This window comes from Thermoflexus hugenholtzii (assembly GCF_018771565.1).
GTDB classification, from domain to species: Bacteria; Chloroflexota; Anaerolineae; order Thermoflexales; family Thermoflexaceae; genus Thermoflexus; species Thermoflexus hugenholtzii_A.
Genome location: NZ_CP076326.1, coordinates 447180 through 675693, shown reverse-complemented (window position 1 = coordinate 675693; position 228514 = coordinate 447180). Strand labels below are relative to the sequence as shown.

Below are 228514 nucleotides of genomic sequence, written 5' to 3'. Positions count from 1 at the left end.
GATCGTTTGACCATATCGCCGGACCGCGGCAGCGGGCTCGTCCACGGCGGGCAACAGCCGCCGCCGGAGCCACCTGTGCAACGGCCATCCAATCCACCATTGCGCCAGGACGATGGCCAGCGCGATCCCTCCCCACTCCAGCCCCACCGGGACCACCCCAGGCAGGGACGCCCGCGCGGCCGCTGCCCCCGCCAGGATCCCCAAGACCAGACCGATCTGCAGGATCCCGCTAAGCCCCCACGTTAGCAGGGATCGCCCGACCTGCCGCAAAGAGGGCAGCTCCAGCCATCCCATCGGGAGCGCCAGGATCGTGACCCCGATCCCCCGGACCCCCCACCCCAGCGCGATCCAGTCGCTCCGAGGGGTCCAGGCCAGGCCCTCGCCCAGGGCCACCAGCCCCGTCCCCAGAAACTCATAGGCGACCCGGTTCCGATGGAGAGGCCGGTGGATGTGAAGGTAGGCCCATCCCAGCCATCCCAGCCCCAGGGCCGTCCCGATCCCCCAGATCCCCTCCCGGATCCCCCAGGACCACAGGACCGGGTCGCCGGGGATGCGCCTGGCGTTCCACCACGCGGAAAGCGCCGGGCCGGTCTCCGGCCGATAGGGCAAGGTTGCCGCGATCAGCGCGACCCCCGCCCCCAGACCCATCAGCAGGATCGCCCAGCGGGGAAGCCGGCGCTCCAGGAACCGTCCGATCCACAGGAGAGCTCCCATCGGCAAGAGGGAGAGCACCACGCCCGCGAGGTTCCAGGCCGTGAACCGGATGAGCGGGGGAACCCCCTGCCAGATGGCGACCGCCCATAGCCCCTGCCACAGGACCCCCAGCCCGCTATAGACCCAGGCCTCCCCCGGCAACCCCTCTTCCCTTCCCCAGGCCATCCGGGCCAGGAGCCCCATCTGCCAGACCGCCCACCCCAGGGCCAGGATCACCCCGATTTGCACCCCACTCAGGACCGGAAAACCGGGCGTCCAGTTCACCATGTTGTTATCCCAAACCCCTTTTGGGAAATCCTTGGGAAATCGCCGCCGAGATGCGCCACAGCCTACTTCAGGATGTAGTAGGTCCCGCGCTTGTCGCCGATCTTGAGCAGGATCCCCCGGCGGACCAGGTCCGCGAGGTCCAGGCGCAGGGTTTCGGGGGAGACCCCCGGGCAGAGCTGCTGGTATTCCCGGTTGGTGATGCGCCCATGCTCCCGGACATACTGCAGCGCCTTCAGCTGGCGTTCGTTCATCGGAGGCTCCCCCGCCGGGATGGGAGGGCGCTCCTGCCGGTTATACAGGATGACAGTGAACGAATAGGGCGTCTCCTGGAACTTCGGCTGGGGGTGGCCCGCCCGGACCATCTCCTCGATCATCCGATCGATCCCCAGGCCCAGCTCCTCGATGTAGCCCCAGTAGAACAGACCGGAGACGATGCGCGGGTTGCGGGAGTAATGCTCCTCCACGATGTTGTCCAGGGTGATGTGACCCGGCAGCCCGCCCGGGCTGATCACCTCCAGGCGGTCGGCGAACTTGCGGATCTCGATGCGCCGGCCCCGCAGCCGGTAATCCCGATGGCACACCGCGTTCACGATGGCCTCCCGCACCGCGAAGGGCGGATACTCCGGCCGCTCCTCCCGTTCCAGGCCGCGCACCACCGCCCCCAGCTGCATCTCCTCCCAGACGACTTCCCAGGCCCGCTCGATGACGCGCGCCAGGGGACCTCCGATCTCCTCCCGTCGGGCATAGCCCGGGAGCCCGCCCTCGCCCTGGAGCCCAACCCCGGGAAACTTCACGAAGACCACGCCGCTCTGGGGGAGGAACCGCTGCGGTTGCTTGCCGAACAGCAGGATCCCGGCCACCGTGGGCCGCCCATCCGGGGTCAGCGCCCCGATCTCCACCAGGAGATCCTCCACCGTTCCGCTGATCCGCCGGCGCTGGCGGGCCTCTCGCTTGCTCACATATTCCTCGATCATCGCCTCATCCAGGTCCTCGCGCCCTGCGCCGGGGACCACCTCCGCCTCGTAATCGCCGACGGCTTTGGTGGCCGCCAGCTGCTGGATCTCCCGGCCTTCCAGGGGGCGGTTCTCCGCGCCCCGACGGATCAGCACGCGCCCGTCGGCCAGGCTGTGGAGCTCCGGACTGCGGGGGACGTGGAGGATGATCACGGTCCGGCCATCCACCTCGCCCTGCTCCCACCGCGTCTTCACCGGAGGCCGGCATTGGGCGAGGGCGCGGCGGAGGGCGTCCTCCACTTCCTGCGGATCCACCCCCACCGCTCTCCCCTCCGGATCCACGCCGATGAGCAGGGCCCCGCCATCGGTGTTGGCGAAGGCCACCAGCGTCTCCGCCATGGCCTCAGGATCCGGTTCCCTCAGGAAGGCCTGCAGCGCGCCCGGCCTGCGCCACCCCTCTCCCATTCCATCCCCTCCGGCCTGCCAGACCTCTGGGTTCGATCCCACGGCGCCGCGCGTGGGAAGGAAGAGCCTTCCCCGCTTCCCCCATTATAGCCGCCCCGCATTCGGAGCGTTCCGCTGTGAGTGAGGAAGGGCGGAATCCGACTATGGCGCCGGGATGCCGTTGCGGGCGTCGTCCTTGCAGGCGCAGGCGGTTTTGCGCTCCCCATCCCGCGCCAGGGCTCCCTCGTAAAGGGCGAAGCTGGGAAGCGCCTCCCATTCCCCCAGCCGGAACGGCTGCCCGGGGGCGATGGGCACCCACTCCCCGTTCAATCGCCGGGCGAGATGCACGTGCGCGGCGTCCGCGAACCCGCCTTCGCAGGAAGGATGACCCAGAGGATCCCCGGCCCGAACGCGAGTCCCCGGCGGGATCCGGCCCTCCGCGGCGATGTGGAGATACACCATCACCCAGCCGGTCTCCTCATGGCCGTCGCCATCGGTGTCCAGGACCACCACGCCTTCCCCGGTGCGCACGATGAGGCCGTCCGCGGCCGCCCGCGCCCAGTAACGGGAGGGGGCGCAGCCCTCCACATCCGGCGGCGCGAAGTCCAGCGCGCCCCAGGCCGCGCCGTTCCCCCATCCGCCGTGCGGCCCGCCCGTGAAATACCACATCTCCCCATCCGCCCACGGCAGCCGCCACGTTGGCTCTGGAGGAACGGACACGGGAGGCTCCTCCCGGAACGGATCCCCGAACAGGGCCCGATAGACGGCCGGGAACCCCCGGGAGCTCACCGCCCGCGCCCAATCCTCCGGAGCCCGCACGGCGGCCAGGAAGGCCTGCACCGCCACCGTTCCGGCGTTCAGCCCCTCCGCCACCCGAACCCGCCGCCCGTCGGCGAACCGGACGGTCCACATCCAGCGGCCTTTGAAACCGTAATAGCCATCGTTCAGGCGATCCGCGGCCCAGTTCAGCTGCCGGTAGAGGCCCTCCGCGCCCGGCCGCTCCCATCCCATCGGATATAAGCGGGCCCGGTCATCCGCCGGCTCCCCCCGAACCCATCCGCTCTGCATCTCCAGCAGGGTGAGCAACACCCGCGGCCCCACGCTATGGTTCCGCGCCACCTCCTCGACAATCTGGGCTCCGGTCCGCGTTCGCCCGCCCACCGTCTCCTGATAGCGGCTCAGATACCCCCCGAAGCGGCGGATCGCATCCGCAACGGAGAAGCGGAGATACGCCGGCCCGTAGACCAGCTCCGAATCCGGGATCAATTTCTCCGATGGACCCCTTTCCTGAACGCCGAGGGGGATCCAGAGGGGCTGGCCCACCGCCAGCCGCTGGGGGTCCACGCCGGGGTTCAGCGCCTGGATCGCTTCCACGGTGGTCCGGAATTGGGCGGCGATGGCGCTCAGCGTATCCCCGGGCTGCACCAGATACAGCTCCCGATCGGGCCAGACCCCCGGACGCGGGGGATCCGGCGTGGGCGTCCGGGGAACCGGCGCGGCGGGGCCTCCGGCTCCGGAGAGCGCCCTCTCCGGTTCGGGCGGCGCGGACGACGGCCGGGCGTCCTCCCCCCGACATGAGATCAGCACCAGCAAGAAGAGAAGGAGAAACCCCCGTGAACGCCCGGGCCTGTGGGCCTCGCGATCTCCTCGCCTGCGCAAGGGATCCTCCATCCGTTTCCGGGAGCGAACGGCATGGATCGAGGTCGGATGACGCAAGGTATACCCGGATCCTCCGGGGCGGGCAACCCCGGCTTGTCCGCGTCCGGTCTTGCCCCTAAGATGAGAGACGTAAGCGCGCATTCGGAGGGAGGAAATGGCCCGGCGTCTACACGGGATCACGGACGTGCCCGGGATCCGGGTGGGCCACGCGCAGGATCCGAAAGCCCTGACCGGGGTGACGGTGGTGCTCTGCGAGCGGGGCGCGGTGGCCGGGATGGATCAACGAGGAGGAGCTCCCGGGACCCGGGAGACGGATGCCCTCCGGCCGATGCACCTGGTTCAGGAAGTGCACGCGGTGGTGCTGGCCGGCGGCAGCGCCTTCGGCCTGGACGCCGCCTCCGGGGTGATGCGCTACCTGGAGGAGCGTGGGGTGGGCTTTGAAACCCCTGGCGGACGCGTGCCCATCGTTCCGGCCGCCATCCTGTATGACCTGGCCATCGGCGATCCGCGGGTTCGCCCGGACGCCGCGATGGGTTACGCGGCCTGCCAGGCCGCCACCGACGGCCCGGTGCCGGAGGGGAACGTAGGGGCCGGGACCGGCGCCACGGTGGGGAAGATCCTGGGCATGTCGTATGCGATGAAGGGAGGGATCGGGACCGCGGCGCTGGAGATCGGCGGGGGCATCCGAATCGGCGCCCTGGTGGCGGTGAACGCTCTGGGGGATGTGGTGGACCCCCACACCGGGAAAATCCTGGCGGGCGCCCGACGGCCGGACGGCGCCGGGTTCGCCGACACCATGGCGGTCCTGGAGGCCCTGGCCGGCCAGATCTCTCTGAGCTTCCGCCGGCGGGTCCCGGAGAGCACCGTCATCGGGGTCGTGGCCACCAACGCGGCGCTGACGAAGGAGGAGGCCAACAAGGTCGCCCAGATGGCTCACAACGGCCTGGCCCGCGCCATCCGGCCGGCGCACACCATGGTGGATGGGGACACCCTCTTCGCCCTGGCCACCGGCGAGAAAGAGGTCGATGTCAGCATCGTCGGCGCCTTCGCGGCAGAGGTGGTGGCCGAGGCCATCGTCCGGGCGATCCAGGCGGCCGAAGGGGTGGCCGGGATCCCCGCGTGGCGGGATCTCGCCGGGGAGACCTCTGATCCCACATAGCGACGGCACCAGGAGGACCGATGGCTCGTTTCAATCGAGGTGGACTAGAGATCGCCGGCCTGCTCGTCCTTGCCGTGGGGCTGGCGGCGCTCCTCAGCGGGACGCAGGGAGCGCTCACCTTCCGGGGGATCTCCGACGGGCTGTTCTGGGTTGGCATGCTCTACATGCTGATCGCCGCCTTCCCGGCGGTGGCGGAGATGGGCGGGAACATGGCCGCGCCCTGGCAGGCCCTCCGGGAGCAACGCCCCCTTCCGGATGTCCTCCGCGAGCAACGCGCCCATTACGCCCCCTGGATGGCGGTCTCCTGGCGCTTCGGCCTGGCCGCCCTCCTCTGCCTGGCCCTCGGGCTCGGGCTGGGCCTGCTATGATCCCACATCCCCTTTCGAAGGGCTTCCGGGGGACCCCCAAAGCCTGCGGGTTCCCGGAAGCGGCCCATTGAGGTTAAAATAGAACTAACCCGGCCGGCATCCAGGGACCTCTCCATTTCGGTTTTTTAATTCGGAAGCGCCTGTTCCCACCCCTTGGGTTCGGAGGGGGCTTGGCGCAGGCCGGCGGGGGATCGAGCCGTGAGGCTTCTGCGCGTGAGGGAGGACGCGATGAGCAAAGGGCGGATTCTGATCGTGGAAGATGATCCCGACATCGCCAACCTGCTGAAGACCTACTTCACCTCCCTGGACTACGAGGTCCAGACGGCTGCGCGGGGCCAGGAGGCGCTGGAGAGAACGCGGCAACAGCTCCCCCACTTGATCCTCCTGGACATCGTCCTCCCGGACATCGACGGCTACGAGGTGTGCCGCCGCCTGCGCACTCACCTGCGCACCCGTCACATCCCCATCCTGTTCCTCACCCAGCGGGACGAGCGCAGCGACCGCATCGCCGGGCTGGAGCTGGGCGCCGACGATTACATCACCAAGCCCTTCGACATCGAGGAGCTGCGCCTGCGGGTCCAGAACGCCCTCCGACGGGCGGAGCGGGAGAGCCTCACCAGCCCCGTCACCGGCCTTCCCAGCGGGCGCCTGATCGAGGACCAGCTGCGGGAGCTCCTGCGCCGCTCGGACTGGGGGATGCTCTACGTCGGGATCAACGGCCTGGAGGCCTTCAAGGAAGTTTACGGATTCGTGGCCGCCGACGAGGTGCTGCGCTGGACGGCGATGCTCATCGGGGAGGTGGTGGATGAGCTGGGGACCCCGGAGGATTTCATCGGCCACGTCGGCGGGGACGACTTCGTAGTGATCACCCGGGCGGACCGGGCGGAGGCCATCGCCCAGGCCCTGCGCCAGCGCTTCGCGGAAGGCGTCGGCACCCACTATGCCTTCCCGGATCGCGAACGGGGCTACCTGGTGCTCACGGACTCCGAGGGGAACGAACGGCGTGTGCCTCTGATGTCTCTAGCCATCGGCATCGTGCGGGCCGGCGACTCGGTCTTCCACGACATCCGGGAGCTGACGGAGATCGCCGCAGAGGCCCGGCGCCGGGAGATGCTCCTGCCCGGCTAACCGGACGCCTGAGCCCGAATCCCGGAGGGGAGCGGCGATGGGGTGGGCGCGTTTGCGGAGATTCCTGGGAGGAAGATCCCCTCGCCCCGCGGCGGCCGCCGCGGAGGCCTCTTTCCTGGATCGCTGGGCGGAGCCGGTCCTGTGGGTGGAGGCCGGCAGCGGTCGGGTGTTCCTGAACGCCGCCGCCCGGGCGCGCCTGGGAGATCCTCCGCCGGCCTCCCGACAGGATCTGGAAGCCCGCCTCCAGCCCCTCGGAGTCCTGGAACGCTGGCTGCGGGGCTCGTCGGAACCCGCCCTCGTGAACGGGCAGCGCGTGCATGCCCGCGTCCTCCCCCTCTCCCTGGACGGACATCCCGGTCACTTCATCGTTCTGCAGATCGCCCCGGAGGCTCCCGTCCCCTCCCCGCTCATCCCTCAATCCCGTGAGCTGGCCCTGGTGACGGGGATCGCCCGTCTGCTCGGCGCTTCCCTGGATCTGGAATCCACCCTGGACGCGATCCTGTTCGCGATCCGGCAGGTGATCCCCTACGACCTGGCGGAGATCCATCTGTGGGAGCCTGGAGAGCGGCGCCTGCGCACCCGAGCCCGGGATGGGGATCCCCAGGTCGTGGCCCAGCTGGCCCAGGGCAGCGACCTCCATCGCCCGGAGGAGGGCCTCACCGGTTGGCTGTTCGCCCACCGACGCCCCCTGCGGATCGAGGATCTCCAGCGCTTCACCGAAGCCCGTCCCCGCGCGCCGCTGGCTGCCCTTCCCTTCCGGGCTTTCCTGGGGATCCCCCTGCAGGCGGGTGAGGAGCTGGTAGGGACCCTGGAGCTGTGCGCCTATCGGCCGGGCGCTTTCACCGAGGACCATCTGCGCTTGCTGGAGGCCATCGGCGCCCAGGCCGCCATCGCCATCCACAACGTCCGCCTCTACGAAGCGACCCGCCAGTATGCGGAAGGGCTGGAGACCCTGTTCCGCATCGCCGCCATGAGCGCCATCTCCCGCTCCCTGGAGGAGTTCCTCCGCCCGGCCGTCGCAGAGCTGGCCCGCTGGTTCCGGGTCGAGCGGGTGGTGGTGCTGCTCTACGATCCGAAACGCCAGGAGCTGGCTCCCCATCCCGCGGGGGTCCACGGGCCGTGGTCGCCGGAGGACCTGCGTTTCCGGCTGCCGGTGGGCGATCCTGTGTTCGCGGAGAGCGTGTTCCGCAGCGGGCGGCCCTTCCGCTCCAACCGGGCGCCGGAGGACCGTCGGGTGATCCCGCCTTACCGGGAGCTCATCGCCCGGTTCGGGGTCCAATCGGTCCTCTCCATCCCCCTCATGGCCCGGGAGCAGCCCATCGGCGAGGTCCATCTGATCAACCGCCTGGAAAGCCGCTTCACGCGGGAGGACGAACGGCTGGGGATGGCCATGGGGGTGATCCTGGGGACCACCCTGCATAACCTCCAGCTGATCGAGCGGGCCCAGCGCCGCGCCGCCCGCATGCGGACGCTGATGGAGATCGGGCAGCGCATCGCCGCGACCCTGGATCTGGACACGTTGTTTGAGACGATCCGGGAGGAGCTCGGGCGGATCCTGGACGCGCGGAATTTCTACGCCGCCCTCTACGACCCGGAGAACGATGAGGTCTCCTTCGTGTTCTACGTGCATCGGGGGGAACGGCTCACCGAGCGGCCGAAGCGACGCGGCGGCCGCGGCCTGACCGAGTATGTGCTCCGAACCGGCCGGCCCTTGCTGCTGCGGGGAGATGTGATGGAGCAGGCCCGCGCCCTGGGCATCGAGCCCGTTGGGTCCCCTGCCCGGCTCTGGATGGGCGTGCCCATGCGGCGGGGCGACCGCGTCATCGGCATGATCGCGGTGGAGCACGAGGAAGAGGATGCCTTTGACGAAGAGGACCTGGAGCTGCTGCAGGCCATCGCTCACCATGCGGCCATCGCAGTGGAGAACGCCCGGCTTTATGGAGAAGTGCGGGAACGGCTGGAAGCCCGTATCCAGCAGCTGCTGGCCCTCAACCGCATCGGGCAGGAGCTGAACGCGAACCTGGATCTGGATCACATCCTCAACCTCGTGCTGGGCTCCGCCATGCAGGTCACCGGGGCGGATTACGGGATGATCCTGCTGCATGACCCGCAGCATGATCTCCTGCGCCCGCGCCTCCTGCGCCACCTCACCCTGGAGCATCTGCAGGCCCGAGGCCTCGACCGCCAGCGGCCCGGCGAGGGGTTGATCGGCCAGGCCTTCCAGACCGGCCGGGTCCTGCTGGTGCGGGATGTCCGACAGGATCCCCACTACCTCCCGGGGACACCGGACACCCTGTCCGAGGTCGCCGTCCCCATCTGGTATGGCACCCTGGTGGTGGGCGTCCTGGATCTCCAGAGCCGCCAGGTGGACGGCTTCCGGGAGGAGCAGATCGCCTTCCTGGAAGCCCTGGCCGCCCAGGCCGCGGTGGCCATCGGCAACGCGTTGCGCCTGCAGGAAGAAGCCCAGCGGAGCGAGCGCTACCGCCAGCGCATCGAATTGATGCGCGGGATGCTGGAGGTCAGCCAGGCCCTGCGCGCCGAGCACCCCCTGGAGAACGCCCTGGACGCCATCGCCCACACCATCCGGGAATCCCTGGGATTCGAGCGCGTCCTCATCAGCCTGATCGAAGGAGAGCCACCCGTTCTGCGTCGAGTGGCCCAGGCCGGGCTCCCCCTCCCCGTTTTCGAGCGGATGCGCCGGATCACCCAGCCCTGGCGCAACATGCAGCAGCTCTTGCGGGAGGAGTTCCGCCTGGGGACCTGTTACTACATCCCCTACGAGCGGCAACCCGAGAACCTCACCGACCTGCTGGACACCTGGACCGCTACGCCGACGCGGGAGCCACGGCCGGATCCCACCCGCTGGCACCCGGAGGACCTCCTCATCGTGCCGATTTACGGAACGGGTGGGCACCTCCTGGGGATCATCTCGGTGGACGAGCCCCGGGATGGGCGGGCGCCGACCCGCGAGATCGCAGAGATGCTGGAGCTGCTCGCCAGCCAGACCGGCATCATCATCGAGAACGCCCGTCTGTATGAGAGCCTGACGGCGCGGATCGAGGAGCTCACCCGTCTCAACGAAGCCAGCCGGCTGATCGCCGCGCGCCTGGAGCCGGGCACCCTTCTGGAGGCCATCGCCCAGGCCGCGGCGACGCTGAGCCGGGCGGCCTGGGCCGCCGTGCTGGTGCCCGGACCGACCGGATCCCCCCAGATCCAGGCCCGCTTTCCATCCGAGGCCGCGCCCACAGGCCCCTCTCCGGAGGACCTCCTGGACCCGGCGTGGGTCGATCAGGCGTGGCGCTCGGGGCGGGCCCTCTACCTGCGCGATCTGACGGAGATCCTGGAAACCGAAGGGGAGGGGATCCGCTCCCTGCTCCTCCTTCCGATGCGCACCGCCGGACGGACGGACGGGCTGATCGCCGTGGCCCACCCGGACCGAGGGGCCTTCGACGAGGCGGAGCAGATCCTGCTCCAGACCCTGGCGGAACAGGCGGCCGTGGCCCTCGAGAACGCCCGGCTCTACGAGCAAACCCGACGCTTCAGCGAGGAGCTGGAACAACTGGTCCGCGAGCGCACCGAGGCGCTGGAGAAAGCCCTAACGGACCTCTCCGCCCGCCATCGCCAGCTGGAGTTGCTCTATCAGGCTACCTTAGCCCTCACGGCCAGCCTGGAGCTGGAGGCGACGCTCCGACAGGCCCTTTCCCTGCTCACCGAGGAAGGGGAGACCGCCGCCGTGATCCTGCTGGATCCGGAGTCCGGCCGCCTGCAGGTGCGGGCCGGGGTCGGTCCGGGAAGCGCCCATCTGCTCGGGGCCTCGTGGTCCCTTCGGGAGGACCCCGGGCTGGTGCGGGACGCCATCCGCCAGCGGCGGACGCAATGCCCGGAGGCGGTCTCGCCGGAGCGCCTGCCTCCCGCCTGGCAGAACCTGCGCCTGCAGTCCGCCGTGGCCATTCCCCTCGTCCTGGGCTTCGATGTGCTGGGCGTCATGGTGCTGACCCATCCTCAGCCCGGCCGCTTCCGCATGGAGCGCATCCAGCTGCTGGAGACCGTGGGAGCTCAGATGGCGCAGGCCATCCACAACGCGGCCCTCTATCACCTGATCACCCAGCAGGCGGAACAGCTGGGCAACACCCTGCGGGCCGCTCAGGAGGAGGCCTCCAAGCGCCAGGCGATCCTGGAGTCCATCGCCGAGGGCGTGATGGTGGCCGACGCCCGGGGCGAGGTGATCATGATGAACGCGGCCGCCGAGCGCATCCTGGGCCTGCGCCGAGAGGAGGTCCTCGGCCGTCCCATCCGCCACTTCACCGGCCTCTACGGCCCGGCCTGGCAGGAATGGATGGCCTCCCTCCGGCGCTGGCTCTCCGCTCCCCATGGCCAGCCCCCCACCCTCTTCATGCGCCACGAGCTGGAGCCGGAGGGCCGCTTCATCACCGTCCACGCCGCCCCGGTGATGATGGGCACCGAGTTCCTGGGCATCGTATCGGTCTTCCGGGACATCACGGCTGAGGTGGAGGCCGACCGCGCCAAAGCCGAGTTCATCTCCACCGTCTCCCATGAGCTGCGCACTCCCATGACTTCCATCAAGGGCTACGTGGATCTGCTGCTGATGGGGTCCGCAGGCCCCCTCTCCGAGATGCAGCGGCGCTTCCTCCAGATCGTCCGCGCCAACGCCGATCGTCTGAAGATGCTGGTCGACGATCTGCTGGACATCTCCCGCATCGAGAGCGGGCGTCTCCAGCTGGACCTCCGGCCGGTCCCCCTGGAGGCCGCCGTGGAGGCCGTGATCCTCTCCCTCAAAGCTCGCCTGGATGAGAAGCGCCAGCAGCTGGAGGTCGACCTTCCGGACGCCCTCCCGCCCGTGATGGCCGACAAGGACCGCCTGATCCAGATCCTGATGAACCTGGTCAGCAACGCCCACAAATACACGCCGGAGGGAGGGTGGATCCGGATCCGCGCCCGGCCCCAGGGGGAGATGGTCCGGGTGGAGGTCCAGGACACCGGCATCGGGATCCCGCCGGAAGCCCTCCCCCGCATCTTCGAGCGCTTCTATCGGGTGGACGACCCCCGCGTCCAGGAGACGCCGGGGACCGGCCTGGGCCTCTCCATCGTGAAGGCGCTGGTGGAGCTGCACGGTGGGCAGATCGGCGTGGAGAGCGAGGTGGGCAAAGGCTCCACCTTCTACTTCACGTTGCCCATCGCCCGGCCGGCCGTGTCCCTGCCGGAGCCGGAGCCGGGCGCCCGACCTGCTCCCCAGGCCCAAACCGATGGAACCGCCCCCATCCTCATCGTGGAGGACGACCGGCACATCGCCGATCTGCTGGTGCAGCACCTGGAGCGGGCCGGCTACCGCACCCTGGTCGCCCACCGGGGCGAGGACGCCCTCCGCCTGGCCCGGGAGGAGCGCCCTCAGCTGATCACCCTGGACATCTACCTGCCGGACGTGGATGGCTTCACCGTGCTGGAGCGCCTGAAGGCGGATCCGGCCACTGCGGAGATCCCGGTGATCATCGTCTCCGTCCTGGCCGACCGCCAGCGGGGGGTTCGCCTGGGGGCCGTGGACGTGCTGGGCAAGCCGGTGGACGCGGACCGGCTGCTGGAGGTCGTCGCCCAGTATGCGCGGCGCCACGCCCGCATCGTCATCGTGGACGACGATGCGGGAACCCGGGCGTTGCTCCAGGACACCCTGCGAGGCCATGGGTTCGAGGTGATCGCCTTCGGGAACGCCCAGGAGGCCCTGGCCTGGATCGAGGATCATCACCCGGATCTCGTGCTGCTCGATCTCAAGCCTGCGGGGCTGAGCGGGCTGGACGCCCTGGCCCGCCTGAAGGCCAACCCGAAGACCGCGGACATCCCGGTGGTGATCATGACCGCCAGCGCCACGGATCCCATGGGCAAGCGCCGGCAGGCGCTGGCCATGGGGGCGGCGGATTTCTTCCTCAAACCCTTCCCGCTGGAGGAGTTCGTCGCCGCCATCCGGCGGCTGCTGGCGGCCCAGCCGGAAAGCGAATAAAGCCCGAGACCCGGAGGGGAATGCGACGATGGCCAGGATCCTGATCGCGGAAGATGAACGGGATATCCGGGAGCTCATCATCTTCACCCTGGAGTTCGGGGGCTTCCAGGTGCTATCGGCGACGAACGGCGAGGAGGCGGTGGAGCTGGCGCGTCAGCATCGTCCGGACCTCATCATCCTGGATGTCCGCATGCCGAAGATGACCGGCTACGAAGCATGCCGCCTCCTGAAATCTCAAGAGGAGACGCGGAGCATCCCCGTGGTCTTTCTCTCCGCCAAGGGCCAGGAGGCGGAGATCCGCCAGGGGATGGAGGCAGGGGCCGACGCCTATATCCTCAAGCCCTTCGCGCCCGACGAGCTGATCCAGCAGGTCCGGGCCATCCTGGATCGCCGGACGCCAACCCCTCGTTGAGGGATCCTGGAGTCGACGGAGCGGGCCGTGAGCATCGCGACGGTAGGAGAGCGCCTGATCCATTACGAAGCCCTGGGCCGTGGGGAGCCCGTGATCTTCCTCCATGGGTGGGTCGGCTCATGGCGCTACTGGCTGCCCACCATGCGGACGCTCTCCCATCGCTTCCGAACCTACGCCTTAGACCTGCTGGGCTTCGGGGATTCGGCCAAGCCTCGCCGGGAAGCGGAGACTGCCTATCGTCTGGAGCAGCAGACCGAGATCGTCCGAGGATGGATGGAGATCATGGGCATCCCCCGGGCCCACTTCATCGGCCACACCCTGGGGGCCATGGTGGCCGTCCGGCTGGCGCTGATGGACCCCGACCGCGTGGACCGGATCCTCATCGTCGGCTATCCGATCTCCCTGGATCCGCCCCGGGGTCTTCCCGCACCAAACGCGCGGACGTGGCTGGCGGAGCGGCTGGGACGCCTCGCCCAGGTCCACGCCGAAGTGCATCCGGATCACGGCCGGGCGGATCCCCAGGCCGTCGAGTGGGGGCTGGAGGAGGCCATCCGCCGGCGGGAGGAGCTGATCGAGTGGCTCCAGCGGATCGACCGGCCGCTGCTGCTCCTTTACGGCGGGCGGGACCCGCTGATCCCGCCGCCCCTCTTCCTGAACGGGGCCCTGGATCCCTCGGCGCGCCTGATGATCCTGGAGGAGGGGGAGCATTTCCCCATGCTGGAGCATCCCGCTCGGTTCCAGCGCCTGGCCGAGGACTTCCTCACCCTGCCCGATCCCTCCCAGATCGCCCTCAAAGAAGAATGGCGCCGCCGGTTCCGGTAAAGACTTGCGATCCCTCCTCCCCACTCCACACTTTCCCTCCGCCGGAAGGGGATCACCCAGGGGCCGCAACCCGATTTAAAATATCTGTGATCTTGCCGGACCGGAGGGGCCCCAATGACGGAATGGCGGGAACGCATCGCCATCGATCCGCAGATCTGTCACGGCAAGCCTACCATCCGGGGAACCCGGATCCTGATCTCCGTGATCCTGGACAATCTTGCGGAAGGATTGTCCCCTGAGGAAATCATCCGGGAATACCCGCCCTTAACACTCGAAGATGTGAAAGCAGCCATCGCTTACGCCTCCGAATTAGTTCGCGAGGAAGAAATACTTCCTTTGTGACTAAATGAAAATGAAACTGAAACTTGATGAAAATTTGGGAATATCTCATCTTCGCTTTTTGAGAGAACTCGGTTATCCAGCGGATCGAGTTCATGAAGAAGGGTTATCGGGTGCTTCTGATGAAGCCGTCTGGAGGCGGGTCTGCGAAGAAGAGCGCTTTTTCATCACTCTGGACCTTGGATTCGCCGACCTCCGCCGATTTCCGCCTGGCTCACATCCCGGCATCCTGGTGCTACGAATCCGTTCCAGAGGTCGAAATGCGGTTCAGGAAATCCTATCCCGCATCACAGCCCGGTATTCCTTTGAAGACCTGAAGGGCTGCCTGGTCATTGCGGACGAAAGGAAGATTCGGGTGCGTCGCCCGCCTTCCCGTCTTGAATGAGCCTTTAGAACCCTCGGCGCGCTGGATGCTCCTGTGAGGAGGGGAGCATTTCCCCATGCTGGAGCACCCCGCTCGGTTCCAGCGCCTGGCCGAGGACTTCCTCACCCTGCCCGATCCCTCCCAGATCGCCCTCAAAGAAGAATGGCGCCGCCGGTTCCGGTAGAAACGGATGGATTGTGGATCCCCTGGGCGCAGGATGAGCCCGGAGGAGAGCGCGTGTCCTCCCATGCGGGGATATCCCTTCGAATCCTGTCCCCTCCGGCTAAAATAGTGATGTTCCATCATCCTGTTCCGGGAGGGGCCGGATGTTCGGATATGCCGGACGCATCCTCCATGTGGATCTCACGGAAGGGCGCCTCTGGGTGGAGGAGCCCGATGAGGCGTTCTATCGGACCTACTGGGGCGGCAGCGCGATGGGGCTGTATTACGTGCTGAAGCACACGCCGCCCGGCATCGACCCCTTCGACCCCCGCAACACCCTCACCTTCTTCCTCAGCGCCACCACCGGCATCCCGATCTCCGGCCAGAGCCGGGCCACGGCCAACGCCAAATCCCCCCTCACCGGCCTGATCGGCGACTCCCAGGCCGGCGGCTTCTGGCCCGCTGAGCTCAAGTTCGCCCGCTTCGACGGCATCGTCCTCTACGGACGGGCGCCCACGCCCGTTTACCTCTGGATCCACGACGGCGAGGCGGAGCTGCGGGATGCTTCCCACCTCTGGGGGCGCACCACCGGCGAGGTGGAGGATATCCTTTACGAGGAGCTGGGGGACGATCAGATCGAGATCGCCCAGATCGGACCGGCCGGCGAACGCCTCGTCCGCTTCGCCGCCATCATCAACATGGCCAGCCGCGCCCACGGCCGCACCGGGCTGGGCGCGGTGATGGCCTCCAAGAACCTCAAAGCCATCGCCGTCCGGGGCCGCTGGCGCCCGCCCGTCTATGATCCGGAGGCCCTTCAGCGCCTGAACCGGCAGGGGCCGGCCGCCTACGAGGCCAACCCGGCCGTGAAGAACCTGGGCGTCTACGGCACCGCCAACATCCTGGCCTACCAGAACGCGGCGGGCGGCCAGCCCACCCGCAACTACACCAGCGGCTTCTTCGAAGAAGCCGACCGCATCACCGGCGAGCGGATGGCTGAGACCATCCTCAAGGAGCGCGACACCTGCTACGCCTGCATCGTCCGCTGCAAGCGGGTGGTGGAGACGGAGTGGAACGGCCGCAAGGTGGAGCCCCGCTACGGCGGGCCGGAATACGAGACCCTCTCCACCTTCGGCTCCTACTGCGGGGTGAGCGATCTGGAGGCCATCGCCCTGGCGCACCAGATCTGCGCCCAGTATGGGGTCGACACCATCTCATGCGGGGCGACCATCGCCTTCGCCATGGAGTGCTTCGAGCGGGGGATCCTCTCCGAAGCGGAGGTGGGCTTCCCCCTGCGTTTCGGGGACGCGGAGGCGATGATCCGCCTGCTGGAGATGATCGTGCGCCGGGAGGGGATCGGGGACCTGCTGGCGGAGGGCTCCGCCCGGGCCGCCCAGCGCCTCGGGCGCGGCGCGGAGGACTGTGTGGTGGCGGTCAAGGGCCAGGAGCTCCCCGCTCACATGCCCCAGCTCAAGCGCTCCCTGGCCCTGATCTACGCCGTCAATCCCTTCGGCGCGGATCACCAGTCCAGCGAGCACGATACCCTCTATATGCCGAAGTCCCCCCGCCTGTTCCTGGACCGGCTGGCCGCCCTCGGCCTGACCGATCCACAACCCCCTCGCGCCCTCAACGAGGAGAAGATCCGCTTCGCCTATGAGACCCAGAAGTTCTACAGCTTCCTGGACACCGCGGACCTCTGCCAGTTCGTTTTCGGGCCCTCCTGGCAGCTCTACGGGCCGGAGGAGCTGGTGGCGCTCATGCGCGCGGTCACCGGATGGGAGGTCACCCTGGAGGAGCTGATGCGCGTCGGGGAACGGCGGCTGAACATGATGCGGGCTTTCAACGCCCGGGAAGGCGCCGGTCGGGATCGGGATACCCTACCCAAACGGCTGTTCGAGCCCCTGAAAGGGGGGAAGAGCGAGGGCCTGTGCGTGGACGCCGCGGAGTGGGAGGCCGCCCTCATCCGCTACTACGAGCGGGCCGGCTGGGACCCCCAGACCGGGATGCCCACCCGGGAGAAGCTGGCGGAGCTGGGGTTGGACTGGATCCTCCTCTGAGGCTTCGGGGCGGGGGCCCTGGAGCGGCCCCCGCTCTAACGAAACGTTAACTCACCGCTTGCGCAACGTTGATCCCACGCTAACGCTCCTCTAAGGCCTCCCGCCTACGATGAGGGCTGGAAACTCCCACAGGGGTGCAGCGAAACTCGATCACGAAAGGAGGTGAGGCCTATGGCGCGCGAGCTGATGCTGCGGGATCCCTTCGATGCGGCGTTCATGACCCTGCGTGAGGCCATCGACCGGCTGTTCGACCAGGCCTTCGTGCGGCCCTTCGACGGGTTCACCACGCTGGGCGTGGCGGCGCCGGTGAACATCTATGAGCTGCCGGATCGCTATCACGTGGCCATCCTGCTGCCGGGCGTGCGGCCGGATTCCCTGGAGGTGCAGGCGCTGGGCTCCTCCCTGACCATCCGGGGCGAGGTGGCCCTGCCGGAGATCGAGAACGAGAAGAACGTAGCCGTCCTGCGCCGGGACTGGACCGGTGGGCGCTTCGCCCGGACCATTGAGTTCGGCGATCCCATCGACGCCGAGCACATCGACGCTCGTCTGGAGAACGGCGTCCTGCACCTGGTGGTCCCGAAGGCGGAGACCGTGCGGCCGCGGGTGATCAAGGTGCAGGTGGCCCGTTGAAGGCCCGAGGCGCTCGGGGGGCGGAAGTTCCTTTCCGCCCCCCGATTTTTTCACTCCCCCAGGCGTTCCCACTCCGCCCGCAGCTGCTCCCGCCGCGCCTTGAGCTCCTCCAGCTTGCGGCGCTCTTTCTCCACCACAGCAGCCGGCGCCCGGACGGAGAATTCGGAGGCGAGCAGGGCTTCCGTCTTCGCGATCCGGGCCTCCAGGTCCTCCAGCTCTCGCTCCAGCCGGGCCCGCTCCGCCGCCCGATCCACCAGCCCGGCCACCGGCAGGTAAATCTGAATGGAGCCCGCCGGGTAGATCACCGCCTCGGGCGGCGGTTCCGGGAACTCCGCTGCCAGGACCAGCCGGTCCGGATCCACGCGGGCCAGCGTGGCCAGGAGATGCCGATGGCCCTCCAGGACCGGCAGCGCCTCCTTTGCGGCGATCCAGGCCGGGATGCGACGCTCCGAGGGCACCCGATGCGCCTCCCGGGCGTTCCGGATCGCCCGGACGGTCTCGATGAGGGCCTGCATCTCAGCCTCCGCCCGCTCATCCACCGGGCCGGGGATGGGCCATGCGGCCACGATCAGGGCTTCCGCGCCGTCCACCGCTCCCGCCCGCTTGAGATAGCCCCACAGCGCCTCTGTGATGAAGGGCATGAAGGGATGCAGCAACCGCAAGATCCCATCCAGCACGTAAACCAGGATCCCACGGGTCCGGGCCGCGTCGTCCTCCGATCCCCGGTAGAGAGGCTCCTTCGCGATCTCAATATACCAGTCGCAGAACTCATCCCATGTGAACTCATAGATCCGCCGTCCGGCCTCCCCGAAGTCGAAGGCGTCCAGGGCCTGGGTGACCGCCGCCACCGTGCGATGGTAGCGGGAGAGGATCCAGCGATCCGGGAGGGTGAGCGTGGGGTCGTCCCAGGACGGGCGGCGCAGGGGTCCGGAGAGCGACCCCAGCACGAAGCGGGCCGCGTTCCAGAGCTTGTTGGCGAAGTTGCGGTTCCCCTCCACGCGCTGGAGGGAGAGGCGCATATCGTTGCCCGGCGTGGAGCCGGTGGCCAGGGTGAACCGCAACGCGTCCGCCCCGTAATCCCGGATGACCACCAGGGGATCGATGACGTTGCCCTTCGTCTTGCTCATCTTCTCACCCTTCTCATCCCGCACCAGGCCGTGGAGGTAAACGATGCGGAAGGGCACCTCCCCGGTCATGGCCAGGCCCATCATCACCATGCGGGCCACCCAGAAGAACAGGATGTCGTAGCCGGTCTCCATCACCGTGGTGGGGTAAAAGTATCGCAGATCCTCCGTGTCGTCCGGCCAGCCCAGGGTGGCAAAGGGCCAGAGAGCGGAGGAGAACCAAGTGTCCAGGACGTCCTCATCCTGATGGATGCGCGCGCTTCCGCAGCGGGCGCAGGCGGTGGGATCCTCCCGGGCCACGGTGATGTGTCCGCAGTCGTCGCAATACCAGGCCGGGATGCGGTGGCCCCACCACAGCTGGCGGCTGATGCACCACGGGCGGATGTTCTCCAGCCAGCGGAAGTAATCCCTCTCGAAGCGCTCGGGGAGGATGCGGATGCGGCCCTCCTTCACCACCCGGATGGCCTCCTCAGCCAGGGGCTTCACATTCACGAACCACTGGAGGGAGAGCATGGGCTCCACGATGGTGCCGCAGCGCTGGCAGCGGCCGGGGGCGTAGCGGTGGGGCTCGATTTTCTCCAGCAGCCCCTCCTTTTGTAGATCCGCCACGATGGCCTCCCGCGCCCGGAAGCGGTCCATCCCGGCGTAGGGGCCGCCGTTCTCGTTGATGGTGGCATCCGGGTTCATCACGTTGACGCGGGGCAGGCCGTGCCGCTCCCCGATCTCATAGTCCGTCGGGTCATGACCCGGCGTCACCTTCACCGCGCCGGTCCCGAAGTCCCGGTCCACGGCGGGATCGGCGAGGATGGGGATGCGGCGGCCCAGGGCCGGCAACACGGCGATCCGCCCCACCTGATGGGCGTAGCGGGTGTCCTCCGGATGCACGGCCACGGCGGTGTCCCCGAGGAGGGTCTCCGGCCGGGTGGTCGCCACCGTAATGAAGTCCCGGGCGCCCTCGGCCCAGCGGCCGCTCCCCCACGGGGCAGCCGGCCCTTCCCAGCCTTCCCCGATCAGAGGATAACGGATGTAGTAAAGGAGGCCTTCCTCTTCCTCCTCGCGCTCCACTTCGAGGTCGGAGAGAGCGGTCTCACAGCGGGGGCACCAGTTGATCAGGTATTCCCCCCGGTAGATCAGGCCCCGCTCGTAGAGGCGGACGAAAGCCTCGCGCACGGCGCGGGAGTAGACCGGATCCATCGTGAACCGCTCCCGGGTCCAGTCGCAGGAGGCCCCGAGCCGGCGCAGCTGGCGGGTGATGGTGCCTCCGTATTTCTCCTTCCAGGCCCACACCCGCTCGAGGAAGCGCTCCCGCCCCATCTGATGGCGGGTGAGCCCCTCCTTCGCGATCTCCCGCTCCACCATCACCTGGGTGGCGATGCCCGCGTGATCCGTCCCCGGCACCCAGAGGGTGGGCTCGCCCTTCATCCGGTGGTAACGGATCATCAGGTCCTCCAGGGTCACGAACATGGCGTGGCCCATGTGCAGCTCCCCGGTGACGTTAGGGGGCGGCATGGAGATCACGAAGGGGCGCCGGGCGGGGTCGATGCGCGGCGTGAAGAAGCCCCGCTGCTCCCACCACTGGTAGATGGGCTCCTCGATCTCCTGGGGGTTGAAAGTCTTCGGAAGCGCGATCATCTCCGTCGCCATCCGTCACCTCCTCCACGCGCTCAATGAAAAACGCCCCCTCCCGTCACAAGGACGAGAGGGGGCGGACCTCCCGCGGTACCACCTTGCTTCAGGGGGTGGAGCTTATCCCCCTGCCCTCAGGCTGCGGTAACGGGCAGCGCCCGGGTCAGGCTCAGGCCGAAGATCCCGGCGTTCACCCGACCGGCTCCGGGGCGACCTTCAGCGCCGCGGACGACAGGGGCTCGCACCCGACCCCCCTCGCTGACGTCGCCGCCCGCGCCTACTCCTCCCCTTCACCGCCTTTCGGAGAATCCGGCTTTATCCGCGCATGGTTTCAAAAGCAATCTGCAAAGACCGCTCCTGCGAGACAGAAGACGAGAAGTTTAGCTTCTCGAATCCAGGGTGTTTCCTATTTCATCGTAAAGAACTCTTATTTTAACCACACCCGTTCTCCTGCTTTCAGAGACGATAATGGGTCTGACCCATATTCATGAAACGGATCCCCCGAACCATAGGCAAGGGATCGATGGATTACGAGAAAGAGGACAGGATCCGGGCGTTCAGATGACCTGGAAGCGGCCGGTGGCCTTGACGATCTTCTCTTTATAGTTCCGGACGTGGCGGAAGAGCTTTTTCTTGAGTTCCTGCCACTCCGGGCTGGCGAGGATGCGCTGCAGGGTTTCCATGTCCTGGGCGATGGCGCCGGTGAGGATCTGGGGGCCCTCCCCATACATCGTATACCAGGCGTCCGTCGGCTCCATCCCCAGGCGCATCATCCCCGGCGCGAACTCCCGGACGATGAACTCGAAATACTCCTGTTCGTGGCCGGGTTTGATGTCCCAGGCCATCAGCAGCTTCACCATCTCGGCCATCGCAGCACTCCCTCCACCGACACAGGGGCTCCCGGATCGAACCCAGGCGCTCTGGATATTTACATTGTAACAGACGGATCGATCCTCTGGCAAAACGGGCCAGACCCGGACGCGCTCTCCGCGGGCTCTATCCCAGACGAAGCACGCCAGCGATGAGGAGGAGCAGGAACCCCAACAGGAACAGGTCCAGGAGCAGCATCCCGAACAGGATCAGGCGCTGGGAGGGAGTCAGCGTGCGCAGGAACGCCAGGCCGGGGAAGACAGGACGCTCCTCCACGCTCTCCTCGATGACCTCCCCCTCCGGGACCTCGGACAGCTGTTGACGGATGTCCTCGAACATGGACACCTCCCCCGTTGCAGGAATCCTTTGCCCCCGGATCCGCAGGGCAACCCACCACGCTCCTATTCGCGGACACCTCCCTTCCCTTGAAACAGCCGCAACCATTGCTCCAGCTCCGCCTCGTTCACCCCCGGCTTCTCCTCCGCTTCCTCCGTCGCCCTCTTCCCCTCACCCAGCTCCCGCTCCATATAAGCCCGGAATTGGGCCGCGGACCACGCGGAAGCGCCCTGTCGCCGGGCCGCCTCCTGCACCGCCCGATCCGAGGAGACCACGATCAGCCCGCGAGGGTTCCGCTCCGCCCGGATCTGCCGGATCATCAGCTCGTCCGCGCTCACGCCCGCAGGGGCGAAACGCACCGTCACCCCACCCCGGGAGAAAGACGTGGCCATCCCGCCCGGAGCCCCTCGATCGAACACCACCGTGATCCGCCGCCCCGTCCGCCAGGCCAGCCGCTGCAACCGCTCCACCAGGCGCGCCTCATCATCCGGATCGTCGAGATCTAAATCCGGCAGCGCCCCGATCAGGTTGTGCCCATCGATCAGGAACGGCATCCTGCTTCCCCTCACGCGTGCGGCACCCGCTCCATCAGAGGGATCGCCTCCGCGGTCTGCCGCTGGAAGATCAACCCCTGCTCGCCCACATCGACCACGATCACATCGCCGGCCCGGAACTCCCCCCGGAGCAGGCGGACCGCCAGGGGGCTCTCCACCTGTTTCTGGAGGACCCGCTTCAGGGGGCGGGCACCGAAGGACGGATCGTAGCCCTCCTCGGCCAGCCAGCGGCGCGCGGCCTCGGTGAGGATCACCTGCAGCCCGTGCTCGGCCAGACGCGCCTGGATCTGGCGCATCTGGATGTCCACGATCTGCATCACGTGCTCCATCGTCAGCCGGTTGAAGATCACAATCTCATCGATCCGGTTCAGGAACTCCGGCCGGAAGGTCTCCCGGAGCGCCCGCTCGATCCGCTGCCGCTCCTCCATGCGCTCCCGCTCCGAGGTCGCCGGGAGGAAGCCCATCGTCCCGCTGCGGCGGAGATGCTCGGTGCCCACGTTGGAGGTCATGATGATGATCGTGTTGCGGAAATCCACCGTGTGGCCCTGGCCGTCCGTCAGGCGGCCGTCGTCCAGGATCTGGAGCAACGCGTTCCAGACATCGGGATGGGCCTTCTCGATCTCATCGAACAGGATCACCCGGTAAGGCCGGCGGCGCACCGCCTCCGTCAGCTGCCCGCCCTCCTCATAGCCCACATACCCGGGCGGCGCGCCGAAGAGGCGGGAGACGGTGTGGTATTCCCGGTATTCGCTCATGTCCAGCCGGACCAACGCGTCCTCGTCGCCGAAGAGATACTCCGCCAGCGCCTTCGCCAGCTCCGTCTTCCCCACCCCGGTAGGCCCCAGGAACAGGAAGGAGCCGATGGGCCGCCGGGGGTCCTTCAGGCCGGCCCGGGCCCGCCGGATGGCATCCGCCACCACCGCGATGGCCTCATCCTGCCCCACCACCCGCTCCCGAAGCCGCTCCTCCATATGAAGCAGCTTCTCCGCCTCCGTCTCCATCACCTGGGCCACCGGGATGCCGGTCCACGCCGCCACCACCTGGGCTACGTCCGCCTCGGAGACCACCTCGTCCAGGTTGCGCTCCCGCTGCCACTGGGCCCGCCGGGCCTCGAACTCCTTCTGCAGCCGGAGACGCCGCATGCGGATCTGGGCCGCCCGCTCGTAATCCCGGTTCAGCCCGGCCTGCTCCTCCTCCTGCAACAGCCGCTCGATCTCCCCCTTCATGGCCTTGAGCTCGGGCGGCAGGGTGTTCAACGCCACCCGCAACCGGGCCGCCGCCTCGTCGATCAGATCGATGGCCTTGTCCGGAAGCCGACGATCCGGGATGTAGCGATGGGAGAGGCGGACAGCGGCGACGATGGCGGCGTCGCTGATGCGGACCTGATGGTGGGCCTCGTAGCGCTCCCGCAGGCCCTGGAGCATCTGGATGGCCGACTCCACCGAGGGCTCCTCCACGAAGATGGGAGCGAAGCGCCGCTCCAGAGCGGGATCCTTCTCAATGTATTTGCGATATTCGTCCAGGGTGGTGGCGCCGATGCAACGCAGCTCCCCCCGGGCCAGGGCGGGCTTCAGCATGGAGGCCGCGTCCAGGGCTCCCGAGGCCGCCCCCGCGCCCACCACCGTGTGGATCTCATCGATGAAGAGGATGACCTCCCCCTCGGCCCGTTGCACCTCTTCGATGACCGCTTTCAGGCGCTCCTCGAACTCGCCCCGGAACCGCGCCCCGGCCACCATGGCCGCCAGGTCCAGCTGCACGATGCGCTTGCCCATCAGCAGCTCCGGGACGTCGTTGGTCACGATGCGCTGGGCCAGTCCCTCCACGATCGCCGTCTTCCCGACCCCCGCCTCGCCGATCAGCACCGGGTTGTTCTTGGTCCGCCGGCACAGCACCTGGATCACCCGCAGGATCTCTGCCTCCCGGTTGATCACCGGGTCCAGCTTCCCCTGGCGGGCCAGCCGGGTGAGATCCCGGCCGTAGCGCTCCAGCATCCGATAACGGCCCTCCGCCCCCGGGTCCGTCACCCGAGCCCCGCCCCGCAGATCCTTGATGGCCTCGTAGATCCGATCCCGCGTCACCCCGGCATCCATCAGGATGCGAGCCGCCGGGGTGTTCCGCTCGGTGGCGATGGCCAGGAACAGATGCTCCGTGGAGATATAGTCATCGCCCAGGCGGCGCGCCTCCTCGTTGGCCAGATCCAGGATGCGCTTCACGCGGGGCGTGATGAACACCTGACCGGTCCCCCCGAAACCGTAGATCGAGGCCCGCGGGCTGGCCCGAAGCACCTCGTCCAGCCGCCCCCGCATCCAGTCCACGCTGATCCCCATGCGCTGGAGGAGCTGAGGGACCACGCCGTCGGGCTGCTCCAGCAGGGCCAGGAGAAGATGCTCTGTGTCCACCTGGTTGTGGCCGTAGCGCTGCAGGATCTCATAAGCCCGCGCGGCCGCATCCTGAGCCCGTTCCGTGAAATGATCGAAGCGCATCATCGTCGGAAGCCTTCCTTATGGCAGAGGATTCCTCTCTGGATTCCACCCCGCATCGGTCTCCGCAGCCCGTGCCCCGCCGGCCCGGGGCGAGTGGGTTTCTCCAGTCTCATTATATAGAGTTCCCGGATTCGCCGCCTCATGGAACCGCAGCGCGCTCGCTGCCGGACCCCGGGTTGAAGGGAGACGACTTGCCATCCCTCGAACCCGGATGCATGATGAACCGGGTTTCGAAGCGCACGGATCATCGCCGGAGGATCCTCCCCGGCCATGCAGGGATCTGAACGGATCATCGGCATCGGCCTGATCGCGCTGGGCCTTCTCACCCTCGGGCTGTTCTACGCATGGGGACGGCGCGGAAGCCCCTTTGCGCCTGCGGGATGGGGATGGCGGATGCTGCCCCTGGGCCTCAGCTTCCTCGTTTTGAGTGTGGGCTACGGGGTCCTCCTTTACCCCTATTTGATCACCCCCACCCCGGCCTCGGCACCGCCCGCGGCCCCCTCCCATCCCACGCCGGTCTCGTTTCCATCTCCATCCCCCTCGCCGACCGGGATCCCCTCCGCGCCCCTTACGCCGACGAGCCCGCGGGCGTCCCCATCGCCCGTCCCTTCTCCATCGCCCTCCCCTACCTCCTCACCGTTTGCGTGTGACCCGGGGGTGATGGAAACCATCGAGCAGGCCAACCATGCCCAGGAGGATTATCTGCTGGGTCGCGGGACGCTGGAGCAGCTGAACGCCGCCTGGGGAGACGCCGCTCCCGAGGCTCGGCGTCAAGCCGATCGCCTGCGACAGGCCGCCCAGGCCAGCGGGGCCACCCTCACGGATGTCCGATGGGAGATCGGCGCATGCACCGTCTCCGCCCGCCCCGGACCCGACCTTCTGGAGGTGCGGACCGAAGAGACATGGACCTATGTGGCCACGCTTAACTGTCCCCCGGGGCGGACGGCGAGGGCGGAGCGGATCGTCACCTACCCGGGTGAGATCTATCGGCTGGCTGCCCGGGAAGGCGGATGGCGGATCCTCCGCTGGACGCCGGGGGAAGGTTCCCTGCGGCAGGACTGGCGCTGTCCGTAGCCGGCTTCCCCTTCCAGCGCAGCAACCGCAGCCCGTTGAGGACCACCAGCAGCGTGCTCCCTTCATGCCCCACCACGGCCAGGGTCAAGGGGAGCCCCACGCCGAAGGTGAGCAGGACCAGGAGGGCGATCACCCCGCTGGCGAAGGCCAGGTTCTGCCACACCGTCCGCATAGCGGCGCGGGCCAGCGCGATGGCCTCCGCCACGCGCCGCAGGTCGTCCTGCAGCAGGACCACATCGGCGGACTCGATGGCCACGTCGCTGCCCATCCGCCCCATAGCGATCCCGACGGAGGCTGCGGCCAGCGCGGGCGCATCGTTGACCCCATCGCCCACCATCGCCACCGGCCCGATCTCGCGGGCCAGGGCCCGGATCCGCTCCAGCTTCTCCTCCGGCAGGAGCCCCGCTTCGAGGCGGGTGATGCCCACCGCCCCGGCCACAGCCCGAGCGACGGCCGGATGATCCCCGGTCAGCATCGCCACTTCGACCCCCAGCCGTCGCAGCGCCCGCACGGCCTCGGCCGCCTCCGGACGCACGCGATCCGCGACCTCGATCACCCCCCGCCAGCGTCCATCGTAGACCAACAGGGCGGTGCGCCCAGCTTGCTCCGCCGCCTTCAGGTGCGCGTGGACCTCCGGGGGCAGCGCGATGCCCTCCTGCTGGAACAGGCGCGGGGAGCCCACCCAGATTCGATCCCCATTCCGCCGTCCGATCACGCCCAGGCCCGGGCGGGCCTCTACCTCCCGGATCTCAGGCAGGGAGAGGCCCCGGGCGCGGGCCTCCTCGAGAATCGCCCGGGCGATGGGATGCTCCGAGCGGGCCTCTACCGCCGCCGCTAACCCCAGCACCTGGTCCGGCCCCGTTCCGTCCAGGGCGTGGATGGCCTGCACGGCCACCCGGTTCTCCGTCAGCGTCCCGGTTTTATCCATCGCCACCACCCGCACGCGGGCCAGGGCCTCCAGGGCCATCCCGCCCTTAAACAGCAGCCCCCGGCGGGCCCCGGCGGCGATGGCCGAGAGGAAAGCCGCCGGCGTGCTGATCACCAGCGCGCAAGGCGAGGCCACCACCAGCAGGGTCATCGCGCGATAGAAGGATCGATCGAAGGGCTCCCCGAACAGCCCGGAGAGGAGAAGGGTGAGGGCCGCCCCGCCCAGCACCGCCCAGGCGTAGCGTTGCTCGAACCGATCGATGGCCTGCTGGGTGCGAGCCCGCTGGGCCTGGGCCTCCTCCACCAGCCGGATGATGCGTGTGAGCATCGTGTCCGAAGCCGGGCATGTCACCTCGATCTCCAGGGCCCCATAGCCGTTCAGGGTGCCCCCGAAGACCGGGTCTCCGGGCCCTTTGGGGACCGGGATGGACTCCCCGGTGAGCATGGATTCATCGATGGCGGAGAACCCGGCCACCACCTGCCCATCCGCCGGGATCCGCTCCCCGGGTCGGACCAGCAGGCGGTCCCCGACCCGGATCTCCTCCACGGGGATCTGCTCCTCCCGCCCTTCCCGCAGGCGGCGGGCCATCGCCGGGCGCAGGTCCAGCAACTTGCGGATGGCCTGGCGGGTCCGCTCCAGGGCCATGGTCTGCAGGGCGTTGGAGAGGGAGAAGAGGAAAAGCAGTGTGGCTCCCTCCTCGGCGTGGCCGATGAAGGCCGCCCCCAGGGCGGAAAGAAGCATCAGCAGGTTGACGTCGAGCCGCCCGCTTCGCAACGCCGCCGCCCCATCGATCACGCCGTAGAAGCCCCCGGCGAAATAGGCGATGACCCAGAAAGCTCCCGTTAGGGACGGAGCCAGGAAACGGGAGAGCAGTCCTCCGAGGAGGGCGGCAAGGGTCACTCCGACCAGGGGGAATTCAAGCCGGCGCTCCTCCAGCACCCAGCGGCGGATCCTCTGCCCCATCGCTTACGCCTCCGGGGATGCAGCAGTCTGCGCTTTGCGCTGGCACTCCGGGCACAGGCCGTAATACACCAGGCGGGCGCCCTTCAGGGCATAGCCGGAGCGGGCGGCCACCGTCCGATGCAGCGCCCGCACCGCCACGCCCTCGAGATCCTGCACCCGATGGCAGGAGAGACAGACCAGATTGATGTGGGGCTCTGTGTCCCCATCGTAATGCACCATTCCGTCCCCGGCGTCGCCCAGGGCGCTGACCAGGCCCAGGCGAACCAGGGCGTCCAGGGTTTTGTAAACCGTAGCCAGGCTCATGGTGGGGAACCGCCGGCGCAACCGGCGGTGGATCTCATAGGCGGTGGGATGGCTCCGGCTGGTCGCCAGCACCTCGCAGATGGCCACCCGCTGGGGCGTCAACCGCAGCCCGGACGCCCGCAGGCCCTCCAGCATCGCCTCCAGTCGCTCCCGCTTCCGTCGCATTTGAAAACGTCTCTCTGGAGAGAATGATTTTCTAAATCAGTGGGAATTTTACCCAACGCGGAAGGCCCTGTCAAATCGGGGCGGGGGCGAGGGCGGGCCCCCATCTCGCCGGGGCCGGCCGCTTTGCAGGACAACGGCTCGCAGTTGTCCTGCGATTTTTGGGACACACCCCGGGAGCGAAGGAAGAGTGGGGAAAGCCCCTGTGGGGTCCTCCCGGTGTGGGACCGGGCTCAGAGGACTTGCAGGGCCCGGTAGATGGCGGCCCGCTGGTCCGGGGCCAGCGGGGGGAGATGTTCGATGTGGAACAGCCCGGACCCGGGAAGCGTGGGGTCCGGGCGGGGCTCCTGGGTCAGCCGGCAGGCGTAGCGCAGGATCAGCCGCCAGCGGTCCCCCTCATGCCGGGAGGTTGCCTCCAGGATCACCGGCTCCTCGACCGCTACGCCGGCCATGCGGGCGATCCACCGCCGGGCGCCGTGGGCGGGCTCCTCCCCTTCCTCCAGCGGACCTCCCGGCAGGCTCCAGTCCCCGGAGGGGGTCTGCACCAGCCAGATCGCCTCATCGGCCAGGGCCACCACTTCGATGTAGACCTCTGCCGGCATCGCTCCCTCCTGGCTCCGTTCGTGAAGCCAACATCCTCTCTTCCCTTTCTTTTGGTCTTTTGGCCGAAATCCTCCTGCGCACGTTTAAGGGGCGCCCTCCTGGGGCATCGGCGGGGCCGGCTCCGGGCCTGCGGTGGAGAGGACCATGCGGTCCGGATCCAGGTATTTCCGCACGACAGCCTGGATCTCCGCGGCGGTGATGCTGCGGATGATCTCCGGGAAACGCTCCAGGTAATCCAGGCCCAGCTCGAACAGCTCCATATCCACCAGCGCCCCGGCGATCCCTTCATTGGTCTCCAGCCGGAGCGGAAGGGATCCGATCAGGAAGGATTTATTGTCCTCCAGCTCCCGGGCCGGAACGCGCCGCTCCTGCATCCGGCGGATCTCCGTGCGGATCCCCTGGATCGCCCGGGGGAGATGTTCCGGAGCCACCCCGGCGATGACGCTCCACGGACCGGGGGCCAGTCCGGCGTCGAGCCGGCTGTAGACGTAGTAGGCCAGCCCGTCCCGATCCCGCACGTGATCCCCCAGCCGTCCCATCATCCCGAACACCCCCAGGATGGAGTTGGCCAGGGCGGCGGCGTAATACTCGGGATCCTTGCGGGCGAGGCCCACGGTGCCCATCACCAAATCCACCTGGGTCTTGCCGGGGATCGGGGTGTGCACGTGGATCCAGCGCGCCGGCGGGGCGGCCGGCGGCAGAGGGGGCGGCTCGGGCCGACGGGCCTCCCAATCCCCCAGAACCGCCTGCACGGCCCGGACCGCTTCCTCCGCCCGGATGGCCCCGACCACGGCCACGATCATCCGGGCCGGATGGTAGAAGGTGCGATGGAAGGCGAGCAGATCCTCCCGCGTGATCGCCTGCACGGTCTCCGGGTATCCATCCACGCTCCGTCCGTAAGGATGACCCTGAAACAGGGTCTCCCGGAAGCGCAGTCCGGCCATCCGCCGGGTGTCGTGCTCCCGCTCCTGCAGATCCGTGAGGATCTCCCCTCGCACCTTCTCCACCCCCTCCTCGGGGAAGGTGGGGTTCCGCAGGACATCGGCCAGGATCTCCAGCATGGCGGGCAGATCCTCCGCCAGGGCCTTCAGGGTGAAGCCGGTGGTGTGATAGCCGGCCCCGATCTCCAGGCTGGCCCCGACGGATTCGATGGCCTCATAGATCTCGTGGAAGGTGCGGTGGGATGTGCCCCGGGTGAGCGCCTCCGCGGTGAACGACGCCAGACCGATCCGATCCGGAGGATCGTCCAGGGCTCCGGCCCAGAGAAGGCCGGAGACCACCACTGAGGGACTGCTGAAGTTCTCATAGGCGAGCACCACGATCCCGTTGGGCAGCACCTCCCGGGCGATGGTGTGCGGACCCGGGACCGCCCATCGACGTCCCGACGAACGGAGAGGGCTCTGCGTGTTCGCTTTACGGGCCATGCGTGGCTCCTGAAGTGGGATGGGCCCGCCGGCATGCGGCGGCCAACCTGGGTTATAGTATAGGCGTTCGGTCCCTGCCGGGCGACGCGCCCTGAATGGAAGGGGCCGTTTCCCTGGTTCATCCCGGTGCGGAGAGGACAGCGTGATCGGTGAGGAGATCCTTTCCGAGCTCATGATCCTGCTCATCGCAGGGCTGGCCGCCCTCGTGCTGACGCTGGAGGATTGGCGGGGCTGGCTTCTGGCCTGGGCGTTGATGGGCGCGGGGGGCGGCTGGCTGCTGCAACAGACCCCCGGGGTACCCGGCCAGCTGGCAAGCATCCAGGTCCTCACCAGCGCCCTGCTGGCCCTGTTGCTCTATCTGACCGGCTGGCAGGCCCGGAAGGCGGCTCCGAAGACCCTGACCTCCCGCCCGCCGGTCCACTGGCGCTTCCGGGCTCTGGCGGCGCTTTTCTTCCATTACCTGGCCCGGATCCTCGCCGCCCGCTTCCCGATCCCCATCGCGCCCGCTCCCATCCTGATCACCACCTATACCCTCATCGGGATCGGGTTGCTGATCGCCACGCTGGGCCGTTCTCCGCTGCAGGTTGGCCTGGGGATCCTCACGATGTTCAGCGGCTACGGGCTTTTCTATTTCTCCGTTCAGGACAGCCTGCTGGCCATCGGGCTGATGGCGGGGATGAACCTGGTGATCGCCTTCCTCACCGCCGCCCTCACCCTGGTGCGCCAGGAGGCCTCTGCATGAACATCCCGTTGCTCCTCGTGCTGGCGATCCCTTTCCTGGCCGCCCCGCTGGTGTATCCGCTCCGGCGGACGCCCCTGGCCGCCCCGCTCGCGGCGGGCGCAGCCCTGGGCATCGTGGCGCTTCTCTGGGCGGTCCCATGGCCCCCGGCGGCCCTTTCAGCGGATTCGAGCACCCTGGGCCCCCCGGTGGTCCTCCTGGGGCGATCCCTGCGCCTGACGGCGACGGATCGCTGGGCCCTGAGCACGCTGTGGGGAAGCGCCGCATTGCTGTTCCTGAGCGCGTGGCCTTTCCGGTTCGAGCGCCGTCTGTATCCCATCGGCCTGGCCGCCGGAGGGCTGTGGGCCCTGGGCCTGCTCACCCGTCCCATCAGCCTGGGAGCCTTCTTCATCGGCGCCGCCGCCCTCCTGCTGACGCTTACGCTCCTGGGGGAAGGACACGGCATGGAGGGGGCCGCCCAGTATCTCATCGCCGCCAGCCTGGGCTTCCTGGCCTGGACCACCGCGGCCTGGGCGGCGGAGCAGGCCGCCCTCAACCCCGGCCAGCCCCTCTGGCCCACCATCGCCTTCACGCTGATCGGAGCCGCCATGGTCTTCTGGCTGGGCGTGTGGCCGGCGCATCGCTGGGTGCCGATGCTGTTCGCGGAGGGCGCTCCCATCGGCGCCGCTTTCACCGTCCTCCTGATCCACTACGGGACCTGGTTCTGGCTGGCGGCGTGGGCCCAGGAGTTCCCCTGGCTCCCCCGCCTTCCGGGATGGGGGATCGTCCTGCAGGCCCTCGGGATGCTGATGATGGGCAGCAGCGCCCTCCTGGCCCTGGCGGAGCGGGGCTGGGGAACCATCGGAGGCTATAGCTGGCTGGCGTCCAGCGGGCTGGCCTGGCTGGCCCTCAGCCTGGGGACGGAACCCGGGATCCATCTCAGCGCATGGGCGCTCTGGGTGCGGGTGGTGCCGCTGCTGGGCATGGCCTTCGCCCTGGCCGCTTACCGGCGCATGGCCGGCACCACGGAGCCCGGCCGGGTCTCGATGGCGCAGGGCCCGTGGGTGATCGGGCTGTTGCTGGGCAGCGGCCTGGCGATGCTCGACGCGCCGCCGTTCCCGGGGTTCGCGGCGCGATGGGCGATGACCCGGCTGCTGCTGCCGGCCCATCCCCTCCTGGCCCTGGGGTTGATCAGCCTGCCCGGGCTGCTGGGATGGGCGCTGTTGCGCAACCTGCTGGCCCGGGAGCCTCTGGACCGTCCGCTGCGCCCCATGCCACGCGCGGCCATCGGGTTCGGGATCGCCTGGTGGACCGCCGAGCTGCTCCTGCTTCTCGCCGCCCCCTGGCTGGGCATCCCGCTGGAGTCCCTCGCCCGCGCGTGGATCCGAACGCCGTAGCCGGGCGCGCCCCCTCATCCGGATGCGATCCATTTTGGATCACCATATTAGGACTTACGCCGTTTTCTGCGTATTCCGGTCGTGGCCTTGGGTTTTAGCCCAGGGCCAGAGGACCGGCCACGGGGGTCGCCCACCGACCCCTGCCCCGAGGGTCTAAGCCCTCGAGGAATTCCACCCCCCTGCGGGCGATGTTCACTGCCGCCGCCTCGTGACGGCCCATCCTCACCCCGCAAGGGCACGCCAAGACGTGCCCCCTTAGCCTTTCACCCACCCTGCCGCATACCGGACACGTCTTGGACGTGTTTTGCGGATCCACAAAAATCAGCGGGACGCCGTAGAATCTTGCCTTGTGCTCCAGGATGCGGTGGAACTTCATAATCGACCAGAAGTTGAGCAACCGTTGCCGCATCCTCCTGGACTTCCCCTCCCCAATCCGCTCCTTCATTCCCTTCAAGTCCTCCAGCACCAAGGCCGCCTTCATCCCCAGCGCCCAGGCGATCAGTGCCAGGGCCAAATGATGCCAGAAGTTCTCCGTCTTCTCCTGGCGGATCCTTCGATGCTTGGAAGCGATCTTCTTCCTGGCTTTCGGATTCTGCTTCCCCCTTGTCCCCTTGATCTCACGCCGCAGATGGTCCCGGTTGACCTTCCCCACGTAGCTGGTGTCAATCTCCCGGATCTCTCCAGTGGACGTCGCGAAAGCCGTCAGATTCCCCTCGTTGCTGTCAATCCCGATTACCCCATCCGGCTTATAGGGGGTGGGATCTGGGAACTTCAGGGGGATGGAGAGGGAGTGGGCCGTGAGCATCGGCTCCCCCATCTTTGCCCGCCCTGCCTTCCACTCGTCCAGCAGCCGGCGATACTTGTGGTGAGGGCGAAAGGTGAGGACGATGGGCTCCGGATCCCGGGGGGAGACCGGGATCGTGACGGTCAGGATCTCCCCGTCCCACTCGATCTTCACCGTCTGCCGGACCAGATAGATCGAGGGGCGCCGGATCTCCGGCCGGTCCGCCCGGGTCTTCCCCTTCCGCTGCTGGTTTCGGAAGCCGTGGACGATCCGGGCGCCGGATCGGATCGCTCCGTAGATGAGGTTGGAGTGGAGATCCGGATGCTGCGCGCGCAGGGAGGGGTAGAGGGCCTGGATGAGGGTGAAGGTGGCGGTTTTGCCGTTTTCCAGGGCGTAATCGACGGCCTGCCGCTGGATGTCGGCGCAGGCCTCCATCAGGGCGCGGATCCTGGGATGCTCCTCGAACCGGAACCGCAGGCAGACCGTCGGCATCGTCGCCGCCTCCATCATGATGATAGCCCCGTCCGTCGCATGGGGAGAAGGACGGATCCAACTGCGTAACTCCTACATATATGACGTATAATGAAACGCGGGGCCGGGTCTTCGCGTGTTCCCCCTGCTCTACCCCGGCTTTCTGAGCTCACCTCCGGAGGGGCCAGCGATGGGAGGGGTGCGGAAAGCGGTGCGATGGCCGGCCCGGCGGCCGATGCCATCCCTGTGGGCCAGCTGGAAGCCGCTGGGGATCGGGGAGCAGCGCCCGAACAACTACCTGGAGATCCTGCGGGCCATCTGGGAGAACCGGGACCGGCTGGGCTACGCCTGGCGCGTTTTGAATGACGGGGTATGCGACGGCTGCGCCCTGGGCACCATCGGGATGCGCGACTGGACCATCACCGGGATCCACCTCTGCAACATCCGCCTCCGCTTGCTCCGCCTCAACACCATGCCTCCGCTGGACGTCCGATTGCTTGCGGATGTGGAGGCCCTGCGATCCCGATCTGCGCGGGCGTTGCGGGCGCTGGGCCGGTTGCCCTACCCGATGATCCGGCGTCGGGGCGAGCCGGGCTTCCGCCGGATCTCCTGGGAGGAGGCGCTGGACCTCATCGCAGCCTTCATCCGCAACACCTCTCCGGGGCGCCTGGGCTTCTACCTCACCAGCCGGGGTCTTCCCAACGAGGCCTATTACGTGGCCCAGAAGGCCGTGCGGGCCATGGGGACCAACTCCATCGACAACGCCGCCCGGATCTGCCATGCCCCGAGCACCCTCGCCCTCAAGGCCGCTCTCGGCGTGGCCGCCACCACGTGTTCCTACACTGATCTCATCGGGACCGACCTCATCGTCTTCTTCGGCTCGAACGTGGCCAACAACCAGCCGGTGATGATGAAATACCTCTACTACGCCCGCAAGGCGGGGACCCGCGTGGTCCTGGTCAACCCCTACCGCGAGCCCGCCATGGAGCGTTACTGGGTCCCCTCGGACCTGGAGAGCGCCCTCTTCGGCACCCGCATCACCGATCGCTTCTTCCAGGTCCGAGTGGGCGGCGACATCGCCTTCATCTACGGGGCGATCAAACACATGATCGAACAGGGGTGGATGGATGAGGCGTTCATCCGCAACCACACCGCAGGCTTTGAGGAGCTGCGGGCGATGCTGCAGGGCCTCTCCTGGGAGGAGCTGGAGGAGGGCGCGGGGCTCTCCCGGGAGGAGATGAGGGAGTTCGCCCGCATGGTCGCGGAGGCGGACCGCGCGGTTTTCGTCTGGAGCATGGGGATCACCCAACACACCCATGGCGAGGACAACGTCCATGCCATCATCAACCTGGCCCTGATGAAGGGCTTCGTCGGCCGGGAGGGTTGCGGCCTGATGCCCATCCGGGGCCACTCGGGGGTCCAGGGCGGAGCGGAGATGGGCGCTTACGCCACCGCCTTCCCGGGCGGCCTCCCCATCAACGAAGAGAACGCCCGCCGCCTCTCGGCGCTCTACGGCTTCGAGGTCCCCGCTACGCGCGGCCTCACCGCCCCGGAGATGATCGAGGCGGCCCATCGCGGGGAGCTGGACCTCCTCTTCAGCGTGGGCGGCAACTTCTATGAGGTGCTTCCGGATCCCGATTTCGTCCGCGAGGCCCTGGAGCGGATCCCCCTGCGGGTGCACATGGACATCGTGCTCTCGCCCCCGATGCTCTTCGAACCCGGAGAGGCGGTGATCCTGCTACCGGCGGCCACCCGCTACGAAGGCCCGGGCGGGGTGACCGAGACCACCACCGAACGCCGGGTGATCTTCAGCCCGGAGATCCCGGGACCGCGGATCGGCGAGGCCCGTCCCGAATGGTGGGTCTTCGGGGAGCTGGCCGCCCGGGTCCGGCCGGATCTCGCCGACCGGGTTCGCTTCCCGAACACCCAGGCCATCCGGGAGGAGATCGCCCGGGTGATCCCGATGTATGACGGGATCCAGCACCTGCGGAAGAAAGGGGATCAGTTCCAGTATGGCGGGCCGCTGCTTTGCGCCGGCTGGCAGTTCCCCACCCCGGATGGGAAGGCCCACTTCAAGGCGGTGCCGCTGCCGCGGACGTCCATCCCGGAGGGAGCGTTCCGGGTGGCCACCCGGCGCGGGAAGCAGTTCAACAGCATGATCCACGAGGACATCGATCCCATCAATGGCCTCCCGCGGGACGCGGTGTTGATGCACCCCCACGACGCGGCCCGCCTGGGGCTACGCCCCGGAGATCCCGTCCGGCTTTGGAACCCTTACGGGGAGCTGCGGGGCCGGGTCTTCCTGGCCGACGTGAAGCCCGGCACCCTCCAGGTGCACTGGCCCGAGGGGAACGCCCTGGCGGCCCCCGAGGCCCGCTCGCCTCTGGCCGGCATCCCCGCTTACAAAGGGATCTTCGCCTTTGTGGAGCGCGCGAACGGGGATGCGGCTCCCTGAGCGCCGCGCGGGAGGAGAGGCCTGTGGATCGCGATGGGATGTGGAAGCTGTGGCCGGTCATCGGCCTGCGCCCGGGGCGACGGGAGCGACAGGAAGACGCTGTGATCGCGGAGGAGCCCCTGGAGATCCAGATCGCCCTCCCCAATGCGGAAGGCGCGGAGGTCCTCCCCGTCGCGGTCACGATGCGGACCCCGGGGGACGATGAGGACCTGGCCCTGGGCTTTCTCTACACGGAGGGTCTGATCGACGATCCTCGATGGATCCGCGCGGGGCTGTCCTCGGAGCGCCCAACCCCTCACACCGTCCGGGTTGTGCTCCCTCCGGGTCACGGGATCGACCGGCAGCGGCTGACCCGTCACTTCTATATGACCAGCAGCTGCGGGGTATGCGGGAAAGCGGCCGTTGAAGCGGTATTCGTCCAGGGCTATCCCCCGCTGCCGGAGGATGAGCCGGTGATCCCGCTCTCGCTCCTTGTGGATCTGCCGCGGCGGATGCGCGAGGCCCAGCGCCTCTTCCATCGGACCGGTGGGCTGCATGCGGCGGCGATCTTCGACCCGGCGGGCGAGCTGCTCTGGGTGCGGGAGGACGTGGGGCGACACAACGCGGTGGACAAGGTCATCGGGGCGGCGCTGCGGGCCGGGCGGATCCCCCTCTCCCACGCCATCATGCTGGTGAGCGGGCGGGCCGGGTTCGAGATCGCCCAGAAGGCCCTGCGGGCCGGCATTCCGATCTTGGCGGCCCTCGGCGCCCCCTCCAGCCTGACGCTGGAGCTGGCCCACGCCGCCGGGATGACGGTGGTCGGCTTCCTGCGCCCGGAGGGAGCGAACGTCTACACCGCCCCCTGGCGGATCGCCGGATAACAGGGGTCCTCCTGGCCTTTGAACCAGGCAACTTCCGCTTCATTCGACCTCCAACCCCCTCGCTTTCCGGTGAGGAGACTTCTCTCCACCCCATCCCAGCAGATCGTCGGATCACAACACGGCCGGGCGGGCCGTTCCCTTCCGCGCCATAATTATAGGAGCTACGCAGTTGGATCCGTCATTCTCCCCACGCGGCGGACAAGGCTATCATCATGATGGAGGCGGCGACGATGCCGACGGTCTGCCTGCGGTTCCGGTTCGAGGAGCATCCCAGGATCCGCGCCCTGATGGAGGCCTGCGCCGACATCCAGCGGCAGGCCGTCGACTACGCCCTGGAAAACGGCAAAACCGCCACCTTCACCCTCATCAAAGCCCTCTACCCCTCCCTGCGCGCGCAGCATCCGGATCTCCACTCCAGTCTCATCTACGGGGCGATCCGATCCGGCGCCCGGGTCGTCCACGTCTTTCGGAATCAACAGCGGAGAGGGAAGACCCGGGCGGACCGGCCGGAGATCCGGCGCCCCTCGGTCTACCTGGTTCGGCAGACGGTGAAGATCGAATGGGATGGCGAGATCCTGACCGTCACGATTCCGGTCTCCCCCCGGGATCCGGAGCCCATCGTCCTCACTTTCCGTCCCCACCACAAGTATCGCCGGCTGCTGGACGAGTGGAAGGCGGGGCGGGCGAGGATGGGGGAGCCGACGCTCACGGCCCACTCCCTCTCCATCCCCCTCAAGTTCCCCGATCCCATCCCCTATAGGCCGGAGGGGGTGATCGGGATCGATAGCAACGAGGGGAATCTGACGGCCTTCGTGACCTCCACCGGCGAGATCCGGGAGATCGACACCCGGTATGTGGGGAAGGTCAACCGGGACCATCTGCGGCGCGAGATCAAAGGGACGAGAGGAAAGCACAACCCGAAGGCCAAGAAGAAGATCGCCTCCAAACACCGAAGGATTCGCCGGGAGAAGACGGAGAACTTCTGGCATCATCTGGCCCTGGCCTTGATTGCCTGGGCGCTCGGGATGAAAGCGGCTCTGGTGCTGGAGGATCTCAAGGGGATGAAGGAGCGGATCGGGGAGGGGAAGTCCAGGAGGATGCGGCAGCGCCTGCTCAATTTCTGGAGCATTATGACTTTCCATCGGATTCTGGTTCACAAGGCGAGGTTTTATGGGGTTCCGGTGATTGGGGTGGATCCGCAGAACACGTCCCGGGCGTGTCCGGTATGCGGCAAAGTGAATGAAAGGCTAAGGGGACCCGTTCGGGCGTGCCCTTGCGGGGTGAGGATGGGCCGTCACGCGGCGGCGGCGGTGAACATCGCCCGCAGGGGGATGGAATTCCTCGGGGGCTTAGACCCTCGGGGCAGGGGTCGGTGGGCGACCCCGGTGGCCGGTCCTCTGGCCTTGGGCTAAAAACCCAAGGCCACGACCGGAATACGCAGAAAACGGCGTAAGTCCTAAATTATTTGGGCGGAACCCCCGTGCTGCCGGAGGCTCCAGTGGGCTTCCGGCGTAGATCCGGGATCTGTGAGATGATGGAGCCGCCGGTCCGACGCATTCTGGGCGTCCGGGTGCACGATGTCACCCTGGCCGAGGCCTTAGAGCTCGTGGAGGCCTTCATCGCCGAGGGAGGGCCGCATCAGGTCTGCACCGTGAACCCGGAGTTCGTGATGCACGCCCGTCGGAACCCGGACTTCTTCCGGGTCCTGGAGGGATCCAGCCTGAATGTCCCGGACGGCGTCGGGTTGCTCTGGGCCGGGAGGATGCTGGGACAGCCCCTACGGGAGCGGGTGGCGGGGGTGGACCTGATGGAGGCCCTGATCGCCCGGGCCGCGGAGCGGGGATGGCGGGTGTTCCTGCTGGGCGCTGCGGAAGGGGTCGCTGAGCGCGCGGCAAGGGTCCTGCAGGCCCGCTACCCGGGCTGGATCCTCGCCGGGACCTTCGCGGGCTCCCCCCGGCCGGAGGAGGCCCCGGCGATCCGGGAGCGCTTGCAGGAGGCCCGGCCGGATCTCCTCTTCGTCGCATACGGGGCCCCGCAACAGGATCTCTGGATCGCCCGTCACCAGCCGGCGCTCCGGATCCCGGTCGCCATGGGGGTCGGCGGGGCCTTTGATTTCATCGCCGGCGTCGTGCCCCGGGCCCCTCGCTGGATGCGGGAGGCTGGCCTGGAGTGGCTCTACCGGCTGATCCGTCAGCCGTGGCGGTGGCGGCGGATGCGCGCCTTGCCCCGCTTCGTGCTCGCGGTTCTGGCGGCCCGCTATGCTTCCCGGTGAGGGAAGAAGCGCCCGCCCTAATAGGGGACGACGGGTTCGGTGGCGCAATGAGGAAGCGAAGGATGGGCCCTGTGTAGGAGGGGCTTCAGCCCCAAACTCTCGGTCTTCGATGACGCGGGGTCGCGGCTTCGTGCAGTTTGTGGCCGAAATGAATTTCGGTCTACAGATTGAAAAGGAGCGGGGATGACACGCTTTGAGCTGGTGGCGCCTTTCGAGCCCACAGGGGATCAGCCGCAGGCCATCGAGAAGCTGGTGGAGGGCCTGCGCCGGGGCTATCGCTACCAGACGTTGTTGGGGGCCACGGGCACCGGCAAGACCTTCACCATCGCCCACGTCATCGCCCGGGTTCAGAAGCCCACCCTGGTCATCAGCCACAACAAAACCCTGGCCGCCCAGCTCTACGCCGAGTTCCGGGAGTTCTTCCCCCGCAACGCGGTGGAGTATTTCGTCAGCTACTACGATTACTACCAGCCGGAGGCCTACATCCCCCAGACGGACACCTACATCGAGAAGGAGACCAGCATCAACGAGGAGATTGAGCGGCTGCGCCTGGCGGCCACCCAGGCCCTCTTCACCCGGCGCGATGTGATCATCGTGGCCTCCGTATCCTGCATCTACGGCATCGGCAACCCCCACGACTGGGGCCAGGTGGTCATCCGCTTGCAACGCGGCCAGGTCCGCCGTCGGGACAACCTGCTGCGGCATCTGGTGGACATCCAGTATACGCGCAATGACATCGACTTCCGGCGGGGGACCTTCCGGGTGCGGGGGGACACGGTGGACGTGTTTCCCGCTTATCAGGACACGGCCATCCGCATTGAGTTCTGGGGGGATGAGATCGACCGCCTGGTGGAGTTCGACCCCCTGACCGGGGAGGTGCTCCGCCTGCACGAGGCGGTGGAGATCTACCCGGCCAAGCACTTCGTGACTCCCGAAGAGAAGCTGCGTCGGGCCATCGCCTCCATCGAACAGGAGCTCCACCAGCGCCTGGAGGAGCTGCGGGCCCAGGGCAAGCTCCTGGAGGCCGAGCGGCTCCGCCAGCGCACCCTCTATGACCTGGAGATGCTGCGGGAGGTGGGCTACTGCCACGGCATCGAGAACTACTCCCGGCACCTGGACGGACGGGCCCCGGGGGAGCCCCCGTGGACGCTGCTGGATTACTTCCCCGACGATTTCCTGGTGGTGATCGACGAGTCCCACATGACCATCCCCCAGCTGCGGGGGATGTATCACGGGGATCGCTCCCGCAAGGAGACGCTGGTGGAATACGGCTTCCGCCTCCCCTCGGCCCTGGACAACCGGCCCCTCACCTTCGAGGAGTTCGAACAGCGGGTCCGCCAGGTGATCTTCATGTCCGCCACCCCCGGTCCGTATGAGCTGGAGAAATCCGAGCAGGTCGTCGAGCAGCTGATCCGGCCCACCGGGATCCTGGACCCCATCGTGGAGGTGCGCCCGACGAAGGGGCAGATCGAGGACCTCATCGGCGAGATCCGCCGACGGGTCGCCCGGGGGGAGCGAGCCCTGGTCACCACCCTGACCAAGCGCCTGGCCGAGGAGCTCTCGGATTACCTCAACGAGATGGGCATCCGCACCCACTACCTGCACGCGGACATCGACACCCTGGAGCGCGTGGAGATCCTGCGGGATCTCCGCCTGGGGGTTTACGATGTGGTGGTGGGGATCAACCTGCTGCGGGAGGGATTGGACCTCCCGGAGGTCTCCCTGGTGGCGGTGCTGGACGCGGACCAGGAGGGTTTCCTGCGCAGCGAGACCGCGTTGATCCAGACCATCGGGCGGGCGGCCCGCCATGTGAACGGGACGGCCATCCTCTACGCCGACCGGATCACCGAATCCATGCGCCGGGCCATCGAGGAGACCAACCGGCGACGGGCGATCCAGGAGGCTTATAATCGCGCCCATGGCATCGAGCCCCGCTCTATCGTGAAGGCGGTGCGGGACCTCACGGATCGGGTTCGGGAGATGGTGGCGGAGGAGGCCGGGACGGCCGGACGGCCGCCGGCGATGCCGAAGGAGGAGCTGCAGCGGCTGATCCGCGCCCTGGAGAAGGAGATGAAGCGGGCCGCCCAGGCCCTGGAGTTCGAGAAAGCCGCCGCCCTGCGGGACCAGATCTTCGAGCTGCGGGAGCAGCTGCGGGTGATCGAGCTGGCGGAGACCCCGCCGGAGGCGAGGATCCGGCGCCTGGTGGAGATGGAGCAGCCGGAGGAGGAGCCGGATTCCGAAACCCCCGTCGCGCCCGCGCCGCCGGGGCGGCGCAACCGCCCCCGCCGCAAGGGATAGCCCTGGGAGAACACCCGATCTTTTCACGCCGATTGAAATCGGCCTCCTCAGGCGCTGGCGCGCCGGGCGTCGGCCTTCGCCGACGCAAAAGGATTTTCCCGGTCGGCGCAGGCCGACCATCGGCCGAAGGCCTCTCGAGGCCGAATTCATTCGGCAAATCAGATGGGAGTTCCCGGATGCAGCCGCCTCGACGGGTGATGATCATCTACAACCCGGCCGCGGGCCCCCGGGAGATGACCCGGGAGATCCAGGCGGTCGCGCGCAGATGGGAGGGCCGGGGATGGTCCGTGATCATACGGATCACCGAGCGCCCCGGGATGGCCACGGAGCTCGCCCATGAGGCCGCCCTGGAGGGGTTCGACTGGGTGGTGGCCGCCGGCGGAGACGGCACGGTGAACGAAGTGGCCAACGGCCTGGTCGGGTTGCCCAGCGCCCTGGGGGTGCTGCCCGTGGGCACCGGGAACGTGTGGGCTCGACAGCTGGGCCTGCCCACCTATCCCCTGGTGCATCCATTGCGCGTCCAGGTGGCCGCCCAGCTCCTGGAGGCCGCGCGGATCCACCTCATCGATGTCGGACGGGCGAACGGGCGCTACTTCCTGCTCTGGGCCGGCATCGGGCTGGACGCTCAAGTGGCGCAACAGATGGAGCCCCGGGATCGGGGCACCAAGCGCCTGGGGGCCCTGGCCTACCTGATCGCCGCCGCCCTCATCGCCCGGGATTTCCCGGCCATGCGGGCCACCGTGTTCATCGACGGCCGTCGCCGGATCCGAGGCCGCACCCTGGTGGTGCTGGTGGCCAACGCCCAGCTCTACGGCGGGCTGGTCCGCATCGCCCCCCAGGCGTTGCTGGACGACGGATACCTCAACATCTGTGTGTTCCGGGGGATGGGGCTGCCGTGGGCCCTGCGGCACTTCATCAATGTGTTCGGAGGACGCCATCTCCAGGATCCGGCCGTCAAATTCTTCACCGGGCGCCAGGTCCTGGTCGAAACCCGGCCGGTGGTCCCGGTGCAGGTGGACGGGGAACCCATCGGCCACACCCCTATGGTCTTCGAAGTCGTCCCCCGCTCCCTGCGTATCCTGGTCCCCCCTACCGCCCCGGCTTCGCTTTTCCGAGACCTCGCCGGGACCTCGGATGTTCCTGCTTCCGCACGCTGATCTCGCGGCGCCGTCCCCTTCTCCCCTTCCCCAATTCTCAGCAAAATCTCATGACAAGGCCCCTTCGGCTTCCACGCCCGGGAGGGATTTCGCGGAAACCATGGATGGGAGGAGCGCCGATGTCCGGATGGATGGGACGTCTGCTGGTGCTGAGCCTTTTCGCGGCCGCGATGGCCTACGTGGAGAGCGCGGTGGTGGTCTACTTGCGGCACGTCTATGGGATCACGGATCTGCTTCGAGACGCGCCGACCCAGCCGGATCCGCTCACCCCCATCGAGCTGGGACGGGAGATCGCCACCCTGGTGATGTTGGGAACGGTCGGAGCCCTGACCGGGCGAACCCCCGCCGCGCGCTGGGGGTTCTTCCTTTACGCGTGGGGGCTCTGGGACATCCTGTATTACGCTTGGCTTCGGGTTTTCATCGGCTGGCCCGCCTCGCTGCTGGACTGGGATCTCCTCTTCCTGATCCCCCTGCCCTGGTGGGGGCCGGTCTGGGCTCCCGTCCTGGCCGCGGCGATGATGATGGTGGTAGGAGCCCGGATGGCCCGGCGCAGCGAGCAGGGGTTCGTTCTCCGCATCGACCGGGCCGCGTTGCTCCTCGGCGCGCTGGGATCTCTCCTGGCGCTGTATACCGTGCTGGCCCCGGGCCTGCACGCCCTCCCCGGCGGCCTCGAGGCGGTCGCCCGAGCCCGTCCCGCCGCCTTCCCCGCATGGCTTTACCTGATCGGATGGGGGATGGTGGCCGCCGCCGGCTGGCGGATCAGCGGGGGGACCCCCGCGCCCGCCCGCCTTCCGGAAGAGCTCCGCCCGGGTTAAGATGGGAAGGGGCCGGCCGATGGGCCCGCCCGGAAGCTCACCTTCAACAGGAGCGCAGGTCGCGTGATCCGCAAACCGACAACGCGTTCGAAACCCTCGCTGCCGCCCGATCTCTATGGGGAGGAATACTTCCTCTCCGCCTGCGAGGGCTATGAGGAGTTCCTCCGCACACGCGGGGAACATCTCTCCCGGCGCCTCCAGGCCGCCTTCGCCGTGGCGGAGGTCCGCCCCGGCATGCGGGTGCTGGACGTCGGCTGCGGGCGTGGGGAGATCGTCCGTCATTGCGCCCGCCTGGGCGCATGGGCCATCGGCGTCGATTACGCCGCCGCCGCCGTGCAGCTTTCGGCCCGCCTGCTCCGGGAGGCCGTCGACCTGCAGGCCCCGGCCGCCCTGGCCCAGGCCGACGCCAAATACCTTCCCTTCCGGGCAGGGGTCTTCGACCGGGTGCTGATGTTCGACGTGGTCGAGCACCTCTTCCCATGGGAGCTCCGCCTGGCGCTGCGGGAGGCTCACCGGGTGCTGAAGCCCGGCGGGATGCTGGTCATCCACACCGCTCCGAACCGCTGGTATGACGCCTACGCCTATCCCCTCGTCCGCCTGGTCCGCACCCTTCAGGGCCTGGGCCACCTCTACCCGCCCAACCCGCGCGCCCTCAACGTCCCGGTCAACGAGGCCGTCCACGTGAACGAACAGGGTCCCCTCGGCCTGTGGTGGGCCCTGCGCCGGGCAGGCTTCCGCCCGGTGCGGGTCTGGCTCTCGACCCCCCCGCAAAACCGCCAGGAGGGACCCTTCTTCCGCATGCTGCGCCACATCGCCTTCCACTGGATCCCCTTTCGCTGGTTCTTCGAGCGAGAGGTGTTCGCAGTGGCGGTCCGGCCGTGAGCCTCAGGAGGTTCGCCCGAATGGAGCTGAAGAGCTTCTGGCTGGGGACTGCGGATCCCTACACGCCGAACCCGCCCCTGACGGGGGAGGTGCGCGCGGACGTGGCGATCATCGGCGGGGGGTTCACCGGCCTCTCCGCCGCCCTGCATTTGAAAGAGGCGGAGCCGGGCCTCCAGGTCGCCGTTTTGGAGCAGGCTTACATCGGCTATGGGGCCAGCGGGCGCAACGCCGGCTTCGCCATGACCCTCTTCGGGCTCACCCTCTCCCTGACGGCGCTTCGCTTCGGCCGCCAGGCCGCCGCGGAAGCCCATCGCTATATGGAGCAGGCCGTCGACTATGTGGGGGAGCTCATCGCCCGCTACGGCATCGCCTGCGATTACGAGCGGCCGGGGTTCCTGCGCGTGGCCACCTCCCCGGCTTACGTCCGACGGATCCGGGAGGAGATCGAGCTGGCCCATCGCCTGGGGCTGACCGGGATCGAGTGGCTGGACGCCCAGGCCGTGCGGGAACAGGTGAACTCGCCCCGCTACCTGGGGGCCTGGTGGGAGCCCCGCTGCGCCCTCCTCAACCCCCTCCGATATGTGCGGGGGCTGAAGCGGGCCGCCGAGGGCCTCGGCGTCCACATCTATGAGCACACCCCCGTTCGGGCCATCGAGCGCTGGCCGGGCGGCTTCCTCCTGCGCACCCCTCAGGGGATCCTGCGGGCGGAGAAGCTGGTGTTCGCGGCCAACGCCTACTCCCACCGACTCCCTTTCATCCGCCGCAAGCAGGTCCCCGCCTTCACCTACATCGTGGTGACGGAGCCTCTCTCCCCGGAGCGATTGGCCCCCATCGGCTGGCGGAACCGGCAGGGGATCGAGGATGCCCGCAACCTGGTGCATTACTACCGCCTGACCCCCGACAACCGTCTGCTGATGGGCGGAGGGGATGTCGGCGTCCCCTTCGGAAGCCGGATGGATCTCGACGAGAACGAACGGATCTTCCGGGAGCTGGAAGCCTACATCCCGGAGGTCTTCCCCTCCCTGAAAGGGGTGCGGATCGAATATCGATGGGGCGGGCCGGTCTCGGTCACCGTCGATATGGCCCCGGCCCTCGGGTATGTGGGGGACCGCCGGGCGGTCTACGCCCTGGGTTGCATCGGCCACGGCGTGGCCCTGACGACCATGAACGGCCAGATCGTGCGCGACCTGATCCTGGAGCGCCGGACCCCCCTCACGGAGCTTTTCTTCGTCAACCGCCGGGTGATCCCATGGCCGCCGGAGCCGCTGCGCTTCGCCATCGGACATCTCATTCGGGGGTATATGCGCCTGGAGGATCGGATCCTGGATCGCGGGCCGGCAAGCCCATGAGGGAGGTTCGTTAAGGGATGGGCAAGGAGCCGAGCCTGGAGGACCTGGAGCGGGCCCTGGCCCTGAAGCGCCGCGAGGTCCGCTTGAAGCGATGGATCCGGGAGGGACGCCTTCCGCTGGAGGCGCCGCCCCCCGCCGGGGAGCCCACCCCCCCGGAGCCACCGGCGCTTCCCCCTGACCCTCACCTCCATGCGGAGGTGGAGTGGGAAGCTCCCCGATGGCGGTTCCGGCTGCCTCGCCCGCGCATCTCGTGGGCAACCTGGCGGGACCGCCTCCTGCTGGGGGTGGAGATCGCGGCCCTGCTGGGGGCCATCCTTTTGCTGCTCTCCTCCTGGCAGGCGATGCGCCCGGCCGCCTCCGGCGAAGGGCCCCGGGCGACCCCCACGCCCACGCCGCTGATCCCCGTCCTCGTCCTGCCGGGCGGGCATCGACCGCCCACCGCCCCCGGGGAGCCCGCGCCGAACCCGGAGGAGATCCCGGAACACCTGCGGGCCCTCGTGGCCTCCCTCCCCACCCCGGTGCCCATCACCCCGGGCCCGCGAAGCCCCACCCGCATCGTCATCCCCGCCATCGGGGTGGACGCCCCGGTGGTCCCGGGGACGGATTGGGAAGCCTTGAAAAAAGGCGTGGGACATCACCCGGGGACGGCGAACCCCGGGGAGCCCGGAAACATGGTGCTGGCCGGCCATAACGACATTTACGGGGAAGTGTTCCGGGACCTCGAGAAGCTCCGCATCGGTGATGAGATCTGGGTCTACGCCGGAAGCCGGGCCTATCGCTACGTGGTGGTCCAGAAACAGGTGGTCCTCCCTACCCAGGTGGAGGTGATGGCCCCCACCCGCGATCCGGTGGTTACCCTGATCACGTGTTATCCTTATCGGGTGGACACCCACCGGCTGGTGGTGGTGGGGGAATTGCGATGAGGGAGGCGATGGCGGAGCTGGACGTCGGGGTGGTCATCGTGAACTACAACACGCGGGAGCTGTTGCGGCGCTGCCTGCAGACGGTGCAGGCCAGCCGGGGCGTGACCTTTGAAGTGTGCGTGGTGGACAACGCCTCGGAAGACGGCAGCGCGGCGATGGTGGAGCAGGAATTCCCGCAGGTCCGGTTGATCCGCAGCCCGGTCAACGGCGGCTACGCCTATGGGAACAACCTGGGGCTGCGCGCTTTCGGCTTCGGGGAGCCGGGGCGGACGCCCAGAATCCGTTACGCCCTGCTTCTCAACCCGGACACCGAGGTGCCGCCGGACGCCCTGGCCCGGATGGTGGCCTTCATGGACGCCCACCCGGAGGCCGGGGCGGCAGGCCCGAAGATCGTTCGCCCCGATGGCTCCCTGGACCTGGCGTGCCGGCGCAGCTTCCCCACCCCGGAGGTGGCCTTCTACCGTTTCTCCGGCCTGAGCCGGCTCTTCCCGAAGAGCCCTCGCTTCGCCCGCTACAATCTGACCTTCCTGGACCCGGATCAAACCTATGAGGTGGATTCCGTCGTCGGGGCGTTCATGATGGTGCGCCGCGAGGCCATCCTGCAGGTGGGGCTGCTGGACGAATCGTTCTTCATGTATGGGGAAGATCTGGACTGGGCGTATCGCATCAAGCAGGCCGGCTGGAAGATCTATTACTACCCGGAGGTGGTCGTCCTGCACGTCAAGCGCGCCTCCAGCCGGATGAGCCCGCGGGCCCGCTACGAGTTCAACCGGGCGATGTGGATCTTCTATCGGAAGCACTATCAGGCCACCACGCCGGCCTGGCTGGATCTGCTGGTGCGGGTGGGGCTGGTGCTGAAGGGAGGCTGGCGGCTGTGGCGGGAGATGCGCCGGGACCTGCGGGAGCGCCGCGAGGCCCCCGCCTTCTCCGCTTCAGAGCGGTGATGGGAAAAGGAGGTGCGGGATGAACCGGAAGCGTGCCCGGTGGCTGCACAGCGCCCTCCTGTTGCTGAACGATCTGGGGATGACGGCCCTCGCCTTTTACGCCGCTTACGCGATCCGCGCCCGGCTCCCCTGGCCCTATCCCCCCCAGAACCTGCCGGGCTTCCCGGCTTACCTCCCGATGCTGGGGGTGCTGCTCCTTTACGTGGCCATCCTGTTCTTCCTCCACCGGCTCTATCATCTCGGCCGGGCCACCTCCCGCCTGGACGAGCTGTCCCGGGCTGCTGCGGCCTTCTCCCTCGCGGTGATCTTCACCGTGGCCACCGTCTCCCTGGCGTTCAAAGACACCCTGTTCGGCTTCGATTATCCGCGGGCCATGGTGCTGTATGCCTGGGGCCTGGGGATCCTCCTCGTCGCAATCGGCCGTCTGCTGGTGCGGGGCCTGTGGGGCGCCCTGCGGGCCCGGGGCTGGGACCGCAGCCGTATGCTGATCGTGGGGACGGGCGAGGCGGCGGAGGCGGTGATCCGTCGCATCCAGAACGCGCCCGAGTTCGGCTACGAGCCCATCGGCGTGGTGGCCCTGCGGGGCAACGGCGCCACCCATGTGGCCGGGGTCCCGGTGATCGGAACCGCTGAGGATCTCCCGGATTTGGTCTACGCCCGGGACGTCGATGAGGTGTTGATCGCCGTCCCGGAGGCCCCCCACAGCGAGGTGCTGCGCCTGATCTCCCTGTGCGAGCGCAGCAACCTCTCCATCAAGATCTACCCCGATATCTTCCAGCTGATCGCCACCCAGCCTTCCCTGGATGACCTGGGAGGGTTGCCGCTGCTCACCGTGCGGGATGTCGCCCAGCGGGGCTGGAAGCTGGCTCTCAAGCGGGCGATGGACATCGTAGGGGCCGCGGTGGGATTGATCCTGCTCTCGCCCCTTATGCTGCTCATCGCCCTCCTCATCAAGCTGGATTCCCCCGGGCCGGTTTTCTACGTGCAGGAGCGCATGGGGCTGGACGGGCGTCCCTTCCTGATGCTCAAGTTCCGCTCCATGCGGGCCGATGCCGAGAAGGAGGGGCCGGGCTGGACCCGGCCGGATGATCCGCGGCGAACCCGGGTGGGAGCGATCCTGCGTCGGCTGAACCTGGACGAGCTGCCCCAGCTGATCAACGTGCTGCTGGGGGACATGAGCCTGGTGGGGCCGCGCCCGGAGCGCCCCGTCTACGTGGAGCAGTTCCGCCGCGTGATCCCCCGCTACATGGAGCGCCATCGGGAGAAGGCGGGGATCACCGGCTGGGCACAGATCAACGGCCTGCGGGGAGACACCTCCATCACGGAGCGCACCAAATACGATCTCTGGTATGTGGAGAACTGGTCCCTCTGGCTGGACATCAAGATCCTGCTGCGCACCCTGGTTCAGACCCTGACCTTCCGAAGCCCCAACGCCTATTGAACCGGAGGACCGATCCCGTGCGCCGGAGGCTGGAGCAGGATGGCGATCCCCGAGCTCCATAAGAAGGCGGCCCAACGCGGGTTGCCCAGCCTGATCTGGGGGCCGGGACAGGCCCGACGTCTGGAGCTGATGCGGCGTTACGTCATCCTGGAGGGGGCCCGCATCCTGGTGGACGGCTGCGGGATCGGGATCTATGTGGAGGCCCTGCGGGCGTTCTCCCCGGAGGTGCACGGGCTGGACATCGACGCCGACTACCTGCGGGAGGCCCGCCGGCGTGGCCTCGGATGCCTGGTGCAGGCCGCCGCCGAAGCCCTCCCCTACCCCGACGAGAGCTTCGATGTGATCCTTTCCCACGAGGTCATCGAGCACGTGGCCGATGACCGTCGGGCGGTCGCGGAGATGGTGCGGGTGCTGCGCCCCGGCGGGCGGATCCTCCTGTTCTGCCCGAACCGCTGGTTCCCTTTTGAAACCCACGGGCACTACTGGCGGGGGCGGTATTACTTCGGGAACACCCCCCTGATCAACTACCTGCCGGATCCTCTGCGCAACCGTCTGGCTCCCCACGTGCGGACCTACAGCGGGCGGGCCTTGCGCCGCCTCTTCGCCGGCCTCCCGGTGCGCATCGTGCACCACACCCGGATCTTCCCCGCCTTCGATCGGATCGCGGACCGGCATCCCCACCTGGGCCGCTGGCTGCGCCGCCTCGCCAACCGCCTGGAGCACACCCCCCTGAACCGGTTGGGGCTCTCCCACTTCCTGGTGGTGGAAAAAATCCGGTAAGGGCGACTGGCCAATCGCCCCTCGTTTCGTTGATCCATCCTGCATCCGGAAAAACCGGAAGGTCCTGCCCCTCCCCGGCTCCCCTTGCTCTCCCCATGCCGCCGGGTGTAAGATGAATCCTGCAATTATCCGCAGGCGCATCGTTTTCATCAGTGGAGGATTCATGGATTTCGAGCGCTTTCTCCGCCTGATCGGCATGGTGGTGCTGGGGATCGCCGGATGGCGCCTGGGGATGGACGCCGCCCGGATGGGGCTGGACTCCCGGCCGGCGTGGCAGTTCGCCCTTGCCTTCGCCCTGGCCGGCGCCATCCTGGGCCTGGTCCTCACCCCCTGGCTGACCATCCGCCCGGCGGCCATGATCCGGCAGGTGATCCGTCCCATCCCGTTGCAGCAGCTGCTCGCCGGCACCGCCGGGCTCATCCTGGGCCTGATCATGGCCGGGCTGGTCTCCTACCCCCTCTCACTGCTGCCCGACCCGCTGGGCCGGGTCCTGCCCTCCCTGGGGGCGGTGTTCTTCGGCTACCTGGGCCTCACCGTGGCCGGGACCCGCTACAAGGATCTCCTGGCTCTGCTCCCCCGCCACCTGCGGGAGCGGGACGGCGAGCACGCCATCCTCCTGGACACCAGCGTGATCATCGACGGGCGCATCGCCGACGTCGCCCGCACCGGCTTCATCCAGGCCACCCTCCTGGTGCCGCGCTTCGTCCTGAACGAGCTGCAACACATTGCCGACTCCCAGGATCCCCTGCGACGGAATCGGGGGCGGCGCGGCCTGGAGATCCTCAACCGCATGCAGAAAGAGGGCCACGTCCCCATCCGTATCGTGGATATGGAGGTGGAAGGACGGGAGGTCGATGAGAAGCTCATCGCCCTGGCCCGGCGGCTGCGCTGCCCGATCATGACCAACGATTACAACCTCAACCGCGTGGCGGAGCTGCAGAACGTCCGGGTCCTGAACATCAACGAGCTGGCCAACGCTGTGCGCACCATCCTCCTGCCCGGCGAGACCCTCACCCTCCCCATCATCCAGGAGGGGAAGGAGCCCGGCCAGGGTGTGGGCTATCTGGAGGATGGGACGATGGTGGTGGTGGAGGAGGGGCGGCGCTACATCGGCCGGGAGATCCCGGTGGTGGTCACCAAGGTGCTCCAGACCGCAGCGGGGCGGATGATCTTTGCCCGCCCGGAGGAGCCGGCCCGCAGCGCTTCATAAGGATAGGAGTTACGCAGTTGGATCTGTCCTTCTCCCCATGCGACGGATGGGCTATCATCATGATGGAGGCAGCGGCGATGCCGACGGTCTGCCTGCGGTTCCGATTCGAGGAGCATCCCAGGATCCGCGCCCTGATGGAGGCCTGCGCCGACATCCAGCGGCAGACCATCGACTACGCCCTGGAAAACGGCAAAACCGCCACCTTCACCCTCATCCAGGCCCTCTACCCCTCCCTGCGCACGCAGCATCCGGATCTCCACTCCAACCTCATCTACGGGGCGATCCGATCCGGCGCCCGGATCGTCCACGGCTTCCGAAACCGGCAGCGGAAGGGGAAGACCCGAGCGGACCGGCCGGAGATCCGGCGTCCATCGGTCTACCTGGTCCAGCAGACGGTGAAGATCGAATGGGATGGCGAGACCCTGACCGTCACGATCCCGGTCTCCCCCCGGGATCCGGAGCCCATCGTCCTCACCTTTCGCCCTCATCACCAGTATCGCCGGCTGCTGGACGAGTGGAAGGCGGGGCGGGCGAGGATGGGGGAGCCGACGCTCACAGCCCACTCCCTCTCCATTCCCTTGAAGTTCCCCGACCCCATCCCCTATGAGCCGGAGGGGGTGATCGGGATCGACAGCAACGAGGGGAATCTGACGGCCTTTGTGACCTCCACCGGTGAGATCCGGGAGATCGACACGGGATATGTGGGGAAGGTCAACCGGGACCATCTGCGGCGCGAGATCAAAGGGACAAGAGGGAAGCACAACCCGAAGGCCAAAAAGAAGATCGCCTCCAAGCACGGCCGGATCCGCCGGGAGAAGACGGAGAACTTCTGGCATCATCTGGCCCTGGCGCTGATCGCGTGGGCGCTTGGAATGAAAGCGGCTCTGGTGCTGGAGGATCTTCGGGGGATGAAGGAGCGGATCGGGAAGGGGAAGTCCAGGAGGATGCGGCAGCGTCTGCTCAACTTCTGGAGCATTATGACTTTCCATCGCATTCTGGTTCACAAGGCAAGATTCTACGGCGTTCCGGTGATTTTGGTGGATCCGCAGAACACGTCTCGGGCGTGTCCGGTATGCGGCAGGGTGGTAGACCGGCTAAGGGGACACGCCCTGGCGTGCCCTTGCGGGGCGAGGATGGGCCGTCACGAGGCGGCGGCGGTGAACATCGCCCGCAGGGGGGTGGAATTCCTCGGGGGCCTGGGCCCTCGGGGCAGGGGTCGGTGGGCGACCCCCGTGGCCGGTCCTCTGGCCTCGGGATAAAACCCAAGGCCACGATCGGAATGCGCAGAAAACTGCGTAAGTCCTAAAGGAAAAACCATCGGATCCAGCACATCCAGCGGAGGGAGATCGCCCGATGAGCCTGGTCGTCTATAACTTCCTCACCCGCCGCAAGGAGCCCTTCATCCCGCTGCATGAGGGACGGGTCCACATGTATGTGTGCGGGCCGACCGTCTACGACCACGCCCACGTCGGCCACGCCAAGCTCTATGTCTCCATGGACGTCATCGTCCGCTACTTCCGCTACCGCGGCTACAAGGTCCGCTACGTCCAGAACATCACCGATGTGGGGCACCTGCTGGACACGGGTGAGGACCGCATCTTGAAGGGGGCGGCGCGGGAGCGCCTGGAGCCGATGGAGCTGGTGGAGAAATACATGCGCAGCTACTTCGAGGATATGGACGCCCTGGGAGTGGTCCGGCCGGACATCTCCCCACGGGCCTCATGCCATATCCCCGAGATGATCGAGATGATCAAGGTCCTGATCCAGAAAGGCCATGCCTACGAGGTCAACGGCTCCGTCTACTTCTCGGTGGAGTCCTGGCCGGAATACGGGAAGCTGTCGGGCCGCCGTCTGGAGGAGCAGGAGGAGGGCGCGCGGGTCCCGGTGCGGGAGGAGAAGCGTCATCCCGCCGATTTCGCCCTCTGGAAGCGCGCCGAGCCGGAGCACATCCTGCGCTGGCCCAGCCCCTGGGGCTGGGGCTACCCGGGGTGGCACATCGAGTGCTCGGTGATGGCCACCAAATACCTGGGCCAGCCCTTCGACATCCATGGCGGCGGCATCGATAACCTGTTCCCCCACAACGAGAGCGAGATCGCCCAGGCCGAGGCTGCCAACGGGGTGCCCTTCGCCCGCTACTGGCTGCTCACCGGCTCGCTCACGGTGAACGGCGTCAAGATGAGCAAAAGCCTGGGGAACGTGGTGCGCATCAAGGACGCCCTGCAGCGCTACCGTCCCCAGGCCATCCGCCTCTTCATCCTCTCCAGCCATTACCGCTCGCCCATCGATTACAGCGAGGAGGCGATGGAGGCGGCCGAGAAGGGCCTGGACCGCCTCTGGAACACGGTGATCGAGGTGCGGGAGCGGCTGGCCCGCGGGGACGCCCCCGAGTCGGCGGAGCCGGAGGCGTTTATGGAGGAGATCCAGCGGGCGCGGCGCGCCTTCCTGGAGGCGATGGACGACGATTTCAGCACGCCGGAGGCCCTGTCGGTCCTCTTCGAGTTCTCCAAGGCCGTCAACGGCCTCCTGTTCGGCGGGGCCACCGTGGGCCGTCCCGTCCTGGAGGCTATCGACGCCGTCTACCGGGAGCTCGGCGGCCAGGTCCTGGGCCTGATCCCCGATGAGATCCGGCCGGACGTCTCCTCGGACCTGGTGGCGGGGCTGGTGCAGTTGCTGATCGAGCTGCGGGCGGAGGCCCGCCGCCAGCGCGACTTCGCCCGGGCCGATCAGATCCGCGAGCGCCTGCGGGCCCTGGGGATCCTCCTGGAGGACCGACCCGACGGCACGGTCTGGCGGATGGGACGGGCGGGATCTTAGAGGAGGAATCCATGGCTGATGTCCTGATCAAAGAAACGATTCTGCACGAACTGGAAGATCTAAAGGAGAACCAACTTCCGGAGGTCCTGGATTTCATCCGCCTCCTGAAGTCCAGGGGAGGCAAGGAGCGGATTATCCTCATGGACGCCGCAGACTATCGCATCCTGCGAGCCGTAGCGGCTTATCGGACGAGGCCGCCGCATCCTTCTCCCCTCGCCGAACCGACGCTGGAACCGGTCGGGTTGAGCGAGGAGGAACTGAGGCCGGAGGCGGAGGAAGCAGCCGATGGATCCCAGGCCCGATGGAATCAAATCATTGCCGCTTATCTGGACGGTCACATTAATCTCGGACGTGCGGCTCGGCTGCTGAACCTCCCCGTCGATGATCTCAGGGAACGCTTCCTGCGGCTGGGCGTGCCTTTGCGGCTTGGGCCGGAAACGATGGAGGAAGCCCAGGCAGAGATCACGGTCGGCCTCTCCATCGAGACCCCTTAGTTGGAGAGCGCAGTGATCCTGCTCGACACCACGGTTCTCAGCAATTTCGCCCGCATCGGCCGATTGGATTTGTTGCGTGCAGTGTTATCCAACGCCGCAACCACACCATATGTGATAGACGAATTAAAGGCCGGCGAGGTTTCCGGCTATCTGTTCGATTGTGACTGGGAATGGCTGGAAATCGTGAAATTAAGCCCCACAGAGGAAGACCATCTTACTCGCATTCGCCGAATCCTCGGGGAGGGCGAGGCCTCCTGCATCGCGGTGGCTCTGGAGAGGGGAGGCATCCTGTTCACGGATGACGGGGATGCGCGCCGTTACGCTCTTCGCCTTGGCATCCCCGTTTCCGGCACGTTGGGAGTGCTGGCATTGCTGGTCAAGAAGGGCTACCTCACCCTAAGCGGACGACTGCTTGATGAAGATGATCAAAGCCGGTTACCGGTCGCCGGTGAAGAGCGTGTCCGAGATCCCGGGTTTCCCATCGTCCCGGGAATAAGGGATCGCCCGGTCGCTCGAAGGAGCTGAGTGCGGAAAAGGGCGGCGACGTTTCAGGTTTAATCCGGAGGCCTCGATGAGCCGGGATCCCTCGCCCCAGGAGCGCCGCCGGTTGCTGGAGGAAGAGCTGCACCGGTTGGTAGAGATCCTGCGCCGGGAGGTGGATCCGGAGCGGATCATCCTCTTCGGATCCCTGGCGACCGGGGAGATCGGGCCATGGTCGGATATTGATCTCGTCATCGTCATGCGGACGGACCAGCCGTTCATCGAGCGCCTTCACACCATCCGGCGGCTCCTTCAGCCCCGCGTGGCCACTGATCTGCTGGTCTACACGCCGGAGGAGTTCGAGCAGCTCGCTCGGGAACGGCCATTTGTGCGAGAGGAAATCCTGGCCAAGGGGGTGCTTCTCTATGCACGAGGCGGCGAAGCCGTGGCTCGATCTCGCCTGACGCTTTAGAGCCGGTTGCTCGTAGTCCGCCGCGGCGGCCTCAGGATCCCCTGCGCCCAATACCATTCCAGAGTGCGGCGGGCTCCCTCCTCAAAGGGCGTGGGCTCGAACCCCAGCTCCCGCCGGGCTTTCTCCGAGGAGACCACCCAGTCGTAGAACACATACGTGGCCAGGGTCAGCGGGTAATAAGGCTCCCGCCCGGTGAGGTCTGCCAGCTTCGTCCAGGCCCAGGCCAGAGCTCGCATGGGAGCCGCCGGGACGTTGATCCGCCATGCGGGAACCCCGGCGAGGCGGGCGACGATCTCGTAGATCTCCCCGTGGGTCCGGCTTCGATCGGCCACGTTGTAAACCTCCCCCACCCGCCCCCGATGCAGCGCCGCCTCGATCACCCGACAGAGGTCCGGCACGAAGATAGGGAACGTGTAGCGGCGGCCGCCGTGGACCTGCAGGCGCAGCCCGCGCAGGAAGTCCTCGAAGAACAGCCGGTTGAAGGCGTAGCGCCCCCAGGGGCCGTAGAAGGCTCCCGGGCGCAGGATCACCGCCGGGAGCCCTCTCCCGACCGCCTCCTGAACCAGCCGCTCGCCCTCCCACTTCGTCCGCTGATAATCATCCACCGGCCGGCAGGGATAGGTTTCATCGATCACCGCGCCCGGACGCGGCCGCCCCACCACCGCCACCGTGGAGATGTGGACGAACCGCCTCACACCTGCGGCCAGGGCCGCCTCCGCCACGTTCCGCGTCCCCTCGACGTTGACCCCCCAGTAGCGCGCCCGCGGACCCCAGAACCGGAAGTAGCCCGCCGCGTGGATCACGGCGTCGCAGCCCTCCACCGCCGCCCGCACGGAGACGGGGTCCTGGATATCCCCGAAGGCGATCTCCACCCCATGGGCGGCCAGGAACTTCCAGTCTGAAGTCGGGCGAACCAGGGCGCGCACGCGATATCCCTGCTCCGCCAGATATGGGCAGAGGTTCCGCCCCAGGAAGCCCGTGGCGCCGGTCACCAGGATGCGCATGGCCGGCTATGGGGAGCGCTCGAGATCGTCGGCCGCGAACGCCAGCCCGAGGCGCCGCAGGGTCTCCGGCCTCGGCCGCCCGGTCTCCGGGTCCCACCCGCGGACCTCGTAATACTCGCGCAGCATGACCTCCAGATCCGGGACGAAGCCGGCCGCCCCGCCCTCCCCCAGCGGCTCCAGCAGCCGTTTCGGAAGCCGGTCGTCCGCCCGGGTCGCCCCCAGGCGATGGTTGAGGGCCCGCTTCAGCTGCCAGGCCCGTTCCCCCACCTCCAGCATCCGCCCCAGGTCCCAGTCCCATCCCATCGCGGCGTTGAGCAGGGCCAGGGCCGTAGAGGGAGCCACATGGGCGAAGTAACAGAGGACCAGGCTGTTGCACACCGTCCGCCAGTTCTGGTGGATCGCCACATAGCGGGCTTTGCCCTCGCATTGATGGCGATCGAGATAGGGGATGCCCAGCTCCTCATCGGATTGGCCCAGCTCCACCATGAAGAAGTCGCTCTGGTTGTGGCACGCGCCGCGGGGGGACGTGGCGTAGCTCAGGGCCATCCCCGCCACCCCGCGCGGATCGTGATAGGGGACCTCCAGGCCTTTCACCTCCACCGCCAGATCCTCCGCGCCGAAGGCCCGTGCCAGGCCGCGGGCCCCCTGGGCCAGCAGCGCCCCGAATCCCTCCCGCCGGGCCGTCTGGGCGATGAGGATCTCCGCCGGCCGCGCATCCCCCCAGCGCAGGGCCAACCCCCCGGTGTCCCGTTCCGTGAGGACCCCGCGCTCGAAGAGCAGATAGGCCAGGCCGAGGACGTTCCCCATGCTGATGGAATCCAGCCCGTAGCGATCGCACAGATCCCCCAGATGCGTGATGAGGGCGAGGTCGTCGTTCAGGAGGTTCGAACCGAAGGCGGCGATGGTCTCGTATTCGGGGCCCTTCGCCTTCGTCCGGGCATAGGGGCCTTCGGGGATGGTCACCACCCGCCCGCAGGCGATCACGCAGGCGTGGCAGGCCGAGACCCCCGAGAGGATCGTCTCGGCCATGGCGGCCCCGCTCACCTTCGACGCGCCCTCCCAGGCGCCCTGCCCGTAATACCGTTTGGGCATGCTCCCCAGCAGCTCGAAATACTCCGCCGCACCGGCCGTCCCCGTCTCCCGGAACACCCGGGTCAGGTTGTCCTCCCGCAGCGCCCGGTTGGCCTGCGACCGCAGCGCCCCGAACTCCTCCGGGCGGGCCAGGGGCAACGGCTGGTTCCCCCGCACCGCGATGGCCTTCAGGTTCTTGGAGCCCATCACCGCGCCCATCCCGGTGCGGCCCGCTACCCGACCGTGGTCGCACAGGATCAAGGCGAAGGGGACCTGGTTCTCCCCGGCGACGCCGATGGCCGCCACCCGGGCCAGGGGATCCCCCACCTCCTGCCGGATGGCCGCCTGAACGGCGTAGGGATCGCGGCCCCAGAGATGAGCGGCGGGGCGGATCTCGACCCGACCGTCGTGGATCCAGAGGTAGACCGGTTCCGGGGCGCGTCCCTCGATCCATAGCGCATCGTAGCCGGCGAAGCGCAGCTCCGGCCCCCAGAACCCGCCGCAGTTGGACTCCCCCCACAGCCCGGTGGCGGGGGAGCGGGCGCACATCGTAAACCGTCCGACGGCCGGGCCAGCGGTGCCGGTCAGCGGGCCGGTGAGGAACAGCAAGGGGTTCTCCGGGCCCAGGGGATCCACCTTCGGATGGAGGCGCTCCCACAGCATCCGCGCCGCCAGGGCGCTGCCCCCGATGAAATCCTCCACCCACCCCGAGGGGATCTCCTCCTCCCGGATCCGCTGCGAGGAGAGATCCACCCTCAGCAGCCGACCGAAACGCGTCATCGGTTTCCTCCCTCCTTCTGTAACGCAAAATTTATTTCGCGAAAACCGCCTCGCTCCTCCCCGACCGGGTGGGACGCCGCTTCCGGAGGACTTCCCGGCTCTAATCCGGGTAATCGGCCTCCGGATCCGTGTAGATAGGGGGTGGATCAGGAGTCCGTCGGACGCGCCACAGGCCCCGCAGGTCCTCCAGGGCGGTGCGCAGGATCTTCACCCGGGTGTCGGGGTCCTCCCGCCAGATCACCGGGACCTCCCACACGGTGTAGCCGCGCTGCTCGGCGCGCAGGAGCAGCTCCGTGTCGAAGAACCAGGATTGATTGGCCACCCGGGGGACAAGCTCCTGGGCCGCCTGGCGGGTGATGGCTTTAAACCCGCACTGGGCATCCCGGAAGCGGCGGCGGGGGAAGAGCAGCCAGACGATGAAGTTATAGATCCGGGAGATGATCTCGCGCTTGAGGGAGCGGGTGATGCGGGATTGCGGGTGCAGCCGGCTGCCCGTGGCCACGTGATAGCGGCCCTCCACCAGGGGTTGGATCAGCGGCATGAAGGCGCTGAGGTCAGTGGACAGATCGACGTCCATGTAGGCCATCACATCGGCGTCGCTCTCCAGCCAGGCCTTGCGCAGCGCCCGTCCCCGTCCCTTCCGGTTCAGCCGGATGTAGGCCACCTCCTCCGGCCACTGGGCCGCCAGCCGCCGCCCGATCTCCGGCGTGCGGTCCACCGAGGCGTTGTCGGCGATCACGATGCGCCAGCGGTAGGGGCAGTTCGCCTGCAGGAAAGCGCGCAGCTTCTGAACGCTGGGCTCCAGGTCCCGCTCCTCGTTGTAGACCGGGATGACCACATCCACCCGAACGGACCGATCCATGAAGCGGAGGCCTCCAGGGAGACGTCTTCCGGGGATATTTTAGCCGAAGGGCGCGCTTTGCCCCTCCGCGGATCCACCTCCCGCGGTGGCGAGAGCATTGTCCCCCTACGCAGGGGACAGACAGATCGGAGAAGACTCACTATCATGCCGAACAGAAATTCCTTACGGAGGAAGATGGAAATGGAGGAGCGAGAGCGATCTCGTCATACGGATCGCGCGACAGGTGTCCGGGTGGCCCAGGGATCCCAACGCTTTCGCGAAAGTCGATGGCTGATCGTATGGGTCAGCTGTCTATTGCTCTCCCTGGGCGGGAGCCCTGCATTCGGTGAACGGATGCAAAGTGTTTCCCCTACTCCGCCTCAGCCGCAATGGTGGGCAAACGTGACCGCCTCTTACATTGCGGTGGCCTTCTGGACCTATTGGCCCATTCCGGAACCCCATTTCGGAGCCTTCTTCCAGGGCCGCTGGGGGCATAATCCGCACGATCTGGGGCCCGGCGGCGACCCGGCGACCTGTAGTTCCAGCGCCGGCTGCATTTCCAACTGGAACTGGTGGGGGGCCGATCGAAATGTGTTGCTGTTGCCCAAAGGGGGATGGCTAGCAACGGAGCCTCCGTGGGGGCCGAAATGGCAACCCAGCAATTACTCAGCTCGAGTATGGTTCGATTGAGGAGGCGGCCATGAAGCGCATCGCAATTGGCGTGGGCGTTCTCATGCTGGCCCTGGGCGTGGCGGCGGCTCTCCATCGGGCCCTGGCGCAGCCTTCCACCCCCTCCCCGCTAACGGCGCAAGCGTTGCCTGCGGAGGCCTTCCCCCAAAGTTATCGCCTGGAAGAGGGCCCTCTCTCCCCCCAGGCGCTCAATCATCCGCTGAATTCAGAGAACCTCGCCAGCATGGGGATCAAGGAGGAACCCCTCCGGTTCCGGGAAGGCTATGGGGTGGGGCTCGCCGTTTATGACGGTCAGCAAACCGGCCTGGTGTTTCACTTCCTCTATCGCTATGCCGACCCCGCCCAGGCCCGCCGGGCGGCGGAAGCGCTGATCCGCGCCTGGGGGCTGAAGGAGCGACCGGAGGTCGGAGGCTGGGAGGTCTCGGGCCGGGACTCCGAAGGGGGCGCCCTCCGGACCCTGGTGCAGGTGCGCGGCGAGGTCCTCAGCCTTCTGATCGTGAACGGGACGCAGGAAGCCGCCACACGCCAGCTCCTGGACCAGGCCGTCCAGGCCCTGGCCGCGCGGTGGGGGCGCTGAGCCTTAGATGGCGGGGAACCTCCCGCCCAGGGAGAGCAGGGGTCCGAAGATCCCTGCCCCCCTGATCGCAAAGCGTCAAACCGCTCTCTCTTCCGGAGCCCATGTTCGATCGATATGGCTTCGATGGGGGACGATAAACCCACGGTGAGGCCTCTGCGGGCCGACATGCCTTGCCCTCAATCGGTTGGCCTCCTATAATGTGATCAGGCGTTCTCCTCCGAAGGGGGGCGATGGCAGTCGGGCTGGTGGATAGCGATTCGATGCGCCGGGCTGTCTGGGCCGAGCGCCTGAGCGCCTGGGGCTTCTCCATCGCCTGGGAGGCGGCCACCGCCGCCGAGGCCCGGGTCGCCCAGGCCCGCCATCCCCCTTCCGCCCTGCTGGTGGCCTTCGAGCTGCTGGACGGCAGCGGCGCGGCGCTGCTGGCCGCCGCCATCCAGGCGCAACCGGAATGCTCGGGACTGCTGCTGGTGGAAGTCCCCCACCCTGCCCGGGAGGCCCTGGCCTGGAAGGCCGGCGCCCGGGGCTGCCTGTGGCGGGGGCAACCGTGCGAAAGGCTCCTCGCCGCCGTCCGGCAGGCCCTGGCCGGGACGTCGCTGTGGACCCCGGGGGCGGTGCGGCAGGCCCAGCGCTGGTGGGCGAGCTGGGGCGATCCGTGGGCGGCCCTCAGCCCGCAGCAGCGGGCGGTGGCCTGGGCGGCGGCCCACGGCCTGAGCAACAAGGAGATCGCCCGCGTGCTCGGCATCGCGCCGGAGACCGTCCGCACCCATCTGGCGCGGGCCCTGGCCCGCCTGGGGCGGGTGGATCGGGTGGACCTGACCCGCTGGCTGGCCCAGGGCGGCCTCCTGGACCCCCGCTGCGCGGCGCTGCTGGAAGAGGATCCCTTGCCGGACTTCCGGCAGCTGATCGAGGCCCTGATGGGCCTTGGGTAGACGGGGACCGCCCGCGGAAGGTCTGTCCCCCGACGCGGGGGACAGACAAGAAGCGGGGAGTGGGCTAGGATGAGAAGCGGAAGCCCAGGCAAGGGAGGTCTGCGATGGGGACGCGGTGGCTGCTTTACGATGCGGGGTGTTCCATATGCGCCGCCCTGGCCCGGGAGGTGGAGGCCCTCAGCGGCGGGCGGCTGCGGGTGCGGAGTTTGCGGGAGCCTGAGGTCCAGGCCCTGCTGGACCGCGCCCGTCCCGGCTGGCAGTGGGAGCCGATGCTCGTCGAGATCGAAGGGGAGCGGGTGCGGGTCTTGGTGGGCCTGGCGATGCGGGCGCGCCTGGTGCAGGTTCTGGGCCCGGTGCGGGCGTTGCGGCTGGCCCAGGCGGTGGCCCGGATGGGAGGCCCGGTGCTCGGTGTGGATTGGGGAAGGCGGCGGTTGCTGCAGCAGGGCGGCGCCCTGGCTGCCCTGGCCCTCCTCCGTCGCCTCCCCGGAGGCTCCCCAATGGCCAGGCCTGAGAAGGCCCCGCCCACCCCGCCCGCCACCGGAGCGGGCGAGGTCTGGGAGGGCTTCGTGCTCCTGCCGGAAGGTGCCCCGATTCCTCCCTTCGTGACCTGTGCCCCCGCCCCCATTCTATGTCAGACCGATGGCCGCCCGGAGGCCGAGGCCCTGCGGGGGGAGGTCCTTCCGGTGCAGGATCTTAATGAGGCACGGGCACGAAGCTCCCTCCCTCTGTATCAACCGGTCGGGATGCCCCTTCATCAGGGACGGATCATTCGCTTCCAGCAGGGAGGATCTGTGTTCTCCGTCATGCTGGATTTCGGCCTGAAAGAGCCGGAAGTCCGCTTGTGGGCCCGTCCGATCTATCCTCGACCTTACCCCATCTGGCCCGTGCGGCATCCGGACCAACCCGAGCGCCTGATCCAGCCGGAGAAAATTTCCTTCACTCCTGCTCCCGGCGTGCTGTTGCCCACCGCCGATGGATATATGGTCCAGTGGATCGAAAGGTCGATCCTGTATACCCTCCTCACCCATCACGATCCCGATGGCTCCTCGATTTACAAGATCGCACAATCACTAGCTCGACTTTAATCGAAAGGAGGATAGACATGGCGTATGCGTATGTTTATGCGCCCATTTCCGGAACAGTGACCGGGCGGGATTCCTACTGCAGCTGCCCTTGCGGGAACTGCAACGGATGTGGCAGTGCCCACGGTCGCTGCAAGAATTGGGCTTCCCCCATCGATATCGCGGGAACCGGATCCATCTACCTCTACGTTAACTATCCTACTGTTCGCCGTGTGCAAACATGGGTGGAATACAAATGTTGCTGCCAGGAGACCAACAACAGCTACGCGCGCTCTATCACGGTCGATTTGTATGTGTATGATAACGGGAAATATTGTTATGTGGGCTCGGTAATGTATGGCCATATCGCTAACCCCACCGTAAACAATGGACAATGGATCGATTTGACCTCAAGTTCCCTCAAATTAGGAGACGTAATAGGAGGCACATATACGTGCACTTTCACTTGTTATTCTGGAGCTCACGTGCATCTTGAGCGAAACCTGGGAGAAACCGTGGCGCCGTGTTGCTGTGCGAGCGTGACCGCAGGCACCACCGCGATTTACCGCTTTTACTACAACGCTGGATCTGCTTGCTAAGGAGGAGGCAACGATGAACAGGATCCTCCGAAAGCTGGCTCGGGCATTGTGGATCGCCTGGCTCGGAATGGCACTGGGATGTGGGGGACCTCTCGGAACTCCGGCGCCCTCTGGCAGGGAGGCACACCCCCCTGTTCCTTCGCCATCCATCCCAACCGCGTCGCTGATCCCTTCCCCCACGATCCCGAAAACTTCAACGGCGACCGCCTGCCGGCGTCTGGAGCCAAACCTGGAAACCCCGGAAGCCGCTTACTTGCCGGATCTGGCCGGGTGGTCCTGGGAAGAACTTCCCCTCCCAGGGACGCAGATCCGCCAGCTGGCCGGATTCCCTTTCCCTCCCATTCTGGAAGAAAGCTCCCCGGATGGCCGCTGGTTGAAGGTGCGCCTGGAACTCCATCCTCAGATGTTCGGGGCGATCGCGGAGGCCTTGATCGATCGGGAGGGATCCCAGCATCGCTGGCTGGTCCGGCCGCCTGATGAGCGCATCCTCTACACCTGGCTACCCGATGGGCGGCCGGTGTGGGGATACGGAAAGTCCCTCTTCCTCGGCGAGCCGCCCCAGGCCCAATCCTTGAACCCCCCCACAGAGATCACATGGGTATGGAGGGCAGCCAACGGGATCCTGTTCGCGCGGGATGGAGAAGGGGAACTGTGGCGCATGGAGATCCGCTCTGGACGCTGGGAACGCGTGATCAGCCCCCGTCCCCCTCAAACCGGCAAACTGGGCAATGCCTTTACGCTGGCCCCCAACGGAACCTACGGCCTGGCTGTGCAGCCAGAGGAACCCGGGATCGTGCGAGTCTGGCGGATCCCAGCGCGGATAGGCGCCCCTGCAGAGCCCCTTCCCGAGCTGAAACTCCGTTGGGTCGGTCGGGAGGGAAGCCCCGAAGAAACCCAGACCCAGGCGTTAGGAGATGGCCCATACTGGTATGTTTTCATGCCCAATGAGGAGCTGGGAGAGGGCTTTCTGCTGGATCTCCGAACCGGTCGCGTGATTCGTCCGACCGATTTGGGACTTCCCCAGTCGCTCCGATTCTGGAAATATTTTGTGCACCCTTCCGGGGAATGGGTGGCCATCGCGCTGCTGCCCGCGGGACACACCCCTCAGGGACCGGAGGATCCGACCCAAATCCTTTATCTGACGCCGGTGACGGATCTCCGAGCCGGGATCCAGCAGCCCGGCGCCCTGTTCGTTGCCTGGCTGGAAGATCCGGCCGGTATTGTCCTTCGAGAAGCGGGTGCCGAGACGCTGCGGGCTATGCGCCTGGAGCGAGGAGGGCGGATCACCGAGGTGCCCCTGAAGGGAGTGGGGCTCCCCCTGGGGAGCGCACGAGGCGTATGGCTCGGGGTGGAACGCGGCACGCCGGCCCGCCTCCTTCAGCTGACGCCGGAGGGGCAAATCCGGGAGCGGCTGGATCTGTCTCCTTTCTACGCCCGCATCGAATGGATCCGGGGTCAGGGCAATCGGGTCTATCTGGGGGCCGTTCTGAAAACGCCCGGGCCGGATGAAACGTGCCGCTATGCCCTGGTCGAATGGGCCTCAGGCCCCTGAGGGTGGGCGCAGCTGCCTGCCCCCGAGTCGGAAAACGCAGAATGCGCGCCTCGTCTGATGTCTAAGCAACATCCGCTCCGGCCAGCCCGGAGGATCGCCCAGGCCCTCCGCTACTCACGGAGGATCGCATCGAAGCGGGGTTCCTCCAAAAACGAGGAAGCGCGCCGAGGGCGAAGGGGATAAGACGAGAAGGGGAATCCCTCCCGGGGCGGCGAGGCCATACCAAAACGGTATCTTCCCTTTGACAGCGGGTGTTCCGTGTGCGCGGCCCTGGCCCGGGAGGTGAAAGCCCGGAGCGGCGGGCAGCTGGGGGTGCGAAGTTTGTGGGAGCCCGAGGTCCGGGCCCTGCTGGACCGCGCCCGTCCCGGCTGGCGGTGGGAGCCGATGCTCGTTGAGATCAAGGGGGAGCGGGTGCGAATCTTTGCGGGCCTTTCCCTGCGGGCGCGCCTAGTGCAGGTCTTAGGCCCAGTGCGGGCGTTGCGGGTGGCCCAGGCCGTGGCCCGGCACGGCGGGCCGGTGCTGGGCGTGGATTGGGGGAGGCGGCGGTTGCTGCGCCAGAGCCTGGCCCTGGCCGGGCTGGCGCTGCTGCGGCGGATCCCCGGAGGGACCCATACCCCTCGAACCGCCGGTTCGGCCCCTCCTCGTCTCGGCCCAGGGGAGGGGGAGCTCTGGGAGAGGTTCGTGCTGCTTCCGGAAGGCGCCCCGCTGCCCTCCTTCGTGAGCTGTGCCCCCGCTCCCATCCTATGCCAGACCGATGGCAGCCCCGAAGCCGAGGCCCTGCGCGGGGAGACCCTTCCGGTGCAGGATCTGGCCGAGGCACGAGCGCAGATCCCCTTCCCCCTCTACCGGCCAACAGAGTTGCTCTTTCAACAAGGGCAGGTGATCCGGTTCCGAGGAGGCGGTCGAGTGTTCATCGTGATACTGGACTTCGGGCGGGCCTCTGAACCCGAAGGGAGCCTGTGGGCGCGTCCCATTTATCCTCGTCCTTATCCAGTGTGGCCGGTGCGGCATCCTGAGCAGCCAGAGATTCCAGTCCCACCGGCAAAGGTTTTCTTCACGCCGGCCCCTGGGGTGCTGCTTCCGACCGTGGATGGCTATATGGTGCATTGGATCGAACAAGATGTTCTTTACACCCTCGTGACTTATCAGGATCCTGAGGGATCCTTGATGCCCATCATTACAACCTCATTAACAAAATTTTAAGCGAAAGGAGGTTTTCCATGGCGTATGCATATGTTTATGCACCGATATCGGGAATCGTGACCGGGCGGGATTATTATTGTGATTGCCCAGCTTGCTACGGGAATTGTAGCGGATGTTTAAACGCTCATGGTCGTTGCAAGAATTGGTCTTCACCAATTGACATTGCAGGAACTGGATCAACATGCCCAACACCCGGATCGATTTGTCTATATGTCAATTATCCAACGGTTCGTCGCGTGCAAACATGGGTCGAATATCTGTGTTGCTGTAAAGAACCGAACAATAGCTACGCTCGTTCAATCACAGTTGATTTGTATATATACGATAACGGAAAGTATTGTTATGTTGGTTCAGTGATGTATGGTCATGTCGCTAATCCTACTGTAAGCAACGGACAGTGGATTGATTTAACTTCCCGTTCATATAAACTTGGCGATATTGTTGGAGGATGCTATCTCTGCAAATCATGGCCAAACCCATCCGATCAATGCAATTGTCCAACATGCTCTTGCTCAAATCGTGATTGCAGGTGCACAGTTTGTTATAGTGGATCCCATGTTCATCTTGAAAGATACTTAGGCGAGACAGTAGCTCCTTGTTGCTGTGTTGATGTCGCTCAAGGGACCACGGCCATCTATCGCTTCTATTACAATCCTGGTTATACTTGTTAAACAAGGAGAATGTGATGTGTGTTCTGTCTAAGCCGGGTCGGATTGCGATCATGATGCTGATGGTGCTAAGCCTGCTGAGCTGTAGGATGCCGCGGGCTCCTGGACCCCGGCCCACGTTGGAGAAGGGGTTCGGTTCACCCCTCTCTACCCCTCCTCCGCCCACACTCCCCACTTCCCCCTGCCTTCCTCCACCGGATATTTCGAGCGGGGAGACGCCCTCGCCGCTCCTGGACCTTCGGGATCTCCGCTGGGAGGAGCTGGCCCGACCCGACCGACGCCTGCGCCACCTCCCGGGTTCTCCGTATCCCATCTTCCCGGAGTCGATCTCCCGGGACGGCCGCCGCCTTACGGTGGTGTGGCGCTGGCCCCTGGAGCCCCCACTTCAGAATGCAGGTTTCCTGGCCTCCGCAGAACTGGATACGGAAGGCAATACCCACCACTGGCTCATCCAGGACGGGAGCGCCATCCGTGAGAAAGAGACCGTGGAGGAAGTCTGCTGCTGGACCCTTTCGGATGGCCGACGGCTCAGGGCCACCCGCACCCATGTCGGCCTCATTCGCCTGATCCTGGAAGAGGATCACCGCTCCCGCGTTCTGGAGCCGCCGGAACCGATTCGTGACCTTCTCCTGGCCCGGGACGCAGTGGCCCTCGCCTCCTCCCCAAACGGGACGGTGTGGCGAGTAGATCTGAACACCGGGACCTGGGAGAAGGTCCTGGAGAGTGAGCGGGGACTGTGGGGGGTGATCATGGCCCGGGATAGCGCTTACGGGTTGGCGCTGCAAGAGGTGGAAACCCCGGATGGGCTGCCGCGGATCCGGATCTGGCAAGTCCCCGCCCGCATGGGCGCGCCAGCCCGCCGGATCGATCTGCCGCTTCACATCCTTGGATCAGACGACCCGAACATCCCACCGACCAGGGAGATCGGAAACGGCCCTCACTGGCTCATCGGGGTGCCCAACGATGCATTCGGGAAGGGCTTCCTTCTGGACCTCCACGCCGGCCGGGTGGTGAGGCCCGCCGACCTGGGGCTTTCAGATTGGAACTTCTTCGACTACGCCCTTTCCCCGGATGGACAATGGCTGGCGATCGCCATGGTGCGCGTAGGCCAGCACCTCAAAGGGCCCGAAGATCCCGCCCGAGTCCTCTACCTTGCCCCGGGAGCCCATCTCAAAGCCGGCCGGCTTCTGGAAGGGGTCTCCATAATGACCTGGGGGGTCGATCCCCCTGCCGTCTTCCTGAAAGATCTGCAAACCGGTGAGCTGCGTGTGTTGCGCCTGCCCGCAGCTCCGGGATCCCTTGGAATTCCCCTCGCCGGCGCGCGACCGCCCCTCGTTCCTGTTCCAGACGGCGTGTTGGCCGTAAGGGGGGAGCATGGGGAACAGGCGGTGTGGCTGAACCTGGAGGGAGTCCCCCAGGCGACCCTGGATCTCTTCCCCTTCTACCAAGGCATATATGCGTTGCTTCCTGAAATCCAAGGGCGCCTGCTGAAACGGGTGTGGATCGGCGCCCAGGCGATCTCCCCTCGTTCGGACGGACGGTGTCAGTGGGGGTTGATTGAATGGATCCCCCCGCCATCGCCTGCTTCACATCCCGGAACAAACGAATCCGGCGATCCGGCCGCCGATGACGATCAGTCGAGAGACCTTTCCCTCCAGCTGGGATCTGCATCGCCCGTGCGGTTGGTCGCTCGGGGACGGGATCCAGACCCGGGAGCTCGAAGGGGGGTTCCATAAGGCGGGTGGGATGGTGGAAGCGATGGGGATGGATGTGGGACAATGGCCCTGACGCTGGGGGCGTGCGGGAGGGGCCGAGGAACCGCTCCCGCCCCTCCCCGGCCGGTGCCGATTCCGCACCGCAAGCGGGGGGAAGCGATGAGCGAACGATGGCTCCCTTACGATGCGGGGCCTGAAGGCAATTCTCCTAAGGGAACAGCCATGATGAAAACACCTCTTCTCCAAGTTCTCCTGATGCTGAGCTTTTTGGGGTTGCTGGGAGGATGCATAGGGGCATCCCCGGATCGGCCCGCGACCTCCGCGCCCGGGGCTTCGCCCTCCCCGACACAGCTCCCCACTGCAACGCCGGCTCCCACGGCCGCTCCCGAGCTCATCCGGCTGCTCGGCCTCGGAGATCGGCTCCGTCTGTCCGCCGACGGCCGCTGGGGGGTGGGGATGGACCGGGAGTCCCTCTTTCTCTGGGACGCCGGGCGGGGGGTCTTTGAGCCCCTACGCGTGGGCCCGGAGGGGCAGCCAGCCGCCGGCCTCGGCCCGGCTCTCTCGGCCGACGGCCGCTTCCTGGCCTTTTTCGCCCGTTCCCCGCTCCCCGCCTCCGCTGCCGATCCCGATTGCTACCCCCTGGCCGTCTATGACCGCCTCACCGGCGGGCTGGAATGGCTCCCTGGGGGCGTCTCCCGTATGGGGCTGGCCGGCCACGCCGGCCCTGCCCTCTCCGCCGACGGCCGCTGGATCGCCTGGGCCAACGACAGCGCCTGTAACCCCGGCCCCGGGGTGTATCTCTATGACCGCTACAGCCAGCGGCTCCATCGGGTTCATCCGCCCACCGAATCCCCCGCCGCCTCCGGCGGCGCCCTCGTGGCCCTTTCTGCCGACGGCCGCTTTCTGGCCTTCGTCACGAACGACGACGGCGTGGTCCCGGAGGACCGCAACGGCCAGTTCGATGTCTTCCTCTACGACCGGGAGACGGGGAAGACCGTCTGGGTCAGCCGGCCGGTTCGGCCCGAGGATCCTCCCCAGCCCAGTGGCCTGCAGCTGGTTCCCGGCACCGATGGGGCGTGGGAAGGGGGCATCGCCCTCTCGGCCGACGGCCGCTTCCTGGCCTTCGCCGCCGCGGCCCGGCTGGTGGATCGCCCGCTGAAGCCCTGCGCGCCCTGGCCCGGGGCGGAGCCGTTGCCTTTCTGCCGCCACATCTACCTGTATGACCGGGAGACGGGGCAGATGGAGCTGGTGGATGCGAACGCGGCGGGGGAGCCGGGGGATGGGGCGGCCGAGGGTCCGGCGATCTCGGGGGATGGCCGCTGGGTGGTCTTCGCCACCCGGGCGCGCAACCTGGGGTCGGTGGGCGCGACGGAGTGTCCCGCCCGGCCGGTGTGGGGGCGGCCCTGCGACCTGTGGCTGGCGGTGTGGGATCGGGCGACGGGTCGGATGACGATCCTGAGCCGGGGCGAGGCCGGTCGGCTGGCCGGGCCGAGCTACAACCCGGTCCTCTCGGCCGATGGGCGGTGGCTGGCCTGGGTCTCGGAGGCCCTGGAGTGGGTCGCCACGCCGCCGCCGTTGCCGCAGGGCCGGCCGGCCGATTTCCTGTATCTGGCCGAACGGGAGGCGTTGCTACGCCTTTCCGGCGGACCCTAAGGCGGGGCCCGGGATCCGGAACCGGGCGGGCGCAGGAGATGGATGCGCCCTGCGGTCGAGGAGGCCCGCGCTGCAGCCGCACGGTCCACCCTGTGCCGCATCGGTGCGGTCCGGAGAGCGGGGGCGCTCGGGTGGGGTGGCGGGGATGCGGGGCCGTGGGCGGAGGCGCTGCGCGTGGCCCCGGAGGATCCGAGTCCGCGGCTTCTTCAACGGCCTCCGGCGGCTTCGGGCAGCCCGGCCCAGCTTAGACGAAGAGATCGCCCAGGCCCTGTCGATCCGCCGGAGCCCGCGGCGCGCCCACCTCCAACGGCTGTTCGCCCGTCTGGGACTCCCCGGCCGACAGGCCCTGCGGGCCGGCGGGCTGGAGGACCCCGCCATCGCCGCCGGGCTTCGGGGAGACCCCCTGGCCGCCCGGGACAGAGGACCCCGATGGCCGCGCGGTGTCCTCCCTTTTGGAGGACACCACCCGAATTGGTCCTCCTTTTTGGAGGATCACGGCTTCCGCTGGCTGGATCGCATGAAAACCGAAAGCCGATCCGCGAGCGGAGGGGGAAGCGAGGAGCGAACGATGGCTCCTTCACGATGCAGGATGCTTGGAGATGGAGGGCAGGCTTATCGGGCCTATTTCGCATGCGAGGCCTCCGTAAGCGGAGGATCAACGGTGCTTTACTGGTGGGTCCGATGATGCGCGAGAAACCGTGGTGGCTCAGTTACTTCTGGATCGGCATTGCACTGGCGATGGGCGCGTGCGTCAAAGGGGAAATGACCCCCCGGACGCTACCCGAGCCGGTGCAGGTGTGGACGCGCGGCATGGGAAGCCTCACCGGGCTGGCCTTGCTGGAGGAGCCCCCGGCCCTGGCGGTGGGGCTTACCACCGGCCTCCTGCTTATGGACTTGACCTCCGAACCACCTCAGGGGAAATGGGTATCCCGGGGATGGATCGCCCACCTGGCCGCACGGCCCCACGCCGTCACCCTGGCCATCGCCTGCCTTCGGGGTTGTCCCTCCCTGGCCCTCTACGACCCTCCCTACGAGCAACCGCAGCACGTGCTGTTGCGGGAACCGGAACCGGTGAACGACCTGGCTTTCTCTCCAGACGGGCGATTCCTCGCCGCCGTGACCGACGTTCATGGGTTCCTCTGGCGTTTGGAGCCGACGCCCACCCTGCATGGGACCTTCCCCCTTCCGGATTTTGAGGATGCACGCGCTGGGGAGGCCATCGCGTTCACGCCGGATGGACAGGAGGTGCTGGTGGATGCAGGCGTTGTGCTCCGGCTCTCGGTGGAAACCGGCCAGCAGATTGGGGCCCTGAACACAACGGGGGATGTGAAGGCACTGGCGGTGTCGCCCGATGGCCGGTGGGCAGCGGGAAGCGACGCGGAGGGCATCACGATCTGGGATCTGAGGACGGGTGAGGTGGTTCAGCGGTTGGCCGAGAGGAACCCCGGGGCCCTGGCCTTCGCGGACGGGGGACGGGTGCTGCGCTCCCAGCACGGGGAGTGGGAGGTAGCGACCGGGCGCCGCCTGGGAGACCGACAGGAGCCCCTCACGGTGTGGCAGGCTGCCCGGCCTGGGGGAACCGCGCGGCTCTGGCAGGAAGGCGAGACGGTGTGGATGGAAACGGCGACCGGGGATCGGCGGCAGCTGCTCGAGACGGGAGCGGCGGCGCCCGGACTGGCCTTCAGCGCCACCGGAGAGACGCTGGCCTATCTGGGGCGCGATGGCACGATCCGGGTGCTGGAGGTGCCAGGGGGACAGGAGCAGACCCGTATCCCCTTGGGGGAAGGACAGTGGCAGCCGGCTTGGCCAGATAGGGAGCTCTTAAGGGGGGAACAGGCCGGCGAGCGGTGGGTTTGGGATCTCCGGACGCTCCGGTCGTGGAAAGTTCCCCCGGGTCCACGGGGAGTCTACAGTCTGGCAGTGGCTCCGGATCGTTCGCGGTGGGCCGTGGGGACCGAGGATGGGACCATATGGGTGGGGGAAGTGGACAGGGAGCGCTGGCAGTGGTGGGCGCAAGGAGGACCCAACCCGATCCAGGCGCTGACCTTTTCCCCGGACGGACGATGGGTGGCCGCCGGCAGTTCCCAGCACGGCCCGGGCCCGGCGATGGATGAGACTCCTTTGCGGATATGGGAAACGGCCAGTGGACGGCTGGTCTGCGCGACGGATCTGGGGTGGGGAGCCCAGGATCGGCTCGGGCAGGTGGACGTGATGCGACTGGCTTTTCATCCGGATAATCAGCGATTGCTGGCCCTGGGCGTAGCCACGAAGCCGGAAAACACACCGGAGTTGATGAAAACCCAGTGGCGCGGCCGGTGGGTGGAGGTGCCGGGATGCATGCTTCGGGAAGAGTTTCCACTGACTGGATGGCCCGGAGCACTGATCACCTCTCCCGATGGACGATGGTTGGTCATCCAGATCGGGGAGGAATGGATGTGGTGGGATCTCCGGCGAGATCTGCCGGGGGATGGGAAGCCCGGCGGCCGTTTGAACGGATGGGGGGCAAACGCGGTCGCCACCTTTAGTCCGGACGGGCGATGGCTGGCCGTAGTCCTGGAGGATGGCCGGGTAAGCCTCTGGCAGATGCCCCCATAAGCGCGGAGAACCTGGCTCGCCTCCGGAGGATGGAGAGCGATGAGAGGAGCGCAACCCGCAGAAGCCCGAGGTCCAGGCCCTGCTGGACCAGGCCCACCCCGGCTGGCAGTGGGAGCCGATGCTCGTCGAGATCGAGGGGGAGTGGGTGCGAATCTTTGCGGGCCTTTCCCTGCGGGCGCGCCTGGTGCAGGTCTTAGGTCCGGTGCGGGCGTTGCGGGTGGCCCAGGCGGTGGCCCGGATGGGAGGCCCGGTGCTGGGCGTGGATTGGGGAAGGCGCGATTTCCTGCGCCGGGCCGGAGGGGCTCTGCTTGGCCTTCTAACGCTACAAGGCCCGGGAGCTCCGCTTCGCTCTGGGACAGCCGGACCCCCCATCCCCTCCCAATCCCGGCCGCCCTCCCGCCGACGGGTGCAACGGGGGGAACCCCTCTACAGCGCCCTCTTCCAACAGGCTCAGAAACAGTTCCGCCTTGAGACCTGGAACGCTGAGCCCGACTGGAAGGAGGTGTGGCTATATTCTTTTTCTTTTGAGAGGGGCTCCGCCCTGGTCGCCCCGCTGTTCCCATCGGGTTCATCGCATCGCTTCCTGACCGCCTCAGTTCGCGGGACGGAGATCCTAGTCCTGTATGTGGTAGAGATCGAGTGGGAGGAGAGCGCCTCAATGACAGGGCGCATGCGGCTTTATCATCCAGATGGAAGGATCCTGCTGACAGCCGACCTCCCCAAGGGCGAAGGGGAAGCATCACGATCTCCCCAAAACCGCCCTCCGGGTCACCCGAGGCCTTCCCAAGCGATTTGCTGCCACCAGCCCGAAATATGGATTTGCATTGCCGAGGGACTGGGCCTATGCAGTGTATGCTGTTGTTATACCCCCGCTAGCTGCGCTGCTTGCGCGGCCGGAGTTGCGGCGTTCTGCGCCGCTGTTTTGTGTTATTTCTGCTAAACTTGCTTGGAGGTCCTAAGATGAAGGTGGATCTCCTGGACCTATTGGGGATTCTGATGCTCCTGATCCCGGTGGTGGCACTGGGCCTTTCCCTGGAGCTCTTGAAGATCGAGGCCCTGACCCTGGGTTTCCTGGCCTACGGGCAGTTGCGCTCCCCCTTGCGTCCATCCCCCCGCCCTCGCCTGGCCCTGGCTTTGATCGGGCTCAGCTTTGCCTTGGCCCTGGCAGCCGGGCTTTCCGGCCAGGCTCGCTCCCTCTTCGATGCCCTGGCCCTTATGATCCCCCTGGGCATCGCCTTCGGGGAATGGGGGCGGATCCGGCAGGCCAGGTCCCCTCATCTGACCTGAGGTCATACGAGTTCAATTGGAGGCGATCCTCCCGGTGCTGGCCGGCACCCTCCGCTTCGCCATCGTGTTTGCCCTTGTGCGCTCTCTGGCTTTCTTCCGAAAACGCTGACTTGCTGCTTGGAGAAGCGATACCCCCGGGCTGATGGGATGGACCCGCCGCAACAGGTCGAAGCCGGAGCAAATAGGGGGGCGCTCCCTGTGGGACCCCCGGTTATCGCTCCACCTCCCAGGGGGCGGGCCGCGGGGCGCCTTGAAGGGAATCCCGGATGAGCGGGGCGAACTCGGGATAGCACGCGGCGAAGGCGCAGAGCAACCCGAAGCAGCCCGCCAGCATCATGTCCCCATAGGGGACCGCAAAGTAAACCGGATGGCGGGACCCCCGCAACAATCCGCGGCGGGGCCCGACGACGGCCACCCCCTCCGGCCGCATCGGCGCGGCCTCGAACACCAGCGCCCCGTGGCCCATGTCGTCGAACACCTCCTCAAAACCCAGGGCGCCCTCCGCCAGCCGGCCCAGCAGGCGATCCAGCTTCTCCCCATCCAGAAAGCCTGTGTGGTGCTCAAAGAGCCCCTCCACCTGCCCTTCCCGCAGCCGAAAGGCCAGGGTGTGGAAGTTCCCGATGTTCACCACCAGGCACTGCCGCCAGGCCGCCACCCGGGGATCCAGGGTGGCACCCAGGGCCGCCGCGGGGGCGGTGTCCATCCCCACCACAGGGCCGTCGAAGGCCTCCCGCACTGTGCGCACCACCGCCTGCAACCGGGTGAGGGGGGCAGGGATCTCCTCCCCTCGATGGGCGAAGACGGTGAGCGCCCGATGCTCGGCCAAACGCTGGGCCAGGTAATCGAACCGGAACTTGCGGTCGGAGTAACCGGGGGGCGCCGCCCCGTGATCGAAGACCGCCACGGCGACCCCGTCCGGCCGGAAGGGCACTCCGAAGGCCTCGAAGGCCTGCCGCAACGCCTCCCAGTCGAAGTCCCGCAACACCAGACGAACCACCCGATCCCCCATGCGAGCGGCCTCGTCCTCGCTGACGAGGCGCACCCCCATCGCCTGCACCACATCCAGATCGTCGTTGAAGGTCCGCGCCGCCTCCGGCGTCGCATACACCGGGAGGCCGGCCCGCAGGTGGTCCTCCACCGCCCACTGGCATGGCCCACCGCCCATCAGGACGCCGGTTAAGAGGATCGGCCGGCGCTCCCGGGTGGCCTGCCGCACCGCTCGCGCCACCCGCATGGTCGGCGAAGGCAGAACCAGCTGATAGGCGTTCTCCAGCTCCTTCTCGCTGTCGTAGAGAAGGATGTCCTGGGTCCCGGTCCCGATGTCCACGCACAGGATCTTCATCGCCGCTTCCCTTTTCGAAACGATCTCAACCTCGCGGCCCCGATCCCACCGGCGTCCCTTCCGCCATCATGGCCTGCAATCGAAGAACCGCCTCCCCCACGCTTTCCACCACCTGCAGCAGGCCCAGGTCCTCCTCCCGGATGTAGAGGGGATCGTGATAGGCCTCCAGCAGGCGACGCCAGCGCGTCCCGATCAGGAGAAAGGGCCGGGGGGCCAGCTCCCGGGTCTGGAGGAGGCTCCAGGCCATGGCCATCTCGCTCAGCGTCCCGATGCCGCCGGGCAGGGCGACCATGGCGTCGCCGGCGGTCACCAGGTAATGCAGGCGCTGGAAGAGCGTGGGGAACTTGATCTCCACATCGAGATAGGGGTTGGCCTTCAACCCCCAGCGGTCGAACAGGTCCACCGTGACCCCGATGGCGAGCCCGCCGGCTTCCCGCGCCCCGCGGCTGACCGCCTCCATCGTCCCCCCATACCCGCCGCTCATCACGATGAAGCCGGCCTCGGCCAGGCGGCGGCCCAGCTCCCGGGCCATCTCGTAATCCGCGGATCCCGGCGCCGGGGCGTGGCCGCCGAACACCGCAACCACCCGCTGCCGCATCCCCTCCTCCTTTAGAACGTCCCGATCCCCTGGTAGCGGAACCGCTCGATGAGAAGGATACCGAGGAAGGTGAGGAGGAGCAACAGCGTGCTCATGGCCATCGCCTGGCCCAGGTTCAGCTCCCCGGGCTGGCTCAGGAAGCGGGCGATGGCCAGGGGCATGGTGGGCATGGTGGGCCGGGCGATGAGGGCGGTGGCCCCGAACTCCCCCAGGGAGACGCAGAAGGCGAAGACGGCGGCGGCCAGCCACGCCCGGCCCAGCAGGGGCGCCTCCACCCGCCACCAGACCTGCGCCGGCGAGGCCCCCAGGGTCATCGCCGCCTCCCGCCAGCGCGGGTTCATCCCCTCCAGGGCCGGCAGGAGGATGCGCACCACGAACGGATAGGCGATCAAGGTGTGGGCGATCACCACCAGCAGCGGCGAGGTGCGCAGGGCCTGCACCGCCGCCACGAGCCCCGGCCACGCTTTCAGGAACCCAGGCGGATGGCTGAAGCCGACCAGGAACCCGAACCCCAGGGTGACCGCTGACGTGGAAAGGGGAAGCATCAGCAGCGGATCCAGCCAGCGGATGCGACGCCGGCCCGCCAGCCCGTAAGCGGCCAGCCCGCCCAGGGACAGCGAGAGGCCCATGGTCGCGGCGGCGAAGAGCAACGAATTGCGAACCGCCTCGATGGGCGCCACGTAAGTGACGGCGCCGCGCCGGTTGATCCAGAGCTCCCGATAGTAGCCCAGGGTGATCCACCCGGTGTAGTAAGCCGGCTCTCCGGGCTTGCGCAGGGTCATCGGGGTCACCGAGCGCAGGGCCAGGGCCAGCAACGGCATGCCGATCCAGAGGAAAAGGATCGCCAGCCCCAGGCCGGCCATCAGGCGCTCCCTCCACGTCCGCAACGGGCGACCGGTGGAAGCCTCCGGCCGCCATTCCAGAGGAACCACCCAGCGGGCCTGAAGCCGCGTGTAAAGATAGAGGAGCGCGAAGTTCAGGGCCAGCTGGACCAGGGCGAGGGTGGCCGCCGCCGGCAAACGGAAGAGGCCGACGGCCTGCCGGTAGATCTCCACCTCCAGCGTAGCATACTGAGGACCACCCAGCAGCAACACCACCCCGAAGCTGGTGAAATCGAACAGGAACACCAGGGCCGCGGCGGCCAGGATGGCCGGGAGCAACAACGGCCCGGTCACCCGCGTGAGGACCCGCCAGCGATCCGCCCCCAGGGTCCGGGCCGCCATCTCCAGGGTGGGATCCAGATGGCTCCAGGCATTCCCCACGATGCGCAGCACCAGCGTGAGGTTGTAGAACACGTGGGCGACGACGATCGCGGTCAGGGTGTTCACGAAGGGGATCGGCGGTTCCGGGAGGCCGAACAGGGCCATCAGGGCCTGATTCACCCAGCCCCGAGGGCCCAGGAGGGCCGTGAAGGCCGCCGCCACCACCACCGTGGGGAGCACGAAGGGGACGGTGGCCATCGCCTGCCACAGGCGGCGGCCCGGCAGCTGATAACGGGCGAAGAGGCCCGCCAGGGGGAGCCCCAGGAGAAGGGTCACCGCCGTGGAAAGGGCCGCCTGCCCCACCGTGAACCCCAGGACCTTCCGGAAGGACGGGCTTCCCAGGGTCCGGAGGATCGCCTCCCCTTCCAGGACGCCTGCGGGCATGAGGCTCAGGCGCAGGATCGAGATGATGGGATATGCGTAGAAGAGGGAAAAGAACAGAAGCGGCAGCGCCAGCAGGAGATCTCGTCGGCCCACTTTTCCCATGCGGGTTCGCATCCTGAGCAGGCAGCCCCGATCGATCCCCGACAGACGCCCGGTTTACCCGGACGCCTCCAGGATCTGCCGGAGACATTCCAGAGCAGCGGGGAGCGGATCCCGCCATAGCCATTCCGCTTCGATCCAGAACCCCGGGACCGCCGTGGACGGGATCCGCCCCTGAGAGATCTCCCCCACCCGGTAGCCGGGGTGATCGAGCCGGTGGATGGTCACCACCCGGAGCTCAGGATCCACCACCCAGTATTCCCGAACTCCGCCCTCCTCGTATATCCGGGCTTTCTCTTCGAGATCATAGCGCCGGGTGGATGGAGAGACGACCTCCACCACCAGGTCCGCCGGGCCCTCCACCCAGTCAGAGCGGCTCCCCGGGAGACGATCCCGATGCACGAAGAAGAGGTCCGGCTCTTTGACCGCCCCCGGCCGCAGGCGAAGAACCGCCGGCCCATTGAAGACTTCTCCCAGCCCATGCGCTTCGACGTAGCCCCGCAGCAGAAAGGATAGAAATCCCACCAGGCGCTGGTGGGAGAGCGTGGCGGGCGAGTGCACGATCACCTCCCCGTCCTCAAACTCCCAGATGTGGTCCTCCGGCGCCTCTTCCAAGTAACGGGCCTCGGTCCATCCTCCCAGACGGAGCAGGAAAGCGCCCCGGATCTCCTCGCCGCTTTCCGTCATCAACCGAACCCTCATCGCCGGACCTCCCGCACCCCGGTTCGGGCGAGCCGGATCTGCGTTCTTCACATTTTCCTCGATCCTCATCGCAACATCAAATCCGTCCACTCCTGAATCCACCGCTCCCGGTTGGCATCGATCCGGGCGGGATCCAGGCGGGCGGGCTCCCTCGGGACCTCTGCGAACTTCTGGAAGAAGTCCGGGAGCTTGGCCTTCGGGTGGACCGGGAAGACGAACATCTGGAGGGGGATGTCTTCCTGGAAGCGCAGGCTGATCATGTAATCCATCCAGCGCTCCGCCAGGTCCCGGTTCCGCGCCCCTTTCAGGATGCCGGCGAACTCAATCTGGCGGAAGCAGGCGTCCTTCCCCAGGACGTTCCCGGTGGGGGGCTCGGAGAGCTGGCCCTGGCTGAAATACACCTCCGCCGCCGGGCTGGTGGCGTAGCTCACCACCAGCGGGCGTGTCCCCGGGCTCCCCGTGGCCCCGCTGAACTCTTTGTAATACGCGTCCTCCCAGCCCTCGGTGATCTTCACATCATTGGCCTTCAGGGCCCGCCAGAAATCCAGCCAGCGCTCCTCCCCGAAGTGGGCGATGGTGGCCAGCATGAACGCCAGGCCCGGGGAGGAGGTGGCCGGGTTCTCCACCACCAGCAAGCCCCGATACTCCGGCCGCGCGAGGTCCTCCAGGGTCTCCGGCGGCTTCAGTCCCTTCTCCCGAAAGTATTTCTTGTCGTAGTTCACGCAGACGTCGCCGTAATCGATGGGGATCAGCCGGAGCTCGGGGTCCAGGATGAACTCCGCGGGGATCTCCTCCAGGCCCTTCGGCCGGTAGGGTTCGAAGAGGTCCTCCCGGATGGCCCGGCTGAAGAAGGTGTTGTCGACCCCGAAGAACACATCGGCCAGGGGCGCTCCCTTGGCCAGGATGGCCTTGTTGAGAGCGGCCCCCGCATCGCCTGCTTTGAGGATCTGGACCCGCGCGTTGTAGCGCTGCTCGAACTCCCGCAACACCTCTTCGCTGACGGCGAAGCTGTCGTGGGTCATCAGCACCAGCTCCCGCGGGCCCGCCGGTGTGGCCGTGGGGGCCGATGGGCTCGGGGAGAGCGTGGGGGCCGGCGTCGCCGGAGCCGGCGAGGGCGCCGGCGGCGCCGCAGGCGTGGTGCAGGCCGCTGTGAACACCATCAGCACGCCGATGAGAATCGCTCGGCGCTTCATCGTTCCTCCCTCCGGATGGGAAGATCTGAAAGCCGCTTCACCCTACAACGGCAGAAGGGGCTTTCGCTTTGGCCCATGTCCTTGAACGATCGGAGAGGAGCAGAGGCCAGCCTCTCCCCTCCCGTTGCGCCCTGCGGTCCAAGCCGAGCAACTGCGGGCAGTTGCCCTCCATCCCATCTGCGATCATCGGAGAGAAAGCGCCGCGATCCTTCGACCCGAACCTCCGGTTCTCGATGACACGAAGGTCGCGGCGAAAGCCGCTCCTACAAAAACGTGCTTCTGTAGGAGGGACTTTCGCCCCGAACTCCCGTCTTCGATGACACGATGGTCGCGGTGAAGGCGACTCCGGCAACCCCGAGCCCTGGTTCTCGATGACACAAGGGTCGCGGCTGAAGCCGCTCCTACAAAAACGTGCTTCGGTAGGAGGGACCTTCGCCCCGAACGCCCGTCTTCGATTTGATGACAGGATGCGGGCCGAAATGAATTTCGGCCTGCTTTGTGGGTCGCGGTAGTCACTCCTTTTGGTATTGATAATGCTTGAAGGTCAAGAACTCTTCCCAGGTCCAGATATGATCGGTCAACCCGATGGCCATCGCCGGCGTCCGCGGCCGATACCGCCGCCCCTCCGGCAGGCCCTCCCCCGCTTCCCGCAAGGCCCGATGGGGCCGCAGCCAGTTGTGCTCAAACAAACAGAGGATCACCAGCGCATCCCAGGTCCCTGTCGTCTTCGCAAAGGCATGGGTCTTACGCGTCAGCGCATTCAACCGATCGCGCAACATGCCATTCAACCGTTCCTCATGCACCGGATAGGGGCAATCCACCGCCTCCCCAGAACCTGACGCACCTCCACGCGCACCATCCGGCCCTGATGACGACGCTTGACCGCTTGCGTCAACCCCACCCCAGGCGTGAGCACCAGGGGCGGACGCCCCCGCTTTCCCGTCGGTTGCGCGTCCCGATAGACCTGACGAACCGCCCGTCGGTAGACCGGCCGTCCATCGCTGATCCAGATCACGCCCCCCTGCCAGATGTGCGCTGGCGGGTCTGCGCCACCACCTTCGGCGCGACCTCATCCTCCGAAGACCCAAAGCCCCACGCCACCACAAAACGAGTCGCCCGGTCCTGGCTCAAACATCCCCAACGCGGGCCCACCCCGCCCGCCGAGGCGTCTGGATCTCCAGCCTCTGGACACTTTTTTTGACAAACGACCAGAAAGCATCCACCTCGACCTCGCTCAAATGCAGGTCGTGGACCAGGACCTCGGTGAGGGCCTCAGCGTGTTGGGCGGCCATCCGGAGCCATCGGCCAATGGTTTCATATTTGTGGCCGGTGATCTCCTCAGCGGCGCTCAGGCTCCCCCGACGCATCACCACCAGCAGGGTGCGCGCCACTTCCGCAGGGGTCACACGCAAGCGATACATCGCCGTGCCCAGGGTAGGCCCAAACGAGCGCCCGCAGTTCCGACAGACCCAACGGGGCCGCCCACCCTTACTGCCGTTCTTTACCACATGGGTGGCCCCACAGCGAGGGCAGGGGGGGTTCTGGGAATTGGGCTTTCGATTCATCGGGCCCACCTCCGTCGGAATCTGGCCCCGATTATACCACCGAGCACTACTCAGGGGGGTGATTACCTGGGTCGCGGCGGAAGCCACTTTCGTCCCGAACCGGCGGTCCTCCATGATCCTGTCGGCCGGTTGCAGCCATCCCCGGTTGCGGGTTTAACCCTCTCCCCGCTCGTGGATCACCAGAAGGAGGCCCCGTCGGACCCGCACCCGGGCCCGGGGGGCGATCATCCGGTTGCTCACCCCCAGGGTGACTCCAAAGGGCAACGTCCCCTCTGTCAGAGGGTAGAACAGCCCCTCTAACGTCACCCCCTCCGCGTCCCCGATCAGCGGGATCAGGGAGACCCGATCTCCCGGCTCCCCCTCGATCCAGCCCTCCTCCCGGATCACGAAGGCCTCCCGCCCCGCCCCCACGAAGCGGACGTCCCAGCCTGCCCATCGCGGGTGGGCCAGAAGCAGCAGCGAGGCCAGGGTCTGATCCAGCCGGGAGCCCCATGCCCCGAACACCCGGATGGTCGTCCCCAGGGTTCGGGCGTAGTCCAGGGCCAGCTCCAGATCCGTGGCGTCTTTATCCACCGGATGACGCTCGATGGAGACCTCGTGGGCCTCCAGCCAGGCGAGGGTCTCCGGATCCATGGAATCCAAATCCCCGATCACCCGATGGGGGAGGACGCCGATGGCCCGCAGGTGGGCCGCCCCCCCATCCGCGGCCAGGATCCAACGCGCGCCGGAGGTCGCCCGGCGCAACGCCTCGCCCTCAACGTCCCCGCCCGCCACCACCACGATCATCCCCGCGCCCCCATGGTCCGAGATGAAGGAAGAAACGCTTCGCATGGACCCCGCCGGATGGGCTGCGGCTTGCCAGAGGAATCCGCACCGGGGGCAGAGGCGAAAGCGTCGAAGGGGCCCATCGCGCTTGAAGAGGAGGCATCGCTCCCTTCCCTCCGCCGGCATGACCCGGATCCGGTTCAAGGAGTCGGCGCCGGGCCTTCGGGGAATCCCCTCCGGAAGGCGCCCTCTCAGCCCGCTTCCCCGCGGACTCCCCCGGGAATCCGCCTGCTGCAGCGAAAAGCGTTACACGCTCCAGTCTATCCGTGATCTTCGCTCCTCGTCAACCATCGACCCCGCGACCGCTCTTCCCAATCGAGAGCAGATGATTCCCCCCACATCCGCAGGGGGTTCCAGGGCCTAAGAGATGAGCGGTTTCAGCGTTTTTCAGGCCCTAATGCTTGACAAGCAAACAGATTCAAAATAGGGCCAGGGTTCCTCGCGGCCGAAGGCTCTTCCCTTCCTGGCCGGAGGGAGTGGGCGGCATGGATTCCCCCGCGCGGCATCCCGGAGAGGTCCTTCGGATGGGATCCCCAGCGGGATCTGGCGCTGCGCAAGGCGTTCATCACCGCCGAACCCCTCCCCGCCTCCCTGCGTCAGGACCTGCAACGATTCGGGCTGTCCGTGCGCCAGGGCTACGGCACCGCGGAGTGCGGCTGCCTGGGTTACGAATGCGAGCGGGAGGAAGGGCTTCACGTGCCGGAGGATGCTTACGTCGAGCTGTGCGACCCCCAGACCGGTGAGCCGGTTCCCCCGGGCGAGCTGGGGGAGATCGTGGTCACCCTCTTCCATCCGGCCTACGCGCTGATCCGCTTCGGGACCGGGGATCTCTCCCGCTGGCTGCCGGAGCCCTGCCCCTGCGGGCGCGCCACCCCACGCCTGGCCGGGATCCTGGGCCGGGTGGGCGAAGCGGTCAAGGTGCGGGGGATGTTCCTGCACCCCCGCCAGATGGAAGCCGTCTTCGCCCGCTTCCCCGAGGTCCAGGCCTACCAGGCCGTGATCGACCGGGAAGCCCACGTCGACCGCCTGACCTTCCGGGTGGTCCTCCGGGAGCCGCCCTCCGATCCGGAGGCCGTGCGGGCGCGCCTGCGAGAGGCCATCCGGGATGGGTTGCGCTTCCAGGCGGAGATCCTCCTGATCCCTCCTGAAGAACTCCCTCCGGGAAGCCCGCGCCTGCTGGATCTCCGACGCTGGGATTAGGGCGCGACGCGCTCCGGGCTGGCCTCATATCCCTCGACCGCCCCCGCGTCCATGCGCAACGCGCAGGCGATGATCCGCGTTTTGTGGTAAAAACATAAAGCAGGAGCCCGGCGCTTCCACCTCCGGTGATACCCAAGAGCAGGCTCAGGCTGAATCCGTGGGGGGTCGGACGTGAAAAAGATCCTGCTGATCGAAGACGACGTGGAGCTCGCCCGCTTCCTGGCCTGGCAGCTGGAACAGAACAACTACCAGGCTCTCGTCGCCCACAGCGGCCCGGAAGGCCTCGCTCTCCTGCAAGCGCAGAGGCCCGACCTGATCCTTCTGGACCTGATGCTGCCTGGCATGGACGGCTGGGAGGTCCTGCGGGCCATCCGCGCCACCTCCGAGATCCCCGTGATCATCATCAGCGCCCTGGGAGCGGAGTCCGATATCGTGCGCGGCCTGGAGGCCGGCGCGGATGATTACCTGACCAAGCCCTTCGGCCCCCGCCAGCTCCTGGCTCGCGTCCAGGCTGTCCTGCGGCGCTACGAGTCCACTACCGCCCGCGGGGTCTACGACAACGGCCGCCTCTACGTCAACCTGATCACCCAGGAGGTCCGGGTCGACGGACGCCCGGTGGAGCTGACGCCCACGGAGTTCCGGCTCCTCTCCACCCTCGCCCGCTTCGCCGGCCGCCCCCTCACCCACGACTTCCTCCTCCGGGAGGTATGGGGGGAGGAGCACGTCCAGGACCGCGGCTACCTCAAGCTCTACATCTGGTATCTCCGCCAGAAGATCGAGCCGGACCCCGATCACCCGCTCTTCATCCGAACGGAGCGGGGGATCGGCTACCGGCTCGTCGGCCCGGACGAGCTGGGGACGGTGGAGTAAGAGGAGGAGGGCTGTGGGATTCCCCGGCGCATGGCGCTTCGATCCCCTCTCCGCCCTGATCGGGGCCATGCTGGCCCTGCTCGGCGTCGGATTGCTTTATGCGGTCCGGCGTCCCCTGCAAGCCCGCTACGCCGCGCTGAGAGGCCGCCTGGAGCAGGCCGGCCAGCGCCTGCGCCTCGCCGCCGAGTCCCAGTATCGCCAGTGGCTGGCCGAACAGCTCCCCCACTGGATCGCCTGGTCCGCCCTGGATCCCCGGCTCGCCCGTTGCCTGATCGAGCCCGCCCTGCTCCCGCCGCCCCCCTATCCCTCCACCCGCATCCAGACGCCCCCCTCGGAGGATCCCATCCCCCTGCGGCAGGCGCTGCGGGCAACCCGACGGCTCTTCATCTACGGCCCTCCCGGCAGCGGCCGCACCGGCGCCCTCTGCTACCTGATCTGGGAGGCCCTGGCCGGGCGCCCAGATGGGGAGGCGCCGCTTCCCCTCTACGTGCGCCTCCCGCTCATCGAACCCGATCCCACTGCCTCGCCCGAGGCCCTGCTCCTCAGGTTCCTGGGCCGGATAGTCCCCCTCATCCTCCGACCCCGCCTGGACGGGATGATCCGGACCGCCCTGAAGGATGGAAGCGCCCTCCTGCTCCTCGACGAGCTGGAGGAGGTCCCTCCTCCCCGCCGGCCGGAGGTCATCCGCTGGCTGGGACGGCTCGTCGAGGCCTATCCTGAGCTTCGCATCGTGGTGGCGGGGGATCACTTCCCCACCCAGCCCCTGGAGGCAATGGGCTTCGTCGCCCTCCCGCTGGCTCCCTGGTCCAGAGCCCAGGTTGAGCGATTCCTCGAGGGATGGGCGGAGGCGACGGGGATCCCCCTCCCGGATCTCCGGGAGCGATCCGCCGCATGGCGCCAGGATCGGACGGGACGCTGGCGTCCGGCGGATGTGGCGGCTGCCCTCGCCCTGGGATCCGAACGCCCAGGGGATCCGGGGCTCTACGACGCCATCCTGGAACGCCTGCTCCAGGGGATCATCGGGAAGACCGCGCTGACCATGCCCGGCGCCCGGCTGGTCCTCGGGCGGGTGGCTTTGCGGCTCCTGGAGGAGGAACGCTTTCCGATCACCCTGGAGGATCTGGAAGAGACCATCCGCCAGACCCTCCCGGAGCTGGCGGCCCCGGCCGCCCGACGTCAGATGGACGCCGCCATCGAAGCCCTCACCGCCCCCGGCCGGCCCATCGTCCCCATCGATGAGGAGCACGGACACTTCCGCCATCCCCTCCTCCAGGCGTATCTGGCGGCGTGGGCAATCGCCCAAGCCGGCGATCCGGCGCCCCTTGCGCGCCATCTCGATGATCCGCGATGGGAAGCCGTCTTCACGTTCTACGCGGCCCTTGGACCGATGATCGGGATCGTCGAACGCGCCTTGTCGGAGCCCGACGACGCCTTCCACACGCGGCTGCTGCGGGTAGCCGAGTGGATCGCCGTGGCCTCGCCCCAGGCGCCATGGCGCGCGGACGGGATGGCCGCCCTGGCCCGGGCCTTTCTGAAGCCCGGCCTGCCCCCCACCCTGCGCCGGCGCCTCGCCGAGGCTCTGGTCCGCACCGGCGACCGGGGGGTGCCGGTGCTGTTCCGCAAAGCCCTCCGCCACTCGGACCCTGAGATCCGTCTCGCTGCGGTCCGCGGGCTGGGATGGCTGGGGCAGGAGAGCGACCTGCCCTTCCTGGAGCAGGCCCTGTCGGATCCCGATCCTGAGGTCCGCCGGGCCGCGGTGATCGCCCTGGGGGAGCACGGCACCGAACCCGCCATGCAACGGCTGGTTCTTCTGCTCCTGGAGGCCGAAGAGGAAATCCGGATCCTGGCGGCGGAGGCGCTGCGGAACTACCCGGAGGGCCCTCAGCTGCTCCAGGAGGCGACGGAGGAGGCGGACTGGCGCGTGCGGCGGGCGGCCGCCTTCGCCCTGGCTGGCTTTCGGGAGGAGTGGGCGAAGACCCGGCTGGAGGCCCTGGCTCGAGAGGATCGGGAGTGGCTGGTGCGCTCGGCCGCCCAGGACGCCCTGGCCCGCTGGGGGGCCGGCCGGGAGCCCGCCTCGCCCGACCTGCGCCCGGTGGTCCTCGAGCAGCTGGGGTGGCTGATCGAGTGGGCGGTGCGGGAAGGAGAAGGAGTTGGGGGCGGGTCGGCCCGGCAAAGCCTGTATCGGGCGCTGGAACGAGGGGAGCCAGAGGTGCAGCGGGCGGCGTTGCTCACCCTGGCCCGGATCGGGGAGGCCGACGACCTGGCCGCTATCCGGGCTGTGGCCTTCGATCCCCGGGTGGACGCGCTGACCCGCGATCTCGCCCTCCGCGCCCTGGAGGCCATCGCCCGCCGCACCGGCGCCCGGGTGCTGTAGCCCCTTGAACCCGAACACGGCGAGATCTCCTCGAAGGAGGGAACCGTCTATGGCGGATCCCGCGCTTCCGGACCTTCTCTCCCTGAAAGGGAAGAGAGCGCTCATCACCGGGGCGGCGTCCGGGATCGGGAGGGCCATCGCCCTCCGGTTCGCGGAGGCCGGGGCGAACCTGGAGCTCGTGGATCGGGACGAAGAGGGCCTTCGACGCCTTCGCGAAACGCTCCGGGAGAGCCGGGTGGAGGTCCACATCCATCGAGCGGATCTCTCCCGCAAGGAGGAGATCGAGGCCCTGTGGGCGCGGCTCAAAGGCCACTCGGTGGAGATCCTGGTGAACAACGCAGGGGTTTACACGTTCCGGCCTTTCGAGGAGATCGATGAAGCCTTCTATGACGGGGCCATGGCGGTGAACCTGGACGCCGTCTTCTGGATGTGCCAGGCGTTCATCCGCGCTTTACCCCGGGGACGAGGGGGTGCTATCGTGAACATCAGCTCGGTGGAGGCCTTCCTGCCCTTTGCGGAGGGGCTCGTTCACTACGACGCCGCCAAACTGGGCGTGGTGGCCCTGACGCGCGCCATCGCCAGAGAGTTCGGCCGCCGGGGGATCCGGGCCAACGTCCTGATCCCTGGGGGGATCCGAACAGAAGGCGTGCGCCGGCTCCAGCGGGAGACCCTCCGAAGGCTGAACATCCGGCGGATGATCCTCGCCTTCCACTTCAACGCCCGGCTTCCCATGGGCCGGTTCGGGGATCCGGATGAGGTGGCCCGGGCCGCCCTTTTTCTGGCCAGCGATCTGGCCAGCTATGTCAACGGAGCGGTCCTCGCCGTGGATGGTGGATTCCTCTCGAGTTAGCGATCATCCCGGGGGCCGGAGGCGTTTATGCCCCACTGGTTTCTGGCCATCGAAGGCGTGATCGGCGTCGGCAAGACCACCCTGGCCCGCATGCTGGCCCCTGCCCTGCAGGCCCGTCCCTTCCTGGAGCGGTTCGAGGAGAACCCGTTCCTCCCCCACTTCTATCAGGACCGCGCCCGCTATGCCTTCCCCACCCAGATCTTCTTCCTGCTCAGCCGCTACCGGCAGCATCAGGAGCTCGCCGCCCACCTGGAGCACGGGCCGGTGGTCAGCGATTACATGTTCGCCAAGGACCGCCTGTTCGCGCGCCTGAACCTGACCGGGGACGAGCTGGCCCTTTACGAGCAGCTCCACCAGGCCCTGGCGGAGAAGATCCCCACGCCCACCCTGGTCCTCTATCTTCGGGCGGATACCGACACGCTGATGGCCCGCATCGCCCTGCGGGATCGCCCCTACGAGCGCGGGATGGACCGCGGCTACATCGAGCGCCTGCGCCTCGCTTACGAGTCCTTCTTCGCCGCCTACCCCGGTCCCTTCCTGATCATCGACGCCACCCGCAACTTCGTCCAGGACGAAACGGTCTTCCAGGAGATCCTGGATCAGGTCCGCGGCGCCCTGGGCCTCGGCCCCGCCCCCCAACCCCTCCCCATCTTCCCAGCCCCCCGTCCCGCCCCACCCCCCAGCCCGGATCCCCTCCTCCAGGCCTGGAGCGACCTCACCCGCACGCTGGACGCCCTCCAGCAGGCGCTCTGGAGGACCCCCCGCGACCCCGTTCGGATCACCCAGCTCATCGAAACCTGCCGGGCCCAGCTGGAACAGATCTCAGAAAAATTGAGTCCTGGGACCTGAAATCCTCAAAACGCTTAGAAACCGATCTCCTGGTCCGAGACTCCTTCTCCCGGGATCCGGGCCTCCAATTCGCCGGAGGGGAACCGGCCGATGTAAAATAAGGTTAGAAAACGGGCGATGGATGACGGGAGAGGGTGGTGAGGTTCAAATGGTGCTTCGGATCACAGAGCGAGCCCAGCGCGCGCTGGAAGAGCTGCATCCCAAGCATCGGGAGCAGGTCATGCGGCGGATCCGTCAGCTGGAGCGAGCCCAGCGCCCCCTGCTGACGAAGATCCGCCATGATCGGGGAGAATTATTGTCTTATCGGGCAGGCGAGTATCGGATCTACCTGACCTGGGACGAGCATACGCTTTGGGTTGAGGACATCCGCAAGCGGAACGATGCCTATCGTTGAGAGCCGCCATGCCGGAACGGCATCCGTCCGGTAACGCAGGAGGATCGGCAGGCCCTTCCCGAAGCCCAACGCCCGGGTTTCCCCGGCCGGACCGGTGGATCAGAGCCTCTGCCTCCGGTTCTCCGTCCGCGAGCGCTTTGGGACAACTGCGCGCAGTTGCCCCAGGCCTCCTGTGGCCACAGAACCTCCAGGCTCCAATCGGGACCGGGCGGACATCGCCGCGGGATGAAACGCGCCCTGGAAGGAGGTGATCTTCTTTGCCGCGCTCCATCGAAGCCATCCGCATCGTCCAGGAGCCCCTATCCGGCTCCGCGGATCTGATCGATCTCTACTTCCGCGCCTATCAGCCGCTGGGGGACTACTTCTACCGCCATCGCGCAGAAGTGAAGGCCTACCTGAAATGGCTCCGCCACCGCGATCCCACGGGCTCCTTCATCGCCTACGATGGCCCGCGCCCGGTCGGCTTCATCGCCACCGACTCCCACTGGGACCACGGGACGGTGGGGGCGATCCATGAGCTGGTGGTGGACCCCGAGTATCAGGGCATGGGGCTGGGGCGCGCGCTGCTGCTGCGGGGGATGGCCTACCTGCGCGCCCGGGGCTGTCGGGAGTGCGAGCTCTGGGTGGGGGAGCGCAACGAGCGGGCCCGGGCCCTCTACCGGAACCTCGGCTTCCAGGAGAACGGCCGCTGGGGGAAATGGGTCCGGATGACCCGTTCCCTCGACGACCTGCCCGAGGTCCTCGCCCCCGAAGCCCTGACCGCTCGCCCCGCCCCACCCGATCTCAGCCCGTGACCCGCGATCGGAGGGCCCACCGCGAACCTTCATCTAATGAAAGACGGAGCCCGGGAGCCGGCGGATGCGGCACCCCCGGTCGGAAACGGTTTCTCCGGGGCAAGTGTCTATCATCTTTACAGAGCAGACACTCATCCGGAAAGAGGAACCCGGGGATGCACCGCGTCCGCCGCCTGATCCTCTCTCTGCTGCTGGGCCTGACCGGCGCCCTCATCGCCTTCCTCGTCCCGCCCCGCGCCTTCCAGGCCGGCCGACCTCCGGTGTGGATCACCGCCGTCCATCCGGACGGCGTTTTCTCCGGCGAGCCCGACGAAGCGGTGCAGCTCACCGTCCTCGGGACGGAACCCATCGATCTCAGCGGGTGGACGCTGCGGGATCGCATCACGGGGACCGGTGGGGTGCGCTTCCCCGCGGGCTTCCTCATCACCCCGCCCGCCTCCCTCTGGATCGCCCACCACGCCCTCTCGTTCACCCTCGCCTTCGGCCGTCCTCCGGACGCCGCGGTCTTCCCGGACGGGCTGGATGGGGTGCGGCCGATCAGCGGGACGTGGCCGGGCTTCGCCAACGCCGGCGATGAGGTAGTCCTCCGCGACGCCGCCGGCACCCTGGTGGACGCGGTGCTGTATGGAGAGGGTTACACGGAGACCCTGGGCTGGCAGGGGCGCCTCCTCCAGGTTTACGGCGTCCCGGGCACCCGCACCGAAGGGCGTCTCCTGGTCCGACGGACGGATCCGGCCACAGGACTTCCCCTGGATACCGACACCGCCTCCGACTGGGCCAGCGATCGGGAGGATCCGTGGACCGGGCGCCGCATGCGGTTCCCGGGCTGGGCCCCGGAGCGCTTCGGGACCCCGTTCCGCCTGAGCGGGACCTTCCCGATGACCCTGATCATCGCCCCGGATCACGCCTTCGAGGCGGTCTCGGCCTGGATCGATGCGGCGCAACATTCCATCCGGGGGGAGCTCTTCACGTTCGAGCATCCCCGGTTGGCGGAGCGCCTCGCCGCCGCCGCCCGCCGCGGGGTCTCGGTCACCCTGCTGCTGGACGGCACGCCTCCGGGCGGCCTCACGGACGACGCCCGCTACGCCTGCCGGCTCTTGCGGGAGGCCGGTGGCCAGTGTCTGATCATGCGCAACATGCCCGCGGCCAGCCCGCCGGCCCTGCGCCGCTACGCCTACGCCCACGCCAAATTCCTGGTGGCAGACGACCGGCGGGTGCTGATCGGGACGGAGAACCTGAGCCCCCGGGCGATGCCCGATGATCCGAAGGACGATGGCACGCTGGGCCAGCGCGGCGTCCTGGTGGCCTTCGAGTCCGCCGAGATGGCAGGCTTCCTGACCGATCTCTTCCGCTTCGACACGGACCCCGTCTTCCGGGACGTCGTCCCCCTGATGGAAGATCCTCCCCTCACCTACACCCCGCCCCTCTCCCTGGGCGGGACCGCTTACCCGGTCCGTTTCCGGGAGCCGATCCCGATCACCGCCACCGAGGTCGCCCTCATCGTCGGACCGGAGGGCATCCTGGATTTCGAGAACCCGATGTGGCGTCCGCTGCGTTCGGCCGGCGCGGGGGACGTCCTCCGGGTTCAGCAGCTGGCCCTGCCGCCCTGGTGGGGGCCCAGCGCGGCGGATCCCGGCATCGCCCCGGTGATCTCCCCCAACCTGATCCTGGCCACCCTCATCGAGGCCGCCGGGCGCGGGGCATCGGTGCAGATCATGCTGGATCGCTTTTACGATGATCCGAACGCCCCACGGGGGAACAGCGCCACCGCCGCCTATCTGGAAGCCCTCCGAGCGACGAGCCCGACCCTCTCCGCCACCCTCCAGGTGCGTCTGGGCAACCCCGGCGGGGGCGGCCTGCACAACAAGATGTTCCTCCTCCGTCGAGGGGAAGAGCCCTACGTGATCCTGGGTTCGGCCAACGGGACGGAGACCTCCCACAAGCTGAACCGGGAGCTGATGCTGATCTTCCGGTCGGAGGAAGGGTTCCATGCCCTGGCGGAGCTGTTCCGGTTCGACTGGGAGCTCGCCCGGCCGAAGATCTACCTGCCCCTGGTCTTTCGGGATCACCGCCCGCCGCATCTGTTGATCAGCGAGGTGCTGGTCAACGCCTTCGGGATCGACCCCAACGAAGAGTGGGTGGAGATCTACAACCCCGGCGGCGAGCCCCTGGATCTCTCGCTGCATCGCATCGGCGACGCGGCGACGCCGGGGGACTATGAGGGGATGTATCGCTTTCCGCCCGGCGCCACCATCGCCCCCGGCCAGGTCCGGATCATCGCCGTCTCCGCCCAGGCCTTCCGCATGCGTTACGGGATCCCGCCGGACTTCGAGCTGGCTGGGACCGATCCCGAGGTCCCGGATCTCCTTCCCGATTCGACCTGGGGACGGGGAACCTGGAACCTCAACAACACGCAGGATGAGGTGGTCCTGCTGGGGCCGGAGGGAGAGGTGGACCGGGTGGAATGGGGGAGCGCGCCCCGCTGCCCGGCTCCGCCTCGGGGGCAGAGCCTCGAGCGCTACCCGGCGGGGCGAGACACGGACACCTGCGCCGACTGGCGGATCCAGCCCTTCCCCTCCCCCAGGACGGTCCCCGGACCCTAAGGGCCGTCAGGGGGCCACCCGGATGCGCGCGGCCACGGCGGGATCCAGGGCCAGGGTCATGCCGTCCACCTCCACGATCAGCGCGGGGCGCCTCCGGAGAACCCGGACTTCCGCGCCGGGGAGCAAGCCCATCTGGGCCAGCCGGGCCAGCCGTTCCCCCTGGATCTCCTCCACGTCCGTCACCACGGCGGAGCGGCCGGGCGGGAGGTCGGCCAGCGTGGGGACGGAGACCGGCCCGGACGGGCGGAGCCGGCCCAGCAGCCCCCGCAGCCACCGCGCGCCGACCGAGCGCTCCAGGTCCGGCATCTGGTAGCCGCACTGGGGGCAACACGTCAGGGCGCATCGCGCGCCGATTGGACACGCGGTGTGGCACTGCAGCTCGGCCGGATCGAAGACGTGACCGCACATCGGACAGCGCGTCCGCATCCGTTCACCCCCATCCCAGCCATCGCAACGCGTGATGGATCACCCCGCCCACCAGGAAGGCGAAGGGGAAGACAAAGGCGGAGATGGCCGCCGCTGTGCGCCAGCCGTGCTCCTTGATCATCATCATCACCGTGGCGATGCACGGGACGAACAGCGTGACCACCACCAGGCTCACCAGGATCTGATGGGGCGTCAGCGCGCCCTCCCGGGCGAGATCGAACAGCCCTGCCGCGCCGTAATCCCGTCGCAGGAAGCCGAGGAGGAACATCCCGGCGGTCTGCGGCGGCAGCCCCAGCCATCCGGTCACCAGCGGCGCCATCGCCCGCTCGATCCCCCCAAGCAGGCCCAGGCGATCCAACGCGAAGAGGATGGCCGTGCTGAGCATAAACAAGGGCACCACCTCCTTGAGATACCACTCGATTCGGGCCAGGGTCTTGAGGGCCAGGTTCTCAAGGCGGGGCGCCCGCAGCGGAGGCAGCTCCAGGATGAAATCCGAGGGCTCCCCGGGGAGCACCCGGGCGGCCAGGGCGCCCACCAGGCCCAGCACCGTCGCCACCACGGCGAGCCAGATCCCCAGGGCTCCCGGGCCGGCCATGGCGATCATCCCGAAGATCACTCCCAGCTGCGCCGAGCAAGGGACGGCCAGGGCCAGCAACAGGGTGACCAGCACCCGTTCCCGCCGGGTCTGCAGCACCCGCGTGGTCATCGTGGCCATGGTCACGCACCCCAGGCCCAGCACCATGGGGAGGACCGCCCGGCCGTTCAGCCCCAGGGCTTTGAAGGGACGGTTCAGCATCACCGCCAGACGGGGAAGATATCCAGAGTCCTCCATCAGGCTGAACATCAGGAAGAACGTCCCCACGATGGGGAGCACGATGGCCAGCCCGTAGGTCAGCGCCATAGAGATCTGACCGTAGGGCCCGAGGAGGAAATCCCGAACCAGTCCCCACGGGATCCATCGCTGGGCCAGCGCCGTCAGCGCGGGAAGGATCCAGGCTCCGAACACCGTCTCCTCCAGGAACCCTACCAGCACCTGGGCGCCGAACACGCCGACGATCTGATACGTGAGCCAGAGGGCGACCGCGATGACCAGCCAGCCCCCGATAGGGTGGAGCATCAGTGCGTCCAGCCGCTCCCGCAGCCCCTGACGGACGCCCGCCGCACGAGGCGTCCGGCGCACCAGGCCGTCCAGCAACCGCTCCGCCCACTGGTAGCGCTGCCGGGTCAGGACATAGAGCAGGGGCCGTCCGTAATGGGCCTCCAGGGCCCCCCGCAGGGCGGCCGCCTCCTGACGGAGCCCCTCATCCGGGACCTGCTGGCAGGTCCAGGGATCCCCCAGCAACAGCCCGATGGCCCGATACCGGCGGCCGGGGGCCGGAGGCAGGCGCTCCTCCAGTCGTCGCAAGGCCTCCTCCAGGGGCGCCTCATAGGTGGGACGAACCCGAGGGATGCGGGCCTCCGGGATGAGGGCGCGCAGGCGGTCCAGCCCATGCCCGGAGACCGCCACCGTGGCGGCCACCGGGATCCCCAGGCGGGCCGCCAGCCCCTCCAGGTCGATCTCGATGCCCTCTGCCTGCGCCTCGTCCATCAGGTTCAGATCCAGGACGAGGGGGAGCTCCAGCTCGGCCAGCTGGAGAGTGAGCAGGAGAGCCTGGCGGAGATGCCGGGCGTCCGCCACCTGGATCACCGCCTGAGGCTGGGCGCTCAGGATCAGCGCTTGCGTCACCTGCTCCTCAGCGGAGAGAGGGAACAGGCTGTGGATCCCCGGGGTGTCCAGCAAGGGGGCCCCCTCCGGGAGGCGCCCCATCAGCAGGTCCACCGTGGTGCCCGGGTAGTTGGAGACGGTGGCGTAGCGGCCGGTGAGCCGGAAGAACAACGCCGATTTGCCCACGTTCGGCGGCCCTACCAGCACCACCGGACGCCGGGGAAGATCCTCCATTCGCTCCATCAGCTCTAAATGACAGGACGCCACAGCCGTCCTTTTCTCCGTTCGAGATCGTTCGAATCATCGCTTTCTACATTAAAGTGAAGGTTACGAGAGGAGCAGTGAGGAACTTCACGAAGCCCGGGTGATCATCTGCAGCCACCCATCCGGGTGGGCCCACCCGATGGGGTGCTGAAATTCATTTCGGCATCCTTTTTGTTGCAGGAGCGGCTTTCGCCGCGACCTTGGCGTCATCGAGAACCAGAGGTTCGGGGCTGAAGTCCCTCCTACAGAAACCATTTGTAGGGGCAGCCTCCGCCGCGATCCACCGTGCATCCCCTCAGGATTTGCGCGAAGCCTTCGAACAGGGGCACAATGAACCCTGATTCCTTCCTCGAACGGGGTGCGGCAAGATGGCAGAGATCCGAGAGAAAGCGACCCTCCAATTCGGCCGGCGGATCTCCTTTGATGCCCGGACCTTCCGCTGGGAAGGCGTGGAACCGGAGGCCTACAAGTTCAGCCTGGGGGATGCCCGCGGGATGGGCTGGCGGGGGATCACCCGCTTCACCCTGGGGGGGCCGCCGGACATCCCCTGCCGGTTCCAGATGCGTTACTTCGAGCTGGCCCCCGGCGCCTACTCCAGCCTGGAGAAACACCAGCACATCCACCTCATCATCGTCATCCGGGGGAAGGGGAAGGCCCTGGTCGGGCCGGAGGTCTTCGAGGTCGCCCCCTTCGACATCGTCTACGTCCCCCCGGAGGTCCCCCATCGCTGGATCAACGACGGCGATGAACCCTTCGGGTTCCTCTGCCCGGTGGACGCGGAGCGCGATCCCCCACGCCCGGTCGATGAAGAAGAATGGAAAGCCCTCAAGCGGAATCCGAAGACCGCGCCCTACGTGTTCTGAGATCAAATTTCACCGGAACGGATACACCAGGACCTTCAACGCCTCGTAGGAGCGCATGGCCTGATATCCCTGAGGGGCCTCCTCCAGGGACAGGCGGTGGGTGATCAGGGATTCCACCGGCAGGCCTTCCGAGAGGAGGGCCAGGGCTTCGCGCATATCCGGAGGGCCCGCGGAGTAGCTGGGGACCACGCGGATCTCCCGGAAATAGAGCGTATGGACATCGACCGGCCAGCGGGCCTCGGGAGGCGTGGGGGTGAACAGCAACAGCGTCCCTCCTGGCGCCGCGAGGGACCATCCCAGGGCGATGGCCTCCACGGAGCCCGGGCCGATGACGACCACGTCCGCCCCCCATCCCTCGCTCTCCTCCCGGATCCGTTCCGCTGCCTCCTCGGGAGAGAGCGGGCGGATCCCGAACCGGGCGGCGATCTCCCGGCGCGCGGGAAGCCGCTCGATCCCCCACACGCGTTCGGCCCCCCACCGCAGGGCCACCATCCCGTGCAACAGCCCCATCACCCCCAGCCCGATCACCGCCACCCGATCCCCCTCCCGCAGCCCGGCCCGCCGCAGGGCTTTCACCACTGTGGCCAAAGGCTCGGTGAAGGTTGCGACCTCATCCGGGACATAGTCGGGGATCGGAAGGAGATCCCGGTCCACCACCGGCGGGGGGACGATGGCGTAGGTGCTGAGGCCGCCGGGGATCAGGCGGGTGGAGCGCCAGGTGGGGCAGTGCACGTAATCGCCCCGCCGGCAGAACCGGCACGCGCCGCATGGGGCGTGGTGATGCACCACCACGCGCTCCCCGCCTTGAAAGGCGGTGACCCCCGGGCCCACGGCCACCACCTCGCCGACCAGCTCGTGGCCGGGGGTGAAGGGGGCCTTCTTCGCCATATACCAGTCCATGATCTCCCCGGGGCACAGCCCGCAGACCCGGATGCGCACCAGCACTTCCCCCTCCGTCAGGGGCCGCAGGGGGACCTCCGCGATCCGCAGATCCTCCCGGCTGTGGTAGATCAGGGCCCGGGCATGGGAGATCATCCCTCTTCCTCCGATCGCCGTTCTTGCAACAACGCCTTGTTCGGGATCACGCAGAGGAAGCCGAAGGGCTCCTCGCCGATGTTGACGAACTGATGGATCTCCTGGGGGGCGATATAGATCACGTCCCCGGGCCCCGGTAGTCACTCCTTTTGGTATTGATAATGCTTGAAGGTCAAGAACTCTTCCCAGGTCCAGATATGATCGGTCAACCCGATGGCCATCGCCGGCGTCCGCGGCCGATACCGCCGCCCCTCCGGCAGGCCCTCCCCCGCTTCCCGCAAGGCCCGATGGGGCCGCAGCCAGTTGTGCTCAAACAAACAGAGGATCACCAGCGCATCCCAGGTCCCTGTCGTCTTCGCAAAGGCATGGGTCTTACGCGTCAGCGCATTCAACCGATCGCGCAACATGCCATTCAACCGTTCCTCATGCACCGGATAGGGGCAATCCACCGCCTCCCCAGAACCTGACGCACCTCCACGCGCACCATCCGGCCCTGATGACGACGCTTGACCGCTTGCGTCAACCCCACCCCAGGCGTGAGCACCAGGGGCGGACGCCCCCGCTTTCCCGTCGGTTGCGCGTCCCGATAGACCTGACGAACCGCCCGTCGGTAGACCGGCCGTCCATCGCTGATCCAGATCACGCCCCCCTGCCAGATGTGCGCTGGCGGGTCTGCGCCACCACCTTCGGCGCGACCTCATCCTCCGAAGACCCAAAGCCCCACGCCACCACAAAACGAGTCGCCCGGTCCTGGCTCAAACATCCCCAACGCGGGCCCACCCCGCCCGCCGAGGCGTCTGGATCTCCAGCCTCTGGACACTTTTTTTGACAAACGACCAGAAAGCATCCACCTCGACCTCGCTCAAATGCAGGTCGTGGACCAGGACCTCGGTGAGGGCCTCAGCGTGTTGGGCGGCCATCCGGAGCCATCGGCCAATGGTTTCATATTTGTGGCCGGTGATCTCCTCAGCGGCGCTCAGGCTCCCCCGACGCATCACCACCAGCAGGGTGCGCGCCACTTCCGCAGGGGTCACACGCAAGCGATACATCGCCGTGCCCAGGGTAGGCCCAAACGAGCGCCCGCAGTTCCGACAGACCCAACGGGGCCGCCCACCCTTACTGCCGTTCTTTACCACATGGGTGGCCCCACAGCGAGGGCAGGGGGGGTTCTGGGAATTGGGCTTTCGATTCATCGGGCCCACCTCCGTCGGAATCTGGCCCCGATTATACCACCGAGCACTACTCAGGGGGGTGATTACCCGGGCCCCACCTCGAAGCGCTCCTCCCCCAGCTGCACCCGGGCGCGGCCCCGCAGGACCACCACCCCGTGGTCGTGGAGATGGCGATCCAGAGAGGACCGGCAGCCGGGTGGGAGCTCGAAGTAGCGGATCACGAAATAGGGCGCGCGCTCCCGCGGGCCGATCAGCACCCGTCGGGAGCCGCAGACGCCTCCCGGTCCTCCATAAGGGACGACAGGCACCCCCTCCCAGTCCCATCCGTTCGGCTTCCGACGATGCACGACACCCATCTCAAGGAGCCTCGGTTTAGATTGCTGAATCTCCGGAAGGCTCGAGTTCCATATTAGGCAACCAGGGGGTTGGGCGATCACACCCCAACCCCCTGGAGCTATCATATAAAAGTCAAGGCCTGATCATCCCTCAGCCGGAGCTCCGGCCGCGATCTCCCACGCCCTCGCATTACGCTGGTAGAGGAAGAGCGCTACCGCCAGGAGGACCAGCAGGATCAAGAGCCCCACCACCCCTGCCAGTCGCACTGCGGTGACGAAAACGAAGGGTGGCCAGAGGAAGCCATCAGCAATGCTGGTGATGCGCACCGCCCCCTCTGGCATCTTGAAGCCCGATGCCACGGCAGCCGCAGTGAACAGATCCGCCATCCCGGTGGCGATGTAGAAACCGATAGCCAGGGTGATCGTGCCTGCGATGATCATCCGGAAAATGTTCCCCCGCATCAGCGGAGCGAACATCGCCACCACAAAGGGAATCACCGCGAGATCTGCGAAGAGGATCACCCGGTTGCCGGGCAGGATGGCGCTAAGCAAGATCGCCACCGGCACCAGGACCAGGGCGGTCGAGATAGCCGCCGGATGGCCGATGAGAATCGCGGAATCGAGCCCGATGTAGATCTCTCGACCTCCGGCCCGCCGTTGCATGAAGTCCCGAGCCGCCTCCGAGACAGGGATCAGGCCTTCCATCAGGATCTGGACCATCCGCGGCAGAAGCAGCATCACCGCCGCCAGGTTCATCGCTGTCTTGAGAACCTTCACCACCACCGTCTGGACGTCGCCGGCATTATAGAAGCCCAGGATCCCAAGCACCAGCCCGATGATCAGGCCCAGGATCACCGGTTCCCCGGCGATGCCCAGCCGGCGACGGATCGCCTCCGGATCCGCCTGCACCTCGCGCAGGCCAGGAATACGATCGATGATCCAGTTCACCACAATGGCGATAGGCACACCAGGGGCAGTGGTCAGATGTGGGATGGAGATCCCGGGCAAGCCGTAGAAGCGTTGAACCGCAGGGGCCGTCCAGTCCGCGAAGAAGAGAGCCAGCGCCGCCGCGATCGCCGCCGCCAGAAGGCCCAGGAGCAGGTTGCCTGTGGCAGCGACGACGAGAGAACCGATAAACGCGAAATGCCAGTAGTTCCAGATATCGATATCCAGCGTCTTGGTGAGACGGGCCGCCAGCATCAGGATGTTAATGGCCAGCGTGAGTGGGATCACCCACAGGCCAACGGCCGAACCGAAGGCGATGGCTGCTGCCGACGGCCACCCCACATCCACCACATCCCGCTGGATGCCGGTGTTCTTCACCATCGCCTGGGCGACCTCGGACAGATTCGTCCACATCAGCCCAATGACCAGGTTGATTCCGATGAAGGCGATGCCGATGGTCACGCCCGCCCGGAAAGCACGACCGGGCTGCGCCCCCAAAGCGACAGCGAACAGGAAGATGATAATCGGCAACGCAACCGTAGCTCCCAGATTGTCAATAATCGCCTTCAACGTGCTCAGGAAGACCTCCATGGCTACCTCCTTGGTTAAGAATATGGAGATTAAACTTATATACATCCTTATCACGAACACCAAGATCTACAAAACCCGCCCCACTCACCTCCTTTCTTGTGCGGGGGAACTAAAAGTGAGGGCGCTTCACGTGCACATGGACCGAAGCGCCCCAAGAAAATCCACCCCTACCCGGAGCGGCGCAGGATCTCGGCGATCTGATCCAGCACCTGATCCTTTCCGATACCGGTCAGGAAGGCCAATGTCTGGATCACAGGAATCCCGAGATCTGTGGGCACGGGAGTGGTGGTCACCACCAAATCGAAATCCTTCGCCAGCGCAGGGACCTCCGCCGCCTTGCATTGACGGGTGATCACCTGGATGCCCCGCGCAGCGAGCCCTTCCTCGATGGCCTTCGCCACAACTGTGGATGTGGCGATCGCGGTGCCACATGCCACCAGCACACGTTTGGGTTGAGCCATAGCCACCTCCTTGCTTTAAGCGAGGATGTCAAGCGCCTGAATCAGATCCTCAGCTGTTCGAGCTTCGTAGACCTTGCGTACACGCTCGGGGTCTTGAAAAAAAGCTGCCAGACGCTGCAGCATCTCAATCTGAGAATGCGGCTCATCCAGGGCCATCAAAATAACAATAGAGACCGGCACGATCTCATCGGGATTCACCATATTCCGGAAACTCACCGGACAGGCAAGGGTTGCAACGGCCAGGGCCGGCGCGATCACATGCGTCACATCCGCGTGAGGGATCGCCGCATGCAGGTCCCCCGCCAGCGGAAGCCCCGTGGGATGGGTCCGCTCCCGCTCCAGAACTGCTTCCACGAAGGAAGGGCGGACCACTCCTTCCGCCTCCAGAAGGGCCGCCAGCCGGCGGATCACCTCCTCCGCCGAAGCCGCCGACACACGCAATAAGACCCGCTGTGGCGTTAGAAGCATCCCCACGCTTCCTCTCACCCCAGCAGCAGCCCTGGCCGCTCCAGGACTGCCCGGAGGGTCTCCATGAACTGAGCCGCCTGCGCGCCGTCGATCACCCGGTGGTCCGCCGTCAGGGTGAGGGTTGCCACCGGGCGCACCACGACCTCATCTCCTTCCCCGACCACCGGCCGCTTGGCCACCCGTCCCACCGCCAGGATGCCCGCCTGAGGCGGGTTCAGGATCGCCGTGAAGCGATCGATCCCATACATCCCCAGGTTCGATAGGGTGAAAGTCCCTCCCTGCACATCCTCCGGCCGTAGCCGCCCCTCCCGCGCCCGTCCGACTTTCTCCTCCAGCATGCGGGCGATCTCCCACACCCCGCGCCGGTCCGCCTCGGGGATCACCGGCACCACCAGGCCCTCGGGAACGGCCACCGCCACCCCGATGTTCACATCCTCCCATTCCAGGATCTCCTCGCCCTCCAGCGTCGCGTTGAGGGCCGGATGCCGCCGCAGGGCCCAGGCGCAGGCCTTCACCAGCAGCGCCGTGAGGGTCACCCGGGGCCCTCCCTCCCGCTCCGCCCAGGCGGCGAGATCCTCGACGATGGCCATCGCCCGGCCCATCTCCACATCGATGCTGACCGTGAATTGCGGCGCCTCTCGGACGCTCCGGCTCATCCGCTCCGCGATGATCCGCCGCATCCCGGCCAGCGGCACCCGACGGCGGATCGCCGGGCGGGCCGGGGCTTCGAGGGCCTCCGGGGAGACGCCCGCGCGCAACGCCTCCGCCGCCCGCCGCACATCCTCGGATTGGATCCGCCCGCCCGGGCCGGTCCCCTTCACCTGCTGCAGATCCACCCCGAGCTCCCGAGCCAGCCGCCGCGCCGCCGGGGCCGCCTTCACCTTCCCCTCCGCCGCGCGCTGAGCCAGAAACGCCTCCACATCCGCCTTGGTCACGCGTCCTCCCGGGCCGGTGCCCGGCACCGCCGAAAGATCCACCCCGTGGGCCTGGGCGATCCGCTCCGCCACCGGCGTCGCCCGCGGGGCGCCGGCCGGCGAGGCAGCCGGCGATGCGCCCGGCGCGCCCTCCCAGACCTCCCCGGGCAGGAGGATGTAGGCGATGGGCTGGCCGATGGGCACCACCTCGCCAGGCCCCGCCCGGATCCCCACCAGGGTTCCGCTGGCCGGCGCCTCCACCTCCATCGCCACCTTGTCGGTCTCCACCTCCAGGATCGCCTCGCCTTTGGTGACCGCTTCCCCTTCCTGCTTCAGCCAGCGGAGGACCTTCCCGCTCTCCTGGGCCATCTCGAATTTGGGCATGATCACCGGGACTGGCATGCGTTTCCGAGCCTCCCCCATCAGATCTCCAGGCGCGCCAGCCGCCGGGCCGCCTCGACGATATCTTCCACCTGGGGAACCGCCGCCCGCTCCAGGCGCGGATGATAGGGGATGGGGACATCCGCGCCGCCCAGGCGGACGATGGGGGCCTCCAGATAGGCGAAGGCCTCGCTCTGGGCGACCGCGGCCGCCAGCTCCCCGCCGAAGCCGCCCAGCAGCGGCGCCTCGTGCACGATCAGCAACTTCCCCGTCTTCTTCACCGAGGCGATCACCGTCTCGGCATCGTAGGGCTTCAGGGTGCGCAGATCGATCACCTCTGCTTCGATCCCTTCCGCCGCCAGCCGTTCCGCCGCCTCCAGGGCCCGCAACACCGCGATGGAGTAAGCGACGATGGTGAGATGGCGCCCCGGCCGCCGCACAGCCGCCTTCCCCAAGGGGACGAGATAGGGCTCCTCCGGCACCGGCCCGCGGGTTCGATAAAGGAGCTTGTGCTCCACGAAGATCACCGGGTTGTCATCGGCCAGGGCGGCCAGGAGCAGCCCTTTGGCATCATAAGGCGTGGCGGGCGCCACCACCTTCAACCCCGGCACGTGCACGAACCACGCCTCCAGGCTCTCCGAGTGCTGGGCCGCCGCCCCCGTGCCGGAGCCTCCGGGGAGCCGCAGCACCAGCGGAACCCGGGCCTTCCCCCCGAACATGTAGCGGACCTTGGCGGCCTGGAGGACGGTCTGCTCCATGGCCAGGGTCACGAAGTCCATAAACTGCATCTCCACGATGGGGCGCATCCCGGTGAGGGCCGCCCCGACGCCGGCCCCCACGATGGTGTTCTCCGAGATCGGCGTGTCCCGCACCCGCTCCGGCCCGAACCGCTCGATCAGCCCCTGGGTGACCCCGAAGGCCCCGCCGTAGACCCCGATGTCCTCGCCCATCAGGAAGACCCGTTCGTCGGCGGCCATGGCCTGGGCCATCGCCTCCCGCAGGGCCTCCGCGTAAGAGAGCTCCCGCGTTCCCGCCGGCGGCTCCACCGGGACCTCGGAGCCGAAGGCCTGCCGGATCCAGCGAGGAGGGAAGAGCGGGTCCTCGGCGTAGACGCCTTCGGTCAACTGCGCCACGTCGGGCTCCGGATCTCCTTCGGCGGCCCGGAGGGCCTCCGCCACGGCCTCCCGGGCCCGCTCCTCCAGCGCCGCCGCCTCCGCCTCCGAGAGCCACCCCCGGGCGATCAGCGCCTCGCGGAGCCGGGCGATGGGATCACGAGCCATCCAGGCCTGCACCTCGTCCTTCGTGCGATACACCTGGCGATCGCTTTTGGAATGCCCCCTGTAGCGATACGTGATCGCCTCGATCAGCGTGGGGCCCTCCCCGCGCCGGGCCCGCTCCACCGCCGCCCGGACCGCCCGATACACCGCCACCACATCCATGCCGTCCACGGTCTCCCCGGGGATTCCGTAGGCCACCGCCCGATCGGCCACCCGGGGCACGGCCATGGCCCGTCGGACCGCCATAGACATGGCGTATTGGTTATTCTCGCAAAGGAAGACCACAGGGAGCCGCCAGATGGCGGCCATGTTCAGGCCCTCGTGGAAGTTGCCGTGGTTGGCCGCCCCATCGCCGAAGAAGCACAGCACCACCCGGTCCTGCCCCTGCATGCGGATGCTGAGCCCCGCCCCCACCGCGATGGGGATCCCCCCGGCCACGATGCCGTTGGCCCCCAGATTGCCCCGCTCGAGATCGGCCAGGTGCATCGAGCCGCCGCGGCCGCGGCACACCCCCGTCTCTTTCCCCAACAGCTCCGCCAGCATCGCCCGCAGGTCCTGCCCTTTGGCGATGGCATGGCCGTGGCCACGATGGGTCGAGGTGATGTAGTCATCGGGGCGCAGGGCGGCGATGGCCCCCACCGCCACCGCCTCCTGGCCGATGTAAAGATGCATGGTGCCGTGCATCTTGCCGGCCGCGTAGAGCTGCTCCACCGTCTCCTCGAAGGCTCGGATGAGGAGCATCTGGTAGAGCCAATCGATCAGGCGCTCCCGGGGGAGATCGAGCGTCGCGTCGAGAAGAGACGTCGTCGGCGCTTCACGCATAGGCCAGCGCTCCCTCCATGGCGAGGACGGCCGCCGCCGCCTCTGCGTCGGTGACCAGCACATCGACATAGCCGCCGCGCAGCGCGGCCCGGATCGCCGGGGCCTTGGCCACGCCCCCGGCCACGGCGATCACCGTGGGGATCCGGCGCAGCGCCTCGAGCTCCAGGCCGATCACCCGCCGGTTCAGAGGATGATCCAGGGGATTTCCCTCCGCGTCCAGCGCCCGGGCCAGCACATCCCCCACCGCCCCGGCGGCCCGGAGCGCCTCCAGCTCCGCCTCCGTGAGGTAACCTGCCCGCCGCAGGCTGGAGAGTCGAGGGTCCACCGAGCCGATCCCGATCAGAGCCACATGGACCTTGCGGGCCAGGGCCAGGGTCTCGGCGATGGTCCGCTCGTGCCGCAGGGCCTGGGCCACCGCTTCGCTTTCCACCAGCAGGGGGGCGTGGAGGTGACGGACCGGGGCCTCCAGCTTCTCCGCCAGCCAGCGGGCGAGCTCCGGCCCATCGATCATCGGGTCGCCGGCGCCCAGGGCGCCGATGATCTGGATCACCTGGGCGCCCTTCAGCGGGATCTCGGGCATCGCCCGCACCACCTCATAGACGGCCGTGCCCCAGCTCACCCCGATGCGGATCCCCGGGCGCAGCCGGCGTTGCAGCGCCCGCGCCCCCAGCTCCCCCAGCCGGCGCAACCGCAGGCGGTCATCCGCAGGAGGGTTGCCCAGCACCCAGGCCTCCCGCAGGGAGAAGGCCGCGCGCAGCGCTTCCTCCAGCCGGGGATCGGTCTTCAGGGGATGCCGGATCCGGATCTCCACCAGGCCCCGGGCCCGGGCCTCCTTGAGGTAACGCGAGACCATGGAACGCGAGCACCCCAGCCGCCGGGCGATCGCCCCCTGATCCAGCCCCTCCTCGTAATACCAGGACGCAATCTGGGCCAATCGCTCGTCATCCATGGGGATTCACAAAGTTGAGCACGGAGTCACCTTTATTATATGGGCTGGACAGGGGTTGTCAAGGGGGAGCAGCGGTGCGTCCCAAAATCGTAGGACAACTGCTCGCAGTTGTCCTACAAGGCGGCCAGGCCCGACAAAATCGGGACATACCCGGGAGCAGCGGTGGGCGTGGCCGAAGCGATCCCAACGGCCTGTGGCATAATGTGGCATAAGTGGCATAATGTGGCATAAAATGAAAGGGGTCGATGCGGAAGGGAGAAGGAGATGTCGCAAGGCTGCGAACGATGCTGCGTGGACGTCCCGGAGGAGGCGGGAAAGGCACGTGAGGGCCGCCCAGGAGCCGGCCCTGTGATCGCGGAGGTGGGCGCCCGGGCCTCCGCGGCCTTCGCGGGCCTTCTGATGCTGGTCCTCCTCATCGTCGTCGGGGAGCGACTGGGATGGTTCCATCTTCTGGAATCCCGGATCCCGTGGCCCTTGTGGGCCAGCGGGACGCTCCTGGCCGGCTTCCCGGCGTTCCGGGATGTGGCATGGGCGGCCCGCCGGGGGCGGGTGACTCCCCACACCCTGATGACGGCAGGGGTCCTCGCCACCGCTCTTGTGGGGGAGTGGTCGAGCGCCCTCGTGCTGGCGCTTTTCATGCGGATCGGCGAGGAAGTCGAGCGCCTCACGGTGGAGCAGGCCCGCCGCGCCATGCGGTCCCTCCTCGCCCTGCGGCCCCAGCGGGCGCGGGTGCTCCGCGCCGGGGAGGAACGCGAGGTCCCGGTGGAGGCGGTGCAGCCGGGCGAGGTGGTGGTCGTGCGGCCCGGCGAGCGGATCCCGGTGGACGGCGAGGTGATCGAGGGACACGCCACGGTGGACCCGAGCGCCCTCACCGGGGAGGCGATGCCCGTAGAGGTAGGGCCGGGGGATCGGGTTTGGGCCGCCTCGATCTGTCAGCTCGGGAGCCTGCGCGTCCGGGCGACGTCGGTGGGGGCGGATACCACCTTCGGTCGGATCCTGCGCCTCGTGGAGGAGGCGGAGCGGAGCCGGCCCGAAGTCCAACGGCTCGCCGATCGAGTGGCGACATGGTATCTGCCGGTGGTGGCAACGGTTGGGCTCCTCACGCTGGTGCTGCGGCGCGATCCGCTGGCCATGGCCGCGGTGTTCGCGGTGGCCTGCACGTGCGCCTTCGCCCTCGCCACCCCGGTGGCGATGCTCGCGGCCATCGGCGCCGCCGCCCGCCGGGGCCTCCTCATCAAGGGCGGTCGCTTCCTTGAAGTCCTCGCCCGGGTGGAGGTGCTCCTGATCGACAAGACGGGGACGGTGACCCTCGGCCGCCCGCAGGTGACCGACGTGATCCCCCTCGACGGGTGGCGGGAGGAGGAGGTGCTGGCCTTCGCCGCCGCGGCCGAGCGGGACTCCGAGCACCCGCTGGCCGAGGCCGTGCGCGCCCTCGCCCGGGAGCGGGGCGTCCAGGTTCCGGCGGTCGAAACCTTCGAGGCCCTGCCGGGGATCGGCGTGCGGGCGCAGATCGGCGGCCACACGGTGACGGTGGGCCGGATCAAGCCGGACGGAGAGGACCGCCTCCAGGCCCTCGCCGCCCGCCTGGCGGCCGAGGGGAAGACCGTGGTCGCCGTCCGGCTCGACGGCCGGCCGATTGGGCTTCTCACCGTGCAGGACACCCTCCGTCCGGAGGTGCGCGACGTCCTCCAGGAACTCCAGCGGCTGGGGATCCGGCGGATCGAACTCCTGACCGGGGACCGCCCGGAGGCGGCGGCGGCCGTGGCGAGGTCCCTCGGCATCCCCTTCCGGGCCGGGCTCCTCCCGGAGGACAAGATCGCAGTGGTCCGGGCCTACCAGGCCCAGGGGCGGGTCGTGGGGATGGTGGGGGACGGCGTCAACGACGCCCCGGCCCTGGCCCAGGCCGACGTGGGGATCGCCATGGGGAGCGGCACGGATGTGGCCCTGGAGGCCGGTCACATCGTCCTGCTGCGGGACGACTGGCGGCTCCTGCCCGAGGCGGTCCGGATCGCCCGGTCCACCATGGATGTCATCCGGTGGAACTTCGCCCTCGCCACGGTCTACAACGGGCTCGGGGCGCTGCTGGCCGCCCTGGGGATCCTCCCGCCGATCCTCGCGGCGGCGGCCCAGGTGGTGCCGGACGTGGGCATCCTCCTGAACAGCGCCCGCCTGCTGCGGCGCTGAGCCCATCTCGGGTCGCTGCGCCGCAGCGCCCCTCATCGCTTCGGCCCCGGAACCGGGGGCTCCGGACGGCGTCCGGGGGGGCCTGGGGGGATGGGGGCCTTCCGGATCACCTCCCGAGCCCGCTCCGCCCGCTCCAGGGCCCGCTCCAGGGCCGGCCGCGCGGCCGGCGGGACCCGATCCCGCAGGGCCAGAAGGACCATCCGATGCCTCTCGATGGCCTGCAGCGCGCGCTGCCGCAGGAGCGGATGATCCGGATGCCGCTCGGCCAGGATGATCAACCGGATCAGCAAACGGGTGGAGCGCTGCAACGCCGCCGGATGCACCGGGCGGCCCTGGCGCTGCAGGGCCTCGATCTCCTCGGAACGGCGCTCCAGCTGATGGATCAGGGCCGGCGCGGGATCCCCCTGCCACTCCGCCCAGGTCAGCTCCGCGGATTCCTTCAGCAGCTTGAGCGGATAGAGGGGATCGCCCGGCAAGCTGGCCTCGGCGGCCCGGACCCCCAGGGCGCCTCCTCCGAAGAGCAACGCCAACAACAGCCCGGCGGTGAGGAGGGCGGACACCCACCGGCGGGCTGTGAGCCCGCTTCGGGTCGCGGAGCGCATCCGGCGAGCGGCCGCCACCGCGCGCATGCGGCCGCGCCGGACCGCCTCCTCGCGCGGGGGCGGAAGTGCAGCCCCGCGAAGTCGGAGGGCGGTCTCCAGCAAGGGGCGGAGCTCCGCCGCGTAGGTCGGATACCGGGCCACCACGCGCTCCACATCCGCGCCGGCCGCCACCTCCTCCAGGCAGCGGGCCAGCGCTTCCTCGAACGAGGGTTGCTTCAACGACATCCCATCTCCTCCATCCGCCGCCGCAGGGCGGCCAGGGCGCGATGCTGCAAGGCCCTGATCGCGCCGGGCTGTTTGCCCATCAGCTGGGCGGTCTCCTCCACCGAGCGCCCCTCGAAGAAGCGGTGGAAGAGCACCTCCTGCTGCTCCGGGGTCAGCTGCCGGAGGGCCCGCCACAGGCAGTCCTGCTCAGCCCGCGCCTCGATCCGCTCCATCATCCCTTCATCCCCTCGCCCTCGCTCCGGATCCGGAAGATCCAGCGGAGCCCAGCGCTGGGAGCGGTAATAGTCCGTCAGCAGGTTGCGGGCGATGGTGTAGAGCCAGGCGAGGAAGGGGCGCCCGCGGGACTGGTAGCGGGGCAGATGCTCGATCATGCGCACGAACACCTCGGCAGCCAGATCCTCAGCGGCCTCCTGGTCCTCCACCCGGACCCGCAGGTAGCGGTAGATGGGCAGGTAATAGCGATCGTAGAGCCACCCGATCGCCTCCGGGTCGCCCGCCTGTGCCCGCCGGATGACCTCCGCCTCCACATCCCCGGAGGCGATGCGGGCCTCCATCGAAGGGGCTCGCGCCGAAGATTCCCCCATCGCAATGTTCCCAAATCATTTAACGGAAACGTCGCCTCATCGTGATGGCCGACCCGGCCGCCGTCCCCCGCTCCGTCGAGGTGGCGAGATCCGGATTTGTGGTTTAGACTGGATCTGGATCCGCCCCGTTCACTTCAGATGCGAAAGGAGGCCTCCCATGGCGATGAGCCAAGCCCTCCGCGATGCGATGAACGATCAGATCCGGCATGAACTCTACTCCGCCTATCTCTATCTTTCCATGGCCGCTTACTTCGAGGCCCTCCATCTACCCGGGTTCGCTCACTGGATGCGGGTCCAGGCCCGTGAGGAAGTGGGCCACGCCATGAAGTTCTTCGATCACCTTTGCGATCGGGGGGAGCGGGTGGTCCTGCAGGCCATTGAGCAGCCTCCGGCCGATTTCGCCTCGCCGCAGGAGGCCTTCGCCCAGGCCCTCCAGCACGAGCGGCGGGTCACCGGTCTGATCCAGAACCTTTACCAGATCGCCGTTCGCGAGAACGATCCCTCCAGCCTGCCCCTGCTCCACTGGTTCCTGGAAGAACAGATCGAGGAAGAGAAGACCGTGGAGCAGATCCTGGAGGCGCTCCGGCGCATCGGCGAGGATGGGGCTGGGCTGGTGATGATGGACCGCGAGCTGGCCCGTCGGGAAGCGGAATAAACTCCATCCCGCTATCGAAAGGGGACAGGCCATCTGGTCTGTCCCCTTTCGATTACCCAGCGCCCTTCAGGTGGCGATCGAAGAACGCCCTCATCGATCTTTGCAGGAAAGGCTTCAGCCCCGAACTCTCCATCTCGGATGACGCAAAGGTCGCGGCGAAAGCCGCTCCTACAACGTAGATGCCGAAATGAATTTCGGCTTACGGAGGAGGGGCTTCAGCCCCGAACCTCCGCCTTCGATCCCGTGAGGGTCGCGGCGGAAGCCGCTCCCGCAACATATGCCAGGGCCCGGCCGTGGATCCAAGGATGGCTTTCCGCCTGCGCCATTCGATGCCGGAGGCTTCCCATGCGAAAAGCGTTGCCGCTGATAGGACTTGCGCTGCTCTGGATGGGCGCGTGCGGTCGGGGGCCCGCTTCGCCCGCGCCGAGGGCTTCCCCGACCGGGATCTCCTCCCCTGCGCCCCGCCCATCGCCGACGGCGACCCCGCTCCGACCTTCTCCTGCCCCCTCCACGCCCAGCGCCTCCCCCTCTCCGTCGGCGGCCTTCCAGCCCCGGGTGGAGGTGGTGGCGACCGGCCTGGAGGTGCCGTGGGCCCTCGCCTTCGCGCCGGACGGTCGGATCTTCGTCACCGAGCGCCCCGGCCGGATCCGGGTGATCGAGAACGGCCGGCTGCGCCCGGAGCCGGTGGCCGTCCTCCCGGTGGCCGCCACCGGCGAGGGCGGGCTGATGGGCCTGGCCCTGGATCCGGACTTCCCCCGCAACGGCTATCTCTACGTGATGTATACCTATCGGGCCGGGGGCGCCCTGCGCAACCGGATCTCCCGGCTCACCCTGCGGGGGGAGGTTGCAGGGGAGGAGCGCGTCCTCCTGGACGGCATCCCGGGAGCCGGGATCCACGACGGCGGCCGCCTCGCTTTCGGCCCGGATGGCAAGCTCTACGCCACCACAGGGGACGCGACCCAGCGCGATCAAGCCCAGCGACTGGACAGCCTGGCGGGGAAGATCCTCCGCCTGAACCCGGACGGCTCGGTGCCGGCGGATAACCCCTTCCCGGGCTCCTATGTCTATTCGCTGGGCCACCGCAATCCCCAGGGCCTGGCCTGGCACCCGGAGACCCAACAGCTCTACAGCACGGAGCACGGCCCCAGCGGCGAGATGGGCCTGTGCTGCCGCGATGAGCTCAACCTCATCCGGCCCGGCGCGAACTACGGCTGGCCCATCGTGACCGGCATCGCCGGCGACCCTCGCTTCACGGATCCCATCCTGTATAGCGGGGAAAGCACCACGTGGGCACCCGCCGGGATGGATTTCGTGACCGGGGACCGGCTGGCTCCGTGGAAAGGGCACCTGTTCTTCGGCGCCCTGCGGGGGCAGCATCTCCATCACGTGATCCTGGGGCCGGATGGGACCACGGTGATCTTCCACGAGGCGCTGTTCCAGGGCGTCTTCGGGCGCATCCGCGAGGTGAAGATGGGGCCGGACGGCTATCTCTACTTCACGACCAGCAACCGCGACGGCCGGGGACGCCCGGGTCCTGAGGACGATCGGATCCTGCGCATCGTGCCGGGGCCTTAAGTTCATCCCACCAGCTGGAGGAAGCCATGAAGGTTCGCGGTAAGGTCATCGTGGTCACCGGCGGGGGTAGCGGCATCGGCCGGGAGCTGGTGCTGGGCCTCCTGGCTCGGGGCGCCCGCGTCGCTGTGGTGGACATCCGGGAGCCGGCCCTCCGGGAGACGGCCGCCCAGGCCGGAGCGCCTCTCGATCGCCTACCCCTTCACGTCCTGGACATCACCGATCGGGAGGCCGTCCGTCGGCTGCCCGAGCAGGTCATCGCGCACCACGGCACCGTCGACGGCCTCATCAACAACGCCGGGATCATCCAGCCCTTCGTCCGCGTCCAGGATCTGGATGAGGAGGCCATCGAGCGGGTGAGGCGGGTGAACTTCTATGGGACCCTCTACATGGTCCGGGCCTTTTTGCCCTACCTTCTCAAACGTCCCGAGGCCCACATCGTGAACATCTCCAGCATGGGAGGCTTCCTGCCGGTCCCCGGCCAGACCATCTATGGGGCATCCAAGGCAGCGGTCAAGCTGCCGACGGAAGGGCTATACACCGAGCTGCTCGGCACCCCGGTCCTCGTGACGGTGGTCTTCCCAGGGGCCGTGGCCACTGACATCGCCGCCCATTCGGGCGTGGAGATCCATTCCCCGGTGAGCGCCCCGCGTTCCATCCGGGCGCTGCCTCCCCGGGAGGCGGCGCGGATCATCTTGGATGGGATGGAGCGGGACCGCTACCGCATTCTCGTCGGGTCGGACGCGGTGTGGATGGACCTCCTTTATCGGGTCAGTCCGAAACGGGCTGCGCACTTGATCTTCAACCGGATGCAGTCCCTGCTGGAGGCGGGGTCCGGACAATGAGCCTGTCAAACGAGGACGAAGGGAGGGACGCGATGAGCCGGATATGGGAGGTTCTGGCGATGATCGGGCTTCTCGGGTTCTGCGAGGCGGTTCGAGGGGGGAACGGCCCTCCGGCACCCCCTGCCCCCACGCCCATGGCCATCCTCCAGGAAACCTCGCCGCCTACACTCTCCCCTACTGAATCCCCTTCCACTCCGGAGCTGGAGGCCTGCGTTCCTACCCCGCCCGACGCCCTGGGGCCGTTCTACCGGCCGGGAGCGCCGGTCCGCTCCAAAGTCGGCGAGGGATTCCGGCTGGAGGGTGTGGTGCGCTCCAGCCAGGGCTGCCGGCCGCTGCCGGGCGCGCGCATCGAGTTCTGGCTGGCGGGGCCAGACGGGCGCTACGCCGACGCGTATCGGGCCACGGTCTTCGCCGACGAACAGGGCGCTTACGCCTTCGAAAGCCACTTCCCCCCCTCCTACGGCGGCCGCCCGCCCCACATCCACATCCGGGTTACTGCGGAAGGGCATCGGGTGCTGGTGACCCAGTATTACCCGCAACCCGGCCAGACGCGGGGGCAGTTTGATCTCGTGCTCGTTCCGGAGGAGAGCTCCCCCTGAGCGAGCTCAATGGAAGAAGGAGCGGAAGGCCACGAGGAAGCCGATCGCGACCACCGTGCGGCGCACCCAGCTCCGATCCACGCGCTGGGCAATGGTGGAGGAGGCGTATCCGCCGGCCATCGCCCCCACGGCCATCCACAGCGCGTCCCCCCAGAGCACGGCGTGGGATTGGATGAAATACAGGGCCGCGATGCCGTTGATGGTGAAGGCCAGCACGTTTTTGAGGGCGTTCATCTGATGGATGTCCTCCAGGCCCATCAGCTCCAGCGCGGCCAGCATCAGGATGCCGATGCCCGCCCCGAAATAGCCGCCGTAAAAGCCCACCAGGAGCTGGAAGAACGCCAGAGCCGCCCACCGCCACGGAGAGATCGGTCCGGCGGGGCGGGGGACCCAGCGCTGCAACCGGGGGCCGACCATCAGGAGGATGGTGGCGAACAGCAACAGATACGGGATGATGCCACGGAAGAGGCGCTCCGGGGTATGGAGCAGGACATACGAGCCCAGGAAGCCGCCCACCAGGGAGGGCCAGAACAGGATCAGGAGCCAGCGGCGGAGCTTCGGAAGCTCCCGCCGGAAGCCGAAGGCCCCGGCGATGGAGCCGGGCAGCAAGGCCACGGTGTTGGTGGCGTTGGCCAGGACCGGCGGACGGCCCAGCCACACCAGGGTGGGGAAGGACACCAGCGTCCCCCCGCCGGCGATGGCGTTCATCGCCCCGGCGATGAAGGCCGCGATCCAGACGATGGGCACATCCCACATCGAGCGCCTCCCGGGTTACGACGGAATCCGCGCCGCGCTCAAGGCCCCTATTGTATCGAATCCCGGCTCGCCACGGTATCCGGGTGGATCATAGAACCGCGGGGCGCACCCGGGGCCACAGATGGATGACGAAGGCGAGGACCCCCAGGGTCTCCAGGGCCGACCCGAGGGCAAGCCCGGGCCCCCAGCCCATCGCCCCCGCCGGGCCGGCGCACAGGACCCCGGCGTTCAGCAGCACCAGGGAAGCCCAGGCCCATCCCGCCCGCCCCCGCGGATCTCCCGGCCGCTCCAGGGCGAACCGCGGGAAGATCCAGTAAGCCACCCCAAAGGCCAGCTGGATCGTCCAGCCGATCAGCAGGCCGTGGATGTGCCAGGGGAGCAACCGCATCGCCCACGGCGCGATGGGGAAGGCCTTATGCGCGAGCATCAGGCCGCCGAAAAAGAAGCCGAGGGCCAGATGGAGCAACGCCAGACGGACCATATACCGGCTCAAGGGCGGCATCTCACCTCCCCTTCACCCGGGGCCAGAGCAGGCCCACGAAGATCCATCCGGCTGCCACCAGGGCCAGGGCGCTCAGGAACAGCCCCCCGCGGGCGATCGGCTGCGGATCCACCGCGACCCATGGTTCGCAGATCGCCCGCAGGATCAACCCGCCGTTCAGCAGGAAGAAGACCGCCCAGGCCAGGGCCTCGTTCCCCCGGGGACGCTCCTTCGAAAGCGGCGGGAACATCCACCAGGCCACCCCGATGATGAACTGGGCCACCCCGCCCAGCATCAGGAGATGGAAATACACCGGGGTGGCCGCCGTGAGGATCGGCGGCAGGGAGATCACCCGCCCCCATCCCAGCAACGCCCCCAGAAGCAGGGCGACGAGGAGATGCCCCAGCGCCGCGCGGATGAACCATCGGGTGAGCCGCGGCATCCTCGCCTCCTCCCCGCCTTACGGCCAACCGCGGACCATGAAGACGGCGAAGATCAACGCCCCCAGGCTGGCCAGCAGCGTCAGGCGGGCCAGCCAGGAGGCGAGGCGCCGCCAGCGCGCCGCCTCGACCCCCTCGGGATCGACCGCGAGGGCCCGGGTCGCCCGGGGACCGGCCCAGAAATCGTGCAACGCGTTCAAGCCGATGACCAGGGCCACCGTGAGCAGCTTCCCCGCCAGCGCCCGCCCGAAGGCGCCTCCCCAGAAGGCGGGATCCATTAGGAGCGCCGGCGTCACCCCCCGGGCGAGCAGGTTGATCAGGCCCGTGAGGACCAGAACCCCCATCGCGATCCAGCCCAGGCTTCGAAACCGCAGGCCGATGGCCTCCAGAAGCGCGGGGGAGAGCGCGCGGAACGCCGGCCGACGGACCACCGGGACCACCGCCAGGGCCAGGAAGAGCAGCCCGCCGATCCAGAAGATCGCCGTCAGCAGGTGCAAGCCCACGGTGATGAAATACAGCGTCCGCATGCGGGATGCCTCCGGCCGGAGATCCAACGAGAGGATGCCCGGATCCCTCCGCCGAGACGTTGCGTTGGGTCAAAGTCCTCCATCGCCCCGGGCCCCCTTCGCCGGAAGAAAGCCTTTCCTCCCTCCCGGAGCCCTGGAAGAACCCTCTCAGGGAGAGGATGCGCGAGAACGCCGGAGATAAGCGGTGACAGCGCGAGCGAAGGCCTCAAAATCTCCAAGATGCTTCTTGAGGATTCCATAGGCGATCGCATCGTCAACCCGGACGTAGTCGTGCACAATGACGTTCCGGAAGCGCGCCATATCGATGAGACGGGGCAACAGGTCCGGCGGCACGATTCCATGCTCCGCCAGCACCCGGAAGACGTCGGCGTTATCCTCCGGATATCGAAACCCCTCTCGGGCGATCAGGCGGCGGCCGATATCCAGGCATGCCCCGATCGCCACCTGAAGGCTGCGTTCGACCGCGCGTTTCAGGCGAGCATCCTGGACGTATGCCTGGAACGAGCGGATTTTATCCCTTTCGCTTTTTAGATAGGCGATCTCGCTTCGAAGCCAGCGAAGCCTTTCCCGGATGACCTCGTCGGGGCTCCCCAAAGCGGCCCTCCTCGAGCTCCTGCTCCAGGATCCGATCGAAGAAGTCCCACATCGGCCGGAGATCGGCGTAGATCTTTCCTGCACGCACCTCGAACTCGATCCGGGCCTCCGGATCCCGCTCGTAGATCCGCTGGCCTTCCCGCAGCACCTGATGGCAGAGCAGCGGAGGAGCCCGGTTCAGGATCACCACATCCACCGGGCGGCCGACGATCCGGCTGAGGGCCTTCGACAGGGCTTCCCGGCGCTCCCATTCCTCCTGGGGGGACGTGGGTGCAGGCGCCAGCAAGACCGCCATGTCCAGATCCGAGCGCGGCGTGGCCTCCCCGCGGGCCGCGGATCCGAACAGATACGCCGCCGCCACGTCCGGCTGGTCGGCGAAGAAGGCGATCAGGCGTTCCCGCAGGGTGTGCAGGTCCATCGGGTCATTCCCCCTCTGCCAGCCACTCGGCGAGGTGCAGGGCGCGGACCGGCAGGCCCTGGCGGTGCAGCCCGCCGCCGATGTGCATCAGACAGCTCCAGTCGCACCCCAGGACCACCTCCGCGCCGGTGGAACGGATGGCCTGGATCTTGCGGGCGAGCATCGCGCCGGAGACCTCCTCGAAGTGCACGGAGAAGAGCCCCCCGAAGCCGCAGCAGGCGGTCGCCTCCGGGAGCAGGCGATATTCCGCCCCGGCAGCCCGGATCAGCCGCTCCGGCGCCTCCCGCACCCCCAACATCCGCAGGAGATGGCACGAAGGATGATAAGTCACCGCTCCCGCGCGCCGGATCCCCAGGTCCTCGATCCCCAACACGTTCACCAGATACTGACTGAGCTCATAGGTGCGGGCCGCCAGGGCCTCCCAGCGTCCGTAAAGGGGATGCCCCTCCAGGAGCGCCCGGTAGCCGTGGCGGATCATCGCCACACACGAGCCGGAGGGGGCCACCACCGGGAGCTCGGGGTCGAAGGTCCGCACCCAATGTTCGGCCATGGCCCGGGCCTCCCCCCAGCGCCCCACGTTGAAAGCGGGCTGTCCGCAACAGGTCTGGGCCTCCGGGAAGCGCACCGCGACGCCGGCTCGCTCCAGCAGCCGCACGCTGGCGATCCCGATCTCCGGCCGCAGCCAGTCCACCAGGCATGTGACGAAGAGCTGGACCGTCGGGCTCATACGGCCTCCTCGATCAGAAAGGCGATCACCTCCCGCGGCCCGTGCACCCCCAGCGTCAGCGTCTTCTCGATGTCGGAGGTCCGGCTGGGCCCCGTGATGGCGATCAGCGCGCTGCTTTCCTCCACCCATTCCATCAGCGCCCCGGAGGCCCGGGCCTCCGCCAGCCAGGCGGCCAGACACGGATAGACCTGGGCCCGCCGGACCAGGGCGACGTGCAGCGGCGGCAACAGCGAGGCGCAGCGCATCCCTCCCGCGCCCCCGGCCACCCACAGCGTCCCGGTGTCCGCGAAGGCGGCCACCACCTCGGTGATGCCGGCCTCCGCCGTCGCCCAGCGCCCCAGCCCCAGGTAGCGCGGTCCTTCCTCCCGGAGAAGTCCGCCGCTCATCACCGTCAGCCCCGCGTCCTCCAGGGCCTCCCGCAGGCCGGGATACGCGTGGTCGGTGCGCGCATCCATCAGCACGTGCCGGACCTTCCGTTCCCGCAGCCGGGCGACGATCTCCCGGAAGGCCGTGGCCTCGGTGGGGCAGTGGACGAAGGCCACGCCCACCGCTGCCCATGCCGCCTGAAGCCGCTCGAGGGCGGCCGCGCTCCCCCGCGGCGCGTCCAGGGGCCACCGCGGGACCGGCCCGGAGGGCACGGGCCGTCGGGTGACCTGCCGACGGACGCGTTCCAGCACCGGATGGGTCATGGGACACCTCCTCCCCGGGAGGCCCACCACTCCCGGAAAGCCGGACGTTGCGGGACGGGGAGATCCCGGATCGCCGTCCAGGCCCGCAGGGGCCCGGGGCCCCACCGCAGCCATCCCCCTCGCCCCAGGCGACGCAGGAGCGCCATCGCCCAGCGGCCGAGCCGCGCCCAGGCCGCGGGGTGGCGGGCGATTCGAGCGTAAGCCCAGAGGGCGGCCCGCTCCCAGGCCGGCAGGAGGCGGCTGGCCTCCATCTGACGCCAGCGGATCAGAAGATCGGGGATGGCGATGCGCACCGGGCAGATCTCCTGGCAGGCCCCGCACAGGCTGCTGGCGTAAGCGAGCTCCGCGCCGGCTCCCTCCCCCAGCATCGGCGTGACGATGGATCCGATGGGGCCGGGATACACGCTGCCGTAAGCGTGGCCCCCGATGGCCTGGTAGACCGGGCAGGCGTTCAGGCAGGCCCCGCAACGGATGCAGTAAAGCGCCTCCTCCAGCGGGGTGCCCAGCCAGCGGGAGCGGCCGTTGTCCACCAGCACCACGTGCAGCTCCTCGGGTCCATCGGGCTCCTTGGGTCGACGGGGGCCGGTGAGGAACGACGTGTAGGCGGTGAGGGCCTGGCCGGTGGCGCTGCGGGCCAGCACCCGCAGCAGGATCTCGGCGTCTTCCCACGTGGGCACCACCCGCTCGATGCCCATCAGGGCCACGTGGATCGGCGGCAGGGTGGTCACCATCCGGCCGTTGCCCTCGTTGGTCACCAGCACCAGGGTCCCCGTCTCGGCGATCCCGAAGTTGACCCCGCTGATCCCCATGCGGGCATCCAGGAAGACCTGGCGCAGGGCCTGGCGGGCCGCGGCGGTCATCGCGGGGATCTCATCCGTGGGGGGCATTCCGAGATGCTTCTGGAAAAGCTGGGAGACGTCCTCCCGGCGCTTGTGGATGGCCGGGGTGATGATATGGGAGGGACGTTCCCCGGCCAGCTGGATGATGAACTCTCCCAGGTCGGTCTCCACCACCCGGATCCCGGCGGCTTCCAGGGCGGCGTTGAGGCCGATCTCCTCGCTGACCATGGACTTGCTCTTGGCGACCAGGGAGATGCCCCGGGCGCGGGCCAGGCCCAGGATGTAATCGCACGCCTCCTGTGCCGTGGCGGCCCAGAAGACCTTTCCGCCGTGTCGCTCCACCTCCCGGGCGAACTGCTCCAGGTAGCGGTCCAGGTGGGCGATGGTGTGGGCGCGGATGGCGCGGGCGCGGTCGCGGACCGCCTCGGCGTCCGGGAGGTCGGCGAACGCCTTCTCGCGGCTGATCTGGAAGGATCGGGTGGCCCGCTGCAGCGCCTCCTGGAGGACGGCATCGGAGAGCCCCTGGCGGATGCGCGCGCGAAAGGCCGGGCTGGGGACGCTCATCGTCTCTCCTCCTCTGGGCGGATCAGGCCGCCGAATCACCGCCGCTTCCCCAGTTTACCTCATGCAACACGCCTCCATCGGGCGCACCGGGAAGCGGCGATCGCCGTTCGATCCGGCAGGGGCGACCTGCTGGGTCGTCTCTATCCTCATTTCCTTCCAGCGGGAAGGATCCGGGTGACAAAGCGCTGGTAAGCCTCCTCCCAGGTGGAGGAAGCGCGGGGCTCATAGAGAAGCGGAGCGAAGGAGCGCCGGATCACCGCGCGAGCCTCCTCGAGGTTGGAGAGATGGCCCAGGGCCATCGCCTGCACGATGAGGTTGCCCAGCGCTGTGGCTTCGGCAGGCCCGGCCAGCACCGGGCGTCCGGCGGCGTCCGCCGTCCACTGACAGAGGAGGGCATTGCGGGATCCGCCGCCGACTACGTGGATCAGCGGGATGGGGCGTGCGAGCAGGGCCTCCAGGCGCTCGATCACCCATCGATACTTCAGGGCGAGGCTCTCCAGGATACAGCGGACGATCTCTGCGGGTTCCTCCGGGATAGGCTGGCCGGTCTCCTGGCAGAACGCCTGAATCCGTGCGGGCATCTCTCCTGGAGGCAGGAATCGCGGATCATCCGGATCGATAAGCGATCGGAGCGGAGGGGCCGCTTCCGCCAGACGAACCAGAGCCTCATAATCCCATTGCTGTCCCTGGGCGGCCCACGTGCGCCGGCACTCCTGAAGCAGCCACAGCCCCATCACGTTCTTCAGCAGCCGGAAGGTCCCTCCCACGCCCCCTTCGTTGGTGAAGTTGTCCGCCAGGGCCTCCTCCCGGATCACCGGGGCCCTGACCTCCACGCCGACCAAGGACCACGTCCCCGAGCTGATATAAGCCGCATCGGGATGCTGAAAGGGGACAGCGGCCACCGCGGAGCCGGTGTCGTGGCTGGCCGGCGCGACCACCTGAGTCTCGGGAAGACCCAGCTCCTGCGCCAGCTCCGGCTGGAGCGGCCCCAGGATGGTCCCCGGGGGCAGGATCTCGGGGAAAAGGTGAGTGGGGATCCCCAGACGTCCCAGCAAATCCCGCGCCCAATCCCCAGCCAAGGGATCGTAACATTGCGTGGTCGTGGCGTTGGTGAACTCGCAGGCCTTCACCCCGCTCAGCCAGTAATGGAAAAGGTCAGGGATCGTCAGGAAAGTGTGGGCGATCTCCAGCCAGGGATCCTCCCGCGCCACCATGGCGAACAACTGATAGAGGGTGTTGATCGGCATGAACTGGATCCCGGTGCGGCGGTAGATCTCCTCGCGGGGGATGCGCTGGAAAACCCGCTCCATCATCCCTTCGGTGCGGCGATCCCGATAATGCACCGGGTTCCCGATCAGCCGGCCCTGGCGGTCCAGCAGGGCGAAATCCACCCCCCAGGTGTCAACCCCCACCGAAGCGATGCGCCCTCCGGAAACCCGGGCGGCCCGGAGCAAACCTTCCCGGACTCCTTCGAAGAGGCGAAGGATGTCCCAATAGAGGGTGCCCTGAACCCGAACCGGGACGTTCGGGAAACGATGGATCTCCTCGACGGACAGGCGTTCCCCATCGAACGTCCCCAGGAACACCCGTCCGCTCTCCGCCCCCAGGTCGATGGCCGCCAGACGAAGCATGCGCCAACCCTCCGTGCCCTGTGCCGTCGGTCTGAGCAACCTGAGCGCCGGCCATTTCCGGTTTGGAAGATGTGCCCCTCAGCGAACGTAGGCCGCGGGAACCCCTCCATCCACCGTCAGGATCCCGCCGGTGGTCTTCGCCGAGCGATCGGAGGCGAAGAAGAGGATGGCCTCGGCCACGTCCTCCGGATACACGTTGACCTTGAGGGTCGTGCGCTGGCGGTAATATTCCTCCAGCTGCTCCGGGGCGATCCCATACGTGCGCGCCCGCTCCTCCCGCCAGCGTGTGTCCCATATGCTGGAACCCCGGATCACGGCATCGGGACAGACCACGTTCACACGAACCCCGATCTCGCCTCCCTCCTCGGCCAGACAGCGGGCCAGATGCACCTCTGCGGCCTTGGCGGAGCTATAGGCGGCGGTGTTCTTCCCGGCGACCAAAGCGTTTTTCGAAGCGACGATGACCATGCTCCCCCCGATCCCCTGCGCCTTCCAGATCCGGAACGCCTCGCGGGCCACGAGGAAATAGCCCCGCACCAGCACGTGATACAGGCGATCCCAATCCGCCGTCGAGGTCTCCGTAACCGGGGCTGAGTGGGCGATGCCCGCGTTGTTGATCACAATATCCACCCCTCCATATGCCAGAACCGTGCGGCGGAAGGCTTCAGCGACCTGAGCCTCATCGGTGACATCACAGGGCACGGCCATCCCCCGTCCCTCCCCATAGCGGGAGACGAGGTCGGCGGCCACCGCTTCCGCGCCCTCCCGGTTGATGTCCAGGATCACCACGTGGGCCCCTTCCTGGGCCAGGCGATACGCCGTCGCACGGCCGATGCCGGAAGCCCCTCCGGTGATCACTGCCACCCGGCCCGCCAGCTCCCGCTCGGGAGGACGGAGGGTCAGCTTATACAGCTCCAGCGGCCAGTATTCCACCGCGAAGGCTTCCGCCGGCGTGAGGGAGACAAAACGATCCAGGGCGGTGGCGCCACGCATCACCGCGATGGCCCGGTGATAGAGATCCCGGGCCACACCGGCCATAAACGCGTCCTTCCCGGTGGCGATCAGCCCGAGGCCCGGGATGAGGATGATGCGTGGGGAGGGATCCATCATCGTGTCCTGGGGACCCCGGTGCGCTTCGAAGTAACGGACATACTCTTCTCGATAGCGCTCAACTTCCCGGACCAGGGAGGCCTTCAGTCCCTCCACGTCAGAGCCATCCCACTCCACAAACAACGGCCAGTGCTTGGTGTGCACCAGATGATCCGGGCATGCGGAGCCCACTCGAGCGACCTCCCGGGCCCCCTCGCTGCCCACGAAATCCAGAACCTCCGGGCTGTCGTCGTAGCGCAGGACATGTCGGCGCTCCCGGCTCACCGCGCCCCGCAGGATCGGCAGCAGCTCCGCCGCGATCTCCCGGCGCCGACGCTCCGGCAACGCGGGGAGGCGCACCCCGCCGAAGACCCGACGGCCCATCGCCCGCTCGGCGATGTAATCCTCCGCCTCCTGGATGATCCGGATGGTGTTCTCGTAGCAGGAACGGGCGTCCTCCCCCCAGGTCACCAGGCCGTGCTTGGCCATCACCACGCACTCCGCCTGCGGGTTGGCCCGCACCGCCTCGGCGATCCACTTGCTCAGGGTGAACCCCGGCCGCACATAGGGAACCCAGACCGCGCGGTCGCCGAAGAGACGCCGCACATGCTCCGGTCCGTTCTCCGACGTGGCCAGACTCACGATAGCGTCCGGGTGGGTGTGATCCACGTGGGGGGCGGGGATAAAGGCGTGCAGCAGCGTCTCGATGGAGGGGCGAGGCATCCCCGGCTTCAGATAACAGTGGGAAAGATACTCCACCATCTCCTCGTCGGAGAGGCTCTCCCGCTCCATGAGGGGCAACACATCGTCCAACCGCAGCGCCGCGAAGCCCTTCAGCGTGATCGTGGCCAGATCCGATCCGGAGCCCTTCACCCACAGCGTGCGAATGGGGCGGCCCCGGAAGTCCAGCTCGATCGTCTTGGCCGATGTGTTGCCCCCGAAGATGTTGCACACGCTTCGATCGGCCCCCAGCAGGCGGGAGCGGTAGACCAGAAGCTCCAGCTCGCTCAAGCCCGCCGCTTCCTCTTCCTTCCAGAGGTTGCGCGGCATCCTCCATCCCTCCTGAGGCAAATCCAGATGAAGCCGAGAGCTCAGGGAGCGGCCCTGAATTCCAAGGTTAAGATGCGCCGGGGTAGCCGCTGGCCGCAACGGCGATCCCCCGTTCCCGGGCCACCTTCTCTGCGTATCCGCTCCGTCGGAAAGCGGCCACCGGGTCCGGATCCAGTCCCATCTCCAGACGGACCTGGGCCAGCAGCGGACGCACATCGGTCTCGTAGGCTTCCAGGAGAACCCGGTGGGCCTCCAGGACGTCGCCCGCCTCCTGCGCCTCCCGCAGCCTCCGTCGATCCACCAGAAGTGCCTTCGCGTAGGCCGTCTGGATGTTCACCACCGACTGGATCATCGCTTCGATCTTCGGCTCGATGTTGTGGGACTGATCGATCATGTAAGCCACCGCCCGGGCCGTCTCCGCCGTCCGCGGGTCCTGCTCCGCTGCAACCAGCTCATTGAAGATCAGGAAGAGTTCGAAGGGATTGATAGACCCGACGATCAGGTCGTCGTCGGCGTATTTCCGATTGTTGAAATGGAAGCCCCCCAACCGGCCCTCATCCAACAAGAAGGCCACGATGTGCTCGATGTTGGTCCCCTGGGGATGGTGACCGGTGTCCACCAGGACCTGGGCCTGGGGCCCGAGGTGGGTTGCGATGACATAGGCCATCCCCCAGTCTGCCAAATCGGTGTGATAGAAGGCCGGCTCGAAGAACTTATATTCGATCAGCATCCGCATCCCCGGCGGCATCCGGCGGTAGACCTCCAAGAGAGCCTCCAGCATGCGATGTTTGCGCGCCCGGAAGTCGTCCTGACCGGGGTAGTTGGTGCCGTCGGCGAACCAGAGGCTCAGGATGGAGGAGCCGACCTTTTCGGCGATCTCGATGCACTCCAGCATGTGCTCCACCGCCCGACGCCGAACCCGGGGATCCGGATGGCAGACGCTGCCCAGCCGGTAATCGTCGTCCTGGAACAGGTTGGGGTTCACCGCCCCGATTTGAAGCCCCAGGCTGGCGGCGTATTGCCGCAGGCCTTCCCAATCTTCCACTTTATCCCACGGGATGTGGATGGCCACCGTGGGACACACGCCTGTGAATCGATGCACCACCGCCGCGTCCGCCAGCTTCTCGTAGATGTTCCGGGCTGCCCCCGGCCATGGAAACACCTTAAAACGAGTGCCGGAGTTGCCATAACCCCAGGAGGGCGTCTCGATCCGCTGCCGCTTCAGGGCAGCCTTCACCGCCTCCACATCCACGCCCCGGCGGGCCAGGGTTTCCGTCAGGGCCTCATATCCAGGCACCCCCGCCATGGCTTCCCCCCTCGTCTGAGCGAACGGAAAGCCCTATCGAGCCGGGGGAGGGCCTCTTCGGCCCTCCCCCATGCTCGCGCATTTAGAAGTTGAACTGATCGATGTTGTTCTTGTCGAACCGGAAGGGCGGGCCGAGCAGGATCACGTTGTCCGGGCCGACCTCACGCTCGCCCAGCCGGCCGGCCTTCACCGTCTTATCCGTGGGCTTGATCTCGCCGGTCAGCAGCCCGTGGGTCACATACATCGCCAGGTAACCCAGGTCCACCACGTTCCACAGGTAGAAGGCCTCCAGGGTGCCCCGCTTGACGTAGGCCCGCATCCCGTTGGGGGTGGCCAGACAGGTCATCTTGATCTGGCCCACCTTGCCGGCCGCCTCCAGGGCGTCAGCCACGCCGGGGCAGCCCACCGAGGTCGGGACGATCAGGAACTGCACCTCGGGGTGGGCGGCGATGAGGTCCGTGGCCTGCTGACGGCTCTTGGCCTGATCGTCCTCCCCGTAGCGGATGTCCACCAGCTGCATCTTGGGGTAGGCCTGGGCCATATACTTCTTCATCTCCTCCACCCAGCGGCTCTGGTTGGGGGCCGTGGGGAAGGTGGAGATGATGGCGATCTTGGCCTCCGGGCCGACCTGCTTGGCCGCCTCGTCGATCAGGGCCTTGCCGATGCCCTCGAAGGTGGCCTGGTTGATGAAGAAGACGCGGGCCTCCGGCAGCACGTCGGCGTCATACGTGACCACCGTGATGCCGGCCTCGCGGGCCCGCTTGAGCACCGGCACCAGGGCCTGAGGATCGTTGGCGGAGACGATGAGGGCATCGGGCTTCTTGGTGATGATGTCCTCCAGCACCTTGATCTGCTCCTCGGCGCTGGCGTTGATGGAGCCCTCATAGTGGAGCTCGACGTCGCCGAACTCCTTCGCCGCCTCCTCCATGCCCTGATGGGCCGACTTGAAGTAGTCGATGCCCACCGCCTTCGGCACATGGTAGATGACGAACTTCTTCGCAGGAGCCGCTGTAGGAGAAGGAGCCGCGGTGGGGGAAGGCGCCGCAGCGGGCGCGGTGGCGGGCGGCTGGGCCGCCGGCGTCGGCGAAGGCGTGGGAGCCGGCGCGCACTGGGCCAGGATCAGGGCCAGGACCAGACCGACGATCAGCAAGGGCAACGGACGACGCTTCATGGCAACCTCCCTCCTCCTGAGATTTGGGGTTCTGAATTACAGTCGCAACAAGGCGAAGAATCGGGCTTCTGGATGCTGCGGTCTCACCTCCTTTCATGGGGAGACGGGTTCGCCGCGGGTGCCGGCTCCGCCTCATGCGCGGGCACCGGCGTTGCCGGGCGCACCCATCCCCGGATGCGCACGCGCAGATTCTCGTTCACCAGCACCGTCAGGATCAGCAACGCGCCGATGATCATGGCCTGAATCGGGGAGGGCACTCCGATCAGGTTGAGGCCGTTCCGCAAGGCGGTGACCATCACCACGCCCAGGAAGCTGCCCCAGATGCTCCCTTCCCCGCCGGAGATCGCCGTCCCCCCCACGACCACCGCCGTGATGACCTCGAACTCCAAGCCCAGGCCGGCGGTCGCCCGCGCCGTCCCCAGGCGCCCGGCCATGAAGAGCGCGCTCACCCCGCTGGCCAGCCCGGAAAGGGTGTAAACCAGCAGGCGGATCCGGTCCACCCGTATCCCGGCGAAGCGCGCGGCCGTCTCGTTATGCCCGATGGCATATAGCGACCTCCCCCAGGCGGTCCGGTCCAGCACCAGCCCGGCGATGAGCACCACCGGCAGGAACACCCATAGCCCTACCGGGATCCCCAGGATCTGTCCCTCCCCCAGAAAGCGCATGATCGGATCCTCATACAGGTAGACCCGCCCCCCACCCCCGAGGCCCTCGGCGATCCCCCGGTAGATCGCCAGGGTCGAAAGGGTCACCACCAAATCCGGAACCCGCAACCGGGTGATGGCCAACCCGTTCAGGAGGCCGCAAAGGGTCGCCACCGTCAGGGCCAGGGCGATCGCGGCGACCATGGGGATCCGATACACGCTCCACGAGAACCCCAGGACGATGGTGGCGAGGGCGACGATGGAGCCCACGGAGATGTCGATCCCACGGATCAGGATGATCATCGTCATCGGGATGGCCACCAGGCCCACCTCCACCAGATAGCGGGAGGTGATCTGCAAGTTGGTGGCCGTCAGGAACTTGGGCGTCAGCAGGGCGATGGCGATCAGCAATCCCGCCACGATCCCCAACAGGATCCCTTCCCGGGTCCATCCCCGGGCGATCGCTCCCGGCCGCCGGATCTCCCTCATGCCGTCCCCCCTCGCCACGCCCGCGCCCACGCCCGCGACCGGGCGATGTCCAGACCCACCGCGAAGAGCAGAAAGGCGCCGTAAACGGCCTGTTCCCAGAGCGCAGGGATACGGAAGTAAATCAGTGCCGAACGAACCAGCGCCAGGAACAGGACCCCCAGGAGAGTCCCTCCCACGCTCCCATAGCCGCCGAAGATGCTGGTCCCTCCGATGACCACTGCGGTGATGAGCAGCAGCTCAAATCCCTGCCCGATGTTGTTCTGGATCACCCCGAAGCGGGAGGCGTGGACGGCGCTGGCCAGCCCGATGGCAAATCCGTTGAAAAGAAGGACGGTGAACCAGATGCGGTGGGGGCGGATCCCCACGATGGCCGCGGCGTTCGGGTTGCTCCCCACGGCATAGACCTCCCGTCCCCAGCGCGTGTAACGGGCGGCCAGGGCCATCGCCAGGGCGAAGGCCGCAGCGATCCAGATTGAGGTGGAAACCCCCAGCGGCCGGGCCAGGCCCACCCCCTTGAAGGCATCGCTGGTCGCCACCCAGCCCGCCGGGACCAGGTGAACCACCAGGCCGCGCAGGAGGGTCATCATCCCCAGCGTCACCAGGATGGCGTGGATCCGCCCGTAGGCGACGATAGCGCCGTTGATCAGTCCGATGAGCGTCCCCACCAGGATCGGAGCCAGGAAAGCCAGGGGAACCGGCCATCCCATCTGGGAGACCTGGGCAGCGACCACCGCACACAAGGCCAGGGCGGAGCCCACCGAGAGGTCGATCTGGCCGGCCAGGATGACCAGCGTCATCCCCACCGCCCCGATGAACGTCGCCGCGTAGTTGTCCAGTAGCAGGCGCAACGCGCTCAGGTCCAGCACGCGGCCGCCCGCCGCGTCCGGCCGCACCATAAAGGGCGTGGTGGCCGCCAAGATCACGATCAGCAGCGCGTTAACGATCAACAGAAACGGCTCCCGTCCTTTCCACCCCATCGGGCTCCCCCCTCAGCGCACCTCCGGGGCCTGGACCCCGCCATTGGAGGTCAGGCCCATGGCCAGCGCCATCACCTGCTCCGGCGTGGCCTCCTCCCGCCGCAACTCGCCCATCAGACGGCCGGCCCGCATCACCAGGATGCGATCCGACATCCCCAGGATCTCCGGCAACTCCGAGGAGATCATCAGGATCGCCATCCCCTGCCCCGCCAGCTCATCCATCAGCCGGTGGATCTCCGCCTTGGTCCCCACATCGATGCCCCGGGTGGGCTCGTCCAGGATCAGAACGCGGGGCTGGGTGGCCAGCCCACGAGCCACCACCACCTTTTGCTGGTTGCCACCGGAGAGGGTGCCCACGGGCTGCTCCGGATCCGCCACGCGGATCCGCAGGCGCTCCCGATAGGCGTCCACCAGCGCGTCCTCCGCGCGGCGATCAATCCAGCCGAAACGGGCCAGCCGGCGCAGGATCGCCAGGGTCAGGTTGGCCCGCACTGAGAGCGGCGCGACGATCCCCTGCCGGTGACGGTCCTCCGGGATGTAGAAAATCCCCGCGGCCATCGCCTCCCAGGGCGCCCGGGGGACCATCCGGCGTCCATCCACCTCGATCCAGCCCTCCTCCGGGGGGAGGATGCCGAAGATGGCCTGGGCAACCTCCGAACGACCGGCCCCCACCAGACCGGCCATCCCCACGATCTCCCCTGCCCGCAACTCAAAGGAGATCCCCTCGAAGAGGCCAGGGCGACCCAGAGCCTGGACCCGCAACCGGACCTCGCCGGGGGGATGGGGCGTATGGGGGAACATCTGGGTGAGCTCCCGGCCCACCATGCGGGCGATCAAGGCCTCCGGCGTGACCGCGGAGATCGGATAGGTCCCCACCCACTGGCCATCCCGCAGCACGGTCACCCGATCGGCCAGCGCGAACACCTCCTCCAGACGGTGGGAAATATAAAGAACGCCTACCCCACGCTGGCGCAGGCGCCCGATGATCCCGAAAAGGATCTCCACCTCTTTCTGGGAGAGGGACGAAGTGGGCTCGTCCATGATCAGGACCCGCGCGTCCTGAAGGAGGGAACGGGCGATCTGGAGCAGCTGTTGCTGGGCGGCGCTGAGCTCCCCGGCCGGGCGATCCAGCGGCAACGAGATCCCCAGCTCCCGGAACACGCCCTCCGCCCGCCGGGCCATCGCCCGCCAATCCACCAGGCCCAGCGGCCCCCTGCGCGGATGAAAACCCACGAACAGGTTCTCCAGCACCGAGAGGGTGGGGAAGAGATAGGGCTCCTGATGGATCACTGCGATGCCCAGGGCCGTCGCATGGCGGGGCCCCTGAAGCCGCACCGGCCGCCCTCCGATCAGGATCTCCCCGGCGTCCGGCTCATGAACCCCCGCGGCGATCTTGATCAGCGTCGATTTCCCCGCTCCGTTCTCCCCCACCAGGGCGTGCACCTCCCCCGCGTAGAGGTCCAGGGAAACCCCGGCCAGCGCCTGAACCCCCGGGAAAGCCTTATAGATGTTCCGAAGGGCGAGGAGAGGCGCATCCATCTCCCGCTCCTTCATTCCGCTGGATAGCCCATCGTGGTCATCAGGGCGAGGTTCGGCTGCGTCACATCCATGCGTGAGAGCTGCACCACGATGGGCACATCGCTCTCCACCTTCAACGCGTAGGGGACACCCCGGGGGATCATATGGCCGCCCAGCTGCTCCGGCCGATCCAGCCGGACATGCCAGGTGCGCTCGGGCGGCACCTTCAGGGAGATCCCGCGAAGGGGATCGCGATCCTCAAAGTAAACCGTGAGGGTGACGTGAGCTTCTTGCGGGGAAGGGTTCAGCAGACAGAGAGACTCATGACTGACCAGCTCGGATGGCCCGGAGGACAGCGGGGGCAGATAGCCGTCCGGGATATACCAGATCCTCCGCCCATGGTTCTGACGAGAGCGCCGCCGCGCCATCGCTGCCCCTCCGTCACAAGGATCACGGGCTCAGACCTGCCAGACCTCCACTCCCCGTCGCCGAACGGCTTCGACCAGCTCGGGCGGTGCCTGCACATCCGTGATCACCAACCGGATTCGATCCAGAGGACAGAACGTCGCGAAAGCCACCCGGCCCCACTTGGTGTGATCCACAATGGCGATCACCTCCTTGGCCGCCTCCACAATCGCCTGCTTGAGGCGGACCTCCTCCGGATTCACATCGGTCAGCCCTTCCTCCAGAGTCAAGCCTTTGGCGCCGACGAAGGCCTTGTGGATGTGCATCCGCCGCAGGAGGTCCTCGCCCCACGTTCCAACCAGGGAGAAAGCTTCCCAGCGCAACATGCCCCCGGGCATCAGCACGGTGATCCCCGGCCGCCCGGCGAACTCCATCGCCACCCGGATGCCGTTGGTGAGCACGGTGAGCTCCCGACGATCCCGAAGGAACCGCGCCAGATACATGGCCGTCGTGCTGGCATCCAGGGCGATGCTGTCCCCATCCTGAACCAGAGACGCCGCCGCCTGCCCGATGCGGATCTTCTCCTCCCGGTTCAGGCGCTCCCGCACTTCAAAGGCCAGTTCGGCCGGGTTGCGATCCGCCGGCAGGGCCCCCCCATGCGTGCGGATCAGCAACCCCTGCGCCTCCAGCCACGCCAGGTCCTTCCGAATCGTCACCTCCGAGAGCGCAAACCGGCGGCTGAGATCCGCCACCGAGACCCGCCCCTCAGCCTCCAAAATCCGCAGGATCGCCTGCCGCCGCTCATACGGATACCGCATGGGGGGTTTCGAATGGTTTCGAATTCTTTGGCTCCAATTGTATTCAAAATCAATCGCTTGTCAAGGGGGCGGAGGGGGCTGGGCCTTCCGGCCTTGCCAGGCGTGGGATGGATCCGGACGCTGAATGGGTTCTGGATCTATGGGTCCGATACGGCCCCCGCCCTGAAAGAGCGGGAGAGCCCGAGGAAGAGCGGAGTTTTCCGGTCTTCAATAAGCGCCCTGGGCCTCGCGCTGGTCAGGCAACGGCTCGCAGCAGCCCGACCCCTCAGCTCCGGGGATCGGGATCCGGCGAGGACGTCTGGGGCTCCGGATCCCGGTGCAGGGGGAGTCGCAGGAGGACTTCGGTGCCGCGGGGGGTGCGGGGTCGGATGTGGAAGGCGCCGCCGTGGGCCTCGAGGATCGCCCGGACGGCGGCCAGGCCGATCCCCATCCCGCCGAAGCGGCGCGTGGTTCCCCCCTCCACCTGATAGAACGGTTGTCCCACCCGCGACAGATGTTCCGGCGGGATGCCGATCCCTTCATCCCACACCCGCAGGAGGATCTCCCCACCCTCCACCGTGAGGGCGATCCCAATCTGACCCCCCGCGGGGGAGAACTTCACCGCGTTATCCAGCACCTCCCCGAGGGCGCGGGCCAGCCCCTCGGGATCCCCCACCATCCACACGGGTTCCTCAGGGATCTCCACCTGAAGCGCGTGGCGGGCCGGATCCAGGCGGGCCTGAAGGCGCCGCGCCGCCTCCCGGACCAGATCGGCCAGGTCCAGGGGCTGCCGACGCCCTTCCCCTGCCCGCGCCACCTGCATGGTCAGCAGCAGCTCCACATACCGGTGCAGCTCCTGCAGGCGCCCGCGGCTGATCTCCACAGCCTCCCGCTGGGCCGCGTTCAAGGGGCCCAGCGCCCCCTCCGCGAGCAACTCCAGATAGCCCATGGCCACCGTGAGCGGCGTGCGCAGCTCGTGGGAGACGTTCTGGATCATCTCCTCCCGCAACCGCAGCGCCTCCCCCAGGGCCCGGTTGAGGGCGGCCCGCTCCGCCGCCTCCCGACGCGCCTGCTCCAGCAGCTGGGCCCGATGGAGCCCCGTGGCCAGCAGATCCGCCAGGCTCTGCAGCAGATCCCGGATCTCCGGATCCAGCGCGCGGGGCCGACGCCAGAGCACGTTGAGCACCCCCAGGATCTCCCCCTGATGGCGCAAGGGCAGCGCGGCGTGGGCGCGGATCCCTTCCCGCTCGATCAGAGCCCGGGTCTCCGGCGGATACGGATATGCCGCGCAGTCCTCCACCCAGAGGGCCTCCCCGATCGCCCCGACACGGCCGGTGATCGTCCCGGCGTCCTCCCCCTGCTCCACCCAGGGCATCGGGGAGAACCCTTGGGCGGCCATGCGCCGGAGCCCGGAGCCCGTCGCCTCCCTCCCATGGACGCTCACCGCATCAGCCCTGAGATGGACCCGGATCTCCCCCAAGACCCGGTCCAGCAGCTCGGACACCTCCTCCCCGTGGGCCAGCGCCCGGGCGGTTTGATACAGTATGTGGAGCCGCTCCGTCTGGGCGCGCAGCCGCTCCAGCAGCTGCAGCCGTTCCATCACGGCGCCGAGCTCCCGTCCCACCGCCTCCATCAGCGCGATCTCCTCGGGCCTCCACACCCGGGGCTCCGGAACGGCCAGGCTGAGGCCGCCGAGGGGCGCCTCCGCCCGCCCGATCGGCACGGTCACCGAGGCCCGAATCCCCAATCGCGCCATCACCGGCCCCAGCGGCCGCGCCGGATGATCCGACGGGAGCGCCTGCCAGTCGCTCACCGCGATGGGCTCCCGAAGGGCCAGGCCCGCCGCCCGCGCCGCCTCGGCGAGGAGCCGCCTCGCTTCCATCGGGAGCCCGTGCACCACCGCGCGGCCGGGCAGATAGATCGCCCCCATCGGGGCCTCCAGGGCCCCGCGAAGCTGCGTGAGGGCCCGCTCCATCAGCGCGTTCAGATCCGGCGCGGCCGTCGCCTCCCGGAGCACCGCGTGCAGGACCTCCAAATGGGCCGCCCGACGCTGCGCCTCCGCGAGCAGCCGCGCGCGCTCCACCGCGCCCGCCACCTGGGCCGCGACGACCTGGGCCAGCTGCTGCTCCGCCTCCGTGAAGACACGAGGGCGCCCCACGCTGTCCACCCCGATGGTCCCGATGACCCGCTCTCCCACCACCAGGGGGACGATCAACAGCGAGCGGATCCCCATGGTCCCCAGAACCGGCCCGACCGGCCCCAGGATCGGATCCCGGACGTCCGGGATGGCCAGGGGCCGGCGCTCCCGCAGGATCCACGCCATCGAAGGGTTCCCCGCGATGGGGATCTTCACGCCCAACCCGGAGGGCGTGCCCGCCGGGTTGTGTTCGGCCACCACCACCAGGTGATCCCCTTCCTCCGCCATCAGGGCGATCGCCCCCCGATCGCCCCGGAGCAGCTCCACCAGCTCCCGGACGATGCGGGCCAGCAGGGGCTCCAGGGCGATCTCCTCGTTGACCATGCGGGCCAGACGGTTCAGTCCGACCATCAGCGGCCCGGCCGCTCCAGCGGCGCCCGCCTGCAGGAGCCCGGCCAGCCGGCGGGCCAGCAGGAGCAACCGTTGCTGCGCCTCCGCCGTCCGCAAGGCGGGGGACCCCTCGGCGGTGAGCACGCCCATGGGCTCCCCGTCCTCCCGGGCGCGCAGGGGGAGATTCAGGCGGACGGCCGGCATAGCCGAGGCGTCAAACGTCTCGATCGAGGGCCGGCCGGAACGATAGGACCACACGGCCCCGCAGGAGGGCTCGCCGGAGAGGGGCCGCTCCAGGATCCCGGCGGCGGCCGCCAGCGCCCCCGTCCCGATCACCAGCCGGAGACGGGCCCCCTCCGGATCCGGGAGCCACAGCCCCAGGGCGACCGCATGCCCCGGGGAGCCCAGCGCCGCTGCCGCCTCCCGGAGCACCTCCTCGGGATCCGCCGACCGCAGGAGGCGGTCCACCCACTCCAGCAGGGGATCCCGGATCGTCGGAGGGATCTCCATCGGCTGAAACCCCCAGCTCGCCGGAGAAGGCTCCTGTATCACCATTCCCCCTCCCTAAGGTTTCCAGGATCGCCCCTTCGGTGCCCCCCTCCACCCGGATCCCCGACGTCGGGGGGCGGCACACCGCTCCCTCTGAGATACCGCCAGGGGATTCAGGAAGATGCCCCCTGCATTCCCGAAGGGGCTCGGAAAGCGCGGGGAAGCCCACCGGGATCGCCCGGGCAAGCGGGGACCGCCACACCTGACGAGGACGTCGGAGGGCACGAAGGGAGGGCGATTTACCCCCCCGGGGAGGGGGTAAGTTTAAATCCGATCCGGCGGACGAGGCCTTCGCTCCAGGCAATCCGAAGCGAGGGAATCCGAAGGGCCTGCCCCTCCATTCTCAGGGGATGGATCCGGCTACGCAGCGCCACGCCTTCCATCGGGGTCCCTTCCTCACATCCCTTCCGAAACCGTTAATGTTATATTAATTCTTACCGGTCGCGCGGTCAAGCGTTCAGCGATCGCCCCGTCTCCCGAATGGGAAAGCCCGGGGCGAGGCGATTCGCCGGGCGCGCCGGGTTGACGGAGCGGCCTCTTCCGGGTAGAATGAAAGCGGTTGCGGGGCTGGGTGTAAACTTCCATCCCGAACCCGACGGTTCCCGGAGGGCCAGCATCGGCTGGCCCTCCGGAATTTATGAGCATCCGTGCGCAAGGAGGGGTTATGGGAGGCGATCGCATGGAAGCGCCGATCTACAGCCCATCCCATTCTTACGCTTCCCCGGAGGCCATCCGAAAGGGGCTGCAGGCCTGGCAGGCCGCCCTGGCCCAGTTCGACAAGGCCGCCCACATCCTGGAAGCCTCCGGCCACCCCCTCAAGCGGGGGCTGATCGAGTTCCTGCGCCGCCCCAAACGGGAGCTGATCGTCAACTTCCCCGTCCAGATGGACGATGGCTCCATTCGCATGTTCACCGGCTACCGGGTGCACCACAACGCCGTCCGCGGCCCCACCAAGGGCGGCATCCGCTACCACCCGGACGTCACCCTGGAGGAGGTGCGGGCCCTGGCCATGTGGATGACCTGGAAGTGCGCCCTGGTGAACATCCCCTACGGAGGCGCCAAAGGCGGCGTGGCCGTGGACCCCAACTCCCTTTCCCCGCGGGAGCTGGAGCGCCTCACCCGCCGCTACGCCACCGAGATCAGCCTGCTGATGCACCCCGGCGGGGACGTCCCCGCGCCGGACGTGGGGACCAACCCCCAGGTCATGGCCTGGATCATGGACACCTACTCCACGCACACCGGCTTCACCCAGCCCGCCGTGGTCACCGGGAAACCCCTGGAGATCGGGGGGACGGTGGGGCGGGTGGAGGCCACCGGCCGCGGGGTGATGATGGTGGTGGCCGAGGCCCTGAGGGTGAACCGCATCCCCATCGAGCAGGCGACGATCGCCGTCCAGGGCTTCGGGAACGTGGGCTCCCACGCCGCCCTCACCGCCCACCAGATGGGAGCGAAGGTGGTGGCCGTCAGCGACGTCCACGGCGGCGTCTACCACCCGAAGGGGCTGGACATCCCCCGGCTGATGGAGCACGTCCGCCGGAACCGGACCGTGGTGGGGTTCCCCGAAGGGGAACCTATCTCCAACGCGGTGCTGCTCACACTGAAGGTGGATGTGCTCATCCCCGCCGCCCTGGAGAACCAGATCACCGCGGAGAACGCCCCCTCCGTCCAGGCCCGCATCCTGGCCGAGGGCGCCAACGGCCCCACCACCCCGGAGGCCGACGAGATCCTAATCGAGAAGGGGGTTTTCATCATCCCGGACATCCTGTGCAACGCCGGCGGGGTGATCGCTTCCTACTTCGAGTGGGTGCAGGACCTGCAGTCGTTCTTCTGGACGGAGGAGGAGATCAACAGCCGAATGGAGCGGATCCTGAAGCGGGCCTTCTACGAGGTGCTGGCCAAGGAGGAGGAGCTGCGCCCCTACGGCCTCCAGCGCGGCGACTACCGCACGGCGGCCCAGGCCCTGGCCATCTGGCGCGTCGCCCAGGCCACCCTCATCCGGGGGATCTACCCCTGAGGCCAACCCCACCGACACCCGCCCGGAGGACGGAACGGTCCCTAACCCCGCCCTCCGGGCGGGAACCGAAACCGCCCCACCCCTTCCCCCCGCCCGGAACCCCGAAATCGATGGTTGGATCCGTCCGCCTCAAAAGTAAAAATTCCATAACTTAGGTTATATAATCCATAACCGTATCCTTCGAGCGGCATCAAACGGTATTTCAGGCAGAAAACGCCTCAGCAATGGAGAGGAGGTGACCCATGCGAAGCGGATGGTTGAGGCTGACCGTCGTGATCGGCGTGGCGGCCCTGGCCCTGGTGGCCTTCGGCACCGCGATGGCGGCGGCCGGAAGCTCCTCTGGCCTCGCCGCCGTGGTCTCCGGATGGACAGGAGGTCGGGAGATCGCCCCGCCCCGCGCGGACCCCCAGCAGGACCAGTCCGGCACCTCGATTGAGGCCGACAAAACCGCGGAGGGCTTCTGGACCCGGATCATCACCTATGACTGGTCCCTCACCAAGTCGGTGTCTCCAGATTCCCTGACCCTCGCCCGCGGGGAGAGCGGCGAGGTGACGTATACCATCGCGGCAACCCGGCAGAAGGTCGGGGAGCACGAATCCGCCGGCGTGCGCGGCACCATCTGCGTCACCAACACGGGGGAGGTGGCCACCGAAGGCCTGGCGATCACCGACGTCGTGGAATACAAGAATCCTCCTGCGGTGACGGACTTCACCCCCTTCCTCACGGTGACGGTAGACGTCAGCGAAAAGCCGGTGCTCGAGCCCGGCAAGTCCCACTGTTATGCCTACGAGATCCCCTTCACCCCGATCCCGGGCGCCCTGTATCGCAACCACGCCATCGTCACCATCACCAATCACTCCGGGCACCTCGGCGAGCCCTTCGGGCCGGAGCCCAAGGAGGGCTTCTCCCTGCCGAATTCGCCCACGGTGGTCGAGGTGGACGAATCCGCCTCGGTGAGCGATGAGGAGCACTGCCCTGCCGGCTTCACCTGCGCGCCCAGCGAGACCGGGCCGTGGACCTTCCACGACTCCGGCTCCGTCTCCTTCCACAAGACCATCACCAACGAGAGCGTCTGCGACGCCACGGCGGAGCTCCACAACGTCGCCACCCTGACCGAAGGGGACACCCATGAAACCCGCACGGCGGAGGCGGTGGTGCACCTGACGGCCCCACCGTGCCCGGTCGGCTGCGTCCTCACCCAGGGCTTCTGGAAGACCCACCCGAACGCCTGGCCGGAGGGCCACTCCCCGAATGATCCCTTCTTCTCCAGCGGGAAGACCTGGCTGGAGGTCCTCTGGACGGCGCCTCGCGGGGACGCGTATTACATCCTGGCCCATCAATACATCGCGGCGGTGTTGAACGTGGCGAACGGGGCGACGCCGCCTCCGGCCGTGGCGGCAGTGATCAGTGACGCCACGGCCTGGTTCGGGAGCCACAGCCCCGGCGTCCCGGCCTCGTCGCCGGAGGGCCAGACCCTGATCCATTGGGCGGAGGTCCTGGCGGCCTTCAACGAAGGGATGATGGGCGTCCCGCATTGTGAGAACGTGGAGGCCGGGCCGGCGACGCCGCTGAAGAAGGGCCTCGGACGGCCCGAGACCCCGCCCGGGCTGGAGAAGCGGCCGGAGATGCCGCCCGGGCTGGAGAACCGGCCCGAGAGCAAGCCCAACCAGGAGCAGCGGCCTGAGACCCCGCCCGGGCAGGAGAAGCGGCCGGAGACGCCGCCCGGCCAGGAGAAGGGAAAGGGCAAGTGAGCCTCGCGAAACGCCGGCGGGGGCGCTGACCGGGCGCCCCCGCCGGTGAGGTTACCCGAACAGCCACGCGGGCAGCTCGGCCACGGAGCCTAGCACGGCGTCCGGGCGGATCGATCCCTCCAGGTCCGCCGGGCGGAACTTGCCGGTCCGCACCAGGAGGCCCCGCATCCCAACCCCCTGGGCCCCGCCGACGTCGATCTCGATGTCGTCCCCCACCATCGCCGCCCGCTCCGGCGGCACCCCCAGATCCTCCAGGATCATCCGGAAGAAAGCGGGGTCCGGCTTCCCCAGGATGAGGGCCTTCCGCCCGGTGGCCTCCTCCAGGGCCGCGAGGAAAGGCCCCACGTCCAGCCGGAGCCCATCGGCCGCCCGCCAGTAGCGGGTCCGTCCCAGGCCGATGAGGCCGGCGCCCCCCTCCAGGATCAGCCGGAAGGCCCAGTTCAGGCGCTCGAAGGTCCAGTCCTCCCCCAGATCCCCCACCACCACGTAATCCGGCCGCTGGTCGTCCTCCGGGACGCCCGCGAAGTCCTCCCGCGCGCTCTCCGGCACCAGCAGGAAGGCCCGGGCGCCCCGGGCTCGCAGGAAACGGCCTGCCGCCCAGGGCGGGCTGTAGATCTCCTCCGGGGCGGCCGGGAAGCCCATGCGGTTCAGCCGCTCCGCCAGGGCGCGGCGGCTGCGGGTGGTGGTGTTGGTGACGAAACGGACGGCCACCCCGCGCGCCCGGAGGGCCCGCACCGCCTCGGCGGCGCCCGGGATCGGTCCCTCCGCGGTGTAGAGGGTGCCGTCGAGATCGAGGAGGACCGCCGCGATCTCCGGGGCCCGCGGCGCGGCGCTCATCCGTCGGCCTCCTCCGGGGCCAGGGCGGCGTGGGCCTCCAGGACGGCGGCCCGGAACCCGGCGAAGCGTCCTTCGAGGATGGCCTGCCGCATGTCCTCCATGAACCGGAACATCGTGTAGAGGTTGTGCAGGGTGGTGAGATACATCGCCAGGGGCTCCCCGACGTTGAACAGGTGGCGCAGGTAGGCCCGGGAGAAGCGCCCGCAGGTGGGGCAGCCGCACGCCTCATCGATGGGCCGGGGGTCCTCCGCGTAGAGGGCGTTGCGCAGGTTCAGGCGCCCCGTTCGCGTGATCGCCGTCCCGTGGCGGGCCACCCGGGTGGGCATCACGCAATCGAAGAGGTCCACCCCCCGCGCCACCGCCTCCACGAAATCCAGAAGGGTCCCCACGCCCATCAGGTAACGGGGCTTCTCCTCCGGCAGCAGGGCGTCCATGAGCTCCAGGACCCGGTAGGTGAGGGCTTTGGGCTCGCCCACCGAGAGCCCGCCGATGGCGTAGCCCGGGAAATCCAGGCCGATCAGGAAGCGGGCGCTCCGGGCCCGCAAGTCCTCGAAGACCCCGCCCTGCACGATGCCGAAGAGGGCCTGATCCGGGCGGGTGTGGGCCGCCCGGCACCGCTCCGCCCACCGGTGGGTCCGCTCCAGAGCCCGCACGTTGTAATCGTAATCCATGGGAGGCGGGCACTCGTCCAGGCACATGATCAGATCCGCCCCCAGGTTCTCCTGGATGCGGATCGCCTTCTCCGGGGTGAAGCGGTGGAGGGAGCCGTCCAGGTGGGAGCGGAAGGTCACCCCGTCGTCGTCCACCTCCCGCAGCCCCTGGAGGCTGAAGATCTGGAAGCCGCCGCTGTCGGTGAGGATGGGGCCGTTCCAGCCCATGAAGCGGTGCAGGCCCCCCAGGCGGGCGATCCGCTCGTCCCCGGGCCGCAGGTAGAGGTGATAGGTGTTGGCCAGGATGAGCTTCGCCCCCAGGGCCTCCAGGTCCCACGCCGGCACCGTCTTGACCGCCCCCTGGGTGCCCACCGGGGCGAAGCACGGCGTCGGGATCCGGCCGTGAGGGGTGTCCAGGAAACCCGCCCGCGCCCGGCCGTCCCGGGCGAGGAGGGTGAACCGGATGGGCTCCACGCGCATCGCCTCGTCCCCCGAGCTCCGTCAGGTTTCCGGCTGGGTCGATCTCAGGCGCCCGGATCCTCCACCTTCGGCCCCAGGTAGGCCATGGCCTCTTCCTGATCGCCGTCCATCACCAGGTGGAGATACCGGCCGCTGGCCACGGCGGGGATGTCGATGACCTTCACCACCCCCGCATGGGAGGCCTCCTCCGGCAGCAGCGCGGCGAGGATGTTGGGCGCCCGGAGGAAGAAATCGGCCCGGAAGGCCGCCCGCTCGTCGTCCGGGATCAGGGCGAGGGGATAGATCTGCGCCTCGATGAGATCGCGGAAGAAATGCGTGCCGTAGGAGGGCTCGGGCGCCCCCTGAGCGCCCCGCAGCCCGATCTCCACCAGGGCCCGGGCGTTGTAGATGTCCGCGTAGCCCACCTTCACCCCCAGATACGGGTTCACGCTCCCCCAGCGCCCGGGGCCGATGAGGATGAACCGCTCCCCCGCCAGCCGACGGTTCAGCCGCCCGATCACCCGGGCGATCTCCAGACGCGCGCTCAGCTCCGGGATGCGGGTGTAGGCCATCGGGTCCACGTAGACGACGTAGCGGATGTTATACACCGCCCCGTGGGGCACCATCTGATACGAAGTGAACAGGACATCCTCCGCCGGGACGTCCCGGGGGATGCGGGGGCGGGCCGCCTGCTCCCGGTCGGTCTGCGGGCGGCACTGGAGCAGCCGCAGCATCGGCCGGGGCGGCCGGCCCTCCCCCAGAAGGACCGCGAACTCCACGTCCACCGGGCGGCCGTAGTAGCGCTCCAGCTTGCGCAGCACCGCCCGCATCAGCGGCGCGAAGTCCGTCTCCTGGAGCAGGCGATCGAAGGTGAGCACCAGGGCGCGGGGGTCCACGTTGCGGCCGATGAGGGGCTGGAGGTAGTCCCCCTTGTGGACCACGGCCAGGTAAGCCAGGCCGGGGTAATCCCCTGCCAGCACCTCGTGGACCGGCAGGGTGCGGAAGGTGTTCTCCTCCAGGTCGATGACGTCGATGAAGTGCTGGGCGTAGCGGGCGATGGCCTGGGGGTCCTTCTCCGGGCGCAGGCCCGGGTGGCTGAGGGCGACCATGCGGGGGTAATCGTGGGCCACCCGCTCCACCGCCCGGGTGCCCAGGCCCACCACCATCCGCACGAAGCCATCCTCCCGCCGGATGCGCGGGCTCCAGCGGAAGGGGTTGCGGGAGTAGGCGACACCCGCGACGGGCGGGAAGAAGTAGCGCCCGTAGCGCATCCCCTCCACCTTCTGGAGCAGGATGGCCATCCGCTCGTCGTAATCCAGCAGCCCCACGTGCCGCCGGTAGATCAGGGGGTCCGGGTGGAAGACGCTGGCGTAAACCCGTTTGATGGCCGTCAGCAGCGCCTCCAGGTTCTCCTCCAGAGAGCCCTGGTTGGGGCAGAAGTGGCTCTCGTATTTGCCGGCGAAGGAAGCGCCGAAGTTGTCCTCCAGGAGGCTGGAGGACCGCACGATCAGAGGGTGCGGCCCGATCTCCCGGAGCAGGTCCCGCAGCCGCTGGACGAACCAGCCCGGGAAGCGGCCCTCCAGGAAGGCGTGCTGCACCTCGGGGAACTCCGCCCGGATCTCCTCCTCGGTTTTGTATTTCTGGTTGAGGTAGGGGAGCAGCCCGTTGCGCTCCATGAACTCGTAGAAGACGTCCGCGCCGATGAACCAGGAGTCCGGGATGCCCACCCGCTCGGCCAGGGGGAAGGGATCCTCCGGGTCAGGAGTCTGGAGCACCCGCCAGGCCAGCATCATCCCCGCCGCCTTGCCCCCGATCTTCCCCTGCCCGATGCGCCGCTCGTAGATGGCCCGCAGGTCCGCCGACGTGAAGTGCTCCCGGGCGATCCCCACGAAGGCCAGCTGATCGCTGATGATGCTCTTGATGAGCACCACGCGGATTTCCTTCAGATGGGGGAGCACGGCCTTGCGCTGCTCCGGGGGCGCGGCCTCGTAGGCCTCGGCCTGGGCGAAGAGGGCCTCCACCGGGGCCAGCTCCGGGTTGAAGGTCAGCACCGGGCGGTGCCCCGGCGCCCGCTCCTCCAGCACCGAGCGGACGATCTCCACGAACAGGCTGTGGGGGAGGTTGTAGGCGAAATAGAACTCCGTCAGCTGGTCCCGGATCTGGGCCAGCCGCTCCTCCCATTCCTCCGCCGACTCCTGGCCGAAGGGATCGGTGAGCCCCTCCAGGCGCTGGGAGATCAGGGCCTTCTCCCGGACCTCGGCCTCGAAGGCCTCGGGGGTGATGATGCCGCGGGCGAAGAGCTCCTGGCGCATCCGCTCCCGGATCCGGCGGGCCAGGATCGGGTAGCGGAGGATCTCGAGATGCAGGGCCAGGGCCGGCGGCAGATGCCAGGGATACCCGCGCTCCCCATCCATGGCGGCGTCCCCAACCGACGGGTTTTCGAGATCTGAGCATACCGCGGGGGCGACGAACGGTCAAAGATGTAAGATGTAAGCCGAAATTCATTTCGGCCTGCCAGCAGCCTACCGGGGCCTCACCGGTCGCGGCGGGCTGTCCACAAATAGAGACACGAGCACACGAATGCGTCCGACCAAGGGCGAATTCCTTCGGCGTGCTCCGCGCCCCGCGTCGGCCTTTTCACGCCGATTGAAATCGGCCTCCCAGGGCGCTCCGCGCCAGGCGTCGGCCTCCGCCGACGCAAAGAACCCCCTCCCGGTCGGCGCAGGCCGACCGTCGGCCGAAGGCTTCTGTGCCGATTGAAATCGGCCTCTCAAGACGCTCCGCGCCAGGCGTCGGCCTCCGCCGACGCAGGGAACGCTTTTCGGTCGGCACAGGCCGACCGTCGGCCGAAGGCTTTTGGCCGATTGAAATCGGCCCCTCAAGGCGCTCCGCGCCAGGCGTCGGCCTCCGCCGACGCAGGGAACGCTTTTCGGTCGGCACAGGCCGACCGTCGGCCGAAGGCCCCTCGAGGCCGAATTCATTCGGCGCACAGGCCGACCGTTGGCCGAAGGCTTTTGTGCCGATTGAAATCGGCCTCTCAAGGTGCTCCGCGCCAAGCGTCGGCCTCCGCCGACGCAAAGAACCCCCTCCCGGTCGGCGCAGGCCGACCATCGGCCGAAGGCCTCTCGAGGCCGAATTCATTCGGCGCGCAGGCCGACCGTCGGCCGAAGGCTTTTGTGCCGATTGAAATCGGCCCCTCAAGGCGCTCCGCGCCAAGCGTCGGCCTCCGCCGACGCAGGGAACGCTTTTCGGTCGGCACAGGCCGACCGTTGGCCGAAGGCTTTTGTGCCGATTGAAATCGGCCCCTCAAGGCGCTCCGCGCCAGGCGTCGGCCTCCGCCGACGCAGGGAACGCTTTTCGGTCGGCACAGGTCGACCGTCGGCCGAAGGCCCCTCGAGGCCGAATTCATTCGGCGCACAGGCCGACCGTCGGCCGAAGGCCTCCCCAGGTCAAATTCATTCGACCCCCCGGGATCGCAAAAACGAGGGGACTCCGTTTAAAATGAGAACACGCGCGGCGGGACGACCAGGCTCCCGGGATGTCACGCGCCGCAGGGATCTGCATCCAATCCGCATGGGATCAGGAGGGAACGAACCGATGGCGGTGCGGCCTATCGTGATGGCGGACCAGCCCATCCTGCGGCGGAAGGCCGAGCCGGTGACGCGGATCACCCCGGCCCTGCGCCGCCTCATCGCGGACATGGTCGAGACCATGCGGGCGGCGGAGGGGATCGGCCTGGCCGCCCCCCAGGTGGGAGAGCCCCTGCGGGTGATCATCGTCGAGGTCCCCGAGGACGAAGAGGTGCCGGGCAGCGGGGTGCTCTACGCGGTGATCAACCCGGAGATCGTCGAGGCCTCCCCGGAGATCGAGGAAGGGGTGGAGGGCTGCCTCTCCATCCCCGGATGGTATGGCTGGGTCCCCCGCGCCCGGTGGGTCATCGTGCGCGGCCTCAACCCGGAGGGGCGGCGGGTCCGCATCCGGGCCGAGGGGCTGGTAGCCCGGGTCTTCCAGCACGAGATCGACCACCTGGACGGCATCCTGTTCCCGGACCGCATCCAGGATCCCACCCGGATCTGGCGCGCCCAGCCCGTCCCGGAGCCGGTTTCCTGAAACCGAAAGGGGGAGAGAATGGCGCGCGCGGCCGTCGAGGGCCTGCGGTTCGAACGCTACGAGGACTTCCGACGGTGGACGGAGACTCAACCCGGCTACTGGATCCTCGTCCGGGGGGTGCCCATGCCGAGCCCATCGCCGTCCCGAAGGCATCAGGAAGTCTCCCTGCGATTAGAGCTCTTGCTCGTCGAGGCCGTGCGTCGAACCGGGATCGGATGGGTCTACGACGCGCCCCTGGACGTGAAGCTGCGGGAGGACACCGTCTACCAGCCCGACCTCCTGGTCGTCCTGAGGGAACACGCGGACCGCCTGCGGGAGACCCATATCGAGGGGGCGCCGGACCTCATCGTGGAGATCCTGTCCCCTTCGACCGCCCATCTGGACCTGCTGGAGAAGCGCTACGACTACGCCCAGGCCGGGGTGCAGGAGTATTGGGTGGTCGATCCCGACACCCGGCGGGTGGAGGTTTACCGTCTGGAGGGAGATCGATTCGTGCTGGCCGATACCGCCCGGGAGAGGGGTCGGGTGCGCAGCGGCCTGATCCCGGGCCTGGAGGTCGACCTGGAGGACTTGTTCCGAGATCTATGAGAAACGGAGGGTCACGATGGAGAACCTGATCATCCTGGGCGCGGGGCCGGCGGGGCTGACGGCGGCCCTCTACGCGGCGCGGGCGAACCTCTCGCCGCTGGTGATCACCGGCAACAGCGTCGGCGGGCAGATCGCCACCACCGACATCGTCGAGAACTTCCCCGGCTTCCCGGAGCCCATCGGGGGGGCGGAGCTGGCTGAGCGCATGAAGCAGCAGGCCGAGCGCTTCGGGGCCCGCTTCGAGTTCGACGAGGCCGTGGAGGTGGATTTCCGACGGCATCCCTTCCGGATCCGGACTTATGGAGGGGAATACGAGGCGAAGGCGGTGATCGTCGCCACCGGGGCCACCCCGCGCCGCCTGAACGTCCCCGGGGAGCAGGAGTTCTGGGGGCGCGGCGTCTCGGTGTGCGCCACCTGCGACGGCTTCTTCTTCACGGACAAAGACGTGGTGGTGGTGGGCGGGGGCGACAGCGCCTTCCAGGAAGGCCTCTTCCTCACCCGCTACGCCCGTCGGGTGACCATCATCCACCGGCGGGATCAGTTCCGCGCGCAGCCCATCCTGCAGGAGCGCGCGCGTCACAACCCGAAGATCGGGTTCATCACCGACACCATCGTCACCGCCATCCTGGGCGAGGGCCGGGTGCGGGCGGTGCGCCTGCGGAACGTGAAGACGGGGGAGGAGCGGGAGTTCCCCACCGACGGCGTGTTCATCTTCATCGGCTACGAGCCCAACACCGCCCTGTTCCGGGGGCAGCTCGAGCTGGACGAGGCGGGCTACATCCGGGTGAACGAGCGGCTGCACACCAGCGTCCCGGGGGTTTTCGCCGCCGGCGAGGTGCACGACCGCTGGTTCCGACAGGCCATCACCTCGGCCGGCTTCGGGGCCATGGCCGCCATGGAGGCGGAGAAGTTCCTGGCCGAGCTGGAGCACCGGGGGATCCCCACGGCGGCCACCCCCCGCTGAACGCAGCGCGCCCTCGTGGGGGCGGGGCGGATGAGCGGTCCGCCCCGCCCCCGCTTCCCCTCCACCCCTCCGATCTCCCCCCGAGTTCATCCGCAAGCCTCACCTTTAAGAGAGCGTCATGGATTCTCTTATAATCCATCTGGTTAAAGCGTCTTAACCTGGCATATTAGGACCAAAGTCCTATTCTCCTGTGCGGGTTTCGAGCGTATATTTAAGTGAGAATTCTGAATCAGGAGGTGCGCGATGGTCCGGTTGCTTCAAGCGTGGCTGTGGTTGCGGGAGAGGGGCCAGGCGCTGGTGGAGTATGCCCTGATCCTGGTGCTGATCGCCGTCGTGGTCATCGTCATCCTCACCGTCCTGGGCACCCAGGTCAGCCAAGTGTTCAGCACGATCGCCAGCACCCTGCAGGGCTCGTGAGCCCTTGATCCCGGCCTCGGATCGAGAGGAAGGTCCGGCAGGCCCGGCAGCCGCCGCCCGGTTCGAATTCCAGAGACCCCCAACGCATTCGTGGAGGATCCCGGCGCAGAGGCCAACGGGCTCCCAACCCCCCATGACCAAAGTCCTACTCCCCTCCGGGCGCAAACGGCTTACACTATGGGTCAGAAACCTTAAACCCAAGGAGGTGCACAATGGTCCGGTTGCTTCAAGCGTGGCTGTGGCTGCGGGAGAAGGGGCAGGGGCTGGTGGAGTATGCCCTGATCCTGGTGCTGATCGCCGTCGTGGTCATCGTCATCCTCACCGTCCTGGGCACCCAGGTCAGCACCGTGTTCTCCCGGATCGCCAGCGCCCTGGGCGGTTCGTAAAGCGCCCTTTCTCCCCTCGAGGGCCGGGATCCTGTTCCGCCATGAGAACAGGATCCCGGCCTTTTTCTGAAGTCCTCCACGTCCACGCTCGCAGGTAGAATCAAAAAGGCACCCCACGAGTCATCAAAGCTTCCTGAGAGTAAGGACTTCCGCCGCGCGGGGAGCGGATGGGCATGCCGGGAGAGCCTTCGGCCCGAAACGCCCGGGCCTTCCTGACCCGATCCCAGAACCCGGACGGGGGATGGGGCTACCGGCCCGGATCCCCTTCGGCGACGGAGCCCACCGGGGCGGCCCTCGTGGCCCTGGGCCCGGACCCCGAGGCCGCGCCGGCCGTAGAACGGGCCCGGCGATGGCTGGAAGCGGCGCAACGCCCGGATGGGGGCTGGGGCCTGAGTCGCGAGGACCCCGAAAGCCACTGGATGACCGCATGGGGGATCCTCGGGCTGGCCCGTCTGAACCCCCACGCCCCCGAGGTCGCCCGGGGCGTCCGCTGGCTGATCGAGCTCCCCGTCATCCGAATCGAGGCCGCGGAGCTGACCGCCGAGGTAAGCCGGACGCTGCGGATCGATCCCAGGCTGCGGGGCTGGCCATGGCGGCCCGGGGAGGCCTCCTGGGTGGAACCCACCGCCCTAGCCCTGCTCGCCCTTGATGCCGCCTCCGTTGTGGAGACGCATCGGGATCGGATCGCGGAGGCGGTGGGCTATCTCGTGGACCGGCGGTGCGTCGGCGGCGGCTGGAACTTCGGCAACCCCTTCATGCTGGGAGCGAACCTGCCCCCCCGCCCCCATCCCACCGCCTGGGCGCTCCTCGCCCTCCGGATCCTCTCCCCCCAGGCGATCCGCCCGGAAGACGTCACGGCGTTGCGCGCGGAGATGTATCGGGACGGCGGGGCCATGGCCCTGGCCCTGGGGCAGCTCGCCCTGACGGCCATAGGGATCGAGGAGCCGGAGGCCCGGGAGCGGCTGCAAAGGCAACAAGCGCCGGATGGAAGCTGGGAAAGCAGCCCTTACGTCACCGCCCTGTCGGCGCTGGCCCTGAACGGAGGCTGGCCATGGGCGCCCCGCGGCTGACCCGACGGGCCTTCCTGCGCCTGCTGCTCCTGGCCGGCATCGGGGGCGGGCTGGCCTTCGCCGAGCGCCGGACCCAGCCGGCGGGCCTGCGGCAGTTCCTGACCTGGCTGCTGCGGGGCTGGCGGCGGCGGGTGGAGCCGCCGGCGACGGTGGCCCTGGGCGCTTCCCTCTCCTACGACGAGGCCCTGCTCCGGGACGCCCTGATGGCGCTGTGGGATCAGGCCGGCATGCCCGATGTGGCCGGGAAGCGGGTGCTGGTGAAGCCGAACCTGATCGAGTGGATCGAAGGACGTCCCCTGGTCACCGCCCCCGAGGTGGTGGGAGCGATCCTCGATGTGCTGCGGGCCCGGGGGGCGGCGGAGATCGTCGTCGGGGAGGGCCCCGGGTTCCGACGGGACGCCGGGCCGGTGGTCGAGCACAGCGGCCTGGCCGCCGTCCTGGCCCGCCGGGGGATCCCCTTCATCGACCTCAACTACGATGATCCCCGGCCGGTCCCCGCGCGGGACGGCTGGTTCCCCGGGCAGCCGCGCCTGTGGCTCCCCCGTCACGTCGTCGAGGCCGATCTCATCGTCTCCGCCGCCAAGCTCAAGACCCATCACTGGGCCGGCGTCACCCTGAGCCTCAAGAACCTGTTCGGGGTGGTCCCCGGGATCCGTTACGGATGGCCCAAGAACATGCTGCACGTCAACGGCCTCACGCCCAGCATCCTGGGCCTGCGCCAGAGCATGCCCCCCGTCGTCAGCGTCATCGACGGCATCGTGGGGATGGAGGGGGATGGGCCGCTGTTCGGGACGCCGGTGCCCCACGGGGTGCTGCTCGTGGGGGCTGATCCCCTGGCCGTCGACGTCATCGGCGCCCGGCTGATGGGCTTCGAGCCGGAGGAGATCGAACATCTGCATTGGGGGATCTGGGCGGGGGTCGGCCAGGGGGTTCACATCGAGGTGCGAGGGGCCTCCCTCGAGGCCCTGGGCCGTCGGTATCAGCGTCCCCCGAAATAGAGAGGGGACCTTCCTCACGGATCAGATACGGATGATCGCGCTCGGGTTGCTGGTGCTGATCTTAACCCGCATCGAGGCGGCCTGGCTTTCGCCCCTGCGACCGCTGACGGCGCTGGAGCGGGAGGCGCCCCTCTGGCCCCCGACGGTCCCCCTCCTCACCTGGCTGGAACGGGTGCTCATCGCGCCCTGGGCGCGCTGGGACGCCCTCTGGTATGCCCGCATTGTGGCCCACGGCTATCAGGCGGGGGACGGCACCACGCAGTTCTATCCGCTCTACCCGCTGCTGGCCATGCCGCTGGCCCGCCTGGGGGTCCCGCCCCTTACGGCGTTGACCGTGGTGGGCCTCGCCGCCGGGCTGGGGGCTGTCCTCCGATTCGAACGCCTGGCCCGAGAGGAGATGGATCCGATCCGGGCGCGCCGGGCCGCCGCCGCGTTCATGCTCTTCCCAACCGCTTTCATTCTCTTCGCGCCCTACGCCGAGGGGGTCTTCCTGATGGCGGCCATCGGGTGCTTCCACGCCCTCCGGCGCCAGCGCGGCACGCTGGCCGGCGGCCTGGCCGGGCTGGCCGCCCTGGCCCGGCCCCAGGGGCTCTTTCTCTTGCTCCCGCTGGCCTGGGCCCTGGGACGGGAACGCAGGGGGCCCCGGTGGGTCCCCGCCCTGGCGGCCGCGCTCCTCCCGCCCCTGGGCTGGCACGCCTATCGGATCGTGGCCGTCGAAGGCCTCCCGCCCCTCGGAGGGGGCTTCAACGCCTTTCTTTACGCCCTCCTGTTCTCCCCCCATGCACATCAGGTCGTCCACGTGCAGGCCTTCCGCTGGCCCTGGGAGGCCCTCGCCCTGGCCCTGCGTCGCTTCGGGGAGGCCCCGGATGTCGACCTGGGGATCAACCTGATCCTGGCCGCCGGGTTCCTGACGCTGACAGCGCTGGCCTGGAAGGGGATGGATGGGGGGGAGCGGCTCTACACGCTGGCTGTCGTCGTGAGCGCCCTGAGTTATCATACGGGGCCGGTGCACCCGTATATGGGGTTGCCCCGCCACATGGGGGTTGCCTTCCCGGTCTTCCTGGGCCTGGCGCGGGCACGCCCGCGCCTGCTCCACGTGGTCCCGATGGTGGAGGCGCCCGGGTTGTTCTTCCTCGTCATCCCATACGTCCTGGAGGCATGGGTTCCATAACATGAAGCGCCTGCCCGTCCGACCGCGCCCCCCACGCATCCATGCGCTGATCCTGGCCGTTCACCTGGGCCTGGCCCTGAGCTACGCCGGGCTGGTGGGGATGGCCTTCGCCCGGGGGGAGACCTGGCGAGCGGACTTCACCGACTACTATACGGGCGCTCTCCTGATCCGGGAGGGGCACGGCGCGGCGCTGTATGACCTGGACCTGCAGGGCCGGCGGCAGCGCGCCCTCCTGAGCGGCCGGCATCTCTACGACGGCCTGTTGCCCTATCATCACCCGCCGTATGGGGCCTTGCTGCTGAGTCCCCTCGCCGCGTTGCCGCTCCCCGTCGCCTTCGGAGTCTGGACGGCGCTGAACGCCCTGATCTGGGCAGGGTTCCTGTGGGACCTGGGCCGATGGGCCCGCCCGTGGGGCGGAACCGCCCGGGCCCTGACCGTGAGCGCCGTGGCCGCCCTCCCGGGCGTGCTCTTCTCGTTCCTGCTGGGAGCCTCCACGGTGTGGACAGTGGTCGCGTTGTGGGGGTTTTACCGGGCCCTCCGGACGGGACGGGAGGGAGCAGCCGGTTTCTATCTGGCGCTGGCCAGTGTGCGACCTCAGGCTGTTTTGTTCCCCGCGTTACTGTTGTTCACAATACGGAAATGGCGGGCCCTAAGCACCTTCCTCGGGGCCGTGGCACTGCTGGTCGGGATCTCCGCATGGGCCCTGGGCCCGGCGATCTGGGCGGATTACCTCATTGTGCTCGGGAAAGCGGCGACCGCCTTCGGGCGTCAGGGGATCGACCCGGAGGCCATGGTCAACCTGAAAGGCACCCTGACGCGCCTGCTGGGGCCGGGCCACGGCGTGTGGATCAACGCCCTCTCCGCCCTCGGCCTGGCCCTTGGGATGGTTGCGATCGTCGCCCTCGGGCGGGGATCGCGACCGGCCGGGGAAGCGGACTTCGACCGCCAGTTCAGCGGCGCCATGGCCCTGGGCCTTTTCCTCAGCCCCCATGCGAACCCACAGGATGGGTTGCTGCTGGCCCTCCCGGGGATCGCGGGCTACGCGTATCTTCGAGGCGCCCGCCCGGCCTCCGGCCTCCTTCGGGCCTTCGAGGGGATCGCCCTGGGGTTTCCCCTCCTCTGGCTGATCGAGCGGTTCGCCCTGGGTACGAACTGGAGCGTCATCCTGGGCAACCTGGCGTTGATAGGAGGATGCTTCGTGTTGAGAGAGAGCCCGTGCCGGCAAACAGGGGGATTGCGATGAACCGGGGTGAGGAAGTGCCTCGTCGTTCATCCCCCTCAGCCCGGGCGCTCTCCCTGGCCTTGTTCGCCCTCGCCCTCCTGGAGGCCCTTTACTTCATCGGGGGCCTCCGGATCGTCGGTCTGTTCCCGATCCTCGGGGGAGACTTCCGGGCCATTTACGCCGCTGCCCAGGTGGCCCGGGCGCATGGGTTCTCAGCCATTTATGATCCGGAGCGCGCCCTTCCCTTTCAGGAGGCCATCTGTCGCAGAGCCGGCTCCCAGGCCCCATGCGTGTTCATCCCGATGGTGTTCCTGCCCGCCTTCCTCCTTCCGGTCATCCCTCTCACCCTCCTCCCCCCCGAGGTCGCCTTCGCCCTCTGGTCCATCAGCAGCCTGCTCCTCCTCTTCCTGGCCCTGCGCCCCATCCTCCGATCCTTCCCGCCGACGGAGCGAGGGCCGCTGCTGGCCCTGATGTTGCTCGCCTATCCGAGTTTCATGAACGTGCTGTGGGGGCAGGTGAACGCCTGGCTTTCGCTGGGACTCGCCCGCTTCCAGATCCATCAGGAAGCCCGGGCGGATTTCCGCAGCGGCCTCTGGCTGGGGTGGCTCCTGCTGAAGCCGCAGACGCTGGTGCTGCTGCTGCCCGGCCTCGCCCTCGCCGGCCGGTGGAAGACGCTGATAGGATTCGGCGCCTCCGCCGGCCTGATCCTCCTGCTCTCCCTCGCCCTCAGCGGGCCTTCGGGCCTTCGGGAATGGTGGGGATGGATCAGCGGGTTCGCCGCGCCCCATCCTGCCCTGGCCGCCGCTGTGGTGGGCGCGGAGACGATGATGAACTGGCGGGCCCTCGGCGTGTGGCTACGCGGCGCCCTGCCGGACACGCTGCTCTGGACCGGGATCGGCCTCGCGATGGCGCTGACCGCCTTGCCGGTCCTGATCGCCTGGCGGCGGGCCGGGGAGGTCGGGGAGGACCGGAGCGCCCGGCTTCTGGCCGGCACCCTCGCCGCCACGTTCACCGCCTCCTGGCACGCCCACGCCCATACCGCCATGGGCCTGATGCCCTCCCTGTTGCGCGCCGTCCGAGAAGGATCCCTGCCCCGTTCGTTCTTGCTGGCCTGGGGCCTTCTCCCGGCCGCCCTGCCCTTCCTGGTGATCCTCCTGGAGGCCCTGCGGGTTCCGCTTCCGGAGGGCGGCGTGGTCAGCTTCCTGGCCGGACGGCTGTTTTTCATCCTCCACCTGATCGTGCTCGGATGGACGATCGTGCCTTTCCTGCGGATCCGGAGGCGTCCATGAGCGCATGGGAGCGCTGGATCTTCCGACTCCTGCTCAGCGTCCTGATCGGCTGGGAAGCGATCCTGGCCGGCTACAAGCTCAGCCTGTTCCCATATCAAGCGGTGGATTTCTTCCAGCATGACTTCCTGGCCCGCTTCCTTCAGCAAGGAGGACGGTTCACGGATCCCTCCTGGCCAATGCAGATCGGATCGGCCTTGGGCCTCCGGTTGCCGCCGGGCCTGGAACGCACCGCCCCCCTGCTGCTCTATCAGCCCATCGTCCTGCCTCTCTTCCGGGCGCTGGCTCTCTTTCCTATGTCTATCGCGTATGCGATGTGGCTGGCCCTGAGCCTGCTGCTGATCGGGTGGACGGGCTGGCGGATCGCGCGGGCGCTGGGGACGTCTCCTCTGCCGGTTTGGTTCGCCCTCGGGCTGTGGCCGGCGATATGGCACGTGCTGCTGCTGGGCAACGTGGACCTCCTGGCCTGGGCGCTGATGAACCTGAGCCTCGTCGCCCTGCTGGAGGGTCGGCCGCGCTGGGGAGGGTTCTGGCTCGGCTGGGCCGTGGCCCTGAAAGGCTTCCTCATCTTCGCCGCGGTGCCCTGGCTGAGACGAGAGGGCCGACCGGTGGCGGAGGGCCTGGCTGCGGGGCTTCTCCTCAGCGGGCTCTGGGGAACCCTGTGGGTGGGCCTGGAGGGCTGGATCTTCCTGCTCCGGCATCTTCCTGACTACGAAAGGGCCATGGAAATGTTCATGCCTGCCAATAACTCTCTACTGGCCGGGCTGTGGGCCCTGGCAGGGCCACCGGTGCTGGATGAGAAGGGGATCTGGTTCTACGGGCTTCTGTATCCGCAGCTTATTCTGCCCCCGCGTCTGATCTATCTCCCGGTCGCACTGCTCCTCCTGCTCTTTGCTGGGGTATGGGTCCGACGGCAGCGGACGCTGCCGCTGCTGATTGAGTGCGGCTTCTGGCTCAGCCTGGGGCTGCTTCTCTGGCCGGTCTCATGGATCAACTATCACATCTATCTGTTCATGCCCCTGCTGGCCCTCGCCCTCCAGAGCGACCGGCTTCGCCCGCTGACCCGCTGGATGTTCGGGATCGGGATCTTCCCGCTCACCATCGCCCTCAGTTATGGCGCTCTCACGGCGAGCAGCGCTCCTTACATGAGCGTCGCCCTGCTTCTGAGCTTCACACGGCTGTTCCTCATCGGGCTGTTCCTCCGGGCCGCTTCGGAGCTCCGAGCGAACAACGGATCAGGAGCAAGCACATGAAGGCCGTTATGAGAGTTCGCCGCTGGATACGCGTCTGGCCTCTCCTTGTGGGAGGCGGGCTGGCGGCGTGGGGGCTTCAGCGGCCGCTGCCGCCCGCTCCCTCCACCCATACCGGACTGGCGGCCCTGGCGGACACGGGGTTCGCCCTTCTGCTTTGGGGATATCTGACCCTGGAGGGCACTGCGCTGGGAGCGCATGGGCTCCGGCGGCTCCGGCTGTCGGATCTGCCCGAGGGAGAGCGGCTGCTCTGGAGCATACCGACCGGGCTGATCCTGCTGGGGTATCCCGTATATGTCCTGGGGTTGCTGGGCCTGCTCCGCCCGCCGATCATCGCCGGGTTGATCCTGGGGCTGGCCTTGTATCTGCGCCAGGACATGGAGGCGGCCGCCCGGGAGATCATCGGAGCGCTCCGCATCGCGCTCGCCGGTTTGGGGAAAGCTCCCTCGACGGCGCGATGGGGGGGCTGGCTGATGATCACCCTGCTGGGGTTCAGTTTCCTGCTCGCACTGGCCCCGCCTACTCATTATGATGCTCTATGGTATCATCTGGAAGCGCCGCGACAGTTTCTGATGGCCGGGCGCGTTTACCCGGATCCGCATAACTGGCCGGCCAACTACGCTTTCGCGCCCAGCATGCTGTATGCGATCCCTATGGCTCTGGGAGACGACACCGTCCCCCAGCTTCTGCACTGGACCTTTGGCGTCGCTTTCCTGGGCCTCGCCTGCTGCCTGGCCCGAACGTATGCCGGAGCGCTGGCATGGACCGCCCCCGCCTTTCTGCTGACCATGCCGGCCCTGACCTTCCGGTTGATGCCATCCGCTCTGGCGGATATCCCCGCTGCATGCCTGGAGCTGATGGCCTTCGGCGCCCTGCTCCGATCCTCCGAGCGGCGGGATCCGGGATGGCTCCACGCCGCCGGGATCTGGACGGGGCTGGCCATAGGAGCCAAGTTCTCCTCTCTGCCGGTCCTGGTGGCGGGGAACGGGTTCTGGCTCTGGCGGGGCTTCCCTGCCGATCTCCCAGGTCGGATGAAGAGGCTGATGCGCTATCTGATCCTGACCCTGCTCCTGGCAGCTCCCTGGTATCTCAAAAACGCCGTCTGGTTTGGAACTCCTCTGTTCCCAGCAGGTCTTAAATCGAACGATCCGGAGATCAATTTTTGGAATTATTTATATAATGAATACATAAATTCAAGGGGGCAGTATGGGGTTTATAGATTAAAATTTCTGATTTGGTCTTTTTTTTGATCCAGAAAAAATCGATTATGTGACTTTACCGTGGATCGCACTCCCAGGACTGTTCATCAGCGCTCTGTTCGCAAGGTGGATGCCGACGGAAGTGATCGGGCTGGCCGGGGCGCGGGCGCTGCTGTGGGTTCTTGGGCCACCAGGGATCCGCTACCTCCTCCCCTCATTGGCCCTCTGGGGCATCGGGATCGCGGCGGCCGTATCCTCTCATCCGAACCGGAGCCGGCTGCATCGTCTCGGCGCGGGAGCGATGATCTATGGGCAGCTGGCGCTGCTGGCCCTGCTGGTGATGGGAGGGCAGATCGTGATGATGGCCTCCCGCCCATGGGCCGTGGCCCTCGGCACGGAGAGCCGGGCGGATTATCTGCGCCGGAGCCTCAGCGGCTACCGGGCGATGGAATGGGCGCGCGCTCGCCTGAGCCCGGAGGAACGGGTCCTGTTGATCGGCGACACGCGCCATTACTATTGCCCGAGCCAGTGCTTCCCGGAGACTGATCATTTCACCTGGCCGCGCATCGTATGGGCAACGAACTTCGATCCGGAGGCAGCCGCTCGCCGTCTGGCTCAGATGAGAATCACCCATCTCTGGATCCATCACGGCACCATGAAATGGCTCCTGAACCACGACCCGGGAGGCTGGGTGCGGCGCAGCGACGAATTCCTCCGCGTTCGCTTCGCCCCCCGTTGCGCCCGCCTCGAATACGCCGATGAAGACGTGGAGATCCTGCGCCTGACCTGCGTGGGAACGCAATGGATGGGAACGCGAGGCACAGCTCAAAGGATGGCCTGGTGAGCGGGAAACGTTTGCGGGTGTATCCATGGTTGATCGGCGCTGCCCTGTGGGGGGTATGGGCTGGAGAGGTCCTCACCCGTCAGGGCTGGCAGAGCGGTCTGGGTCCGATCCTGGGCAGCGATTTCATCACCCTCTACGGCGCGGGGCTCCTCTACCGTCACCACCCGACGCGCCTGTATGATCCGATGTTCCAAGCCCAGATCCAGGCGATGCTGATCGCCCCGACCCCCTATCCGGGCCTGAACCCATTCATCAGCCCGCCCTATGTCGCCATGGCCTGCGGCCTCCTCACGCTCCTCCCCCTGAAGAGCGCTTTCGTCCTGTGGAACGGGCTCACCTTGGCCTGGACGTTGCACGCCGCCGCGGGCCTCCGAAAGCTGCTCCCGGAGGATGTCCGTCAGGCTGCAAGCGCCCTCCCGCCCATCCCCGTGCTGTTGCTTTCTTTCTTCCCGTTCGTGGCCGGCTGGCGGGTGGGGCAGAACCACGGGCTTACGCTCTGGCTGGCAACATGGCTGCTGATCAGCAGTCAGGCTGGACGGCCGGCGCTCGCCGGCCTGATTGCCGGGCTGATGCTTTACAAGCCCCAGTTCGTGATCGGGTTCCTGATCCTGTGGATCACGTGGAAGGAGCTTCGGGCCCTCGCCGCCTTCGGGGCGATGGCCTCCCTGTGGCTCGGGCTGAGCCTCCTCAGCGGAGGAGGTCCGCTCTATGGAGAATACCTGGCTCGAAGTTCCCTCCTGCTCTCGCTCCCGTGGGTGGAGGGCTTCCCGGCGTTCGCCCTCATCACACCGTATGGCCTGCTTGCCACCCTCCTGCCCTCCGAGGCCCAGCCGGCTTTGCAGGCTGCTTCCGCCCTCGGGCTCCTGTTGATGGGGCTCGGGCTCGCCCGCATCGCCGCCCCATTGCGGAACCTGCCCCGGGAGCAACAGGCCCCCGCCTGGATGCTTGCCCTCCTTTACCCACTCCTGGCCTTTCCGTATGCCCTGCTGCATGATCTGATGTTGCTCGCGCCCATCCTGGCCCTGTGGGCCGCTGCCCGTCCTTCCCCTCGGTGGCTCCAGACAGCGATCGGAGTGTACCTGGGGGGACTCTTCATGCCGTTCCTCGGTGCCCTCACCCGCCTTGCCCTCCCCTCCCTGCTGCCCATCGGGGTGCTGATCGCGATGGCCCGAGAGGGCCTTCTCCAACCCAATCTGAGGAGGACCCCTCCCCCATGGCCCGGCTTCTGATCCCTGCCCGCCTGCGCTACGCCTGGATCGCCGGGATCGCCCTGTGGGGCGGATGGCTCCTGAGCGGGCTCGGCGGCTCCGGAAACCTGGACCTCGCCGGCCAGGTGATCGGGACGGATTACCTCCAGTTTTATGCCGCTGGATGGATGATCCGCTATGGGCAGGCGGCCCGCCTCTACGATCCGGAGGCCCAGCTGGCCGCCGAGCGGGCGATCATCGGGCCCCACCTCCCGGCCTATCACGCCTTCCTCAACCCGCCCTTCTTCGCCCTCCTCTTCGTTCCGCTCTCCCTTCCGCCTTACCCGATCAGCTTCGCGATCTGGAGCGCCCTGCAGCTCCTGCTGCTCGCCCTCAGCCTGCGAGCCCTCCGGCCCGCCGGCTTTCTTCAGGCCACCGCCTGGGCCCTCACCTTCCTCCCGGTCTTCGCCTCGGTGAGCTTCGGGCAGAACGGGCTCCTCAGCCTGGCCCTCCTCACCGGGGTCTGGCTCCTGTGGCAGCGAAACCGCCCGATGGCCGCCGGCGCCCTCTCCGGCCTGCTGCTGTATAAGCCCCACCTGCTCCTCGGGCTTCTGCTTTTCTACCTGGCGGAAGGCCCCCGGGGCCGCCGCGCCCTGCTCGGGCTCTTCCTCACCGGAGCCGCCCTCGCCGCCCTCTCCGGGCTCCTGCTCCCGGAGGCCACCCGCGCGTATCTGGACCTGGTCCAATCGGTCTACCCGGACCTTCCGGGCTGGAAGGAATTCCCCCTCTGGCATCTGCACAGCCCACGGGGGTTCTGGCGGCTGCTGCTGCCGGGGCAGCCCCGCCTGGCCGATGCCCTCGCCCTCCTCTCCGCCCTGATGGCGGCCGGGGCTGCCTTCCGCTTCTGGCGTCGCCATCGGGAGGACCCCCTGCGCTTTGCCGCCGCGGTGGTCCTCACCGTGTATCTGACCCCGCACGCGATGATCTACGACTGGTCCATCCTGCTGCTCCCGGCCCTCCTGCTTTGGGAGCACGCCCCCGCCGCCCGCCCGGCCCTGCGCGCGGCCTTCGCCCTGGTCTGGATCGCCTTCTTCCTCGGAGCGCCCCTCACCGCCTGGATGGCCCGCCGCATCGGCTGGGGGATACAATGGACGCTGCCAGCCCTCACCGCGGCCGGAGGCGAGGTGAAGCGTTCGCTTCGCGAAGAGGTGGGCGGATGAACAACCTGCGCGTGTCGATGCGGATGGGCGGGCTGCTGAAGCTGCTCCTGGTCGCCGCGGGCCTCGCCATCCTGGTCGGGGCCACGGCCTCGCTGTTCGACGCGCCCGCCCTGCGGAGAGACGACGACTTCGGTATCCTGTGGGGATCGGCCTACCTCCACCGAACCGGAGGGAACCCTTATTCCCTCGGGGATCTCAACCGCATCCTCAAGGATATCGGCCACGAGCCGATCCCCCAGGAAGCCGTGGCGCTCATGTGGTATGCCCCATATGCCTTTGCCGCGCTCTTTCCCTTCGCCCTTCTACCGTATCCCATCGCTCGCGCCCTCTGGTTCTGGCTCAGCCTGATCTCCCTTGCGGCGAGCTTCGCATGGATCTGGAGACGCTATGCCGGCCCATCTTCCAGGATATGGATCGCATGGGTGTTGGGGTTCTTCTTTTTCCCCACGCTGACGATGTGGCTTAAAGGTCAGATCGGATGGCTGATCCTGCTCGGGTTGATCGGGCTGGTGATCTCTCTGGAAAGAAACTCTCCCATCGGCGCCGGCCTTGCCCTCCTTCCGCTCCTGTTGAAACCCCACCTGGTTTATCTGGTATTGCTGGTCTACCTGCTATGGGCGTGGCGCCAGCGTTTCGGGGCAGCCGTGGGGATCTCCGCGCTGGGATTGGGGATCGCCACCGCCATTGCATGGATCCTGAATCCCCATGTTCTTCCACATTATCTCCAGGCCATGCGCTCTCACGCGCCTCTGGGGTGGGCAACCCCGACCACCGGCTTCATGCTGCGGCTGCTGCTGGGCCTGGATCGCGCCTGGCTGAGCTTCCTCCCCATGATCCCGGGCATGGCCTGGGCGGCCTGGCGCTGGCGCGCCCGGCGAGCGCGCTGGAGCTGGATGGACGAGATGCCCCCGCTGATCATCGCCTCGATCCTCACATCGCCCTACGGATGGAGCTTCGATTGGGTGCTGATGATGTGGCCCCTCCTTCAGGTAGCCGCAGCCATCGCTCAGGCATCGAAACCCGCCTTTGCAATCGGCGGATATGCGGCGTCAATGATCGGGATCAACCTGCTTGGATTTTTCACGTATCTCTTCGCCTACCCATATTTCTGGGGAGATGTCAGCCAAATCTGGATGCCGTGGATTATATCCATAAAATATCTCATGTTTCGCAGGTTTCTAACATACAGGAAAATGAAAAATGCGTTTGTAAGCTGAAGCGAGGACGCCCTGCGCGCCGCGGATCGTGGAAACCTGCCCGGAGGCGGATCGCTATGGCGCTTCGAATCTACCGCGTGATCCGCTGGCCCCTCCTGCTCATGGCGGGGATCGCATGGGTCATCCTCCTGGGACGTGTCCTCACCTCGCCCGGCTTCATCCGGGTGGATGATTTCGTGGAATACTGGGCGGCCGGCCGTCTGACCCTCGCCGGCGGCAACCCCTACGATCCGGAACAGGTGCTCCGCCTCGAACGGGAAGCCGGACGCCCGCTGGAGGAAGCCGTCATGCTGTGGAACCCCCCATGGGTCCTGGCGCTCCTCGCCCCCTTCGGCGCGTTGCCCTATCCTCTCGCCCGCAGCCTATGGTTTCTCCTTCAGATGGCAGCCCTCGCATGGGGCGGAACGCAACTGAGTCGCTCCCTCCGCATCGCGCTCGCGCGGCCGTGGGGGGTCTGGGCCCTGGTCTTCACCTTCGCGCCGGCGCTCCACGCCCTCAAAGCCGGGCAGATCACGCCGCTGATGCTGCCCGCCCTGGTTGAGGCGATGCGCGCGTTCCCGCGCCATCCTTTCCGGGCCGGACTCTGGTCCGCCCTCCTGCTGGTGAAGCCCCACCTGGTCTATCTTGTGCTCCTGACGCTGCTGGCCGAATCCGTCCGGCAGCGGAAGCCCGGCTTCGCCCTCGGGCTGTTCGCCGCCGCGGCCGGGGCCTCCGCCCTCTCCGGGCTCCTGCACCCCCCGGTCTTCGCCCAGTATCTCCACGCCTGGCGACATTACCCGCCCGCCGATTGGGCCACCGCGACCCTGGGGGGCTTTCTGAGATTGCTGATCGGCCCCTCGTATGTGGTCCTCCAGTTCCTTCCCCCGCTCGTCGGCCTGGGGCTCTGGCTGCGCTATCGCCCTTCCATCCCGGAGATCCCCTTGTGGACGCTGATCTCCCTGGCAACGGCGGCATACGGCTGGACCTTCGACCTCACGCTGGCGCTCGTCGGTCTGATCCCCGCCTTCTACCATCTGATTTCGCATTCTCCTGCGCCCCGACGCCTCAGACTGATTCTGGCATATGGGATCCTGGACGGGGTCCTCCTGTTTACCTCCATGTCTCAGATCTTCTACTTCTGGGCAGGCTCAGCGCTGCTGGGCTGGGCCCTCCTGGCCCAACGCGGCGCTGCGATGCCGAAGTATCCTCCGGAGTAAGGAGAAAAGGAAACGCTATGCAGGCCCACAGGATGAGCGCTTCCATCGACCTCCTCTGGCTGATGGTGGTTCTGGCGGCCTTCGGGGTGCTGGTCTCGCTGGTGCCGCTGCCCCCGAACGATTTCTGGTGGCATCTGAAGATCGGGACGCTCATCCTCGACGAGCGGCGCATCCCGGCCACGAACATGTTCGGCTGGACCCTGCCGCCGGATGCGCCTTTCACCTACGGGGCCTGGCTGGGGGAGGCGCTCCTCGCCCTGCTGTATCGGGCCGGGGGGCTTCCGCTCCCCACCTTCGCCCGCAACCTGCTGGCCCTCGCGGCCTTCGCCCTCATCGGATGGGAGGCGAGGCGGCGGGGCGGCTCCGGCCGCCTGGCCGCCCTGGCCCTCACGCTGGCCGCCGGCATGTCCCTCAACAACCTGGTGCTGCGCCCCCAGATCTGGTCCTGGGTGCCCTTCGCGGTTTTCTATCTCCTCCTGTCCCGCTTCCGGGAGGGCGCCCTGCGCCCGAAGGCTCTCCTCGCCCTCCCCCCGCTGATGGCCTTCTGGGTCAACGTCCATGGGGCCTTCATCCTGGGCCCGGCCTTGCTGCTCCTCTTCCTCGCCGGCGGAGCCCTGGAGGCGCTCCTCGGGCAGCGCCCGCTCTCCACCCTGCGCCCCCTGGCGGGCGCCGCCGCTCTCGCCTTGCTGGCCCTGCTCCTCAACCCGCAGGGCATCGGGATCCTGGGCTACGTCCACCGCCTGCTCACCGACCGGCCCAGCCAGACCCTGGTGGTGGAATGGGCCTCCCCCACACCCCACGGGATCGCCAACGTCACGTTTTACGGGAGCATCCTGGTGTTGCTGCTGGCCCTCGCCTGCTCCCGTTACCGTCTCTCCCCCACCGAGGCGTTGCTGATCGTCGCCTTCCTCTGGCTGGCCTGGAACGGCCAGCGCTATGTGATCTGGTTCGGGATGGTGGCCGCCCCCATCCTGGCCCGGCTGCTGGCCGGGGCCCTGCCGCCGTGGCCCTGGCCCAGCCCCCCGCCCCGCCCGCTGAACGCCCTCCTCGCCGCCCTGCTCTTCCTGCCGGTCCTCGCCGTGCAGCCCTGGTGGGTGGAGCGGATCCCCCTGCCGGAGGCCTACTGGCGACAGGTGTGGCGGGGGCACCCCGTCGGGCCCCTGGTCGGGGTCGAGACGCCGGTGGACGCGGTGGAATACCTCCGGGCGCACCCCGGCGGGCGCCTGTTCAACGAGATGGGCTATGGCAGCTATCTGATCTGGGCCATGCCGGAGCAGAAAGTTTTCGTGGACCCCCGGGTGGAGCTCTACCCCTACGAGCTGTGGCTGGACTACGTCCGCATCTCTCACGCGTCCCGCTACCACGAGCGGCTCACACGCTACGGGGTCGATCGCCTGCTGATCGACAAAGTTCTGCAGGAGGAGCTGGCCCGGGCCCTGGAGGAAGATCCCCGCTGGGAGAAGGAGTTCGAAGGGGCGCGGGCCCAGGTGTGGCGGATCCGACAGGGGCGACCCGGCGGGTCATCCCAGCCTTCACGTCGAGGAAGCCACGTTCGAGGACCACGCAGGCCCAGATAAAGCAAATGAAATCACAAACCCGGAATATCTTAACGACATTCGAGCTCCACAAAGACAATCTCGCCCAAGAACTCTCAACCTTTATTCCAGAAGATAGACATTCCCAATCCTTTTATTCCTGCAATTATGATAAAGAGAACGGTCAGCGGTGAAGAATACACCGTTAACTCGATTTGCCAATGCGATGTAAATAGCATCATATATCGTTTTCTGATTTAATTCTTTTGCAATTGTATACGCCGAAAAATAGAGATCATAATCCTCATCAGCGATCTCCACAGGCAAATCAAAAGCGGCTTGAAGGATCTTTTGCTCCTCAGGCAACCGAGTAAGGGTAGCAATCTTGCGAATTCCGCTTCCCACTTCACAAAGCCATAAGTGAGGAACATAAATGACAATCCCTTCTTCCACCAGACGCCGCAATAGCGAGATAGCAGCCTGATGAAAAGGACTAGGAAGCACTGCATAGATTGCGATGTTCGCATCAATAACTGCTGTCGAGGTCATTGAATCGTTCCTCCCTAATCTCACGGATCAAAGCACTGATATCCGCTTCGATCGGAAGACCGCCTCGCTCATGCAGGACACGCGTGGCGATCCTGTGAGCTTGCTCGATGCGTTCCAGCCGATCTTGCACGTCGCGTGCAAAGGGCTTGTGAACGGCCAGCGCCTGGTCCAGGAGCTCTCGCACCAGATCGGAAAGGCTGCGCCGCTGCTGGTCCGCCAGCATCCGGAGGCGTCGATGCTGCTCTGGGGTGAGTCGGATCTGCACCCGATGCATCCGATCTCGCATCGCTTTCCCCCTCTCATTCCATACAGATGGGCCGATCGCTGTATCCATTCTCACAACCCGACGAAGGGGTCCAGATGGAAATTGTAACCCGGTTGCCCATGGACTTCAGGACGAGGCCGGGCGGCTGAACCTTCGAATCACGAGCCGCACTGGCCTGCGTTCACCTCCTGCCTTACGCCCAGCGACCTTGCGCGATGGCGATGAGGTCGGCCAGGATGCCGAAGGCCGTCTGGGCCGGCTCAGGCTCGTGCTCGATGAGGGTGAGCTGCTTCAGGGTGTCCGTGCGCAGGGTGATCACGGAGGAGGTCCCCCGCACGTGGGCCAGCAGGTCCTCCAGAGGGACGGCCTCCGGGGCCACCCGGGCCCGCACCGCCCCGTCCGCCGAACGCTCCGCCGTGCACACCAGCTTGATCCGCCGCCCCTCCCGCCGCGCCGCCGCCAGGTCCTCCGGCCCGATCCCCCGGATGCCGGTCCGCTCCACCGCATCCGGCCGCAAGTCCGCGTCCATCCACACGTTGGCCAGCACGCAGGTCTTGACCGCCGCGTCCCATCCATCGATATCGTTCGATGGATCGGCCTCGGCGATGCCGATGGCCTGGGCCTGCCGCACAGCCTCCTCAAAGGGGATCCCCTCCTCCATCCGGGTGAGGATGAAATTGGTGGTGCTGTTGAGGATGGCGCGGAAGCCCAGGATGTGGGTGGCCGGCAGCCCCTCGCGGACCAGGCTGAAGAGCGGGGCGCCGTCCATGACCGTGGACTCGAAGAGAAAGGCCCGACCGCGGGAGCGGGCGAGGTCCCGCAGCTCCCGGTAGGCGAAGGCCAGGGGGCCCTTGTTGGCGGTGACCACGTGGCGGCCGGCGCGCAGGGCGGCCCGCACGTGATCGGTGGCCGGCTGCCCGGCGCGGGGATCCAGGACGGTGATCTCCACCACCACGTCGGCGGGGCACTTCTCGATGAAGTCCAGGGTCTCCCGGGGCGCCGGGCTCCGGCTCAGGGCGCTCAGATCCCCGCCCCCTTCGGTCACTTCCAGGGCCGCGGCCAGATCCAGCCCCTCGGGATCCCAGGCCGCCCCCCGGCGGGCGGTGATGATCCCGGTGACCCGCATGTCCACCGCATAGCGCTGGAGGATCTCCTCGCGCTTGCGCAGGAGCAGCCGGGCGAAGGCGCGCCCCACCGCCCCGAACCCGATCAACGCCACCCGCTGAACCAGGGCCATCGTCGAAGACCTCCTCAGGAAAGGGGTTGTGGAAACGAGTGTAACATGACCGCCGAGGGCGCGGCTTCGAGGATCCGGCCTGCCGACCGGTGGGGACGACCCGGCAGGTCCTCTTTGTGGAACCAGTGCGAGCCGTGCTCAGGAGGACAGGAATGACGGAAGAGGAGTTGCTGGCGCGGATCGCTGTGGATCCACGGGTGATGACGGGGAAGCCGGTGATCCGGGGGACCCGGCTCACGGTGGAGCACATCCTAAGTCTGCTGGCCAGCGGAGCGACCGTGGAGGAGATCCTTCGGGAATATCCGGGGCTGACCCGGGAGGATATCCGGGCGTGCCTGCTGTTCGCAGCGAAGGCCCTGGCGGACATCTCGTTCGTGCCCCTCACGGAGCGCCCGGCGTAGGCCCGGACGGCGCGCCCCTTTCGTCGGCTTCGCGCAGGGCCTGGGTGTAGCGGCGGACCGCCTCGTAGGTCGGCCGGGGTCGGAAGTCCAGGTCCAGGAAGGCGTAGCCCTCCAGGATGGGGTCCTCCCGCCAGGGATAGCGCAGCGCCCACATGGCCACCACCGGGCACCACGGCCAGTTCCGGCGCGCGTATTCATAGGCGCGCACCGTGTAATCCGCCCGCACCTCCGGCGGGAGGCCGTGATCGTATTCGGGCGCTTCGTTCCAGCCGGCCTCCGTGATGTAAATCGGCCGATCGTCCCCGTAGGCCCGCATGAGGGCCCGCATCAGCTCCACACGACGGAAGTTCAGGCGCCCGGGGTCCGGCGGCTCCTCCGGCGGGTTCCCGAACCCGTAGGGATGCATCGCCCAGCCGTCGAGATACGCCGCGATGCCCTGCGCGTAGACCTCCCGCAGGAACCGCAGGTCGTTCATTGCGCGCGGGGAGTCCTCCAGGGTGGGCGCCGGCCCGCCGGCCAGCACCGGCACCTCCGGCGCGGCCGCCTTCACCTCCCGGTAGACGGCCCGCATCACCGCCACGAAGAAGGCGGGGTCCGGCGGCCGATCGCCCCACTCGATGTAGAGATTGGGCTCGTTCCAGATCACCAGGGCGGCCACCTGATCCCGATAGCGGGCGGCGAAGGCGGCGGCGAACCGGGCGAAGGGGAGGACCGCCTCCGGCCCCAGGTAGGTGGCCGGGGCGCGCCAGGGGCGGGCCCAGGCCGGCACCATCCCCAGCCGGGCGATGACCCGCAACCCCTCCCGCCGGGCCAGGAAGATCCGCAGGTCGCTGTGGGACCAATCGAAGCGGCCGGGGGCCGGCTCCAGATAGGGCCACGGGAAGAACTCCACCACCCAGTCCGCGCCCATGGCCCGGGCCATCTGAAACGTGCGGTAGATGCGCGCGGGATTCGCCTCATCGGTCACCCGCGTGTGGACCCCCACGACGGAAGGCCGGGGGGCCGGCGCGTGAGGCGGATCCAGGCGGAGCCGGGGCGGCCCGCTCGATGCGGGGATGCTCCCCAGCGTCATCAGGAAAGCCGCCCAGAGCGCGGCCCGCCCCCCGATCCGGGATCTCCGGCCCGCGCTTTTCCCGCGCGCCCTCATCCGGGGACCGCTCCGATGTCCGGCGGGCGCAAGGGCAAGCGGATGGCGAAGGTGGTGCCCCGGGCGTCGCTCTCGACCTCGATGCGCCCGCCGTGGGCTTCCACCGCCAGCCGGGCGAAGGCCAGCCCCAGGCCGTGGCCCCGACGGCCCAGCAGCGTCTCGAACCGGCTGAAGATCCGCTCCCGCTGCTCCGGCGGGATGTAGGAGCCGCTGTTGAAGACGGCGAGGACCACCGCGTCCGCCTGAACTTCCATGCGGATGCGGATCTCCCCGCCGACGGGGGTGAACTTCTCCGCGTTGGAGAGCAAGTTCCACAGCGTCCGCGCCATCAGCTGTCGGTCCGCCCACACCGGGGGCCGCTCCGGGGGGAGCTCCAGGGTCACCCGGAGCCGCCGATGTCGGAAGGCCGGGCTCCATTCCTCCACGGCCTCCCGGGCCAGCTCCCCCAGATCCAGCGGCTGGCGCTCCAGGGGCATGCGCCCCGCCTCCAGGCGGGCGAGGTCCAGCAGGCTGTCGATCAGGCCATGCAACCGTCCCAGCCCCCGCAGCGCGACCTGGACCAGGGGCCGGGCCTCGGGGTTCAACTCGGGGAGGGAGCGCAGCTCCTCCAGGGCCAGGCGGATCGGCCCCAGGGGGTTCTGCAGATCGTGCATGAGCATCCGGATCATCTCCTCCCGCAACGCATCCCGTTCCCGCTCCGCAGTGATGTCCCGGAACAGCAACAGCCATCCGCTCCCCGTCCCCGGGAGCTCCTCCCGGACCGGGGCGCAGAGGACGGCGAAGGCCCGGGAGCCCTGGGCCCCGGGCCAGGAGATCTCGATGCGGAAGCCCTCCCGACCCTGGCGGAGCTGCCGGATGCCCTGAAGGAGGGCCCGGGCGGCCCCGGGGGCCCGCCGCCCCAGCGCGCGCAGGAGATCCGGCAACGTCCTCCCGGGCGGAAAACCCACCGCCTCCGCGAGCAGACGCTGCGCCGCCGCGTTCCATTGGAGGATCTGCCCCTGGGCGTCCAGGAGGAGCACGGCGTCCTCCATCGTGGAGAGGATGGCCTCCAGGCGACGGTTCGCCTGCTGGAGCCGGGCGCGCAGCTGCGCGCGCTGCAGCGCCAGGGCCGCGTGCTGGGCGATGGCCTGGGCGATGGCGCGCTCCCCCGCGTCAAAGGCCCGGCGTCGCCGGCTGTCCCACACCTCCACCACGCCCAGGGGCTCCTCTTCCGCAAACAGCGGGATCATCAGGACCGACCAGCCCCCGTAGCGACGGAGGAGGACCCGCTCTTCCTCGAACGGATCCGGCGGGTCGTCTGCGTAGAGCACGCGGGGCTGCCGCGCCTCTAAGGCCGCCCACTCGGCAGGGATCTCCTCCCGGCGATAGATCACCCCCAGGTCGGAGACCCGCTCCAGAGGGTTGGCCGTCGGCGCGTAATACTCGGCAGCCACCTGCATGATCCTCCGCTCCAGATCCACGGTGAGGAAGTAAGCGCTGGTCCCCTCCAGGGCTTCGCAGAGGGCGGCGGCGATCTCGGTGAGGATGGGGCCGGGCTCGTCGGAGCGCAGCAGGGCGCTCACCGCCCGGTAGAGCATCGTTTGTTCTCGAAGGTTGCGGGCGTAGCGCCGGAGCAGACGGCCGCGATCGAAGGCGATGCGCAGCAGCGTCGCCAGCAGCTCCGTCGGCCGCCGGAGCGCCTCCCCCAGGGCCTGCGCCTCCGCCGGGGCCTCCAGCTCCATTAGGGCCATCAGGGCGCCGGAGGCGTCCCGAAGGGGCAGGACCGCGCGGCCGGCGGAAGGGGCTCCCTCCGCCGGGAAGAGATAGAGCCAGTCACCCTGCCGGTATCGCTCCAGATGAGGATCGTTACGCAACCACGGCTCGAGATCCAGATGGCGCAGCGACGCTGCGCCGCGGCTCTCCCCCTGCGCCAGCACGTTCCCGGACTCATCGAAAGCCCAGCAGCGCGCCGCGCGCCATCCCAGCCGGACGAAGGCCTCCGCCACTTCCTGAAGGGCCTCCTCCGGCTCCGGGTGTTGCTGAATGGCGAGATAAGCCTCGTAGAGGGCGATCAGGCGGGCCCGCTCCTGACGGACCCTCTCGTAGGTCTGCGCCGCTTCCAGGCCCAGGCCGATGGTCCCCGCCACCGCCAGCATCAGGGTCTCGTCGTCCGGCGTGAAGGCATACGGTTCGGGGCTCTGGGCGTCCAGAACCCCCCATGGCCTCTCCCCTTCGATTTCGAAGATGGGGACGGCCAGCTCGGAGCGGGTGGTCGGATCGCCCACCACGTAATCCGGATCGCGGGAGACGTCCGGCACCCGCTGGGGCTCTCCGGTCCGGAACGCCCGCCCGGTGATGCCGCGGTCGATGGGGAGGACCCAGGGATAGTGCTCCGACTCCGGGCTGTGCCCCTCTCGGGCCCAGGCCCGCAGCTGCCCGGCGGCCGGCTCGTGGACGAAGATGGCCACCCGCGGCCATCCGGCCTCCTCGCGGATGATGCGGACCACCTCGGGGAGGGTGCGGGAGAGATCGGGGCTGGCGGCCATGGCCCGGGCGACCCGGAAGAGGATCAACACGGTGCGGCTCAGGTAGCGCTGCTGCTCCAGGGCGTGGAGGTGATGGAACCGCGAGGCGAGGGGCTCGGCGGCGAGGCGAGCCAGCTCCCGCTCCTCCTCGGAGAACCCTTCCCCCGATTCCCGCCAGAGGATCAGCCCGCTGGCCCCGCCCCACGGATCCGGAAGGGGAAGGACCAGCGCCTCGCGGATGACCCGTTTGCCCTCTGGATCCAGGGGGATGGGCTCCGCGAACCGCAACGCCTGCGGAAGGCGCTCCGCCGCCCCGAGGATCCCGATCGGGACGGCAGGGAGCAGTCTGGGGAGGAGATCCGAGGGAGGCTTGCCCGGGGGAGCCTCGTGCCAGCGTATCGGCTGCCCCTGGGAATCCAGGCGGACCCAGAGGGCGCCGTCTGCTCCCCACGCGCGGCGGCAGATCTCCAGGGCATGGGCGAGGGGAGCCTCTGCGGTCCAGGCCTGATCCAGGGGGTGGAGCAGCTCCTGGAGCCGTTGCAGCCGCCGGAGCCGGTCTTCCAGCTCCTCCAGACGCCGCAGGAGTTCCCCATGAAGCTGATCAGGTGCTGCATCCATGGGGAGGACCTCCGCCATCGCGATGGCCGGAACCCACGAAGGGAACCTTCTCCCTCCTCAACGGCCGCCCGACGTCCTGAAGCCGCCCCCGCCGATGGGGGTCGTTTCCCGCGGGCACACCTTCCTGTGGAAAAGCCGGCGCGCCGACGGCGCGTTCCCCAGGCGATGGGCGACGCATGGTTTGTCCTCCAGTATGGAGCGGAATCCCCCCTGCCGCAACATCCGGGGCTTTCGAAGGCCTTCGCGCCGATTGAAATCAGACTCCTCAGGCGCTCCGCGCCAGGCGTCGGCCTCCGCCGACGCCCAAACCCCCTCCCGGTCGGCGCAGGCCGACCGTCGGCCGAAGGCCCCTGGAGGCCGAATTCATTCGGCGCACAAGCTGACCATCGGCTGAAGGCCTTCGCGCCGATTGAAATCGGCCCTCTTAGGCGCTCCGCGCCCCGCGTCGGCCTCCGCCGACGCAGGGAATGTTTTTCGGTCGGCGCAGGCCGACCGTCGGCCAAAGGCCCCTGGAGGCCGAATTCATTCGGCGCACAAGCTAACCGCCGGCCGAAGGCCTTCGCGCCGATTGAAATCGGCCTTCCAAGGCGCTGGCGCGCCGGGCGTCGGCCTTCGCCGACGCAAAAGATACCTCCCGGTCGGCGCAGGCCGACCGTCGGCCGAAGGCCTCTTGAGGCCGAATTCATTCGGCGCACAAGCTAACCGCCGGCCGAAGGCCTTCGCGCCGATTGAAATCGGCCTTCCAAGGCGCTGGCGCGCCGGGCGTCGGCCTTCGCCGACGCAAAAGATACCTCCCGGTCGGCGCAGGCCGACCGTCGGCCGAAGGCCTCTTGAGGCCGAATTCATTCGGCATGCAGGCCGGCGATGCCCTCCTGGGCGGCGCGCAGGAGGTATCCTTCCGCCACCAGCCGGCAGGCCCGTTCCATCCACGGCGCCATCACCGTGTCGGCCTCCAGGAAGGGCACGTGCTGGCGGAGGAGGGCGTAGGCCGCCGCCGTCCCCTTCCCCATCCGCAGCGGACGACCGGCCTGCCGCCGGCGCAGGTCGATGGCCTGGCCCGCCGCGAACAGCTCCGCAGCCACCACCCGCTGGGCGTTGCGCAACACCATCTCCGCGTGGCGCACGGCCGTGGCGCCCATGCTCACGTGATCCTCCGTGTTCGCCGAGGAGGGGATCGTGTCCACGCTGGCCGGGTGGGCCAGCACTTTGTTCTCCGAGGCCAGGGCCGCCGCCGTATACTGCACCAGCATGAAGCCGGAATGCAGCCCCGGCTCCAGGGCCAGGAAGGGAGGATACCGCCCTTCGTTCTCCGCCGGATCCAGCAGCCGGTTGAGGCGCCGCTCCGAGATGTTGGCCAGCTCCGCCAACCCGATGGCCAGGTAATCCATGGCCAGGGCGATCAGCTCGCCGTGGAAATTCCCCCCCGACAGGACCGTGGGCTCCGCTTCCCCTTCCTCCCAGAAGATGAGCGGGTTGTCCGTGGCGCTGTTCAGCTCGATCTCTAAAGCCCAGCGGGCGTAGGCCACCACGTCCCGCACTGCGCCGTGCACCTGGGGCATGCAGCGCAGGGAGTAAGCATCCTGCACCCGGGAGGGGCGCTGGGGATCGCTCAGCAGCTCGCTGCCCTCTAACAGCGCCCGCAGGAACGCCGCGCAGTCCATCTGCCGGGGATGGGGCCGCACCCGGTGGAGGCGCTCGTCGAAGGGGACAGCGGATCCCTCCAGGGCCTCCAAGGTCATCGCCCCCACCACGTCCGCGGTCTGCACCAGGATCTCGGCGTCGTAAGTGACCAAGGCGCCGATCCCGGCCATGAAGGCCGTCCCGTTGATCAGGGCCAGGCCCTCCTTGGCCTCCAGCCGAAGCGGCCGCAGCCCCGCCGCCTCCAGGGCGGCCGCCCCGGGCAGCCGCCGGCCCTCCACGATGGCCTCCCCCAGGCCGATCATCGGCAACGCCATATGGGCCAGCGGCGCCAGGTCCCCGCTGGCCCCCAGGGAGCCCTGGGCCGGGACCACGGGATGGACCCCCCGGTTGAGCATCTCGATGAGCAGCTGGAGGACCTCCGGGCGGACCCCGGAGTGGCCCCGGGCCAGGGAGTTCAGCCGGGCCACCATCATCGCCCGCACCTGCTCCTCCGAGAGCTCCGGTCCCACCCCGACCGCGTGGCTCTGCAACAGGTTGTGCTGCAGAAGCGACGCCTGCTCCGGGGAGATGCGGATGTTCCGCAGATGTCCGAACCCGGTGGTCACCCCGTAGATCACCGCCCCCCGGGCGAGCAATCGCTCCACCGCCTCCCGGCTTCGTCGGACCCGAGCCCAGGCCTCGGGGGCCAGGGCCACCGGGCGCCGTCCCCGGGCTACCGCCACCACATCCTCCAGGGTGAGATGTTCGCCGTCCAGCTCCAGCGCCGTCATCGACACGGCCTCCTGTCCTTCGGGGATCCCTGCCCCTCTATGGTAGCCCGGCTTTCCCTTCGGAGAGAGGGAACGGGATCTCGACCGTCGGGGCGCGGCCCCGCGGCGTTCCCTTCCCTCCTTGACCCTGGTGGTATAATCGAGTTAAGAACCCTGAACGAGATGGCGTCGGCGGAACGAGCCGGGGGAGGCTGCGATGATTGAGGTGGTGATCGACAGCATCCGCGCCAGCCTGATGTCCCAGCACCGGGTGATCATCCTGCGGGAGCGGGAGAGCGACCGTTACCTTCCGATCTGGATCGGCCCCTATGAGGCGGAGGCCATCAACATCGAGCTGCAACAGATCGAGGTGGCCCGCCCCCTCACCCACGATCTCCTCAAGAACGTGATCACCGAGATGGGGGGGACGGTCCTCTACGTGGTGGTCAACGATCTCCGCAACGACACCTTCTACGCCCGCATCGTGATCCAGATGGACTCCCGGCGCCTGGAGATCGACTCCCGTCCCAGCGACGCCATCGCCCTCGCGGTCCGGGCCCGCGTGCCTATCTATGTGGATGAGGACGTGATGGAGCGGGCGGGGGTCAACCCGCGGGAGGAGGAGATCGAGAGCGAGAGCCTGGAGAGCCCCGAGGCGAAGCTCGAGGAATCTCCCTTCCGCGATCTGATCGAATCCCTCGATCTGGACGACCTGGGCGAGGGCGGGGAGGAGTGAGGGCCCCGCCGGAGATCGCCCGGGCCGCTCCCCCGGGGACCAGGCCGCCGCCTCTTTCCCCGCACCCGAAGGCCGGACCGCGCGGAACCGCAACCCCCGGCTTTCCCGAGCGTCCGCAGACCCTCAGGGTCCCAGACACCCGGATTCGGGGGGAGAGCGGGCGGCCGGTTCGCGTCTCGACCGCCGGCGTCCCGTGTCGTGCGCGCGCCCGGCCTCCCCGCCCGGAGCACCGCAACGGGAGACCCTCGGGCCGCGCCGACGAGCCCGATGAAAGGGTGCTGGAGGGAGCTGAAAATCCCCCCATGCGCCATTGCCACCCGGCAGGAGGAAGGGATGACCACACCGGAGCTGGCCGAGCGGGTGCCCCTGGCTCCCCACAACCTGGAGGCCGAGGAGGCCGTCCTGGGGGCGGTCCTCCTGGACCCCGAGCTCATCCACACGCTGGCGACCATGCTGCGGCCGGAGGATTTCTTCCTGGAGAAGCACCGCTGGATCTGGGAGGCCTATCTGGCCCTCCACGACCGGCGGGAGGCCATCGATCCGGTCACGGTGGCCGACGAGCTGGAACGCCAGGGACGCCTCCAGGAGGTGGGCGGACGGGGCTTCCTCATCGGGCTGGCCGCCCGCGTCCCCACCACAGTGCACGCCCTGGATTACGCCCGCCTGGTGGAGCGGGACGCCATCCGGCGGCGCCTGCTGGAGGCCGCCACCCAGATCGCCCGCATGGCCTACGAGGAGCCGTCCGGCGAAGTCGACGAGCTGCTGGACCGGGCGGAGGCGGCCCTCTTCGCCGTGGCCCAGCGCCGCCTGATCCGCGACGTTCAATCGATCCGCGACCTCCTGCGGGCCTATTACGAGCACATTGAGTATCTCTACGAGCACCGGGGGGAGCCCCTGGGCATCCCCACCGGCTTCCGGGACCTGGACCGACTGCTGGGGGGGCTGCAGCGCTCCGACCTGGTGATCGTGGCCGCCCGGCCCGGGGTGGGGAAGACGTCGCTGCTGCTCTCCTTTGCCCTCAACGCCGCCAAGCGTTACCGCCAGCGGGTGGCCATCTTCTCCCTGGAGATGTCGGCGGAGCAGGTGGTGCACCGGCTGGTGACCCAGGAGACGGGGATCGAGGGCCAGCGCCTGCGGCTGGGGGAGCTGCGGGAGGACGAGTGGCCGCGCTTCGTGCACGCGGTGAGCACCCTCTCGGAGCTCCCCATCTGGATCGACGACACCCCGGCCATCTCCGCCCTGCAGCTGCGGGCCAAGGCCCGGCGCCTCTACGCCGAGCACGGGCTCGATCTCCTGATCGTGGATTACCTGCAGCTGATGACGGCGGACATCCGGGCGGAGAACCGGGTGCAGGAGATCTCCTACATCTCCCGCGCCCTCAAGAGCCTGGCCCGGGAGCTCAACATCCCCGTGGTCGCCGCCTCCCAGCTCTCCCGGGCCGTGGAGCAACGCCACGACAAACGGCCGATCCTGGCCGATCTACGCGAGAGCGGCAGCATCGAGCAGGACTCGGACGTGGTGATCTTCATCTACCGGGACGAGATCTACAATCCGGAAACGGATCGCAAGAACATCGCGGAGATCATCGTGGCCAAGCACCGCAACGGGCCGATCGGGACCGTCGAGCTGTATTTCCGACCACAGCAAGCCCAGTTCGTCGATCTGCACAAGCAGGAGATCCGGCTGTGACGAGGGGGAATGAGGCGAGGCCTTTCGCCGGCTTCCCGGGCGGCAAAACCCGCACGGTGCCCATCCCGGAGGCTTTCTTCACCGAGCTGCTCCCTCGCATCGATCACCCGGGGGAGCTGCGGGTGACCCTGGTCTGCTTCTATCATATGGCCCGCCGCAGCGGCCCCCTGCGCTACGCCCGGCGCTCGGAGCTGGAGGCCGACCCCGCCCTGACCGCCGCCCTCCCCGCCCACGAGATCCGCGAGGGCCTGAACCGGGCGGTCGCCCGGGGCACCCTGCTGCATGTGCGGATCGAGGAGGATGGGCGGACGGATGACCTCTACTTCCTGAACACGCCACGAGGGCGTCTGGCCTACGAGGCCATCCGACGGGGCGAGCGCCCGGCCTCCCTCGAGCTCGGCGAGTCCGCTGTCCTGGTCGCCGACCGGCCGAACCTTTTCGCCCTTTACGAACAGAACATCGGACCCCTCACCCCATTGATCGCCCAGGAGCTGGAGGAGGCCGCCCGGACCTATCCGGCGGAGTGGATCGAGGAGGCCCTCCGCATCGCCGTCTCCCGCAACGTCCGCCGCTGGTCCTACGTCCGCCGCATCCTGGAGCGCTGGGCAACCGAAGGCCGGGAGACCGGAGGCCTGGATGAAGCATATTGGCGACGTGCTGCCGAAACCTGGAAAAAGCGCCGGCGATGAGACCCGGGATGAGCTCCCGGGCGCTCCATCGTTGGAGAGCTCAGAGGCCTGCCCGATCTGCGGCGGGCTGGGCTACATCTCTTACGACGTGCCACCCGGCCATCCTTTGTTCGGCCGGGCGATCCCCTGCGCCTGCCAGACGGAGCGCCAGGCCGCAGAGTTCCGCCAGCGGATCCAGGCGGCCGGCCCCCTGCGGGCCCTCCAGGACAAGCGCTTCGAAAACTTCCTCCCGGACGGGCTGGGCCTCCCCCCGGACCAGGCCCGGAGCCTGCGGCGCGCGTATGAGCGGGCGAGGGCCTTCGCCGAGGACCCGCAGGGCTGGCTGGTGCTGCGGGGCGGGACCGGGTGCGGCAAGACGCATCTGGCCGCCGCCATCGCCCATCGCCTGCTGGAGCGGGGGGTCGCCGCCCTCTTCATCCCCGTCCCCGACTTGCTGGACGAGCTGCGGGCGGCCTTCCATCCGGAGGCCGAGGTCTCCTATGAGGAACGGTTCTGGCAGCTGCGGGAAGCCCCCGTCCTGATCCTGGACGACCTGGGGGCGCAGCAAAGCACGCCATGGGCTCAGGAGAAGCTGTTCCAGCTCCTGGACTGGCGATACAACGCCCGCCTGCCCACGGTGATCACCACCAATCTCTCCCTGGAGGCCTTCGAGCCCCGCCTGCGTTCCCGCCTCCAGGACGCCCGGCTGGTGGAGATCGTGCACATCCTGGCCCCCGATTTCCGGCGGGGCGGTCCCACCGCGGGGCCCGATCTGAACCTCCTCCCCCTGCTCCAGGAGATGACCTTCGAGACCTTCCGGGAGCGGCCGGAGCTCTCGCCTCGCGAGCGCGACAACCTGCGGGAGGCGATCCGCATCGCCCGGGCCTACGCGGAGCACCCCCACGGCTGGCTGGTGCTGTTCGGCCGCTACGGCGCCGGCAAAACGCACCTGGCGGCGGCCATCGCCAACGCCGTAGCCGCCCGCGGGACCCCCGTCCTCTTCGTGGCGGTCCCCGACCTCCTGGACTGGCTGCGCGCCGCCTTCCACCCCCGGAGCGACGCGCCCTACGACCGACGCTTCGACGAGGCCAAGCTCGTCCCCTTCCTGGTCCTGGACGACCTGGGGCTGGAGAGCGCCACCCCGTGGGCCCGGGAGAAGCTGTATCAGCTGCTCAACTTCCGCTACCTGGCGAAGCTGCCCACGGTGATCACCACGGCCATCCCCCTGGATCAGCTGGAGAAGCTGGATCCGCGCATCGCCTCACGACTGAGCGATGAGACCCGGGTGACGGTGATCACCCTGGAGATCCCTCCCTACCGCACTCCTCTCCCCCGCCCCGAGTCCCGCCGCAGGATCTGAGCGAGTAGCGGGAAGTTGCAGCGAGGGCTCCGCTTTGTATAATTCCCCTTCAAAATCCGGCAGGGCGGATGGGCGCCATCGCCCTGCCGGGCCTCGGCGGTTCCGGATGACCCCGGCGATGCGCGAGCTGTGCCAGCGCCTGAAGGCGGCGGGGGAGCGCCTGGCCGGCCTCCCCCCTGAAACGCCGCTCCCCGAATGCATGCGCCGCATCGGGGAGGAGGCCCTCCGCCTGCTGGAGGGGCGGGAGGCGCCCGCCGCCATCCTGTTCTGCTACGATCCGGAACAGAGCAGCCTCGATCCAGCCTCCCGCGTGGCCGTGGGGAAGACCGGGGAGCTCACCGGGCCGGACTGGCCCCGGCCGGATGGGATGGCCGCCCATGCGCTTCTCCATCGACGGCGCGTCCTCTCCTGGGAGGCGCCGGACATCCCCATCCATCCCGCGAAACAGGCGGCGGGCGCCCGCAGCGTGGGGTGCTGGCCCCTGCTGACCGCCGAGGGGCCGGTGGGGGTGCTCTACCTCTCATGCCGGGAGGAGCGCCCCTTCACCGAAGAGGAGATCGAAGCCATCGAGGCCTTCACCGGCCTGGCCGCCCTCGCCCTGCAGCGGGCACGGGCCATGGAACGCCTCCGACAGGCGCTGGGTCGGGCCACCCGCGAACTGGAGGAGCTGCGGCGCATGGACCACCTCCTCAGCGCCCGGGCCGACCCCCAGGAGGTGCTGGAGGCCATCCTGCGGATCGCCCTGGAGCTGACCGGCGCCCGTTTCGGCACGCTGCGCCTGGTGGACCGCGGGCGCCGGCGTCTGGTGCTGGGCGCGGTGATCGGCCGCCCTCTGCTCCCCAATGTAGCGCCCGAGCTGGACCTGGACGAGACCAGCATCGTCGGATGGGTGGCCGTCCACGGTCGCTCGCTGCGTATCGATGACCTGCACACCTCGCCCTGGGCCTCGATCTACCGGCCCTGGCTGGCCGGCCAGGAGATCCGCGCCGAGCTGGCCGTGCCGCTGATCGGGGCCGGCGGGGAGGCGGAGGGCGTGCTGAACCTGGAAAGCCCGGAGCCCGGAGCCTTCACGGAGGCCGACCAGCGGTTGCTGGAGATGCTGGCCGCCCGGGCGGTGATCGCCCTCCAGGAGATGCGGCTGCTGCGAGGCATGCAGGAGATCACCGGGCAGCTCCTTCATGCCGGCCGCGAGGCCCTCTTCGCCCGCGCCGTCGCCCTGGCCTGTGAGCTGCTCCAGGCCTCCGACGGCGCCATCTGGCTGATCCACCCCGAGGGCCCGCCGGCCCTCGCCTTCGCCACCCACCCCACCATGGCCGGGACCGCCGGGCTGGCCGAGGCGGTGTGCCGGGCCCGCCGCCCCCTCTCCTTCGAGACCGGGGGATGGGCCCTGGCTGTGCCGATGCTGGACCCCACCGGCGCCGTCCGGGGGGTGTTTGTGGTCCATTCCTCCCGCCCGCGCACCTTCACCGAGCGCGACCAGCGCCTGCTGATCATCCTGGCCAACCACGCCGCCCTGGCCGTCCAGCTGGCCGAACACGTCCGGGCCCTTCAGGAGGCCCGGGAGCGTCAGGCGATCATGGAGGCCTTCGCCGCCGTCGGCGACATCGCCGCCAATCTCCTCCACCGCCTGAACAACTACATCGGCCTGATCCCGGTGCGCCTGGAGGGGCTGCGGGAGAAGCGGCCGGCCCTCCTCGAAGACGCTTATCTCCACGCGATCCTGCAGGAGATCGAAAGCCGGGCCCGGGCGGCGATGGACGCGGTGCGGGAGGCGATGGTCTACCTGCGGCCGATGGCCCCCCGCCCTATCCCGGTCCTCCCCTGCCTGGAGATGGCCCTGCGAGATCTGCGGATCCCGGAGGGGATCCGGCTGGAGGTCGTCGGGCTGGAGGATCTGCCACCGGTGATGGCCGGGGAGCCCCAGCTGGCCCTGGTCTTCTTCAACCTGATCGAGAACGCGGTGGAGGCCCTGGGGGAGAGCGGCTGGATCCGCATCGAGGGAGCGGCCGGCCCCCAGGACGTGATCCTCACCGTCCGGGACAACGGGCCGGGGATCCCCCCGGAGATCCAGGAGCGGATCTTCGAGCTGGATTTCTCCACCAAGCGCGCGCCGAAGAAGCTGGGCTTCGGCCTGTGGTGGGTGAAGTTGCTCATCCAGCGGTTCGGCGGGGAGATCCGGGTGGAAAGCGCCCCGGGCCAGGGCACAGCCTTCCACATCCGCCTGCCCCGCGCCCCGATGGATCCGGGCGGGATGCCTTCACGCCTTGAGGGAAAGGAGGGAACGAGCCGATGATCCCGGAGCGCACGCCGATGCGCGCGCTGATCGTGGAGGATGACCCGGCCTGGCGGCAGCTGCTCGCCGAGGAGCTCGAGGAGCTGGGGCTGCAGGTCGATGCCGCCCCGGACGTCCCCACCGCCCTGGCCTGGTTACAGGAGCGTCCCTACACGCTGGCCGTGGTGGACATCTCCCTCGACCCCGGGGATCACCGGGATCGGGGTGGGTTCCGCGTCCTGGACGCCCTGGCCGAGCGAAGCCCGTTGGTCCCGGCCATCGCCCTGACCGGCTACGCCACCGTCGAGATGGCCGTGGAGGCTCTGACCCGTCATCGGGCGGCCGATTTCCTGCGGAAGGAGACCTTCCGACGTCGAGCCTTTCGGGAGGTCGCCGCTCGTCTCCTTCAGCGGGAGCTCCTCCCCTCCGCGCCTTCGCCTTCCCCGTCTGCTCCCGCCGGGGCCCCGTCGGCATCGCATCCGGGCCCCCGAGCCCTGGTGGTGGAGGACGACCCGGGCTGGCAGGATCTTTACCGGGAGTTGCTGGGGGAGATCGGCCTGGCGGTGGAGACGGCCTCCTCCTACGGCGAGGCCCTGGCCTGGCTGGAGCAGGGATCCTTCGCCCTGCTCATCGTCGACCTCCAGCTGGCCAGCTCGATGGATCCCTTCGGCAATCGGGACGGCCTGCGGCTGCTGCGGGTGGCCCGGCGACGAGGATTGCCCACCATCGCCGTCAGCGCCACCGCCTCCGCCGATGAGGTGGAGATGGCCTACCAGAGCCTGGGGGTCATGGCCTTCCTGGACAAAGCCGCCTTCAACCGGCAGAACTTCCTGCAGTTTGTCCGGCAGGCCTTCGCTGGGCGCCCCCGGCCGGCCCCCGCTCGCCCCGCCGGGGCGCTCTCGCCGGAGGACCAGGCCGCCCTGGCCTCCCTCACCCCCCGGGAGCGGGAGGTCCTGCGCTGGATGGCCCACGGGCTGACCAACAAGGAGATCGCCGAACGGCTCGTGGTCTCCCCCAACACGGTTAAGAAACAGGTCGACAGCATCCTGAGCAAGCTGGGCGTTCACACCCGCGCCGCCGCGGTGCGCAAGGCCATCCTGGGCGGGCTGCTGGAGGATCCCTTAGGCGATCCCCCCGCCCGGCCCCGGTGACGGATCCTCTGAGGCGGAGCGCACGTGTGATAAAATCCAGTTGAGGATTCACCGCGAGGGCTCGATGGCGTTCACCATCACGGATTTCCATGATCTGGTTCGACTGCTGGAGCAACACGAGGAGTGGCGGAAGGAGCTGCGCCGCTTGCTCCTGACGGATGAGCTGTTGAATCTTCCGAACGCATTCCGGGAGCTCCACAAGCTGGTCGACCGGCGTTTCGCTGAACTCGCCGAGGCCCAGCGCCGCACCGAGGAAGCCCTGGCCGCCCACCGGGCCGAAACCGACCGCCGCTTCGCCGAGCTCGCCGAGGCCCTTCGCAACCTGAGCGAGACTTTCACGGCCCACCGCCAGGAGTTCCTGGAATACCGTGCCGAGACTGACCGGCGTTTCGCCGAACTCGCCGAAGCCCAGCGCCGCCACTACGAAGAGTTCGCCGCCCACCGCCAGGAGTTCGTAGCGCATCGTCAGGAGTTCCTGGAATACCGCGCCGAGACCGAGCGCCGATTCGCCGAACTCGCCGAAGCCCAGCGCCGCCACTACGAAGAGTTCGCCGCCCACCGCCAGGAGTTCGTAGCGCATCGTCAGGAGTTCCTGGAATACCGCGCCGAGACCGAGCGCCGATTCGCCGAACTCGCCGAGGCCCAGCGCCGCACAGAGGAGACCCTGCGGCAGGTCCTTCTACGCCAGGAACAGTTCCAGCGCACCCTGGACCGGTTCGGCCAGACCGTCGGCGTGACCGTGGAAGGCCAGATGGTGGAAGCCGTGCAGCGCTATCTGGCGGAGCGCGGTTACGTCCTCCTGGAGCCGATCGCCACCCTGGCCATTGACCGGATTGGGGAGCTGGACGGGATCGCCCGGGTGCGCGGGCCCGACGGCGAAGAGGCCTGGCTTCTCATCTCCGTAAAGGCCCGTCTCGGGCCCCGCGCGGTCCACGATTTCGCGGACCTGCTGCGCAACGCCGCCGTGCAGGAAGCTCTGCGCGCATATGGCGTGCGAGGCCCTGTGCTGCCCCTGATCTTCGGGGTGGTTCTGGATCGTCGGGCGTTGGAGCTCGCGCGAGAGGCCCGCATCGGCCTTCTGCTACAAGCCCAGGGGGAGCTGGTCGCCCCCCAACCCTGGACCCTGGAAGCGTCTGGGGGCTCCGAAGATCCGTGAATAGCCTGATCTTTTTTCCGAACGGCGAAGAAGGGGAGGAGTAGGCCGGGACGGCGCCGCCAGAGCGGCGGGGCCGCGGCTGAGAGCCCCGCTCGGCGACCGCCGGCTGAAGTTCGCCCCGGAGCCGGAACGGCGAACCGGAGAGGCCTCCGGAAGCCCTCTCCCCAGTAGCCGTTCCCGGAGGGCCCACCGTTATCCGGGCCGCCGGAGACCCTTGCCTCCGGCGAAGAGCGGGCCTGCGCGCCGCAGGCCAAGCAGGGTGGTACCGCGGGGGAGCCCACGCCCTCGTCCCTGGCCGGGATGAGGGCGTGGTTATTTCCCGGGATTCTCATCGACCCCTATTAGGAGGCACGCCGGCATGGTCACCGTGGACGAGCTGGAACGATTGCGTGAGGAGGCGTTACGGGAGCTGGAAGGGCTGGACACCGAGGAGGCCCTCCAGGCCTGGTATGCCGGCTATCTGGGCCGGCGCAGCCGACTGATGGAGGCCTTCGCCGCCCTGGGGACTCTCCCCCGGGAGCTGCGGCCGGCCATCGGGCGCAAGGCCAACGAGGTCAAAGAGGCCCTCGAGGCAGCCTACGCCGCGCGGCGGGAGGCCCTGCGCCAGGCCGCCCTGCGCCGCGAGCTGGAGGCGCCGCCCCTGGACGTCACCTTGCCCGGCCGTCCGGTCCGCGCCGGCCGGCTTCACCCGGCCACCCGCACCCTCCGGGAGATCGTCGCCATCTTCGCCGAGATGGGCTTCCAGGTCTTCACCAGCCGGGACGTGGAGACCGATGAATACAACTTCCAGCTGCTCAACATCCCACCCCATCACCCCGCCCGGGATATGTGGAGCACGTTCTACACCGACCGGGAGGGAGTGATCCTGCGCACCCACACCTCCCCGGGACAGATCCATGCCATGCGGGCCTTCTGCCCGGAGCCCATCCGGGTGATCCTGCCCGGGATGTGTTATCGTTATGAGCAGATCACCGCCCGCTCCGAGATCATGTTCCACCAGGTGGAGGGACTGGCCGTGGGCCCCGGGGTGACCATGAGCGACCTTAAGGGCACCCTGGCGGACTTCGCCCGCCGGATGTTCGGACCCGAGCGCAAGGTCCGCTTCCGCGCCTCGTATTTCCCCTTCACCGAGCCCAGCGTGGAGGTGGATATCGACTGCATCCTCTGCGAGGGGCGAGGCTGCCGGGTCTGCAAGCACACCGGCTGGCTCGAGATCGCCGGCGCCGGGATGGTGCACCCCGTGGTCCTGCAAAACGGCGGCTACGATCCCCGCCGCTTCACCGGCTTCGCCTTCGGCATGGGGCCGCAACGGATCACTATGCTCAAACATCGCATCGACGATATTCGATATTTCTGGGCCAACGACCTGCGCTTCTTAGAGCAGTTCGATTAGAGGGCGGAGATGGAGCCGATCAAGACCTGGCGGGTCCATGAGGAAGAAAAGGGCCGTGTGGAAGAGCGCCTGGCCGGGGCCCTGGCTGGGGAGCCCGATGTAGTCTTCGCTTACCTGCACGGCTCCTTCGTCGAGGGGGAAGTCTTCCGGGACATCGACGTCGCGGTGTTCCTGGATCCTTTTCCCACGCCGGCCTGGCCCCGGGAAGCGGAGCTGGCCGCCCGCCTGGAGGCGACGCTGCGCCGGGCCGGCCTCCCCTTCCCGGTGGACGTGCGGGCCCTGAACGCCGCGCCACCGGCCTTCCGCTTCGCCGCCATCCGGCCCCGCCGCATTCTCCTCTGCCGCGACGAGGGCCGCCGCGCCGACTTCGAGGCCTCGACCTGGACCGAATACTTCGAGGTCCGCCGCCTGCACGAAGCTTACCTGCGAGGTGTCTTCCAGATGATCCGCTATCAAAGCGATCGCATGCGCAACCTGCTCTCCGCACTGTTTGAAAGCCAGCGGGCCCTCGATTCCCTCGCCCGGATGCCCGAGGCGGATTTCTTAGCCGACCCACACCGACGAGGCAGCGCCCGGTATCACCTGGTGCTGGCAGCGGAAGCCATTGTGGATATCGCCCAGCACCTGATCGCTCAGAACCGCTGGCGCCCCCCGGAAACCTACAGTGAGGCGCTTCAAGTGCTCCAGGAGCATGGAGTGCTCCACGAGGCGCTCGCGCAGCGTCTCTCCGACCTGATTCGCATGCGCCATCGGCTGGTTCATCGATATTGGGAAGTGGATGATCGCCTCGTCTTTCAAGCAATCCCCCAGGCGATGCAGGACATCGAGGACTTCGTCCAGGCCATCGGGGTCGCAACGGGGCTTCGCTCCGGAAAGTAGGCCGAAGGGCCCCATGGCTTCCAGATCCCAGCGAGGAGGACACAGGACATGCGGGTTCCGCTGCGCTGGCTACAGGAATACGTGAGGATCGATCTGCCGCCGGAGGAGCTGGCCGAGCGCCTGACCCTGGCCGGCCTGGAGGTGACCGCCATCGAGCGGTTCGGGGTCCCCGGCGCTCCCCTGGAATGGGACCGGGAGCGGATCGTCGTCGGGCAGATCCTCCGGGTGGAGCGCCATCCCAACGCCGACCGCCTGCTCCTGGCCACGGTGGACTACGGCCGGGGGGAGCCGAAGGTGGTGGTCACCGGCGCGCCTAACCTGTTCCCTTTCCTGGAACGTCCGCCGGAGCGCCCTCTTAAGGTGGCCTTCGCCCTGGAAGGGGCCACCCTCTACGACGGCCACCAGCCGGGCTGGGTGAAGATGACCCTCCAGGGCCGGGCCATCCGCGGGATCTATTCCGACGCCATGGTCTGCTCAGAGAAAGAGCTGGGGATCTCCGAGGACCACGAGGGGATCATCCTGCTGGACCCGGAGGCGCCGGTGGGGATGCCCCTGGCGGACTACATGGGGGACGTGGTGCTGGAGATCGACCTCACCCCCAACCTGGCCCACGCCTTCTCGATCATCGGGGTGGCCCGGGAGGTGGCCGCCCTCACCGGCAAGCGCCTGCGCTACCCTCCCACCGCGGTGAGGGCCTTCGGCCCAACGGCCCGCCGCCTCGTGAGGGTCCGCATCGAGGACCCGGAGGGTTGCCCCCGATACTCCGCCATGGTCATCCGGGACGTGCGGATCGGTCCTTCCCCTTACTGGATGCAGTGGCGGCTGCGGCTGTGCGGGATGCGCCCCATCAACAACATCGTGGACATCACCAACTATGTGATGCTGGAATGGGGCCAGCCCCTCCACGCCTTCGACTACGATCGGCTGGTGGAGCGGGCCGGCGGCCGCCCCCCCACGATCATCGTCCGCCGCGCCCGCCCCGGCGAGCGGATCCGCACCCTGGATGGGGTGGAGCGAGACCTGGATCCGGAGGACCTCCTGATCTGCGACGAGGCCGGTCCCATCGCCATCGCCGGGGTGATGGGGGGCGCGGAGACGGAGGTCGGGGAGGCCACCCGCGCCGTCCTCCTGGAGTCCGCGAACTTCGACTTCATCTCCATCCGTCGCACGGCCGCCCGGCACAAGCTGCCCAGCGAGGCCAGCGCCCGCTTCGGACGAGGGATCCACCCGGCCCTCACCCTCCCCGCCGCCCGGCGGGCCGCCGCCTTCATGCAGCGCCTGGCCGATGGGGTCGTGGCCCGCGGGGTCGTTGACGCTTACGCCCGCAAGGCCCGACGGGTGACCCTCCCGCTCTCCGCGCAGGATGTGGAGCGCGTGCTGGGCTTCGCCATCCCGCCCCGCGAGATCGAGCGGATCCTGCGCGCCCTGGAGTTCCGGGTCGAGCCCGCCCGGCCTCCCGCCCGCTCCCGCTCCGCCCCGGCCGCCTGGCGGGTCACCGTCCCCGATCATCGGCTGGACTGCCAGCGCCCGGAGGATCTCATTGAGGAGGTCGCCCGCATCTGGGGCTATGACCGGATGCCGGAGACCCGGCTCCGGGATCCCCTGCCCCCGCAGCGGGGCAACCCCGCCTGGGCCTTCGAGGAGCGGGTCCGGGACATCCTGGTGGCCTGCGGGCTCCAGGAAGTGATCACCTACGCCCTGATCCATCCGGACGAGGAAGCCCGTCTGGCCCCTCCCGGCGTCGCCAATCCCTACACGGCCCTGGACTACGTCCGGCTGATCAACCCCATCAGCGAGGAGCGCACCGTCCTCCGCCACACCCTGCTCCCCGGATTGCTGCGCACCCTTCGCGCCAACCTCCGGTTCCGGGAACGGGTGGCGATCTTCGAAGTTGGGAAGGTGTTCCTCCCCCGTCCCGGAGAGGCCCTTCCGGAGGAGCCGCGGCGGATCGGCATCGCCCTCACCGGGCCGCGGGATCCGGCCTCGTGGCTTCCCGTGGATCGGGGGTGGATGGACTTCTTCGATCTGAAGGGCGTCGTTGAGGCGCTGCTGGAGCGCCTGCACATCCCGGGGGTGGCCTTCGAGCGGGCGGAACATCCGAGCCTGCACCCGGGCCGGGGAGCGGAGGTGAAGGCCGGTGGACGTTCCCTGGGGATCCTGGGGGAGCTGCACCCGCTGGTGCGCCGGGCCTGGGAGCTGCCGGATCAGCCCGTCCTGATCGCCGAGCTGGATCTGGAAGCCCTGCAGGCCCTGGCGCCCATCGCGCATGTCTTTGAGGCGGTGCCTCGGGTGCCCCCGGTGGTGGAGGACTTAGCCTTCATCGTGCCGGAGAGCGTGCCGGCTGCCGCCCTGGCCGCCGTGCTGCGCGAGGCCGGCACCCCCCTGGTCCGCGAGGTGCACCTCTTCGACGTCTACCAGGGGCCGCCCATCCCGCCCGGGCACCGCAGCCTGGCTTTCACTGTGTTCTATCAAGCGGAGGACCGCACCCTCACGGACCGGGAGGTCGCCACATTGCGGGAACGCCTCATCCGGGCAGCCGCTGAACGGCTCGGCGCCGTCGTCCGTCAGAAAGAGGAGGGAATGTGACCGCTCGGGGAGGGGGCGGACGGAAGGACCGTCCGCCCCCTCGTTTCTCAATGGGAGCCACATCCACAGCCGGAACCGGAGGAATGATCGCAGCCGCAGGAGGGAAGGGCGTTGGGGTTGTGGATCTGAAAGAATCCCCCGGCCGGATCCTCGACGTAGTCGATGGTCGAGCCCCACAGATACGAGGCGCTGATCGGGTCCACCAGGAGGGAGATCCCCTGGCTCTCCAGCTGGTGATCCGTCTCCGCGGGCTGGTCTTCGAACCCCATGCCATACTGAAGCCCGCAGCATCCCCCGCCGGCGACGAACACCCGCAGATACCGGGCGGGGATGTTCTTCTCGCGAATGAGCGCGTGCAGACGCCGGGCTGCCGCCTCCGTCAGCGTCACCACCGGGACCTGCACGGTGAGCTCCTCATCCCGCCGGGCCGGCTCGACCATCGCACACCTCCGGAACGGATTCGTTTCCGGCCGCTCCCCCGACGCGGGGCCGGCCGGTGGCTGAATTAACTGGATTGTAATCCCTTTCGCCCCTCATCGCCTACTCCGGAGGACGCGGATGCCGGAGCGCCATGGAGCCGAAAACCCAACGATGGAGGCTCATGTCTTTGATCCTACAAGGGCTTGCGTTGAAAGCCGCTTCCGCAGCCCAAACCTCCATCTCCTCGATCTCACGATGGTCGCGGCGAAAGCCGCTCCTGCGGGAGGATTACTTTTTTGATGGATTCCCCATGGATTTCCCCAAACCGTTTCCTCCGGTAAAATGAGGCCGGAGCCTTCGAGCGGAAAGCCACGAGCTGGGATTCCCTTCGGATCGGCTTCAAACCTCAGTTAGGAGGAGAAGATGCCCCGCATCTTCGATGTGATCGAGTGGGCGGATGACACCGGACGGGAGATCGTCCGCCGTTTCCCGGAGGAGGGGGCCGGGGATTTCCGATTGGGCTCCCAGCTGATCGTGCGGGAGAGCCAGGTCGCGGTGTTCTTCCGGGACGGGAGGGCCCTGGATGTGTTCGGGCCGGGCCGTCACACCCTGACCACGGCCAACATCCCGCTGCTGATCAACCTGCTGGGCCCGCTCTTCAGCGGCCGCTCCCCTTTCACCGCCGAAGTCTACTTTGTCTCCACCCGGGAGTTCGTGGACCTCAAATGGGGAACCCCGGATCCCATCGTGGTGCGCAATCCCGGCATGGGCCTGGGGGTGGTGCTGCTTCAGGGCCACGGGACCTTCGCCGTTCAGGTGCGCGATCCCCAGCTCTTCGTCAACAAGATCGTGGGCGTGCAACGCCTGTATGAGACCGAACGCATCGTGGACTACCTGCGCAGCATCCTGGTGAGCAAGCTGGCCGATGTGGTGGGGAACTTCAACCGCCCGGTGGTGGACCTGGCCGGGTTCTTCGAAGAGCTCGGCGCGGCGGTGCGGGCCAAAGCTCAGGAGGACTTCGGGGCCTTGGGGCTGGACCTCAAAGCCTTCTACGTGCAGTCCCTGCGTCCCTCCTCGAAGACCGTTGAGGAGCTGCGGGCCATGGGGCTGCTCGATGTGCAGACCTACGCCCAGCTGCAGGCGGCGGACGCCCTGCGCGAGGCGGCCCAGCAGGAGCTGGGCGGGCTGGCCGCGGCCGGCGTGGGCGCGGGGGCCGGCTTCGGGCTGGCCCAGTTCTTCACCCAGCTCTTCCAGGGGATGACCCGCCCGGCCGCTCCGACTGGCCCCACCCCCGCCCCGGAGATCATGACCGTGGAAGAAGCCGCCGCCTACCTGAAGGTCTCCCCGGAAGACATCGTGCAACTCATCGAGTCCGGCCAGCTGAAGGCCCGCAAGATCGGGACCACTTATCGCATCAGTCGCACGGCCATCGAAGAGTTCATGAAGGGCTGATGAGAGGCTGTCCACAAACGGGAACGGGAATCGCGGATGCGGGGCGGCCTTCGAGCAAGCCCTATGGTAAGCCGAAATTCACTTTCGGCTCCCACGGGGCAACGGCGGGAGGGGGGCGGGTTGTGGGAAGGCCTGGGCGGCCAGCTCATCCCAGTAGCCCCGCCGGCTCAAGGGACCGTAGGCAAAGATCGCTACCCCCCGAGCCCCCAACGCCCGGGCTGCCTGAATACGGTCCAAGACATCCCGGAAGCAAGCATAGCCCCCGTGGATGCCTGGGAAGACATATCGGCCGCTGGCGTCCGCCAGGAAATCCGCCACCAGAACACGAAAACGATCCAGCGTCCAGACCGTGGTGTCCGGGCAGTTCCCCGAAGGCCCCGCCGGGTAAATCATCGGCATAATGGCGTCCACCCACCCCTCCCGCAGCCAGCGCTTGGAATCCTGGTAATAGTCCGAATACCCCTCCGTGAACCCCGACCAGCCCCACCGGTTCTGATAAACCCCCCACACCGCCGCCGTCACCCAGGCCTGAGGACGTATCCCCTTCACCACCACCGAGAGGTCCCGAACCATGGCGTTCACCTGCTCCCGCTGCCACTCCGCCCGCTCCGCCGAACTGCTGAAGGAAGGCGTGAACGGATCATAAGAGTAGCCCCGACCCGGATAGCGAACCAGGTCCAGATGCACCCCGTCCAGATCATAGCGGCGCACCAGATCCCCCACCACCCGCTGCAGGTGATCCCGCACCCCCGACCACGCCGGCGTGGCCCAGAGGTAGCTGTCACAGGTCATCATGTTCATCGGCATGCCCGAAGCATCATACACCCGCCACGCGCTCCACGAGCGCCCGTTGGTCCGGGAGAACGTCCAGAAAGGATGAGGCGGGTCCAGGCCGTCCGGAGGCGCCCCCACCCCGCAAAGCCACGTCGGATACACGTTGACATACGCGTGAACCTGAAGCCCCCGGGCATGGGCCGCGTCCAGAAGCACCCGAAGCGGATCAAACCCCGGTGAAACCCCCAGCGTGCGCGTCACCGTCCCCGTCAAACGAGCCGCCCACGGCTCATACCCCGGCGCGTAATACGCATCCCCCACCCCACGAACCTGAAAAAGAAGAACGTTGAAACGGGCCGCCGCCGCCTGATCCGCAATGGCCACCAGCATCTCCGGCCGCGCCCATGTCCCATCCGCCCGCGTCCAGTCAAACCGCGTCACCCAAAGGGCCCGAAACTCGGGCGCGGCCGAAGGCGCGCGCATCACCAGAGGGAGATAGACCCGATACGGTCCGGCCTGGGCCTCTCCCCCGATCGAAGGGAAAGCAGGGGAGGCATGAGATGGGATGGCAGGAGTGTAGCGGCTCCATACATACCAGAGCGCGTTCTCCACGTCCGCAGGAGGGATCCCACCCGGGCGCATGGGGCTGGACCCGACGAACAGGAGCAACAGGAGGAGGCCGGGGAGCGCTCTGCGACGGCTCATGGCGGACCTCCCGGCACATCCGACGAGAGGGCAGGAGCTGGCATGGGATCCGATTCAAAATCCTCCTCAGGAAGGAAGGGCCAGTCCAGGAGCATCGCCTCCAGGGCGAGGCGGGCGTTGGCGTTGCGCTGGAGGGCGTTCCACGTCCGCCGCGTGGCCTCCAGCGCGGTCCGGGCGCCCGCCAGGCCCACCCGCTCCGCCACCCGCTGGATGCGCTGGCGGTCCTCCTCGTGGATCAAGGGCAACAGGGCTCCCGCCGCGCGGTATAGGACATCTCGCCACCATGCCATGGCGGCCTCCAGAAAGGCCTGGCGGGTCTCTTCCTCTTCTCCGGCCAGCGCTTCGGCGAACCGGAACCGCTCCCATCGTCCCTGGCTCAGCAGCTCATGGATCCGGCGGATCCGCTCCTCATAGCGGGCCTCTACCTCCGGGTCATGGGCCGCCTGGACCGCCCATCCGAGGCGCCCTCCGGAGCGCCGCGCCAGGCGATCCGCCCGCTCCGCCGGGACGCCCCAGCGGGCCTGCAGGGCCTGGCGGACCTCGGGGATCGGGACGGGGTCGAGGGAAAGGATCTGGCAGCGGGAGACCACGGTGGGCAGCAGGGACTCGGGGGAGGGCGCGATGAGCATGAGCACCGCGTAAGAGGGCGGCTCCTCCAGGGTCTTGAGCAGGGCGTTCGCGGCCTCCGTGGTCATCTTCTCCGCCTCATCGAAGAGCACCACCCGATAAGGCCCCTCCACCGGGGTGAGGGCGAGCTGCCGCTGGACCTCGCGGATCTGATCGATCTTCAGGCTGTTGCCCTCCGGGGCCACATACAGGGCATCGGGATGATGTCCGGCCTCCATCCGGCGGCACGCGCGACAGGACCCGCAGGGAGGATCGGACTCGGCGCACAACAGGGCCATCCCCCACGCCCAGGCCAGGGTCCGCCGGCCTACATGGGGCGGGCCCGTGAACAGATACGCGTGGGCGATGCGCCCTTCCGCCCGCTGGCGCTCCAGCAGGCGGATGACCGACCGATGACCGACCACCCAACGAGCCAACCCCATTTGCGCCTCAACCGATCCGCACAACCTGGCCAGGCAAAAGATTCTCCAGAATCGAACGAACCTCTTTCATAAGTGGTTGCAGATCTTCGAAACGGTTGCTTGGAGCGCTCAAGATGATCACTGTTAAGGGCGCTAAAGAAGATAACGAAGATTTCAAAAAATCGAAACCTTGATCAATCGTCACAAAGACATCAAATTGCCTCCGAGCTCTGCTCAGAATTTCCCTATCTTTCAATCCTGACCATCCCATTTCCGGAACTGTTCGAACCTCATGATCAATCAATACAGTCTTTAAGCGTCGAGGCAAACACTCATCCAGCAATATTCGCATTTGATATTACACCTCAGCGAGCAATAAAGCTTTCAGGTGTTCAAGGACCCCAACGACTTGTTCCCGGCTTACGGTCGGAAAATCCTCGAGAAACTCATCCAGAGTATGGCCCGCCTCCAGGTAATCCAGGAGGGTCTGAATCGGAACACGCGTGCCTGCAAACACAGGCGTGCCGCCGAGGATTTCATCGGAACGAACAATCAACGGGTTTTTCTTCATCACTACATCTCCTTATTCTGTATTCTGTTATAAGATAGAAGCAGACCGCATCGTAATTTGGGTGTCTGCGAGCCCGGAGCTCCCGGGCACTGGTTCTCCAATCGCCTTCAGCTTTCTCGATCCACTCCCGAGTGAGTTCGTTCATACAGAACCTTCCCCTTCTTTACAATTTCTGTAAGCATAAAATCTCCCATATCGATCCTTTTCTTAATATTTTCTGGTTTATATACAATCAAATCTATCGGAAAATCACAGCGGATACTTCGACATATCTCTACCGCCTGATCGATTTCTTTCAGCGGTGTGTCCATGATCACCAGCAAATCCACATCGCTCCACGGTTCCGGCTGTCCATCAGCATAGGATCCGAATAAAATGATAGATTGTGGATGGAATTTGTCGACTATTTGCTGGACAACCTCGTAAATTTCCTCGAGAGATATTTTGCGTCCTGCAATCATGGCGAGACCTTTTTATTTTTTTGGGTTCGCTGCATCATCATGCGCGATCTGGAGCGATGGAGGGGCGACCCGGTGGGTCGCCCCTGCCGCTGCTCCCGATAGGGATCGGGGAATGGACCGACCCTTCGGACGCGCTCGCATCCCGGTCCCGGTGGGCCCGCCTGGTTTTCGCCGAGCGCTAAAAGGCTGGCCCGCCCAGGAGCCGCTCGATCTCCTCCTTGTGCCGGGTTTCGTCCTCGGCGAACATCTCCAGGGTGGCCTTCAGGCCGATATCCCCCACCGCCTCGGCCTGGGCCGCCCGCTCCCGATAGCCGGCGATCGCTTCGAGCTCGAATTTGAGGGAGTCCTCCAGCACGCCCCGCCAGTCGGAGACCTCCGTGGGAGCCTGGGGCTGGACCCGAGGGGTTCCACCCAGGGCCACGATCTTGTCGGCCAGATACATCGCGTGCTTGACCTCGTCCATCACCTCCTTCTGGAGGAGCTCCCGCACCTCGTGGCCGGCCAGGCCCTTGAGGACGCTGGCATGGCGGATGTAACGGATGATCGTGTTGAGCTCGGCGTTGAGATCCCGGTTCAGACCTTCGATGAGCTGCGCCAGCTTCTCGTCCATGGCAACCTCCTGAGATCCAAGGATGTGGGAGCCTGGCCCCTTCGGCTTTCCCTTCAGGACGCCTCCTGGAGGATCCGCCGCAGCACCGCCGGGAGGATCCCACCGTGGCGGTAATATTCCACCTCCACCGGCGTGTCCAGACGGGCGATGGCCGGGAAGGCGATCTCCGTGCCGTCCGCCCGCCGGGCCCGCACGATGACCTCCTGGCGCGGCCGCAGGCCCTGAGCGATCCCCTCAATATCATAGATCTCGAAGCCGGTGAGGCCCAGGGACTCCCGGTTCTCGCCGGGGCGGAACTGCAGCGGGAGCACGCCCATCCCCACCAGGTTGCTGCGGTGGATCCGCTCGAAGGACTCGGCCAGCACCGCCTTGACCCCCAGCAGCGCCGTGCCCTTGGCCGCCCAGTCCCGGGAGGAGCCGCTGCCGTATTCCTTGCCGGCGAGGATGATCAGCGGGATCCCCGCCTCCTGATAGCGCATCGCCGCCTCATAGATGGTCATCCGCTCCCCGGTGGGATGATAGACCGTGTAGCCCCCTTCGGTCCCCGGCACCAGCATGTTCTTCAGACGGATGTTGGCGAAGGTGCCGCGGATCATCACCTCGTGGTTGCCCCGCCGGGCGCCGTAGGTGTTGAAGTCGGCCGGCTGAACCCCCCGGGAGATCAGATACTGCCCCGCAGGGCTGTTGACCGGGATGCTGCCGGCGGGCGAGATGTGATCAGTGGTGACGGTGTCGCCCAGCACGGCCAAGACCCGCGCTCCCCGGATGTCCTGCAGCGGCGGAGGCTCCAGGGAGAACTCCCGGAAGAACGGCGGCTCCTGGATGTAGGTGGAATCCGGATCCCATTCATAGAGATCCCCCTCCGGGACCGGGAGGCTCCGCCACCGCTCATCCCCTTCGAAGACGCGGGCGTAGCGGGCCCGGAACATCTCCGGGTCCAGGCTCTCGCGGATCGTCCCCTGGATCTCCTCCTGGGAGGGCCAGATGTCCCGCAGGAAGACCGGCTGGCCGTTGGGATCGAACCCCACGGGCTCGCGCTCGAAGTCGATGTCGATGCGGCCGGCCAGGGCGTAGGCCACCACCAGCATGGGAGAGGCCAGGTAGTTGGCGCGCACCAGAGGATGGATCCGGGCCTCGAAGTTGCGGTTCCCGCTCAGGACGGCGACGGCCACCAGGTTGTGCTCCCGAATGGCTTTGGCGATGGGCTCGGGCAGCGGGCCGCTGTTGCCGATGCAGGTGGTGCAGCCGAACCCGACCAGATGGAAGCGCAGGGCCTCCAGGTAGGGCAACAGGCCCGCCCGGCGCAGGTAATCCACCACCACCGGCGAGCCGGGGGCCAGGCTGGTCTTCACGTAGGGCTTCACCGTCAGCCCGCGCTTGACCGCGTTACGGGCCAGCAACCCGGCCCCGATCATCACGGAGGGGTTCGAGGTGTTGGTACAGGAGGTGATGGCCGCAATCACCACGGCGCCGTGCCCCAGGGCCACCGTCTGGCCATCCAGGCTCACCCAGGTGGCGGGGGCGGAGGGGGCCGCCGTCGCCGCGGGAGCGGGCGCGACCACCCCGCCCTCCCCTTCCAGCCGGCCGACGGCCTGCGCCTGAGCCGGGTTCGGGGACGGCAACATCGAGGCGATGCTCTCCCAGAACTGGCGCTTCACCTCCCGCAGGGGCACCCGGTCATGGGGGCGCCGCGGCCCGGCCAGGGTAGGCTCGATGGTCCCTAGATCCAGCTCCACCACATCCGTATAGAGGGGATCCGGCCCCTGGCCATCGTAAAAGAGGCCCTGGGCCTTCGTGTAGCGCTCCACCAGGTCCACCAGATCCGGATCCCGCCCGGTGCCCCGCAGATACGCCAGCGTCTCCCCATCCACCGGGAAGAACCCGCATGTGGCGCCGTATTCGGGCGCCATGTTGGCGATGGTCGCCCGGTCCGGCAGGCTGAGAGCGCGGAGCCCGGGCCCGAAGAACTCCACGAACTTATCCACCACCCCCTTCTTGCGGAGGAGCTGGGTGATGGTGAGGACGAGGTCGGTGGCCGTGGCGCCCTCGGGGAGGCGGCCCGTGAGGCGGACGCCGATCACCTCCGGGATGCGCATATAGTAAGGCTGGCCCAGCATCACCGCCTCGGCCTCGATGCCGCCCACGCCCCAGCCCAGCACGCCCAGGGCGTTGATCATCGTCGTGTGGGAATCCGTGCCCACCAAGGTGTCCGGGAAGGCCTCCACCTCCCCGTTCACCTCCCGGGTCTGGACCACCTTCGCCAGGTATTCCAGGTTCACCTGGTGGACGATGCCGGTGCCGGGGGGCACCACCCGGAAGTTCCGGAAGGCCTTCTGGGCCCAGCGCAGCAGCGCGTAGCGCTCCCGGTTGCGTTCGAACTCCTTCTCCACGTTCAGGTGAAAAGCGAGCTCCGTCCCGAAGAAATCCACCTGCACCGAGTGATCGATCACCAGATCCGCCGGGACCAGGGGGTTGATCCGTCGGGGATCCCCGCCCAGGCGCTTCACCGCCGAGCGCATCGCCGCCAGATCCACCACCGCAGGGACGCCGGTGAAGTCCTGGAGGATCACCCGGGCGGGCATGAAGGGGATCTCGCGATCCGGGAGATCCCGAGGGGCCCAGCGGGCCAGGGCCAGCACGTCCTCTTCCGTCACCAGATGGCCGTCGCAATGGCGGAGGAGGTTCTCCAGAAGGACCCGGATGGAGAAGGGCAGACGGGAGGGATCGCTCACCCCATGCTCCGCCAGCCGGCCGATTCGGTAGAAGGTCACCTTGCCGGCCGCCGTCTCCAGCGTCGTCTTCGCGCCGAAAGGATCTGCGCGTGTCATCGCTGCTTTGCCTCCCCGTCGTCGGGTTTCGGAAGGGGAAACGCGCGCATGGCTATCGTAGCACACGGATCCCCGGGAGCCAAAAGGTTGCCCCCCTCCGGAAGCCGCGGCCCGACCCCTTGACAACTCCAAACCCGGCGCATATACTTTGTATCGCAAAGTATTTTGTCGGACAAAACAACCTGAGCTCTGCCCCCGCATCCCGGGGGCTCCCGGCGGACAGCGTCCATTTATGGAGATCCTGGATCTGGACCCCATCATCCACGAGCGGGTGCGTCTGGGGATCATGAGCCTGCTCCTGCAGGCCGGGGAGCTGGATTTCGGGACCCTGAAGCGGGAGCTGGGGGTGACCGACGGCAACCTGGCCCAGCATCTGCGCGTGCTGGAGGAGCACGGCCTCATCGAGGTGCACAAGGCCTTCGTGGGGCGACGACCCCGCACCACCTACACCCTCACCCCGGAGGGCCGCCGCCGGCTGCGGGAATACCTGGAACGCCTGTCCGCCCTGTTGCGGTCCCTGAAAAAGCCCGGCGCGCGCGCCCGGCGCTGATCCCCACCTTTTCACAGAACAGGAGGTCCGAATGCGGTCGGATGATCAGGCGATTCAGGAGTTGCTGGACACCGTAGACATCCTCCGGCTGATCGCGATGAAGGGACGGTCCGAAGCCCGACACTTCGCCCACTACATGATCGCCTTCGGCCTTTACTCCGCCTTCAACATCTTCGCAGAGCTGCTGTTCGGCCGCTCCTTCTGGGCCCCTACCCTCTACGTGGCTTTTTGGGGGGCTACCGCGCCCCTCGCCGGGATCCTCCCGGCCGGCCTGGTGTGGGCCATCGCAGGGATCCTGGCCGCCGTGATCTGGACCCTCACCCGCTCTCCGGACTGGACGCTGGGCGCCGTCCTGCTGACGGCCGCCGGAGGGATCGGGGCGGTCTACACCGTCGCCGCCCGTCGGGGACGGCTGGCGGGGATGCCTCCCCTGCGGGTCGCCATCGCCCCCAAGATCGGCTGGGCGTGGGGGATCCTCATGGGCGGGATGGCCGTGCTGATCGCCGGCCTGAGCCCGGCCTCCCTCCCGGCCGGAGCGGCCACCGCCCTCTGGGGCTACGCCATCGGGATCGGCCTTTTCCTCTCCGGTGTCCTGGTCCCCCTCTTTTTCCCGCTGGGCATCCTCTGCGCCTTCGGCGTTCCCCTCCTCGCCCTCTTCGCCGGGCGGCCGGATCTCGCCTTCGCCCTGGAGGGCCTGATGGGTCTGGCGATGGCCGTCCTGGGGCTTCGCGAGCTCCGCCGCGCTGCGGCGAGCTGAACGATCCTGAGATCGGGAGGTGAAAAGATGCGCACCGACCTTCCGCGCCGCTATCTTCTCTTCCCCTTCCTCAGCGTCCTCGCCACCTCCTTGACCCTCGCCGGCCTCCGCGCCGCGGGTCTCCCTCCGGAGAGAGCGGCCCTGGCCCTCGGGATCCGCGATCCGGCCCTGTTGCGCGTGCTGCTCTACGCGTTGTGGGCCGCTGCCACCGCGTGGGCCCTCGTGCGGATCCTCCGTCGGGAAGGCATCGGCCTTGCAGATCTGGGATGGCGGGGGAGGCTCTCCCCGGACGCCATCGGGCTGGCCGTTCTGGGGGCATGGGCGGCCGCGATGATCTGGCTGCCCTTCGACGCCCTGCGGCAAGCCCTCGGCATCCCCCTCTACTGGGATCCCGCGCAACGGGGCTTCATCCAGCCCGCCTCCATCCCGGAATTCGCAACAGCGGCCCTGGCCGGCCTGATCCTGGTCCCCCCGGCTGAGGAGACCATGTTCCGGGGATATGTGCTCCCGGCCCTGGAAGGACGCATCGGCCGTCTCGGGGCGCTGCTCCTGCATAACGTTCTCTTCGCCCTTTATCACGGCGCCATCGGGCCCGGCCTCGTCCTCTATATCTTCTTCTGGTCCTTCTTCCCCGCCCTGCTCTATCTGCGTTATCGCTCCATTTATCCGCCTGTGCTGATGCACTTTCTCAACAACATCTGGGTGGACCTGCTGGTCCCAATTCTCTTCAGCGGGAGGTGAACGACGGGGGCCTCCTCTTCCGAATTGCAACCGGCGCGATCGGCGGGTTGCTCGCCGCGCGGTTCTTCCGGTGGGAGGGAGCGGCCCCTTGGCCGGCCTGAAACCGATGAGAGGAGGAGCCTATGAAGAAGTGGAAGATCGGTTTGATGGGGCTTAGTGTCGTGCTGGCCGCATGCCAGCAGCCCACCCCCACGCCCACCCGGATCGAAGAGGAAGCGGGCCCGCGGGCACCGGCCCCGGCCACGCCGACGACGGTTCCGTCGCCCACCCCGCCCCTGATCCCGACGCCGACCCCGACAGCTGCCTTCGGCATTTCATGCGCAGCCCCGCCGATCCCGGGACCCAATTCCCCCTTCACCACGCGAGCGGCCGAGGGATGTCTCCACCTCCACCTGGACGGTGGCGCGTCGTGGGCCCACGACGGCTACGAGATCGCGGCGATGATCGGCTACACCGAACGGCCGCCGTGCGCCGGCTTCGGCCTCGCCTTCTCCTGGAAGGTCACCGCCGGGGACGGCGAGGGGATCGTATGGACCGTGAACACCCAAGGCGTCGAACGGATGTGGAAAGGACCGGAGGGGAGCGGGCTCGGCGGCTGCGCCTACTTCACGCTCCAGAACAACGGAGCGGGGCCGGTGGATGTGGACGTGCGGGTGGCGGTGGACGTCCCCTGAATCGAAAGGGGGTGGGCGGTTCGCATCGCCCACCCCCGCCTTCCCTTGAGGGGATCTCCCCCTTAAATGTGGATGGCCGCCCCCAGGGCCGCGTGGGCCGCCTCGGCCAGCGCCTCGCTGAGGGTGGGATGGGCGTGGACGGCGCGGACGATCTCCTCGGGGGTGAGCTCCGCGGTGCGGGCCAGGACCAGCTCCGGCAGCAGCTCGGTGACCTCCGGGCCGATCATGTGAACCCCCAGGATCTCACCGTATTTGGCGTCCACGACCAGCTTGACGAACCCCGCGTGCTCCCCGAAGGCCAGGGCCTTGCCGTTAGCCTGGAAGGGAAACTTCCCCACCTTCACGGTGTATCCCTGTTCTTTGGCCTGCTTCTCCGTTAACCCCATGGAGGCGATCTGCGGGCGGCAGTAGGTGCAACGAGGCATGGCCAGGTAATCCAGGGCCGGCGGCATAGGCCCCTTTCCCTCCCGGGCAGCGATGTGCTCGACGGCCACGATCCCCTGGGCCGAGGCCACGTGGGCCAGGGCCAGCTTCCCGGTGAGGTCGCCGATGGCGTAGATGTTCGGCACTGAGGTCTGCAGGAAATCGTTCACCACCACCGCCCCGCGCTCCACCTGGACCCCCACCGCCTCCAGGCCCAGGTCCTCTGTGTTCGGCTGGACGCCGATGGCCACCAGCACGGTCTCCGCCTGGAGGATCTGGCCGCCGGCCTCTACGGCCACCCCCTCGCCTGCCGCTCGCACCGCCTCCACCCGCGTGTTCGTCATGAAGCGAATCCCCATGCGGGTGAACTGCTTCTCCAGCTCGACGCTGATCTCCTCGTCCTCCAGGGGCGCAAGGTGCGGCAGCATCTCGATCAGGGTGACCTCCGCGCCGTAGACCCGGAAGAGATAAGCGAACTCCAGGCCGATGGGGCCGGCCCCAATGATGACGATGGAACGGGGGACCTGCTTCAACTCCAGGGCCTGGCGGTAGGTGATCACCCGGGGCGGATCCAGGGAGAGGCCGGGCAGCAGCCGCGGCCGCGCCCCGGTGGCCAGAACGATGTATTTGGCCTCCAGGACGCCCTCGAAGCGCTGGCCGCCCACCGCTGTCCCCTGGGTGGGGCGGACCTCCACTTGGCTGGCCGAGCGCAGGCGGCCTTCCCCTTCGTAAACATCAATGCGGTTCTTGCGCATCAGGAACTGGACGCCCCGCACCAGGCGGTCCGCCACCTGACGGCTGCGGCGGTAGGCCGCCTCGTAGTCCACCTTCAGGTTCTCAAAAGAGAACCCGAACTCCTCTCCCCGGCGCAGGAGTTCGATGACCTCGGCGTTGCGCAGCAAGGCCTTGGTGGGGATGCAGCCCCAGTTCAGGCAGATGCCACCCAGGTGCTCCCGCTCGACCAGGGCCGCCTTCAGGCCCAGCTGGGCCGCCCGGATGGCCGCCACATACCCCCCCGGCCCGCCTCCGATGATCACCACGTCATACTGCGGCATGGGATCCTCCCGAGAAAGCATCTTGGCGATCCACTCGATGGATTGCCTCACGCCGATGACAGGGATCAGCGGATCCGCCCCTGAATCCAACGCGATAAAGCCTCTAGATTAGGAACAGCCATCCCGCACCAACCGCTGCCCGACCCGATAAGCGAGCGGAGCCTCTATCCGGTCATAGTCGTGGACGATCCGGTTGCGTAATCCCACATATTCCTGGAAGCGATTGGCCAGCGAGCGCCCCAGAACGCCGGCCTGATGCAGACGAACAAACACCTCCCGGGAAGCGGCGGGGATGGGCTTTCCCAGCAGGTCCAGCACAAGCGTTCCGCAATCGATGGCATCTTCCACGATGATCTGGATCAAACGCTCCGCAGCCCGTCGGTAGTAGGGGCGCCCCATGAACTCGGCAAGCGGAATCCTCACCAGGGATTCCAGCTCCTGGAGATAAGCCTCGAGATTCTGAAGTTTAGCGAGCAGAACGCCGTGAGGCTTTCGGGCGGCCATGGCTTCGCCTCAGCGCGCGGAGGGCTGCGCGGCGCAGCTTCTCGTGGTCTTCATAGAGGCGCAACGCATAGGAGCGAAGGGAAGCCCCCCGCAGGGGCTGGTCCTCATAGAGGAGGATGCCCTGACACGCCTCCCAGAGCAGCTCCAGGGAAGCCTGGTTCAGGAAGGCGACGTCCACCTCTGCGCCCTCCACAGCCTCCGCCAGCTCCCGGATGCACCGGAGCTGCCACCGCCAGTCCCGCCAGCGCGGGGACGCTGCGCGCACCGCCAGATCCACGTCGCTGGCCCCGTGAGGCCGGCCTCGGGCCCGGGAGCCGAACAGGAAGATCACCTGGAGCCCCAGGGCGCGCGCCGCCCGGCGCAGCCGGCCCATATGGATCCGTATGCCGGGGACGACCTCCTGCCACCCTCGCGGCATGCGCTCAGCCTCCCGCCAGGCGAGCCTTCAGCTCGGCGATCACCTGCACCGGCGACGGATCGATCTCGTAGGCCAGGGCCAGATACACGCTGATGAGATCCCCCAGCAGGATCAGGGAGAAGGCCTGGGCGATGAGGCTGGAGCCTCGCCCCACGAAGAGATCCGTGTTCACCCCCTTCTTCATGAAAATCTCCCGGGTGATGCGAGCCCGCAGGGCGTTGCGCGGGTGATCCGCAGGCGCGGTCAGGAACAGGGCCATCACGTGGGATAGCAGCTCGGCGGGGAACTCGGTCCCCACGATGGTGTTGTGATCCGCCTCAGGCAGGGCTTCGAAGACCGCCGCCGCCTTCGCGTTCTCGTTGATCTGAGTTTTCCAGCGGCGGGCGACCTCTGCCAGGGGCCCGGCCCCGAAGATCACGGGGAGGCGGCCGATCAGCTGCCCGGCCATCCGCTTGGCCGGGTTCTGGACGACCGGGATCTCGGGGGCCATCCGCTGGAGATCCTCCTCCATGAGGGCGATGGCCTCATCGATGGCGGGCTGTTGATCCGGGATCAAGCCCAGCCGGTGGAACAGGCCGAGGAGGATGGAAAAAGAATAGCCCAAGGCCGCCCGAGGCTGCCCGACCGGCTCGAACCGGAAGAGCGGGACCTCCCACGCTTGCGCCCACTCGGCCAGGCGCCCGCCGGTCGCCACGGCCGCCAGGGCGCATCCCCGCTGCCGGGCGGTCTCAAAGGCCTCCAGGGTCTCCTCGGTCTCCCCGGAATAGCTGGAGGCGATCACCAGAACCCGCGGGCCGCGGGCGAAGGCCGGCAGGGCGTAATCCCGCACCACGGTGACAGGGATCGGGCATTCCCCGGCCGTCAGGGCGGCAACCAGGGACGCCCCGATGGCCGAGCCGCCCATCCCGGCGATCACCACCCCATCGAAGGCCGAGGCTGTCCACCCGGCAGGCAACGGCACCGCCATCGCCAGCTCCCAGCCCGCCCGGAGCTGGCGGGGCAGATCCGCCACCAGGTCCAGCATCCGGCCCGCATCCAGCGCCCGTAAACGCGCCGGGTCGTCCAGATGGATCATCGCGCCTTCCTCCGTTCGTTCATCACAATCCCGCATTGTAGCACGGTCTCCCGCCGTTGAAGAGGTTCATTGAACCCCAAGAAAACGGACCAGGAGGGCCGGATCATCGGTGATCAGGGCGTCCACCCTTAGGCGGATCAGACGCTCCGCTTCCTGGAGGTCGTTCACGGTCCAGGCCACCACCGCCAGGCCGCGCCGCCGACACCAGGAGACCGTTCGCTCATCGATCATGCGGAACGAGAGATGGCGAGCCTGATGAGGGGCGAGGAAGGCCAGCCAGGCCCGGCGCAACGGGAGGGGGAGATCGAGATCCACCAGAAGCCCACGGGGGATCTCCGGCGCCAAGCGCCAGGCCCGGCGCAGGGTCAGCGGATTGAAGGATGAAAGCAGCGTCCGATGGGTCAGCCCGTAGCGCCGAATGCATGCCACCACCGCCTGCACCAGCCCATCGTCCTGCACCCCGAAGGCCTTCAGCTCGATGTTGTAAAGGGCCCGATCCCCGAAGGCCTCGAAAACTTCCTCCAGCGTGGGGATCCGCTCCCCGGCGAAGCGAGGATCGAACCATTTTCCCGCGTCCAGCGTCCGAAGCTCCGCCAGCGTCTTCTCCGAGATCCGGCCGCGGCCATCCGTGGTGCGGCTTAATTCCGGATCGTGGAACACCACCGGGACGCCGTCCCGAGAGAGCTGGACATCCAGCTCCAGCCCGTCGGCGCCCTGCTCCAGGGCCAGGCGGAAAGCCACCAGCGTGTTCTCCGGGGCGATCCGGGAGGCTCCCCGATGAGCGAGGATGAGCGGTCGATCCGTTCGGAAAAACGTCATGACGGCCTCCGGGAGGAGGATGTGAGCCACAGCGCTGCCCGGAAGAAAGACGGCGCGCTCCGACCAGACGGTCTGCCTATCATTGTTATGATACAATTGCTCGAGGAGGCGGCGATGGGGTTCACGGTGCGGGATTTCAACGACCTGATGCGCCTGCTGGACCGGCACCCGGAGTGGGTGGAGGCCCTGCGCCAGCGCCTGCTCACCCGGGAGCTGCTGGATTCCCCCAAGACCCTGCGCCGGCTCTCCCTGCGGGTCGGCCGGGTGGAGCGGGCGGTCGAGGACTTGAAGGCCACGGTGCAGGACCTGGCTCAGTCCGTGCAGGCCCTGACCGAATCGGTGGCGGCCCTCATCCAGGCCCAGCAGCAACGCGACGAGGCCTTCGCCGCCTTCCGGGCGGAGGTGGATCGTCGCTTCGCCGAGCTGGCCGAGGCCCAGCGCCGCCACTATGAAGAATTCGCCGCCCACCGCCAGGAGTTCCTCGAATACCGCGCCGAAACCGACCGACGCTTCGCCGAACTCGCCGAGGCCCAGCGCCGCCACTATGAAGAATTCGCCGCCCACCGCCAGGAGTTCCTCGAATACCGCGCCGAAACCGACCGACGCTTCGCCGAGCTGGCCACGGCCATCCAGGCTCTTGCCCAGCGGGTGGACAACCTGGACGGCCTGGTCCGGGGCTGGGTCCATGAGGACCGCTACCGCACCCGCCCGCGCCGCTACCGCCGCCTGCTCCTCGACCCCCACATCCTCTCCACCGAAGCGCGCGAGGCGCTCCTCCGCCAGGCGGAGGCCGCCGGCCGCCTCACCCCGGAGGAGGCCGCCGAGCTGGAGGACGCCGACGTCCTGGTCCAGGGCCGCTCCCGGGCCACCGGCGGCGAGGCCTTCCTGGTGGTGGAGGTCTCCGCAAAGGTGGACACCGACGATGTGGAGCGGGCGGTCGAGCGGGCGGAGATCCTGCGCAAGGCCCGGCCCGAGGCGGAGGTGATCCCCGTGGCGGCAGGCCCCGAGATCCACCCACTGGCGGCCCGGGCCGCCCGGGACCAGGGGGTCTGGTGGCTCACCGACGGCCGCCCCTACGCACCCCATGAAATCCCGCAGGAACCATAGATGGGGAGTGACCGGACTCTCAGGAGACGCCCGATGATCCCAGCGTCCCCTCTTTGCGAAAAGGAGGCCACGAGATGATCCCTCCCTCTCGCCTGCGCTGGATCCGGATGTTCCTCGCCGGGCTGATCGGCTCGGCGGCGGGGTGGACCGTGGCGACGGCGATGTTGCTGGCCTTCGCCGCCCGGGGATCTCTGCCTCCAGGAGGGGATCTGATGATCCCGGTGACCTCCCTCGGGGCCGCCTTCCTGGCCGCCTGGCTGGCCTGGATCAACTGGAGCCCATCCCGCTGAGGGTCCGGGGGCTTTTCCGCCGTGGACGGGACGCGCGAACCGGGAGGCCCTATGGTGGAGTTCGCCTTTCACTTCCCTTCCGGCTTCCTCTGGGGGACGGCGACCTCCAGCCATCAGGTGGAAGGGGACAACACGAACAACGACTGGTGGCGATGGGAGCAGGAGCCGGGCCGCATCCGCGATGGGAGCCGCTCGGGCCGGGCGTGCGACTGGTGGCGGAACGCGGAGGCGGATTTCGATCGCGCGGCCGCCATGGGCCAGAATGCCCATCGCCTCTCCATTGAGTGGAGCCGCATTGAGCCCCGGGAGGGCGTCTTCGACGACGCCGCCCTGGATCGCTATCGGGAGATGCTACGGGGGCTACGGGAGCGGGGGATCGAGCCGATGGTCACCCTGCACCATTTCACCAACCCCCTCTGGCTGGCCGAGCAAGGCGGCTGGGAGAGCCCCCTCACCGTCGAGCGCTTCGAGCGCTACGTGCGGCACGCGGTCAGCGCGCTGAAGGACCTCTGCCGTCTGTGGTGCACCATCAACGAGCCGAACGTCCTGGCCTACATGGGCTGGAACGAGGGGAAGTGGCCGCCGGGGAAGCGAGACTTCGGCCTCTCCATGCAGGTCCTCCGCCACCTGATGCGGGCCCACGCCCGGGCCTACCATGTCATCCACGAGCTCCAGCCGGAGGCCCAGGTGGGGATCGCCCACAACATGGTGATCTTCGAGCCCGCCCATCCCGCTTCCCCCCTTGACCGCATGATCGCCCGTCTCCACGACCGGATGTTCAACCGCCTGGTCCTGGACGCCATGACCGTGGGTCGGGAGCCCGGCCTGGCCCCTTTCCGCACCCTGGCGGCCCTGCGCGGAACCTATGATTTCATCGGGCTGAACTACTACACCCGACGCCTCTCGGCCTTCGATCGGCGCTCCCCCGCCACCCTGTTCGGCCGGACTTTCCTGAACCCTCGGGGGGAGATCAGCGATGGGGAATACGGGGAGGTATTCCCGGAGGGCCTCTATCAGCTGCTGAAACGCCTGGCCCGTTATGGCAAGCCGATTTATGTGACGGAGAACGGGATCCCGGACGCGGACGACGACCAGCGGCCCCGCTTTCTGGTCCGCCATCTTCATGCCATGTGGCGGGCCATTCAGCAGAACGTCCCGGTGCGGGGCTATTTCCACTGGTCCCTGGTGGATAACTTCGAGTGGGCGGAAGGATGGACGTTGCGCTTCGGGCTGATCGAGGTGGATCCGGAGACCCAGGCGCGGCGGCCGCGCCGCAGCGCCGATCTTTACGCGGAGGTCTGTCGGGCCAACGCCCTCACTTCCGAAACCATCATCCGCCACACCCCGGAGCTCCTGGAGGAAATGTTCGGGATCTCCATAGGCTGAACCCGCGAGGATCGGAGGGGGGAGGCAGGCGGATGCGCCGGCCCCGATCAGGGGAAAACAGGAGCCGGGCTCACGGGGGACGATGGGGAGGCTTTCCCCGTCCCGTCCTGCCCCTTCCTGCGAAGCAGAGCGAGGAGACGCCGCCACCGCCGATCCTCCTCCGCCCGGCGGGCCTGACATTGCCGGAGCCAGCGCTCCCGCTCCGCCTCCCGCAACCGCTCCTCTCGCCACATCCGGCTGAGCTCCCACAGCACATAGGCATTCCACATGGCTCCTCACCTCCTTTCCTGCGAGGGGCTAATCCGCCTCGGCCAGGCCCTCAAGGGGCTGGCCTGCCGACGACGTTTTTTGAAAATTCTTTTCAATTAATTATTTTACCCGAATCCGCCCCTATCTAAGGGGGAATCGACCCGGTTAAAATAGAAGAAGACAAAGGGGCTCCTGTGCGCTTCGATGAGGCCGCTGCAGACCTTCGTGGGAGCCTGGAGCCGGATCACCCGGCAGCAGCCCATACGGAGGAGGTGCGCCATGCCTCGAACCCATCTGTTCCCGCCCGACCGTGTGCATTACGTGTGGAACAACGCCCTCTCCCCTGTCCTGGAGATTGATCCCGGGGACACCGTGATCTACGAGCTGCGGGATGTCACGGACAACCAGATCACCCCGGCCTCGACGGCGGAGGATCTCACCCGCCTGGACTGGAGCCGGATCTATCCCCTGGCTGGCCCGCTCCTTGTGAAAGGCGCCCAGCCCGGCGACGTGCTGGAGGTGGAGATCGTGGACCTTCACCCGAAGGGCTGGGGGTGGACCGGGATCATCCCCGGCTACGGGCTCCTGGCGGAGGAGTTCGAACAGCCTTATCTGAAGATCTGGGATCTCTCGCCGGGGGATCACACGTTCTTCCGTGAGGATATCCGCATCCCCCTGGATCCTTTCTGTGGGACGATGGGGGTGGCGCCCCGTGAACCCGGCGAGCATCCTGTGATGCCCCCCGGCCCTTTCGGCGGGAACATGGACATCCGTCACCTGACCCGGGGTTCCCGCTTGTTCCTGCCCGTGCAGGTGGAAGGGGCCCTGTTCTCCGTTGGGGACGCCCACGCCGCTCAGGGGGATGGGGAGATCTGCGTCACCGCCATCGAGGCTCCCATGTATGCCGTCCTCCGTTTTCATCTCCATAAGGGGCGCTCCATTGAGGAACCTCAGTTCCTCTGTCCCAAGCCGTTGACCGCCAAATACGACGAGAAGGGCTACTACGCTACCACCGGCATCGCCCCTGATCTCATGGTCGCAGCCAAGAAAGCCGTTCGATATATGATCGATCACATCTCCCAAACCTACCGCATGAGCCGGGAGGAGGCCTACATCCTGGCCAGCGTGGTGGTCGACCTGAAGATCAGCGAGGTGGTCGACAAGCCCAACTGGATCGTCACCGCCTACCTTCCTCTGAGCATCTTCCGCTGAGCGATCGCCGGGATGGAGCAACCGGAGCCTGACCGCGCCGCCCGGGTGGAGAAGGGACTGAAGGAACGGGGCTGGCGGCTGGCGGTGGCCGAATCGTGCACAGGGGGATTGCTCAGCCACCGCCTGACCAACGTCCCGGGCAGCTCCGCCTGCTTCCTGGGCGGCATCGTCGCTTACCGAAACGAAGTCAAAGCACGCCTGCTCGGAGTGCGAGAGGAGACGCTGCGCCGCTTCGGGGCGGTCAGCCCCCAGGTGGCCCGAGAGATGGCGGAAGGCGCCCGCCGGCTGCTCGGGGCCGACCTCGCCCTCGCCATCACCGGTGTCGCCGGCCCGGAGCCGGTGGAGGGACAGCCTGTGGGGCGCATCTACATCGCCCTGGCCGGGCCCTCCGGCACGCAGGTTCGTCGCATCATGGGCGGCCTCCACCGCATCGAGAACAAGGAGCTCGCCGTCGAGGCCGCCCTGGCGCTGCTGGAGGCCTTCCTCACCGGCAGCCCGCCTCCCGGGGAACCCGCGGAGGATCCATAGCGCACCCGCTTCTATCCTGTCCATCGGAGGTGCAATGCGATGGCCTTCCGCTATGCAGTGATCGGCGCGGGGATGCAGGGCACGGCCGCCGCTTACGATCTGGCCCGCTTCGGGGACACGGTGGAGATCCGGCTGGCGGATCAGGATCCCATTCGGGCCGAACGCGCCGCCGCGCGCCTCAACCGCCTCCTCGGCCGTCCCCTGGTGCAACCTGCTGTCCTCGATGTGCGGGACGAGGAGGCCGCGGTGGCCTTCCTGCGCACCGCAGACGCCGCCATCAGCGCCGTCCCCTACCGGTTCAACCCTCTCCTCGCTCGGGCCGCCCTTCGGGCTCGGACCTCCCTGTGCGATCTGGGTGGGCATCTCCCCACCACCCGGGAAGTGCTGGCCCTGGATGAGGCGGCCCGGGAGGCCGGGATCTCTCTCATCCCGGATTGCGGGCTGATGCCCGGCCTGGGCAACACCCTGGCGGTCTATGCGATGCGCCGGATGGATCAGCCCCGGCACGTCCGCATCTGGTGCGGTGGGCTCCCTCAGCGCCCCAAGGGTCCCCTGGGCTACCAGCTGTTCTTCCACATCGCCGGCCTGACGGCCGAATACACCGGCAAGGCGGTCTTCCTCCGTCAGGGACGGATCGTGGAGGTCGAGGCCCTGAGCGAACCGGAGACGGTGACCTTCCCACCGCCTGTGGGGACATGTGAGGCCTTCGTCACCTCAGGGGGAACCTCCACCTGCCCCTGGAGCTTCCAGGGGATCCTGGAAACGTATGAGGAAAAAACCGTTCGCTACCCGGGCCATCTGGAACGCATCCGCCTGCTCGCCGAACTGGGATTCCTGGAGACCGAGCCCGTGGAGGTCGACGGCGTCCGCGTGATCCCCCGGGAGGTCTTCCACCGGCTGGTCGAGCCCCGCCTGCAGTTCCCGGAGGATCCCGCCGATGTCGTGGTGCTCCGGGTGACCTGCGAGGGAAGCCACCGCGGGGAGCCGATGACCCTCACCCTGGACCTTATGGATTTCTACGACCCGGAGACCGGCTTCACAGCCATGGAGCGGACCACGGGCGGGCATGCGGCTGTGGTGGCCACGATGATGGCCCGGGGCCAGACCCCAAAGGGAGCCCTGCCGGTGGAACGCGCCGTCGATCCAGAGATCTTCCTCACCGAATGGCTGCGGCGAGGGATCCCCATCCGTGAGACCGTGCAACGGCCGCTGCAGCCGGTCCGGGAAGCGGCGTGAACAGACCCGAAGGAGGCTCCGATGACGCTGCCCTTTTTCACCGCGGAGGACATCCGGCGGGCGCTGCCGATGCGCGAAGCCATCGAGGCCATGCGGGCGGCCTTCATCGCCTTCAGCGAGGGACGCGCCCACATCCCGCAACGGCTCTCGATCTCGATCCCGGAGCAGGAGGGCATCACCCTCGTGATGCCCGGCTATGTGCCTCCCGACGCCCTGGGTCTGAAAGTGGTCTCCGTCTTCCCCCGCAACCCGGCCCGCGGGCTCCCTACCCTCTCCGCCCTGGTGGTGATGCTGGACCCGGAGACGGGCGCGCCCGCAGCCCTCCTGGACGGAGCTTTCCTCACCGCATGGCGGACCGGCGCGGCTTCCGGGCTGGCCACGGATCTGCTCGCCCGTCCTGATGCCGAATCCCTCGCCCTGATCGGCGCCGGGGCCCAGGCCCGCACCCAGCTGCTGGCCGTGGCCGCCGTCCGGTCCCTCCGGCGGGTGCGGGTCTACAGCCGCACCCCTGCCCGGGCCCAGGCCCTGATCGAGGAAATGCAGGGGCAGGAGGGCATACCGCAGGACATCGCCGTCGCGCCCACCCCGGAGGCCGCGGTGGCGGAGGCGGACATCGTGTGCACGGCCACCAACTCCTCCGTCCCGGTCTTCGACGGCCAGGCCCTGCGGCCCGGAACCCATATCAACGCCATCGGCTCCTTCACGCTCGAGATGCGCGAACTGGATGAGGAGACCTTCCGCCGGGCCGCCCGGGTGGTGGTGGACTCCCGGGCGGCCGCCCTCGCGGAGGCCGGCGAGGTGGTGTGGGCGATCCGACAGGGGATCCTCCGCGAGGCCGACTTGGTGGAGCTGGGGGAGATCGCCGCGGGCCGGCGTCCCGGCCGCGAGCGGCCGGAAGAGATCACCCTCTTCAAGTCCGTCGGTCTGGCCGTGCAGGACCTGGTGGCTGCTCAACGCGTGTGGCAGCGCATCCGGACATAGGAGGGATGATGGATCTGCGGGGACGGGTGGTGCTGGTGACCGGTGCGGGGCGGCGTCTGGGTCGGGCCATCGCCCTGGGCCTGGCCCAGGCCGGGGCTCACATCGCCGTCCACTACCACACCTCCGCCGAAGAAGCCGAGGAGACCGTCCGCCGGATCCGGGCCCTGGGGGTGGACGCCGAGGCCTTCCCGGCGGACCTGCGGGATCCCGGGCAGATCCCCCCGCTGGTCGACGCCGTGGCCCGGCGCTTCGGGCGGTTGGACGGGCTGGTGAGCGCGGCGGCGGTGATGCGGGTCACCCGCTGGCACGAGATCACGCCCGCGCAATGGGATGAGATCCTCGCCCTGAACCTGCGGGCGCCGATGTTCTGCGCCCAGGCCGCCGCCCGCCATATGGAAGACGGCGTCATCATCCACATCGCCGACGGATCTGCCCTCAAGCCCTGGCCGGATTATCTGGCCCACACGGTCTCCAAGGCGGGCCTGGTGGCCCTCACCCAGGCCCTGGCCCTCGCCCTGGCCCCCCGCATCCGGGTCAACGTCGTCATCCCCGGCCCCATCCTCAAGCCCGTCCACTGGGAGGAAGAACGATGGGAACGACTGATCCGCCGCGTGCCCCTGGGCCGCGCCGGGGCCCCCGAGGAGGTGGCGCGCGCCGTGCGCTACCTGATGGAAGCGGATTACGTCACCGGCGCCGTCCTGGTGATAGATGGCGGCCATCATCTACGATCGTGAATCCGGGGGCATGCCCCCACATCCGGGAAACCCGATCTTCAGGAGGGACCGATGAGCGAGCGCAAGGCGGCGATCCGAAGGCATCTGGACCAGACCCGCGCGGAGGTGCTGGCCATCGCCTCCCAGCTGCGGGAGGACGACTGGGAGAAGCCGGTGCAGGGCGAACACGGCAAATGGACCGCCCGTCAGGTCCTGGCCCATCTGGCGGCAGCGGAGATCGGCCAGATGTCCCGCATCCAGCGGGTGCTGGCCGGGGAGCGCTATATGCCTGAGGGCTTCAACCTGGACGTGTGGAACGATCGCCAGATCCAGAAACGGGAGAACCAGCGCGTCGAGGACATCCTGAAGGACCTGGAGGCCTCCCGCCAGGCTCTGCTGCAGCTGCTGGACTCCTTGAGCGAGGAGCAGCTGGACATCGAGGGCCAGCACGCCATCGGGGCGATGATGACGGTGGAGCAGATGTTCTACCATCTGGGGAACCACGAGCGGGATCACGCGGCAGAGCTGCGGCGGGCGCTGGAGTGAATGAAGAAATGGAGGCGGCGATCCCCGGATGGGCAACGCCGCAGGGCACATGGGCTTACACGAGGCGGTTCGAGGGGACCGCGGCCCCGGGCCATTTCCGCCCGGCCCAGGGGCTGTGGCTATCTTCCATCGGCCTCGGCACCTATCTGGGCCATCCCGACCCGGAGACCGACGCCCGCTATGTGGAGGCCATCGTCTGCGCCGTGGCCCGGGGCTGCAACGTCATCGACACCGCCATCAACTACCGCTTCCAGCGCAGCGAACGCTGCGTCGGCGAGGCCCTCCGCCAGTTGCTCGCCCAGGGCTTCCGCCGGGAAGAGCTGGTCATCGCCACCAAAGGCGGTTACGTCCCCTATGAGGGGGACTGGCCGGAGGATCCGCAGCGCTACATCGAGGAGACCTACCTGCGGGCCGGGATCGCGCGCCCGGAGGATTTCGTGGACGGGCACTGCATCGCCCCCGGCTACCTGCGCCATCAGATCGCCCAGAGCCGGCGGAACCTGGGCCTAGAGACCATCGATGTCTATTTCCTGCACAACCCGGAGGTGCAACGGGCCGCTTTGCCGCCGGATGAGTTCCGGGCGCGTCTGCGGGCGGCCTTCGCCGCCCTGGAGGAGGCCGTCGCCCAGGGATGGATCCGTTTCTATGGGACCGCCACCTGGACGGCTTACCGGGCTCCGGCCCATGCGCCGGAGGCGCTGTCCCTGGCGGAGGTGGAGGCCATCGCCCGCGAAGTCGGCGGCCCCGAACATCATTTCCGGTTCGTGCAGCTTCCCTATAACCTGAGCATGCCCGAGGCGGCCCTCCGGCGGAACCAGCCGTGGGGCGAGGGATGGGCGACTGCCCTGGAAGTGGCGCGGGATCTGGGGATCACCGTGTGGGCCAGCGCTTCCCTGATGCAGGGGCGCTTGCTCCGGAGCTGGCCCCTGTGGCTGCGCCGCCTCTTCCCCGAGGGCCTCTCCGAAGCCCAGCGCGCCCTCCAGTTCGTCCGCTCCACCCCCGGGATCACCACCGCTCTGGTCGGCATGAGCCGGGTCGCCCATGTGGCGCACAACCTGGCCCTGGCCTCCCACTCGCCCCTGCCCCCGGAGGTCATCGGGGCGATCCTGAACGCCCTCGATCGCCCCCGGTGAGCGTCCGGCGGAAAAAGCGGAAAAAACGGGAGCTGGGGATGTCCCAGAGTCCCCAGCTCCCTCGATTTCTTACAGGGGCGATCGCCTCATTCGGCGGGCCGGCCCCGGGCCCGTTCCTCCTCTACCAGTACCCGGCGCAGGACCTTGCCCACCATGCTCTTGGGGAGCTCGCTTCGGAACTCGATGAAACGCGGGATCTTGTAAGGCGCCAGCTTGTCCCGGCACCACTCCCGGATCTCCTCGACGGTCGCCGTCTGGCCCTCGTGGAGCACCACCCAGGCTTTAACCGCCTCCCCCTGATGCGGATCCGGGATCCCGGCGACGGCCACCTCCTTGATCTTGGGATGCTGGGCCAGGACCTCCTCGACCTCCCGCGGCCACACCTGATAGCCGCCCGGCTTGATCACTTCCTTCTTGCGATCCACGATGTAGAAATAACCGTCCTCGTCCATTCGGGCGATGTCGCCCGTGTAAAGCCAGCCGTTTCGGAGGGTGTTCTCGGTCTCCGTCGGGCGGTTCCAGTAGCCCTGGAAGACCTGGGGGCCGCGCAGCACCAGCTCCCCGATCTCCCCTGGCGGCAGCTCCGTGACCCCGTCCTCCAGGCTGACGATCTTCGCGTCCACATCGGGGAGCGGGATCCCGATGCTGCCCTCCTTGTTCAGGCCGTAGAGGGGGTTGCAATGGGTGGCGGTGGGCGCCTCCGAGAGGCCATAGCCCTCCACCAGCTTCGCCCCGGTGATCTCCTCGAAGCGCCGCTTGATCTCCAGCAGCAGCGGCGCGGCGCCGGAGATGCAGGCGCGGATGGTGCGCAGGTTGTATTTGCCGGCCTTCACATCCGGGTGGTTGTTGATGGCGTTGTAGAGGGTGGGCACGCCCGGGAACATGGTCACGCGATAACGCTGCAGCCCATCGAGAAGCGTCGGCAGATCCCGGGGGTTCGGCACCAGCACCAGCGTGGCGCCGCACTGCATGGCCAGGCCCAGGGCCACGATCATGCCGTAGGCGTGGAACAGCGGGAGGGCGCCCATCACCACTTCCTGGCCGTCCCGGATCTCCGGATCCCATGCCCGCACCTGCAGAACGTTGGCCACGATGTTGCGGTGGAGGGCCACCGCCCCTTTCGAGAGGCCGGTGGTCCCGCCTGTATACTGGAAGATGGCCACGTCATCCGGTCCCACCTCCACCGCCGGCCGCTGGTCCGGCCGGTAGCGCCGCAGCAGGTCCTGGAACCAGATGTCGTTGTCCCGCAGCGCCACGCGGTCGCCCTCTTTGCGCTCCCGGGCCAGGGTGTAGAGGATCTTCAGGAGAGGGCTCATGTATTCCTTGATGTGGACGGCCACCACGCGGCGCACCGCGGTGTTGGGCTGGACGGATTTCACCCGCTCGTAGATCCGGCTGAGGACGATGGCCGCCGTGGCACCGGAGTCGGCGAGCTGGTATTCCAGCTCGCGGGGCGTGTAGATGGGGTTGGTGGCCACCACGATGCCGCCGATCTTCTGAACGGCGAAGTAGGAGATGACGAACTGAGGGATGTTCGGCATGATCAAAGCCACCCGATCCCCTTTGCGCACCCCCAGCTCATGGTAGAGGGCCGCGGCCAGGCGGTCCGAGAGCTCGTTGAGCTCCCGGTAAGTCATGACGCTCCCGGCGAACCCCTGATGGGCAGGCTTGAAGATCAGGGCCGGGCGGTCGGGGAACCGGCGGGCGGAGTCCTCCAGGAAGCGGAAAAAGGGGATCGGGGGATACTCCAGGGACCTCGGGGTGCGGGGATCATAAAACCGATACCAGGGACGATCGTTCGCCATCGCTTCCTCCCCGAGATGGAATGAAGCGGGGGAGCCCAACCCGGGGGGCCTGCCCTCCTCCACGGCGCCGTGCTCACCCCCCTTTCCACGCTCCGACGGCGGGCACCCTCCCCCTTGTGGGCCCGGCAGGATTCGAACCTGCAACCGACCGGTTATGAGCCGGCTGCTCTGCCGTTGAGCTACGGGCCCACCCTATCCCTCATTGAAGAGGAGCGGGCGACGGGATTCGAACCCGCGACATCCTCCTTGGAAGGGAGGCGCTCTACCGGACTGAGCTACGCCCGCCCGAGTCGGGGCGGTCGGATTCGAACCGACGACCCCCACGTCCCAAACGTGGTGCGCTAACCTGGCTGCGCCACGCCCCGATGCTTGCGCTTTTAATTATATCATCCCGGGAGGATTTTGGGGAGCAAGGAGGATCAAGGGAGTGTGTCCCAAAATCGTAGGACAACTGCAAGCAGTTGTCCTACAAAGCGGCCAGGCCCGACAAGATTGGGACGCACCCGGATCAAGGCCTCCGGGCTCAGGAAGAGGCGTCCGCCGCCTGACGCTTCAGCCGCTCCAGCTCCCCGCCCCGGAAGTCCACGAACCGGTAACCCACCCCCCGTTCGGTGAGAATGTAACGCGGGCGGGAGGGGTCCGGCTCGATCTTCTGACGGAGGTAATTGATGTAGAGCCGCAGGTAATGGGTCTCGTCCCGGTATTCGTAGCCCCACACCTTGGCCAGCAGGCTTTCGTGACTGAGGGTCCGCCCCGCATTGTTCACCAGATGATACAGCAGCCGCCACTCCGTAGGCCGCAGCTTGATCTCTTTGCCCCCGGCGATCACCACCCGCCGGTTGAAGTCGATGGTCAGGTAATCATCAATCTGCACCGCCCCGCCCGCCGTGGCCGGGGTATCCACCCGGCGCAGGACAGCCTTAATGCGGCTGATCAGCTCCCGAGGCGAGAAGGGCTTGGTCACATAATCGTCCGCCCCCAGCTCCAGCCCCCGGACCTTGTCCGCCTCATCCGCCCGCACCGTGAGCATAATCACCGGGACCGAGCTCACCTCCCGGATTATGGCCAGGGTCTCGAAGCCGTCCAGCTCCGGCATCATCACATCCAGGATCACCAGATCCGGCAGCAACTCTTTGACCTTCTCCAGGGCCTCCAGGCCGTTGGAGGCCTCGAAGACCTCAAAGCCCTCCAGCTCCAGGTTCATGCGGACGAACTGCCGCACCCGCGCCTCATCGTCCACGATGAGGATCCGTCGACGCTCCCGCGCTTCCGGCCGAACCGGCGCCTGAACCATCTTCACCGCTCCCGCACGAAGCTGATGATCTCGGCCTCCTCGCGGGCGCTCAGGACCTCCACGAAGGAGATCCGATGCCAGGGGATGATCACCTGCACCGCCTCCGGGTCAATGTAATGCACCTCCTTCCCATCGCGGAGGCGGACGTTGCTGCAGATCAGCACCTGATCCTGAGGCTCGGGCAGCCGTTCCACCTCCGCCAGGAGCGGATCCGCATTGATCAGATGGATGAGGACCGTGTAGGCCATATGGGAGATCCTCCTTACGCCAGCGCCACCCGAATCGGGATCTGACCCAGCCGGATCTCGTCGCCCTCCCCCAGGGCCTGCGGGGAGTAAGGCGCCAGACGCGTCCCGTTGAGATACGTCCCGTTGGTGCTGCCCAGATCCTCGATGTAGAACCGGCCGTCCTGGTAGAACACCCGGGCGTGGCGGCGGGACACCCCGCCTTCCAGACCCCCGTCGGACGTGAGGTCCACCTGGGGGAAGATGCCGCGGCCCACGTCCAGCCGCCCCAGGAGCACCTCCTGATCCGGGCGGATCACAATCCGGCGGCCGGAGGTGAGCACCTGCAGCACCAAGCTCTGCGGCGCGGTGGGAGCCTCCGCGGCGCGCCCGGAGGCTGTTCCGATGGGAGAAGGAACCCCCTCCGGAAGCGGTTCCGTGCGCAGGGGGCCGCCCGTGAGCAGATACACGCCGCACTCCGGGCAGAACAGGGCCCCGACCGGATATTTGCGCCCGCACAACGGACACTCGATCATGAGGGTCCTCCCGAATCAGGGGGCGGAAGCATCAGCATCCGCGTTTTGTATTTTAAGGCGAGCTGCTGGCCTCTGGGAACCGCCTGACCCTGCAACAGGCGGGTGGCGGCCTCCAGCGCCTCCCGGGCCAGATCCGTCGCTCCCAGCTCCAGGAGGCGGGTTCCCACCTGCTGGAGCCGACGGGCGCCTTCCTCCCATCTCCCAGCCCGCACGGCCGCCCAGGCCTGCTCCTGCAGGCGGTAGATCACCACCCGGGCCAGGGCCTCCCATAGCGGACCAGGGGGCTCCACCGTCAACGGCTCCTCCGGGAGAACCGGCGCCTGCACCATCCACTGCGCCCGGATTGGGCGAGACGGGTTCCCCGGGACCTGTCCCCGCAGGTCCAGGTGGGCGAGCTCCCGCCAGCCGGGCTCCAGGGGAGGCAGGGCGAACTCCAGGAGCACCTGGATCGGCCGGGAGAGGTGCAGCGAGCCCAGATACCAGCCGGTGTCCTCCCGCGGTGGAACCCGCAGCTCCGGGCGGATCTGATACAGCCCGGTGAGCTGGACGCCCTCGGCCGGTTCCACGATCAGGCGGAGGTCCTCCGCGCCGAGCTCCTCCAGCAGCCGCAGGTGCTCCAGGAAACGCTGGCGGATCTCCTCCGGCGAGGTGATGTAACCGGAGATCCCACCGCTGCGGGCAGCGATCTCGTCCAGCAGCTCGTCGTTCCAGTCCTCGCCGATTCCGAACGCGCTGATCCCGATGCCCACCTGACGGGCCTGCTCCGCGAGCTCCCGGCAGCGATCCTCGTCTCCGTAGGTTCGGCCGTCGGTAAGCAGGATCAGATGGGCCGAAGCGCCTGCCCGCCGGGCGCGGAAGAGCTCCTGGAACCCCAAAAGGAGCCCCCGATAGATCTCGGTGCCCCCGCCGGCCTCCAGGGTGGCCAGCCGACTATGCAGCCGATGGCGTTCCTCCGCCGGGCTCAACGGCCAGACGACCTCCGCCCGGTTGTGGAAAGCCACCACCGCCAGTCGATCCCCGGGCTGCAGATGGGCGGCCAGCTCCAGGGCAGCGGCCTTCGCCTGGTCCAGACGCGGCCCCCGCATGGAATTGCTTCGATCTATCACCAGGGCCAGATCCACCGGCCGGCGCGAGGGTTGGGCCTCCGGGGGCATCTCAATGGTGAGCAGAGCGTAGAGGATCTGGGAGGTCGACAGGGCCGGCAACCGGGGCCGGCTGAGGAGCAGCTGCCCCCGCAGGGCGAAGCCCGGGTCGCTCCACCGTGCCTGCCGCTGCCGATCATACGCCGCCCGCCGCTCGGGATCGGAGAGGACCTCATAGGCCTCGTGGACCAGCCGGAACAGCAAGGAGGTCTCCGCCCCGGGCATCACATCGGGATGGACCCGGCGCGCCAGCGCCCGGAAAGCCTGCTTGATCTCCTCCGGGCTGGCCGTGGGCGGAACGCCCAGGATGGCGTAGTAATCCAGGAACTCCTCGTGGCCGCTCATCGCCCGACCAGGATCACCGAGATGTTGTCATGGCCTCCGGCCGCCCGGGCCTGCTGAACCAGACGATCGCATGCCTCCTGCGGAGAGGCGCTCTCCCAGATCGTCTGAAGGATCTGCTCCTCGGGGACCTCCCCCCACAGCCCGTCGGTACACAGCATGAGCCAGGCATCCGGGGGAAGGGAGATCCGACGGTAACCCGGGCTCAGCCGGCTGGGATGCCCCAGGGCCTGATACAGGAGGTTACGGGGGATCCCGGCTGCCTCCTCCGCGCGGATGCCCTGAAGGGAGATCATCCGCTGCACCAGGGAATGATCTTCGGTCAGCTGCTCCAGGCGGTCCGGCCAGACCAGATAGGCCCGGCTATCCCCTACGTGGATGAGGTGAACGCTGTCCCCGATGATCAGGGCGCCGACCACAGTGGTTCCGCCCCCGGGGACCGCCTGGAGGATCTGGGCGTTGGCCGCGCGGACCGCTTCCTCCAACAGCTCCTTGATCGGATGGTCCGGGACGCGACGGGCGAGGTGCGGGATGAAGAGATGGCTGGCCAGGTAACGGGCGATCTCCCGGACGGCGAGATCGCTGGCCTGCTCGCCCCCCCGATGGCCGCCCATCCCATCAGCCACCAGGAAGAGCCCGACCGGCAGCAGGCTCCCGGACCCCTCGTAAACGGTGTGCAGGATCAGGAGCGCGTCTTCGTTGCGGGCCCGGATCAGGCCGGGGTCGGTGGCCCAGCCGAAGCGCAGCCCGACGGCGGAGCGAGGGGGCATAGGGGGAAGGGGCATGGTTCCTCCAGACGGCTCCGGCGAGGGTGGGGCCGCCTCCGCCGGCACTCCGGAGGCTGGGGCGGCCGCCGCCGGCGGCTCCGCCACCTCCGGCGCGGAGGGTTCTTTCTCCATCCTGCGCTTCCCGAACAGCCGTCGCAGCCATTTCATCCCTTTCCTCCCCCCGAGGCCCGGTCCGGGGATCGGACGGGCCCATGATTTTTCGAGGAGGGGCTTCAGCCCCGAACCTCCCTCTTCGATCTCACAGGGTCGCGGCGAAGACCGCTCCTGCAGTCCGAACCCTCACGAATCGCATCGGATCCCGCTTTACGCTCCCACCGGGCTCAAGGCGTAAACCCGATGGTCCATCGAGGTCACATATAGCGTCCCCTCCCACCACTCAGGGGCGGAAACGATGGGACCCTCCGTCTGGAAGGACCAGAGGGCGTTGCCGGTGCGGGCGTCCACCGCGTAAAGGCGGCCGTCTGTGGATCCCACCAGGACCTGTCCCTCAAGCAGGAGGGGAGGCGCGTTGACCTGTCCGCCGGTCTGGAACCGCCAGTTCGGGTTGCCGGTCCGCGCGTTCAGCGCGTAGAGAAAGCCATCGGCGGAGCCCACATAGATCACCCCCTCGGCCGCCACCGGGGAGGAGAGGACCGGCCGGCCGGTGCGGAACCGCCAGATGGCCCATCCGGTGCGCGCGTCCAGAGCGTAGACATGCCAGTCCCAGGAACCCACCACAGCCAGCTCGGCGTCGATCCACGGCGAGGCGGTAACCCCCCTGCGGGCGGTGAACTGCCAGCGGATGTTCCCCCGCATGTCCAGGGCGTAGACGCCGCCGTCCTCGACCCCCACCACCAGGGTCTCCCCGTAGAAGCCGGCGGAGGAGCGGATGGGCGCGGCGAGATCCACCCGCCAGAGGACGCGTCCGGTCTCCAGGTCGACGGCGTAGAAGAAGCCATCATCGGCGCCGAAGAAGACCACCCCGGCGACGATACGAGGGGTGGTGTAGATCGGCCCGCCCGCCTCCATGGTCCACAGCAACTGACCGTCCCGGATCCGCAGGGCGTAGAGCCGGCGGTCCAGCGAGCCCACCACCAGCCGGTCCCCGGCCACCGCCACCGCCCCGCCGATGCCGCCCTCCGCGGCGAATTTCCAGCGGAGCTTCCCATCCTCCGCCGAGAGGGCGTAGACGTTGTGGTCGTAGGAGGTAACGAAGAGCATTCCTTCCGCGGCCACCGGGCGGGAGCGGATCTCATCCTCGCAGGCGAAGATCCATTTCACCCGGTAAGGGGTGGAGGAAGCCCGGACCGAGGGGATGGCCGGGGAGCGCGAGGCCGCTGGCATCCCCATGGCCGCAAGAAGGGCCTGTTTCATCTCCATCGCCGACTGGAAGCGCCGGTCCGGGTCATATTCCAGGGCGCGCATGATCACCTGGGCCAGGGCCTCGGGGACCGCCGGGTTGACCCGACGGATGGGCCGTTCGTGAAAGGAGAAGGGGGGCTCCAGGCGCGGGTCCTGCCGCGTCAGCAGGTGATGGAGCGTGGCCCCCAGGGCATAGATATCCGTGCGTGGATCCGCGATCCCGCGATACTGCTCCGGGGGGCTGTAGCCTTCGGTGCCGATCATCGTCCCCCGCTGGCCGGCCTGGAACACCTTGGCGATCCCGAAGTCCACCAGGAACACCCGCCCGTAAGGGTCGACCATGATGTTTGAGGGCTTGAGATCCCGGAAGATGATCGGCGGCTGCTGAGAGTGAAGATAGTGCAGCACATCGCAGATCTGCACTGCCCAGCTCACCACCTCCTCCACGGGCAGCATCCCCTCGGTGCGCCGCAACCGTGTCTCCAGGTCCTCCCCGGGGATATACTCCATGACGAGGTAGTGGCGCTCGCCCTCTGTGAAGTAGTCGTAAATCTTGGGGATGGCGGGATGGCTGAGGGTGGCCAGCATCGCCGCCTCGCGCTCGAAGCTCTGCTGGGCCAGCGCCCGCATCCGGGGGTCTGGGATATGGCTGATCATCTCCTTCAGCGCACACAACCGACGCACCGAGGGGAACCGGAGGTCCAGGGCCAGATACACGGTGCTCATCCCCCCCGCGCCGAGCACCCGCTCGATCCGATATCGCCCCTGGAGCACCTCCCCTGGCTTCAGCAAGGTGGGCATCTGCGTCGGGTCCAGCTTCTGCGTCTCCATCCCTCTCTTCCCTGGATCCGGGATCCCAGGCGCCATCGCCGTCTGCCCTCCTATGATACCGCTATGGTTAAAATCCTTATACCGGACTTTGGTCATCTCCCCCGGGGGTCCTCCGGGGGGGCCTCGGAGGGGTGGGAAGGGGGGCGATGCGGTTGAACGAGCTGGTCGCGCACTATGATCCCTCCCTGGTCGCCCACATCCTCCGCCAGCAGGGATGGCCGGCGGAGGAGGGATCGGGCGCTGAGGAGCAGACCCTTGCCCGCCTGAGCGATCGGGACCGGCTGGCGGCCCTCTGGACGGGCCTGCCGGCAGAGGGCCGCTGGCTGGTGGAGGGCCTGCAGCAGGCGGGCGGATCGATGCCCGCTCTTGTCCTTTCGATTTTATATGAGGCGACGGCGGAGGACACCCCAGCGATCCCCTTCGAGGAGCTGGCCGTCCATCTGGCGGCCCTGGGTCTGATTTACTGGCATCGCGGGGGATTGCGCGTGCGCTCCCTCCGGCCCCAGGGAGAAGCGGTCCTGCCGGACGAGGTGGCCGCTGCCCTCCCGGTGCTTCCGTCTCTTCCACCGGATCGCGTGTATCCGGCCTCTCCCCAACGGCTGGCGCGGGACCTCGGGCGGATGGCCCGGTTCCTCCGCCGCTCCTCTGGGATCGCCCTGACCCGGGATGGACGGTTGCCGGCGCGGTGGGTTCGCGCCCTCCAGCGCTGGCTGGGCCTCGCCGGCTCCCCGCGCGACCTCGCGTACATCACCTTCCTCCGGCGCCTGCTGGAACGCATGGGTGTGCTTCGGACCCATGGGGCGACCCTGATCCTGGAGACCCTGCACCCCTTCTGGGAGCAGGAGGCGACCGATCGCGCGGCCGCCGCCTTCCACGCCTGGAAGGGCGCCGGGATCTCCGAGGGGGAAGAAGGGGAGCATCTCTCCCCGGAGCTTTTGAGGGCGCGCCTCGAGCAGGGGCTGCGTGGGCATGAGGCCGGGGCGTGGATCCCCCTGCCCGCCCTGGTGGCGGCCGCCCTGCGGGAGCCAGCCGCGCGCGCGCCGGACCCCCTCTCCCCGGCCGGTCAGGAGCGGGCCGCTCGCTGGAAAGCCTGGCTGATGGAGGAAACCCTCTGGCCGCTGCACTGGCTCGGCGTTCTGGACCGAGGGGATCGAGGCGGGCGCTGGACGATGGCGCGGCTGACCGCCTTCGGAGCCTGGATGCTGGGGGTGGGGGAACCGGTGGCGCTGCCGGAGGAGGGTGGGCGCCTTGTCGTCCAGCCCGATTTCCGGATCCTGGCTTTCGAGCCGATCTCGGAGGCGGTTCGCACCGCCCTGGAGGCCTTCACGGAGCCGACGCCGGGGGAGCCGATCTCCATTTATCAGATCACCCGCGAGGCCCTGTATCGAGGGCTCTCCCAGGGCTGGGACATCCCGCGCGTCATCCGCTTCCTGGAGGGGATCAGCGGCGAGCCTCTTCCGCCGAACGTGCGACGCTCCCTGGAGGATTGGCACCGGCGGTTCAATCGGGTGCGAATCTACCGGCGGGTGACCCTGGTCCGGAGCGGGGAAGACGGGCTCCCGGCGGATCCGTCCCTCCGACCCCTGGGGGAGGGCCTGGGCTGGACCGGGGAGCGGGCCGAGGCACTGGCGGCCCGCTGGCGGGCGCGGGGGATCCGGCCGTGGATGAGCGGGTTCCGATCGGAGGATCTGCGCAATCAGGTGGTGGCGGAGGATTCCGGGATCTTGCGCTGGACCGGGCCCTTCCCCCATCCGGGGGTGGAGCGATTGCTGGAGCCGTTCACCGAACGCACCCCGGAGGGATTCCGGATCACGGAGGCGTCGCTGCAGGCAGGTCGGGAGGCCGGGTTAAGCCTTTCGGAGATCCTGCAACGGTTGCAACAGGTGCATCGGGGGCCGCTGCCGGCAGGGCTGCTGGCCCGGCTGCTGACCTGGAGCGAGCATCCGCCGCGGGCGCGCTGGGAGCCGGTGATCCTGTTGCGGATGGATCGGCCGGAGATCCTGGAGGCGCTGTGCCGGGAGCCTGCCCTTTCCCCCTGGGTCCGTCCCCTGGACGCCCACACCCTGATGGTGCGGGCCGATCACGCCTCTGCCCTGAAGGCCTGGCTGGAAGCCATGGGGATCACTGTAGAGGAAGTCCGGTGAAACCGGTCTCCTCCAGGGCCAGGGCCCGAACGGGTGATCCGACCCAGGCGTCCGCTTACGCTTCCCACCATCCAATGGCCCGCAGGTGGCGAGGGTAGAGGTTTTTGAGCCGACCGCGCTCGGCCCGGGCCCAGCCCAGCGGGAAGCCCTCCAGAGCGATGAGGGTCCATCCCTCCTCCCACGGCCCCTCCAGGGGATGCCCCTGCAGATACGCAGCCACCCGGGGATCGTCCAGCGAGAGCTCCAGCACCTGACGCACCCGCCGTGGATCCAGGGCCATCGCCAGGGCGTGGTCCGGCTCAAAGCGATCGTCACGCGCCCGGCCCAGCCACCATCCCGGCCGCAGCACCCGCAACCCCCGCCACAACGCCGGCGCCATCGGCGTCCGATAGACGTGATCCCCTCGCAGGATCAAACCGTCCTCCGGCAGGGGCGCCTCCAGGGTTTTCTCCCAGAAAGCTTCCAGAGCCCGCCGAACCCGGCCCGGCAGATCGCTCTCCGGTCCCGGACGATGGGGCCGCTCCTCCCCCCTCCGCCGGAAGAGCGCGTAGAAGTGCCCGTGCCCCGGCCCCCGGTGTGGCCACAGCCGCACGGCGCGGACCAGACGGGGATCTCCCCCCTCGATCCATTCCGGGCGTCCCCGGTCGAAGGCCGGATGGCGGGGGGGATCCACCAGGTCGAACTCCGGATGGGCGCGCAGGAAGGCGTCCACCACCCCCTCGTTCTCCTCCGGGGCGAAGGTGCAGGTGGCATACAGAAGCCAGCCTCCCGGCCGCACCATCCGGGCGGCCTCCGTGAGGATGGCCTTCTGCAACCCGGCGGAGCGACGCACCCGCTCCATGCTCCAGGCCCGGATGGCCTCGGGGTCCCGGGCGAACATCCCCTCCCCGGAGCACGGCGCGTCCACCAGCACGCGGTCGAACAACCCCTCCCAGCGCCGGGCCAGGCGCTGCGGGGTCTCGTTGGTCAGCAGCGCGCAGGTTACCCCCATGCGTTCCACATTCAGGGCCAGCACCGAGGCCCGCCGGGGCTGGATCTCGTTCGCCACGAGAACCCCGGTGTTGCGCATCCGTGCGGCGATGTGGGTGGTCTTTCCGCCGGGCGCTGCGGCCAGATCCAGCACCCACTCCCCCGGCTGGGGGTCCAGCAGGATCGCCGCCGCCATCGCCGAAGGGTCCTGCAGATAATACAGGCCGGCGGCGTGATACGGATGCAGGCCCGGCCGGGCTTCGAGGTCCTCCAGGACGAAGCCCTCCGGGCACCAGGGGACCGGGGAAAGCGGAAACGGGGAACGGGACCGGAAGGCCTCCGGGTCGATCTTGAGGGTGTTGACCCGCAGGCCGGTGCGGTAGGGCCCGCTCAGAGCCTGAAGGAAGGGCTCCGCCTCCGGCCCCAACCACCCCTGCATCCGCCGGACGAACCGCTCCGGGAAGGTCATCCGCCTCGCTCCACCAGATCATCCGCCTCGCAGCTCCTCCCTCCCATTATCTGGACGCCGCGACATGCGCCCAAACCCGAGCCGGGCGAATTCGACGCGGAGAGGACCTCGGTGGGCGGCCTTGAAAGGCCTCCCATCGGCTCTGCGGCTTTCACGGACTCTTCGAGGAAAGCCGGCAGCTCCTGGCATGCGTCCGCGCTCCGGCTCGCCGCTCGATCCGCGGGCGATGAACTGGACCCCCCGGGGAAGGCGGCGTATAATCCGGTCCCGGAGGAAGAGAGTATGGAGGAGCCGCGCACACCGGTGGCGCTGGAATCCACAGAACCGATCCTGGAGCGGGCGGAGCGAGGCTCGCACCCGCTGATCGCCTTCCTGCGGGAGCTGATCGAGACCGCCCTGATCGTGCTGGTGGCGATGGCTCTGGTCAACACAGCCACTGCCCGCTTCCGCATCGAAGGCTCCAGCATGGAGCCCACCCTGCACGATGGGGAATACGTGCTGATCAGCAAGGTCAGTTACTGGTTCGGTTCCCCCCAGCGGGGGGACGTCGTGGTCTTCCGTTTCCCTCACGATCCCTCCCGCGATTTCATCAAGCGGGTGATCGGGCTGCCGGGGGAGACCATCGCCATCCGGGACGGCAAGGTCTTCATCAACGGCCATCCCCTGGAGGAGCCTTACATCCGCGGCCCGATGGGATATACCTATGGGCCGGTGACTCTGGGGCCTGGGGAATATTTCGTCCTGGGCGACAACCGCAACGCGTCCAACGACTCCCACAACTGGGGGACCCTCCCCCGCTCGGCCATCATTGGGAAGGCATGGTTGATCTACTGGCCGCCCTCCCGCTGGGGCCTGATCCGGAATCCCTTTGGGAGGGAGGTGCCCTAAGGACCCGGTGCCACCCCAGGGGCCGCGCCGGCCGCGGCCCACAACGCCAGCCGAAATTCATTTCGGCATACATCCTGCCATCCAAAAGTAGGGGCGGCTTTCGCCGCGACCCTTCCCGTCTCGAACAGGAAGCGATCCATCCATGCGCAGGCCATTCATGAGGCGATCGGATCCTTGACGATGTGGACTCGGGAGGCGCTGGCCGCGCGGATCGATCATACGTTGCTCCGCCCGGAGGCCACCCCGGCGGACATCGACCGGGTGTGTGAGGAGGCCGTGCGTTACGGCTGCGCGGCGGTGTGTGTGAACCCCATCTATGTCGCCCGCGCGGCCGAACGGCTGGCCGGAACCCCGGTGAAGGTGGCCACGGTGGTGGGGTTCCCCCTGGGGGCGAGCCTCACGGCGGTGCGGGTGGCCGAGGCCAGCCTGGCCCTGGCCCAGGGCGCTCAGGAGCTCGACATCGTGCTCCCCATCGGCCTGTTCCGGGCCGGGGCGATCGAGGCGGTGCGGGCGGATCTGCAGGCGATCATCGCGGTGGCCCACGCCGCGGGAGCCGTCTGCAAGGTGATCCTGGAGACCGCCCTGCTCCGCCCGGAGGAGAAAATCCGGGCCGCCCGCCTGGCCGTCGAGGCCGGGGCGGATTTCGTGAAGACCTCCACCGGCTTCGGGCCGGGCGGGGCGACGGTGGAGGACGTCGCGCTTCTGCGCCAGGCGGTAGGCCCCACAATCGGGGTGAAGGCCTCCGGCGGCATCCGCACGGCGGAACAGGCCATCGCCCTGATCGAGGCTGGCGCCACCCGATTGGGGACCAGCGCCACCGTCGCCATCCTGGAAGCCCTGCCGCTCCGCGCCGGCTGAGCGGCACCTCGGCCTGGGCGTCGAAGGGATTCAACCAGGAGGTTTCGATGTGGCCCTGCCCGAACTGCCGGATCGGCTATATGCGGCCGCGCCGGATCACCTACGCCGGCTACCACGGGGACTTCTTCATCGTCATCCCGAACATGCCCGCCTATATCTGCGATGTGTGCGGCAACCGCCAGTATGACGAGGAAGCCCTGCTCCAGCTGATGCCGCTCATCGGCCCTCGCGAGGAGGGCGGGCAGGCCCAGGACCTCGGGGTGGAACCTCCCGATCGCCCCCAGGGCCCGGGGTGGGGAACGCATCGGCGTCCCGCCTGAGCCCGTCCCCTTCCCTTCCCGCACGCCGCCCAAGGGGAAGGGTGTGTCCCGATTTTGTCGGGCCTGGCCGCCTTGCAGGACAACTGCTCGCAGTTGTCCTACAATTTTGGGATACACCCAAGGGGAAGCCCAGCGCCTGTGGATCGGAGGTGCGCGCTCGGGATGAACGCCCGAACGGATGCTCCATCAGAAGCCCTCGGGATCTGGGTCCTCCGCTTCCTGGACGCCCGGATCGCCGCGGAGGGAACTGCCCCTTCCACCCTCCGCTCTTATCGACACGTCCTCTTCCGGCTCGTCCGTTTCCTGGAGGCCCGGGGCTTCCGCCGCTGGGCTGAGGTGGACGCCCCGGCGTTGCAACGCTTCCTGGATGAAAACGTGCTCCAGCGCGGCGGATCGGTCCGCACATGGAATCAGCGGCTGGCTGTCCTGCGGGCCTTCTTCCGCTTCCTGGCGCAGGAAGGAGCCATCGCGGAGAACCCGGCCCTCGCGCTGAGCTGGCGCCTCCCCACCCGGGGCTCCCGGCTCCCCCTTCCCCCGGATCAGCGCCAGCGCCTGATGGACTTCGCCCGGTCCCTTCCGGAGACCCCCCTGGGGCTACGAGACCGCCTGATCTTGCATCTCATCGGCAAACTGGGGTTGCGGGCCGGCCAGGCCGTTGCCCTCACCCTGGAGGACATCGATCCAGAGGGGGAGCGCCTGCGGATCCAGACCCGCGCCGGCTGGCGCATCTACACGCTCCCGGCGCCGGTTCGGGAGTCCCTGATCCGGTATCTCCAGACGGGACGCCCTCGTCTGGTTCGGGACCCGGAGAACCGGGCCCTGCTCCTCAACCGCCGGGGGGATCCGCTTACCCGCCAGGGCCTGTGGCGGGCGATCCGGGCCCTCGGCCGGCGGGCAGGGCTCCTGGACGTTTCCCCAGAACGGTTGCGGCAGCCCCCGGGCCTTCCCTTCTCGACCCCGGGGAAGGAGGCAGGATGAGGAAGGGATGGACCCGTCGGACCTTCCTGTTGCGGGCGCTTCCGGCCGCGGCGGGAGGGTGGCTGAGCGCGTGCCGGGTTCTTTCGCCTCCCCCTCCCACGCCGAGCCCGGTGCCGCCGACCCCCACGCCCCGGCCTTCCCCGGCCGGGACGGCGACGGCGGCGCTGGAGGCCCTTACGCGGGAAGCGATCGACGAACTCTGGGCGCTGCTCACCCCTGCCTCCCAGGCGGCCATGCCCCGGGAGGACCTCCAGGCGCGCTGGCGGGAGACCCTCAACGCCGCCGGGGTGCAGGCCATCGAGATCCAGCCGTTGAGCCTGATCGAAGAGGGAGAGAGCGCCCGGGCCCGCTACCGCATCCGCTGGAAGACCGCCCTGTTCGGGGAGCGCGAGGCGGAGGGCACGCTGGAGCTGCGCTGGACCGCCGGCGGCTGGCGGGTGGTCTGGCGGGATGCCCTCCTCTGGCCGGAGCTTCGGGAGGGCGAACGGCTGCAGGTGGAATACGTGATCCCCGAGCGGGCCAACCTCTACGACCGCGAAGGACGCGGCCTGGCCGTCCAGGGGGAATGGGTGGAGATCGGCGTGGTGCCGGGGCAGATCGCCGACGAGGGGCAACTGCTCGCGCGCCTGACCCAGGCCACCGGGCTCCCTCCGGAGACCATCCGGGCGCGTTACGCGGGCGGGCAGCCGGACTGGTATATGCCGGTCCTCGCCCTCCCCGCCGATCGGGTGGCGCCGTTCCTGACCGACCTGGAGGCCACCCCCGGCGTGGTCCTGCGCTCCCGCAGCGGACGGATCTACGCGGGCGTGGCGGCGCAGACGGTAGGGATCGTGGGCAAGATCCCGGCCGAGGAATTGGACGCGTGGCGGCGCCGGGGCTATCGGGGCGACGAGTGGGTGGGGCGGATGGGCTTAGAGGCATGGGGGGAGCCTTACCTGGCCGGGACTCACGGCGGCCGCCTGTGGATCCAGCCCTCCCGCCCGGAGGACGGTCCCTCGCGGCTGCTCGCCGAGCGGCCTTTCACGCCGGGCCGCCCCATCACCACCACCCTGGATCGGGAGCTCCAGGCTCGGGTGGAGGAGATCTTCGGGGATCGGACGGGAGCGGTGGTGGTGATGGATCCGCGCAATGGGGACATCCTGGCCATGGTCAGCCGGCCGGCCTTTGATCCCAACGCCCTGTTCGGGCCGAACCCGCCGCCGCCCCCACCGGGGGCTTTCCTGAACCGGGCCACCCAGGGCCTGTATCCCCCCGGCTCGATCTTTAAGATCGTGGTGATGGCCGCTGCCCTGACCCACGGGTTCACCGCCCGCAGCACCTTTCAGGATCCGGGCTACTGGGATGGCCTGGGGCCGGGTTATCGGAAGTGGTGCTGGCTGCGGACCGGCCACGGCATGGTGGATCTTCCCACCGCCCTCACCGTCTCCTGCAACGTGGCCTTCTATCAACTTGGGTTCGCCCTCCATCAGCAGGATCCGGATCTCCTCCCGCGGATGGCCCGGGCCTTCGGGCTGGGCGCTCCCACCGGGATCCGGGGGGTGCCGGAGGAGGCCGGGCTGGTGCCGGACGCGGCGTGGCGGGCGCAACAAGGGGGTCGACCCTGGTCGGTGGGGGACGCGGTGAACATGTCCATTGGGCAGAGCGATCTCCTGGTGACCCCATTGCAGATCGCCCGGATGCTGGCGGCAGTCGCCAACGGGGGGATCCTCTACCGGCCCCGGCTGGTGCAGCGCATCGGCCCCGCCCCCGGGGTCCCCGAGGAGACCTTCCCCCCGGAGATCCAGGGGCGTCTCCCCGTTCCCGAGGAGGCCCTGGCGGTCATCCGGGAGGGTCTGGTGGGCGTGACCACCCATCCCCGGGGGACGGCCACCTGGGTCTTCCGGGGGATGCCCTTTGCGGTGGCGGGCAAGACGGGGACGGCGGAGACGGCTCCGGGGCGGCCGCCGCATGCGTGGTTCGCATGCTATGCCCCCGCGGATCGGCCGGAGCGGGTGGTCGTGGTGATCGTCGAAAACGGCGGCCAGGGCTCCGCCGTCGCTGCCCCCATCGCCCGCCAGATCCTGGAGGCCGCCTACAGCCTCCCCCTCACCCCCCTGCCCACCCCACCCCCGCAGGAAGATCGGTGAGGATGAGGCGATCCCAGCACGCCTACAGCAGACCCAAGCGCTCACCCGGGATCCCCGTGGAGACCGACAGGCGATCCGATCCTTCACCGAGCCCCGGAGGGAGAACTTGATGTTCCATCCCATCCGACCATGGGATCCACTGCAACGCATCCAGGATCTCCGGAGAGACCAGATCCCCCGAGACGTCGCAATCCCCAATCATCCTGGACCTGATCTCGGCACTTTCCGCTACAGGGGAATCGGAGAAGATAAGCGTCAAAGCGTCCGTCTTGCGGTCGGAGATGATCTTTCAAAACGATCTATCTCCCGGATGAGAGCTCGGGCCTTCCCAATCGCGCAACGGCATGATCTGGCGGAGCGGCGGGATATCCGCGGGCCACGGCGAGCTCCCGGCGGGCGTTCGCGCGGATCCGGGCGATCGCTTCCTCGGTCAGCGGGCGCCCGAAGGACATGAGGCCGGCTAAACGGAAGCCGTGATGTTCCGCCAGGCGGGCGATCTCCTCCACCCGCTCGATGGAGAGACGGCGGCCCAGGCTGTAAGGCTCATACCGGCCTTCCAGGGCCAGCGTGATGGTCTCCGCCATGCACGCATACGCCATGCGCGGGGGGAGCCCGAAATCGAAGCCGAAATCCACCTCCCCGGGAACCTCCACGATCCCCCCGTCGATGACCAGGACGTCGTCCCGCCGGGCAGCCACCGCCGGGGAGACGTTGCGGGGCTGGGCGACATCGCAAACCACCGCGCCGGGCTTCAGGTGCTCCGGTCCGATGATGGCGACGGGGGAGCTGCTCACCACCAGGACCAAATCGGCCTCCCGGAGGGCCTCCAGCCCTTCGGCCACCTGCGCCCGCGCGCCTTCTGCCTCCACGAGGAGCCGGATGGCCTCCAGCCGCTCCGTCCGGCGCCCGGCCAGGATCACCCGGGGCACCTCCCGGGCCAGCAGCCGGGCGGCCACCCGACCGATGGCCCCGGCCGCCCCCACCACCGCCGCGGTGGCCTCCGGAAGGGAGATCCCCATCCGCTCCGCCGCCTGCCGAAGGGCCTGCAGGGCCACCGCCACGGTGTAGCTGTTCCCCGTCGTCACCGGGATGCGCAGGCCTTTGGCCACCGTGACCCCGGCGTCCCCGATCACCGCGGTGAAGGCCCCCAGCCCGAGGATGCGGGCGCCGAGCCGCTCCGCCAGGCGCCCCGTTTCGATGATCTTGCGATAGGCCCGCTCCAGCGGCAGGGAGAGCATCCGCTGCGGGGTAAGCGGGCATGCCAGCAGCCAGCCCTCCACCGTCCTCCCGGTGGCCCGGGAGCGGATCCCGGTGACGCGGGAGAGATACACCGGGGGGAAGTAGGCGGAGAAGAAGTGGATGGCCGGCTCGGGCAGCAGCCGGCCCAGCAGCGGGAACTTCCGCTGCACATCCCGCTTCGGGTCGATCGGATGGATCATGAAGGCGAAGGTTCCCATCCTCCACCTCGCCGGTCCCACGCGCCGATGCCGCTTAAGGGGCGTTCCCTCGCTCCAGAGCCGGGGCCGCCTCCGGCTGGCCAACCTCTTCCTCCCGCGGATACAAACGCGGATACAGGGCGGCCCCGCCCGGGATGCGCAGGTGATCGCTGTCCTCGTAATACACGTTCCGGGTGATCACGTGATGGTCGGAGGTGGCGAAGAGGACCACGTCGGACTCGATCATGCGGGCGGGGTAGATCACCAGCCCGGAGCCCAGGCGGCAGTGGTGGCCCACGCAGCCCCCCAGCACCGGCATGCCGGCCTCCACCAGCTCGCCGCGGAAGTGAGTGCGGATCGGCTTGGGGAGCAGGTTGAAGTCGGTGAAGGTTGTCCCCGCCCCGATGAACGTGTCGCGCCCCACCACGCACAGCTGCAGGCAGGTGTTCTGGGCCACCATGGAGTGTTCCATCATTGTGGTCATGAAAAGGGCCGCCCGGAAGGGAAGGAAGCAGCCGTCCCCCACCACGCTCAGCAGCACCTGAACCCCCTGGCCGATGTTGACGTTGTTGCCGATAATGCTGTTGGCCACCACCGCCCCCGCCCCGATGGTCACGTTGTCCCCGATGATCGTCGGCCCCTGGAGGACCGCCGTGGGGTCGATCTGGACGTTGCGGCCGATGCGCACCAGCGCGGAGGACGAGAGGACCTGACGGCGCTCCAGCATGGCCCGCCAGAGGATACGCAATTTCACGTCCAGGCGCTGGATGCGGTCCTCCATCCGGGCCCCCTCGGCGAAGATCCCGAAGGGGGAGTTGGCCATGAAGACATGGACCCAGTGCTCGATGGAAAGAAAGGCGCGCAAGGGCACCCAGAAGGTGAGATCCCCCTGGCGGGGCGCCATGTAACGCGGCACCCGATAGTAGCCGATCTCCCGGGCCAGGGTTTCGATCACCAGCGGGCGCGCGTAGGATTCCTTCCCATAGGGGAAATACCACATGTCGGCCACATAGACATCCCCCTCCCGTCGGATGCCCCGCTGCAGGGGAAGGGCATGGTGGACGATGGCGGGGTCGTTGAGGGCGAAGGCCACCCGGCAGGCCTTGTTGAGGCGCCGCGCCCGCTCCAGGAACGTCCGCAGGAAGGGCTCATCGAAGAAGAGGTTATCCCGATACACCAGGGTCGGCACACGATCGTCCGGCACCTCGTCCAGGGAGTCCACCTCCAGCTCCTCGTCGCAGTAAGGCGCGAGCAGATCCCGCTGGTGCAACCAGAGGGGCTTGTTCAGCACCATGAGATCCCGCGCCGGCTCGTTGAAGGGCGGGATCAGCCGCCGATCCCGGATGATCACCTTCCGCAACTTCCCATTCATCAGTCCCCCCTTCCCTCTGTCATTGCACGCTAACCGACGCTCTGTCTGAGGGGAGGATTCCGGGTCCTTGCCTGTCCAGACGGATCCTTCGGCTTATGCGAGCAGGAAATCCGCGAGGGCTTGCCGGAAGCGTTCGGGCTCGTCGAGCATGGGGAAGTGGCCGGCCTCCGGCATCCAGAAGATCGACGCCTGGGGGGCCTCCCGAGCCAGCACGAACGCCTGATCAGGGTTGACGATGTTATCTCGGGCCCCATAGATCCCCAGGACGGGCGTGCGCAGCTCCCGGAGCCGCGGCCGCAGGTCCGTGCGGTGGAGGCTCCCGATGCTCTGGAAGAACGAGCGCAATGAAGTGCGGGAGAGATCCCGCTCCCACATCCGATACCAGGTCCGCCACGCCCGGGTGATGGTCGGCGAGGCCAGATAGGTCCCCGCCTTCACCGCCACCGGGAAGGTGTAGGCCAGGAAGGCCCAGAACGGCCGCCCGGCCATTTTCAGGAAGAAATTCAGGGAGCTTCCCGTGATCGGGGAACCCACCACCGCCACCCGGGTCACCCGCTCCGGATGGGCCAGGGCGACCCCCAGGGCGACCGTCCCACCCATGGAGTGGCCGACCAGGGCGGCCGAGGCGATCCCCAGACGATCCATGAACTGGGTCACCAGATCGATGAAGCTGGGGACCGTGAAGCTGGCGCGCTGGCGATCGGACTCCCCGAATCCCCAGAAATCCAGCGCGTAAGAACGGCAATGGCGGGACAGGGCGTTCATCGTGTCGATCCAATAAGCCCAGGAGCCCAGCCATCCGTGCAGGAAGATCACCGGCCGGCCTCGCCCGATGACCTCATAATGGACGATCCCCTGTTCCGTAACGATGGAGCTCATCTTAGCGGGAAGCGGACAGCTCTTCCAGGATGGCGTAGAGCAGCTCCAGGACCACGTTCTTCACGCTGTCGCGGCGGGTGGCCACGCACGGGAGCACCTTGACCCGGCCGTCCAGGCGCAGGGCGATGCGGACGTCCTCCGGATCCCAGGCGTCCTCAAGGTCCTGCTTGTTGGCGGCGACCACGAAGGGGGTCTGGGCGTAGCGGCGGAAGGTGTCCAGGATGTTGCGGGCCTCGCGGAAGGTTTCCGGTCTGGTGCTATCGACCATGACGATGAAGCCCAGCATCCCCTCGGCCAGGATCTCCCACATGAAATCGAAGCGTCGCTGGCCCGGCGTGCCGAACAGATACAGCACGAGGTCCTTATCGATGGTGATCCGCCCGAAATCCATGGCCACCGTGGTCTGGTCCTTGACGGCCCGCTCCGCCGGCGTGGAGATCCGCCGCTCGGTGGAGACCACTTCGATCTCGCTGATGGTGCGGATGAACTGGGTCTTGCCCGAGGCGAAAGGCCCGGTCACCACGATCTTCACCGCCTGCATGGATCGTCTGCCCTCCTGGGGGATAGGACCTCACAGCCTGCGGAAGTAATTGATCAGCTTCTCCACGACGGAGCGGGAGACGCCGCTGCCGGGCCTGGGGGTCGGGACTCCGGGCGGCGGCGCGGCCGGAGGCGGGGCGCCGAGCTCGATCAGGCCGGCCTGGAGGAGCCCGTAGATGATGCGACGGATCTGGATCTCGTCCATGTTCAGACGGCGCATGATCTGCTCGATGGTGTTCCGCCCGTTGACCTGGCTGATCACCCGCCATTCC

The 228514-nt window shown here is 68.0% G+C and carries 205 protein-coding genes, 3 tRNA genes and 1 riboswitch (2 of these 209 only partly in view); of the genes, 107 read left to right on the top strand and 101 right to left on the bottom strand.

Going from position 1 to position 228514, the window contains the following annotated elements:
* The 3 genes from KNN16_RS03155 to KNN16_RS03145 form a co-directional block, all read right to left on the bottom strand.
* Positions 1-981 carry the start of a HAMP domain-containing sensor histidine kinase gene (locus tag KNN16_RS03155; RefSeq protein ID WP_303898737.1) on the bottom strand. The gene continues 1305 nt to the left of window position 1, outside the view, so only the first 981 of its 2286 coding nucleotides appear in the window; its start codon is at positions 979-981; its stop codon lies beyond the left edge, outside the window.
* 62 nt (positions 982-1043) lie between these two features.
* Positions 1044-2399 carry an ATP-binding protein gene (locus KNN16_RS03150; protein WP_299282533.1) on the bottom strand — a complete coding sequence of 452 codons (1356 nt, stop codon included), beginning with the start codon at positions 2397-2399 and terminating at the stop codon, positions 1044-1046.
* A gap of 141 nt (positions 2400-2540) precedes the next feature.
* On the bottom strand, positions 2541-4037 hold the full coding sequence (locus tag KNN16_RS03145; RefSeq protein WP_303898736.1) for a LysM peptidoglycan-binding domain-containing protein: 1497 nt from the start codon (positions 4035-4037) through the stop codon (positions 2541-2543).
* 154 nt (positions 4038-4191) lie between these two features.
* Between KNN16_RS03145 and KNN16_RS03140 the strand changes: the two genes are divergently transcribed.
* The 10 genes from KNN16_RS03140 (at position 4192) to KNN16_RS03095 (ending at position 17485) form a co-directional block, all read left to right on the top strand.
* Entirely contained in the window at positions 4192-5196 is a 1005-nt protein-coding gene (locus KNN16_RS03140; protein ID WP_303898734.1) for a P1 family peptidase, read from the top strand.
* A gap of 20 nt (positions 5197-5216) precedes the next feature.
* Positions 5217-5564, top strand: a complete 348-nt coding sequence (locus KNN16_RS03135) for a hypothetical protein (RefSeq protein ID WP_303898732.1) — start codon at positions 5217-5219, stop codon at positions 5562-5564.
* A 228-nt stretch (positions 5565-5792) separates the two neighbouring features.
* Positions 5793-6692, top strand: a complete 900-nt coding sequence (locus tag KNN16_RS03130; RefSeq protein ID WP_303898730.1) for a response regulator — start codon at positions 5793-5795, stop codon at positions 6690-6692.
* 37 nt (positions 6693-6729) lie between these two features.
* Positions 6730-12702: a GAF domain-containing protein gene (locus KNN16_RS03125; protein ID WP_303898729.1), complete on the top strand. Its 5973-nt coding sequence runs from the start codon at positions 6730-6732 to the stop codon at positions 12700-12702.
* 28 nt (positions 12703-12730) lie between these two features.
* Positions 12731-13114: a response regulator transcription factor gene (locus KNN16_RS03120; RefSeq protein ID WP_088571148.1), complete on the top strand. Its 384-nt coding sequence runs from the start codon at positions 12731-12733 to the stop codon at positions 13112-13114.
* 27 nt (positions 13115-13141) lie between these two features.
* Positions 13142-13936, top strand: coding sequence for an alpha/beta fold hydrolase (locus KNN16_RS03115; protein WP_303898727.1), 795 nt, complete (start codon positions 13142-13144; stop codon positions 13934-13936).
* Positions 13937-14050: 114 nt separating this feature from the next.
* On the top strand, positions 14051-14278 hold the full coding sequence (locus KNN16_RS03110; protein ID WP_299282562.1) for a DUF433 domain-containing protein: 228 nt from the start codon (positions 14051-14053) through the stop codon (positions 14276-14278).
* A 4-nt stretch (positions 14279-14282) separates the two neighbouring features.
* Positions 14283-14660 carry a DUF5615 family PIN-like protein gene (locus KNN16_RS03105; protein ID WP_303898724.1) on the top strand — a complete coding sequence of 126 codons (378 nt, stop codon included), beginning with the start codon at positions 14283-14285 and terminating at the stop codon, positions 14658-14660.
* 305 nt (positions 14661-14965) lie between these two features.
* A complete protein-coding gene (locus KNN16_RS03100) occupies positions 14966-16855 on the top strand; it encodes an aldehyde ferredoxin oxidoreductase family protein (protein ID WP_303898722.1) in 1890 nt (629 codons plus the stop codon).
* A 171-nt stretch (positions 16856-17026) separates the two neighbouring features.
* Positions 17027-17485 carry an Hsp20/alpha crystallin family protein gene (locus tag KNN16_RS03095; protein WP_303898720.1) on the top strand — a complete coding sequence of 153 codons (459 nt, stop codon included), beginning with the start codon at positions 17027-17029 and terminating at the stop codon, positions 17483-17485.
* A 50-nt stretch (positions 17486-17535) separates the two neighbouring features.
* Here the strand turns inward: KNN16_RS03095 and KNN16_RS03090 are convergent, their stop codons facing one another.
* The 5 genes from KNN16_RS03090 to KNN16_RS03070 form a co-directional block, all read right to left on the bottom strand.
* Positions 17536-20253 (bottom strand): valine--tRNA ligase, encoded by a 2718-nt coding sequence (locus tag KNN16_RS03090; protein ID WP_303898718.1) that lies wholly within the window; start codon positions 20251-20253, stop codon positions 17536-17538.
* 539 nt (positions 20254-20792) lie between these two features.
* Positions 20793-21104 (bottom strand): NIPSNAP family protein, encoded by a 312-nt coding sequence (locus KNN16_RS03085; RefSeq protein WP_088571144.1) that lies wholly within the window; start codon positions 21102-21104, stop codon positions 20793-20795.
* A 127-nt stretch (positions 21105-21231) separates the two neighbouring features.
* Positions 21232-21444, bottom strand: a complete 213-nt coding sequence (locus KNN16_RS03080; protein ID WP_299282580.1) for a hypothetical protein — start codon at positions 21442-21444, stop codon at positions 21232-21234.
* A gap of 62 nt (positions 21445-21506) precedes the next feature.
* A complete protein-coding gene (locus tag KNN16_RS03075; protein ID WP_299282583.1) occupies positions 21507-21995 on the bottom strand; it encodes an NYN domain-containing protein in 489 nt (162 codons plus the stop codon).
* An 11-nt stretch (positions 21996-22006) separates the two neighbouring features.
* Positions 22007-24478, bottom strand: a complete 2472-nt coding sequence (locus tag KNN16_RS03070) for an ATP-dependent Clp protease ATP-binding subunit (RefSeq protein ID WP_369685879.1) — start codon at positions 24476-24478, stop codon at positions 22007-22009.
* 270 nt (positions 24479-24748) lie between these two features.
* Between KNN16_RS03070 and KNN16_RS03065 the strand changes: the two genes are divergently transcribed.
* Positions 24749-25552: a hypothetical protein gene (locus KNN16_RS03065; protein ID WP_303898713.1), complete on the top strand. Its 804-nt coding sequence runs from the start codon at positions 24749-24751 to the stop codon at positions 25550-25552.
* Here KNN16_RS03065 and KNN16_RS03060 read toward each other — a convergent pair.
* From KNN16_RS03060 to KNN16_RS03045, 4 genes are all read right to left on the bottom strand, one after another.
* Entirely contained in the window at positions 25443-27443 is a 2001-nt protein-coding gene (locus KNN16_RS03060) for a cation-translocating P-type ATPase (protein ID WP_303898712.1), read from the bottom strand. The genes KNN16_RS03065 and KNN16_RS03060 overlap by 110 nt on opposite strands.
* Positions 27444-27446: 3 nt before the next feature.
* Entirely contained in the window at positions 27447-27911 is a 465-nt protein-coding gene (locus KNN16_RS03055) for a Fur family transcriptional regulator (protein ID WP_303898711.1), read from the bottom strand.
* Positions 27912-28141: 230 nt separating this feature from the next.
* Positions 28142-28510 carry an NUDIX domain-containing protein gene (locus KNN16_RS03050; protein WP_303898709.1) on the bottom strand — a complete coding sequence of 123 codons (369 nt, stop codon included), beginning with the start codon at positions 28508-28510 and terminating at the stop codon, positions 28142-28144.
* Between the two features lie 84 nt (positions 28511-28594).
* Positions 28595-29935, bottom strand: coding sequence for a pitrilysin family protein (locus tag KNN16_RS03045; RefSeq protein ID WP_303898707.1), 1341 nt, complete (start codon positions 29933-29935; stop codon positions 28595-28597).
* A 142-nt stretch (positions 29936-30077) separates the two neighbouring features.
* On the opposite strand from KNN16_RS03045, the gene KNN16_RS03040 reads away from it, so the two are divergent.
* The gene (locus tag KNN16_RS03040; protein ID WP_303898706.1) at positions 30078-30677 is read left to right on the top strand and encodes a hypothetical protein; all 600 of its coding nucleotides are present in this window, start codon (positions 30078-30080) and stop codon (positions 30675-30677) included.
* A complete protein-coding gene (locus tag KNN16_RS03035) occupies positions 30674-32050 on the top strand; it encodes a hypothetical protein (RefSeq protein ID WP_303898704.1) in 1377 nt (458 codons plus the stop codon). The genes KNN16_RS03040 and KNN16_RS03035 overlap by 4 nt, the downstream gene beginning before the upstream one ends.
* 94 nt (positions 32051-32144) lie before the next feature.
* Here KNN16_RS03035 and KNN16_RS03030 read toward each other — a convergent pair whose 3' ends face one another.
* Positions 32145-33326 carry a transposase gene (locus tag KNN16_RS03030; protein WP_303898702.1) on the bottom strand — a complete coding sequence of 394 codons (1182 nt, stop codon included), beginning with the start codon at positions 33324-33326 and terminating at the stop codon, positions 32145-32147.
* Between the two features lie 169 nt (positions 33327-33495).
* On the opposite strand from KNN16_RS03030, the gene KNN16_RS03025 reads away from it, so the two are divergent.
* From KNN16_RS03025 to KNN16_RS02935, 19 genes are all read left to right on the top strand, one after another.
* Entirely contained in the window at positions 33496-35760 is a 2265-nt protein-coding gene (locus tag KNN16_RS03025; RefSeq protein WP_303898701.1) for an FdhF/YdeP family oxidoreductase, read from the top strand.
* A gap of 38 nt (positions 35761-35798) precedes the next feature.
* Positions 35799-36620 carry a formate dehydrogenase accessory sulfurtransferase FdhD gene (gene fdhD / locus KNN16_RS03020; protein ID WP_303898699.1) on the top strand — a complete coding sequence of 274 codons (822 nt, stop codon included), beginning with the start codon at positions 35799-35801 and terminating at the stop codon, positions 36618-36620.
* Positions 36621-36850: 230 nt separating this feature from the next.
* Positions 36851-38032, top strand: a complete 1182-nt coding sequence (locus KNN16_RS03015) for a transposase (RefSeq protein ID WP_303898697.1) — start codon at positions 36851-36853, stop codon at positions 38030-38032.
* A 119-nt stretch (positions 38033-38151) separates the two neighbouring features.
* Positions 38152-38892 carry a WecB/TagA/CpsF family glycosyltransferase gene (locus KNN16_RS03010; protein WP_303898695.1) on the top strand — a complete coding sequence of 247 codons (741 nt, stop codon included), beginning with the start codon at positions 38152-38154 and terminating at the stop codon, positions 38890-38892.
* Positions 38893-39075: 183 nt separating this feature from the next.
* Complete coding sequence (gene uvrB, locus KNN16_RS03005; RefSeq protein WP_303898693.1) at positions 39076-41190, top strand: excinuclease ABC subunit UvrB; 2115 nt, start codon at positions 39076-39078, stop codon at positions 41188-41190.
* A gap of 176 nt (positions 41191-41366) precedes the next feature.
* Positions 41367-42347, top strand: coding sequence for a diacylglycerol kinase family protein (locus KNN16_RS03000; RefSeq protein ID WP_303898691.1), 981 nt, complete (start codon positions 41367-41369; stop codon positions 42345-42347).
* A gap of 119 nt (positions 42348-42466) precedes the next feature.
* Positions 42467-43162 carry a hypothetical protein gene (locus KNN16_RS02995; RefSeq protein WP_303898689.1) on the top strand — a complete coding sequence of 232 codons (696 nt, stop codon included), beginning with the start codon at positions 42467-42469 and terminating at the stop codon, positions 43160-43162.
* Between the two features lie 63 nt (positions 43163-43225).
* Entirely contained in the window at positions 43226-44044 is an 819-nt protein-coding gene (locus KNN16_RS02990; protein WP_303898687.1) for a class I SAM-dependent methyltransferase, read from the top strand.
* Positions 44045-44064: 20 nt separating this feature from the next.
* Positions 44065-45393, top strand: coding sequence for an FAD-binding oxidoreductase (locus KNN16_RS02985; RefSeq protein ID WP_299285633.1), 1329 nt, complete (start codon positions 44065-44067; stop codon positions 45391-45393).
* A gap of 17 nt (positions 45394-45410) precedes the next feature.
* Positions 45411-46316 carry a sortase gene (locus KNN16_RS02980; protein ID WP_299285636.1) on the top strand — a complete coding sequence of 302 codons (906 nt, stop codon included), beginning with the start codon at positions 45411-45413 and terminating at the stop codon, positions 46314-46316.
* An 8-nt stretch (positions 46317-46324) separates the two neighbouring features.
* Positions 46325-47260 (top strand): glycosyltransferase family 2 protein, encoded by a 936-nt coding sequence (locus tag KNN16_RS02975; RefSeq protein ID WP_088571255.1) that lies wholly within the window; start codon positions 46325-46327, stop codon positions 47258-47260.
* 19 nt (positions 47261-47279) lie between these two features.
* On the top strand, positions 47280-48701 hold the full coding sequence (locus KNN16_RS02970) for an undecaprenyl-phosphate glucose phosphotransferase (protein ID WP_299285642.1): 1422 nt from the start codon (positions 47280-47282) through the stop codon (positions 48699-48701).
* A gap of 39 nt (positions 48702-48740) precedes the next feature.
* Positions 48741-49481, top strand: a complete 741-nt coding sequence (locus KNN16_RS02965) for a class I SAM-dependent methyltransferase (RefSeq protein WP_303898684.1) — start codon at positions 48741-48743, stop codon at positions 49479-49481.
* Between the two features lie 163 nt (positions 49482-49644).
* Positions 49645-50691, top strand: a complete 1047-nt coding sequence (locus KNN16_RS02960; protein WP_299285648.1) for a PIN/TRAM domain-containing protein — start codon at positions 49645-49647, stop codon at positions 50689-50691.
* 77 nt (positions 50692-50768) lie between these two features.
* Positions 50769-51950, top strand: coding sequence for a transposase (locus tag KNN16_RS02955; RefSeq protein ID WP_303898683.1), 1182 nt, complete (start codon positions 50769-50771; stop codon positions 51948-51950).
* A gap of 94 nt (positions 51951-52044) precedes the next feature.
* Positions 52045-53505: a cysteine--tRNA ligase gene (cysS, locus tag KNN16_RS02950; RefSeq protein ID WP_303898681.1), complete on the top strand. Its 1461-nt coding sequence runs from the start codon at positions 52045-52047 to the stop codon at positions 53503-53505.
* Between the two features lie 11 nt (positions 53506-53516).
* Complete coding sequence (locus KNN16_RS02945) at positions 53517-53999, top strand: hypothetical protein (protein WP_303898680.1); 483 nt, start codon at positions 53517-53519, stop codon at positions 53997-53999.
* Positions 54000-54011: 12 nt separating this feature from the next.
* Complete coding sequence (locus KNN16_RS02940; protein ID WP_303898679.1) at positions 54012-54524, top strand: hypothetical protein; 513 nt, start codon at positions 54012-54014, stop codon at positions 54522-54524.
* A gap of 46 nt (positions 54525-54570) precedes the next feature.
* Positions 54571-54951 carry a nucleotidyltransferase domain-containing protein gene (locus tag KNN16_RS02935; RefSeq protein ID WP_303898677.1) on the top strand — a complete coding sequence of 127 codons (381 nt, stop codon included), beginning with the start codon at positions 54571-54573 and terminating at the stop codon, positions 54949-54951.
* Here the strand turns inward: KNN16_RS02935 and KNN16_RS02930 are convergent.
* From KNN16_RS02930 to KNN16_RS02920, 3 genes are all read right to left on the bottom strand, one after another.
* Positions 54948-55955, bottom strand: a complete 1008-nt coding sequence (locus tag KNN16_RS02930; protein WP_303898676.1) for an NAD-dependent epimerase/dehydratase family protein — start codon at positions 55953-55955, stop codon at positions 54948-54950. The two genes, KNN16_RS02935 and KNN16_RS02930, sit on opposite strands and share 4 nt — an antisense overlap.
* Before the next feature lie 6 nt (positions 55956-55961).
* Positions 55962-57806 (bottom strand): aldehyde ferredoxin oxidoreductase family protein, encoded by a 1845-nt coding sequence (locus tag KNN16_RS02925; RefSeq protein ID WP_303898674.1) that lies wholly within the window; start codon positions 57804-57806, stop codon positions 55962-55964.
* A gap of 100 nt (positions 57807-57906) precedes the next feature.
* Positions 57907-58668 (bottom strand): dolichyl-phosphate beta-glucosyltransferase, encoded by a 762-nt coding sequence (locus KNN16_RS02920; protein WP_303898672.1) that lies wholly within the window; start codon positions 58666-58668, stop codon positions 57907-57909.
* Between the two features lie 679 nt (positions 58669-59347).
* Between KNN16_RS02920 and KNN16_RS02915 the strand changes: the two genes are divergently transcribed.
* The 7 genes from KNN16_RS02915 to KNN16_RS02885 all read left to right on the top strand — a co-directional run bounded on the left by KNN16_RS02915 (position 59348) and on the right by KNN16_RS02885 (position 69294).
* Positions 59348-59914 (top strand): hypothetical protein, encoded by a 567-nt coding sequence (locus KNN16_RS02915; RefSeq protein WP_303898670.1) that lies wholly within the window; start codon positions 59348-59350, stop codon positions 59912-59914.
* A gap of 230 nt (positions 59915-60144) precedes the next feature.
* Complete coding sequence (locus KNN16_RS02910; RefSeq protein WP_303898669.1) at positions 60145-60843, top strand: response regulator transcription factor; 699 nt, start codon at positions 60145-60147, stop codon at positions 60841-60843.
* A gap of 104 nt (positions 60844-60947) precedes the next feature.
* Positions 60948-61928, top strand: a complete 981-nt coding sequence (locus KNN16_RS02905) for a hypothetical protein (protein ID WP_303898667.1) — start codon at positions 60948-60950, stop codon at positions 61926-61928.
* 828 nt (positions 61929-62756) lie between these two features.
* Positions 62757-64055: a hypothetical protein gene (locus KNN16_RS02900; RefSeq protein ID WP_303898665.1), complete on the top strand. Its 1299-nt coding sequence runs from the start codon at positions 62757-62759 to the stop codon at positions 64053-64055.
* Positions 64056-64313: 258 nt separating this feature from the next.
* Complete coding sequence (locus tag KNN16_RS02895; RefSeq protein ID WP_303898663.1) at positions 64314-65258, top strand: hypothetical protein; 945 nt, start codon at positions 64314-64316, stop codon at positions 65256-65258.
* A 757-nt stretch (positions 65259-66015) separates the two neighbouring features.
* Positions 66016-67662: a hypothetical protein gene (locus KNN16_RS02890; RefSeq protein ID WP_303898661.1), complete on the top strand. Its 1647-nt coding sequence runs from the start codon at positions 66016-66018 to the stop codon at positions 67660-67662.
* A gap of 204 nt (positions 67663-67866) precedes the next feature.
* Positions 67867-69294 carry a hypothetical protein gene (locus tag KNN16_RS02885; RefSeq protein WP_303898660.1) on the top strand — a complete coding sequence of 476 codons (1428 nt, stop codon included), beginning with the start codon at positions 67867-67869 and terminating at the stop codon, positions 69292-69294.
* A 244-nt stretch (positions 69295-69538) separates the two neighbouring features.
* On the opposite strand, the gene KNN16_RS02880 is transcribed toward KNN16_RS02885, so the two are convergent.
* Positions 69539-69757: a hypothetical protein gene (locus tag KNN16_RS02880; protein ID WP_303898659.1), complete on the bottom strand. Its 219-nt coding sequence runs from the start codon at positions 69755-69757 to the stop codon at positions 69539-69541.
* A gap of 218 nt (positions 69758-69975) precedes the next feature.
* On the opposite strand from KNN16_RS02880, the gene KNN16_RS02875 reads away from it, so the two are divergent.
* Positions 69976-71889 carry a hypothetical protein gene (locus KNN16_RS02875; protein ID WP_303898658.1) on the top strand — a complete coding sequence of 638 codons (1914 nt, stop codon included), beginning with the start codon at positions 69976-69978 and terminating at the stop codon, positions 71887-71889.
* A 960-nt stretch (positions 71890-72849) separates the two neighbouring features.
* A complete protein-coding gene (locus KNN16_RS02870; RefSeq protein ID WP_299286959.1) occupies positions 72850-73176 on the top strand; it encodes a hypothetical protein in 327 nt (108 codons plus the stop codon).
* A gap of 211 nt (positions 73177-73387) precedes the next feature.
* On the opposite strand, the gene KNN16_RS02865 is transcribed toward KNN16_RS02870, so the two are convergent.
* From KNN16_RS02865 to KNN16_RS02825, 9 genes are all read right to left on the bottom strand, one after another.
* Positions 73388-74518 carry a DUF1786 domain-containing protein gene (locus tag KNN16_RS02865; RefSeq protein ID WP_303898656.1) on the bottom strand — a complete coding sequence of 377 codons (1131 nt, stop codon included), beginning with the start codon at positions 74516-74518 and terminating at the stop codon, positions 73388-73390.
* 25 nt (positions 74519-74543) lie between these two features.
* Positions 74544-75116, bottom strand: a complete 573-nt coding sequence (locus KNN16_RS02860; RefSeq protein ID WP_299286965.1) for an LOG family protein — start codon at positions 75114-75116, stop codon at positions 74544-74546.
* Positions 75117-75127: 11 nt separating this feature from the next.
* Entirely contained in the window at positions 75128-76864 is a 1737-nt protein-coding gene (locus KNN16_RS02855; RefSeq protein WP_299286968.1) for an iron ABC transporter permease, read from the bottom strand.
* A 54-nt stretch (positions 76865-76918) separates the two neighbouring features.
* Positions 76919-77563: a Uma2 family endonuclease gene (locus KNN16_RS02850; protein ID WP_299286971.1), complete on the bottom strand. Its 645-nt coding sequence runs from the start codon at positions 77561-77563 to the stop codon at positions 76919-76921.
* 65 nt (positions 77564-77628) lie between these two features.
* The gene (locus KNN16_RS02845; protein ID WP_303898652.1) at positions 77629-78756 is read right to left on the bottom strand and encodes a thiamine ABC transporter substrate binding subunit; all 1128 of its coding nucleotides are present in this window, start codon (positions 78754-78756) and stop codon (positions 77629-77631) included.
* Positions 78757-79268: 512 nt separating this feature from the next.
* Positions 79269-79544, bottom strand: a complete 276-nt coding sequence (locus KNN16_RS02840) for a hypothetical protein (RefSeq protein ID WP_303896286.1) — start codon at positions 79542-79544, stop codon at positions 79269-79271.
* The gene (locus KNN16_RS02835) at positions 79541-79771 is read right to left on the bottom strand and encodes a hypothetical protein (protein ID WP_303898628.1); all 231 of its coding nucleotides are present in this window, start codon (positions 79769-79771) and stop codon (positions 79541-79543) included. The genes KNN16_RS02840 and KNN16_RS02835 overlap by 4 nt, the downstream gene beginning before the upstream one ends.
* Before the next feature lie 112 nt (positions 79772-79883).
* Positions 79884-80177 (bottom strand): hypothetical protein, encoded by a 294-nt coding sequence (locus KNN16_RS02830; RefSeq protein WP_303896281.1) that lies wholly within the window; start codon positions 80175-80177, stop codon positions 79884-79886.
* Between the two features lie 297 nt (positions 80178-80474).
* Positions 80475-81107 carry a thiamine diphosphokinase gene (locus tag KNN16_RS02825; RefSeq protein WP_303898650.1) on the bottom strand — a complete coding sequence of 211 codons (633 nt, stop codon included), beginning with the start codon at positions 81105-81107 and terminating at the stop codon, positions 80475-80477.
* A 132-nt stretch (positions 81108-81239) separates the two neighbouring features.
* A riboswitch (TPP riboswitch) is annotated at positions 81240-81374 on the bottom strand.
* Between the two features lie 195 nt (positions 81375-81569).
* Between KNN16_RS02825 and KNN16_RS02820 the strand changes: the two genes are divergently transcribed.
* The 8 genes from KNN16_RS02820 to KNN16_RS02785 all read left to right on the top strand — a co-directional run bounded on the left by KNN16_RS02820 (position 81570) and on the right by KNN16_RS02785 (position 91080).
* The gene (locus KNN16_RS02820; RefSeq protein WP_369685878.1) at positions 81570-82346 is read left to right on the top strand and encodes a phenylacetate--CoA ligase family protein; all 777 of its coding nucleotides are present in this window, start codon (positions 81570-81572) and stop codon (positions 82344-82346) included.
* A 171-nt stretch (positions 82347-82517) separates the two neighbouring features.
* Complete coding sequence (locus KNN16_RS02815; RefSeq protein ID WP_303898648.1) at positions 82518-83216, top strand: response regulator transcription factor; 699 nt, start codon at positions 82518-82520, stop codon at positions 83214-83216.
* Positions 83217-83229: 13 nt separating this feature from the next.
* Positions 83230-85590: an NACHT domain-containing NTPase gene (locus tag KNN16_RS02810; protein ID WP_303898646.1), complete on the top strand. Its 2361-nt coding sequence runs from the start codon at positions 83230-83232 to the stop codon at positions 85588-85590.
* Between the two features lie 49 nt (positions 85591-85639).
* On the top strand, positions 85640-86440 hold the full coding sequence (locus KNN16_RS02805) for an SDR family NAD(P)-dependent oxidoreductase (RefSeq protein ID WP_303898644.1): 801 nt from the start codon (positions 85640-85642) through the stop codon (positions 86438-86440).
* Between the two features lie 27 nt (positions 86441-86467).
* Complete coding sequence (locus tag KNN16_RS02800; RefSeq protein WP_303898642.1) at positions 86468-87289, top strand: deoxynucleoside kinase; 822 nt, start codon at positions 86468-86470, stop codon at positions 87287-87289.
* A gap of 148 nt (positions 87290-87437) precedes the next feature.
* Positions 87438-87683 carry a type II toxin-antitoxin system RelE/ParE family toxin gene (locus KNN16_RS02795; RefSeq protein ID WP_303898640.1) on the top strand — a complete coding sequence of 82 codons (246 nt, stop codon included), beginning with the start codon at positions 87438-87440 and terminating at the stop codon, positions 87681-87683.
* Between the two features lie 257 nt (positions 87684-87940).
* Complete coding sequence (locus KNN16_RS02790) at positions 87941-88477, top strand: GNAT family N-acetyltransferase (protein WP_303898638.1); 537 nt, start codon at positions 87941-87943, stop codon at positions 88475-88477.
* Positions 88478-88632: 155 nt separating this feature from the next.
* The gene (locus KNN16_RS02785; protein WP_303898637.1) at positions 88633-91080 is read left to right on the top strand and encodes a lamin tail domain-containing protein; all 2448 of its coding nucleotides are present in this window, start codon (positions 88633-88635) and stop codon (positions 91078-91080) included.
* Positions 91081-91086: 6 nt separating this feature from the next.
* On the opposite strand, the gene KNN16_RS02780 is transcribed toward KNN16_RS02785, so the two are convergent.
* Positions 91087-91506 (bottom strand): FeoA family protein, encoded by a 420-nt coding sequence (locus tag KNN16_RS02780; RefSeq protein WP_299286170.1) that lies wholly within the window; start codon positions 91504-91506, stop codon positions 91087-91089.
* Between the two features lie 4 nt (positions 91507-91510).
* Positions 91511-93454, bottom strand: a complete 1944-nt coding sequence (gene feoB, locus KNN16_RS02775; protein ID WP_303898635.1) for a ferrous iron transport protein B — start codon at positions 93452-93454, stop codon at positions 91511-91513.
* Between the two features lie 389 nt (positions 93455-93843).
* On the opposite strand from feoB, the gene KNN16_RS02770 reads away from it, so the two are divergent.
* Complete coding sequence (locus tag KNN16_RS02770; RefSeq protein WP_303898633.1) at positions 93844-94338, top strand: cupin domain-containing protein; 495 nt, start codon at positions 93844-93846, stop codon at positions 94336-94338.
* A gap of 9 nt (positions 94339-94347) precedes the next feature.
* Here the strand turns inward: KNN16_RS02770 and KNN16_RS02765 are convergent, their stop codons facing one another.
* The 12 genes from KNN16_RS02765 to KNN16_RS02710 all read right to left on the bottom strand — a co-directional run bounded on the left by KNN16_RS02765 (position 94348) and on the right by KNN16_RS02710 (position 103673).
* Positions 94348-95373, bottom strand: a complete 1026-nt coding sequence (locus KNN16_RS02765) for an alcohol dehydrogenase catalytic domain-containing protein (RefSeq protein WP_303898631.1) — start codon at positions 95371-95373, stop codon at positions 94348-94350.
* Complete coding sequence (locus KNN16_RS02760) at positions 95370-95495, bottom strand: hypothetical protein (protein WP_303898629.1); 126 nt, start codon at positions 95493-95495, stop codon at positions 95370-95372. The genes KNN16_RS02765 and KNN16_RS02760 overlap by 4 nt, the downstream gene beginning before the upstream one ends.
* 18 nt (positions 95496-95513) lie before the next feature.
* Positions 95514-95789: a hypothetical protein gene (locus KNN16_RS02755; RefSeq protein ID WP_303896286.1), complete on the bottom strand. Its 276-nt coding sequence runs from the start codon at positions 95787-95789 to the stop codon at positions 95514-95516.
* Positions 95786-96016, bottom strand: a complete 231-nt coding sequence (locus KNN16_RS02750; protein WP_303898628.1) for a hypothetical protein — start codon at positions 96014-96016, stop codon at positions 95786-95788. The genes KNN16_RS02755 and KNN16_RS02750 overlap by 4 nt, the downstream gene beginning before the upstream one ends.
* A 112-nt stretch (positions 96017-96128) precedes the next feature.
* Entirely contained in the window at positions 96129-96422 is a 294-nt protein-coding gene (locus KNN16_RS02745; RefSeq protein WP_303896281.1) for a hypothetical protein, read from the bottom strand.
* A 206-nt stretch (positions 96423-96628) separates the two neighbouring features.
* A complete protein-coding gene (locus tag KNN16_RS02740) occupies positions 96629-96901 on the bottom strand; it encodes a hypothetical protein (RefSeq protein WP_303898627.1) in 273 nt (90 codons plus the stop codon).
* A gap of 123 nt (positions 96902-97024) precedes the next feature.
* Complete coding sequence (locus KNN16_RS02735; RefSeq protein ID WP_303898625.1) at positions 97025-98416, bottom strand: PTS galactitol transporter subunit IIC; 1392 nt, start codon at positions 98414-98416, stop codon at positions 97025-97027.
* Between the two features lie 167 nt (positions 98417-98583).
* Positions 98584-98877 (bottom strand): PTS sugar transporter subunit IIB, encoded by a 294-nt coding sequence (locus tag KNN16_RS02730; protein ID WP_303898624.1) that lies wholly within the window; start codon positions 98875-98877, stop codon positions 98584-98586.
* A 15-nt stretch (positions 98878-98892) separates the two neighbouring features.
* Positions 98893-99345, bottom strand: a complete 453-nt coding sequence (locus KNN16_RS02725; RefSeq protein ID WP_303898623.1) for a PTS sugar transporter subunit IIA — start codon at positions 99343-99345, stop codon at positions 98893-98895.
* A 14-nt stretch (positions 99346-99359) separates the two neighbouring features.
* On the bottom strand, positions 99360-100661 hold the full coding sequence (locus KNN16_RS02720; protein WP_303898621.1) for a dihydrolipoamide acetyltransferase family protein: 1302 nt from the start codon (positions 100659-100661) through the stop codon (positions 99360-99362).
* A gap of 20 nt (positions 100662-100681) precedes the next feature.
* Positions 100682-102739, bottom strand: a complete 2058-nt coding sequence (gene pdhA / locus KNN16_RS02715) for a pyruvate dehydrogenase (acetyl-transferring) E1 component subunit alpha (protein ID WP_303898620.1) — start codon at positions 102737-102739, stop codon at positions 100682-100684.
* A complete protein-coding gene (locus KNN16_RS02710; protein WP_303898618.1) occupies positions 102732-103673 on the bottom strand; it encodes a sugar-binding transcriptional regulator in 942 nt (313 codons plus the stop codon). The genes pdhA and KNN16_RS02710 overlap by 8 nt, the downstream gene beginning before the upstream one ends.
* 363 nt (positions 103674-104036) lie before the next feature.
* On the opposite strand from KNN16_RS02710, the gene KNN16_RS02705 reads away from it, so the two are divergent.
* Positions 104037-105872, top strand: coding sequence for a cation-translocating P-type ATPase (locus tag KNN16_RS02705; RefSeq protein ID WP_303898616.1), 1836 nt, complete (start codon positions 104037-104039; stop codon positions 105870-105872).
* Positions 105873-105904: 32 nt separating this feature from the next.
* On the opposite strand, the gene KNN16_RS02700 is transcribed toward KNN16_RS02705, so the two are convergent.
* Together KNN16_RS02700 and KNN16_RS02695 are read right to left on the bottom strand one after the other, a co-directional pair.
* On the bottom strand, positions 105905-106699 hold the full coding sequence (locus tag KNN16_RS02700; protein ID WP_299288765.1) for a hypothetical protein: 795 nt from the start codon (positions 106697-106699) through the stop codon (positions 105905-105907).
* On the bottom strand, positions 106690-107283 hold the full coding sequence (locus KNN16_RS02695) for a sigma-70 family RNA polymerase sigma factor (RefSeq protein ID WP_303898613.1): 594 nt from the start codon (positions 107281-107283) through the stop codon (positions 106690-106692). The genes KNN16_RS02700 and KNN16_RS02695 overlap by 10 nt, the downstream gene beginning before the upstream one ends.
* 157 nt (positions 107284-107440) lie before the next feature.
* Here KNN16_RS02695 and KNN16_RS02690 point away from each other — a divergent pair, with 157 nt between their 5' ends.
* The 4 genes from KNN16_RS02690 to KNN16_RS02675 all read left to right on the top strand — a co-directional run bounded on the left by KNN16_RS02690 (position 107441) and on the right by KNN16_RS02675 (position 110954).
* Positions 107441-107938, top strand: a complete 498-nt coding sequence (locus tag KNN16_RS02690) for a ferritin (RefSeq protein WP_299288759.1) — start codon at positions 107441-107443, stop codon at positions 107936-107938.
* Between the two features lie 345 nt (positions 107939-108283).
* Positions 108284-109513, top strand: a complete 1230-nt coding sequence (locus KNN16_RS02685) for a sorbosone dehydrogenase family protein (protein WP_303898611.1) — start codon at positions 108284-108286, stop codon at positions 109511-109513.
* A gap of 26 nt (positions 109514-109539) precedes the next feature.
* The gene (locus tag KNN16_RS02680) at positions 109540-110355 is read left to right on the top strand and encodes an SDR family oxidoreductase (protein ID WP_303898609.1); all 816 of its coding nucleotides are present in this window, start codon (positions 109540-109542) and stop codon (positions 110353-110355) included.
* Positions 110356-110387: 32 nt separating this feature from the next.
* On the top strand, positions 110388-110954 hold the full coding sequence (locus tag KNN16_RS02675; RefSeq protein WP_303898607.1) for a hypothetical protein: 567 nt from the start codon (positions 110388-110390) through the stop codon (positions 110952-110954).
* A 6-nt stretch (positions 110955-110960) separates the two neighbouring features.
* Here the strand turns inward: KNN16_RS02675 and KNN16_RS02670 are convergent, their stop codons facing one another.
* The 19 genes from KNN16_RS02670 to KNN16_RS02580 form a co-directional block, all read right to left on the bottom strand.
* Entirely contained in the window at positions 110961-111710 is a 750-nt protein-coding gene (locus KNN16_RS02670) for a sulfite exporter TauE/SafE family protein (RefSeq protein WP_303898605.1), read from the bottom strand.
* An 88-nt stretch (positions 111711-111798) separates the two neighbouring features.
* Entirely contained in the window at positions 111799-112212 is a 414-nt protein-coding gene (locus KNN16_RS02665) for a hypothetical protein (RefSeq protein WP_303898604.1), read from the bottom strand.
* Between the two features lies 1 nt (position 112213).
* Positions 112214-112633: a hypothetical protein gene (locus KNN16_RS02660; RefSeq protein ID WP_299288476.1), complete on the bottom strand. Its 420-nt coding sequence runs from the start codon at positions 112631-112633 to the stop codon at positions 112214-112216.
* An 18-nt stretch (positions 112634-112651) separates the two neighbouring features.
* A complete protein-coding gene (locus KNN16_RS02655; protein WP_303898603.1) occupies positions 112652-113158 on the bottom strand; it encodes a CopD family protein in 507 nt (168 codons plus the stop codon).
* Positions 113159-113305: 147 nt separating this feature from the next.
* Entirely contained in the window at positions 113306-113752 is a 447-nt protein-coding gene (locus KNN16_RS02650; protein ID WP_303898601.1) for a DUF86 domain-containing protein, read from the bottom strand.
* Positions 113670-114170, bottom strand: coding sequence for a nucleotidyltransferase domain-containing protein (locus KNN16_RS02645; protein ID WP_303898599.1), 501 nt, complete (start codon positions 114168-114170; stop codon positions 113670-113672). The genes KNN16_RS02650 and KNN16_RS02645 overlap by 83 nt, the downstream gene beginning before the upstream one ends.
* A 4-nt stretch (positions 114171-114174) precedes the next feature.
* Complete coding sequence (locus tag KNN16_RS02640) at positions 114175-114897, bottom strand: (Fe-S)-binding protein (protein WP_303898597.1); 723 nt, start codon at positions 114895-114897, stop codon at positions 114175-114177.
* Positions 114894-115586 (bottom strand): LUD domain-containing protein, encoded by a 693-nt coding sequence (locus KNN16_RS02635; RefSeq protein ID WP_303898596.1) that lies wholly within the window; start codon positions 115584-115586, stop codon positions 114894-114896. The genes KNN16_RS02640 and KNN16_RS02635 overlap by 4 nt, the downstream gene beginning before the upstream one ends.
* The gene (locus KNN16_RS02630; protein WP_303898594.1) at positions 115583-116989 is read right to left on the bottom strand and encodes a LutB/LldF family L-lactate oxidation iron-sulfur protein; all 1407 of its coding nucleotides are present in this window, start codon (positions 116987-116989) and stop codon (positions 115583-115585) included. The genes KNN16_RS02635 and KNN16_RS02630 overlap by 4 nt, the downstream gene beginning before the upstream one ends.
* Positions 116990-117135: 146 nt before the next feature.
* Positions 117136-118620 (bottom strand): rhamnulokinase, encoded by a 1485-nt coding sequence (rhaB, locus tag KNN16_RS02625; protein WP_303898592.1) that lies wholly within the window; start codon positions 118618-118620, stop codon positions 117136-117138.
* 78 nt (positions 118621-118698) lie between these two features.
* The gene (locus KNN16_RS02620) at positions 118699-120759 is read right to left on the bottom strand and encodes a bifunctional aldolase/short-chain dehydrogenase (protein ID WP_303898590.1); all 2061 of its coding nucleotides are present in this window, start codon (positions 120757-120759) and stop codon (positions 118699-118701) included.
* Positions 120760-120826: 67 nt separating this feature from the next.
* Positions 120827-122065, bottom strand: a complete 1239-nt coding sequence (gene rhaI, locus KNN16_RS02615) for an L-rhamnose isomerase (RefSeq protein ID WP_303898588.1) — start codon at positions 122063-122065, stop codon at positions 120827-120829.
* A gap of 82 nt (positions 122066-122147) precedes the next feature.
* Entirely contained in the window at positions 122148-123236 is a 1089-nt protein-coding gene (locus KNN16_RS02610) for a substrate-binding domain-containing protein (protein ID WP_303898586.1), read from the bottom strand.
* 83 nt (positions 123237-123319) lie between these two features.
* A complete protein-coding gene (locus KNN16_RS02605; RefSeq protein ID WP_303898584.1) occupies positions 123320-124369 on the bottom strand; it encodes an ABC transporter permease in 1050 nt (349 codons plus the stop codon).
* Positions 124366-125346 (bottom strand): ABC transporter permease, encoded by a 981-nt coding sequence (locus KNN16_RS02600; protein WP_303898582.1) that lies wholly within the window; start codon positions 125344-125346, stop codon positions 124366-124368. Before KNN16_RS02600 ends, KNN16_RS02605 begins: the two co-directional genes overlap by 4 nt.
* A 12-nt stretch (positions 125347-125358) precedes the next feature.
* Positions 125359-126885, bottom strand: a complete 1527-nt coding sequence (locus tag KNN16_RS02595; RefSeq protein WP_303898580.1) for a sugar ABC transporter ATP-binding protein — start codon at positions 126883-126885, stop codon at positions 125359-125361.
* Between the two features lie 11 nt (positions 126886-126896).
* The gene (locus KNN16_RS02590; RefSeq protein WP_303898578.1) at positions 126897-127292 is read right to left on the bottom strand and encodes a sensory rhodopsin transducer; all 396 of its coding nucleotides are present in this window, start codon (positions 127290-127292) and stop codon (positions 126897-126899) included.
* Between the two features lie 30 nt (positions 127293-127322).
* Positions 127323-128087 (bottom strand): DeoR/GlpR family DNA-binding transcription regulator, encoded by a 765-nt coding sequence (locus KNN16_RS02585; protein WP_303898577.1) that lies wholly within the window; start codon positions 128085-128087, stop codon positions 127323-127325.
* Positions 128088-128352: 265 nt separating this feature from the next.
* Entirely contained in the window at positions 128353-131103 is a 2751-nt protein-coding gene (locus tag KNN16_RS02580) for a GAF domain-containing protein (protein ID WP_303898575.1), read from the bottom strand.
* A 718-nt stretch (positions 131104-131821) separates the two neighbouring features.
* On the opposite strand from KNN16_RS02580, the gene KNN16_RS02575 reads away from it, so the two are divergent.
* Positions 131822-133156, top strand: a complete 1335-nt coding sequence (locus tag KNN16_RS02575; protein ID WP_303898572.1) for a Glu/Leu/Phe/Val dehydrogenase — start codon at positions 131822-131824, stop codon at positions 133154-133156.
* Positions 133157-133398: 242 nt separating this feature from the next.
* Positions 133399-134907 carry a hypothetical protein gene (locus KNN16_RS02570; protein ID WP_303898570.1) on the top strand — a complete coding sequence of 503 codons (1509 nt, stop codon included), beginning with the start codon at positions 133399-133401 and terminating at the stop codon, positions 134905-134907.
* Between the two features lie 51 nt (positions 134908-134958).
* Here KNN16_RS02570 and KNN16_RS02565 read toward each other — a convergent pair whose 3' ends face one another.
* The 3 genes from KNN16_RS02565 to KNN16_RS02555 are packed head-to-tail and all read right to left on the bottom strand — an operon-like array spanning position 134959 to position 139267.
* Positions 134959-135744 (bottom strand): TIGR01458 family HAD-type hydrolase, encoded by a 786-nt coding sequence (locus tag KNN16_RS02565; protein WP_303898569.1) that lies wholly within the window; start codon positions 135742-135744, stop codon positions 134959-134961.
* The gene (gene tgt, locus KNN16_RS02560) at positions 135741-136874 is read right to left on the bottom strand and encodes a tRNA guanosine(34) transglycosylase Tgt (protein ID WP_299288110.1); all 1134 of its coding nucleotides are present in this window, start codon (positions 136872-136874) and stop codon (positions 135741-135743) included. The genes KNN16_RS02565 and tgt overlap by 4 nt, the downstream gene beginning before the upstream one ends.
* Positions 136875-136918: 44 nt before the next feature.
* Positions 136919-139267: a PEP/pyruvate-binding domain-containing protein gene (locus tag KNN16_RS02555; RefSeq protein ID WP_303898567.1), complete on the bottom strand. Its 2349-nt coding sequence runs from the start codon at positions 139265-139267 to the stop codon at positions 136919-136921.
* A 1183-nt stretch (positions 139268-140450) separates the two neighbouring features.
* Here KNN16_RS02555 and def point away from each other — a divergent pair.
* The 18 genes from def to KNN16_RS02465 all read left to right on the top strand — a co-directional run bounded on the left by def (position 140451) and on the right by KNN16_RS02465 (position 158755).
* The gene (gene def, locus KNN16_RS02550; RefSeq protein ID WP_303898566.1) at positions 140451-140963 is read left to right on the top strand and encodes a peptide deformylase; all 513 of its coding nucleotides are present in this window, start codon (positions 140451-140453) and stop codon (positions 140961-140963) included.
* An 18-nt stretch (positions 140964-140981) separates the two neighbouring features.
* Positions 140982-141551 (top strand): Uma2 family endonuclease, encoded by a 570-nt coding sequence (locus tag KNN16_RS02545; protein WP_303898564.1) that lies wholly within the window; start codon positions 140982-140984, stop codon positions 141549-141551.
* Positions 141552-141567: 16 nt separating this feature from the next.
* On the top strand, positions 141568-142515 hold the full coding sequence (gene trxB, locus KNN16_RS02540) for a thioredoxin-disulfide reductase (protein WP_303898563.1): 948 nt from the start codon (positions 141568-141570) through the stop codon (positions 142513-142515).
* 243 nt (positions 142516-142758) lie between these two features.
* Positions 142759-142932: a Flp family type IVb pilin gene (locus KNN16_RS02535; protein WP_303898561.1), complete on the top strand. Its 174-nt coding sequence runs from the start codon at positions 142759-142761 to the stop codon at positions 142930-142932.
* Positions 142933-143144: 212 nt separating this feature from the next.
* Positions 143145-143318, top strand: a complete 174-nt coding sequence (locus KNN16_RS02530; RefSeq protein WP_303898560.1) for a Flp family type IVb pilin — start codon at positions 143145-143147, stop codon at positions 143316-143318.
* 167 nt (positions 143319-143485) lie between these two features.
* On the top strand, positions 143486-144388 hold the full coding sequence (locus KNN16_RS02525; RefSeq protein ID WP_303898558.1) for a prenyltransferase/squalene oxidase repeat-containing protein: 903 nt from the start codon (positions 143486-143488) through the stop codon (positions 144386-144388).
* Complete coding sequence (locus KNN16_RS02520; RefSeq protein WP_303898556.1) at positions 144370-145386, top strand: DUF362 domain-containing protein; 1017 nt, start codon at positions 144370-144372, stop codon at positions 145384-145386. The genes KNN16_RS02525 and KNN16_RS02520 overlap by 19 nt, the downstream gene beginning before the upstream one ends.
* 31 nt (positions 145387-145417) lie before the next feature.
* Entirely contained in the window at positions 145418-146557 is a 1140-nt protein-coding gene (locus tag KNN16_RS02515) for a hypothetical protein (protein ID WP_303898554.1), read from the top strand.
* A 1-nt stretch (position 146558) separates the two neighbouring features.
* Positions 146559-147800, top strand: a complete 1242-nt coding sequence (locus tag KNN16_RS02510) for a glycosyltransferase family 87 protein (RefSeq protein ID WP_303898552.1) — start codon at positions 146559-146561, stop codon at positions 147798-147800.
* The gene (locus KNN16_RS02505) at positions 147797-149068 is read left to right on the top strand and encodes a glycosyltransferase 87 family protein (protein ID WP_303898551.1); all 1272 of its coding nucleotides are present in this window, start codon (positions 147797-147799) and stop codon (positions 149066-149068) included. The genes KNN16_RS02510 and KNN16_RS02505 overlap by 4 nt, the downstream gene beginning before the upstream one ends.
* A complete protein-coding gene (locus KNN16_RS02500; protein ID WP_303898550.1) occupies positions 149065-150318 on the top strand; it encodes a glycosyltransferase family 87 protein in 1254 nt (417 codons plus the stop codon). The genes KNN16_RS02505 and KNN16_RS02500 overlap by 4 nt, the downstream gene beginning before the upstream one ends.
* Positions 150315-151565 (top strand): hypothetical protein, encoded by a 1251-nt coding sequence (locus KNN16_RS02495; RefSeq protein WP_303898548.1) that lies wholly within the window; start codon positions 150315-150317, stop codon positions 151563-151565. The genes KNN16_RS02500 and KNN16_RS02495 overlap by 4 nt, the downstream gene beginning before the upstream one ends.
* 79 nt (positions 151566-151644) lie before the next feature.
* Positions 151645-152358 (top strand): hypothetical protein, encoded by a 714-nt coding sequence (locus tag KNN16_RS02490; protein ID WP_303898546.1) that lies wholly within the window; start codon positions 151645-151647, stop codon positions 152356-152358.
* Positions 152355-153587 (top strand): glycosyltransferase 87 family protein, encoded by a 1233-nt coding sequence (locus KNN16_RS02485; protein WP_303898544.1) that lies wholly within the window; start codon positions 152355-152357, stop codon positions 153585-153587. The genes KNN16_RS02490 and KNN16_RS02485 overlap by 4 nt, the downstream gene beginning before the upstream one ends.
* On the top strand, positions 153572-154765 hold the full coding sequence (locus KNN16_RS02480; protein ID WP_303898542.1) for a glycosyltransferase family 87 protein: 1194 nt from the start codon (positions 153572-153574) through the stop codon (positions 154763-154765). Before KNN16_RS02485 ends, KNN16_RS02480 begins: the two co-directional genes overlap by 16 nt.
* Entirely contained in the window at positions 154762-155982 is a 1221-nt protein-coding gene (locus KNN16_RS02475) for a glycosyltransferase 87 family protein (protein WP_303898540.1), read from the top strand. The genes KNN16_RS02480 and KNN16_RS02475 overlap by 4 nt, the downstream gene beginning before the upstream one ends.
* 56 nt (positions 155983-156038) lie before the next feature.
* Positions 156039-157178, top strand: coding sequence for a glycosyltransferase family 87 protein (locus KNN16_RS02470; RefSeq protein ID WP_303898539.1), 1140 nt, complete (start codon positions 156039-156041; stop codon positions 157176-157178).
* Between the two features lie 32 nt (positions 157179-157210).
* Positions 157211-158755, top strand: a complete 1545-nt coding sequence (locus tag KNN16_RS02465) for a hypothetical protein (RefSeq protein ID WP_303898537.1) — start codon at positions 157211-157213, stop codon at positions 158753-158755.
* A gap of 81 nt (positions 158756-158836) precedes the next feature.
* Here KNN16_RS02465 and KNN16_RS02460 read toward each other — a convergent pair whose 3' ends face one another.
* The 3 genes from KNN16_RS02460 to KNN16_RS02450 all read right to left on the bottom strand — a co-directional run bounded on the left by KNN16_RS02460 (position 158837) and on the right by KNN16_RS02450 (position 160764).
* A complete protein-coding gene (locus tag KNN16_RS02460) occupies positions 158837-159262 on the bottom strand; it encodes a type II toxin-antitoxin system VapC family toxin (RefSeq protein WP_303898535.1) in 426 nt (141 codons plus the stop codon).
* A complete protein-coding gene (locus KNN16_RS02455; protein ID WP_303898533.1) occupies positions 159240-159548 on the bottom strand; it encodes a ribbon-helix-helix protein, CopG family in 309 nt (102 codons plus the stop codon). The genes KNN16_RS02460 and KNN16_RS02455 overlap by 23 nt, the downstream gene beginning before the upstream one ends.
* A 172-nt stretch (positions 159549-159720) precedes the next feature.
* Positions 159721-160764, bottom strand: coding sequence for a homoserine dehydrogenase (locus tag KNN16_RS02450; RefSeq protein ID WP_303898532.1), 1044 nt, complete (start codon positions 160762-160764; stop codon positions 159721-159723).
* Between the two features lie 152 nt (positions 160765-160916).
* Here KNN16_RS02450 and KNN16_RS02445 point away from each other — a divergent pair, with 152 nt between their 5' ends.
* On the top strand, positions 160917-161165 hold the full coding sequence (locus KNN16_RS02445; RefSeq protein WP_303898530.1) for a DUF433 domain-containing protein: 249 nt from the start codon (positions 160917-160919) through the stop codon (positions 161163-161165).
* Here KNN16_RS02445 and KNN16_RS02440 read toward each other — a convergent pair.
* From KNN16_RS02440 to hutH, 3 genes are all read right to left on the bottom strand, one after another.
* Positions 161146-162237: a hypothetical protein gene (locus KNN16_RS02440; RefSeq protein WP_303898528.1), complete on the bottom strand. Its 1092-nt coding sequence runs from the start codon at positions 162235-162237 to the stop codon at positions 161146-161148. The two genes, KNN16_RS02445 and KNN16_RS02440, sit on opposite strands and share 20 nt — an antisense overlap.
* A gap of 71 nt (positions 162238-162308) precedes the next feature.
* Entirely contained in the window at positions 162309-165434 is a 3126-nt protein-coding gene (locus KNN16_RS02435) for a GAF domain-containing protein (protein ID WP_303898527.1), read from the bottom strand.
* An 842-nt stretch (positions 165435-166276) separates the two neighbouring features.
* Positions 166277-167851, bottom strand: a complete 1575-nt coding sequence (gene hutH, locus KNN16_RS02430; protein ID WP_369685869.1) for a histidine ammonia-lyase — start codon at positions 167849-167851, stop codon at positions 166277-166279.
* A 190-nt stretch (positions 167852-168041) separates the two neighbouring features.
* On the opposite strand from hutH, the gene KNN16_RS02425 reads away from it, so the two are divergent.
* From KNN16_RS02425 to pheT, 10 genes are all read left to right on the top strand, one after another.
* The gene (locus KNN16_RS02425) at positions 168042-168560 is read left to right on the top strand and encodes a bifunctional nuclease family protein (RefSeq protein WP_273096771.1); all 519 of its coding nucleotides are present in this window, start codon (positions 168042-168044) and stop codon (positions 168558-168560) included.
* Positions 168561-168893: 333 nt separating this feature from the next.
* Positions 168894-170249, top strand: a complete 1356-nt coding sequence (gene dnaB / locus KNN16_RS02420) for a replicative DNA helicase (protein ID WP_303898522.1) — start codon at positions 168894-168896, stop codon at positions 170247-170249.
* A complete protein-coding gene (locus KNN16_RS02415) occupies positions 170246-170938 on the top strand; it encodes a DnaD domain-containing protein (RefSeq protein WP_303898520.1) in 693 nt (230 codons plus the stop codon). The genes dnaB and KNN16_RS02415 overlap by 4 nt, the downstream gene beginning before the upstream one ends.
* On the top strand, positions 170886-172277 hold the full coding sequence (locus KNN16_RS02410; RefSeq protein WP_303898518.1) for an ATP-binding protein: 1392 nt from the start codon (positions 170886-170888) through the stop codon (positions 172275-172277). Before KNN16_RS02415 ends, KNN16_RS02410 begins: the two co-directional genes overlap by 53 nt.
* Before the next feature lie 118 nt (positions 172278-172395).
* Positions 172396-174570 carry a GAF domain-containing protein gene (locus KNN16_RS02405; RefSeq protein ID WP_303898517.1) on the top strand — a complete coding sequence of 725 codons (2175 nt, stop codon included), beginning with the start codon at positions 172396-172398 and terminating at the stop codon, positions 174568-174570.
* Positions 174567-175700 (top strand): response regulator, encoded by a 1134-nt coding sequence (locus tag KNN16_RS02400; protein WP_303898515.1) that lies wholly within the window; start codon positions 174567-174569, stop codon positions 175698-175700. The genes KNN16_RS02405 and KNN16_RS02400 overlap by 4 nt, the downstream gene beginning before the upstream one ends.
* Before the next feature lie 64 nt (positions 175701-175764).
* The gene (locus tag KNN16_RS02395) at positions 175765-176856 is read left to right on the top strand and encodes a hypothetical protein (RefSeq protein WP_303898513.1); all 1092 of its coding nucleotides are present in this window, start codon (positions 175765-175767) and stop codon (positions 176854-176856) included.
* A gap of 358 nt (positions 176857-177214) precedes the next feature.
* Entirely contained in the window at positions 177215-178249 is a 1035-nt protein-coding gene (gene pheS, locus KNN16_RS02390) for a phenylalanine--tRNA ligase subunit alpha (RefSeq protein ID WP_299287094.1), read from the top strand.
* Between the two features lie 9 nt (positions 178250-178258).
* Positions 178259-179128: a HepT-like ribonuclease domain-containing protein gene (locus tag KNN16_RS02385; RefSeq protein ID WP_303898511.1), complete on the top strand. Its 870-nt coding sequence runs from the start codon at positions 178259-178261 to the stop codon at positions 179126-179128.
* Between the two features lie 48 nt (positions 179129-179176).
* On the top strand, positions 179177-181714 hold the full coding sequence (gene pheT / locus KNN16_RS02380; RefSeq protein ID WP_303898509.1) for a phenylalanine--tRNA ligase subunit beta: 2538 nt from the start codon (positions 179177-179179) through the stop codon (positions 181712-181714).
* A 47-nt stretch (positions 181715-181761) separates the two neighbouring features.
* On the opposite strand, the gene KNN16_RS02375 is transcribed toward pheT, so the two are convergent.
* On the bottom strand, positions 181762-182154 hold the full coding sequence (locus KNN16_RS02375; protein WP_299287085.1) for an iron-sulfur cluster assembly accessory protein: 393 nt from the start codon (positions 182152-182154) through the stop codon (positions 181762-181764).
* Between the two features lie 403 nt (positions 182155-182557).
* Between KNN16_RS02375 and KNN16_RS02370 the strand changes: the two genes are divergently transcribed.
* A complete protein-coding gene (locus tag KNN16_RS02370) occupies positions 182558-183586 on the top strand; it encodes an SPFH domain-containing protein (RefSeq protein ID WP_303898507.1) in 1029 nt (342 codons plus the stop codon).
* A 78-nt stretch (positions 183587-183664) separates the two neighbouring features.
* On the opposite strand, the gene KNN16_RS02365 is transcribed toward KNN16_RS02370, so the two are convergent.
* From KNN16_RS02365 to acnA, 7 genes are all read right to left on the bottom strand, one after another.
* Complete coding sequence (locus tag KNN16_RS02365; protein WP_303898505.1) at positions 183665-185065, bottom strand: glycoside hydrolase family 10 protein; 1401 nt, start codon at positions 185063-185065, stop codon at positions 183665-183667.
* Positions 185062-186114: a DNA polymerase III subunit delta' gene (gene holB, locus KNN16_RS02360; RefSeq protein WP_303898504.1), complete on the bottom strand. Its 1053-nt coding sequence runs from the start codon at positions 186112-186114 to the stop codon at positions 185062-185064. Before holB ends, KNN16_RS02365 begins: the two co-directional genes overlap by 4 nt.
* Before the next feature lie 7 nt (positions 186115-186121).
* Positions 186122-186445, bottom strand: a complete 324-nt coding sequence (locus tag KNN16_RS02355) for a DUF5615 family PIN-like protein (protein ID WP_303898502.1) — start codon at positions 186443-186445, stop codon at positions 186122-186124.
* A 6-nt stretch (positions 186446-186451) separates the two neighbouring features.
* Positions 186452-186664, bottom strand: coding sequence for a DUF433 domain-containing protein (locus KNN16_RS02350; RefSeq protein WP_303898500.1), 213 nt, complete (start codon positions 186662-186664; stop codon positions 186452-186454).
* Between the two features lie 107 nt (positions 186665-186771).
* Positions 186772-187125 carry a nucleotidyltransferase domain-containing protein gene (locus KNN16_RS02345; RefSeq protein ID WP_303898498.1) on the bottom strand — a complete coding sequence of 118 codons (354 nt, stop codon included), beginning with the start codon at positions 187123-187125 and terminating at the stop codon, positions 186772-186774.
* Between the two features lie 178 nt (positions 187126-187303).
* Positions 187304-187735 carry a bacterioferritin gene (locus KNN16_RS02340; protein ID WP_273088933.1) on the bottom strand — a complete coding sequence of 144 codons (432 nt, stop codon included), beginning with the start codon at positions 187733-187735 and terminating at the stop codon, positions 187304-187306.
* Positions 187736-187788: 53 nt separating this feature from the next.
* On the bottom strand, positions 187789-190563 hold the full coding sequence (gene acnA, locus KNN16_RS02335; protein ID WP_303898496.1) for an aconitate hydratase AcnA: 2775 nt from the start codon (positions 190561-190563) through the stop codon (positions 187789-187791).
* A 232-nt stretch (positions 190564-190795) separates the two neighbouring features.
* Between acnA and KNN16_RS02330 the strand changes: the two genes are divergently transcribed.
* The 4 genes from KNN16_RS02330 (at position 190796) to KNN16_RS02315 (ending at position 193285) form a co-directional block, all read left to right on the top strand.
* Entirely contained in the window at positions 190796-191113 is a 318-nt protein-coding gene (locus KNN16_RS02330) for a transcriptional regulator (RefSeq protein ID WP_303898494.1), read from the top strand.
* A 31-nt stretch (positions 191114-191144) separates the two neighbouring features.
* Positions 191145-191870 carry a hypothetical protein gene (locus tag KNN16_RS02325; RefSeq protein WP_303898492.1) on the top strand — a complete coding sequence of 242 codons (726 nt, stop codon included), beginning with the start codon at positions 191145-191147 and terminating at the stop codon, positions 191868-191870.
* A 27-nt stretch (positions 191871-191897) separates the two neighbouring features.
* The gene (locus tag KNN16_RS02320; RefSeq protein ID WP_303898490.1) at positions 191898-192611 is read left to right on the top strand and encodes a CPBP family intramembrane glutamic endopeptidase; all 714 of its coding nucleotides are present in this window, start codon (positions 191898-191900) and stop codon (positions 192609-192611) included.
* A 122-nt stretch (positions 192612-192733) separates the two neighbouring features.
* The gene (locus tag KNN16_RS02315) at positions 192734-193285 is read left to right on the top strand and encodes a hypothetical protein (protein WP_303898489.1); all 552 of its coding nucleotides are present in this window, start codon (positions 192734-192736) and stop codon (positions 193283-193285) included.
* Between the two features lie 62 nt (positions 193286-193347).
* Here KNN16_RS02315 and lpdA read toward each other — a convergent pair whose 3' ends face one another.
* The 5 genes from lpdA to KNN16_RS02290 form a co-directional block, all read right to left on the bottom strand.
* Positions 193348-194763 (bottom strand): dihydrolipoyl dehydrogenase, encoded by a 1416-nt coding sequence (gene lpdA / locus KNN16_RS02310; protein WP_303898487.1) that lies wholly within the window; start codon positions 194761-194763, stop codon positions 193348-193350.
* A 108-nt stretch (positions 194764-194871) separates the two neighbouring features.
* Positions 194872-195267 (bottom strand): DUF86 domain-containing protein, encoded by a 396-nt coding sequence (locus KNN16_RS02305; protein WP_303898485.1) that lies wholly within the window; start codon positions 195265-195267, stop codon positions 194872-194874.
* The gene (locus KNN16_RS02300; RefSeq protein ID WP_303898483.1) at positions 195230-195685 is read right to left on the bottom strand and encodes a nucleotidyltransferase domain-containing protein; all 456 of its coding nucleotides are present in this window, start codon (positions 195683-195685) and stop codon (positions 195230-195232) included. Before KNN16_RS02300 ends, KNN16_RS02305 begins: the two co-directional genes overlap by 38 nt.
* Before the next feature lie 4 nt (positions 195686-195689).
* Complete coding sequence (locus tag KNN16_RS02295) at positions 195690-196760, bottom strand: bifunctional phosphoglucose/phosphomannose isomerase (RefSeq protein WP_303898482.1); 1071 nt, start codon at positions 196758-196760, stop codon at positions 195690-195692.
* 66 nt (positions 196761-196826) lie between these two features.
* Positions 196827-197579: a glycerophosphodiester phosphodiesterase family protein gene (locus KNN16_RS02290; protein ID WP_299286623.1), complete on the bottom strand. Its 753-nt coding sequence runs from the start codon at positions 197577-197579 to the stop codon at positions 196827-196829.
* 114 nt (positions 197580-197693) lie between these two features.
* On the opposite strand from KNN16_RS02290, the gene KNN16_RS02285 reads away from it, so the two are divergent.
* The 3 genes from KNN16_RS02285 to KNN16_RS02275 all read left to right on the top strand — a co-directional run bounded on the left by KNN16_RS02285 (position 197694) and on the right by KNN16_RS02275 (position 200362).
* Positions 197694-198686 carry a hypothetical protein gene (locus KNN16_RS02285; RefSeq protein WP_303898481.1) on the top strand — a complete coding sequence of 331 codons (993 nt, stop codon included), beginning with the start codon at positions 197694-197696 and terminating at the stop codon, positions 198684-198686.
* A 74-nt stretch (positions 198687-198760) separates the two neighbouring features.
* Positions 198761-198976: a hypothetical protein gene (locus tag KNN16_RS02280; RefSeq protein ID WP_299286141.1), complete on the top strand. Its 216-nt coding sequence runs from the start codon at positions 198761-198763 to the stop codon at positions 198974-198976.
* Between the two features lie 51 nt (positions 198977-199027).
* Positions 199028-200362 (top strand): glycoside hydrolase family 1 protein, encoded by a 1335-nt coding sequence (locus KNN16_RS02275; protein ID WP_299286138.1) that lies wholly within the window; start codon positions 199028-199030, stop codon positions 200360-200362.
* Positions 200363-200409: 47 nt separating this feature from the next.
* Here KNN16_RS02275 and KNN16_RS02270 read toward each other — a convergent pair whose 3' ends face one another.
* Positions 200410-200631 (bottom strand): hypothetical protein, encoded by a 222-nt coding sequence (locus KNN16_RS02270; RefSeq protein WP_303898478.1) that lies wholly within the window; start codon positions 200629-200631, stop codon positions 200410-200412.
* 259 nt (positions 200632-200890) lie between these two features.
* Between KNN16_RS02270 and KNN16_RS02265 the strand changes: the two genes are divergently transcribed.
* The 7 genes from KNN16_RS02265 to KNN16_RS02235 are packed head-to-tail and all read left to right on the top strand — an operon-like array spanning position 200891 to position 206960.
* Positions 200891-201823: an acetamidase/formamidase family protein gene (locus KNN16_RS02265; protein ID WP_303898477.1), complete on the top strand. Its 933-nt coding sequence runs from the start codon at positions 200891-200893 to the stop codon at positions 201821-201823.
* Between the two features lie 12 nt (positions 201824-201835).
* Positions 201836-202351, top strand: coding sequence for a CinA family protein (locus KNN16_RS02260; RefSeq protein ID WP_299286135.1), 516 nt, complete (start codon positions 201836-201838; stop codon positions 202349-202351).
* 39 nt (positions 202352-202390) lie between these two features.
* Positions 202391-203587 carry a saccharopine dehydrogenase family protein gene (locus KNN16_RS02255; RefSeq protein WP_303898475.1) on the top strand — a complete coding sequence of 399 codons (1197 nt, stop codon included), beginning with the start codon at positions 202391-202393 and terminating at the stop codon, positions 203585-203587.
* A 21-nt stretch (positions 203588-203608) separates the two neighbouring features.
* The gene (locus KNN16_RS02250) at positions 203609-204568 is read left to right on the top strand and encodes an ornithine cyclodeaminase family protein (protein ID WP_303898473.1); all 960 of its coding nucleotides are present in this window, start codon (positions 203609-203611) and stop codon (positions 204566-204568) included.
* Positions 204569-204576: 8 nt separating this feature from the next.
* Positions 204577-205302, top strand: a complete 726-nt coding sequence (locus tag KNN16_RS02245; protein ID WP_303898471.1) for an SDR family NAD(P)-dependent oxidoreductase — start codon at positions 204577-204579, stop codon at positions 205300-205302.
* A gap of 51 nt (positions 205303-205353) precedes the next feature.
* A complete protein-coding gene (locus tag KNN16_RS02240; RefSeq protein ID WP_299286123.1) occupies positions 205354-205827 on the top strand; it encodes a DinB family protein in 474 nt (157 codons plus the stop codon).
* An 8-nt stretch (positions 205828-205835) separates the two neighbouring features.
* Positions 205836-206960: an aldo/keto reductase gene (locus KNN16_RS02235; protein ID WP_303898469.1), complete on the top strand. Its 1125-nt coding sequence runs from the start codon at positions 205836-205838 to the stop codon at positions 206958-206960.
* Positions 206961-207046: 86 nt separating this feature from the next.
* Here the strand turns inward: KNN16_RS02235 and KNN16_RS02230 are convergent, their stop codons facing one another.
* The 10 genes from KNN16_RS02230 to KNN16_RS02185 form a co-directional block, all read right to left on the bottom strand.
* Positions 207047-208765 carry a long-chain fatty acid--CoA ligase gene (locus KNN16_RS02230; protein ID WP_303898467.1) on the bottom strand — a complete coding sequence of 573 codons (1719 nt, stop codon included), beginning with the start codon at positions 208763-208765 and terminating at the stop codon, positions 207047-207049.
* A gap of 117 nt (positions 208766-208882) precedes the next feature.
* A tRNA-Ile gene (locus tag KNN16_RS02225) sits at positions 208883-208954 on the bottom strand.
* A 22-nt stretch (positions 208955-208976) separates the two neighbouring features.
* Positions 208977-209050: transfer RNA gene (locus KNN16_RS02220), tRNA-Gly, on the bottom strand.
* A gap of 5 nt (positions 209051-209055) precedes the next feature.
* Positions 209056-209130: transfer RNA gene (locus KNN16_RS02215), tRNA-Pro, on the bottom strand.
* Between the two features lie 158 nt (positions 209131-209288).
* Positions 209289-210059, bottom strand: coding sequence for a response regulator transcription factor (locus KNN16_RS02210; protein ID WP_303898466.1), 771 nt, complete (start codon positions 210057-210059; stop codon positions 209289-209291).
* A 2-nt stretch (positions 210060-210061) separates the two neighbouring features.
* Positions 210062-210307: a hypothetical protein gene (locus tag KNN16_RS02205; RefSeq protein WP_273095242.1), complete on the bottom strand. Its 246-nt coding sequence runs from the start codon at positions 210305-210307 to the stop codon at positions 210062-210064.
* 14 nt (positions 210308-210321) lie between these two features.
* Positions 210322-210819: an FHA domain-containing protein gene (locus KNN16_RS02200; protein ID WP_299286110.1), complete on the bottom strand. Its 498-nt coding sequence runs from the start codon at positions 210817-210819 to the stop codon at positions 210322-210324.
* On the bottom strand, positions 210816-212306 hold the full coding sequence (locus tag KNN16_RS02195; protein ID WP_303898463.1) for a VWA domain-containing protein: 1491 nt from the start codon (positions 212304-212306) through the stop codon (positions 210816-210818). Before KNN16_RS02195 ends, KNN16_RS02200 begins: the two co-directional genes overlap by 4 nt.
* Positions 212303-213238, bottom strand: coding sequence for a PP2C family serine/threonine-protein phosphatase (locus KNN16_RS02190; protein ID WP_303898461.1), 936 nt, complete (start codon positions 213236-213238; stop codon positions 212303-212305). The genes KNN16_RS02195 and KNN16_RS02190 overlap by 4 nt, the downstream gene beginning before the upstream one ends.
* A 156-nt stretch (positions 213239-213394) precedes the next feature.
* Entirely contained in the window at positions 213395-215263 is a 1869-nt protein-coding gene (locus tag KNN16_RS02185; protein ID WP_299283930.1) for a PQQ-binding-like beta-propeller repeat protein, read from the bottom strand.
* Positions 215264-215409: 146 nt separating this feature from the next.
* Here KNN16_RS02185 and KNN16_RS02180 point away from each other — a divergent pair, with 146 nt between their 5' ends.
* Positions 215410-217407 carry a helicase-associated domain-containing protein gene (locus KNN16_RS02180; RefSeq protein WP_303898459.1) on the top strand — a complete coding sequence of 666 codons (1998 nt, stop codon included), beginning with the start codon at positions 215410-215412 and terminating at the stop codon, positions 217405-217407.
* Positions 217408-217462: 55 nt separating this feature from the next.
* Here KNN16_RS02180 and KNN16_RS02175 read toward each other — a convergent pair whose 3' ends face one another.
* Positions 217463-218845 carry an RsmB/NOP family class I SAM-dependent RNA methyltransferase gene (locus tag KNN16_RS02175; RefSeq protein ID WP_303898457.1) on the bottom strand — a complete coding sequence of 461 codons (1383 nt, stop codon included), beginning with the start codon at positions 218843-218845 and terminating at the stop codon, positions 217463-217465.
* A gap of 282 nt (positions 218846-219127) precedes the next feature.
* Between KNN16_RS02175 and lepB the strand changes: the two genes are divergently transcribed.
* From lepB to KNN16_RS02150, 5 genes are all read left to right on the top strand, one after another.
* Positions 219128-219733, top strand: a complete 606-nt coding sequence (lepB, locus tag KNN16_RS02170) for a signal peptidase I (protein WP_299283924.1) — start codon at positions 219128-219130, stop codon at positions 219731-219733.
* A 180-nt stretch (positions 219734-219913) separates the two neighbouring features.
* Complete coding sequence (gene deoC, locus KNN16_RS02165; RefSeq protein WP_299283922.1) at positions 219914-220591, top strand: deoxyribose-phosphate aldolase; 678 nt, start codon at positions 219914-219916, stop codon at positions 220589-220591.
* Positions 220592-220638: 47 nt separating this feature from the next.
* Positions 220639-220911 (top strand): YgiT-type zinc finger protein, encoded by a 273-nt coding sequence (locus KNN16_RS02160; protein WP_088570992.1) that lies wholly within the window; start codon positions 220639-220641, stop codon positions 220909-220911.
* Between the two features lie 162 nt (positions 220912-221073).
* On the top strand, positions 221074-221889 hold the full coding sequence (locus KNN16_RS02155) for a tyrosine-type recombinase/integrase (protein ID WP_303898455.1): 816 nt from the start codon (positions 221074-221076) through the stop codon (positions 221887-221889).
* Positions 221886-224015, top strand: coding sequence for a penicillin-binding transpeptidase domain-containing protein (locus tag KNN16_RS02150; protein ID WP_303898453.1), 2130 nt, complete (start codon positions 221886-221888; stop codon positions 224013-224015). Before KNN16_RS02155 ends, KNN16_RS02150 begins: the two co-directional genes overlap by 4 nt.
* A gap of 22 nt (positions 224016-224037) precedes the next feature.
* Here the strand turns inward: KNN16_RS02150 and KNN16_RS02145 are convergent, their stop codons facing one another.
* The 6 genes from KNN16_RS02145 to KNN16_RS02120 form a co-directional block, all read right to left on the bottom strand.
* The gene (locus tag KNN16_RS02145; RefSeq protein WP_303900581.1) at positions 224038-224298 is read right to left on the bottom strand and encodes a DUF2283 domain-containing protein; all 261 of its coding nucleotides are present in this window, start codon (positions 224296-224298) and stop codon (positions 224038-224040) included.
* Positions 224299-224314: 16 nt separating this feature from the next.
* A complete protein-coding gene (locus KNN16_RS02140; protein ID WP_303898451.1) occupies positions 224315-225472 on the bottom strand; it encodes a hypothetical protein in 1158 nt (385 codons plus the stop codon).
* A gap of 34 nt (positions 225473-225506) precedes the next feature.
* Positions 225507-226823: a hypothetical protein gene (locus KNN16_RS02135; RefSeq protein ID WP_200808113.1), complete on the bottom strand. Its 1317-nt coding sequence runs from the start codon at positions 226821-226823 to the stop codon at positions 225507-225509.
* A gap of 93 nt (positions 226824-226916) precedes the next feature.
* Positions 226917-227702, bottom strand: a complete 786-nt coding sequence (locus KNN16_RS02130; protein WP_299283905.1) for an alpha/beta fold hydrolase — start codon at positions 227700-227702, stop codon at positions 226917-226919.
* 1 nt (position 227703) lies between these two features.
* Positions 227704-228243 (bottom strand): ATP/GTP-binding protein, encoded by a 540-nt coding sequence (locus KNN16_RS02125; protein ID WP_299283903.1) that lies wholly within the window; start codon positions 228241-228243, stop codon positions 227704-227706.
* 30 nt (positions 228244-228273) lie between these two features.
* On the bottom strand, positions 228274-228514 hold the 3' portion of the coding sequence (locus KNN16_RS02120; protein WP_303898448.1) for a DUF4388 domain-containing protein. The gene runs 566 nt beyond the window's last position; the window shows 241 of its 807 coding nt (coding positions 567-807); its start codon lies beyond the right edge, outside the window — the gene reads right to left on this strand; it ends in the stop codon at positions 228274-228276.

Excerpts from the sequence above, each read along its gene's own strand:
- KNN16_RS03150 (WP_299282533.1), bottom strand. The coding sequence starts at position 2,399 with ATGGGAGAGGGGTGGCGCAGGCCGGGCGCGCTGCAGGCCTTCCTGAGG.
- KNN16_RS03140 (WP_303898734.1), top strand. The coding sequence starts at position 4,192 with ATGGCCCGGCGTCTACACGGGATCACGGACGTGCCCGGGATCCGGGTG.
- KNN16_RS03135 (WP_303898732.1), top strand. The coding sequence starts at position 5,217 with ATGGCTCGTTTCAATCGAGGTGGACTAGAGATCGCCGGCCTGCTCGTC.
- KNN16_RS03130 (WP_303898730.1), top strand. The coding sequence starts at position 5,793 with ATGAGCAAAGGGCGGATTCTGATCGTGGAAGATGATCCCGACATCGCC.
- KNN16_RS03125 (WP_303898729.1), top strand. The coding sequence starts at position 6,730 with ATGGGGTGGGCGCGTTTGCGGAGATTCCTGGGAGGAAGATCCCCTCGC.
- KNN16_RS03120 (WP_088571148.1), top strand. The coding sequence starts at position 12,731 with ATGGCCAGGATCCTGATCGCGGAAGATGAACGGGATATCCGGGAGCTC.
- KNN16_RS03110 (WP_299282562.1), top strand. The coding sequence starts at position 14,051 with ATGACGGAATGGCGGGAACGCATCGCCATCGATCCGCAGATCTGTCAC.
- KNN16_RS03105 (WP_303898724.1), top strand. The coding sequence starts at position 14,283 with ATGAAAATGAAACTGAAACTTGATGAAAATTTGGGAATATCTCATCTT.
- KNN16_RS03100 (WP_303898722.1), top strand. The coding sequence starts at position 14,966 with ATGTTCGGATATGCCGGACGCATCCTCCATGTGGATCTCACGGAAGGG.
- KNN16_RS03095 (WP_303898720.1), top strand. The coding sequence starts at position 17,027 with ATGGCGCGCGAGCTGATGCTGCGGGATCCCTTCGATGCGGCGTTCATG.
- KNN16_RS03090 (WP_303898718.1), bottom strand. The coding sequence starts at position 20,253 with ATGGCGACGGAGATGATCGCGCTTCCGAAGACTTTCAACCCCCAGGAG.
- KNN16_RS03085 (WP_088571144.1), bottom strand. The coding sequence starts at position 21,104 with ATGGCCGAGATGGTGAAGCTGCTGATGGCCTGGGACATCAAACCCGGC.
- KNN16_RS03080 (WP_299282580.1), bottom strand. The coding sequence starts at position 21,444 with ATGTTCGAGGACATCCGTCAACAGCTGTCCGAGGTCCCGGAGGGGGAG.
- KNN16_RS03075 (WP_299282583.1), bottom strand. The coding sequence starts at position 21,995 with ATGCCGTTCCTGATCGATGGGCACAACCTGATCGGGGCGCTGCCGGAT.
- KNN16_RS03070 (WP_369685879.1), bottom strand. The coding sequence starts at position 24,478 with ATGCGCTTCGATCATTTCACGGAACGGGCTCAGGATGCGGCCGCGCGG.
- KNN16_RS03065 (WP_303898713.1), top strand. The coding sequence starts at position 24,749 with ATGCAGGGATCTGAACGGATCATCGGCATCGGCCTGATCGCGCTGGGC.
- KNN16_RS03060 (WP_303898712.1), bottom strand. The coding sequence starts at position 27,443 with ATGGGGCAGAGGATCCGCCGCTGGGTGCTGGAGGAGCGCCGGCTTGAA.
- KNN16_RS03055 (WP_303898711.1), bottom strand. The coding sequence starts at position 27,911 with ATGCGACGGAAGCGGGAGCGACTGGAGGCGATGCTGGAGGGCCTGCGG.
- KNN16_RS03050 (WP_303898709.1), bottom strand. The coding sequence starts at position 28,510 with ATGCCGGCAGAGGTCTACATCGAAGTGGTGGCCCTGGCCGATGAGGCG.
- KNN16_RS03045 (WP_303898707.1), bottom strand. The coding sequence starts at position 29,935 with ATGGCCCGTAAAGCGAACACGCAGAGCCCTCTCCGTTCGTCGGGACGT.
- KNN16_RS03035 (WP_303898704.1), top strand. The coding sequence starts at position 30,674 with ATGAACATCCCGTTGCTCCTCGTGCTGGCGATCCCTTTCCTGGCCGCC.
- KNN16_RS03030 (WP_303898702.1), bottom strand. The coding sequence starts at position 33,326 with ATGCCGACGGTCTGCCTGCGGTTCCGGTTCGAGGAGCATCCCAGGATC.
- KNN16_RS03025 (WP_303898701.1), top strand. The coding sequence starts at position 33,496 with ATGGGAGGGGTGCGGAAAGCGGTGCGATGGCCGGCCCGGCGGCCGATG.
- fdhD (WP_303898699.1), top strand. The coding sequence starts at position 35,799 with ATGTGGAAGCTGTGGCCGGTCATCGGCCTGCGCCCGGGGCGACGGGAG.
- KNN16_RS03015 (WP_303898697.1), top strand. The coding sequence starts at position 36,851 with ATGCCGACGGTCTGCCTGCGGTTCCGGTTCGAGGAGCATCCCAGGATC.
- KNN16_RS03010 (WP_303898695.1), top strand. The coding sequence starts at position 38,152 with ATGATGGAGCCGCCGGTCCGACGCATTCTGGGCGTCCGGGTGCACGAT.
- uvrB (WP_303898693.1), top strand. The coding sequence starts at position 39,076 with ATGACACGCTTTGAGCTGGTGGCGCCTTTCGAGCCCACAGGGGATCAG.
- KNN16_RS03000 (WP_303898691.1), top strand. The coding sequence starts at position 41,367 with ATGCAGCCGCCTCGACGGGTGATGATCATCTACAACCCGGCCGCGGGC.
- KNN16_RS02995 (WP_303898689.1), top strand. The coding sequence starts at position 42,467 with ATGTCCGGATGGATGGGACGTCTGCTGGTGCTGAGCCTTTTCGCGGCC.
- KNN16_RS02985 (WP_299285633.1), top strand. The coding sequence starts at position 44,065 with ATGGAGCTGAAGAGCTTCTGGCTGGGGACTGCGGATCCCTACACGCCG.
- KNN16_RS02980 (WP_299285636.1), top strand. The coding sequence starts at position 45,411 with ATGGGCAAGGAGCCGAGCCTGGAGGACCTGGAGCGGGCCCTGGCCCTG.
- KNN16_RS02975 (WP_088571255.1), top strand. The coding sequence starts at position 46,325 with ATGGCGGAGCTGGACGTCGGGGTGGTCATCGTGAACTACAACACGCGG.
- KNN16_RS02970 (WP_299285642.1), top strand. The coding sequence starts at position 47,280 with ATGAACCGGAAGCGTGCCCGGTGGCTGCACAGCGCCCTCCTGTTGCTG.
- KNN16_RS02965 (WP_303898684.1), top strand. The coding sequence starts at position 48,741 with ATGGCGATCCCCGAGCTCCATAAGAAGGCGGCCCAACGCGGGTTGCCC.
- KNN16_RS02960 (WP_299285648.1), top strand. The coding sequence starts at position 49,645 with ATGGATTTCGAGCGCTTTCTCCGCCTGATCGGCATGGTGGTGCTGGGG.
- KNN16_RS02955 (WP_303898683.1), top strand. The coding sequence starts at position 50,769 with ATGCCGACGGTCTGCCTGCGGTTCCGATTCGAGGAGCATCCCAGGATC.
- cysS (WP_303898681.1), top strand. The coding sequence starts at position 52,045 with ATGAGCCTGGTCGTCTATAACTTCCTCACCCGCCGCAAGGAGCCCTTC.
- KNN16_RS02945 (WP_303898680.1), top strand. The coding sequence starts at position 53,517 with ATGGCTGATGTCCTGATCAAAGAAACGATTCTGCACGAACTGGAAGAT.
- KNN16_RS02935 (WP_303898677.1), top strand. The coding sequence starts at position 54,571 with ATGAGCCGGGATCCCTCGCCCCAGGAGCGCCGCCGGTTGCTGGAGGAA.
- KNN16_RS02930 (WP_303898676.1), bottom strand. The coding sequence starts at position 55,955 with ATGCGCATCCTGGTGACCGGCGCCACGGGCTTCCTGGGGCGGAACCTC.
- KNN16_RS02925 (WP_303898674.1), bottom strand. The coding sequence starts at position 57,806 with ATGACGCGTTTCGGTCGGCTGCTGAGGGTGGATCTCTCCTCGCAGCGG.
- KNN16_RS02920 (WP_303898672.1), bottom strand. The coding sequence starts at position 58,668 with ATGGATCGGTCCGTTCGGGTGGATGTGGTCATCCCGGTCTACAACGAG.
- KNN16_RS02915 (WP_303898670.1), top strand. The coding sequence starts at position 59,348 with ATGAAGCGCATCGCAATTGGCGTGGGCGTTCTCATGCTGGCCCTGGGC.
- KNN16_RS02910 (WP_303898669.1), top strand. The coding sequence starts at position 60,145 with ATGGCAGTCGGGCTGGTGGATAGCGATTCGATGCGCCGGGCTGTCTGG.
- KNN16_RS02905 (WP_303898667.1), top strand. The coding sequence starts at position 60,948 with ATGGGGACGCGGTGGCTGCTTTACGATGCGGGGTGTTCCATATGCGCC.
- KNN16_RS02890 (WP_303898661.1), top strand. The coding sequence starts at position 66,016 with ATGCCGCGGGCTCCTGGACCCCGGCCCACGTTGGAGAAGGGGTTCGGT.
- KNN16_RS02885 (WP_303898660.1), top strand. The coding sequence starts at position 67,867 with ATGAAAACACCTCTTCTCCAAGTTCTCCTGATGCTGAGCTTTTTGGGG.
- KNN16_RS02875 (WP_303898658.1), top strand. The coding sequence starts at position 69,976 with ATGATGCGCGAGAAACCGTGGTGGCTCAGTTACTTCTGGATCGGCATT.
- KNN16_RS02870 (WP_299286959.1), top strand. The coding sequence starts at position 72,850 with ATGAAGGTGGATCTCCTGGACCTATTGGGGATTCTGATGCTCCTGATC.
- KNN16_RS02865 (WP_303898656.1), bottom strand. The coding sequence starts at position 74,518 with ATGAAGATCCTGTGCGTGGACATCGGGACCGGGACCCAGGACATCCTT.
- KNN16_RS02860 (WP_299286965.1), bottom strand. The coding sequence starts at position 75,116 with ATGCGGCAGCGGGTGGTTGCGGTGTTCGGCGGCCACGCCCCGGCGCCG.
- KNN16_RS02855 (WP_299286968.1), bottom strand. The coding sequence starts at position 76,864 with ATGGGAAAAGTGGGCCGACGAGATCTCCTGCTGGCGCTGCCGCTTCTG.
- KNN16_RS02850 (WP_299286971.1), bottom strand. The coding sequence starts at position 77,563 with ATGAGGGTTCGGTTGATGACGGAAAGCGGCGAGGAGATCCGGGGCGCT.
- KNN16_RS02845 (WP_303898652.1), bottom strand. The coding sequence starts at position 78,756 with ATGAAGCGCCGAGCGATTCTCATCGGCGTGCTGATGGTGTTCACAGCG.
- KNN16_RS02830 (WP_303896281.1), bottom strand. The coding sequence starts at position 80,177 with ATGTATCGCTTGCGTGTGACCCCTGCGGAAGTGGCGCGCACCCTGCTG.
- KNN16_RS02825 (WP_303898650.1), bottom strand. The coding sequence starts at position 81,107 with ATGATCGTGGTGGTGGCGGGCGGGGACGTTGAGGGCGAGGCGTTGCGC.
- KNN16_RS02805 (WP_303898644.1), top strand. The coding sequence starts at position 85,640 with ATGGCGGATCCCGCGCTTCCGGACCTTCTCTCCCTGAAAGGGAAGAGA.
- KNN16_RS02800 (WP_303898642.1), top strand. The coding sequence starts at position 86,468 with ATGCCCCACTGGTTTCTGGCCATCGAAGGCGTGATCGGCGTCGGCAAG.
- KNN16_RS02795 (WP_303898640.1), top strand. The coding sequence starts at position 87,438 with ATGGTGCTTCGGATCACAGAGCGAGCCCAGCGCGCGCTGGAAGAGCTG.
- KNN16_RS02785 (WP_303898637.1), top strand. The coding sequence starts at position 88,633 with ATGCACCGCGTCCGCCGCCTGATCCTCTCTCTGCTGCTGGGCCTGACC.
- KNN16_RS02780 (WP_299286170.1), bottom strand. The coding sequence starts at position 91,506 with ATGCGGACGCGCTGTCCGATGTGCGGTCACGTCTTCGATCCGGCCGAG.
- feoB (WP_303898635.1), bottom strand. The coding sequence starts at position 93,454 with ATGGAGCGAATGGAGGATCTTCCCCGGCGTCCGGTGGTGCTGGTAGGG.
- KNN16_RS02770 (WP_303898633.1), top strand. The coding sequence starts at position 93,844 with ATGGCAGAGATCCGAGAGAAAGCGACCCTCCAATTCGGCCGGCGGATC.
- KNN16_RS02765 (WP_303898631.1), bottom strand. The coding sequence starts at position 95,373 with ATGATCTCCCATGCCCGGGCCCTGATCTACCACAGCCGGGAGGATCTG.
- KNN16_RS02745 (WP_303896281.1), bottom strand. The coding sequence starts at position 96,422 with ATGTATCGCTTGCGTGTGACCCCTGCGGAAGTGGCGCGCACCCTGCTG.
- KNN16_RS02740 (WP_303898627.1), bottom strand. The coding sequence starts at position 96,901 with ATGGGTGTCGTGCATCGTCGGAAGCCGAACGGATGGGACTGGGAGGGG.
- KNN16_RS02735 (WP_303898625.1), bottom strand. The coding sequence starts at position 98,416 with ATGGAGGTCTTCCTGAGCACGTTGAAGGCGATTATTGACAATCTGGGA.
- KNN16_RS02730 (WP_303898624.1), bottom strand. The coding sequence starts at position 98,877 with ATGGCTCAACCCAAACGTGTGCTGGTGGCATGTGGCACCGCGATCGCC.
- KNN16_RS02725 (WP_303898623.1), bottom strand. The coding sequence starts at position 99,345 with ATGCTTCTAACGCCACAGCGGGTCTTATTGCGTGTGTCGGCGGCTTCG.
- KNN16_RS02720 (WP_303898621.1), bottom strand. The coding sequence starts at position 100,661 with ATGCCAGTCCCGGTGATCATGCCCAAATTCGAGATGGCCCAGGAGAGC.
- pdhA (WP_303898620.1), bottom strand. The coding sequence starts at position 102,739 with ATGCGTGAAGCGCCGACGACGTCTCTTCTCGACGCGACGCTCGATCTC.
- KNN16_RS02700 (WP_299288765.1), bottom strand. The coding sequence starts at position 106,699 with ATGTCGTTGAAGCAACCCTCGTTCGAGGAAGCGCTGGCCCGCTGCCTG.
- KNN16_RS02695 (WP_303898613.1), bottom strand. The coding sequence starts at position 107,283 with ATGGGGGAATCTTCGGCGCGAGCCCCTTCGATGGAGGCCCGCATCGCC.
- KNN16_RS02690 (WP_299288759.1), top strand. The coding sequence starts at position 107,441 with ATGGCGATGAGCCAAGCCCTCCGCGATGCGATGAACGATCAGATCCGG.
- KNN16_RS02685 (WP_303898611.1), top strand. The coding sequence starts at position 108,284 with ATGCGAAAAGCGTTGCCGCTGATAGGACTTGCGCTGCTCTGGATGGGC.
- KNN16_RS02680 (WP_303898609.1), top strand. The coding sequence starts at position 109,540 with ATGAAGGTTCGCGGTAAGGTCATCGTGGTCACCGGCGGGGGTAGCGGC.
- KNN16_RS02675 (WP_303898607.1), top strand. The coding sequence starts at position 110,388 with ATGAGCCGGATATGGGAGGTTCTGGCGATGATCGGGCTTCTCGGGTTC.
- KNN16_RS02670 (WP_303898605.1), bottom strand. The coding sequence starts at position 111,710 with ATGTGGGATGTGCCCATCGTCTGGATCGCGGCCTTCATCGCCGGGGCG.
- KNN16_RS02665 (WP_303898604.1), bottom strand. The coding sequence starts at position 112,212 with ATGCCGCCCTTGAGCCGGTATATGGTCCGTCTGGCGTTGCTCCATCTG.
- KNN16_RS02660 (WP_299288476.1), bottom strand. The coding sequence starts at position 112,633 with ATGCCGCGGCTCACCCGATGGTTCATCCGCGCGGCGCTGGGGCATCTC.
- KNN16_RS02655 (WP_303898603.1), bottom strand. The coding sequence starts at position 113,158 with ATGCGGACGCTGTATTTCATCACCGTGGGCTTGCACCTGCTGACGGCG.
- KNN16_RS02645 (WP_303898599.1), bottom strand. The coding sequence starts at position 114,170 with ATGGACCTGCACACCCTGCGGGAACGCCTGATCGCCTTCTTCGCCGAC.
- KNN16_RS02640 (WP_303898597.1), bottom strand. The coding sequence starts at position 114,897 with ATGAGCCCGACGGTCCAGCTCTTCGTCACATGCCTGGTGGACTGGCTG.
- KNN16_RS02635 (WP_303898596.1), bottom strand. The coding sequence starts at position 115,586 with ATGACCCATCCGGTGCTGGAACGCGTCCGTCGGCAGGTCACCCGACGG.
- KNN16_RS02630 (WP_303898594.1), bottom strand. The coding sequence starts at position 116,989 with ATGAGCGTCCCCAGCCCGGCCTTTCGCGCGCGCATCCGCCAGGGGCTC.
- rhaB (WP_303898592.1), bottom strand. The coding sequence starts at position 118,620 with ATGCTTCGTCTGGCGGCCATCGACCTGGGGGCGGAGAGCGGACGGGTG.
- KNN16_RS02620 (WP_303898590.1), bottom strand. The coding sequence starts at position 120,759 with ATGCCGCGCAACCTCTGGAAGGAAGAGGAAGCGGCGGGCTTGAGCGAG.
- rhaI (WP_303898588.1), bottom strand. The coding sequence starts at position 122,065 with ATGGCGGGGGTGCCTGGATATGAGGCCCTGACGGAAACCCTGGCCCGC.
- KNN16_RS02610 (WP_303898586.1), bottom strand. The coding sequence starts at position 123,236 with ATGAAGCGTCGTCCGTTGCCCTTGCTGATCGTCGGTCTGGTCCTGGCC.
- KNN16_RS02605 (WP_303898584.1), bottom strand. The coding sequence starts at position 124,369 with ATGAGGGAGATCCGGCGGCCGGGAGCGATCGCCCGGGGATGGACCCGG.
- KNN16_RS02600 (WP_303898582.1), bottom strand. The coding sequence starts at position 125,346 with ATGGGGTGGAAAGGACGGGAGCCGTTTCTGTTGATCGTTAACGCGCTG.
- KNN16_RS02595 (WP_303898580.1), bottom strand. The coding sequence starts at position 126,885 with ATGGATGCGCCTCTCCTCGCCCTTCGGAACATCTATAAGGCTTTCCCG.
- KNN16_RS02590 (WP_303898578.1), bottom strand. The coding sequence starts at position 127,292 with ATGGCGCGGCGGCGCTCTCGTCAGAACCATGGGCGGAGGATCTGGTAT.
- KNN16_RS02585 (WP_303898577.1), bottom strand. The coding sequence starts at position 128,087 with ATGCGGTATCCGTATGAGCGGCGGCAGGCGATCCTGCGGATTTTGGAG.
- KNN16_RS02580 (WP_303898575.1), bottom strand. The coding sequence starts at position 131,103 with ATGGAGATCCCTCCGACGATCCGGGATCCCCTGCTGGAGTGGGTGGAC.
- KNN16_RS02575 (WP_303898572.1), top strand. The coding sequence starts at position 131,822 with ATGGAAGCGCCGATCTACAGCCCATCCCATTCTTACGCTTCCCCGGAG.
- KNN16_RS02570 (WP_303898570.1), top strand. The coding sequence starts at position 133,399 with ATGCGAAGCGGATGGTTGAGGCTGACCGTCGTGATCGGCGTGGCGGCC.
- KNN16_RS02565 (WP_303898569.1), bottom strand. The coding sequence starts at position 135,744 with ATGAGCGCCGCGCCGCGGGCCCCGGAGATCGCGGCGGTCCTCCTCGAT.
- tgt (WP_299288110.1), bottom strand. The coding sequence starts at position 136,874 with ATGCGCGTGGAGCCCATCCGGTTCACCCTCCTCGCCCGGGACGGCCGG.
- KNN16_RS02555 (WP_303898567.1), bottom strand. The coding sequence starts at position 139,267 with ATGGATGGGGAGCGCGGGTATCCCTGGCATCTGCCGCCGGCCCTGGCC.
- def (WP_303898566.1), top strand. The coding sequence starts at position 140,451 with ATGGCGGTGCGGCCTATCGTGATGGCGGACCAGCCCATCCTGCGGCGG.
- KNN16_RS02545 (WP_303898564.1), top strand. The coding sequence starts at position 140,982 with ATGGCGCGCGCGGCCGTCGAGGGCCTGCGGTTCGAACGCTACGAGGAC.
- trxB (WP_303898563.1), top strand. The coding sequence starts at position 141,568 with ATGGAGAACCTGATCATCCTGGGCGCGGGGCCGGCGGGGCTGACGGCG.
- KNN16_RS02535 (WP_303898561.1), top strand. The coding sequence starts at position 142,759 with ATGGTCCGGTTGCTTCAAGCGTGGCTGTGGTTGCGGGAGAGGGGCCAG.
- KNN16_RS02530 (WP_303898560.1), top strand. The coding sequence starts at position 143,145 with ATGGTCCGGTTGCTTCAAGCGTGGCTGTGGCTGCGGGAGAAGGGGCAG.
- KNN16_RS02525 (WP_303898558.1), top strand. The coding sequence starts at position 143,486 with ATGGGCATGCCGGGAGAGCCTTCGGCCCGAAACGCCCGGGCCTTCCTG.
- KNN16_RS02520 (WP_303898556.1), top strand. The coding sequence starts at position 144,370 with ATGGGCGCCCCGCGGCTGACCCGACGGGCCTTCCTGCGCCTGCTGCTC.
- KNN16_RS02515 (WP_303898554.1), top strand. The coding sequence starts at position 145,418 with ATGATCGCGCTCGGGTTGCTGGTGCTGATCTTAACCCGCATCGAGGCG.
- KNN16_RS02510 (WP_303898552.1), top strand. The coding sequence starts at position 146,559 with ATGAAGCGCCTGCCCGTCCGACCGCGCCCCCCACGCATCCATGCGCTG.
- KNN16_RS02505 (WP_303898551.1), top strand. The coding sequence starts at position 147,797 with ATGAACCGGGGTGAGGAAGTGCCTCGTCGTTCATCCCCCTCAGCCCGG.
- KNN16_RS02500 (WP_303898550.1), top strand. The coding sequence starts at position 149,065 with ATGAGCGCATGGGAGCGCTGGATCTTCCGACTCCTGCTCAGCGTCCTG.
- KNN16_RS02495 (WP_303898548.1), top strand. The coding sequence starts at position 150,315 with ATGAAGGCCGTTATGAGAGTTCGCCGCTGGATACGCGTCTGGCCTCTC.
- KNN16_RS02490 (WP_303898546.1), top strand. The coding sequence starts at position 151,645 with ATGCCGACGGAAGTGATCGGGCTGGCCGGGGCGCGGGCGCTGCTGTGG.
- KNN16_RS02480 (WP_303898542.1), top strand. The coding sequence starts at position 153,572 with ATGGCCCGGCTTCTGATCCCTGCCCGCCTGCGCTACGCCTGGATCGCC.
- KNN16_RS02475 (WP_303898540.1), top strand. The coding sequence starts at position 154,762 with ATGAACAACCTGCGCGTGTCGATGCGGATGGGCGGGCTGCTGAAGCTG.
- KNN16_RS02470 (WP_303898539.1), top strand. The coding sequence starts at position 156,039 with ATGGCGCTTCGAATCTACCGCGTGATCCGCTGGCCCCTCCTGCTCATG.
- KNN16_RS02465 (WP_303898537.1), top strand. The coding sequence starts at position 157,211 with ATGAGCGCTTCCATCGACCTCCTCTGGCTGATGGTGGTTCTGGCGGCC.
- KNN16_RS02460 (WP_303898535.1), bottom strand. The coding sequence starts at position 159,262 with ATGACCTCGACAGCAGTTATTGATGCGAACATCGCAATCTATGCAGTG.
- KNN16_RS02455 (WP_303898533.1), bottom strand. The coding sequence starts at position 159,548 with ATGCGAGATCGGATGCATCGGGTGCAGATCCGACTCACCCCAGAGCAG.
- KNN16_RS02450 (WP_303898532.1), bottom strand. The coding sequence starts at position 160,764 with ATGGCCCTGGTTCAGCGGGTGGCGTTGATCGGGTTCGGGGCGGTGGGG.
- KNN16_RS02445 (WP_303898530.1), top strand. The coding sequence starts at position 160,917 with ATGACGGAAGAGGAGTTGCTGGCGCGGATCGCTGTGGATCCACGGGTG.
- KNN16_RS02440 (WP_303898528.1), bottom strand. The coding sequence starts at position 162,237 with ATGACGCTGGGGAGCATCCCCGCATCGAGCGGGCCGCCCCGGCTCCGC.
- KNN16_RS02435 (WP_303898527.1), bottom strand. The coding sequence starts at position 165,434 with ATGGATGCAGCACCTGATCAGCTTCATGGGGAACTCCTGCGGCGTCTG.
- KNN16_RS02425 (WP_273096771.1), top strand. The coding sequence starts at position 168,042 with ATGATTGAGGTGGTGATCGACAGCATCCGCGCCAGCCTGATGTCCCAG.
- dnaB (WP_303898522.1), top strand. The coding sequence starts at position 168,894 with ATGACCACACCGGAGCTGGCCGAGCGGGTGCCCCTGGCTCCCCACAAC.
- KNN16_RS02410 (WP_303898518.1), top strand. The coding sequence starts at position 170,886 with ATGAAGCATATTGGCGACGTGCTGCCGAAACCTGGAAAAAGCGCCGGC.
- KNN16_RS02405 (WP_303898517.1), top strand. The coding sequence starts at position 172,396 with ATGCGCGAGCTGTGCCAGCGCCTGAAGGCGGCGGGGGAGCGCCTGGCC.
- KNN16_RS02400 (WP_303898515.1), top strand. The coding sequence starts at position 174,567 with ATGATCCCGGAGCGCACGCCGATGCGCGCGCTGATCGTGGAGGATGAC.
- KNN16_RS02395 (WP_303898513.1), top strand. The coding sequence starts at position 175,765 with ATGGCGTTCACCATCACGGATTTCCATGATCTGGTTCGACTGCTGGAG.
- pheS (WP_299287094.1), top strand. The coding sequence starts at position 177,215 with ATGGTCACCGTGGACGAGCTGGAACGATTGCGTGAGGAGGCGTTACGG.
- KNN16_RS02385 (WP_303898511.1), top strand. The coding sequence starts at position 178,259 with ATGGAGCCGATCAAGACCTGGCGGGTCCATGAGGAAGAAAAGGGCCGT.
- pheT (WP_303898509.1), top strand. The coding sequence starts at position 179,177 with ATGCGGGTTCCGCTGCGCTGGCTACAGGAATACGTGAGGATCGATCTG.
- KNN16_RS02375 (WP_299287085.1), bottom strand. The coding sequence starts at position 182,154 with ATGGTCGAGCCGGCCCGGCGGGATGAGGAGCTCACCGTGCAGGTCCCG.
- KNN16_RS02370 (WP_303898507.1), top strand. The coding sequence starts at position 182,558 with ATGCCCCGCATCTTCGATGTGATCGAGTGGGCGGATGACACCGGACGG.
- KNN16_RS02365 (WP_303898505.1), bottom strand. The coding sequence starts at position 185,065 with ATGAGCCGTCGCAGAGCGCTCCCCGGCCTCCTCCTGTTGCTCCTGTTC.
- holB (WP_303898504.1), bottom strand. The coding sequence starts at position 186,114 with ATGGGGTTGGCTCGTTGGGTGGTCGGTCATCGGTCGGTCATCCGCCTG.
- KNN16_RS02355 (WP_303898502.1), bottom strand. The coding sequence starts at position 186,445 with ATGCGAATATTGCTGGATGAGTGTTTGCCTCGACGCTTAAAGACTGTA.
- KNN16_RS02350 (WP_303898500.1), bottom strand. The coding sequence starts at position 186,664 with ATGAAGAAAAACCCGTTGATTGTTCGTTCCGATGAAATCCTCGGCGGC.
- KNN16_RS02345 (WP_303898498.1), bottom strand. The coding sequence starts at position 187,125 with ATGATTGCAGGACGCAAAATATCTCTCGAGGAAATTTACGAGGTTGTC.
- KNN16_RS02340 (WP_273088933.1), bottom strand. The coding sequence starts at position 187,735 with ATGGACGAGAAGCTGGCGCAGCTCATCGAAGGTCTGAACCGGGATCTC.
- acnA (WP_303898496.1), bottom strand. The coding sequence starts at position 190,563 with ATGACACGCGCAGATCCTTTCGGCGCGAAGACGACGCTGGAGACGGCG.
- KNN16_RS02330 (WP_303898494.1), top strand. The coding sequence starts at position 190,796 with ATGGAGATCCTGGATCTGGACCCCATCATCCACGAGCGGGTGCGTCTG.
- KNN16_RS02325 (WP_303898492.1), top strand. The coding sequence starts at position 191,145 with ATGCGGTCGGATGATCAGGCGATTCAGGAGTTGCTGGACACCGTAGAC.
- KNN16_RS02320 (WP_303898490.1), top strand. The coding sequence starts at position 191,898 with ATGCGCACCGACCTTCCGCGCCGCTATCTTCTCTTCCCCTTCCTCAGC.
- KNN16_RS02315 (WP_303898489.1), top strand. The coding sequence starts at position 192,734 with ATGAAGAAGTGGAAGATCGGTTTGATGGGGCTTAGTGTCGTGCTGGCC.
- lpdA (WP_303898487.1), bottom strand. The coding sequence starts at position 194,763 with ATGCCGCAGTATGACGTGGTGATCATCGGAGGCGGGCCGGGGGGGTAT.
- KNN16_RS02305 (WP_303898485.1), bottom strand. The coding sequence starts at position 195,267 with ATGGCCGCCCGAAAGCCTCACGGCGTTCTGCTCGCTAAACTTCAGAAT.
- KNN16_RS02300 (WP_303898483.1), bottom strand. The coding sequence starts at position 195,685 with ATGCCGCGAGGGTGGCAGGAGGTCGTCCCCGGCATACGGATCCATATG.
- KNN16_RS02295 (WP_303898482.1), bottom strand. The coding sequence starts at position 196,760 with ATGATCCATCTGGACGACCCGGCGCGTTTACGGGCGCTGGATGCGGGC.
- KNN16_RS02290 (WP_299286623.1), bottom strand. The coding sequence starts at position 197,579 with ATGACGTTTTTCCGAACGGATCGACCGCTCATCCTCGCTCATCGGGGA.
- KNN16_RS02285 (WP_303898481.1), top strand. The coding sequence starts at position 197,694 with ATGGGGTTCACGGTGCGGGATTTCAACGACCTGATGCGCCTGCTGGAC.
- KNN16_RS02280 (WP_299286141.1), top strand. The coding sequence starts at position 198,761 with ATGATCCCTCCCTCTCGCCTGCGCTGGATCCGGATGTTCCTCGCCGGG.
- KNN16_RS02275 (WP_299286138.1), top strand. The coding sequence starts at position 199,028 with ATGGTGGAGTTCGCCTTTCACTTCCCTTCCGGCTTCCTCTGGGGGACG.
- KNN16_RS02270 (WP_303898478.1), bottom strand. The coding sequence starts at position 200,631 with ATGTGGAATGCCTATGTGCTGTGGGAGCTCAGCCGGATGTGGCGAGAG.
- KNN16_RS02265 (WP_303898477.1), top strand. The coding sequence starts at position 200,891 with ATGCCTCGAACCCATCTGTTCCCGCCCGACCGTGTGCATTACGTGTGG.
- KNN16_RS02260 (WP_299286135.1), top strand. The coding sequence starts at position 201,836 with ATGGAGCAACCGGAGCCTGACCGCGCCGCCCGGGTGGAGAAGGGACTG.
- KNN16_RS02255 (WP_303898475.1), top strand. The coding sequence starts at position 202,391 with ATGGCCTTCCGCTATGCAGTGATCGGCGCGGGGATGCAGGGCACGGCC.
- KNN16_RS02250 (WP_303898473.1), top strand. The coding sequence starts at position 203,609 with ATGACGCTGCCCTTTTTCACCGCGGAGGACATCCGGCGGGCGCTGCCG.
- KNN16_RS02245 (WP_303898471.1), top strand. The coding sequence starts at position 204,577 with ATGGATCTGCGGGGACGGGTGGTGCTGGTGACCGGTGCGGGGCGGCGT.
- KNN16_RS02240 (WP_299286123.1), top strand. The coding sequence starts at position 205,354 with ATGAGCGAGCGCAAGGCGGCGATCCGAAGGCATCTGGACCAGACCCGC.
- KNN16_RS02235 (WP_303898469.1), top strand. The coding sequence starts at position 205,836 with ATGGAGGCGGCGATCCCCGGATGGGCAACGCCGCAGGGCACATGGGCT.
- KNN16_RS02230 (WP_303898467.1), bottom strand. The coding sequence starts at position 208,765 with ATGGCGAACGATCGTCCCTGGTATCGGTTTTATGATCCCCGCACCCCG.
- KNN16_RS02210 (WP_303898466.1), bottom strand. The coding sequence starts at position 210,059 with ATGGTTCAGGCGCCGGTTCGGCCGGAAGCGCGGGAGCGTCGACGGATC.
- KNN16_RS02205 (WP_273095242.1), bottom strand. The coding sequence starts at position 210,307 with ATGGCCTACACGGTCCTCATCCATCTGATCAATGCGGATCCGCTCCTG.
- KNN16_RS02200 (WP_299286110.1), bottom strand. The coding sequence starts at position 210,819 with ATGATCGAGTGTCCGTTGTGCGGGCGCAAATATCCGGTCGGGGCCCTG.
- KNN16_RS02195 (WP_303898463.1), bottom strand. The coding sequence starts at position 212,306 with ATGAGCGGCCACGAGGAGTTCCTGGATTACTACGCCATCCTGGGCGTT.
- KNN16_RS02190 (WP_303898461.1), bottom strand. The coding sequence starts at position 213,238 with ATGAAATGGCTGCGACGGCTGTTCGGGAAGCGCAGGATGGAGAAAGAA.
- KNN16_RS02185 (WP_299283930.1), bottom strand. The coding sequence starts at position 215,263 with ATGGAGACGCAGAAGCTGGACCCGACGCAGATGCCCACCTTGCTGAAG.
- KNN16_RS02180 (WP_303898459.1), top strand. The coding sequence starts at position 215,410 with ATGCGGTTGAACGAGCTGGTCGCGCACTATGATCCCTCCCTGGTCGCC.
- KNN16_RS02175 (WP_303898457.1), bottom strand. The coding sequence starts at position 218,845 with ATGACCTTCCCGGAGCGGTTCGTCCGGCGGATGCAGGGGTGGTTGGGG.
- lepB (WP_299283924.1), top strand. The coding sequence starts at position 219,128 with ATGGAGGAGCCGCGCACACCGGTGGCGCTGGAATCCACAGAACCGATC.
- deoC (WP_299283922.1), top strand. The coding sequence starts at position 219,914 with ATGTGGACTCGGGAGGCGCTGGCCGCGCGGATCGATCATACGTTGCTC.
- KNN16_RS02160 (WP_088570992.1), top strand. The coding sequence starts at position 220,639 with ATGTGGCCCTGCCCGAACTGCCGGATCGGCTATATGCGGCCGCGCCGG.
- KNN16_RS02155 (WP_303898455.1), top strand. The coding sequence starts at position 221,074 with ATGAACGCCCGAACGGATGCTCCATCAGAAGCCCTCGGGATCTGGGTC.
- KNN16_RS02150 (WP_303898453.1), top strand. The coding sequence starts at position 221,886 with ATGAGGAAGGGATGGACCCGTCGGACCTTCCTGTTGCGGGCGCTTCCG.
- KNN16_RS02140 (WP_303898451.1), bottom strand. The coding sequence starts at position 225,472 with ATGGGAACCTTCGCCTTCATGATCCATCCGATCGACCCGAAGCGGGAT.
- KNN16_RS02135 (WP_200808113.1), bottom strand. The coding sequence starts at position 226,823 with ATGAATGGGAAGTTGCGGAAGGTGATCATCCGGGATCGGCGGCTGATC.
- KNN16_RS02130 (WP_299283905.1), bottom strand. The coding sequence starts at position 227,702 with ATGAGCTCCATCGTTACGGAACAGGGGATCGTCCATTATGAGGTCATC.
- KNN16_RS02125 (WP_299283903.1), bottom strand. The coding sequence starts at position 228,243 with ATGCAGGCGGTGAAGATCGTGGTGACCGGGCCTTTCGCCTCGGGCAAG.